Genomic DNA, 230,686 nt, shown 5'->3' on the forward strand with positions numbered 1-230,686 from the left:
GAACTTTTTCGTGACGCAACTCCTTATACACATGACATTTCGGACAAAATGGACACTTACCACCAAGCAGTCCATACTACAGAATCCAGTAAAGAACAATCTATACTCGTGGGGAAAAAATTTTCCTCCTTTTGTCATCAACCAGAAGATAAACGTCTTCAGCATATGGGCAGTGAAACCTATGAACGTTTAACTCATCGAGTCAAACACCTATTTTCGCTGAAGCAAGTCGTTGCTGTTTAGAAGAGTTTCAAAAAATTGCGAGCAAGCTTGCTTTAAACATACATGACCTCCAAGTCCATCAAAAAGATATCGACTTAGAGGTCATGTAGGGCTTTGAATAATAATGATTAAGCCTAACACAAAACAGGCTATGGTTAGCGAGCCGCAGAGATGGTTTGTTCCAAAACAGATCTTGCAGCAGGGACTCTTGGATCGACTCGATTCTCTTCAAGTGCGTGTTGCCTGCAAGCTTCCGAACAAAAACCTTGCAATTTCTCTTGACAAGAAGGACAACTCAAATGGCGTCGATGACAATCCAAATAAGCACAATTCACGTGGATGTCCCATGCTGTTCCACAATGTTCACAAGCACTGATGACGACATCCTCTTCGGTACGGTTAATAGGAACTGCCATCCGATTATCGAAAACGTAACATTTTCCATCATATAATTTCCCTTGCACTTCTTCGTCCTGTGAGTAGCGAATAATGCCGCCTTCTAATTGATAGACATCAGTAAATCCTTTGTCTATTAAATAACTCGTCAATTTTTCGCAACGAATGCCACCTGTGCAATACGTAAGAATTTTTTTTCCTTTTAACATCTCTTGATGCTCATCAATCCACAGTGGAAATTCACGAAACGTCTCCACATCCGGAGTAATTGCACCACGAAAATGCCCAATTTCTGACTCATATCGATTCCGTCCATCAATAACGATAACATCTTCGTTTAAGAGCATTTCGTAAAACTCTCTGGGAGATAAGTGTTTTCCAGTTTTCTTAAGCGGATCGACCGTATCACCGAGTCCAAGATTGACAATTTCCTGTGTTACACGAACTCGCAACTTATCAAAGACAAGTGTATCTGTTACATCCTCTTTGATATCCATATTGGCAAAGCGTACGTCTTTTTTGGTTTCGAGACAATACTGCTGGATAGCTTCCACCGCACCGCAAACGGTACCATTTAATCCTTCACGAGCAATCAGCAACCTCCCTTTCAGTCCCAGCCGCTCGCAAAGAGAACGTTGCCATTCAGCAGTCTCCCGTGGATTCTGAATCTCCACATATTGATAGAACAGCAGTACTCTATAGGATGATTGCAATGGTTTTCCCCTCACTTCAAATTAACAAATGCCTCATAGACTAGACTTAGAAATGGACAAAAGTCTTGTCTATCATCATGAATCATTATATCACGATCCTTTCGAGACGATGAACTTTTACGATTTAAACCAAGACGACAACTCTTTCTCAATACTGCTCTTTACTTCCCGCCATATATACTGAGCTTTAGCAGTTTCATGCGCAGAATCCTTTTGAACATGTAAGGCATCTGTAGCAATCCAGGAAGTCAGAGCAGCCATAGAAATAAAAAAAACAGCTTCAACCTTTCTCGGCAATCGCATCAGTTTATCCCCCAAGATAGATCAAACTCTTAGACTTCATTCTTGCCAAGCTTCCGTTCAGAAAAACAAGGAGATGTCTTCAAGCAGTGAAATCTGCTTGAGACATCTCCCAGGAAAACTTTCGTTACAATAAGATTCCTTATTTATGCAACCATGCTCCAATTGCATGATATGTTACTTGACGATTCATGGCTGCAATGGATGTGGTTAACGGTATACCCTTGGGACAAACCTGAACGCAATTCTGTGCGTTGCCGCACTCCTGAATTCCGCCCTCACCCATTAAAGCTTCCAATCGTTCTTCTCGATGCATGGCGCCAGTTGGATGCGCATTAAACAGGCGAGCTTGTGAAATGGCAAAAGGTCCAATGAACGAATTTCTGTCATTAACATTTGGACATGCCTCAACGCAAGCACCACAAGTAAAGCAACGTGAAAGTTCATAAGCCCATTGTCTATCCACTTCTGGCATACGTGGACCTGGACCCAGATCGTATGTACCATCGATTGGAATCCAAGCCTTCACTTTTTTCAACGCTTCAAACATGCGGCTGCGATCGACAACGAGATCGCGCACTACCGGAAACGTGCGGGCTGGACTAACTCGGATAGGCTGCTCCAAAGTATCTACCAGTGCGGTACATGCCTGACGAGGTTTACCATTGATAACCATCATACAAGCACCGCAAATTTCTTCCAGACAATTCATTTCCCAAGTAACCGGAGCTACACGCTTGCCGGATTTATTGACCGGATTTCTCTGAATAGCCATTAAACAAGCAATAACATTCATTCCTGGCTTGTAATCGACTACGAATTCCTCTTTATAAGGGTTTGAATTGGGTCCATCTTGGCGCTCAACAATGAGGTGCACCTTACGAGTTGCTGTAGTTGTTGCTGTACTCATTCTTTCGTAGCCTCCTTTGTAACCGCATAGTTACGCAGACGAGGTTTAATGAGCGATACGTCCACTTCCTCGTAGGTAATGACAGGTCCATCTGGAGTATATTTTGCCAAGGTGGTTTTCAAGAAATTCTCGTCATCTCGATCGGGAAACTCTGGTTTATAGTGCGCACCACGGCTCTCGTTACGCAGCAAAGCTCCATTGGTAATGGCACGCGCGGAAATTAACATGTTTTTTAAATGACGAGTAAATTGCGCCATTTGATTTTCCCAGCGCGATTTATCAACAACGCCAACTCGTTTATAGCGTTCCTGTAATTCTTGAATCTTTTCATCAGTTTCTTTTAATTTCTTGTTTTCTCTGACAACCGTAACATTGGCGTTCATCCAATCACCAAGTTCACGATGCAATTGATAAGGATTTTCATCCCCATCCATTTTGAGTATCTCTTCAAATTCATTTTCATATTTTTTGCGATACTGCTCATACAGGGTATCGGGTAAGGCATCCACCGATTTACGGACGTTTTTCGCGTATCGTACAGCGTTAGGACCAGCAATCATACCACCATAAATGCAGGAGAGCAGTGAGTTGGCTCCCAAACGATTGGCACCATGATATTGATAATCACATTCACCAGCCGCAAAAAGACCGGGAATATTCGTCATTTGGTCAATGTCCACCCAAAGTCCGCCCATTGAGTAGTGAACGGCTGGGAAAATTCTCATAGGCACTTTGCGAGGGTCATCGCCCACAAATTTCTCATAAATGTCTAGGATATTGCCAAGCTTAACGTTTAAAACGTCAGCCGGAATATGAGACAAGTCAAGATAAACCTGATTTTGTCCGTCAACTCCCAATCCCATTTCTACACAAACTTTGTGAATGGCACGCGTAGCAATATCGCGAGGAACCAAATTACCGTATTCTGGATACATTTCCTCAAGAAAATACCATGGTTTGCCGTCTTTGTAAGTCCAAATTCGGCCTCCTTCACCACGCGCTGATTCCGACATCAAACGCAACTTGTCGTCACCAGGAATTGCAGTAGGATGAACCTGAATCATCTCAGGGTTAGCGTAAAACACGCCTTGTTGATAAAGTTCAGACTGGGCTGAACCTGTATTAATCATGGAATTGGTACTCTTGCCAAAAATCAGGCCGTTTCCACCTGTGCACATCACGACTGCGTCAGCTCGGAAAGATCGGATCTCCATTGAACGCAAATCTTGCGCAATAATGCCGCGGCACTGACCTTCATCGTCAATGACAGCACCTAAGAAATCCCAACCCTCATACTTTTGAACCAAGCCTGCCACTTCAAAACGTCTCACTTGTTCATCAAGCGCATACAACAGCTGCTGTCCAGTCGAAGCACCAGCAAATGCAGTACGATGATGTTTGGTTCCGCCAAAACGGCGAAAATCCAGCAAACCTTCCGGAGTGCGGTTGAACATGACCCCCATGCGATCCATCAAATGGATAATTGCTGGAGCAGCTTCGCACATACCGAGTACTTGCCGTTGGTTGGCGAGAAAATCTCCGCCATAAACCGTATCGTCAAAATGTTCCCAAGGAGAGTCACCTTCTCCTTTGGTGTTTACAGCTCCATTGATTCCTCCCTGAGCACAAACCGAGTGGCTGCGTTTGACAGGAACCAGCGAAAACAAATCAATGGGCACGCCTGCTTCGGCGATTTTAATCGTAGTCATGAGTCCGGCGAGACCGCCGCCTACCACGATGATTCGTTGATTGCTCATGGCATGTCCCTCCTTAGGCCGGGTGTGTAAAGGCAATGAGAGCATCCACGCCAATGCCGGCTAACACGACAAAAACAACCATGCTCACCCAGGCTGTAATCCGTTGCGCGCGCTGGCCAACGGTGATGCCCCAGTGAATGCAGAATGACCATAATCCATTGGCAAAGTGGAATGTTGAAGCTACGATACCTACGATCATAAACCAGAAATATGCAGGATTTGAAACTAGCTGGTGAACCATGTTGTACGTCGGGGCATTTCCAGAAAACCTCGTGGTCGCCAAGTGATAAATGATGAAGACGAAGGTGATGATGCCCGTAATTCTTTGCAACGTAAACATGAGGTTTCGCCGCCAACTATACTGCCCCGAATTGTATCCGGAAACAAAGGCGACATAGAGGCCAAAAATAGCATGATACGTTAAAGGCAAAAAAATGAAGAAAAACTCAACAAAATGTAATAATGGAATGGATTGAATGGCTGCCACAGCCTGGTTGAAGGCTGCTGCTCCGTCTGTCGCAGTGGCGTTGGTCAGTAGGTGCTCAATCAAAAAGAGCCCAACCGGAACCACACCTGCCAAGGTATGCAGACGCCTGAGAATAAACTCCGCATGACTCTGGGCTTTTGCCACCTGTTTGCCCCCTTTCGTCGGGCTTTTGCGTACCTCTAAATGATAGATTTTAGAAAGTAGTTAGGATTGAACGTATGTGCTTTTCCCAACCAATCCGTCTATCATGGTTTGAAGCCGCAGCCCTGTGCCAAGTAAATTGTAATGATGATATGAAAGGAGATCAAGGAAACACCGGAACTGAACTTATTTCTGCAATTCGTTCGTGTTCACAGTTTGTTCATTTTCTGGCGGCTTTTGCTGTAAGTGATTTAAAATTACTCTTGCAAGATGATCTCCAATGCCTATTTCTCTAAAATCAACTAAACTTGCTTCCCGAATGGCTTTGACAGAACCAAAGTGTTTCAACAATGCTTTTTTTCGCACAGGCCCTATACCAGGAATGCTATCCAACACGGACAACAAGCCTGTTTTGCTGCGTACTTGGCGATGAAAGGAAATGGCATAGCGATGTACCTCTTCCTGAATGCGCTCAAGTAAATAGAAGGCCTGTGAATGCCGATCTAATTCAACTGGATAATCTTCATCACGAAAAAACAGCTGACTGGTTTTATGCCGATCATTTTTCGCCAGCCCACATACAGGCAATTCTAAATCGAGTTCATTCTCCAGCACATCAAGCACTGCCCGTAAATGCCCCTTGCCTCCGTCGATCACAATTAAATCAGGCAGGGGAAGCTGTTCTCGCAAAACGCGTTGATAGCGTCTGCGCACAACTTCACGCATAGATTCATAGTCATCAGGACCTTGAACCGTGCGAATTTTATATTTGCGATACTCCTGACGAACGGGTTTACCGTCGATAAAGACAACCATCGCTGCAACAGGATCTGTTCCTTGAATATTAGAATTATCAAAAGCCTCAATCCGCATTGGCGTTGGAATCGCCAATACCTCTCCCAATTCTTGTACTGCGCCCAGCGTTCTGTCCATATCACGTTCCATCAAGCGCAGCTTCTCAGTCAATGCAATTTCCGCATTTTTCCGAGCCAGATCCACAAGTTGACGTTTCAGGCCTCGTTTGGGCTGCAAACATTTAGCATGCAACCATTCAGCAAGTGTCTGATCAGGGACACCGTCCGGAAGCAAAATCTCCTGAGGTGGTTTGGCGCCATGGAAATAGAATTGTTCCACAAAAGACATGAAATCTTCTTCCGGCTGGTTATAGTGGCGTACGATAGAAACAGATCGCTCAATGAGCTTTCCTGAACGCACGTAGAAAACTTGCACACAAAGTAGTCCACGATCTGCAGCGAAAGCAAAAACATCGCGATCGACCCTATCCGTTACAGTGACTTTCTGTTCTTCCATCACTTTATCTATGCTTTGAATCAAATCACGCAATTCCCTGGCTCGTTCAAAACGAAGTTGTTCAGCAGCTTCTTCCATTTTTTTTTGCAAATCAGCTTGTACTTCTTTGTGACCACCAGATAGAAAACTAGTAATTTCCTTACCAATCGTTTGATACTGGGATGGTTCGACTGGCAATTCGCAAGGTGCTAAACATTGGCCAATATGATAGTAAAGGCAGACTTTCTTTTTTAACGTTTTGCATTTGCGCAGCGGATAGAGCCTATCGAGCAATTTTTTGGTTGTTTGCGCTGCTGTGGCGTTAGGGTATGGACCGAAATATTTTGCTTTGTCATGATGGACACGCCGTACAATCTCTAATTTCGGATGAGGTTCATTCGTCAGTTTGATATACGGATAGGTCTTGTCGTCACGAAGCATGATGTTATAAGGAGGGTTGTACTGTTTAATGAGATTACATTCCAGTACCAGAGCCTCTACAACCGTGTCTGTGACAATATATTCAAAATCGACAATGTTACTCACCAATAACTGCGTTTTTGCGTCATGAGTTCCAGTGAAATATGAACGTACGCGATTCTTCAAAACTTTTGCCTTGCCGACGTAAATCACCTGACCACGCACATCTTTCATAAGATAGACGCCGGGTTTATCTGGGAGCAACTGCAGTTTGTCCTGTATCAACTGACTCACGATTTCACCTCCAGACCACGCAGTTCAGCCACCACACAGGCTGTCTCGTGATGAATGATTTGCAACCATATTAAATCTCTGCCATGAACCTGAAACATCTCTACTTGGCCGTTGAGTGAAAAAACTGTCGGTACTTCGCCAGCCTGGACACTTTCAACTCTAGCCATTTTTACTTGCCATGTTGTATCAGCAGATTTTGACGCAGAATAGGTCCCTATCCACCATGCTTTACCAAGAGTATCTTCTGATAAATAGATTTGATGGGCTGATAACGCATCTTGTGGTGCAGAAAAAAGTATCAACTGCCCCTGGTAACTCAATTTACCCCAACTTTGTGATTTTTTTGGATGAGCTGCTTGCAAGGTTTGGTCTGTACCTGTGAAATAAATTCCATCTTCATCTATTAAAGGAGATTGTATCCAGCCAAACGATCCAGACAAGATTTTTTTCTGTGACAAAGCAGTGAGTGGATTTTCTCCTTGTAATTGATACAACTCAATCGGCAAAGATAAGGAAGCCTGCCCTGATCCTGTCACTTGCATCTCAGACTGAATGAGCAACTGATGATGTCCTACAGCAAATACGTATTGAAGAGGGTGCTGAATATCCATAGGATAAGACTTCACCAAACTTGATTGTTGGCTCTCGATATTGGCCAGATAAACCTGTGTGACTTGGGAATGCGTGATTGAATGACTCCAATTGACAATCGCCACAAGCCAGTAGCCGGTTGAAAATAGTTTCCAACTGTGAATTTTCCAATCTATACCAATTGATTTAGAAACCGTTTGCTTAGAATCTGGCGGCAAAAGATCGATATTGAACTGGCTTTGTCGATTAGAGTTGGAAAGTACCTCTCCCGTTTTAGCCAATTCATACATTGAAATATTGAGTCGAGGCCAATTGTCAACAGGTGTCTGCAAAACAGGAACCACAAACTTGTTTTGAACAACGAGCGCCTGACTTAAAACAGTTGAATTCATACCATCCGGTAACGTATACACGCCAATGGTTTCAAGTGGACTTGCTTGATAAGCAGTCCAATCCAGTGGATGATGTTCATGGGGCGTAGGAAATCCATAGTTTTTTATATTTTCTATGCTCGATCCGGACAAGCCATAGGCAAGTAAACCGCAAGAAAGCAAGATGACAGCCACGAGTGACCATAATGTCCATACTGAACCTCGCTGACGTTTTAAAGCATGTTGAGCTACTATCATGGCTCGCATTTTTTGCAAGGTCTGAGTCCAAAAAGCTTCTTCTTTACAATCCAATGAAGGTGATAGGGCAAAACCGGTTTCAACCTCTTCATTGATTGTATGATTTGGAGACAAAAACAATTGGCTAGGTATTTGTACTCCAATTCGTTTCGCAATTTGTCGGCTTAAGCGCCTGGCTGTACTCGGACGAGATAATAGAGAACTTTCAAATTCCTGGCGACTTGGCAAATGGGTCACGAGAAAACAGAAAATTTCTTGAGTACGTTCTTTCTGTTCAGTTTTGTCAGTTACCTGAGATGAAACTGATTGCACGATTACTTGAAAATAAATTTCGAGCAACTGTTCTGCTGCCCATTCTCGCCATGATATCGTCGTACGCCCTGTCAGCACCGCTCTCACCTCTGCTTTCCTACAATACAACGGACATCGCATATAAACAATAAAATCCCTGACAAGTCAGGGATTTTATCAGGATGCATAGATGATATGGTGGGTCATGAAGGACTCGAACCTTCAACCTGCCGATTAAGAGTCGGATGCTCTACCAATTGAGCTAATGACCCACATATGGTGACCCTAAGGGGATTCGAACCCCTATTACCGCCGTGAGAGGGCGGCGTCCTGAACCGTTAGACGATAGGGCCATGGCTGCCGGACTAGGACTCGAACCTAGACTAACTGATCCAGAGTCAGTCGTGCTACCATTACACCATCCGGCAATTCGCATCGACAATTGGAGATTATACAGACACCTCCTGCGCTTGTCAATGCTCATTCTAGGTTAGTCCACACGAGTCATAACCTAATTTGATTTTTCTATAAAATTCGCAGCTTCCAATAAACGGTTGTGACATTCCTTGCGCCCCAGTAAAGTCATAACATCAAATAATCCAGGCCCCACAGTAATACCTGTCAAAGCAAGGCGGGTAGGATGGATCAAATCCGCTGCTTTGCATCCAATTTGCTCGCTAGTTTGACGATAAAGCTGTTCGAGAGGCCAAGCTGCAAAAACTGGCAAGGTTGCCAGCAAGTCTGCCAATTGACGCAGACGTTGAGCTGTTTCAGGATGTTGGAAATGCTTTTTGACTCCTTTGTCATCATAAGAAACAGGCGGGCGAAAGTAACACTCCAACATATTCCACACATCTGCTTCCTGACGTGATTTTTGTTGCAAAAACTGAAGCAATGTGCGCAACCAAGCCAGTTTTTCCCGTGATTCCTCAGTTGACACCCATGCTTTTTCTAACAAACCTGGCCACATTTCATACAACAACTGATCGACTGAACGCGTTCGGAAATAATATTGATTGAGCCATTCCAGTTTTTTGACATCATAAACAGCAGCATGTTTCGCCACTCGTTCTAAACGAAAACATTCAATAGCCTCTTCACGTGAGACAATCTCCCTATTTTCTCCTGGCGAAAAACCGAGCAACAATAAATAATTGACAAGTGCTTCTGGCAAAATACCTGCTTCTCGGTACTCCTCCACACTCGTTGCACCATGTCGTTTGCTGAGCTTACTTCGATCTGGTGCAAGAATCATTGGAACATGGGCAAATACGGGAATTTCTGCATGAAAAGCCTGAAAAAGCTGAATATGGCGTGGAGTATTTGACAGATGCTCTTCCGCGCGAATAATATGCGTAATGCGCATTTCCACATCATCAACACATGAAGCAAAATGATAGGTAGGCGTGCCATCCGCTTTCCAAATGATAAAATCATCAATTTCTCCGTTCTGAAAAGTCACATCACCACGAATCAAATCGTGGACTGTAGTTTCGCCATGTACATCCGTCTTCAAGCGAAAAACAGCACGTTCTCCTGCTTCAATGCGACGTGCGGCCTCCTCGGGCGCCAGATGTCGGCAACGCCCACTGTAACGCGGTGCTCGTCCCTCCTTTTGGGCAGCCTCACGCTCTTTTTGAAGCTCTTCAGGAGTACAGAAACAAGGATACGTCAAGCCCTCTTCTTGTAATTTTCGCAAATATGCTTGATAAATTTCCGTTCTCTGCGATTGCCGATAAGGCCCGTAAGCGCCACCCACTTCAGGACTTTCGTCAAAATCCAATCCCAGCCAGGCAAAAGAATCAAGAATTTGACGATAAGACGCCTCGGTGGATCTCGAAATATCCGTATCGTCAATACGCAGTATCACTTTCCCTTGATTCTGCCGGGCAAACAACCAATTAAAGTAAGCCGTTCGAGCCCCACCTATATGCAACGTTCCCGTAGGACTGGGGGCAAACCGGACACGTATAGAAGTTTTATCGGCAGTTCTGATTTCTGTTGTCATGGTTGATTTCCTCACTTTGGTTGAAAAAATGTATGTAAGTCAGTCTCCTCGTTCAAACTATCGACAAAACAACGAGGTGAGATACGTCATGGAAAAAGAACAGCGGCCAAATAACCAACCTGTGCAAAGTAAAAATTCAGGCAGTTATCATCCGGTATCAAATCTTGAAGAGCCAGCAAGTCGGGAACTTGGGATGGTAGAACATCAACGTCTCGATCTCGCTTTAGAAGAATTTCCGGAAGGACCTTACGGAGCGACAACCAACGAGATCAAACTCGGTAAAGTGTCTGAGTGGAAGCCCGGCCAAGCATACTCGGGTCGTTTTCGAGACAGTAATCCTGTCTCTTCAGACCGAACTGTTGCCGAAACAGAACCTCCCTTCGATAGTTCAGAAGGCTCGATAGAAGGACAAAACTAATTCCCAGCTTACCCTGATTCCCCTTGCAAAGCGAGACGCAGCAGAGCTTCCACACACTGCTCGTTCTCGTTTGCAAGACCGATGGAGATGCGGATGTACTCACTGAGTCCAAAGCCAAAACGTACCAAAACACCCTCTGACATCAGCTTCTCAGCAACTTGCCGACCATTTCCCACGCGTACAAGTATAAAATTGGCGTCTGATGGAACCAATGTATAACCCGCTTGTCCGAGTCTTTCGTATTGCTGTTTTCCTTTCCGCACCAGTTGCAATGACTTTTGACGATGTTCCTCATCATAGAGCGCAGCAGCGGCAGCTCTCTGAGCTAAACGATTGACATTAAAAGGTTCACGAATGCGATGAGCGTATTGCCAAATATTTGGGCTACCCAGTGCATAACCAACTCGCAATCCAGCTAAACCATATAGTTTGGAGAACGTGTGAAGGACAATCCATCTTCCTGTCTCGAGCAAATCCTGAGACCAAACCGCTCGATGGGGTGACATGGCATATTCGTCGTAAGCAGCATCCCATATGACAATGACTTGCGGGGGCAAACGCTTGACTAACTCTTCCAGCTGATTCTTCTCAAGTACGGTTCCACTCGGATTATTTGGAGAACATACATACAGCAGTTTTGTGCGTGGATTGACTGCTTCTAAGAGACGTTCCGGGTCAAAGCGAAAACTCTCTGCCTCAAGGGGTACAGTGACCACTTTCGCCCCCATTAACAGTGCGCCTGCTCGATATTGTGAGAATGAAGGAAAAGTGACAATAATCTCATCATCGGGCGAGAGAAACGTTTCCGACAACAGGCGAATGATTTCGTCCGATCCATTTCCAACAAGCACAGCGTCCTTCTCACAGCCATGATATTGGGCAATCGCATCACGTAGATAACTGCTGCTACCGTCTGGATAATGATGCAGTTGACCCAATTCGTCAGCTATTGCTTGCAATGCTTTTGGGGATGGGCCGAGAGGATTTTCATTAGCATTCAGCTTTAAGACAGCCTTTCCACCAAAGCGCTGAACAATCTCATCATCCGTCAGTCCAGCTTGATACGGATCAATCGAGTGAAGAACAGGTCTTACTCGCTGTTTGACAAACATGACGTTTCCCCACACTTTCTCCACACAAATTCACCAGAGTCAGGTCATTATCTGCTAGAATAAACGCATTGTATCACAGCTTATTTCGAGGAGAGAATTTTTTATGGTCCATTCGTCCAAATTTCAAATACCTACCTTGGAGGATATTCGCGACGCCGCCAAGCGCATTGAAGGCATCGCTCAAGTTACCCCTCTCGATTACAGCGCTACCTTTTCAGAATTTACGCGTAACAATATCTATATTAAAATGGAGAACCTTCAAAAAACAGGTTCTTTCAAAATTCGAGGCGCATATAATCGCCTGGCTACGATGCCCATTGAACAATTGCAACGCGGTGTGATTGCTGCCTCGGCTGGCAATCACGCACAAGGTGTGGCTTTTGCAGCGTCACGTCTCCACGTTCCTTGTACAATTGTAATGCCAGAGAATGCTAGTCTTGCCAAAATTGCCGCTACTCAACGCTATGGTGCCAACGTTGTGCTGTACGGAGAATCTTATGACGACGCCTATCAACAAGCACTGGAACTTTGTCAAGAGCAAAGCCTAAGCTATATTCATGCTTTTGACGATCCGATGATTGTAGCTGGTCAAGGTACGGTAGGTCTGGAAATTCTCTCATCGCTCCCCAAAGTAGATGCGATTGTGGTTCCTATGGGTGGAGGAGGTCTGGCTACAGGAATCGCGATCGCCGTGAAAACGCTATCGCCAAATACGAAAGTTTATGGTATTCAATCAGCCAACGTCTCATCATTTCGACAATCACTGGATATTGGTGAGGTGACTACAGTTCAGGCTTCAGCAACCATCGCAGATGGCATTGCTGTAAAACGTCCGGGAAATCTGACATTCGCACTGGCTCAACAGTGGATTGACGATGTCCTGACTGTCGAGGAAGAGGAAATTTCACGAACAATGGTCATGCTGCTCGAACGTTGCAAATTGGTAACGGAAGGAGCTGCAGCCTCTGCTATGGCCGCTGCTCTATACCATAAAATACCTGAGAATCTCGGCAATGTTGTGATTGTACTTTCCGGTGGCAATGTGGATGTAACGATACTTTCTAAAATTATTGAACACGGACTCATTGAAGCTGGACGCTATGTCAGATTGTCTGTAACCGTACCCGACAAGCCCGGCTCACTACGCGATGTGCTGGACATTGTAGCGGATTTACGAGCCAATGTACTTAGCGTCCAGCATCATCGAGTGGGGAGCAAAATCCTCTTTGGCTACACTGAGATTGAAATTGACTTGGAAACGCGCGATAAGAGACATATCGAAAGACTGACAGCCGTATTGACATCACGTGGATACCAGCCAACGTTGGTGGATTAGGAAGTCGTGTCCATTTCCACTTGAGCTTGAAATTCTTCGCTTTGTGTACGCACTTTTTCGGCTCGCCGCTTTTTCTTTGGCGGCGATTCGATAGGTGCGTTTTTAGTCTCCGCTCTTCCTAATCCAGCCGAAAGAGCAAATTGCAGGGCCTGATCAACCGTAAGGGAGCAATCCTGCACCTGGTCACGTTCTACCAGAAATGTCGGCCCGGCAAACTGGAAGGCATTCGGTACATAAACAGAAAGCATTTTCCCTTCCGGATCAATCTCTATTGGCAAAGACTCGGCCGTTACAAAACCGATCACTTTCGTACCCATTTCGGGCGGCCACTCCACCAAGACCACTCGCTGAAACCCTTTTCGTTTGCCCAGTAAATTATCAACTACTTCTTTACTCATAGTATAAAGGGATTTTATAAATGGAATCCTGCTCATGAGTCTATCAATGAGCTCCAGCGCTTGTCGGGATACATAAAATCTTGCCATCGCCCCAACCAAGGTGATGCCCACAATCACGATTAAAAATCCAATTCCAGGAACATAAACTCCGTCTATCCAGTTCACAGCATTGCCAAACAAACTGTCCACTTGATTAAAAACAAACACGACCAACCAAATGACAAAAGCGATTGGCAAAACTGTCACCAGGCCGACGCCAAAATATTGAGCCAGCCGTTTCAACATACTGCGACCCCTCTCTTGCGAAACTTCACCCTGTTATACTTGGTAATCAAAACTTACACTCTATTGTACGCCGAAACCCTCAATGTAGGATATAAAAACCTATCGCCATAACAGCATAAGCCCCTACAGCCATGGCACCCTCCAACCAATTCGACTCTCCATCCACCATCAATATGGCTACAAGAAGAATGGCAGCCGTCAAACTGACCAATTCTGGTACAGAAAATTGAAAGAACATAGGATGTCCGACAATGATTGAGAAAAAATATAATACTGGTGCAACAAACATAGCCACTTGCAAGCTGCTGCCGACAGCTATTTCGAGTGACAAATCCATACGATTTTTCCAAGCCATCCAGACCGCAGAAGCATGTTCTGCGGCATTGCCAATAATAGCGACCACAATAACGCCGAGAAACATCTGGCTCCATCCAGCATGGCTTGCCAAATGCTCGACAGAATGGACAAGAAAGTCACTCTCTACACCAACCAAGACAGTGACAATCAGCAATATCAATAAAGAGACAGGAAGATTGACAAAAAGAAGGTTCGAATTCTTGATTCTTCCCGGATCTTCTATATCCTCATTTCTTTCTTCCTCCAAGTCCCCAAGCAATTGGCGATGGGTATAGAGTGAAAACACCAATCCTAAAATATAGACCAAAAACGATACTGAGCATACGGCTCCAGTCATAACGAGCAGTGAGTGATATCGACTGACACTAAAAATCACAGGCAAAAGAAACATAATCGGTATTCCGAGCATCAGCATGGCTGTCTGGCTGTGGGCTACTCGAATATTGAAACGTTGAACAGGATGTTTTAACCCCCCAACTAAAAAACTCAACCCGAGTACAAACAGCAAGTTACCTAAAATGGAACCTGTGATAGAAGCTTTCACCAATGTAGTCAATCCCTGTGACAGTGCAAAACAACCAATAATAATTTCTACTGCATTGCCAAAAGTAGCAGAAAGCAGACCACCTAGTCTAGGACCAACTTTGACTGCAATTTCTTCTGTTACCCTCCCCATCCAGCCTGCCAAAGGGATAATGGCTAAACAAGCAGCCATAAAATTTAAGCCTGCCGAAGGAACAGTCATATGACACAAAACGCTCAGCGCCACCAAAAGAAGGGTTGCAGCTAAGAGCAAGAGCGTTTTCAAAGCGTTTCACCTCGTAGATAAAGCAATATATGATACAATAGTTCTCACAGCTTGCAGGAGGCGCGTACCCAATGATTCATTTTCCTTCTGTCAAATCTCTGCGCGGAGAATTAAAACGCAGTGAAATACGCGGCAACATGAGATATCAATTGACAACCAAAGAGTTTATACAACAACGTGAATCTCATACCTACCGTATCGCACTACAAAATATCCTCGGCATGACTGAATGTGATGAGAAAGAGGCCAAAAATTTAAAGATGAGTTGGACGAATTCTTCAAAATATGGAAAACTTTATAAAATTGTAGCCAACGCTATGTTTGTGATATTGCCAAACCGTGTAGTCGAACAACGATCTGTGCAATTTTACACCTGGCTATCTCCTGCTTTTGCTGAACAAATGGAAGCTTTGCTATCCAATCCAGTCACTTAATTAAAATTTTACAGATTGAAAATTCGTTCCATATACTCATCTATGACATGAAAGCCTTCGAATATCATCGAAGGCTTAGTTTTGCAATGTAGGCGATATTTTATCGGTTTTTCTTGATATTCTGGCAGACTTACAGTAAAAATATTGATCTTTACATATTTAAAGTTCCACCCACAGTCGAATTATTGAATGGCGCAGTGAGTACATAGCGTGTTTTATCTGAAAATCCCCACACAATCCACATGATTTCATAAACAGGTGTTAAAAAGATATACATCCATACCCAGGCGCCGCTTTTATCATAGGCCTGTAACAATTTTACTTGCCAAAGAATCAGGAATACGATGTTCACTATCGGAATGAGCAGTATTAAAACCCACGCACCATTTTTTCTAATCAATAAAAGTTGTTGAACCCTATTGGCGACAGGCACCCATGCCATCCAAGCAATATCCCGCCGTCCTGCCAACTTTGCCAAGTTCATAAACGCAAGAGCATTCAAAACATAAAAAGTAATAGAAATAAACCCATAAAACAAAATAATGCCTCCCAAACCCATACCTCCCATACAATCGATTTGAAATCTAATGTTAGATATTTATATGACTTATCTGTATGTCATAAATACTGAGTTTTCATATGATTTGTATTTGCCATCACCAGATTTTTCAACCGGGGGTAGCAAAACTGTCAAAACTGAAGTGGTCTGTTTTCTACGTTTTACACTTATCGTGATCGGGAGCATCTCCTATACCGAATGTATCAAACGTGTCAGTCCACTTCAATATATGAATCCCTCCATATGGTATTCTAAAGAACGTTTGAGCCACTGCATTTCAATAAAATACCCTTAAGCGAAATACGAATCCATTGCCCATTGTATAATTTATTTTGATTATTCCTATATGCTTGCAGTGAATTAATCTCTATCCGTATAATAACCTAGAATCGTGCATTAGATTGAGAGGGGCGTACCTGCATGTCTGGCCAATTTACTGTTGATGTTTTTGTGGAAATCCCGAAAGGCAGTCAAAATAAGTACGAATTTGATGAAAAAGAAGGAGCTTTCCGCTTAGACCGTGTTCTTTACTCTCCCATGCACTATCCAGCTGAATATGGTCATATTCCTCATACGCTGGCTAAGGATGGCGATCCGCTCGATGCGCTTGTCTTAACATCTGTACCGACGTTTCCTGGATGCCTCATTGAAACCCGAGTTGTGGGTGTGCTGGTTATGTCAGATGAAAAAGGCCAAGATGAAAAGCTGATTGGTGTGGCAGAAAAAGATCCACGCTTTGCACAAATTCAGACACTAGAAGACATTCCACCGCACATTCTCAAAGAGATAGCCCATTTCTTCCAAGTATATAAAGATTTAGAAAATAAAGAAGTAAAAATTGAAGGATGGAAAGGAACTAAAGAAGCTCAAGAAATCCTTCAAGACGCTATCAATCGCGCAAAACATTAAAGTAAGAATGAAAATAATCATCAAATTTTGGGCAGAACAGTTTCTGCCCTTTTTCATATCTTTAGGTCTGATTCATTTATCCAGCTATTCAGGCAAACGTTTGTAAAGGAGAAGATTGCATGACTATACAGTTCCCAAGAATTGTATCACTTTGTCCTAGCAATACTGAGTGGATTGATGCATTGGGTCTGATAGACGCAGTGGTTGGTGTAGATGATTATTCTGATTATCCTGACCTATCAAACCATCCTGCGAAACGTCTTGGTCCTGACCTGCATATCCGAATGGAAGAAGTCATCTCACTAAATCCTGATTTGGTAGTAGCATCGCTTTCTGTACCAGGAATGGAAAAGGTGATTGAACAACTTCAAGAGACTGGATTACCCTATATCGTAATTTCTTCACATCGGTTAGAGGATATCTGGAATGATGGTCTTAAAATTGCTGACGCTCTTGATATGAAGGAAATCCGTTTGCGTGCTCATCAGTTACAAGACAATTTAAAGAGGAGAGTAGAACTCATTCGAGAGCAAGCAGAAAAGTTCACTGTAAATAAAAACAAACTGAGCGTCTATTTTGAATGGTGGCCCCATCCAATATTCTCACCTGCTAGAGATAATTGGCTTAGCGATGTATGTGAAATCATCGGTGTGAAAAATTGCTTTCAGGATATCCCTGGACAACAGATGAAAGACGAGACAGGTGAACAAGTTGTAGCAGCCGCTCCCGATGTGATGGCAGCCATTTGGACCGGTATTCCTCAACACAAGGTTCCGGCCAAAAAATTATTGTCCAGATCTTGGGTTCCAAAAATACCAGCTTTTTCATCAAGAAGAATCTATATTCTCTCAGAAGGACTATATTGTCGCCCTTCCCCCCGTTTAATGGAAGGCATTGAACAATTGTTTAGACTGCTTTACACGAGTCAAGAAAACCTGTCTTCACAGGATGCAGAACAATACGGACCTATTCGCTATCCGTTTCTAGAACTATCAGATTCAAAAGATGCTCTTGATACTCTGAATATCTAAAGTTTTTATCCAACAACTCAAATCTATCAGTAAGACTGCCAATCGTCGGAATCTGGATTTTCAGGGCGCCGTCTTTTTATCACCCAAGACTTCCCTTTTCTTATCCCTATAATCATGAGACAAATTAAAATAATTGCGTAAGAAATTTTTAAAGCATAGGGAACATGGAGGGAGGAATGCAACCAATCTGCAATTTCATAGGCTGCAATAGCAATAGCAGCAAACATCCAATTAGGAAAACCGTAATTCATCAAACCCCTCCATTTCGCTCTATTCATTATACACTATTGATAAACTCTATCGGGACAACTTTCTTGTTCCTATGACGTTTGGTCATTTTTCTTGCATTCGCTATACTACTTTAAGAAGCAACTATGCTCAAAGGAGAGAATTAAATTGGCAGGTCAAGCTCATGCAATTCACTGTCCGAAATGTGATAGCGTTCTGTTTCGAGAAGAAAAAATTGTTGAACTCGATTCTAGTGTGGTTATTCGAGAGGATTTACCTGTAAGTGCACGGGCCGTTAAAACTCAATATCGTTATGTATGCTTATCTTGTGGAAATCTTTTACATCATGAGTGGACAGGCACACACCCATCTTAATCGTCAAACTTAATGTAGAACAGAATTTTCAAAAAAGCGGCGTAATCTATACGCCGCTTTTTACAATGCTTACACTACTGTATCAATTTATTCAAATGATAAGGAACCTGATTTACTCTCTATTTTCGCATGAAATTCCTAATTGGAGGGCAAAGTAAAATCGGATGGATTGCCTATAGAGAGGATGAAAGTTTTCGATGCCGGGACGCCACGCAAGAAAGCATCGTACACCTGTTAAAAAAATTAGTTCCGTTTTTTTTCTTGCCGGAGCATTGGTCACCGGAACCTTATTGGGTTTACATAAATTCCCCAAACACACGATTCATGCAGCACATTCCCAATCGCAGACATCGCGTCTCCAGATGAACGAGCCCTATCAACTGCTGATTCTTGGCACAGATGCTCGACCAGGTGACAAAAATGGCAACAGTGACGTCCTTATGATCATGCGTGTCGATCCTGAAGCTCATCGAATTGCACTACTCTCCATTCCTCGCGATACACAAGTGGCATTCCCAGATGGCCGATTCCGAAAGATTAACGAATCCATGCAAATCGGCGGTGCCACTTTAAGTGAGAAAGTCGTAGAAAAACTAATAGGCTTACCTATAGATGGTTATGTAGTGGCTCATTTCGACAGTGTTGTTCAACTTGTTAACTTGCTGGGTGGAATCACACTGCATATTTCTAAACCCATGCACTACGATACAGGCGATAAGGTACACCATCGTATATGGCTCAATCCTGGTTTACAGCATGTAGATGGAGAAGATGCCCTAGGTTTTGTGCGCTTTCGCCACGATGAATTGGGGGATATCGGAAGAACAGAACGGCAACAAGAATTTATACAAGCCATTTATCAGCAAATTTTACAACCCAAAAACTTATTACACCTTCCTGAAATATCCAAAATTATGTGGAACTCTGTAGATACCGACCTCTCTATGTGGGATGTTATTAAAATGATTGGACACATGGAACAGTACAAAAACTATTCCATCATTCATGAAACACTTCCTGGTTCCTTTCATAATCCTAATCCACTTTATGCTGGAGATTTGAGTTATTGGGTAGTCAATCCGCAACAAGCCAAATTTGAAGCTCACAGATTTTTGCTTAACGGAATTTGCAACACGCAGACCATCCAAAATCCTTCTGAGACAAATAATTGGAAACCACCGCATCACTAAATGGATGGCTTCTTGGTCAGGCTCAACCGCGATCGCGCGTGACAATGACTCTGCGGTCAGGTTTGGGAAGAGATAACTTTTTCCCTCCCCAGGTCAAATGGCGATTTGCCTGATAACTCCATATAGTGGAGATTAATATGCCAATGGTTTGACCGACCAGCACTTGTATACCTATCATTTCCAAACCGCGCATGATCCAAGTCGTCAATGCGACACTTACAGCAGATATCGCCATAAACAGCAACATCCGAATCCAACCGGGCTTGTGTTCTTTTTGCTTAGCATCACGCCAAGTTAAAGCGTCATTCCATATGTAATTGTTCACCATAGCCATTAAAGATGCCAAAACGGAGGCCAAAACATGATTCATTCCAAGCAAATAAATAAATCCGGCCATCAGTCCTAAATTGACCCATACACCACTGAAGCCAATCATTGCGAAAAGTGGAAAACGACGATCTTCCTCACTTTGCCACATCAATTTCCAAAGATGAATCAGGTAATTCCACTGTTCACGGATACTCATCTTTGACTCTCCTGCGTCTCTAGCTTTAAATTGATAGGGTATCTCATGAACTGTACGATAGTTAGCTTTCATCAAAATTTCTATAAGTATTTTCCAGCCAAGTGGTTGTAATTTAACCCCTTGTACAACTGTACGTTTAAATCCAAAAAAACCACTCGTACAATCAGAAATAGGCCTTAAGCGCTTGAGTAATAACCGTCCAATAGAACGTGCTCCGAAAGAGATCAGCTTTCGCACTCCGACTAAACCGCCATCTGAACCGCCTTCAACAAAACGGCTAGGAATAACAATATCAATACCTGCTTTTAATCGCTCCACCATAGTGGGCAAAAGTTCAGGTGGATGCTGTAAATCAGCATCCATAACAATAATCCATTCCGATTCTGTTTGGTGAATGCCTTCGACAACAGCTGTACCAAGACCCTTTCCATTCTCACGATGGTAATAGCGAACGCGTTGGTCCAGAGCGGCCATTTTTTCCAATCTTTGTGGTGTTTCATCCGTACTATCATCAACAAAAAAAATTTCATAATCAATATTTGTATCTGCAAGTGCTTGATGAATCTGCTGCACTAAATTTTGAACGTTATCTTTTTCATTAAACGATGGTATGACCAAAGAAAGTTCCAACCGCCACCGTTCCTCTCCAATACTTCATCTTATATATCATACCATAGTCAGGATGCTGGAGAGGAGAATTTTTTTCTTACATAGGCCAATATCCGTGAAGTGTCCAATCAGAAAGAGGGGGTAAATCGCAAGGTGAATTAGAAGATAAAAAGGGCCAAGGATAATAGGGATGTAAAGCAGGATAGCTGGAAGTCATCCAATAGACAAATGTATTTGACGATCTCGATTTACTGATTTGTTGACGCAAATTCCATGGCAAAATGTAAACTTTTCCTCCTAAACAATAAGGCAGACTGACTGCAATTTCCGTTGAAAAATGCCCTTCCTTTACGGACGGATTATCATGTTCACGCATTCTTATCGTCTCCTCATAACTGTAGACGTCCTGCAACATGCCGTTTGCCATCCGTCAAAGCATGCACAATTACATTATCTTATGTTGTGCAGCAACTTACGGTCACAAGTGAGACGAAAAGAGATTAAGAAGAGATGTCTGTAGTTTGGCGAGTTTTGCGTTCAATCGGTTGCATTTCCATAAATTCTACAACTCTGCCCATCAATCGAATAAATTGTTCAGCATCTTCAGATCCTAATTCTGTAAGCAATTGTCGAGCAATATTACAGCGCTCCTGTTGCAATCCACTTAAAATTTCAAATCCTTTGTTTGTAATTTCGTGAAAGACTACCCTTCGATCTTCTTGAGAACGTTTTCGTTCAACCATTTGCATCTTAACTAATTCATCACACACTTGCGTCACTGCTCCGGGACTCAGATCAGCAACTCGGGCTAAATCAGACGCTTTTGTTTTACCTTCCTGGTATAAGTGACGTAACAAATAGGCTTGAGTGGGTGTTAACCCAAAACGCTTAATGGGTGAATGAGCCTGTAATACCCGCGACAGTTTGGTCAAAACTTCTTCAAAAGTGCGCACTTGTTCTTCTGAAATGGCGCTGTGCATCATATTTCACCTCGTGAGTCATCATTACCACCAGTTTAGTCCTCTAATGCCTGACCAGCAAGTCAAGAGTAGGTGCGCTTTTTAGTTTGCTGATGAAGCCAGTAGCCCCCGGCCCCTACAATAAGAATGGGAATGATACCCACCAAGAGATACAAATTATTCCCCATAATTCCTGCATACACTAAGGATACCCCTATATAATACGGAACAATAGAAATCGCTGCAGTCCACACATAAGTCCAAAGACTAACAGATGACATCATACCAGCGGCGTAATTTACAACAAATGCAGGAATCGGCAGTAATCTAGCAAAAAGTAAGCCTAATCCACCTTTTCGCTCGACCCATCCATTCACCTGCTGCCACTTTTCCTCCGATACAAAGCGTCGAATGACCGGCACTCCTAGCGTACGTGCCAAAATGTAAATCAAAAGAGCACTTAAAGTTGAACCCAGCCATGCATAGAAAATACCCCATCCTATACCATAAACCTTTAAATACATGACCAAAAGACCTTCTGATGGAATGGGTGTCATGCAAAAAAAGACCATCAGCAAGATAGCCGCACCAATCCCCAGCCATCCCCAGGATTTGAGTATATTGGACAGTTGATGATGACGATCAGCATACAAAGCTGCAACAAAAATAGCGACTCCAACCAAAAAAATGGCCAGACTCTTCCACGATAAAGCCTTACCTATAGTTGACATTCGGCTTCGCCGCCAATTCTTCTTTAAGTGTATATTTACACAGTATCAAACTCTGGCGGCCGAGGCAACGATACGCTCGGCCGCATGAATTTTGAAACTAATCCTCTCCTGGTTCGTCTGCTCGATGCACAAAATTCGGAATTCTTTTTTTCGATCCGTTAGGAATTTCTGCTTCTTTCTCTGCAGAAATATCAAAAAAATGTTCTTTTTCTTCATCAGTATGCCTGAGACCTTCTAAATCGACGCGGCGATAAGAATAACCTGGTACTCGATGAGAACGGATATTGGTCAAAGAATTCGCCTCCTTTGCAAACTTTATCATCTCGCGTCCTGTTTTCAGACATACGTTTTACAAGATGTTAAAATCTAGCCGACGCTCTTCTATTCATATCCTGGTTTCATTCAGGGAAAAGTAAAAAAGGAGGTGTTTGGGTTTGAATGAACAAACGATGACGGAAAAACCATTTAGTTTGATCACTCGGGAAGAATTAAAATCCATGGTAGATGCAGGTATGACTGACGCTCAAATTGCCGTTCAATATGGTGTAACCGCCAATGAAGTCAATCATAAGCGAAGACTTATGAATCTCTTGCAAGGACAATTATCTGCAGCCGAACTTGCAGAAGCTGTCCACATAGCAGAAGCCGTCAAGCACCTGCCTTGGAAAGGAATTGAAGAAGTTAAATCCGTTGTAAAAAAATATTCTTCACAGCAAAAGCCTTGGTAGTGATTCTTTTACTTATTCCGTTCTGGATGTCCATACTATTGAATTGCGGTTATCAATCGGCATGTCGACTCCATCGACATCATAAACCATTGATAAACAACCTATCATGGTGGAACCAGGAGCAAGCGAGCCAAATCCAGAATTTTCTTTCTGATGAACATTTCCCCCCATCACCACATTGCATTTTCCCATGATGAGGAAGGAACAGGAGTCGAGATGGTCAATTTTCATCATCCATGATTTTAAATTTGCAAATGCATTTTGATCCTCCAAATGTCTCACTTCCTAATTATGTATACCTTAACTACGTCAGAATATCATTCAAATTGAATCGGAACATACTCATCAAAATCATCGCCCGGTTGGGCGATTTTTTGAATACGAACCAACAATACTCCATCTTTGAAATGGGCAATAACTTTATCAGAATGAACGCGAACTGGAAATTCGATTATCCGTTCAAAAGGTCCGTGATGCCGCTCAATTTGCAGAGCGGTGTCATCTTTACCACTGAAATCGGTTGAACGACCTCGAATAATCATTTGTCTATCGCTGACTCGTATTTTAATATCATTTGCACTCGAGGCGCCGGGTACATCAAGCACAACTACCAATTCATGACCGCGATCGTACATATCCACTGGAGGATACACCTCATAGCCTCCTGAAAATGGAGAGGGATTACCCTGTTGCATTTGAGGAAATGGCATATTCTTAAAAAAATCTTCTCCCAGGAGTTTTCTCCAATCCCGTAAATCCCCCATATTTTTCAACATTTCAAAGGGATTAGAAAAATTTCCCCAACCAAAATTAGAGTCGTTCTGATTGGCCATTCATGCTCCCCCTGCCTCTACCTTTCACCATGATGATGTACGCTCGGGTTTTGCAAGGTTTTCTCAGAGTCAATATGATCTTCATCCTTTAAAAAACTTAATGTACGGTAGATTTGAGTTTGATGGCCTTGCAAACTTCCCCATCCCTCATTCTTTTTTGTATGCGAAACCATGTGCGAAATAAAATTGTCCCCATAGCTAACTAAAGAACCTTTTTTGACAGATTTGACACTCCAATCCTGTCCATAGAATTTCATTTATTCACCTACGTCCTCTTTTTGATTCGGCGCCTTTGGCAGATGCGCTTCCATGCGCTGAAGCATCTGTTGCAACCAATCTTCTGTCGGTCGTTCTACATTCCCAGGGTGATCAAGTATATCGGGATCGTGCAAGAAACTTTTCATATCTTTGAGAACTGCATGATCGCCACTTACCGAACCGAATCCTTGATTGGTTTTTTTATAACTCCGAAAATGAGATGGCCAATTATTGCCCATATTGAGACATGATGCTCCTTCTATTTGTCCAATTCGCAGTGTACCTATGGCAAATGTCGGGGAAAAAAACTCACGCATACGTTCTCTACCTTCTTTTTGACTGTGGATGAGACCCATCACTGGAGAAACGGTAACCGCTGCCAGTTGCAAATACTCTTCCTTCATAATCCTGATGCTCAGTCTTTGAATTCAGAGGCTTGGCTTCTGTCTGGTCCACCCAATGAGAAGAAGCTAAATTCTCTATGGATTTTGGAGATTGTACAACACGTGGACTAAAATTATTGCCTAAATTTAGCGATCCACTTAATTCTTGTACATCGATACTCTCTAGCTTAAAAATCAGTTCGTCAAAATTTGCTTCATTAATGTGAAGTTCTTGAATATTTACGCGAGATGATTCGCGATTCAACAAACTTTGCAAAATATTTTTCAGTTCTTCTTGCTGTTGTTTAATCTCGTCTAATTGCGCTTTGGTGCTACGCTTCTTTTTCCACAGCATAGACGTCCACCACCTTTTCGCCAATTGGCCAATGAATGGGACAAATACGCTTGCTGCGTGTCCATGCCATGATTAATCTATGCCCGCGTCCTTGAAAATAGGACAATTGAAACTTAAAGTACTGTCTTACTTCTTCCAAACAGGGCTGAATAGTTTTGAAAACTGCAGAACGCATGTGAATATAAAACGGCGCGGTTGTCATATTGACTAACCGCACCATCCAAATCATGTTTGTTCAACTCATATCCACTCAACACTTGCTAAAACCGCAAGCTTCACATTCATAACAGCCACCTGTACGAATCAGCGTATGTTGGTGACATTCGGGACACCAGTCTTTGGCAAGCGTATACGTGCGCAACTCACTCTGCACCAACGCTTCTTCTGTTACAGTAGCTTCTAAAGCATCCAGACTTGACCCTTTTAAGCGACGCAACGGAAAAGTCTCAGCGTGCTGAATCAACGACTTGGCAATAGCATCAGGTACTGAAGTGATACGATTATCTCCAAAGCCAACTGCGTTAGATCCGCCAATGCCCGAGAAGTGCTTGACCAGTTCCGCCTCCTTATTCGGATTAGCCGAATCGCGAAGATAAAGAGTAATAGCTCGACCTAAAGCCTCGTTTGCCGCATAGACGTCCGATCCAGCTTTACCAATATTGACAAACATCTCCACCGCCACATGCTCTGTCGGATCGTCATTAATTGTAATAAAAGCTTTACCAAGCGGTGTATTTTTGCGATACGTGGCTCCATATAGAACATCCGGACGCTTGCGCTTTCGGTAACCTGTAGCTGCCGCCGCTTCTACACTTGCTCCTTCTTGAGGGAAAACTTCACTTTCCATCTTTGTCTCTTCTTCTTTGAGAGACAGCACCTGTTCCGATCGCGAACCATCACGATAAATGGTAATTCCTTTACAACCAACCTCGTAAGCCAAATCGTAAAGTCGTAATGTATCCTCAATGGTATATGAATGGGGAGCATTACATGTTTTCGAAATGGAACTATCAATCCATTTTTGTAAAGCACCCTGTACGCGCACATGATCTTCCGGAGCGAGATCCATCGCGGTCACAAAATAATCCGGCAACTCTTGATTGGGATGCTTTTGATGAAACTCATTAACAATCTCAGCACTTTCCTCAAACATCCCAAGTCGAGAATTGCGGAAATAAGACCAGGCATAATACGGCTCGCAACCTGTCGAACAACCAACCATTGTACCTGTAGTTCCTGTAGGAGCAATTGTCATCGTGGTGACATTGCGAACACCAAATTGACGAATAGCCTCTACAACATGAGGTTTTTCACGCGCCATCTGTTTCATATAACCGGATGCCAGAAATTTATCTGCGTCAAATGCGGGAAACGGTCCATTTTCTTTAGCCAACTCAACAGATTCTAGGTAGCACCATTCAGCCATCAATCCCATCAAAATATCTATAAATTTGACTGAATTCTCCCCACCATAGCGATATCCACAATAGAGCAACAAATCATGCAACCCCATAATGCCAAGTCCAACACGTCGCTCCCGCAACTGATTCTGTCGATTAGCCTCAAACGGATAATAAGTTGCATCGATAACAGCATCCTGAAAACGAAGCCCAGTACGCGTTACCCATTCCAAATCTTCCCACAAAACGTGATGGAGAAGAAATTCTGCTTCCGAGTCCGAAAAGTGCTGGCGAAGCAACGATAGAATATACTGTTCTTTTTCCTTGTCAGCGAATTCATGTCGTTCGGCAGTATCGCGGAATCCGACAGCAAATTTGCTTAATACAACCGCCCCTAAATTGCAAATGCCGTTTGCAGGGAGTGGTTGTTCACCGCAAGGGTTTGTCGCTACTAAAGGATTAAAATAATATGAATTGGATAAATGATTAGCGCGCCCTAAAAAGACAACTCCCGGTTCAGCAGACTTCCAAGCTGATACACATAATTCTCGCCATAATTCCTCGGCTGGCAATTCTTCTGTAATCTGCAGAGTACCTCCATGGCCTGCCCAGGACTCGAAGTCCCCATCAAATTGCGTCATATCTGCGAGAGGTACAAAGCCAAGTGACCATTGTCCTCCTGATTTACGGGCTTCCATAAACTGTTCAGACACACCAACTGAGATATTGGCTCCCGTAATGACACCCTCTACCTGCTTGCAACGAATAAATTTTAAAATATCTGCGTGTCTGTCGTTCAATATCAACATCAGGGCTCCACGTCTAGAGCCGCCCTGCAAGGTCAACTGACACCCTACACTCATAATTTCTCCCACGCCTACCGGACCAAAGCCGTAACCAAACACCTCATTGCCCTTGTCATAGAGTAATCCCCACGAATAGGCGCCTGAAGAACGGCCATTCACACCTCGCACATAACTGTAGCGTGGCCGTAACGATGAAAGATTAATTGTCACACGCTTTCCGTCACCCATTTTTTCCCACATATCACCCAATGTAGACGCAATCGTCCCCCGCTGATCTCCAGGATAAAGGACACTTCCAACAACATCGCTAAGAATTTGTACACCGCTATACAACAATTCGTCATAGAGCTGACGAGCATTGACGGTCTCCAAGTCAATTATCGGTAAGCCAGCTGCCAACCAATCCTCAATTCGACCGTTCCACAATTCATCGTATCCTTCTACTGAAGTATCAGGAAAAACAAACGTCCAATTCGCTTCTTCTTCCACAGCCCGCAAAAATTCTTTATTCACACGTACCACTTTCGTACTGTTGGGATATTCTGTTGCCAAAAAATCTCGAATGTCTGCATGCCAAATATCCAACATTAACTGTAAATGCGTATTGCGTTTCTCATTGGAAACAGGTACTAAGGTTCCCTGAGGAGGAATACGAGAAAGATTCATTCCAACCCCGCCTGATCGGGCTTGAATTTCTAGAGTCTGTCCAAACGATTCTGCATAATCGCGCGGTGTAGGTCCCACACTGGGAATGACAAAACAGTTGTAACTGGTCGTCTTCATTCCTGTTCCCATAGAAGCATTAATGCGCCCGCCTGGAACATATCGCCAGCGACTCTGCAACTGATAGAAATCTTCCTCAAACTTACCCGGTTGCAGCGTGACGCTTGCAGCGCCGCGTGCAATTCGCCGCCACATTTGGCGCGGGGCCGTTTCAAGCAGTACATCTACCTGCTGTACAGGCAGTTCTTCCCGAACCCCATCCCGCAGTTCAACAACAACCTGGGATTGATCGGATGAAATCGAAACAATACGCGCCAACTCATGATAAGCACGTTTTTTATCCAGCACTGCTACAACTAGAGATCCTTCCGCTAAGGATTCCTTCCTGACATCCTTCATCAGGTAACGATCAGCCACAATTCGTTCACCTGTAGCATGCAGCCAATCCTCATCTGTAAACGGAAGCATACTTGTATCCTTTGTAACACTCACCCGGCATTCTCCTCTGCTCCATGCTTGTCTAAAAGTTATGTAACATTTTTCTCCATCAACGCAAGCACTTCTTTGGCAAAAGTCTCCACATCACGAAACTGGCGATATACACTGGCGAAACGGACATACGCCACTCCATCAATCGACCGCAATTCTTCCATCACTCGCTCACCAATGGCAGATGAAGGTACTTCCCGTTCGTATTCAGCCCGCAAACTCTGTTCAATGTGCGTGACAACTTCATCAAGCTTATCGGCAGAGATAGGGCGTTTCTCACAAGCACGTTGCAACCCGCGATAGAGCTTGTCCCGATCAAATTCTTCACGCATTTTATCTTTCTTGACAACCACTAGAGGCCGTAATTCCACGCGTTCCCAGGTTGTGAAACGTTTACTGCATTCCACATTGACACACTCTCGTCTTCTGCGGGTTGCTGAATCTTCTTCGCTCGATCTCGATTCGATAACACGGGAATTTTCGCTACCACAAAACGGACAGCGCACAGCTTTCCACTCCTTACATCTCAGTAAAAACCAGCGGGGAGCCACTCAAATGGACACTATATATAGTGCGATGATGGAAACACCGACGATTATAAACCCTAAATATAGCGTGCGCAAGAATTGACAAATTTCAACTTTTGAGATCCAATATTTCTGCAGAAATTTCCGCCACCGAAGAAAATGTCTGCAAATTCCCTGAAAGATGGCCATAAATCCTCTGCCAGTCCTGCATTTCTCTTGCATTTAAATGCACGCCGCTCTCTACCCAAAAAGTGCGGATGCCAGTGGTAAGACCAGCCGCAATATCTGTCCAGAGATTATCGCCAACAATCAATGTTTCTTCAAGAGAAACGGCATAGCGTTGACTTGCATAGTGAATCATATAAGCGTTTGGTTTACCCACTGTTACTGCTTCCACACCACTCGCAATAGATACAAACGCTCCAAGCGCTCCATTCCCTGGTTGAAAGCTGCCGCCTTCGAGCGGAATACGAATATCTCCATTGGTCAGCAACAAACGTCCCGTAAGCGCAGCAATACGACTCAGACGTCCCAAAGACTGATAAGTTGCGTCCATATCCAATCCAATCACAGCGGCAGTAAACGATTCCCAATGAAACTGTTCCCATTTTTCATGGCCAGCATAAAATGGGATAAATCCTGCTTCAAGAAGCGCCTGGCGCAACCCGTTTTTTCCTATATACGCCACATGGCTACCTTTCTCCAACCGCCACTCTGCACTTAAAAAAGCTGCCGCCGCTTCTGCGGCGGTGCAAACTTCATCCGAATTCGCAAAGATACCTAAAGAACGCAGGTGATTGGCAGTTTCCTCCGGAGTACGAGTGGCGTTATTCGTAAAAAACACTGGCTTTATCTTTAATTGACGCAACCGTTCTACAAACTCTGGAGCTCCAGATATGACTTGTTTTCCGCGAAAAAGGGTCCCATCAAGATCTAACAAAGCTAACGAAATTCCTAAACCAGCTTTTTTCTCTTTTTTTGGATGCATGTTTTCTCCCTCCACGCATCCATCATGGACGAGACTTCCTAGCCGCGCAAGTCACTCTTCTATCGACATCCGATTCATTCACAATTGACAACTTATCGCATAGATGCCATGTTTTTACCTTTTGCCCAGACATCCGGAGGCGTGAACTGCCGTAAGGCAACCGCCGTTTCCCTAAGCCAATGCACTCGTTGGCGTTGCCACTCCTGAAGCAATGTTTGCCATTCAGAATATTGTTTTCCTTCCGATACTTGAGGCAAAAAAGTCGATATGGCTCGATCCGCTCCACGCGCAACATAAATAGCCATCACCGTCATTTGCAGCAACAACGGTGTATAATGAACCGGATCGGTCGTAGCGTAATGCAATCGAGTCAATGAGCCAGCTGCAAGATCTCGATAGTAACTGGACGCTGCTAGTGATGTGTAAATATTGGATTGATTTGACATCTTTTCTCCAACTGGTGTTTGCAGCATCTCTTCAAAAATGGAGCAGAATACTTGATGTGCGTAAATGCTGTGTTTAATATTCTGCAGCGCTGGAGCGTAGGTGGATTCAACTGCATAATCCATGGCGCATTCCTCCAAATTTTTTCAGGCCCATGCTAGGCACAATTCATTTATATGTCACGGCTCATACACAGGTGACAGAAGGAATTGGTCAGCGTGTATGCGAAATCTAGACAGACGAGAGGCCATGATGATCAATGTAAGATTGCAAAATGCAAATGGGGTGCACGATTGCAAAATTTACTACCTTGGCAACAAATCAGCCAACATGTATGGCAAATAGACGTGCCAACAAACACATTGCCGCCTGAATCAAGCACAAATCTTTATCTCATTGCTGACGCAGGTTACGGTTTATTGGTCGATCCAGGTTCTAACCGTCCAGAAGTTGGGCAAACCATACAAGCAATCTCCGACCAATTGCGTATTGAGCTATGGATCGGAGTGATGGCGACACACTACCATCACGACCATACGGACGGACTTGGACTGTTGTCGAAAAGGTTAAATTGTCCAGCGTATCTCCACAAACTAGAAATTGACAAATATTGCGCAGAACATTCGGGGGAAATGAGACCGCTAGAACTCCCTGACAAGTTTCAATGGGCATCCATCGAAGTGAGCATTCAACATTCGCCAGGTCATACACACGGGCATGTTTATGTACAGATAAATCCAGATAACGTAATTTGCGTTGGAGATCATCTCAGTGCCACAGGCACAGTTTGGGTTGGCCCTCCCGACGGTCACATGGACGATTTTTATGAATCACTGGAATGGCTTATCCAAGCAGAAGGGAGACTGGCTCTACCAGGACATGGACACCCCATCTCCCATCCACAACTGGCTGCTCAAACAATGTTGGATCGGCGATTGCAGCGAGAACAGGACATTTTAAAACTGTTGGTGTCAGGAGAAAAAAGTTTGGACGATTTGCAAATGGCTCTCTATCCAAACTTGCCTACCGCGGCCAAAATTTTTGCCAAACGCACCCTACTCGCGCACCTTGTTCGTCTTGAATCGACAGGAGAAGTAAAGCGCTCATTTTGTCCTAAAAATAAATCCACTCTATTTTTTAGAACAGGAAACTACTAGGAGGATTTCTTGTGTCATCAGTACAGTCCATCGGATCGAACAAATGGAAAACTGTCCTAAACACCCGCCGCATAGGCTGGTTCATTTTGATTGTCGCCCTTTTATTCCGAGTTGGCAAAGCTTACGCCACAAAATCCATTCCTATCTACGGCGACATGGTTCACTACAACCATTCGGCATTATTTTTGCTGCTACACCATGTATACACCTATTGGGGGAGCGGACCTGCTGCACAAATCACCCCAGGTTATCCACTTTTTTTAGCTGCTATGTACGCTGTAGGTCGTCTCTTCAGTTCCAATGTTCATGTATGGATTCATATGGCGTTAATGGGTCAGGCTGTTTTGTCAGCCTGGAGCGTTTATTTACTATATCGACTGTCTCTCCGTTTGACTCCTGCTTGGGGAGCGGTACTCGCTGCTCTGCTTTTTCTGACTTACCCAACAGCCATATGGAGTCCGCTGACTTTACTTACTGAAACACTTTATGTTTTTACACTGTTGCTTTTTGTGACCGCCTTTTTTCGTGCACTCGAAAAACCATTACTCAGACGTTTTTTTCTTGCTGGACTCTTGCTCGGCTTATGCACCCTTGTACGACCGACTGTATTTCCACTCATCATCGCTCCAGTTTTACTGTTCTTACAATCCGCGTACAGACGGCAGATGGGTCGAAGCTTGCGCAACTGGGCTATTTATGTCATCGGATTTATCTTGTCAATGTTTCCCTGGTGGATTCGCAATGAAGTTGTCTTTCACAAACTTATTTTGACAGATGAAGATGCAGGAAATCCTCTGCTGTATGGAACCACAAGGCGCTTTTTGAACGATCCGGCGCTTGGACGCGGCCTATCGCCAAAACAACAAGAACACCTTGCTCTTGTACGTATAGGTCAACAGTTTGCTCATCATCCATGGCAATCATTACAATGGTATACGGTGGACAAACTACAACTGCTCTTTTCTACGCCATGGTACCTTGGTCAGCCATCCCATACGTTCACAGGCCACTTATTGAACTTCTGGTTACACGCTCACTTAGTTTGGGTTATTCTTGGAAGTATAGGTCTAATATTGGGATTACAAAAATTAATGGGACGTTGGCTTACAGCATTGGTTTTCTATTTTGTTCTTGTCCAACTGCCATTTATTCCAATTAATCGATATGTATATCCTGTCATGCCATTTTTCTTTATTGGCGTAGCCTATTTCTTGTACTTTGCCTATACTCGTGGTCAGAGACAACTTTTAACCAACCAACAAAATAGGAAAGACCCGCAGGATGAAGACAAAACATGGGGGCTCAATACGTAATGAAAGTAGCTGTACTTATTCCCTGCTATAATGAAGAATTGACCATCGATAAGGTCGTTCGAGATTGGCGCAAGGCGCTGCCTGAAGCAACCGTATACGTGTACGACAACAATTCCCGCGACAATACTGCGCTTATTGCTAAAAAAGCAGGAGCAATTGTACGCCGAGAGACGCGTCAAGGAAAAGGCAATGTCATTCGTTCCATGTTTCGAGATGTCGATGCTGATATTTATGTCATGATTGATGGAGATGATACCTACCCGGCCAGTGCCGCACGAACTTTGATGCAACCTATTCTGGATAATGAAGCGGATATGGTCATTGGAGATCGACTATCGAACGGATCTTACAGTGCTGAAAACAAACGCCCTTTACACGATTTTGGAAATCGTATGGTACGTTCCCTGATTAATCGTCTATTTGATTCCAATCTACGGGATATTATGACTGGGTATCGTATCTTTAACAGACGATTTGCCAAAACCATGCCCATTAAAAGTGAAGGGTTTGAAATTGAAACAGAGATGACGTTGCACGCTTTGGACAAAAATTTTCGCATTGTTGAAATTCCGATTGATTATCGTGATCGGCCAGAAGGCAGCGTTTCCAAATTGAATACATTTCGCGACGGGATACGCGTATTAAAAACAGTTTTTCGCATTTTCAAAGACTATCGACCACTTGCTTTTTTTACTGCTGTGGCCCTCATCTTCTTTGTTTTAGGTTTAATAGTGGGTATCCCAGTCATCAGCGAATTTATCAGCACACATCAAATTGCCAAAATCCCATCTGCTATTTTGGCAGTCGGTCTGATGATATTAGCAACTAATTCCTTAACTTGCGGCTTTATTCTGGATACCATAGTCAGTCAACATCGCGATGAATACGAGTTGATGCTTAACCAACACGCTTGGCAACATCCTTTATTTGAAGAGAAAGAGAGGATACATTGGTGAATTATTTATTGATTCTCTGCAATATCATCTTGCTGGTTGGAGGCCAAACGCTATGGAAAATTGGCATCGGAAAGCAACATCTTGACAGTTTAAAAGCAGTCATTTTGGTCATGTTTTCCCCTTGGGTGATTGCGGGTCTCGTCTTATATGTGATTGCTACAGTGATTTGGATTTATTTATTATCCAAAATGTCTCTCTCCCTCCTGTATCCTATGCAGAGCTTGGCATATGTAGCAGCAATTCTAGTTTCTATCTTTATTTTTAAAGAACACGTATCTGCTTGGCGTTGGGCAGGAGTAGCGGTCATTTTAGCTGGTGTGTCACTTGTTGTAAAGTAAGAGAAATCACAATCCATGATTTCTCTTACTTTACAAATCCATCTATCCAGCTTATCCAAATCAAATATGAACTTCTCCTGTGAAAACCTCTACTGCCTCTCCAGTCATCAAAACTCGTCCATTCCGAATCTCAATACGCAAATCTCCACCAAGCAAATGAACGGTAACTTGCTCAGCCAAAAGTCCTGCAGCTACTCCTGCAGCCACACTTGCACAGGCCCCAGTACCGCAAGCAAAAGTAATTCCAGAACCTCGTTCCCAAACACGAAAATCTAGTTCATACGGTGTTTTTGGCGTGACAAACTCAACATTGGTCCGATGAATAAAACTCGGATGATGTTCAATTTTTGGGCCAATCTCCTCAACAGGATACTCTTTGGCATTCTCGACAAATTGAACAAAGTGTGGGTTACCAACGGACACCAAGTACCCTGAATAAATGTCACCATTAACCTCTATACTTGCGCGTCCTGCACGATCTGCTTCACCACGAAACCCGACTGCTTCTGGACCAAATTGGACAGTCCCCATATCCACTGTTACGCTGGGAACGTAACCCTTTGCGTCCGGATATACTGTTGCGTCAACTATGCCTGCTTTGGTCTCAATCTGAAAATTCGTTTGTCCGTGCACATAACCGTGCTCATAAGCGTATTTGGCGACACAACGAAGACCATTACCACAGTTTTCTGCTTCAGAGCCATCTGCATTAAAAATGCGCATACGTATATCAGCACGCTGAGAAGGGCCAATTAAAATCATTCCATCAGAACCAATCCCTTTACGAACATCACTTAATTGAACAGCCAAATCAGAAAGTTGATAGTTGGTCAGTTTTTCCTCAAACTCAGATATATAAATGTAATTGTTGCCGAGTGCATGCATTTTAGTAACTTTCATCGATTCTCTCCCCCATGAATCATTCAGCAATACTTTACACGATATCAACCGCATCATAACCTCATTATTGACTCCAATTCAAACCGATGCAAGAGGAAATGCACTTGCATAGAACAATCGCAATGTGCTATAATTTTCACGTTGTCTTTTCGTAATTACATGCGGCCATGGCGGAATTGGCAGACGCGCTAGATTCAGGTTCTAGTGGGGGCAACCCCGTGGAGGTTCAAGTCCTCTTGGCCGCACCAATTAAACCCTAAGGCTTTTGAGATAAGTACTCAAAACCTTAGGGTTTTTAGATGTAAGAAGTTGGCTATTGGATATAAATGCAAATGAAAAATGATATGTTAACAACATGACAAATCATAAAGATTTTTTAATATTCCACTTTCGTACACTGCCTGAAGCAAAAATCCCCCCCAGTCTTCATGTTCAGTCAGCATTTCAATGGAACAGACTACAAAATCAAACTAACCGCAAACAAAATTTATGATAAAAGTTTTAGAAAACTAAAAATCGAGCAAACTGATTTCCATGACATCTCAAAAGGAGTTGAATAATCTTGACGATGAATGAAAATTCCAATGAAGAATATCGTTTTGCCAATATTCCCACAAATCTGCTTGAGAAAATTCGTCAACTTGAAACTGAACTTGCTGCTGAATTAGACGAATCGATTGTCCTTTTAGCATACGAGAAAAAACATAGAAATCGTTTGCAAGCATGATCCATTTCTCTATTCAGGTCATCACCTGAATAATGGGTTAGAAATCCAGTCGCTTGCAAACTACTACTTTTCTTTCTATGATTGAATAGATCACAGTTTGTAAGCTTGGAGTGGGTACAACATGAGAGAGTATTTATTAGAATTTTGGACGGATAGAAGGGTTATGTTTCTTTCACTTGTTTTTATCGCATCAATTATTCTCACTTTCTCCCTTCACCACTCACTGAAGCTATGGATCGCCTTCCTATCTGGTGCTGTTGCTTGGTATTTTATTGAATATATCGTACATCGTTTTATTTTACACGGTATTCTCTCTAAAATTATGCCTAGAGCCTATGAGGGGCACGTCCGGCACCATACGCATCCTGAAGAGATGAAAACTCTGCTCACCCCTAATCAATATAATATTCCAGGCTACCTAGGCATTTTTTTACTATGCATATGGATTTCGCATTCCTTAGATATCAGCTTTGCCTTTTTAATGACACTGTCTATCTGTCAACTTTATTATGAATGGTCTCACTTTGTTTCCCATCGACCCATCGTGCCACTTACACCTTGGGGAAAATGGATGAAAAAATTTCATCTTCTTCATCATTTTCAAAACGAACATTACTGGTTTGGTGTTACCAACTCTACTTTGGATGCACTGGTAGGAACCAGTCCCGATCCGAAAATAGTAGAGCGTGTTTCATCTGCAGATAAAAATCGCTATCGATATAGAGACAAGAAAAAAAACGTCCCTATTGAAAATCAAGATGGTTACACCGCCCAGTCCAGTGAAGCGCCATCCAATTTATAATGGAAATCGTCACATTAACTAGAAGGGCTACTCAGCTAGCCCCTTCTTTAGTTTAATTTCAGAAAAAATTGCTGTAGGCCTCATCAGTATGATTTCATCGAATTCGCCCCCAGCATCAATTCATGACTACGGTACTGAGCCTCATCGATAACAATGAGAATCATAAGCGATACATTCTTTCTACAGTTTCCTAATCATACGACAGCCACAAACCCCTGCCTTCAGATAGGTCAGGGGCTGTGGAATCTAGTAGCTATTTTTCTATTTCAAAATATACCTTATCTAAATGTCAATTTCCTGATCCTGAACCGTAGGTTGTAGCTGTGGTAGTTCCATCACTGTTGTGAATTTCCATTATCAACTCTTTTGTATAATGAATTTCAGATTTCTGTAAACGTAAAATAGATTCATCGAGTACAGGTAAGGCATTATGATAGGGATGTTTGGACCAGTTGTCGAGCGACTCATTTTTATTCAATTTTGCGATTTTTGCATCGATGGAAGTCAATCTTTTTTGATCTTTATCATGATCGCGAATCGCCTTGGCAAGTAGTCCTTTCTGGTGTGGATGGTGCTCATATTCTATGACTAACTTCCATGCGTCTTCATTTAATTTCAATACATTCAGACGTTTTTTTTCTAAACGTTTTAACTCTGCATTTTTCTGGGTTGTGGATAATGTCATTTTGGGAAGATTGCCTTTTTGTTGGACAAGATTTTGTTCAGACGCATAAAGTGCTGAAATTTGTGCACTGATATCTTGAATTGTAGCAAGAAGTTGCGCAGGATTTCCTGACGGGACATTCTCTGTGTTCACTTGGCTAAGTAATTGGGTTTCTATATTTTGATTTTCTTGGTATTTTTGTGCAAACGATGCATTCGATGTATCTGCAAACACCATTGAACTTGCCATTGACATGGTCACGAGTAAAGTGCCCAAACTGAGCATAAACTTAGTTCTTTTTTTCATTTTGATTCCTCCTATACAGGTGTAAGATAGAAAACATGTAAAATTCATTTCTTGTATCAAAAGATAGACAATCCATATGTCAACTGTATGTCAATCAGCTCACTCCAAAATTATTTTTCTATTACTCGCAAACATAAAGCGGAAAACGCAAAGTAAATATAGTACCAACACCAACCGTCGATTGAACCTCAATAGTTCCTTGCATTTTTTCGACTAAATATTTAACAATCGTCAAACCTAAACCAGTTCTCGCAACTGAAGAAGTTCGTGAAACAGACCCAGTAAAAAATCGCTCCCAAATGTGATCAAGCATCTCTTCAGGAATACCTTCCCCCGAATCTGAAATGCAAACTTGCAATTTTTCGTTTTCTATAGAATTGATGATTTCAATTTTGCCTTGTGAAGTGTGACGTATGGCATTATCCAATAAATTAAAGAGGATTTGTGTTAGCCGTTCAGGATCCCCCAAATTTCAATATCCTCAGGAGTTTCAACCATGCGAAACTCAAGATTTTTTTGTTCAATACGCGCACGGATTCGATGAATAACATCCTCAACAAGAGGTGTCCAGGAAACTGCATGACAATTTAAAGTTAAATGACCTGTCTCAATTGCAGACAAATCTAACATACTATTTAAAATATTATTGAGTCGATTTAATTCTTTATAAATAATTTCAAGATATTTTCTTTGATCAGTAGCTGGAATAACACCTTCTAATATGCCTTGAACAAATCCGCGAACTGAGGTTAGCGGAGTTCTAATTTCATGCGAAACATTGGCGATGAGATCTTTACGCATTTCTTCTAATTTTGATAGTTTTACTGCCATTTGATTAAAAGTTATGGCTAGCTGCCCTACTTCATCATTTCCTTGCACGGGAACTCTTTGATTAAAATTTCCCTGACCAATAAATTGAACAGCTTGTGTAATTTTCAATAGCGGATGGGAAAATTTTCTTGAAAAATAATACAGAATACCTATCGTTATTATTAAAATAGGTATAGCAATGAGAACAATAATTTGGGTCACTTGATTGGCTTGAAGACTTTGAATGGGCGTATGCAGGAATAAGGCTCCTATAATAACTCCCTGTTCTCGAATAGGCAGCCCTATGGTGAACATGGACTCTCGATTCACTTTACTAAAAGGACCTACAATCTGTATGATTTGTCCATTGACTACTTTTTTAACCGCAGATGTGTTGTAAATATCACGATTCCGAATCAGTTGGCGAGATAATTGCTGAATTTTTCTTAAATCATTGCCTTGATTCAAAAGAAGCAAATTAATGGTTACATCATCTCGTTGTTTCAATCTGGCCAATTGTTTTTTGAATCGTAAATTTGATTGTGGTATCTGATTGGCCCTTTCAATTTCAGGCAGAAGAATCTCAGCATCACGATGAAGTACAACAAAACGTTGTTCGACAAGGTAATGACGAATCTCCATATTGATAACAAAAGATAACAATGTAAAAGCAAGGAAAATAACACTCATGTATACAACAAGAATTCTACGAAACATAGAAGTCAGCATGACTTGTCCCCCACCTCAAATTTGTAACCAATACCACGTACTGTAGAAATTTGATAATGAGGATTGCTAGGAATTTTTTTGCGAAGACGTTTTACAAGTACATCAACTGCACGATCTTCACCTAAAAAATCGATACCCCAAACTAAATCGATTAATTGTTGCCTGGTTAATACTTGATTGGGATGTTGAGTCAAAATAGATATAAGTTGATACTCTCGTGGACTGAGTTCTAGTTTTTTATCTTTGATATAAACTTCATGTGCTTGGTTATCGATCTTAAAATCATGGTAACGTACTGTGCTTAACTGTATTTGCATTTGTGACAAATAAGAGCGACGAAGTAAAGAAACCACTCTAGCCGTCAGTTCATTGGGATCAAAAGGCTTAACAATATAATCATCTGCCCCCAACTTGAAACCTTCTAATTTGTCAGACATTTCCCCTCTTGCCGTGACCATTAAAACAGGGACAGGATGATTCTTCTGTATGATTTGGCATAATTCCCAACCATCCATTTCCGGCATCATCAAATCCAATACCACAATGTGGATAGTCTCTGTTTGTAATTTCGAAAGTGCTGAATTTCCATTATGAGCTGTACTGACTTGAAATCCTTGATTCTGCAAGTACATCCGGATTAGATCGATAATATTCGGATCATCATCAACAACCAATACTCTAAAATCATTTGCGCAAAAGGTTTTCATCCACATATCCCTCAATTATTGACAGCGTAAAAAATTTAATTTTTTATTCTGCATCACAGAGACTTGCTCCTCTTTTGAATTAGATATCTACTTTGATAAGCATTAGAAAGATAAACAAAAAAACGCCGCAAGTTTTCGAAGTGTCCACTTCGGCGTTGAGAAATTTTCTATAATTTATTTTAGATACGAATCTGATGTCTTCATGCTTGTTTTTGTGTTGAAACAGTAGAATTGCTCATTTGTCCAGAACGATGAGGACGTAACAGAACCAAGCCACATATAAATGCGATGGCATAGAATAAAATAAAGAATTGAAAACCTTTATCCGTTGAATTTACCAGGGCGCTTTTGATATTTGTACTTAAAACGCCTGCCGTGCCAAGAAACGCTTGCGACGCAACAGAGGGTGGCACACTGACCTCTGCAACAACTAACGCCAATGTCAGTGACAATGACATCCCAACATTTCGAAACGTATAAAACATACCTGAAGCAGCACCGGTCTGTTCCCGAGGCGCAGATGAAAGCACGGCCTTTGTAAGCGCCGGCCACCCTAGACCATTAGCAGTAGACATCAAAAGTTGTGGAAGAATGATTGCCATTACACTCAATTGCGGGCCTAGACTGCCTAGGAAATACACTCCAAGCCCCAAAAAGAACACCCCTACAAGCACCAACCGTGCCGGCCCAAAACGATCAGCCGCTGCCCCACCTAATGGTCCCATCACAAGCTGAGGTGCGGATAACGGAATCAACAACAAACCTGCTGACAAGGGACTTAAACGCAACGCACCCTGCAAATACAACGTTAACAGAAACGTTGTTGCAAAGTAACCAATCGAGTAACTGAATGTAACGCCAAGTCCTGCTGAGTAATGACGATGTTTGACTAGCGAGAGATTAAATAGAGGCGCTTTCACACGTAATTCTATCCAAACAAACGATATGAAAAGTACCAGCGTCAAAACAAATAACCCAAGAGTGCGCAGCGATAACCAACCCCAGGACTGTCCTTCGGAAAGTGACACAAGCAATCCTACAAGCCCTAGACCAAACGTGATCATACCAAGCCAATCTGATTTGACCTGTTGCTTAGGTGACACATCCGCACGAAGTACGATCATAGCGGCAATCATGCCTATGATGGCAAATGGAATGGTTACAAAAAAAATAGAGCGCCAGCCAAAAGCGTTTATCAGCGCGCCACCTGCAACAGGTCCTACGATAGAGCCTATTACCCAAGAAGTGGAATTAATCCCAACGCCTTACCAAGTTCATTAGCAGGAAACGCTTTAACAATGATGGGTGTGGCAGTGGCTAGAGCTAATGCAGCTCCTGTTCCCTGAATAAAACGATATACAATGAGTGCACTTCCAGAATTCGCAATACCACATAAAAACGTGGCCACTGTGAAAATTGCAAGACCAGCTATAAATATTTTTTTAGTACCTATGAGGTCCGACCATCTACCTGCAGGAAGAAGAAAAACCGTACTGGTGATAATGTACGACGTAATCGTCCAAAGTCCAGTTACAACTGAAATATGGAGACCAGACATAAGCCGGGGCAAACCAATAACGACAATTGTGGCATCCACATTCGTTATAAACGAAACTAAAGTAACAGCTGCAAGTATAGACCACTTCAATCTTATATCTGATTGCGCCACAAAACACCATCCTTTCAAATGGAAAGACATTTACTTATAGTAACTTGAGCGGTCTAGGTTTGACAATAGATGATTTGTACATGACTATGGCCTTGAAAATGTCATTTAAAATTCTTACATGATTGAATAAAACGCCAAAATATTTTTGATTTTCAACACAATCCAACAAACCGGAACATATGTTTGCATCCAAAGAATATTATGCTATGCTTAGGATTAGAATGTACGCATGAATGGAGTTTTGTAGCGATGGATATTAGCAAACGTCAGAAAGAAATACTTGATTTTATAGAAAAATGTATAGAAGAAAATGGATATCCGCCATCCGTTCGAGAAATCGGAGAGGCAGTAGGACTCGCTTCTAGTTCAACCGTCCACGGTCATTTAGAACGGTTAAGCCAAAAAGGATATCTACGAAGAGATCCAACTAAACCTCGTGCAATCGAATTATTAAAGAAGCATACTCAAATCGCGAAAAAAACTTCAGCAAATTGGGAATCGTCTTCTGCAATTTACTATGCTCCCATTATTGGAAAAGTAACCGCTGGTAAACCCATCACAGCTGTAGAGCATATAGAGGGTTATTTCCCTTTGCCAGATACGTATCATTCTCCTGAACAAATTTTTTTACTTAAGGTTCAAGGTGACAGCATGATTGAAGCTGGTATTATGGATGGAGACTTACTTTTTATTCGCCAACAGTCAACTGCTCAAAACGGTGATATTGTCGTAGCAATTACGGATGATGAAGAAGCAACTGTAAAAAGATTTTTTAGAGAAATGAACAGAATTCGACTTCAACCAGAAAACTCTTCGCTACAACCCCTTTATTTCAATCATGTAAATATTTTAGGAAAAGTAATTGGGTTATATCGTTCTCTTTCATGACTTTATATTTTATGAACAATAAAATATAAACTACGATTTACTTCTACATCATATAGAAAAGCCACTTATTCGATTAAAAATCAAGATAACTTTTTTGATATTCGACTGTTTGAGTTATATGATTTTTCAGAAAGAATACTGAAGCAAGTTTAGAACTTTATATAAAGTATTTTCATAACTCATAAACATGAATGAATAAAAGTCTGAAAACCGTTTAAAATCACATCATAGAATGGGCAGCAAATTTATAAAACTAGGACAGCATGCTGCCCATATCCTACATACAAAAGTTAGCCCAATAAGCCAGATGTCTGACTCAGCGCACTTCCCAGCTGATTGACTGGATTGGAGCTACTTCCTGAGGAACTTAGACTACTACTCAACTGGTTTGCTCCCTGACTTAATGCGCTTCCCAGCTGATTGACTGGATTGGAGCTACTTCCTGAGGAACTTAGACTACTACTCAACTGGTTTGCTCCCTGACTTAATGCACTTCCCAGCTGATTGACTGGATTGGAGCTACTTCCTGAGGAACTCAAACTACTCAACTGGTTTGCTCCTTGACTTAATGCACTTCCCAGCGAGTTCCCAAGTTGTTGAGACCCTTGGCCTAAAGCATTTGTCAAAGAGCTTGTTAGATTAGAAAGTGTACTTTGTACACTGGAAAGTGGATTAGCGACTCCAGGTATTGATTTCATATTCCATACTAGAACATTCCCGGTTGTATCACCATGTATCCATAAGTCCAGAAAAACCTTGTTTTATCAGGGTTTTCTGGACTTTTTATGTTCAGAGGTTTTGCTCAGTTTGGAACAAATTCGTTACTTTTTCGTTACTCATTCGTTACCGTGATCTCGTTCATACACTTCATAGTTGTGCAGCTGTTCCTTCATCTCTGTGATCCACGATGCGTCCAGCCGACTCCCTTTTCTCGACTCATCACCTAACCCAAAGTACGTCTGCACCGTCCACGGCGGCAAATAGACGTCTTCTGCATCGATACGGATATACTGATCACTTACGCTTCCATTGGATTTCGGTGAAAAATCACCACAGGTTTGCCCATACTCAGCATCCGCGCCCGTCCATTGCCGTTGTGCCTGACAAATCGTTCTTCCCTGTTCTTCCACAAGAAAACGGCACGCCCCACAATCTCCGCAAGTTCGTTTACGTATGTCAGCATTTGCTCTCAGAATATAGGCATCCTTGCGTTCCATGAGCCGCAAGGCACCGTTTTGAAGCAAAGACCGGATCAACGTGCGTTCCGTGAGAATGTTCCACTCTACAGGCGGCTCATCCGAAAACTCCATCTCTTCCCATTCTTCCTGTTCCTCTTCACTTGCCCACGGCGGGGGAACCGTATTGTCGTGAATCACCGCAGGCCCGTATAAAATCTGCGAACGCTGTCCCCACATTGTACAGTTTTGATGCAAAGGTTTCACAATATGGTAGCGAAAAAAGAATTGCGTGTCTTCTCTTTCATCTCCTGAATACACTGCGCCATACAACCAGGAAATCAGCCCTGTAATGGAATGACACTCCACAGGCGGCTCCTCGCCAAACTGGGCAATCAGTTCCCACTCCGCCAGTCTATCCTCTTCCAGCGGCCTAAAAAAATGCTTCTGCCAACGGTTGAATCTCTCTTCCACAGGTATCGTCAATCTCATCCGCCTCCGTTTCTATGCAACGAATATTACGCAATATCTGAAATATCGCGGATACGGCTTCTTCCGGTGCACTTCTCATCAACAGGTACAAGTAGTGCGGGTGTGGACGAACGTCCCAAAGATACGGTTGCACAAGTTCATACGTGAACGCCCGCACTCTTTCCCCGTCTTCCGTGACCACCTGCACAGGAATCCGTCGATAAAACCACGGCGCTCCCTCTCGGCGATCCAGACGCTTTTGCATCGCTGGCGTGACTTCCCACAGCACACCGTAGACTTCTTCCCTTGGCTTTCGTTCAATGTTGGCGATGCCGCCTTTGCGACTTGCCGAATAGCCATTGAAGCGAAGCCGATAACCGCTCAAAACTCCTAGTCCGTACCTGGAAGCGCCAGGACAGGTCCGTGCAAAATCCGTTTCATCCATGCAACTGCCATACGCAAAGTACAACATATGATCCACCTCCCATTCTCATATATTCTATTTTCTGGAATTTATGATACAGGATGTGGAAATCATTGTCAAGCCCTTCCGCGTACCCATAATTGTGTCGACAAGAGACGCAAACGATCCGAACCTAGCGTATCAAGATACTGACGAAATCTCTTTTCTCTATCCTCAGAAAGGGTGTTCATCTCCGGTCCTGTATCATGGGCAAAGAGTTTAGGCAAGCGCTCTGCACCAGGCATGTGTTTTCTCAGATAGGCCGATTGCAGAATGGTGGCGTGCGCCAATTGGATTTGACGCTGTAAAATGACGGGATCATGCGTGGAATTGGGATAGCGAAACTCTACGGTGGGCACACCGGCATGGGCTTGCTTATGCGTACTGATCATGTAATAACGATCTCCGATTCGATTTCGGTATTCGCCAATGATTTTTTTGGAGGCTTCCACAGCCGTATCGGTACGGCGCAATCTTTGCAAGTGAGGCAAGTGGAGCGGTCGAGTGTAGTTTATCCCACGATGATTGGCAGGCCTGCCTTCCGAGTGCCGCGCCGCACCCATCTGATAGTAGCAGCTTTGAAATCCTGCAACCGTTCGCGCCAAACGCTGCCAGCGATACCCGCGATCATCCAACTTGTCGTTTCCGATATGAATATGCAGACCGGTATGGTTCGTTTGTCGAAGTGCTCCAGACTCATGGAGGATTTGCATCATGGTTCCGATCTTTCTCCAGTTTTCCGGCGTATCCCGAAGTACGGGGGAAACCAGTTCCACAGCTGGTTCTTCCAAACTGCCATCTCGTGTAGGATTCCAGTAGCCCTCTGTTCCACGGCTGTGATACCCACGAAGCATCGGTACATCCGTGATCCCTTCCGCCTTCAATCGTTGTAGCGTTCGCTGAAACGCTCCTCTATCTGCGAATTCCACTTCCAATTCAAAGCCAAACGTGGTATCCGATCCATCCAGTACCTGTTCGGTTTCAAAGGAACCTGCGCCAGACATCGCTCGTGCTTTCAAGTCTTGCCATGCGGCGTCGTTCTCGCTCATCAAGATACCATCATGTTGGTGCCTTTCATGCCACTGTTGCAAGGCTGTGTCACGTTCCTGCTCTACAGCCATCTCTTCATTGACAATCCTTTGCATGAGCATTGGAGCGCCTTCCACTCGATGTCCTACCACGCTGTCTACCGAAGGCGCTGTCTCGGTTTCTGTATGACGACCCAAAACATTGTAGGCCCGCATGTGTCGACACGGCGTTCCAGCAGGTTGGTTTCGATGAAACGCATAGGCTGAACAACTGCAACTGACCGCATGTTCCCCTGTATGATCGGCTACCACGACATAATCTTCATTCGTGCCCGAATGAGCAATGAGCATGCCATCTTCAAACTGTTCAAACCAAATCTCTGTCTGTCCTGCGTTGCGCCTAGAGTTGGCGTCTTCCATGTCTACCGTACCCGTTTGAACAGGAATGATTTCTTGTCTGTGCACTCGCGCCAAAAACCGCGTCCTGGCCGCTTCCACAGCACGGTTTCGCATCCCGACTGGCTCTCCGCGCAGCCTTGCCCACGAAGTTCTTGCTCGATCTGCCATCTCGCTGGTCATAAGGACCTGTAGATAGGACCGTACATTCCGATCACAAACTGGCCCCGTTCCTCTGGAGACCGAGACCTGATTAGACAAACCCCTGTGACATACGGCACAAATCGTCATGAAAAACCCCTCCTTCCCCAGGGAAAGAGGGGGCGGCAAGTGTCTACGTTAATCAAGTGGGCGTTTTCCAGAATTTCGTGGAAATTTGAAAGTGAGAGTCTCCCTATCCCTTTTGTCATGGGTTTGGGCTAACAGAAAGGAGAATGCCTCTAGAAAGTCAAGACTACACGAGATTGAGCTGAAAGACCAGAAGCAGTTTACTTCGATACGACATAAAACCTATCTGACCAACTGGCTCTGCTGGATATGATGAAGATGACCAAGAGGGGGTTCTTGGCACTGGCGTTGCCAGTTCCGGTAAAGCACGGCTGTAGAATAGGTTCGGTCATGGTTTGATCAGCAGGGAGAACCCACTGAAAATGTTTTTGTCCCTGCATTATCATAAACGGATAGTCCACGATTTTCTAATCGTCAGTTTATGGCTGCTACGAAGAAGAAGTTGCAGTTTCTGTTGCAAATGAGGCTACGAGTCACCTATGCGATGGAATTATCGAATAAGAAAATGCGCGTGGCCAAGAGCAATACGAACGTTGGAAGAAGGGTAAATTGGTATTGAAGAAAAAAGACCGTTACGAGAATATACAAAAGAGTGGGATATAGCAGGAGCAACAGTAAATATGACTGAATATTAAAACTTTTTATTTCTATTTTCAGGGGCATCCATTATATTGACATTATATGAAGTTATCCATAAAATAGAGTAAATTTCTATATATTTTAAATATTTGGAGGTGTTGAGGTGAAAACTATTTTAAAAAAATTTGTAGGCGGAGTATTTGCTCTATCTACTATGATAGGCATTAATATTCCATCTGCATATGCTAGTACTTCACAACTTAATGCTGTTGGAAATAAACAATCATTTTCAGTCAATGGGAATGCAATATATGTTCAAAAGATGTCTAATGGAAACCCTTTTGATAACGTAGTAAGAGTAACTGTAAACGGGCAGACTACTACTGTAACATACAATAAGATTACTAAAACAATGACCGTTCTAAATTCAAATAATACACAACAAACTTTTAATTTGACAGACTTAAATTCTGGGTTAGCTACTAAAAAAAGCACTGCTATTAGTCCCAATTACATCTCTGAGCGGGTTTCAGAACAGTGGTGGGGAGATTATGCTCAAGACAGCATTTTTAGCGGTTCTACCCAGTATTGGATGGTTGCGATTAACTCTAACAATACATCTTATGCGTACTGGTCGGGAGCTGAAACCAGCAACAACTCAAGCGTTCTAAATAATTATTGGAATGCTGTTTCTGCTACAGAAAAATCAGAATATGCATTTTATGCAGCTACAGGTTTAAGTGCATCTAGTGCATTAGTTTCGGTTATTACCTCTGAAACTGGCGTAGGTGCTATCGTTGGTGTAGTCGTCGCCGCGGGATTTGCAATTGGAGCAGCATACGAAGCTGCTCAAGCGTGGACTAATCACCACACAGACGTTGTAGATTTTTATCAAATTCCTGGAGCCTAATCTATATTAGGTATTGAACAAGGTGGGGCGCATATATTTTAAAGGTGCCCCTCTTAAATTTAATGCCGGATAGGTGATTACTAGTGAGTGTAGGAATGCTCATATCGATTATTTTATGGGTTATAATTTTGCTTTTATTTATTCTCATTTTAATAAAAAGTGTCAGCCGAATTATACGTAATATATCTTTATTAGGAATATTCATATGTTTAATAATTATTTGTGAGTTTATTTACTTTAGTTTCTAATATGTAAATTTTAGGCTCTTTTCGTAAATATTGTTGCTTTCAACAAGACACTTGTTCATAGAAGGCATAGCACTGATAGAAAGGGTTATGCCTTCTGTTTTCCAAGTGAAAATCCGTCAAACAATCGCCCACCGAAAGGTTCTAACACTTTGTTCGTGAGTTGCACTATTTCATCCTTGTCTCCTGTTTGATAAAAGGTCGTAAAAGCATGAATGAACTCACTCGCAAACACTTCGTCGTATTCCTTTAATGTCCGCACAATCTATTTGGAAGCCCCGATCCACTGATGATGTGTTCTCAAAAAGAACTCTTGTATGGCTTCCGCCAATGTGTTGGCGATGAACAAATCTTCATCCGACCTGAGAGAACCAATAAAATCATCCAATGTATCGGTTAGCATATATCGCTTCATTGCAACAGTCTCCGATGACCATGGAGCGGGACCGTTTTTAAGAAGTTGTCCCGCTTCGGATTTGATTTTATCGATGATTCCTGAGTCCTTTAAGACAATTCCTTCATGTACCATTCTCGGTAGAGAAGGACGTGCTCGTTTACAATCGCTCTCAAAGAAATCCCTATAGGACTTCAGATTGTGAACAAACACTTCAATTGCCCACCCGTATTGAAATAATGATTCTCGATATGCAGAACTGATACTGTCGTCGAAAACAACAATGTCGAGGTCAGAAGTATCTGTCGCTTCGCCTCTTACAACGCTCCCAGCCAATACTGCCGCTCGGCAACTTGGGAAATGGGATTGAATAAAGTGCTTTGCAGCCTCAATTGCATCCACCTCTACTCGTTTCCTCCTAACTTAGACCGCACGCAGAAACTCAACCGTAACAGCGTTGGACCGTCTTGACATATCTCGAAGGATAGATCGCTTCGCTTCGTATGGCGACAGGTTTTTGTATCGCTCTAAGAAGCGGAACCAGAACAGGTAGTTGTCCAGATACTTGGTGGCAACCCCCTGAAACCTCTCCATCCACTTCTTTAATCGTTTGTGATATGCGTTTACGTGCTGAACGTGGTAGATTCCCTTTCGAACATACACGCCTTTACGTACATTGATTACTTCGTGATGAAGCCCCTTCATCCTTGCAAACGCCATGTAATTCTTTGCGGAGTCGGTACAAAGCAGGGAACCTGGAGCAAGGCGTGAACCCAATACAGCATCGATTTCAGTCGCCGTGATTCGACCACGACCAGCATTTTGAGCAACAACGTCGCCATCTCGATCTAAGGCGACCACAACACATACCTGTTCCTTGCTGATACCCCGTTTCTTCGCAACACCGCCACGTTTTCGTGGCTTTCGGAAGGTCACAGGCTTTCGACCCTTGTGGGATTCCAAGAAGAAGGTTTCATCCGATTCAACGATGCCATTCAGGGCATCATGACCAAGCGAGCGAAGGGCGTACAGAACCTTATGACGCCAATAGAACGCCGTCGATACGTGTATGTGGAGCACCATAGCGATTTTGGGCAACGTCAGACCTTCCAGCATGTACTCGATGAATTTTAGCCATTTATCAGGGTATCGTGTTCCTGCAATAGGACTTGCAGTTGTATCATTGAACGACTTCCCGCAGTCCTTGCACAGATACCTTTGACGACTACGGTAGGTGCCGTTGCGTTTAACCGTCTTGCTCCCACAATGAACACAAGCCAATCCCGAACTGAATCGACTGTCACGAATTTCTTCCGCAACCTTGTCCAACTTTAACCGAGGTTCAGGGAAAAGCGTGTCCTTAATGGCTTCAAACAGGGCGAGTTTTTCGCCTTGGCTCAATTCATCAAAGTCTTCGTACAGGTCCTTCCAACCCATTGAAACCGCTCCTCGGACGAGATTTGTCGAACATTATACATTATTGTCCAATGAGCAACAATCTATACGAAAAGAGCTAAATTTTATTATAAACACTAAGTGTAAGAATCAACCCGAGTACAACTCAGAGAAATGGTAACCAAGAGATAATCTTCTAAGTAATTCTTTTAAAATGGGGTATTTAGAAATACACTCATAACTGCTGATAGCTCGAATAGTCTGAATATGAAATTTATATAGAATAAGATCTAACCCAGCGAACTTTTTTCCATTAGATAAAACATAAGAAGATATGCCGTTAGTCACACCTCTTTTCTAATTCTTGGCGTTACTGGATCCTTCCAAACCCCAGCTACGCTCTCAATCCTTCTATGACTACGTTTTTCCTTCGGAGCTAAAATCCCTACGCCTTCAAACTGCAATGCAAAAATCTTCCACATTCCACCTAGTGTACGTTGGGCCTTGAGTTTCCATTCTTCACACCAGCGACGCACTTGTTGTTAACTCATCCCAAATTGAGCCACTAATTCGGCAGTCCCCAAAAAATCTTCCGATGAAGTAATGCTCTTAACATTGATTGTTATATGCTTGCCCTTTTTTTGCAACCTCAAGGTTTTCACGCATTAACTGTCTAATCGTGCTTAACATTGTCCCAACGATTTCACGAAGCAATTCTTCATCTAAAATCACTTTCTGGATTTTCACGAAGAATGCTCAACAATTTTTATGCAGTTCCAAATTCGGAAAGTCTATATCGTCCCTTCTAGCTTGAACGCCAGACATGTGTATCCCCTCCCTACAGGAATTCTACAGCCTGGATCGCTCATTGCAACATTTCGCTCATATGTCACGAAACATTCATTATTTATGAACCAAAACGCATAGTATGTATACCTATCTTAAAAAAACCTTTATGAACCCAGAAAAAATGGCCTAAACCACTCCTCTATTTGATCTCGTTACTGAAGTGAGCATTTTTGTTTTCTTCATGCGTGTTCATCACGTGACTTCAGAATCGCAAGCTGTTCTTCGTACGTTTGAGCCGGTTTTAGTTCAGTCATAACAATCCTTGCCAAACAAAATAAATCGGCTCACCCTGGTCCGCATCGTTGAGAGGCGTGGTGAGCTCTGTTCGTATCAGAATAAGACTTAGAAATTCAAAGTGCAACGAGAGCGAAGGCTTAGACTTCTTTCAACGCTTTGGCCGCCATCCGATAGATAAGAACCATACCCCCACCATCACCAGCAACAAAAGCCAAAATCCAACGCGCGTTTGAAACGTCAAAAACCGTCCCATGCGAGGATATGCCAGAAGCAACAAAGAGCCTACCAGATAGACAAAAATAGAAGCATTTCGCTTACTGACTCTCGTCCGCGCCGCGACACGGCGTTGATGATACAAAATCTGCAACATCTGCTCCCGGTATCCCAACCACATCTCGGCATAGTCCGGCTGGAAGTCTGCCGCATCGCGCGTCATCGTAGCCAGCGTTAAAAGCACCTCCACATCCCGTTCTCTGGCGGCGCGAACCAAGGCCTCAGCAGGGGTTAAACTCTTTTGCCTCCACGTCTCGGATACTTCGCCAAACAACGCCCGCACCGCTTTTCGTTTCGCCAACTTGGCGACCTCATCCACAGCCACTTCCAACCGCCCTGTCGCTTTCAAGGAGTGAACCGCAATCGGGATCGCCTCATCCAGAATCGCTGTCGTCATTTGCTGTTGGTACTTTTCATACGCCCCATGCAGGCTTTTCACACGAAACCACCAAAAGCCAACAGCGCCCCCCGCAAACGGAGCAAGCGCAGGTTGTTCCACGCCTATAGAAAGAAAAGCGGCCACCAAGATCCCCATGAAAGCAGAAACTAAAATCGCGTTTCTCACCGACACGCCTGCAATCCTGGCTTCTCGCCACCATTCTGCTGTCCAGGCTCGCCCCACATCCCGAAGCCTGACCTCACTTTGAAAGGATTGTTGCCAAATCGCCCTTTGTCTCGCTTTCGCCAAATCTTTGTCCACAAAAGCCAAGAGCGCTGAAAAAAACAGCAAAAACGCAATCCACTGCGCCATCTCGCTTGGCCTCCTTAGCCCAAATACACCTGTTCAAACTGAGGATTTTTCTGAATCGGCAAATCGGGCAACGATATCCCTTGTCGTTTGGCACGCTCCACCATGCGCGGCGTCATGCCATGAAACACGAACACATCCTTTTCACCGTTCCAGGTCGCCAAACGGACAAACGGCACCGTTTTCGTACTTGGATCGTAGGGATAGATTTCAGACACTTCCACCACCCGTTTGCCAAAGCGTGTTCGCTCACAACCAATCACCACTTGCGTCACGCTGGTGAAAATGTTCGCCACCGTCGACATCGCAGGTTTTTGCGGTGCCCCTGCCGCGAGTAAACACATACGCTGGACGATCCCCTGCGCTTGCGGAGGAGCATGCACCGTGGTGAACGTATGTCCGGTCACAGATAACCCCGCTTGCAAAAACGCATACGCCATGGCCTCCATGCGGATTTCACCCACGCCCACATGATCGAAAAACATCCGCAGCGTATCCGCGATAGAGTCTAACATGGTGATTTCGCCCTTGCCCTCTGCGTTAGCTCCCTTGTTATAGAGTCTCGCCGACCATCGGCAAAGCGGCTGAAGTTCCGGCATCTCTTCGACAATCCCAACCACTTCGTTTTCTGGGACATGACCCAGTATGGCCGCGCAAAGCGTCGACTTCGCGCTCCCCGTCCCACCGGCCACCACATAGCTATAGTGAAGCGTAGGAAACAGAGCAAAAAGTTGCACCATTTCTGGCGAAAGCATTCGCAGTTCCATCAGTTGCTCCAGGCTGAAGTTGAAAAGCGGTTTGCGAACCGTCAAAAACATGCACTCTCTGGGCAGAATGACCCCAAATTCATCCTTGACGGTCCAGGCACTGGCCCCGCCCCGAACGTGCATGCGATACCCATCGGCCAACATCGCATCGCACCGCGGATTGGCCAAATCAAATTTGTACGTCGTACCCGACAGTTTCTTGCTCACAAAATCCACAATTTCCTCGTTTTGCATCACCAGCCCCGGTACCACTTCTCGCTCTCCTCTTCGGGTCACAATGACTTGTGTGCCGCCGATGACCATGATATCCGAGATATACGGATCGTCCATCACCGCCTGAAGCTTGCCATAGCCATACATGTTGTTCAAAACTTCCTGAATCGCTTCTTCCTGATACCGCGCGGGAATGCGAATCAGCCCGGCCAGCCTTCCTAAATACGCATGGGCCTCGCGCCTGGGCGGCAGGTTGCGAAGCCATTCGTTCTCTTCGCGAACCCGCTCCATGAGGCGCCGGGTTTCTTTCTCTACCTCTTTTTGCCGCTCCAGCACGGCTTCATCTTCGGCAAAATAGGCTTCGGACTCCTGTTGCAGTTTTTCCAGTTCTTCCAGGATACCCGTCATCCCTTTTTCCCGCCTTTCGACGACTTGGCCGTGGACGAAGCCTCCGCTTCACCTGTGTTCGTGCTGCCATCCATCATCGGGACGCCACTCGTGGCCAACGTCATTTGCGCCTGCCCATTTTGCAAACTTTCTCCCACCAACTGGAATTCAGGATACGTGAGGAACAAGATGAACACTGGCGTCTTCCCCGGCACCTCGGCCAGCACCCGAATCGGTCCCACCAGAGCTTCTGTACTCTGGTTGTTCGGCTCCTGTTTCGTATAAAAGACCGCAATGTTCTGACCAGGTTCCACACTGTCCGCCAGTACCGACGAAGGCGTATAGGCCACGACTAAACCATTTTGATGTTCATGCGCCTGATAGTAGGCCAGCAGTGCAGGAATGTCGGTTTGCCCGGCCACATCCGTCGTGGAAATGGGTTGACCTTGTGTCACGCCTACCTGCAAATACCGCCCGACCAGCATCTGTTTGTCCGTCAGCCAGTGCAATTGCCGAGCCAGTGCCACAGGCACAGTCTCCGTCGAGAAATCACCTGCCGTTAAAGCGGTGTCGGGTGCCAGGTTTTGTGAAGCCGTCACCACACGCACCGATTGCACCGCCCGGTTGTACCCTACATAGGCCAATCCACCTGCCGCAAAGGCCAACCCTACACTCAGCATCAAGTACGTGTGCCTTTTGAGCGTCCGAAACGCCATGTCCGCATCCCCTCTTTTTCCGTCTCCGTCTTTTGCGCATCCTCCCGCCATAACTTGAGGCGAATCTGTTTCATTGCCGTCTCAATAGCCGGACTGCCCATCAACATTTCCCCCGCTTGCACTTCCTCAAAGAGCTTGTCGTCTTCCGGTACATAACCCAGCACCGGGTAGCCTGTTTGGCTCTCCAAAATCTGCGAAATCTCATGAAGTACACCCGGTTTTTCCCGTGTACGGCTCAACACCAGATGCACCGGTTTCTCCGTCAGACTGAAAAAATCTCGAATTTCCGCCCAGGTGCTCCGATCCGTCCCGGTCACACCAAGGACGACATCCGCTTCCCGCATGGCTTCCACCGTGCAAACCATGCGGCTAGGATGCGTATCCAAAATCACGGTGTCCGCATACCGCGAGAGCAGATACATCAGTCTTCGAGTGCCATCTGCTGAAAGTCCCATAGGCCGTTGACCTTTCGGAATGACCCAAAAACCATACCCTGTACGAATCAGATTCTGTTCCAATTCCGCATCGTTGAGCGTATTGGAGAGTACCTCAAACCGATCCGTGGAAACGATGGGATCGACACGCAGGAGTCTCGCCAGATTTCCCATATTGTCCAAATCGACCAGCACGGTCCGTTGGCCCTTCTGATGCAGGTTTCTGGCTAACAAAATGGAAAACGTGCTTTTGCCCACTCCACCCTTGACTCCGGTGATCGTGAGAATCGTCGCTCGTTTCGCTAGCGGGCGCAGAGGTTCCACAAAAGGCACAGTTTGCCCCCGCAAGGAAAACGTTTGTTTCGAAGCTTTTTGGCGGATCATCTGTTCCATGAGATCGTTGGCAGAAACACCTGCAGGGTTCAGCGCGGACGAAGGTTCTTTCGGCGCATCCAGCGCACGCTCTTCTCGCTTGGCCCACTTTTCCAGATATGCCGGATGTGGCGGATACGGCAGCATCTCTGCGCAGCCTTCCGGCGGCACGTCAGGTTTCAGTCCCGGCACGCTCAGAATCACGGGTACACCGTAAACCGAAGAAAGTTGTGCCGCCATCCCCGCGTCCTCTTTTCGCGTGAGGATGACCAGTTCTATACCGCTTTTCGGAAAGTCTTGTTCCCTGGAGAGCGTCTGCACGGGATAACCTTTTTGCCGATAGACCTGTTCCATCTTCTTCCCTCGCGCCACGTCCCGATCAAACCAAATCCACAAGTGAAAGCACCTCCAATATCGGCATCCAGTGCCGCCGAAACGATGGATCGCGCATCGTCAATGGCTTCCCCATCAAATAGGACGTCGCGTTTCGCTCATCCCAGGGAATTGTAGCCAGCGGCACCTCATGCTCCCCGAACGGCCAAGGTTTCCCCACTTCCCGTTCGTATCCGTTCATGACCCATACCGTCTTTCCTCGCGCTCTTTCCAGGCGAGAGCGTACAGAACACACAGACAAAGGGTCTGGCGCGGCAGAGAGAATCAAAACATCGGGTGCCACTTCCGGCTCTGCGTGATCTAGGAACACCACAGGCGCTTCAATGGGAATATCCAGCCACCGTTCAGCCACAGGTATCACCCGATTCCATAACCGATACGGGGCGTCCCGATCCGCGTAAATCCATGCACCGCGCACACATCCTGCCAGATTCCAGGCGAGAAAACTTTGCCCAAATCCCTCCACCGCCACCTTCATGGAATCATCACCACCGATGGCGAAAGCGGCTCAGGGCGGTGGTAAAAGTAGCCCTGCACCAATCCCACACTCTGGCGTTTAGCCCACTCGGCCTGTCGCTCTGTGGCGACACGCTCCAGGATGACGCGAGAGAGCATTTCTTTCGCAAAGGACAGGGCTGCCCGCATCGTTTCTTCGTGGCCCATCCAGTTGATTTTTAGAAAATCCGGGCGCAAGTAACTGCATCGTTCAAACTGATTGAAACCCGTTCCAAAGTCATCCAGTGCCACTTGCAATCCTTGCTCCCGATAGGGAAACAACCACCTCTCCACTTTTTCTGCATCAAAACTGCGGCTCTCCGTCAACTCCAGCACCAGATTACGCGGAGAGTCTTCCGGCCAAAAAGGCAATCGTTCCGCTGCCATCGTTTCCGCCGTGACGTTGACAAACACCAGGAGTTGCGGCGAAGACCGGGCGCGTTTCCAGGCTTCCCGCAAAATATACTGTTCCGTTTCCACCAGCGTCCCGGCACTGTGGGTAATCTCCAACACTTCTTTCGCGTGATGCAAAAGAATTTCTAGTCCTACCTGTCCACCCGTCACGGGATCGACAATTCTTTGATGCCACAAAGCCAAAACAAAGCCCCCTCTCTTTTCAGGAAAGAGAGAAGGGCTGGTCAACGCCACAGCCATATCAAGAGAGTTCCGTGGCCAAATCAAAGAGGCGAAATCCTCTTGCGTTTGCCATTTGCGCATCCGGCAGAACCTCCACACGGGCAAAGTGAGACTGAAAATAACGTGCAGCCCCTGCTCCAGCACCCCCCGCCAAAAACACCGCCTGCACTTTGCCCAGTGTTTGCGCCCCCAGTTTCGCCATGACTTCTCGCATCACAGCGGTATAGACTCTCTGGCGCACCATGTCCACCTCGTCCGTCAAGGTGTGCATCCTGCCGCCGAAAAAGACGCTGCCTGTCTCCAAGAGTTCCTGATACAACGCCCGATCCGACAAGGAGGGACTCTCCCCCGCCACACGTCCAAGTAAACGGGATAACTCCTGCATGAATGTATGCCCGCCTACATCGACCGAGCCCGACAAGCTCTCCACATACCGAAACGGTCTCGTCTCAAAGACCACAAAACCTGTGGTGCGCGTACCGATATCGACCAATAGCAGATATCCACCATGACGAAGCAACGCCTCGTCGCGAGGCTTGAGCGTTCGGGTATCCAAAAGCCCTGCCATCATCGCTCCCATTGCCTGCGGAACCACACGAACCGAGGCAGCTGAGACCTTGAGCTTGCGACCTTCCACCGTCACCGCGCCCTGCATATGAGCCAAACGTTGTTGCAGGGACTCTTTTTGCAAAGCATAGTGGGCAAGTGGCAAGCCAGTCACCACGCGAGGGGCATCTCCCTCGTCTCGCATCAAAAGCGCTAGTGTAGTGAGAACCAAAGCTTCCGTATCTTCATCCTCATGTTTTCGGCTCGACAAATTCACAATCGCATCCAGGCATTCTCGTTCGGCCAACTCGCCCAAAAAGAGATGCCGCCTCCCCTGCCCCGTTTCCAAAACCACCTCATAAGGCACAACATCCCCCAACATCGTGGTTCTCTCAAATCCGTCCCCTACGACCGCCGGAAAGAGAATGTCCTGTTCACCGTTCGTCGCTTTCACATACCCATATCCCAAATCCAGCGGAAAGAGAATGTCCTGTTCACCGTTCGTCGCTTTCACATACCCATATCCCAAATCCAGTCCCACGACCGTCATCGTTTCCATCGCCCTTTCTTCACTGACTTTTGAAAACCTAAACTGCTGTCCCACCAGTCTTTGCAAGCGAGAGAAAGTTTTTTTCCATGCAAACCGCCGAGCTTTTCTAACTTGCGATCATACGGAACCAGCACACGCGGCTGATACGGCGTCAAAAGCGGCTGAACGATTTTGAGTTCGGAGCGTTTTCTCGCCTGATTCACCACGACGGATACCTTGTCCGGTTCGACTTTCGCCATGACCAATTTTTCCGCATGTTCTTCCACTCGTCCCAAAGAATCCGGCAAGGTCCTGACGGCCATGACCACCTCACTGACCAAGGGCAACAAAAGTCGATGCAGAGGTGTCCAGCCCTGAGGCATATCCACAAAAACCAGATCCATCTCACTCATCGCCAGTTGCACCAGATACAAGGCATCATCCGGATCAAACAGGACAATATCCCGGCTCTGGGGGCTGGGGATGAGATGAACCCCTGTTTCATGGACATGACAGATCCCATCCGCAACAGCGGCAGCCATATCTCCCCGCGCCAGCCGCGTACATCCGCACTTTGCAAAAAGCCAAATTTCTCTGAAATGTCCCCGTTGACATCCAAATCCACAATGGTCACTCTTTTGCCATGCAATGCCGCATACAGCGCCATATGCGCCCCCACGGTCGAACGACCCGCACCACCTTTGGGGCCTTCTAGCATGATGAGCGGGGTGCCTCGTCGACGAAAAAACGCGGGGGCTTGGGGTGGCTCTGGCATCGCGGGCATGAGCCGATTGGAAACCAATGCTTCCTCCGTGCGGCGCAAAACTTCACGCGGTGATTCCTGTCCATTCCGCAGCGGCGTGGATGGTGCGTTGACCCAGGTATCCGAAACCGCCAATTCTCCCTCTTCTACCGCTTCTGTCCACTCGATCCATTCATTCGCATCATTCGCCGCATCGTTTTTGACCCTGGAATCCAGTTGCTCCTGTTTTGCAAGGAGCACAAACACATCCCCTGGCGGTAAAATCGACGTTACCACAACTTGTGGAAACTTCGTCTGAACGGCTTCCTGAATCCCCATACGCTCATCCACCAGAATCCATTCGAGCGTCCCTTGTTCGCGGGCACGCGTCAACTCTGACATCTTCTGTACCCGCACCACGTCCCCCAGAATCGTCAGCTCCGCCAGCGTTTCCTTGGCCTTGTCCTCTTTCACCAAGAGCGCGATCAAGATGTCACCCTCCCCTCTTCCATCTCCGGCGTAAGTTTGGCCTCTGCACTCAATCTCGGCATCTCTTTCACCCCTCCCAGTCAAACCCGTCTTTCGGCAACACAGGTTCCGCTTCGTCCCATGTGAAATCTGTTTCCTCCTGCACTTGTGTATCCTCTTCCTGGGTAGACTTCATCGCCTCGTCGACAGGTGATGAAGTCGCCTCCATTCCCCAAAAGGAAAGGAGACCGCCTGACAAAGCCTCTGCCAATTCAGAGATTCGTTCGGACACCGCTTGACCTTCGCGCATCGCGACAAAGGCTGTGTGCCCAAAGTCCGGGAACACCATCGCCGCACCGTCAGGGATCTCCTCCTCCTCAGGCCAACGATTGACCATCCAAATCACACCTTCTATGGGCGTCTGTCGCGCAGGATCCGAATCGGTCACCCAGATGACAGCATCCGTTTGCAAAAGCGCCCGCTGCGCAGCCTGCTCTATCGAGGTGCCGGAGACCCCACTTCCGTCCAACACACGCACGGCTGCCTCAGCAGGAGCACTGGTAACAATCCAGGAAGAGGATTGCCCCCAGTGATGGACAGGAGAAGCGGGGGGTGCAACCAATACCGCGTCCATCCCCTTTTGCCGCAGTGCCGCCGCCAGATTCCAGGCCACAAACGACCCACCTGCGCCAGGCTCGGATAGCACGGTCACTGTCTGTGACGTTTGCCATACAGGGGCGTCCCCAAATAGCCAGGCCAACAGCTTTACGGCATCGATGCTCTGTGCAGACCCAATCACCTGGCATCCGAGCGCTTTACCCTCACGGGCCACTATCGCATTTCTGGCCACCAAACCCACCGTTTTCCCCGCTTGGACGCCCTCTTTTGCCGTCTCTAACACCGTTGTGAGGATATGGCTAGCTTTCTCTCGCGCTTCCGTCACTCTCGTTTCTCCCAGGACATTCCTAACCCAGGTTTCCATCGTCTTGTCTGCCAGTTCCAGGTACACCTTCATCCTAGTTCACCCGCGTTTTCAGCTTTTTCGACAGTTTGAAGCGCACGCTTTGATACGCTGGGACTTCCATGAATTCCCCCGTTTTCGGGTTTCGACATAAGCGAGCCGCGCGTTCCACCGGCTCAAAAATGCCGAACGGCACCAGAGGGACTCGTTCACCTTGACTCACTGCATCACTCATGGTTTCAATGAGCGCCTGTACCACGCGATGCACGACGGCTGATTTCTCTCCACACCGAGATTCCACTTCACGAAGCAATTCTTCTTTGGTCATCAATGCTCGTCACCTTTCTGATGAAAAAATTCGCCTTCTCCCCTGGAAGGAGGCGAAGGCGAAAACGAGGTAACAAGGGGACTTTAGGGGCGGATTGTCAGGATCGAACCCTGATTTGTTAAGACAAACAGATAACCGTTGTTGTACACGGCTGAGGCGACTCCCCCTGGAATCGTTACGCCGCCGTAACTCATCGTATTGTTGGCATTCTCTACTTGAATGGTTGTACTCGTCGACTGATTGAGATTCGCATAAAAGGTAAATCCATCTCCTGCAGCCAGAATATTGTCTACGGTTGTGGATAACTGGGTGAGTTGGTTGTTGCTTGTGTTCAGAAACCAATCTCCCTGACTGCCCGTGATATAGATACCACCGTTGCCTTTGGCCATGACAGCATCCTGAGAGGGGGACTGTAAGCTCCCTGGTTCACACTTCCTATCATGCCTTTCCCTAACACCGCGCCGCCCGGACTGATTTCAGCCCAGTCCAGGTGACTGGTCTGACTGTAAGACTGAAGACTCGATTGAAACACCGTATAAAAGTTCCCATTGACAGCGGCTAATCCAAAATAAGGACCATAGGTGACGGTGGAAGCAGGCGGTGTTAAAGATACGTTTGGGTATTGATAGTTTGTCGTCTCAAGAGTCAAACCATAGTGCATGGTGACATAAGAACCATTTTCCGTCGCGTATACATTGGAATAAGCTATTTCTCCTGGCAATGCAGCAGCGTAGAGTGGCGTAAAGCTGTAGTTTTGATCCGAGCTTCCATAACCAAAACCATCGACCCCATCCGTTTGAGAATTGATCGTAGCGACTTCAAAATTGTCATCATTGTATCCACCGTAACCACTGTTTTCCATACCATATTCATAGAAAAGTCCGCCTACCTCACCCAACCATACAGGGGGATAAGGGAGACCGTTGTATGTGGTTTCTGGTGTGCCGTTGTTGGCATTATACGCAAAAATTTGATTCGTTCCCGCCGTATAGAGCGTATCTCCATTGACCAGGAGCACTGAACCTTCCACACTATAACTATCGACTACCTCTGGTGTCGTACCCACCACCGGCTCGGTGAGGCTCGCGCTGGTGGTGCCCACCGTTGCCGTGATAACGGCATTCCCTTCACTGTTGGGAGCCGTCCAGTTCGTCGTAAAATCACCGCTGCTATCTGGCTGGGTCACGCTCTCCGGAGACACGGATCCCTCGTTTGCAGCAAAGTTGACCGTCAGTGGATAACCTGAAGTTCCCAGGTTCTGTCCGTCCGCCGTGACTTGCGCCGATACTGTATAGCTACCGCCTTCTGCCGCACCCGATGATGGTGCGCTCGTCGTGAGTGTAATCTGCGGCTGATAGACGGGTTCTTGCGTGCTGTAGACACCCGTTCCTCCGGGCGTCTCTGCCGTGAGCGTCACCGTTTGTTCCGTGTTTGGCGCTGTCCACTGGATGGCATCATTGCTACCACTCGAACCTACGTTCGTCGAGGATGCCGAAAGACTCCCTGCCGAAGCCGAAACATCAACTGTAGCATTGCCGACGCTCTGTCCATCCGCCATCACGTCGATGTAGAGATCATAGGTTGCACCGGTCAAAGTGGGTTCTCCGTTGTTTTGGACCACCAGTTGAAATTGCGGCCGATAGACGGTTACAGAAACCGTATTCGTGAGTCCATCCACCGTCAGTTGCAGTTGCGCCGATACCGAGGTCTGACCTTGGGTGCTAGCTGGTGTCCAGGTGAAGGAGATATCGCCATTCGCATCTGTGGTTGCCGACGCTTCACTCAGCGTTCCCTGATCGACCGACATTTGCACCGTTTGTCCCGGTAACGGGTTCCCGCTATCATCGGTGACCTGCGCCGTCAGATCATACGTTTCACCCGAGATCATCGGTTCGCTTTCGCTTTGAGTCGTACCGTTGCTACTGGCCTGTTCATGGAGTACGGATGTGCCGTTCAAGCTGATCGCAACATTCATCTCCGGCTCTACGACAATGACCGTATCTGTTTGCGCATCGTTACCCACCGATGCCGTCAACGTCACATTTTCTGCCGTCCCTGGTGCCGTCCAGGTCGTGCTGAAATCTCCCTGACTATCCGTCGTGACACTCGTACTTCCGAGGGTTCCAGCACTGGCTGAAAGCGTCACAGTTTGATTGGTCACCGGTTGACCTCCCAGCGTGAGTTGCCCAGATACGGTGTAAGTATTGTCGCTCACCGCGCCAGAAGATGGAGCATTCGTCGTGATTGTGATTTGCGGAGCGACCACAGTGACCTCTGTCTGTGCGGTCTGTTGACCACTGGCCGCATCGATCTGCACGCTGCCAGCATCGGACGGCGCTGTCCACTCGGTGCTAAACTCTCCGTTCGCATCCGTTTGAACCGTCTGCTGCAAAAGCGTACCGCCGTTGTCGGTGCCTGTGGCCGAAAGCGTCACGATTTGATTCGACACCGGCTGGCCATTCAGCGTCAGTTGCCCGGAGACCGTGTACGTTTGACCCACTTGTGCACCGTACGACGGTGTGGCCACGGATATGGTAAGTTGAGGCGCTACGACTTGAACCGTTGCTGACTGGGAAACTCCGTCCGCACTGGCTGTCAGTGTATACGTTCCTGTCGTTGTCGCGGTATACTGCGCCACATAATTGCCGTTGCTATCTGTATACGCGCCTGTCGGATCGAGCGAACCGCCAGTCGCAGACAAATTCACCAGGGCATTCGCCAGCCCCTGACCGTTGTTCGTCACACTCCCTGTGATGTTTACAGGTTCGCCTTCCTGTACGGTTTGCGGTGCACTTAGCGTCAACGACACTGCCCCACCCGGATACGTCGTGTCATACTTGGCATCCTGACCATCCGGGTTGGTCACTTCCACCGTAATCGCATCATTCGGCTGAAAGACAAAGCTACCATTTCCATATCCTTGAAGACTACTGACGTCGATACTCGATGCCGACATCCATGTGGCATTCGGTGTCACACCGCTTTGGGCTCCTGTCTGCCAACCTGCCGTGGTATCCAAAAGCGTTACGGTGGCCCCTTCCACAAAGTTGCTGCCGCTGATCGTCAGCGAAGGGCTGGCACCGCTTGTGGTATTCCAGGATACCCCCGAAATAGAGGGTGCCGGGTTCGTTACGGTGACTCCGCCGCCTGACCCGTCAGAACCACCACCGGATGAAGAGGCGTTCTGGTACGTGCCGCCCCAAATCTTCGCCGCAAACGAACGGGCAGGCGTCAGTGCCTGGTGCCTTGTGGACAAGGCCACATACGACACGCCCCCCACCGTGGCGACAATAGGAAGTACCGTGAGCGTCATTTTCATAAGCCCCGTTATGGTACTTTTCTCGTCTTCGCCTCTTCGCAGGCGTAAAAATCGTTTCCACATTCGACAGCCCCCCTTTCTCTGCATGACTTGACATTGAGAGTGTGGAGGGCAAAGTGGTAGGAGACACTTTCATTCCTTGTTCCAATACGCTTTTTCGATTAGGCTAGGATGTAAAAAAAGATGGAGGATTTTTATGTGGAATCATTACGTGGATGTCGAAAATGAAATCAATCTCATCGTACAAAAAGAATTTTTAGAACGCGATTTTTTTCAAACATTAAAAGCTGGACAGTACACGATGAAACAACTGCGACACTTTGCCATTCAGTACTCTTATTACAGCAGACACTTCCCTCGTATACTTGGCGCAGCCATTTCTGCCATGGCTCCGATCGATTCTTGGTGGGTGCCTTTAGCAGACAATTTATGGGATGAAGCGGGTAGAGGGGCCGTGGGTCATTCACATGAACAACTGTATAAGACGTTTTTAAAAAGTGTTGATCCTAATATCCAACTAAATGACTGGGGTATGCCGCCTGAGCCCATGGGAAACGCTGTTCAGACTGCCATAGAGACCTTTCTTCAATTCTTTCATCAAGCAATGCCACTCGCTGCGATGTCCGCTGTTGGACTAGGTTCTGAAATGTTTGCGGGGAGAATTATGGGGGAAATTGCATCCGGACTTAGCCATCCAAATTATCAAAAAAAGCAATCCCTCGAACTTTTATTTTGGCATTGTCACGCAGATGAACATGAACCACGCCATTATCAATTATGCAAAAATGTATTAATTCAATATTCTAAGCCCGAAGAATTGGCTATCCAATGGGAAGCAGGAAGCTATATCGCTCGTTCAGAAGCTACCATGTATCAATCTTTACACGAGGAAATGCTTCTATTAGATGCTTAACGTGATCTCAAAATATTTTTTCATTTGTAGTAAAAAATATTCCGAAAGTCACGATTTACTTGAGTCAATTTCCTGCATTTGAAATCAAGGGTTTTGCAGAATGTAAATTGAAGCCTATCATTTTGCAAAACCCTTGGCGATGACTGACCGTACATTATCTTTACCTCTACGTATAAGAGACATTTCCTCTTTTATGTATTCTATACCTAACATGATAGATTTTACCTTATTATCGCTGTTTACTTCAACCCAATGTTCAATAATCATTCAGTGAATTACAGAAGAAATTTATAGAATCAGCCATTTCAAAAATTTCTACTTTGTCTCATTCAACTCAGCCATGAACAATCATACGGAGTAAAAAATGTACTTGTATGGGGGTGAATTCTCCCAATTTATCCTTAGGATAGTTCAACATTCAGATCAAACTGACAATCTATATTGATTCATCAACTTGTAAGCCTCCATTGCTTGTCTAAGCTTCAGCTTAACGCTACCCCGTATCAACACTAAATTTCACCGTCTACATGCATAAAAAAGCTAGCATCGAGACAAGTTAAAATATCCCTGTTTTGGAGGAGAGATTTTATGTCCAAAGTTTCTCGGCATATAACCCAAAACGCCCAATGGTTTTTAGAACGGTTAGAAGATGCCGATCTCCAAGTCGTTTATGATCATCTGTGGATGCAAAAAAAAAAATTTCTATCTTATGGATTTGGCTTGAAAGTTCAGTGAATGCTGGTGAACTTCAAAGGAGAGTCTTTGAACCCCTCACACGAGAGCCATTCATACACCAACACTCTATATGGGATGCCATTCGACAACGCTTACCTATCAAGCAGGCTCAACTCTCTTCTTCCTTAGTTGAACTCGAACATAAGCTTCTCAAAGGGCACGTTCTTCTATGTGTCGAGGGCGCTACGGACGCCTTGTCCATGCCTGTTCAAAGTATGCTACAACGTGGAATTGAGGAACCCCCCAGTGAGACGACTGTCCGCGGAGCCCATGAAGGATTTGTCGAATCTTTGGAGACCAACGCTTCTCTGTTACGAAAAAGGCTTCCCTCCCCTGATTTGTGCATGGAATCTTTCATACTGGGTTCACAGATTCCTTCCGAACTCAAAATGTTTTATCTGCGTTCTCGTGCAGAACCCTCCTTACTGGAAGAAGTTCGTTCTCGTCTTCAAAAACTTCAAACCAAGGATGTTTTATCCTCTGGTGAAGTCGAACAATGGATTGAGGATGCACCATGGTCAGTTTTTCCGACCATTGGAAATACGGAGAAGCCGGATAAAGCCGCTGCTCAAATTTTAGAAGGACGCGTGGTGCTGCTCCTTGATGGTGATCCAACCGCACTGTTTATGCCGCATTTGTTTATCGAGTCCATCGTTAACACGGAGGATTATACTTCTCGTCCCTATTATGTTTCTTTTATTCGCTTACTTCGTACGATGAGTTACTTTTTTAGCATTCTATTACCTGCCTATTACATCGCTATGTTAAATTTTCACAAAGAAATGATCCCGACCGCATTACTCCCCAAATTACAGGAATCCAGTGCAAAAGCGCCTTTTCCGATCACCCTGGAAATCCTCATTATGATACTCATGTTTGAAATTGTGCGTGAAGCCGGAATTCGTCTACCGAAATCCGTAGGTTCTGCTGTTAGCATCGTGGGAGCTCTGATTTTAGGGCAAGTTTCTGTCGATGCCGGTATCGTCAGTCCACCCACCATCATTGTCGTTGCCTTTTCAGCCATTACGGGATTTACCCTGACTCCCGTAGCCGATGTGATTGCTCTATTACGCATCGCCAATATCATCGTCGCTTCTTTTCTGGGGTTATATGGCGTCATTCTCTTTATGCTTGGCGTTCTGGTTCATGTCGTGAGTTTAACTTCTTTTCATTCGCCCTTTTTATCGCCTATCGCTCCTTTGTACCTTCAGGATTGGAAAGATGGTTTTGTGAAATTCCCCATTCGTTGGTTATCCAGAAATCCGCGTTCGTTACATGATCGCCAAAGAGTAGGTTGGAAAAAATGAATCGTCGAAAGACTAGCGTATGGATCACTTGCCTGAGCATCCTTGGGATATGTCTCGGACTCACGGGCTGCGGAGAAGGTACAGAACTCAAATATGTCTCTATGGTCTCTACGGTAGGGGCAGAACAACTCAACAATCATCAAGTGCGATTATATTTGATTCCGCTTTCTATTGAAGAAACAGAGGCACAGCAACAAGGAGGGAGCAGCCGAGAAAGTCGTCTTCACACGCTCATTGTGAGGGACGGTATGACGGCTTTTGATATTGAACGAAACATGATTCGTGAGACCAAGCATCGCCTCCTTTTTACTCATGCCAAAGCCGTTGTGATCTCACAATCTATGGCTAAGCACGATTTAGACTGGTTTTTAGATATTTGGTATCGAGATCAGCAACCCCGTTCTCGCGCTTACGTGTTTGTCACCGATGATCCTGTCAAAGATATTTTGGCCAACGCGACCTGGTTAGAACCTGAAGTATCTTTTCCGTTATCCTTTGGTATGGAAAACATTCGATTTGTATCGAATTATGCTACCGTTGATCTGATCCAATGTTTGAAAGCTCTCCATGAACCTCCATATTGTAGCCTTTTGCCTATGCTCCATTTACATGCCAAGAAAAAGCCAATGACCGTGGAATACGAAGGAACTGCACTCATCCAAAAAAATCATATGGTCGATGAACTCAATACCACGGAAACGCAAGGTCTCATATGGTTGCTCGGTCAAGAAAAAGGGGGAAGTTTAGAAATCGGAGAGTCGCATCAAAGAAGTGTCGTTGAAATCACCCGCGAAAAAGTGGAGAAACATTTTCAATTTTCTAACGGTCAGCTTCACGTAGAATATACTCTTCGATTGCGAGGAACACTGGCACAAGATGGAGAGGAAGGAGACAGTTGGAATCCCCAACATCTTCATCAGCTCGAAGAAAAAGCTAACCAAACGGTTCAACAAATTTGCCAGCAAACTCTGCAAAAATTACAACAGAAAGACCAGACTGATGCACTGGGTGTTGGGCTTATGGTCTATCGAAAACAACCTGGTGTGTGGCGTCAATACGCATCTCATTGGAACGAAGTGTTTCAAAAAGCAGATATTCATGTTCACCCCGTAGTAACCATTATGCATCCCGGGTTAATTCGTTGGCTCAAACTCCCCTATTAAATCCAGAAAGGAAGTATACCCTGTTGGCCATTCGACCGTTTGAGGCTATGTTATTATCTCTTATTACTCTTCCCGTCATGGGACATTTATTTATGGTGGCTCCCATACTCCAGGCGGCTGGCCGTGACATTTGGATCAGTATTCTTTTAGGAAGTCTTCTTTTTTTAGGTTTAGCCCGATGGAGCGTACATATCGTCGTTTTACGTCAAGGAAAATCTTTATGGGAATCTGCAAATCATTTTCCCAAACCTTTACTCACTATTTTTAAAGGTTACTTTTTACTGTATAATGTCGCACTTGCTATCCTCTCATCTGCCCTGTTTATTTCTTTTGTGAAAATTAATTTTTTACCGAATACGCCTACACTAATCTTGGTCATCTTTTTAATGTTGATCGTTGCCTATAGTTTATCGAGGGGTCAACAAGCTATCTATTGGACAGGCACATTTTTAGCAGGATTGGCCATGCTGACGGGAATGTCTGTCACTCTGATCGATCATCATTCGAAAGATTGGTTGGAGTGGCTTCCTCTTCTCGAGCACGGATGGCATCCCGTTTGGATAGGCTTAGGGGTCTCTTGTTGTATGTGGACCGAATGTCTATCACTCCTTTTTCAATTACCCTATCAACATCCTTCAGAAAAATTATTGTATCGTTGGTGGGCTATCGGTATCATCCTGAATGCCATTATGATGATTACTCCTGCTATGGGAGTTATCTCAATCTATGGTTTAGAATGGGCTCAAACTTTTTTGTTTCCGACAGAAGAAACCCTCCGATCTATGGATCTCATCCTCATTGATCGATTTGACACGTATGGACTCGGACTTGCCGCCATGGGTACATTGATGCGGATAGCCATCTCTCTGGGATTTGCGATGGAAACTTTTTGGGATTCGGAAAAGCACCAAACCTATATTCTTATCTTTTTCCTTCCTCTGCTTACGGTCACTACTTTTATTCTCAGTCGTTCTTTTACGACCATCGAAGCCTGCCTGATAGGATATATTGGTAGTTCCGTCTTTCTCGTAATTCTGGTAGCTTTCTTCCTCTGTTTTCAACGGTATTCCCCACAGAATCGGGAAAAGCACCAAAAAAGGCGATAGTTCTTCTTCCAATCAAGGGAATCCGCATTTCCCTTCAAATCTTCGCCTTTTCAAGTGCTATAGAACTTCTAGTCCCCTAAGGGCTCAGTTGTGGGAAATTTCTCCTCTTTGGCTTCATCCAACCTATGATCCCAGCAAATCCCCATGGCATAGTCTACCTGTTCAACGCGAATAAATCCGGTATGAAAAATACGTATATTTTTTTCGATTGAACAAAGATCCTGGCAGTAAATGCAGTAAAACGATTTCATCAGACACCATCCTTCAACAAGTGGATTTGATGACACGTGCTTGCAAAAACTGGCCCGGGTGATGTTGAATCATACCTTCCTCTCCGTATTTTTCTCGGATACGATATCCTCGCTCGGTAAGCTGTTGAATGAGATCTTGTTGAGCTTTCCAAGGCAAATTTCTCATGAACGGCTCAAAAAAGTTGCCAGCTTGAAACCAAAACCGAATGATTTGGTCAATCTCATAGGTCTTCCCCAGGATTTCAACAGGTTCCAAAGTGACCTCTTCGTAAGTACATTCCAATGTAGAGAGAATATTCCGAATAGTATCCTCCTTCGGCATACGATCCACTGAATCCTTCGACATTGATCGTGATTGTTGAAAGATGGGAGCTAACCACTCTTCTAAAAAGGGTTCGGTTTGTGGAAATTGGAGACCATATATGGTGGTCAACCACGCTCCTGGTTTACATACACGATGAATTTCTCGTAAAGCTTGAGGGATATCTGTAAAATGCAGAAAGAGAAAACCTACCGCTGCGTCAAAAGTATTACTTTCAAAGGGTAATTCCTCGGCTGTCGCCTGCAAGAATTTTACAGAAGCGCCCGAATAGGGCTTCTTCATCGCTCGATTCAGCATACCCAGCGAGGGGTCAATCGCCGTGATTTGCCCAAACAAACCTACTTTTTTGTAAAGTCCGGCATCCAAAGTGAGCATGCCTGTTCCACAGCCAAGCTCCAATACGTGCATATTCGGTTGCAAGCGAGCATTTTTCAAAAGTGCGGCACGTAATTCCTTCGCATTGGAAAGACGATTCATGATCTCATCATAATCTTCCATTTGACCAAAACCGGCAAACCGATTGAGTGCAGCACGCTTTTCAAGGAAACCGGTTTCCTGTAGAAAAGCTTGAAATTCCTTGAGATGGTCTTCTCCTTTTTTTGTTAAACGAATGGATAAACGATCCGATGAAGATACCCATTCTGCAACACCATAATCCAAGATGAGTTTACATTCTTCTTCCAACGGATAAGAAGCCCAGGGACGATGATATTGACCACTCACAAAATCTGTAACTAACATAGGCTGATAATATTGAATTGCCTGATAGTCATCATATGCATTGACAAGAAATGCAAGAGCAAACACCGTTTCAGGAGAATATCGCTTCATACTCGTTTCCAGTAATTTCGAAGCTACCAGTATCATGCTACCTTCGAGCCCGGACTGACCCAGACGTAAATGCGCATAAAAGGCAGCTGTGCTGGTGATCGCGTCAATCATCGCATTGGTGGCAACGACTTTCTGATAGTAGGGTTGAATGGCTGGACGGGCAAACCAGTGCTCAGGCCAATATTGTCGGACTAACCGCCGAGCCTCTTGATGAATTAACTGTTGATGATGCGAAGTTATTGTTGCAACGGAAACATGTGTGAGTGTCGGGCCGACCAAGATATGCTCCTGTAACAATTTTTTCATGATGGGAGCCAGTCTGGGCAATTCTTCAACAATTTCTGTCATACGAACCTTCCTTTTCTAGTGCGAATGCTGTCTCATTTTATCAATTTTATCATGTTCGAAAGAAAAAGGATTCCTATCCATAGAAATGCGTATGTTGGAATAAAATCAATATTCGGAGCACAGAATAAATATAGAAACACATCCTTTCGACACCGTAGGGCTCACGCTTCACCGCGCGTGGGCCACTCCCATGAGAGGGGGAACCTGTGTGCAGGAAGACATACTGGATACAGGAATGACCAAGAGAGTCGATGAATTAGGAAGAATCGTCATTCCCAAAGAGTTACGAATGAGTTTAGGCATAGAGTGCGGAGATGAACTTGAATTTTTGTTAGATGAGGAGAATTTGATTCTTCAGAAATATGTACCGGGATGTATTTTTTGTAAGAATACAGAAGATCTTCTATGGTTTCACGAGCAGCAAGTCTGTCGTCATTGTACGCAGCAATTACAGCAGTATATCAAATACTAACTTGAATGAGCCACAGTCAAGAAAGCCCAGACTGTGGCGAATGACTTGTGTAGCCTCAGGCAACAGGTACAGTCTTACAGGTCGTCACGGCTGTAGGTACCAGCAAAAAGAACAATACAAAGATAATCAAAAATACAATAGCCCAGCGTGTCAGTCCATCGAGCATTTTTCAACCCTCCTTTAGCATTAAAACATGCTAAACGAGTCTTCATGGAACCGGACAAACACACGAATTTGAAAACGAATCCATCTAATTTACCTAGATTCGGTTCAGTTGACCTGCCCTCCAATCGAATAGGAAGTATTCAGAAAGGTTGAGGGAGTCATCATCGCCCAATCTTCCACAGCCATAGGTCGTGCCCAGTAGTATCCTTGACTTAAATCGATGCCCAGTTGTTGAGTGATTTGTACCTCCTCTATCTTTTCTACGCCCTCGGCAATCACTTGTTCTCCGGAATCCATGTAACACAATAGATGAGATAGTAACCGCTGTTTTCTATCTGAAAGATGAATGTTTTGAATGAGTGAACGATCTATTTTGATGAAATCGGGTTCCAATATCACCAAGGTAGACAAATTGGCATGTCCGACCCCCATATCATCTAAAGCAATTCGAACGCCTAGAGAACGTAAGGGTCGTAACATCTCGAATAGGGTTTTCGGATCATAAGCTATGTATTCAATCATTTCAAAGATAAGTTGGCTGGGCGGGCAATGACTCTCTTGCAACAGATGTTCTAATTCCTCCAAATAGGCACGCTCCGTCAGACTATGGGGACTAACATTGACAAAAATCGGTTTAGATTGCCATTTTGCTGGCAACTCCAAACGTTTCTTCAAGCTCATTGATAAGGCTAGCCGGTCGATTTCAGTAGATAGTTGATATTCATAGGCAGCCTGAAACCATACATCCGGCGGTATCCCCTTCCCCTCGCATTGAGGGCGACTTAACGATTCATACGCAAAAAAGTGCTCTTTGCGATGATGAACGATAGGTTGAAACACCACATCTAGTTGTCCTCTTTGAATACTGGATAAGATACTTTGCAAAACGGAAGTGGGTATATTTGGTCGATTAGACAGTTTATACCCCCCCCCCCCCCCCCGAGGGATATTTTACCATTTTTGATGTGTGAATCTTGTACCATGTGTATCTTACCCACCCCTCTATCGTTTGAGGGCCACCCGTTTCCTACGGATGGCCCCCTCGTTCTTCTCGCCCTATGCGGCAACCCGGCGATCCTAGGCACATACCCTTAGACCCGTAGCTTTGCGTCCCAATGTTTCCATTGGTATGCTTTGATACGCATTTCTGAAATTTCTTCCTACCTTATCTTCCTACAAATTCCGACAATTTTCAACCTTTTGTCACAAAAGGAAGGTCATATACCTCAAATTCATTTCGAGTGCGAACGTACGATCGAGCGAGTACACAAGAACATCTTCTTACCAATCCGCTGCGCTATGTGCCATATCCGCGTCGAGTTCAAGACCAAGCCAAGAACGCAGGTATGGATTGGTGTGTTTCTGTGCTTCTGGCCACAAATGACGAGCTAAACGGTAGGAACAGATCCACGGACGATGGGTTTCCGGCAAGAAAGACCGATCAAACTTGGCATTATGGGCCACCCGTACAGCGTCCTGGATATGCGTCAGAATGGTTGGCCACACTTCTTCCCATGTGGGTTTGTCTTTGACCTGTCGATTGGTGATGTGATGCACTTCCGAAGCTTCCGGCGGTATCGTTTGTTGGGGATTGACAAGCGTCTGATAGAGTGGGCGAATGCCGTTTTTGCTCACCTCGACCAGTGAAATGTCCACAATCCGATGGATGGTTGGGTCTAGACCTGTCGTCTCTGTATCCAGCACCACAAAGCGTGTATCCTGTATACGCATGTAGGTTCTCTTCCGTTTTTGGAGATTGTAACCAAAATAGGACGTTGGAACAAGCCTGTAACCGACAGAACACGCTCTGCAGTCACGAAGATATACCGTGCGGATGGAAAATGCTCTTGTCACAAAATGTGTAGCGGGTACGTCTATACAGGTAAACAATCGAAACTAGGGGTGGTTTTTGTGCAAAAACGAATCTGGGGACTGACTGCGTCTATGCTTGCATTGACGTGTTTGACGGTGACCGGGTGTGGGACAATGTCATTGATCAATAAAAATGGAAATACACTCAACCCTACAGCATCATCTGATAGTCCCCATTCATTTAAGCCAAGTCGAACACATCGAGATGTTAATTCAGCCAAAAGCGTAGTTATATCTCCTTTAGAAAACCTAAAATCAATCTATATGGTCAATGGAACCACCGGATGGGCCAATTCTTCCCGTTCAATTTTTCGAACTACAACGTCGGGACGAAAATGGGTACGAGTTTTCAATTCCAAGCACATTTTAGCGTTGGATGCAGTTAATTCACAAAATGCTTGGGTGATCACTCAAGGCAGCGCTCGCCATGTCACTCTCAACACTACAAGCGACGGTGGCGTCCATTGGAGAATGGATCGTCTCAGTGCGCCTTGGACAATAGTAAACGCCCAATTACATGTTTCCATTAATTCTCAAGATAGTTCGTTTGGATTCGTAATGTTATCGGGACCTCTGGATTTGCAAACAGGGCCACAAGCCTTATGGAGAATACTACGAGGTCATGTTTCCTCCTCCCCGGTATATCAATCCCTCCATGGGTCCATTCAAAAGATTCAATATGCCACACCGAACGAGGCATGGGCCACAAATTATTTTCCTAATCCTAATCACAAATCTTTTTCTTCCTCCCTGATGATCTCAACGAACGGAGGTATGTCTTGGGGTCCTGTTACATTGTCTATCCCACACTCGCTTCTCATGAAAGACATGAACAATCACAAAACCAATCCAAAACTGCAAGCTTCGGTACTTGCCATATATCCTCCCACATGGGTTTCTCATATCGGCTTCCTATCTGTATCCCTAACTCTTCCATATACAACCAGAGAGAACACCGTGGACTACCAACGATACTTTGTTCTCTATCATACTGTTAATGGAGCTCAATGGAAACCTATTTGGATAAGTCCCGATTCTTCCCTCTTGACAGACTTTTTAACATCTAAAAAGGGACGGGCTATCGTCTTTCAGGGCAAACAACAGGAATTGGAGCAAACCCTAACAGGTGGTCGCACATGGGAAACGGTTGCACCCATCCCCTCAACGATCCATCCCATCTGTCTCAAGTTTTTCGGTCAAACAGGATGGATCGTCTCCCAGAGTATTCAATCAAATTCCTTGTCTTTATGGAGATCTCAGGACGGGGGAAGAATTGGAATGTTGTAGTTGAGTAGCACGATTTTATTCGATATAGAACGCTCCACTATTCATTCAACAAATCCCCGGAGATGTCGTAGGATGCCAAGTGTAATTAGAACTGCTGCTCACTCCATCTACATATGGAGTTACATCATAATCCGGGTCTTGAATATATTGCCAAATCATCGGCGCATATCCACCCACTGTTGGCATGGGGCAATATAGTTCTTCCACCGTCGTACAATCTTGTGAAGACTGTGTATCAGCAATCCACACTACAATTGGCTGTGGAGAAATCCAATTATTAGAATCTAGGAGATTTTGAAATTCTCCAATTTGACTCCCGTAGAGTCCTAGCGTAGTAGACGACGAGAATGAATTTGCCGCATTTAAATTTGCAAGTTCATTTAAAAAGCCTTCTACGACAGTTTGATTTTCATTCCAAGCCGTAGAGTCATTCGCAGTATTCCAGCCACCACTACCGAGCGACACAGCTCCAAACATTGTACCCCCAGGATATCCTCCGGGATATTGTTGGTTCCAAAACTGGTTCCAGAAAACCTGGGCCTGTTCTGCTCCCCATTCTTCATAAGTCTTCCCATAAGGTGTTTTTCCTGGACCTTCAATGTTCCAGTAAGCAAAGGCAGGAATAGAAATACCTGTGATAGCCCAATAGATACTTACAGTTGTACCATAACCCATTCGACCGAGATAAAAACTCATTCCGCAAGGATTACTGGAAGTTCCTGAATCCGAACCAAAATACCATGTCATTGAATAGCGCTCCCTTTTGATGTTAGTTCCACCCGGCCGGAGTGGTGAGGGGCTTTCATTTTGCCCCTCTACTCTTTAAAAGCACCTCTACTCCCCATTTTGAGCACGCTCTTCAAAAATTTTTTCAGAACCTCTTCCAACATTCCCGTACAAACTTGCGATTGAGCTTCCTCTCTCCACCATCTCGGCACAGATGACACTTGCTGATCGATCTCTGCTCGGAAATATCGACATAACAGAAAGACATCTACTTCCTTGTTTTGTCTGACTTGTTCCAAAAGATTGTGTACCTTCTGTGTTCTATCCCTCATTTTGTATCTGCTCCTTTAATTTCCGAATCGCTTGACGGTGTATATGGCTAATCGTTGTTTGGGCAATCCCTATTTGTCTGGATAATTCCCGTTGACTTTTTCCTTCCCAGTACAATCCATACAGAATGGTTTTTTCTCGCTCGGATAAGCCAGAAAACCATTCCATCTCACGGTTTGAATGATCAGCTAACAAATCAGGGATGGTTTGGATAAACTCTTCTCCTTCTGCATTCGCGGCATTGAGAATGAGGTCTTCTCGGCTCCATCTCTTGTATTTGTTTCGCGTATGGGCTGCCACATGCCGTATGATCTTGCGAATCCAGGCTACTTCCTGCTCAGGGGTATAGGTGGTCATGTCGGTCACGTCCTTGCATATGTCCCCGTCCACGTCCCCAGTAGAGGGCATAGCCAAGCAGTTCGTCCTGGATAACCTTAGCCTGTTCAGCCAACAACAAACTCACCTGTTCCAACCGCTTCTGGTCTTCCTCGTTCTCCAACATTTCCGCGCACCTGGTATAGGCTATCAACGCTTTGTGCGTTTGGGATGAGGTAGATGGGTACGATGGGGTAAGCACGTCCGATGATGACAGAACACGCTCTGCGGTCACGAAGATAACCCGTGTGGATGGAAAAATGCTCTTGTCACAAAATGTGTAGCGGGTACGTCTATACAGGGGAACAGTCGAAACTAGGGGTGGTTTTTGTGCAAAAACGAATCTGGGGACTGACGGCGTCTATGCTTGCATTGACGTGTTTGACGGTGACCGGGTGTGGGACTCATCCAAGCTTTAGCGATGTAAAGAGCATTGATAATTCTTTAACCAATCATCAACAAGTGAAGAATATTCATTATCCAAAATTCAAATATAAATTCTATCATAATCAGGCATATGGTTTTTCAATCGATTTCCCTGATAATAATGGCTGGAAAATTGGAGCGCAACCAACGGATAGAGATGGTTTAGAAGCTACAAAATTTATATCACAATCATTCTCTAATGATTTAGGTTGGAATAATGTATCTCACGATGCATTGATTTTAGCTGTAGGTGGTTACAATGTTGTACCCGTATCCTATCAGTCTTTAAAAGATTATGAGCCCAAAAAAAGCGAGAATGTCCTTTTATATAAACCATTCAAAACTTCCTATGGATTTACATTGCTTGAATATCAACTTGAAAAAAATAATGTTTTAGAAATTACTAAATCAGATTATGGTGAGTATACAAGAGCTGAATTATCTATTATTATTCCCAACAAACCTGATTATAAAAAATTAGCTTCATATATTTTAGATTCTTTTCAATTCACCAATCCTACCTATCTCCAATCGAAAACTAAGGAATCTCAAAAATAATAAGAGATACTATTTGGTTTCATTCAAGATTCCAAATAGTATCCCCTATTGTTATATATTTTTAGCCACTATATACGTAGTCATACTCTTGTAACCCATGTACTTGAATAAGGTAGACTAATCCACTTCCGGAAACTGTTGAAGGGTACGGGTTGCTTTCGCTTCCGAATAGATTATTTGTAGTATATTTACTCGTAGCCCAAACTGGCGTATAGTCTCCCAACTGGTATAGAGCATTGTACATTCCATTTGACAGAACGTCCTATCCATATTGAGAAGCATAATTATATAGTTCTAGTCCCCCCGGTGTCAGCGAAGCTGTAAAATACATATTAGAAACTTCACAATAAGCGGCATTGTAGATATCACCGTTCATGAGTGCACCATTTAACCCCGTATCGCTTCCAGCATAACCAGGCGCATACGAACATTCAGCCGCCGCATAGGTAGTTATACAACTTGAATTTGAAAAGTACCCTGAATTTGCATTGCCTGGATTATTGCAGTTGACGGCAATAGACTTACAATCCCAGGCTCCTTCATATATCCATTGAGCTAAAATGAGTGCAACAGGAATATATGCAAGGTTAGATTCTTGTTGTGCCCAACTAATGACCTCAGAATTATTTAAAAACCCTGATTCCGTTCCACATACTTCTTGAAAAGTTGTCATTTAAATCTCCTCCAAGTTTATGAATTCCACCCGGCCGGAGTGGTGAGGGGCTTTCGTTTTGCCCCTCTACTCTTTAAAAGCACCTCTACTCCCCATTTTGAGCATGCTCTTCAAAAATTTTTTTCAGAACCTCTTCCAACATTCCTGTACAAACTTGCGATTGAGCTTCCCCTCTCCACCATCTCGGCACAGATGACACTTGCTGATCGATCTCTGCTCGGAAATATCGACATAACAGAAAGACATCTACTTCCTTGTTTTGTCTGACTTGTTCCAAAAGATTGTGTACCTTCTGTGTTCTATCCCTCATTTTGTATCTGCTCCTTTAATTTCCGAATCGCTTGACGGTGTATATGGCTAATCGTTGTTTGGGCAATCCCTATTTGTTTGGATAATTCCCGTTGATTTTTTCCTTCCCAGTACAATCCATACAGAATGGTTTTTTCTCGCTCGGATAAGCCAGAAAACCATTCCATCTCACGGTTTGAATGATCAGCTAACAAATCAGGGATGGATTGGATAAACTCTTCTCCTTCTACATTCGCGGCATTGAGAATGAGGTCTTCTCGGCTCCATCTCTTGTATTTGTTTCGCGTATGGGCTGCCACATGCCGTATGATCTTGCGAATCCAGGCTACTTCCTGCTCAGGAGTATAGGTGGTCATGCTCGATCACGTCCTTGCACATGTCCCCGTCCACGTCCCCAGTAGAGGGCATAGCCAAGCAGTTCGTCCTGGATAACCTTGGCCTGTTCAGCCAACAACAAACTCACCTGTTCCAACCGCTTCTGGTCTTCCTCGTTCTCCAACATTTCCGCGCACCTGGTATAGGCTATCAACGCTTTGTGCGTTTGGGTCAACGCTTCAATAAGGCGTTCTTTGCATATCATGTGGTATCATCCTCTCAAGTCCATGTTTGTTTTTTCGGTCACACTTTTCGTGACCAGGTGCCACCCTCCAACGGCGGTTGCCGCTAACAACATGCCGTTGAGGATGAGCACTGTCCAACCTCCCACATGGGTAGGTAGTGGTCTTGTCGTGAAAATCACCAACATTTCTCCCACCATCACAGCCAGAAAACGCGTAGGTAAACGCTGAAATACTGGCCACGTTTTCACCATCTGTACCACCAGCATGACGGCCAAACTTCCACCATCCACGGTGTGCAGGGAAGAGATTGTAAACAACGGTTCCATTTTTTTGCACCTCCCTTGCAGTTCTAAAATCCCCCCTACTTTTAAAACCGTTTTGACTGACCATTTTGATTCACTTTTTTCAAAAAAATTTTTGCAGTTGCTGAATAGCCTTTGTTTTCAGCCGATGAACCGTACTTTGAGATAGCTTCAGTTCCTCCGCTAACTCTCGTTCCGTCTTGTCTTCCAAAACGAGACCCACCATGACTCTTTTCTGTTTTTCGGGCAACGTGTCTAGAACCAACCTCATTTCCACTTCTTGAAAATCTCTTTCCGCATCCGTGGAAGGCAAAGTCTCTATGGGTTCCTCACCTTGCTCATTCGCTTGATTTAAGGTCAATTGTTCATGATTTCGATACCGACTCTCCCTGCGCCAATAGTCCACCGACTTTGCTTTGGCCACAGCGATCACAAAACGTTTGATATCCTCTAGCGTTTCAAAGGTGTGCATACAGAGGCTTCTTTCTCTTCCATCTCTCGAAGCGCTTTCCAAACGGCCAATCGTAAACTCTGAAGACCATCTTCGTCGTGCAGTATCGGTGATGATTGCATCAGAATCTGATCCACGATGGGCCAGTACACTTGGGGATTCATCATAATGTGTCAAGGATACTCCCACTTCATAAAGTGGGGGAGGAATTACCACGAACTTTTCCTCTTTAAGCATCACTAAAACAACGATACACTAATTTTAGTGAAAGGTGGTGAGAGCGTGGAACTTGTGCTCACGGCAAAAGTGAAAATTGTACCGACTGAGGAACAACACACGATGTTACAACAAACATTACAGGCCTATCGCGAAGGTTGCAATTATTTGTCGGGTGTGATTTACACCACAAAAAATCTCATACAAGCCCGTCTACATACCACCACGTATCGCTATCTGCGAGAAACGTTCGGTTTGCGTTCGCAAATGGCCCAGTCCGTCATAAAGACCGTCATCGCCCGATACAAAAGCATGATGGAAAACGGTCACGACTGGACGAAAGTCGGATTCAAAAAGCCAGAACTGGATTTAGTCTGGAATCGTGACTATTCGCTGGGACACGGTGTGTTTTCCGTCAACACCTTAGCAGGCAGAGTCAAAGTGCCGTTTGTAACGAAAGGCATGGAACATTACTTTGATGGAACGTGGAAGTTTGGTACGGCCAAAGTGGTCTATAAACACGGGAAGTTCTTTTTGCATATCCCCATGACCAAAAGTATTGCAGAGGCAGCATGGGAACATATCAACAAGATTGTCGGCGTGGATATGGGAATGAATTTTCTCGTCACGACTTACGATTCTCATGGCAAAGTCTGGTTTGTCAAAGGTCGCCATGTGAAAGACAAGCGTGCGCACTACAAACAATTAAGAAGGCACTTGCAACAACGTCAAACAGCATCAGCCAGGCGGCGACTCAAGAAGATCGGACAACGAGAAACCCGTTGGATGACCGATGTGAATCATCAGGTCAGTAAGGCACTCGTAGAACGGTATGGAGCCAACGCCTTGTATGTTTTGGAAGACTTAACGGGCGTTCGTGGAGCGACAGAAAAAGTACGCAAACGGCATCGCTACGAATCGGTATCGTGGGCGTATGATCAGCTTCGGCAGATGATCGAATATAAAGCCATTAAATTGCAATCGAAAGTGATTGCTGTCGATCCCCGCTATACGTCCCAAACTTGCCCAAAGTGTGGGCATATCGAAAAAGCGAACCGCGATAAAAAACACCATCGTTTTACGTGTAAAAACTGCCATTATCGGTCCAATGATGATCGGATAGGTGGCATGAATCTGCACCGAAAGGGAATTGAGTACCTGGTTGCAGTGACCACATCGGCATAGCCTGTGTGGCCGGGGTGTTGTCAGCCTCCCCACGATGTATCCCCAAGTTAAAGAAGGAGACCGAGGTCGCTTGCACTTCTGGGGAGATACAAGCCCCCACCTCTTAGGTGGTGGGTAGTTGACAAGGAACCTTCTTTCTCTATCAGCAAGGCGGGTATGAAAATGACGACGAAGCACGAAGAAATGTGACAAACATAACGAACGTATGTTCGTATCTATCCTACAACATTTTCCACGTACCGTCATCCCCTCTGCCAGTATTCCAGAATATGCAAGACGGTTTGTCCAAGATGAGCACGTTTACACAATTTGCAGAAGGGAAAGGATGATGGCAGAGGTGATAGAAACACTATGCGCAAATTTCATCCGCCAAGAAGTCGGTTTGGTCTATGGTTGGAGAGAAACGGTATATCCTTGATGGAGTTGTCTAGAAAGAGTGGTATTCATCATACGACGTTGAGCAAGCTGGCAGGTCATCCTAGTCAAAGACCTTCTCGTTTAACCGAGCGGAAATTACGGCCGGTGTTAAGGGAGTACGGAGTGGACACAACAGATTTTTGGGATCTTGGCCTGTAGTGAGGAAAGAGCGTTTCTCAGACACCAATGTCGCTCATGCGAAAAACAGGTTTCCACGTAAGTCACAGGAGGCTCAAGATTCATGAAGTTGACGTGGAGGAGGAGTCCGTTCTTCGCCATAGGTGTCTGAATCACGCTCTTTTCTCATGAATATGACACTTCTGGCAAAATCAGCACGGTTTTAGCGGATGCTGGCTCGAAATCGGCAATGCAGGAAGCCACTGCAACCCCTGCTTCCTGAAAGCATCAAATTCCTTTACTGTTCATAAATGAAGCCCCATACCCCTTTCTTCACAAACACTGGAAAGGGGCTTGCTCATGTCGTCGATTCCCGTTGACATCTCCGTTCTCCTGGTACTGGGCGGTCTTGGTGTTTGGGGTGCACGTGCGGAACGATTTCGCTCCTCTGCATCGGTTGCAACAACCGATCCCGTGAAACTTATCGTCCCTCGGGAGTCCTATGTGCAGGATGCGTCGCAAATCACGAAGTGGCTTCAGGGGTTATCCATGTTTGGACGCACTTGGAACGATCAACAAGTCAAGGGAAACACCACCTTCACCTGGACGGTTTATCGCCAACAGAATGGCACCGCGTTTACCGCCCTATCCGCACCTTTGGATCGCTTGCGCGGCGTAGAAGCCACACTCCCCTCTCAACTGGAGTGGTTGGACGATGAGAAAGAATGGCTGAAAGAGTTTGAATCCCACGAAGCTCTCTCCATCACGCTGGAGTCGCCTGACTTGCCTATTTTGGACTATGCGCACATCACAGAGGACTGGATGGCGAATCTGCCCAAAGGCACAGGCATTCGTGTCCAATTTTCACCGGTCTTTGAAAAAGATGCTGAGCGCATCGCTCGAAAACACCTGGAAAAGCGAACACCTGCCTCCTCCTCACCATCACCTGTCGGTTCGTTTTGGAACGAACTCAAGGAAGAAGCGCTCTCTGACTGGCAACGATCCACAGGACGCAGTGGTCAACGCGGCGCAACCGCATCTGGGCGTCCTACCGTTCCCAAGCCTGTCCTCTTGCCTCATGAAAAAAAGGTCGTTGCTGGCTTGGAAGAACGTCTGGCCAGGTCTCGCGACTGGTTTCAGGTACGCCTGTTTTTCCTTGTGTCCGCAGCTGATAAGCCTGTCATGATCCCGACGCTTCTCGCCAAAATTCGTACGATTGCTGGCCACAACGCCTTTGTGCAAGGGAAAAAGCCGTTTTATCTCACCGCGCACGAGTTGGCTCAATTTGTTCATGTACCGCAAAGCGATCAAGTCCTCTCTATCCGTAGCGCAGCACGAACCCTGTCTCCCGACGAGTTGAACGAGGGGCTTCGCATAGGATATCTCCAGCACCCCACGCAATCGGGGCGGTTGGTGCATCTCACCTACAAGGCGCTCTCCGAACATTTTGTTCTTACAGGTGCGACAGGCAGTGGCAAATCTTCCACACTGGTCTTCATGATGCAAAGTCTGCTCGAAGACTTCGTGAACGAAAAACCCGGCGCACCCGGACTGACCTTTATCGATCCGGCGGAAGAAACGGTACTCATCCTCCTCTCGCGTCTGCAGCAACTGTTGCCGTCTGACAGCCCTCTCTGGGAAAAAGTACACTACATTAGCTTCGGCAATCAGGATGCACCCGTGCCCATGAACTTTTTACAAGTCCTCAGCACCGACGCCATGTTGGAACTCATGCAAAAACAGTATGGCGGGGGAGCCAGCCTGGATGAAATCCTCGACAAGTCCATCGCGGCTCTGCAAAGCGTACCCGAAGACCGACACGTTTTGGCCGGGATGATCCCTCTCCTCAAAAACGAGAGCTGGAGAAGACAGGTTGCCCGCAAAATCGACGATCCCATCCTGCGTCAATATTGGGAACAAACGTTCGAACAAACGGTCAAACCCGCTCACATCGCACCAGTAGAGCGACGGCTCCGACCGTTTGTTTCCGGGTATCCGGCACTCTACTTTGCTCAACCGGATTTCGCCTTACCGATACAAAAGTGGATGGACGAGGGGCACATCGTTCTCATTGACGTCAAACCCCTCGGTCACACGCTGATGGATTTAATCATGGGCACGCTCATCGAACGCTACTATCAGGTGGCGCTCCAGCGCACGCCAAACGTCTCCAGACTCCATCTGCTTGCGGTGGACGAATGCCACCGGGTCCAGGTGAGCGCTATGCGCAACATCATCCGGGAGACGCGCAAATTCGGACTGGCGTTAGGTCTCATTACTCAATCCGTCCAACAATTCTCTGGCGAACTGCTCGATGACATCATCGACAACATCGGCACGGTGCTTTCCAATCAACAGGGACCGGACGGCGCCAAAGTGGCCGCCCGTATCTCCCGCAACACGTTTTCGTCCGAGTACCTGACCCAATTGCCCAAACTTGTCACCGCCGTCTACAACCGAAGTCTGAGTCTCTCTATCGAAACAAAAGGAGATTTTCCCAGACTCTCTCGTGCTCCGTGGCCGGATACAGGTTTCATCGAGAACCCCAATTCTACGGAGCAAGAGGCCAGATTGGCCGAACTGAGGGCGTTTGGATGGCAAAAACAACGGGAACTCGCCCCTTGGTCCGTGGAAGAAGTCAAGCAACGTATGAATGCGTATCTGCGAAACGGCACATGGGATGAAAACGGGCCTTCCCTGGCTCAAACCTCCCGCCAAACATCGAGAGAACTCACCGCCGACGATTTGCTCTGACCACGCCTTAGACTCCTTCCAGATAAGAAACAAAGAAGCGAGGCGATGGAGACATGCTCAACCAGGAACAGCAACAACGCAGAGTTGCCCTGGAAAGGACGTACACAGAATTTTTTGCACCAGGCATCCAGTGGAACGTCGGTCAGGCGGTTCGCGTACCCGGCCTTGCCAGTAAGAAGCGGCCTGACGGTTATCGATACGGCACCATCGAAGCGGTATTCCCCCGCTTTGTCGTCGTGAAATTTGATGACTACAGAGAGACCTTCTCCCCCTCCGAACTCTATGTACTCACCAGCCAGACAGGACATGAAGCCGCAGGTCATTGAACCTCAACCTGCGGCCACTTCAATTCCCATTCACGTACACTGTCATCGGGAAGGAACCGAGCACATGATTCTCCGGGTTCAAAGCACTCTGAATGGTTTTCGGAATCATCGGACTCGTGTAATTCGCGGTCACCGTCACTTCGGCGATACCGCTTTGCACCTGGACATTCAGCGTGATCTGAGACAACCCCGCGCCGGAAAGATTCATGGCAGAAGTTTCTGCCTGAAACGCCGATAAAGCCTCCTCTGTTGCCGCACCTGTCTGCAAAGACCCTAAACTGTAACCTTTCATCTCGGCCACGCCTTCAGGATCGTTGCTGATGGTCTGTTGGGCACTCCAGGCCGCCGCGGCTGTCGCATGCTGTAACGCTTCATACGCCAGATTCTCCCCCTCCACAAACAACAGCAGCCACACCAGAATCCCGCCCAGCGTCACCACGATGAGACCGTAGTATACACGGCTGAACACTACCCCCCACCTCCGCCGTAATACGTTTGATTGACATACGCGGCCTGCACCGAAAGCGTCCAGGTGGCAGGCAGGGGATTCGGGTTTCCAAAGACATCCTCCAGTCTAGGAAATGGAAGAGGAAACTGATACGTCATCTCCACCCCCGCAACCGGTGCACTATTGCCTGTGGTCACGGCCACGTCGCTCAACTGAAACAGCGTTTCTCCATTCACCGTTGCAGGCAGCCCTTCCGCAATCAGCGTATCCTCCGCCGCTGCTTGCGCTTCCCCGATGTTCTGCGTTTCGGCCGCAATCTGCGCTGCGGAAAAAGCCGCATTCAAAAGTTCCTGACGAACCATGAGCGCTGCACCCACGGTCAGCATCAGTCCCAACACCACAACACCCAGGGTTGTGTTGATGAGTTCCGTATACAAGGAAGCCAGCGCGGTATAGCCAGCGCGATATCGCCAGAAACGCCTGTTTCTCATGAACATCCATCCTCTCTATCGAGGAAAGAAGGCAGGGCAAATGAAGGCTTGGCCATCACACATACCCCCTCCCTGTATATGCAGCCGTCAAACGTACGAATCGGGGGAATTTACCGGTTTAAATAGACGGAATATCGTAATTTTTTAGTTTTATAGATGGTTGATTCTTCATGTATAGGTTGTCTTCTGGTATTTGATAGACTTCATTTACTGTTTTAGTTTGACTAATGTTATCGATCATTTAACTTGAATGGATAGATATCACTAACCTTTTTCTGTTTTTTGTGGTGTTCCTAGGAATATTTTTGCACTCCGGTAATCATTAAATTCGAGTTCGGTAATCACTCAATGCGATTTTCGGTAATCACCAGCACTTTTCAAAACCCTTGATTTTTCGGCATTTTTCAAGTGCGGTAATCACTCGAAAAAGTTGGTGATTACCGTTCTCAGCCCTTGTGCCACTTGGCTTCACGGGCATTTTTTTCGCTTCGGTAATCACTCGACGATCAGGGTATGTAGATCGTCGATTCAAAAATTGATTTTTGAGATCGTTTTCGACATCTCGACTTAAATGAATTTGATTTAACTTAAATTTTGACCTTTTTTGACTTTAATTTCGATTTTTCTTTTAAAAACACCCTATGATCGTCGAGTGATTACCGCACTGCTGGAAATTAACCTCAATCCCTTGCAGGACAAGGGAAGAGAACGGTAATCACTATATATTTTTGGTGATTACTAAATATATTTAAATATATGCCGTTTTCCCTTGTGCCACTTGAGATCGAGGCGGTAATCACCCAATTTCAGCTTGTGATTACCGGTGATTACCGCACTCGAAAAAAGTCGATTTTTCTCAGACAGCACAAGGGATTTGAGGCTTTCGAGAAAATTGGAAATTGCCGAAAATACCCCCCTCAGATGCCGAATCCACTTTTGACCAACTCACAAACCTCGCAAAAAAGCAGGCTCGGCTTCCTTCACCTGCCTGCTTCATCTGCACACACCGCCAGATTCGGCTCTATTTTCGTCTCTGTCGCATTTTCGACGGCAGTCTAGTCATCATGACCGTACTCGAAAATGCGAATATCGGACAAATAGAGGCCGTAGATGCCGAGTCTACTTTGACCAACTCGCAAACCTCGCAAAAAAGCAGGCTCGGCACTCCTCACCTGCCTGCTTTTTCTGCACACACCGCCGGATTCGGCTCTATTTTCGTCTCTGTCGCATTTTCGACGGCAGTCTAGTTCCCTCATTACCTGCCCGTACTCGAAAATGTGAATATCGGGCGAATAGAGGCCGTAGATGCCGAGTCTACTTTGACCAACTCACAAACCTCGCAAAAAGCAGGCTCGGTCTCTTTCATCTGCCTGCTTCTTTTGCACACTCCGCCGGATTCGGCTCTATTTTCGTCTCTGTCGCATTTTCGAAGCTCATTTAGGCCCCTTTTTTCACCTGCCCGCACTCAAAAACGCGAATGTCGGGCGAATAGGGTGCTTGGACAAAGAGTTCCGCTTTGACTCCGCACAAGATCACACCTGCTGCAAACGTTGTTCTCTCCGATACGCCGTCCAATCTCCACCTGGCACGACCATGCCGTTACGCCCGCCGCGCAAAAACCGGCTCAACTGTTGCTCGGTCATGTAGTACACCACGCCCTCGATGTTATTCTGCACATCCCAAACATGCGCTTTGCTATAAAGCGTGGGGTACCCCTCCAGTCGATCTAGTGCCGCCATCCCCCGCGCCGTGACCCGAAGCCACTCACCTACTACGATGCCTGGCTTGTCCAGTAACACCGCCGGGTACGCTCCCAGAGATACCATCTGTCCCTGAATGCAACCTTCCCCAAGCGTGTTCAAGATATGCGGCTCCAAAACACCACGGTTGTACTCACCTTTTCGCAAACTGCCATACACAAATACCGTTGTATCCTGCATCCCAGTCTCACCTGTTTTTATTTTCTATTTTACCTAATTTTAGGAATATGTCAATAGAGTGGCCAGAGCATCAGGGTGCCCAACAGGGACACAACGGCAAAGTACACCGCCATCGGCGCTTTGTGGCGCACATCCGCTGGTGTGTATCTTGTGCAGAAGCGAGGCCAAAACTTCTCAGTTACCAACGCCAGAAAGAGTGCTAGGAGCACCAGAAGACCTCCAAACCACCCAAATCCAAGGCCAATGAGCACCACCATCTCCACGTCGCCTAAACCCGTGCCATTTTTTCGGTGGGAGCGATACCAAAGGAGGCCAAGAATCAAGGCTGTACCTGCCAGACTGGACACCGCGAGTACCTCCTCCCCACCATGAACTTGTCCCGTTCCGATTTCCAAAAAAACCATTCCGATTCCACCGAGGATGATCAGCGTCTCGGACACCTTGCGAATGGCCACATCCAGCACAGCGTTCACAACCAGTATCAGCGTCAACAAGAGATGCACAGGAACTGTACCAAACACCGAACCCGCCTCCCAAAAGAAACATCTATTTTCAAAAAATCAGCATAGAAACAGCAAAATCCGCCTTTTTGAAACCTAGATTTCGACTACTTTCTCGCTACTTTTCGACTACTTTCCTTGCAACTGTTCTGCCATCCAGAAATCCATGCCATACCCGACCGGTTTGGTGCACCACCACGTCGCCATCGGCGCACCGACGCGACCGTTTTATCACGCTTTTCCGACGTTTTTAGTTCACCATTCCGACTGTTTTGGTCGACCATTTTCGTCAAGTTGGTCGACCATCTTGACGTTTTTGGTTCACCATTTCGACCGTTTTGGTCAACCACGCTCATGTCTCATCTCTTGTATAGCAAGCATTTACAGTTTTTTGCCCGACCGTACATGCTGACATTTTAGTGTTCCGTTCATACATACCAAGACGACCGTATCTGCTGACAAAAAGGTTGACCCCATAAGACCGCACCTTCCGACGCATCCGCCGACTGTACCCACGGTCGAAAAAGGCGCATCGTTTCCGTCAATCATTCCCACCGTTCTTCCCTCGCCACAAAGAACTGCATGTCCGCCCGATCATCCTGCAACCGCCTCCAGATGTCCGCCAGTTGGTCTCGCCGTTTCTCCGTGGGTGCAATCCACATCACACGGCGAAAACTTTCATGAAGCCCCTCCACTGCAGCGGCCCAGCGCTGCAATTTGTGCAAAATCACACGAGCAGACTCGGTATCGTTGTCATACTCAATCCACCAAAAGCCTTGTTGTCCTTTGAGCGCCGCATCCGGGCGTACCACGCCTGTACGCATATCCGCATCACTCTCCCCCAACGCCACATGGCGAACGTACGCCAGTTGATCCGTGGCTTCCCGCGTGCTGTACCAATCCGCGCCGTCTCGCCCGTACCGATGGATATAGCGCATGAGAATCGCTACAAGAGCCAACGTATGACTGGTTTGGTGACTGACCGGTTGCGGGGGTTTGGGTAAATTCAAAAAGTGTTTGGCAAAGAGTGCCCCCATCTCGGTCAGGTAGACAATTTCTGCCCCGTCCCGATGAAGACGACGTTTCGCAAGCGGGTTTTCCAGATACGCTTCACGAAATTGCCGTCTGTGTCGCCAAAGTTTTGTAGGACTCCAGTCTAGTAGTTCGCACAAGTCTTCCACGCGAATCACACCGGCATCCGCTACCGCGCCAATCATTTTTTCAAAGGCTGTGTAGTCTCCGTCTTTCCAGTGCAAAAGCACCTGCCATCTCTCCTTCTGACAAAGAAAGAGTGGAAGGCTATTTTTGTGTTCCCCTCGACTTTTTTGGCTCACTTTTTCGACCGCTTTGGTTGACCCTTTTCGTCAGTTTGGTCAACCATCTCGACGTTTTTGGTTCACCATTTTGACCGTTTTGGTCGACCATGTTCTCGAATAAATCCTTGCTTAGCAAGCTATTACAGGCTTTTGTCCGACCGTACCTGCTGACATTTCGATCTTCTGTTCACGCATACCAAAATGTCCGCACCTACGGTCAAAAAAGTGTGCTATACTTTCCACCATCACCCCATCCGAGGAGACGATGGAACATGCCTAAGATGATTCGTTGGGAAACTGATCATGAAGTCATACTGGCCTACTGGGAACAATTGAAATCCCTGTCCCCTTCTGTACGCAAAGCCGTTTGGGAAGAGACAATCCTACGTGGGATTCGCGCAGAGGAAAAACTGGCCGAGCGGCGCAACAAACGAAGTCAAGCGACGGTCAAAGCGTCCACACCTGTACCCAGCCGTCCCATCTCTGTGGATGAACCCGCATCCACGCCCGTAACGCAAGAAAGCGCCAAGGAAAAAACCTTGCCGCCGGAAGATGTCATGGACTTTTTGAAAGAGTTTCGATGAGAGTTGATGGGATGAGAGTTTATCTACGATTTAGATCTCAACATTTATTTTTTCTGACACGTAGGTTTGAATACGGACGTGCTCAGACTTTTTCGCCTGATACAAGCTTGCATCTGCCAGGCGCAGTAAAGTTTCTTCTTCTATCGAGTCTTCTGGAGAAGATGCAATTCCGATAGATGCCAAAATAGAAAGCGTATGCTCTTTCCATGTTACAGGTTCTTCTAGGACTTTATACAAATCCAGCATGGTTTGGAACGCTTCTTCCTTGTGAAATCCAGGAAAAAGGCATGCAAATTCATCCCCTCCAAGCCTTGCTACTCCAAATTCCGATCCTATCTTTTTTTGTAGTCTTTGAGCCACGGTCTTCAAAACGAAGTCTCCTGCCAGATGACCATAGGTATCATTAATTTCTTTAAAATTATCTAAATCCAGAATCGCTAAGCTGAGGGGCGTATGCTCTTCCCTAGAACGTTCCATTTCCTTTGTCAGTAGTTCATGAAAAAAACGACGATTAGGGATTTCTGTAAGATAATCATAGTGAACCAAAAAATCATTTTCTCGGTCTAATTGTTCTTTTTCGATAACTAGACCTGCGATTTGAACGTAGGGCCATATGAATGGACGTTCCGCGTCTGTCAGTGTACGTGATGGATGAAAAGCCATCCCCATCCATCCCACACGATGACCTTTGGTATTTAAAATAGGAAAACCGTAGACAGAATCGATTCCTAGATCTCGACATTGTTCTTGGAAAACCATAAGCATGGGGTCTGTCGGGGAAGACAGTGACGGTTCATCTGAAAAGTGGAGTTCCCATGCAGACATGTCTATGGATAAACGATAAGTTGCGAGTAACATCAACTTTCGTTTATGTTCACGTCGTTCTTCTGCCCAAATCGCGGCCATAGATTCAGGAAATCGAATATGTAATCCCTGAAGGACTAAAGATAACACTTTTTGGGGAGATTCCCCCGTCACAATCCCTTGCATAATTTTCATTTGCAATTGGACAGCCTCTAAAGAGAGAGCATATACCGGCTCCTTCTTTCCTTCCGCCACAAAACTCACCCCACCCCGAATAAGGAATGCTCTATATCATACGCTGTCCATTATATCGAACCCAAGCCATATAGCTACCCAAGAATTTAACTAAAAACCAAAAAATTACGACCGATCTACTGATGCCATCTACAAGTTTCTCAACACAAAACACGAGGCAATAGCTATAGAAACGTCCATCCACCTTAACGTGGAGAGAATACCTACATCTGCTGTGAATCCTCTCATCGCGGTCTGCCATATGGCTTTCCTCTTCACTGTTTTCTCCACTCCCCTCGTGCAAAAACATACTCCCCTTGCCGAACGCCATACATCACACTGCGTTTCATACCGCGTTTCCCTGTGGCTTTCTGAATCGTCACACTCTGCGACTGAATCCGCACATCACTGACTTGCTCCAAATGCAAGGCCACCTCGCCTGCCTGTAACGCGTGAATCGTGGTCCCCGGTGGCAAATTTCCTTGGGTCCAGGCAATATGCGTCGATGCCCATAATCGTCTTCTTTTCCCATTCGCTTTCCTACGCGGCAGTACGCGCCCATCCACCACTCGATGGGCTCGAAAAAACCAGCGAAAAAACGACCACAGGAATTTCGGCAACGGTTTTCCCGCCGGGTCAAACTTGCGTGCGGCATAGGCGCTAACCAGGGACAATACGATGGCGGTCGCCCATTTGGGGATATGAAACACCACCGCCAGTACAATCAAAGGCCCTGTGTATACCAGAGCCGCGAAGAAAGGAAGGCTGGCGGCAAAAACCAGCACATCCTCCAGATAAATGTGCGCCATGCCCGTCGTCTGCACCCACCACTGCGGGCTTCGAAACGCGATCTTTTGATGCCAGAGCTTCTGATAACTGCGTGGCATCATCCCACCGCCTTTTGGATGAGCGTGGCAAAATAATCCACGATGGACAAGAGGACCACTGGGTCTGCCAGATAAATGAGAACAAACAGGATTCCGAACAACTCCAGAATCAGTGCGGCGCGTTTCCCGGTTGCCGTCATATGAAGTATCCTCCACCCAAAGTACCCTAAAGCTACGAGTGCAAGAATGCCGAAAAACGGTCGCATCAGGTTGAAAAGGGGGCCGCTGGCCACCGTCTGCGGGTTGAAGAGCATGATGGTTCCCTCCTTACGCTCGAATGTGAAGCCATAGCGCGATGTGCACCAAGAAAGGCCACGTCAAAATGTTGATACCGTGCCACAACAGACGGTGGAGAGGGCGGGAAAACGGCAAAGATACGATGATGTGTGCCGCAATCCAAAGAACACCCAGCGCCATCGCATAGAACAGGAGGAGTCGTTCCAGGATTTCCTCGCCAAAACTTTGTACGGGGATGGTGAGTAGCGGCACGGGATTTCGGATGAATCCATTCCAATGCAGACGTTTTTGCAGACTTGGCGTAGGCATCGGCCAAAAGAGCATGACGCCTTGGGGATTCAAAAGGTCGATGAGCGCATGACTCGTCCAACCCACCCAGATTCCACTGGCGACCCAGGGGGGCAGGTGCAAAAGTTGAAACAAGAGCACATACCCAAACAGGATCGACAAGAGGCTGTGTGTGGCAGTGCGGTGGCGAAACGTGCGGGATACCAGACGCAGAGGATCGACGTGCAAGGTGATCCAGGATTGCGGATGATCAACATCGGGTATCACCGCAACCAGAGCCGCTATGACCACCGCCGCTCCCGCCTGCCAGGAGAACGCGCCTTCTCCCACCAGCACCGATTCCATGAGAGCCGCCCCAAAGGCCGCATGAGTGCGATAGATCACAAGAAAGCCCCCTCTCCTTGATGCGGAGAGAGGGCGGGGCGGGGAGATATGAGAAAAAGTCAATCGCATTCCCAGGGGTTATAAACTTCTGCTTGACAACGCTCTAAATCGCGGACATTACGTGTGACAACGATAAGGTGATAGGTCATGGCCGTAGCTGCTATTAAGCTGTCTATTACAGGCAATCGTATCCCTTCTTTTTCTGATTCACCCTGTAACTGTCCCCAACAGAGCATGACATCTAAGTCAATGGGTAATATACGTCCCGCAAAGCGTTGAGTTAAATCGTGCTGCACCCATTCTTGCAACCTTCTTATTCGAGATGCGTCCTTTAGCTTGGCAATTCCTTTTTGCAACTCCCCCAAAGTAAGTACACTGAGAAACAAGGTCAATTCATCGCGTTCATCTATCCATTGAATAACTTTCGAATTTGGCTCCTTTTTGACTAACTCTGAAATCACATTGGTATCCAAAAGGTATTTCACAATTCCACCTCTCGTCCCCAATCTGAATTCCTTTCTATAAGAAGTTCTTCATCGTGAAGAGGCGATTCTCTAAAAAATTCTGTCAATTTGATAGGTGAATGGGTTAATCTTCGATATTCTTCGATTGATAATAGCACAGCTGTTGGCTTTCCACGAACAGTAATGATTTGTGGCCCATCACGAGAAACATCCTTGATTAATTGGCTTAGACGATTTTTTGCCTCTTGAATTTGCCACTCCGAACTCATCAAAACCTCTCCAATCATCTAGATTGTCTAGATAAATTATATCGCCTTCATCGTACTTTAGGGAGGGTAAACCGTTAGAAATGCGCCGTGATCCTATCATGGTCTTGACCACTGGCCAGACGATACGTTACATACTGATTGAGGCTTACACCTTCTTGTTTTGCCTGCTCAACTAACGTTCGGTGCAGGGATTTGGGAATTCGAACAACAAATTTCCCTGAATATTCTTCAAGCTGCACATTAGGCTCAGGAATGGTTTGCCCTTCTTCCAATGCTGTTTCAATCCAGCCTCGTTTAGCATCTTGTATCCCATGTACAACTTCCTCTACAGTCTCACCCTGAGTGATACAACCGGGCAATTCATTGATTTTGGCCACATAACCTCCCGAAATAGGGTCAGGAATGATAACGAGAGAATAGGGTAACGAAAGATAGTAATCCAAGTTTTTCTCCATCTCACAGAATTCCCTCATTTTTTAATGAGCTCATCTCATCCACCCGATCATACAGTACTACATTCAGTATCATATTATCTTCAATCACACGTCTATTTAACCTGTTTCTTTTGAAACACCACCGTTTTCGCAAAGGCTTCTGCACTCTTAAAAGCCAGCGCCCCTTTAGGCAATCCTACGGTACTGTCTTCCTGTTCCGTCTTCAGAATCAGCACGGGGCGCGGCACGACCCCGCGATACCAAGGTGCTTGCTCAAACGCTCTGGCGTTATACCAATCAAGCCGTTGATCCCACTTCTCTGTCCAGGCTTTCGTGGTGAGTGGCGTACGTTGAATTTCTACAAGATACGCCCTGCCCTGCCACTCCACATACACATCGAAGCCAGCACTGTGTTTGGGTTCGGCCAGGAATACGTGGGGCTTGCCGCCTGTGTGGAATAGAGCTTGCCACAAATCCCCCACAGAAAGCCAGTGCTCAATGCGACTGGAACAAGGACTGACCGATTTGAAATCCAAGCCCAACTCCTTTTTCGCCTTGGGAGAGAGCCGCCAGAAAAACATGCCCCCGCGCTGCGCTACGAGGATTTCGAACTGCTCTCGATAGGGTCTGAGCATGGCACTGGCACGTTTTTCAGGTTGCGTGCGCCACGCCAATAAAGGATGCTTGCAAAGTTGACGCATGGTAAAAATTCTGGCGGCAGAAGCTAAAGAAACGGCATAGTCGTAGATCGAGATCGAAGTACTAATTGGGACTCATCCACCTTTCACGAAGTCATGGAAGACGCGGGAGGACGAGGAGGGAAGCCCGACTCGAGAAGTTTCCATCTCGTCCGCCTCCGTCCCCCCTCCTTGTCTTGGCTGAACGTATCCACATTGTCCGCACACGATGTTTCCTTTTTGTCCGATCTGTTCATATCCATCCTGTCTTCCATCCAGCGCCGAAGCAAGAGTTCGGGGATCATGCCAGTCTGTACCACTTTCTCGCCATCTGGTGTTTGGTAAATCATGCGACCCTTGATATTGGGCAACCTGGCTGCCTTTTCATTTCGGAGAAGGATTCCCGAATCCAGTTCATTCTGCGTTCTAAACGCCATTGTCGCATCCATTTGTCCACGGATGCCTACAGGAAGCGTTTCGTTGGATGGGCGCTGGGTGCTGTAGACCAGGCTGATGCATGGTTCGCGGCCCACTCTGGCCAAAGTAGATAAATAGGCCAAGCACTGGCGTCGAATCTTTTCGTCCTGTTTGTCATAAGCATAAGCAGGCGAGAGTTCCCCACCCTCATCAATCACCACGAGGATGCGCGGAAACGAGGGAATCGGCAGAAATTGCTCCCTGGCTCTGCGGATCCGCTCCAGACGCTTGTTTTGTATGATTACAATGTTTTCTAACGCCTGTGCCGCGTTTTCCGCATCGGCATAGATACGCCCGGCCACATGCGGGAGACGAGCAAAATGCGCAAAAGAGGCGCCGCCTTTCATATCGATGATGTGGACTTCCAGTTGCGATGGCTCTTTTTTCATGACCAGTTGCGCCAAAAGGAGCTCCAGTCCTTTGGTCTTTCCGCTGCCGGTTGCCCCACCAGCTTTCATATGCGGGATCGCGGCGAAATCATGGTAGACCTTTTGTCCGAAGGCGGTTTGACCCAGATACACTCTCCAGCCTTGCACATCCGGCTCCGTGACCACGACACGTTTAGGAATGCGGTAACCAAAGAGTGCCGCCCCCACTGCAGCATAAGGAGATGCGCCGATGAGTGTGGTGTCTTCCAGCGACATGTCTCCCAGGGCACAGGCGGCCACGCTACCCACCGCCAACATCGTGGCGTAACTCATCAGTTCAAAGACGCCGGTTCTCCTTTCACTTCCACTGGATGCCGTCAAAAGTATGCGCCGCCTCTCGTAGATGATGAAGCACTTCCTGATCGACCGGCACATCGTTCCCCACCCAGGCACTGGCCGCCACCGCACTGAGCGCCAACGCCACAGCTGCCACTTTCCCAGCTACAACACCCGTTTTGACGACGACAATGAACGGCGCTTGCAGAGCTTTCACAGCCAAAGCTTTGCCAGTAAGTGTCACGACATGCTGGCCGTTGACCACAAGCGCTTTTTTCCCAGCCTCTGTGACCGCGACTTTCGCAACGATAGCGCCTTTCGCACTGGCTACCGCCTTCGCGCTGATGGGTTGATGACTACCGATGACCAGCGCCTTGCCTCCACCTTTCAACATCACCACGCCCGATTTACCCAGAGTTTTCCCTAACGCTTTGGCGGCAAGACTGACCCATCCCATGACTTCACCCCCTCCCCGTCTCCTTTGCTGCCGACGCCTCCAGGAGCGGACACGTCCACGGGGGAGGGCAGGTTTTTTCCACATTCGTGTCAGTGCGACGCCCGCACCCCAGATCGCTACAGGATAGGAGGCGCTGACCATCACAGCTGCCACACTGGCCGCCGCAAAACTGGTGAGAAGTCCTATCTGGCGTGGATTCAGCACCCTGTGCCACCTCCGAAAAGATGAAGCAGTGCATCCAGTAGTTCCGTGCCGTTCATCTGCGCGGAAGCATCCTGCGTCACTATGCGTTCAACCACTCGACCAAGCCATGCCCACACGTTGAAACCCCCTCCTCGTCTGTTTGTCGACGAGCCTATGCAGGCAAGGATTGTCCGTATGCCAGGACAACAAAATAACTGCCCCTCCATCATCTGCAAAGACAGAGGGACAGCCCCAAATTCAAACAAAATAATTGACAAACTTGCTAAGGAATATCGTAGTCTATTTGCAATCTCTCAAATGCGCTTCGGATGATCGACTCATTCATATACCTGGGGTTATTTTGGTGTATACACAGGATGATATCTTTCGCATGACTAGCGGGAAGTCCACCAGCTTCAACTAAATTACAAATGAGTTCAACTCCCCAGATGAGTGGTACACCTTCCCCTTCACATGCTCTTCGTAAGGGCTTATCATTTGTAACACAAGTCCAGCCGTGATCTCTTGCGAGAATTAGACATAAATAATCCTGAAACGATAATGGCCCTCTACTCTTCGTTGTAGCTAACATAACTTGAGCGAGTTCTGGTTCAACCAGGGTAATACCAAGCTCCAAACAATCGTTTTCGTTGATCTCGTTCAGTTCGCTTAAAACGGGTGTCGCTAGATGAATTGGACCGACATAAGCACAAATGAACTTGATGATGGTCTTGTCACACTTGAAGTAATCAATCAAGATGTTTGCATCCATGATAAGTAAAGGTTTCGTCTTTATCCCCATTCCGCTACTCCCAAGAAGAAACTCTTTCTCTCATGGCTTCAAGATTTAATCTCAAGATTTCGGCTCCGCGGCCGAGAGTAATCTTGTCACTTTCGATGGCAAGGCGAACTAGCCTTGATAAACGATCTTCGATGAAATCTGATGCGGATAAAGAATCTGGTTCCTGTGAACGCAGTACTTCCGACATCGATTGATGGAATGAATGGGGCGGTAGTGCTTCAGGTTCATCCATCATTTTCAAGGCTTTACCAGTTCTTGATTTATACGCAGCTTGGAATTTACCCCAAACTGAACTCCCTTCACATTCGGCCAAACGATAGAGTACCGTTTTATAACTGACTTGGAAAATCCGTTTGACTTTCAGAATCCTGTCTACAAACGCTAACCCATAAGTTTCTTCCCATTCTGATTCAAAAGCTCTTTGTGGCATGAGGAAATAAGACGCAAAGATATTCGCTTCGCTTTCTTGACTATCATCCTCTTGGCTTTCGTTTACGTTATAGGCATCTAAATGAAGCAGTAAATGGCCTAATTCGTGTGCAGCGCTAAAAATCCATCTCTCTACAGAAATTCTTTCCCATACGTTAACAGCTACTGCTGGCCCTCCATCTAGCTCGGAAACAGAGAGGCCAAAGAAACCATCGGATGCGAGACTCATGGGATAAAGTTTAATCCCACTGGATTCAAGCAAACCAGCAATATCACGAATGGGTTCCTTTTCGTGTAGGTCTAATTCCTCTCTAGCCAGTTCGGCAGCTCGTTTTGCACGTTCTACTCCAGCTTGAACCGAAGACAACCGATGGGCAAGTTCTTCAAACCGGTAGATCTCCTTGTTCTGTAACAAATTTTCAAGGTCATTGAAATCGTCCAACCACCTCGCTACTTCTCGAAGAATCTGTTCTCGACTATTCATACGTTTGAAGGCTCTAAAGCGAACTTTCTCCAGAGTACGTACAGGAGTAAGCAGGTCTTGAAGTTTCACACCCAATCCATCAGCAATACTTTGCAAAGTGGATACCTTTGGAGTAGACACGCCAGTTTCAATGTTCCGATAAGCAAGCCTGGAAATCCCACTGAGTTCAGCCACCTTCTCTTGACTCCATTCCTTGGCTTCACGAATGCGCCGAAGGTTGCTACCTATGATATTTTGTTCCATAAACACCACTCTTCTAAAAAATCATTTGCATATAATCACTATATACATAAAAACAATTTTTGTATACATGATAATTATAGTTTCCGAAAATGCTAAAAAACTGCCCCTCCATCATCTGCAATGACAGAGGGACAGCCTTGACATTACCTTCATTTAGGCGAATTCGGCATTCGGACGGTTTTGACTGCCTTTCCTGATTTCGTGACAAGCTTTGGATTCTTCGGTACACTGGCGAACGGATCAAACGGCGTAATGCGTTTGCCGTGCGCATAGCTTCCACGAATCGTCCAGGCAAAATCTCCTGCCTGCACTTGCTTCACAGGCGGCTCCGGCTCTGCCCGCTTCGCTACAGCAGGCGTCGGTGCGGGTGTATTCGGGTTCAGACGCACCGCTGTACCCTTTGCCGCTTGGCTCGATGAACCACCTGTTTTCGGCATCGTCACACGCAGTGGCCGTTGCGGGCGAATCTCGTCCTTTCGCAGTTCGACTCCTTGTGCTGTCCGCATCCAGGACGGCTCCATTTTCGCAGGCTGTAACGGCTTCATCGCCACATGAACAGCTTTCTCCCCCGCAAGGCTCGCTTGGGACTGATTGGTGTTGGCGCGGGGGTCGAAGCGACCTTCGGTGACTGGGCAGGCGATGGTTCCGGCTGATGTTTCCACTTCTCCCCGCCTCTAGACATGGTTTGCGGCCTCCACGCTGGTTCTTTGAGCGAGGCAGACGATTTCACAGATACATCCGACTTACGTCTCCATACCTCCCCGCCTCTCGACACGGTTTGCGGTCTCCACGCTGGCTCTTTGAGCGAGGCAGACGACGCTGACGCAGGCGCGGGGGATGCCTTAGTTCCCTTGGCAAACCGGGAAGAGACAGCCAGATCGCCTATCGGGTTTGACCGTTGTTCCGAAGTCTTTCCGGAAGCTGGATCCGAACGAAATCGAGCGGAGCCACGCGATGCCGCCGGACTCGATGCCTTGGATGAACCTGCGGTGGTTTGACGTTGATGCCGTTGCACCACTTGTCCGGTACGCCCTGCAACTCCCCTGGCCTTGCCGTCTGTGTCCGGTTTTGCCTCGGTGCGGTTGTCCGATGCCGATGTCTCGTTGGTCTTGCCCTCCTGGTTTCCTTTCGCGTTCGCAGTCTCTCTTGCCTCCTTATTCCTCGTTTCAATGGCCTTCTTCTCCTCCGAACGTTGACGTTGCCAGGGCAGAGCTGGTTCTGTGGCCACGAGCGCAATGACTTTCGGGCGGAAAAAGAGCGCCGCACCAAACACCACAGCGCTGACCAGCGTGTTCGCGATGAGCGTTTCCAGCCTCACGATACCGTTGCCATTCATCAAACCTAAAATCGTGGAGAGTACGACATCCACCAGTGCCACATACAGCAGATTCAACAGCCGAAGCCACAACGCGCCCAACATCTGCCTCGCCCAACGCAGTACCGCAGGCCATCCCCACTGCGGCAATGTGCCCATCGGCACCATGACCACAGCAAGCAACGCATAGAAGAGAAAAAACAGCGTCTGGTAAAACAGGTAAAACGCCATGACGAGGAAAAACGCGATGCAGGGCAAAATGCAAAGCGTCATGACAAAAATGCCACCTTGCATCGCCGCCGGATCGGCTTTTTCCAGTCGAGACACCGGAAATCCTGTAAACGGTGTACGGTGCTGTGAAAGCGGGGCATAGAGTGCCTGGATCAGGTTTTGGCGGACATCTGGCGTGGGATTTTGCAAGAAAAGCGTCACCCAGTTTTCGCCCGGTTTCACCGTGATCGCGGAAACACCGCTGCCATACGTCTTTTGCGGTGCGTAATAGGAAGACACCGTAAAATCCTGCAACGGCGCCGATGCCCCAAACTGGATGGCTTCCCAGGGATCCAACACATCGTCTTGCCAAGTCAGATCGTAGAGGCTCCCCGCGTGCGGATCGACCGCTTGAACCAAACTGGCGCTGACCGTGTTGGTGCCTTCAATCGCCAGACGATTGACTGTTTGGAGAACCGGAGAAAAGTACAGCATCAGGACCAGTGCCCCCGCTACCGAGGCCAGAAACACGGCAGGATGCCGCAAACTCTCTGACAAACGCCCGCGCACAAACGCCAGCATCATGACCACGCCGATCACGATGAGCAAAAGCGGCAACGCAGCCTGGAGAAGAGGAATGCCGCCGTGTTTGACCACCTTACCGGCCAAATGAATCATGGGTTCAATGAGCCATTCGGGTGTAGCCAGGTTGGAAATCCCCTGAATCGCCAGGTGCATCACGTTCGTGAGCATGCTGAACAAGGTGTTGGCGAGCATAAGTTCCGCGCTTTGCTCGGGTTGCCCCGTCAAATTGGATAGCCAATTCCCTGACGGCGGCAGGGTGAACACATACGCCGCAGGCGATGGATTCTGCCAGCCAAGCCAGGTAGCAGCGTGTGCGGTCAAAAAGTTATGCAACGCAGGTGTAGAGGGTGAAGCGGCTTCTGTTGCCGTGCCTGTCGAGGGTAAAAAAACCTGCACGCGAATCCCCGCCTTTCAAGAAAGACAGAGGATGTGGCGTGCAGGTGACTTTTCGCGCACGGCATCAAACGTGTAAGGTGGCCAGATACTTTCCCACGTAGCCGAAAACCGCCAGCATCAAATACAAGTACAGGGGCGTGGACACCATGAGTTGCCCGATCATCTCCATACTGGAAGACAACTTGTCCAGTGTCGCTTCCGACTGAACCGCTTTGTCCCGCAGATCTATCGAAACCATTTCCAGAAGTACATCGCCCAAGTTCGTGTCATAGAGCTGCGTTTGGCTGACAATTTGCGCCAAACGTTCGGCTTCTTTCAGTTGCATCCGCTCCGCCATCGTCAAGAGAGCCGTTGCCGCCGTATCCAGTTGGATTTGTCCGCGTTCTCCTTTTCCGATGGTCGCCACAGCGTCGATAAGATATGGGCGAAGCGGATATTCAAAGGCTTGAGCAGCTTGACGGAGCGCCACTTCCAGACTCGCCCCCGCTTTGACCAGATGCGCCAGAAACAAAAACAATCGCTGCATTTGCTGTTTCAGCGTAATCCTCGCCGTCTGGTATCGACCCCGCATCCAGAAATACGGTACGGAAAGTCCCATCAGGCTGACGGGCAGACCCAGAAAGGGTTGGCCGATGAGCACAAAGAACAACTCCACCACACCCGCACTGAAAAGCGCATAGCGTGGAAAGAGAGACGGCCAGGACGTTTCGCCAAGCGCGTCCGCATAGAATTGAACCTGCTCCAGGAACCCTTTGGGAGCGCGGCGAACCTGAACCACTTTCGGCGGATCGCGCTGAATTTGCTTCTTCCAAAAGTTGACCCGCTCTTCCCGACGAACCAGAGGACCTAACAAGGCCAGTAAAACGGCGAGAAACAGAAGCACACCGAGAATCATGGGCAATACTTGCAGAGAACCGATGGTAATCCACCACCTTTCCGTTCGCTTTGTAGAGGAAAGAAGAGGTGGCGGAGATGAAACCTGCATGTGGTGATGGGTCTGACATGTTGAGTCGATTTGCAAGACATCTACAAATAGATGTAATTCATTGCTCATCATTTAGCCCTAATTCTAATGTCAAGAGCAATTGAAAATTCGAGGGTGTAAAATATTTTATGTAAACTCACAATTTCCTAGTCATAATGAACGACACCGGCTTCGTTTCGCACATCGTGGTTTACACTGAGACTTGAGAGAACAGTGCAGAGCCACATACGAAAGGAGCCGATACTATGAAGACTATCACAAAGTTTGTAGGTTTGGATGTGTCCAAGGAAAATATTGCGGTTGCGGTAGCAGACGAGGGCCGTGGTGAACCAAGATTTATCGGAATGTTGCCACATACGGTGGAAGCTGTAAGGAGTCTAGTACATAGACTGGCTTCAGATGGTGTAGAACTGGAGTTTTGCTACGAAGCTGGTCTGACAGGTTACGGACTGTATCGACTACTTCGAGCCGCATTAACACCCGTAGATTGGACAAACGCTCCCGATATTGAGCTTTTTCGCAGTCTTTTTACAGCCTTTGCCCATCAGTCATAAGTTGCCATCGGTCGTCGGACTGTCAAGGACCGCTGTTGCTGGACCATTCGGTCCCCCTTGACCGCTCCTCCTCCCTCTGGCATGTAAGGCAATTAGGGGCAAACGCTCACGCTACGTACTGGCGTACGTCACACCCTCACGGGGCGCCTTGGCTGCAGTCCTGATTCCAGGTGGCGGCGGTGGAACTCCTCCGGCGAGAGATAGTGCAGACTGGAGTGGAGCCGACGGGTGTTATACCTGCGTACGAATTCCTCCAACGCCTTGTACGCCTCGGCGTAGCTGTCAAACTCGTACATGGACAAAGATTCGTCTTCGAGTAACCAGTGGTATGACTCGATATACGCATTCATATTGGGTGTTTTGAGCGGAATCCGCTCGTGTTCAACCTCCCAACGCTCACATTCCGATTCAAACAGATGGCTCACAAACTGCGGGCCTTTATCCGAACGGATGATGGGGAGGGACATATTTCGCTGAAGAATCTAACGTTTCCACAGCGCAGCCCGAAAAGTTTGTACAGCGTGCCTTGCTTCGCAAGTGAGCCCGATATGATATCCCACAATTTGACGATCGTACACGTCGATATAGGATAGCACGAAGAAAAATCGGTCTTCGCCTGTGATGTATCCGTACTTCACGTCGACTTCCCACAACTGGTTTGGTGCCGTGATTGTCCGGTTCTGTGCCAGTTTCCTGGGATGCTTCTGACGGATCTTCCGTTGTGGGCGTAATACACCCAGTTCCTTACACAACCAGTACACTTTCTTTTCGTTAATGACGAGTCCATAGTCCTGTCGAAGCATGTAGGTCAACTTACGGTAACCATACGCATACCCATCACCAGCGATCGATTCCATGATCCACTCCTTGATTTGTTCGTCGCTGGCTTTGCGGCCGCTCTCGGTCAATGAATATCCAGGGATAGGCCGCCCACCCGACATAGTATGGGGCTTTGGTTCGTGAGTCAATGGATAGTAATAAATGAACCGAGAGACCCCCACGATGCGCAGCACGAAGGTGACTGAATGTCCGGCTGTGATCCACTTGTACGCAATGGCTACTTTATCCGCAAACATTCCTGTAGAAGCTAAGAAATAGAGTTTGTAGAAATAATAACGCCCCGATACGATAAGTGTGTACTGGGTCGTAGCCCTCAATAACCCATCGTAGGAGGCGTTAATATGAAGTCTAGACTGGTTAAAGTGCAGAATCAACGCGTGGAACGAATTTCCACTACAACCCTTGTCATTGGTATCGACATTGCCAAGGAGAGACACGCTGCACAAGCTATTCACTTTCGAGGAATCGTCCTCAGCAACAAACCTATTATATTCTCAAATGACCGCTCCGGTTTTGAGCATCTGGAACGAACAATCCGCAAGCTACAGACAACCCATGGCATGGACGACGTCATCATAGGTATGGAGAGCACCGGACATTACTGGTTTAACCTTGCTAACTGGCTTGTTAAACAAGGTATCGACGTTGTGCTCGTGAATCCACTGACCACCAAACGAAACAAGGAAAACAGAGATAATTCGCCTTCCAAAAATGACCCCAAGGATGCACTGGTCATCAGATGCCGTCAGTCGTGGATACTACGCCTCCTTTTCCCCAAAAGACGAAGCATTCCGGCGGATCCGAGTCGTCGTCACAAACAGGGAGCACTGGGTGGTCGAACGTGGACGGATCGAAAACCGTATCCATCGTTGGCTGGATATTCGTTTCCCTGAGTATGGACAAGCATTTGAGGATATTTTCAGTGCTCGTTCCCTAGCGACATTGCGCCGGTTCTCGACGCCGTCTGACTTGCTACAGCTTACTCCAGAACGAATGATAGAAATCTGGGGAGAGTACATGTCGAGACCTGGTGGTGTGCGTGGAAAACGTAAGGCTATTGAACTTCTTGAGTTAGCCAGACACAGTGTTGGAGACACTTTCGCCCTGGAGGAAGACAATTGGGAACTCACACATTTGGTGGATGAGTACGAACGAATTCAGAGGATTGTTGAGGAAGCTGACGAGATGATGAAGAAGATGCTGCCCGAGATTCCTGGTTCAGAACTCGTTCTGTCCGTCGGGGTATCTGCTCCTGCAACGGCTGCCATTTTAGCCTTTGGCGGTGATTTAAGTAAGCTGTCTCATGGAAACCAGTTGCTGCGAAAAGCCGGTTTGAACCTCGCTGAGAAGAGTTCTGGTAAATACAAGGGGAAAATAAAGCTCACAAAGCGAGGCAATTCGCTACTACGCAAGCACCTTTACTTCACTGTGTTTCGCCTGCTGTCCCACAATTCTGCGTTTCAAGCCCTGCATACACACAACATTGAAGTGAAACGGATGACCAAGATGCAATCCATCATGAAATTAATCGGTAAACTGGCTCGAATGCTCGTCGCTATGGCCAGACAAGGGGAAGAATTCAGTTTAGATAAAGCCCAACTTACGTTAGCAGCTTAAGAAACCTGAGGGTCTCGACACGTAAATTGGCTCATTCGCAGGATTTCACAAAGAAAGCACGGAGTACCAAGAAACCCTCACTTTAGGGCAAAGCAGACCCGTTGCGCAAACGTTGATTGGACTCCACACCTTGGATAGATAGGACGAAGGAATGTAAGGGCGTAGACCCGTCGAGATTTGGGAGAGTGAATCCCAGGGACCTTGTGGAGAGAAGCGTGCAGCAAAGGACCTATATGGAAGATGCTGTTAAAACGCACTGCACCTTCTGTTCCCGCACGCGCTCGAACGGTTCTGCCTTACGAGGTATCTCCTCATTCCCACTCCATCTTATAACTAGGTTAATAAAATCCTGCGAATGAGCGAGCATTCGTGAGAAAAGGCTAATCATCTGAGGGAGTGGGGCTCTGTTTTTTTAGCAGGTCACGCAGAATATGATTCTCCAATGCATGATCGGCTAGCGCCTTCTTCAATGGCTCATTCTCTGAAATCAACTCAGATTGCTCGAAGACCACCTGCTGATAGTCGCTGGACGTTACATGTGTTGGAACACCTTTCGACTTCCCAGGCGCCACACCTGTCTTCTTAAACTCACGTACCCATTTGCCAACCATATTCACATTCAGATTATGCTTTCTAGCCACGATGGAAGGACTATTTGTTTCGATGCACTCCTGAACGATTTGTTGTTTAAACTGTGATGAATATTTCCTGCGTTCCTTGGGACAACCTCCTGATAACTCAAGTCTCCTACATTTTTGAGAGGTTGTCCAACCTGATTAGGGGGCTTATGAGGAATATGGCCAACGATTTTAGCGCAAAAGGAAGCAAGATAGAAGATTGGAGACTTCTTTTAAAAATACAACTACGACCGTCAAAACCAATCACTGAGCTATCTAACGCCGGGAGAAATGTATTTCCAGCAGAATAGCACCGCACTACATCCTCCTCCCGCTATCTGAAAAGTCAGCAATGTGTTCATAACTTAAACTAAAAATCAGTGTCTTGACAATAGGGTTCACCTTAGATGTGTCATTAGACACGCCTCCACTCGCCCAATACACTAAAAGGATTTAACAATTAAACTCTAAAGATAATATTTACTGTACGCCATTGAGTTGCACCGAAATATAAAATAAAAGCATCTATACAACCAATTCCTAAAATCATAAATAATAAATGTGGAATGCTAATGTGACCAACCCAATTAGTTGCTAAAACATTAGCAATCAAAACTGGAAACATAACTAATGTTGAGAGTTGCTGAGCAATTCTTGTTGATTTTGCTCTTGTTGATATTATTGTGCAAATCCCTACAACAAAAGTTGACAATACTAATGATAGAAGCGCTAAAACAAGCATAAATCCAATTGAATATGGTTTATATCTACTAGAAATAAAAATTATACTGGCAAAGCGAGATGACAATATCGTTACACAACACAATATTACTCCCAGAAGGACATGTGCTAACACTTTTCCCACGAATATAGCTGACTCAGAAATAGGCGCAAGAAGCAATGCCTCTAAAGTACCGTGTTCTCGTTCACCAGCAAAGGAGGATGCTGAGCTTGTAGCAGTGACCATGGTTGCTAAAATAATACTTTCCAGCAGAAATGCTATAATTAAAGGATGTAATTCTTGAACTTCTAACTGATCAATCGAATTATTCAAATGTATCTGAGATTTTAAAATTATAAATGTAACTATAGGAAATGCAATAGCTACGACAAGAGCAAATATTAAAACGGCTTTAGATCTAGTGGCTTCTTTAAATTCACGTTGAAAAATTACACTTATTCCACTCATAATTAACGCCTCCCTAGCATTTTATCTTGGTAATACTGATCAATTGATTCGATGGCTGAAACAGACTGTTGATCTACGCAAATACCTTTATTTAAAAGCACAATTTGATCACAAATTTTATGCGCCTCCTCTAGTATATGAGTAGACAACAAAACGGCTGACCCGTTTTTTGCTCGTTGTTTTAATAATTCTCGTAATGAAAAAACAATTTCTGGATCAAGATTAGAATGAGGCTCATCAAGAATAATATGTTTTGGATTGTGTAATAGTACTCTAATCAGCAAAGCTTTTTGACGATTCCCTTTAGATAATACACCAAGAACTTTATTGACCTTATAATTAAAGTTTAAACTACTACTGAGTGATTCAAGATTCAAATAAAATTGTTCTTTAGGCAAGTTATATAATTTAGCAAAAAATGAGAAATAGCTTAACGGAGTCATATTTTCATAAACTCCGTTATTGTCCGTCAACACGGCAATTTTTGATCTAACATCAGGATTATTGTATGTTAATATGTTATCAATTGTAGCAGACCCATTATCTGGCTTGATAAGACCACTTAGTAACCTAATAGTTGTAGTTTTACCAGCACCGTTTGGCCCTAACAAACCAACAATTACCCCATCTGGAACTTCAAATGAAAGATCCTTCACTCCATCACCGTTTGGATATATTTTTGTTAGGTTATTAGCAGCAAGCATAATCTGTCTCCTCAATTTTTATTTTTTAATTACAATTAGAAAAATCAAATTCAAAAATCAACATTTAAAAAAGCATAAAACATTTTTCAAATCAATTTACCCATGATTTTTGAAATAGTATATGAAAAAAATATGAAAACTATTTGAAATACATAGTGTTTAATTTTATAGTCGCAAAACACATAATGCGTAAGAATTTACTAAGATATACATAAGCACTACATAAATTATTTTTTAAGTATCTTAATTGATACCTACATTCCAAAGATTTTTTGGGTTTGTCTTTTTCTAGATTTTCCGTTGCTAAGTAAGCGGGTCTAATGTATTGAAAATACAATTCACTAAGTCAATATCATTTACACCCCTAAACATTCCTTGAATTTAAAACTATTTTTTAATTTCGTTTATTTAGTCATTTCTAATTCATAAAACATTAATTAATTTTATTTTTAATTTAAATAAAATTAATATTTTCTAAAAAAGATTAACTATCTTATATTTAATTTATTCTCGTCTTCGTACATATATGATTTTAACTACAATCGCTATAATTAATACGTTCACTAGGATCCATATTCCTGTAATAAAAATCCCCAGCAATTCATGTTGCAGATCCTTATATTCGTTAGTAACTAACATTATATAATTAAATTGCATTAGTAAAGCAATCATTACAATATACCTAGATATCCTACGTCCTTTTCTGTTATTTGTTACTTTAAATGAAATTTTCAATATATTACCTCCATCGCCTGTTTGTAAACATAATACAGTTCACTTGTATGTAGAATTGATTTACAACAAACTATTTTTCGAAAATTAATATTAACCTCTAAGAGTTGTTGTTGAGTTGTTTAACTTTTTAGAAGAATGCAAGCCTAAAATATGAATTACATATGAGAAACATGTAATAACTAATAAAAGAGTAGTGTATGCTATAGCGCTCTCCAAAATAAGTATAAATAAAGTTTGAATACTATTCAGTATTGTTACAAACGTAAAGTGTTGATAAAGCCCTTTATAAGATCTATAAGCGTTAACAACTAATGGAGGCACACTAAATACTGCGCCATCCACCACTAACCGACGAAAAGTTTGTACAAAATTTCCCCTATATGAATATGTGCTTGTAACAAAGATTAATAATAATAATCCGCAAATTCCCCAATAATATTTATGACTATCGAATTGCAAAAATGTCATAATGGCAGAGAATAAAAAAACCATTATAGTCGTCCAGTTAATAACTATTTTGGGTTTTGGTCTATAAGCCGAATGACCACATGTAGGGCATATTTTAAAACTTTCCAACTGTGCTTCATACCATGATGAGGTACCAAACTCATACGTAAAAAATTTGTTAACTAGATGATTGTCTAGGCGCCAAATAATTTTCACTGCATATAAGGCTATTTGTGAAGCAACTGCACCCACAATTGGGGATAAGCTAGTACCTAAGCCCGCCAACCGTTTTCCTTGAGGAGAACCGATACAGTCAAAACACAATGACTTATTAGGAATATAAATTGGTCCAACTATGCCCGAGGTTTCTGCGAAACCTCCAGCTATATATGGAATCCCCTGCAACACACACGCTTTATTTAGCCAAGTCATGACGGATTCTGGAGTATCAATTGCCTTGATAACTAAATCTGCTCCACTAATAAGTTCAAATACTGAAGAAAAATTCTCAATTCGAACAATTTTACTCTCAATTTGAATGTCAGGGTTTATATTACTGAGTTTATTGGCAAGTACTTTAGCTTTTGGAATTCCTAAATCATAAACATTATATAGAAGTTGACGATTAAGATTAGTAAGTTCAACTACGTCATAATCAATTAAAGTCAAATGCCCTACACCCATAGTGGTTAAATACCAAGCGACATGAGATCCTAATCCTCCGCAACCAAAAATTACTATCCGCGCCTTTTGTAATTCGTTTTGAAGATCGAATGGTTTACCCAGAAAGGATAAAAAACCCATTTGTCGAGAAAGAATATTTTGAATGTCCGAATCACTAAATTCATACGGTAATAAAATATGTTTTTCAATTAAATTACTAATTTCTGAACTTGATGCGATTTGTTTGAGTTGTTCAATATCCAAGAACTTACCTCTAGAAGATAGTAATATTTCAAGTAGTGCGAGGTTAGTTAAATTAACCGCATTTTCTTTTGAAAGATTAAACAGCACTGAACCATCTTCAATCTGAGAGATTACACAGTAAGGGTTCAGAGTGTACTTTTTTTCATTAGACATTTGTCCGTCTCCTTAAACGCACTATTTGGTAAAATATCAATGCAATCAATAGCAAAACTACTACTCCAGTAGATACTGCAGGAGAAACAAGACGAAGTCCTAATTTTCGAACCTCAAGTGCGGCTAATCCTATCAAAGAGATAATGAAAAGACGAGAACCAATAAAATAAACAACATAATCAGGACGCGAAAATAAAATACGCAAAATTCCATGTGAAATATTTTCCAAAGATGTTTTTTTATAATTCGGTTCATTAAGAATAGTAGTAAGCGCGAAGTATCCATCAAAGTCTACAAAAGGTATTAAATTTATAATTATTATTCCGATATTAAAGATCATGAGAAACAGAAATAAATAACCATGATTTAATGTGTAAACAAACCCACACAATGAAGCTATAAAACTGTTCATCAAAACCCCCGCTAATATTGCGTGCAAACGTTGGTTCCTCTGAATAAGTTGAATGCCAGTAATATCAGAATAAAAGGTAGGATGAAAATACATAAACATTATACCGATTGCTGGTACGTATACTCCATAAGCCCGTGCAACAAGCACATGTGAAAGTTCATGAAGAAAACTACTTAATAGAATCGCAACCAAATAGTAAATGATAACATAATAATTTAATTGAAAACTAAAAGCAGCATGAAGAATTCTATCATAGTTCAATAAAACTAATACGATGTTTGCAATAACACTAAACAAACCAAGACTAGTAATGGCTGTAGCCAATATTTGAGCTTGATGTGTCGATCCGACTATCTTACTCGGATTAAACAATTGTATTTTAATTTTGAACAAATCTTTTTTACGGTTTACATGATTCTCTACTAGTCCAAGTTTAATAACCAGTTCTAAAAATTTATCTCTCCATTGATCCGGTATTAACCCACTTAATTCTTCGTATGTTTTACGACCATCCAATAGATTTAGCCATGCTACCTCATTAGCTCCTATTTTAAAATGTTTTCTTGTTGTCGGATCGTAAACATGGAATATTCCATGAGAACTTTCGTGAAACTGCAAAGCATTTTTTTCTTTAACAACTTTTGACCATCCATCTATAAAATCCTCCGAGCGGCCAAGAAAATTAACTCTTGACCGCAATAAATTTTTCAACAGCCAAGTAGAGCAGCAACAGCTATCCCAATGGAAATTCCTCCAACAAACCCACTAAGCCAATCTGAGACAGGAGCATCTACAGGGCTAATTTCATGAATAATCACGAAAACCACCTCCTGTTAATTAACACAATAAAAATGCAATCCCAACACCAGCAGCAATACCCGCTACGGTACCAATGATAAAACCTAAGTTACTTGGAGTTTCTACCATATTAATCTCATTTAGTATCATACTTTCACCTCCTAATCTACCAAATTTATTATAATATAGTTTGAATATATCATTTTTGTCAATATTTTATTTTCTTCGATATATTTTTTTGGTATACGACAATTTTTTTTTTTGCAATAATCGTATTCTCAATACATATTCCTAAAATTAGTTATATGAGCGTTTTGCAGATTCATAAGCCCTTGTGGGACAAAGGATTTCAGAGCATGAAAAAGGACTTCACCCCAACTTGGAGAAGATTTCAAGTGACCAAACCCAAAATTCTCCTAGGAGGGAAGTCCACTTGTATCTTCTCCAAAAGTCCCTGTTTTCCTTTGAAGAGTGGCTAGAAATCGAACCCAGTGAACGACTTGAACTGTTCTTTTCTGCTCTGGATCTTCAGCCGTATGCCGCAAAGTTACGAAATTCATCACCCCAGGGTGCAAAGCCTATCAACCGTGAAGCGATTTTACGAGCGTTGCTCGCTGCTCCGCTTGAGGGGATTTCAACCTTTACCAAGTTGCACAAACGTTTGGTTAGCGACTTGCGGTTCCGGTACCAATGCGGGTTTCGGTTAGATGAATCCGCACCGTCAATTGCCACACTCAGTCGAGTCTTCAAGGCTGTAGTGGATAAAGATCTTGCCAAGGCACTCTTCATTGACCTGGTCAGTCAGTGCAAAGAGGCTGGAATCATCGATGGAAGTCACCTCGCCATTGACAGTACAGCGATTGGTGCCTATGAGAAGAAGCAACCGAAATCGCGTAGCCAAGAAACAGGTAATGCCAACTGGGGTGCCAAGTACGACACATTTGGCAATAAGCTCACGTGGTTCGGGTACAAAATTCATCTCGCTGTGGATACCTCCAGCGAGTTACCGGTAGCCTTAGAAGTCACACCCGCTCATATTTATGATGGTGAGATGGCGATTCCGCTCATGAAAGATGTCGTCGAAAACTACGGTTGGAAGGTCAAATACGTCATGATGGATGCCGGGTACGACCAGGTGAAAAACTACGAAGCTGCCCGTGGTTATGGTGCGCAAGCAATCATTGCACTCAATAAGCGTGGAGAAAAGGAACCACCTGCAGGCATGACATCCGATGGGACACCTCGTTGCTCCATGGGTTACGACATGGTTTATTGGGGAGCCGACGGTGACCGATTAAAGTTCCGTTGTCCACATGCAGTAGGCAAGGTTGACTGCCCGCTTGGGACTGCTGCTTGCTCGGACTCCAACTACGGAATGGTGGTCAAGAAGAGCATCACCGACGATGTAAGGCGATACGCCAATCCACACCGAAACACGCGGGGTTGGATGGAACTCTACAAGGAGCGAACGTCCGTGGAGCGATGTAATTCTCGGCTGAAAGAAAATCTTACAGCCAACGACACGCATGTCCGGGGTATTGAGAAGGTCACCACATACGTCTACCTCAATGCGATTATTCTACTTGCTTCTGCACTAGCGGTACATGCGACGGCAAGTTCACTGAAGACGGCTTAATCTTGGCACTCTGTTATTGGTAAAGGTATGTGAAAATCTAGACAACACAAACAAAAAAAGTAAATAATAGCCCTCAGACTAGTACTGTTTCTTTTTTCACTTCAAAGAGAAATGCAATTCTGCAAAACGCTCATATAAAATTAGATTAAAATATATCTCTGACATAGCGTAGAATTACTATTTTCGGAATGATCAGGAGCTATCACTTCGGAGCATTAAACAGAGACAACACTAGCTGCAAACAAACGGTAGATTTCATCCAGTTTTCAGCCTATTCTTTTCTATCAATTTCTTTGTCATCACAACAATATCGGGCCCTGAGACGCTATTATCTACACATTTGCCTGCCCTTTAAAGTTTGAGTTGGTTTGTGGTGTAACGCTTTTTGCCATCCCCGTACCACGGTCTCCACATGAACTTGCGCATGAGCCACTGCACGTTTAGTATGATAGGACTGCAGTCTGTGTACACATAGTAGTTACATGAGTAAGTATGCAATCATAACCACTTAAATCTGGTTCTCTACGGCGTTTGACACTTCTTAAAGAATAGCTCTATCAGGCAACGATGACGTACGGTACAATTCCGTCAGTTCGAGCGATTTTATAAACAAATCATTCGTGTGGATGACAATTCGTTCCCCTCTGCTTTTTTGCATCACGATTCGTCGTAACAGATTGTGTATGACCTTCGTTTGCGAACAAAGACGAACCCAAGTGTCTCGAATGATTCGTAAGTCTGTCAGGTCTCCGTACTTGTCACAAACTACTTCATACACAGTGTTCTCCTTTAGACGTGTCGCGAATCGAATGTTTCCGTCACGATATTCGTCAAACCTCTCTTAGTCCAGATAAACGCAGTTAAGGACATACAATACAATCAATCGGGTCATTCACAAACCACGGAAGTTCACAGGTGTCAGCAACCGAAAAAAGTTTTCTTCTCGTCGTGTGAGTAGTCATTGTTTGCATCTACCAGAGTAAACCGAGTGTGGATTTTCACACCAGCTATAGCTTTGCGGAAATTGTCCCAGGCTTACTTAGACATACACAGTGGAATCGTCGTGGAATCGATGATTTTAAAGAACCTAAGCAAGAAAAAACGGACGGTCCTATGGTTTTTCACCTGAACTTCGCAAACAGTCAAGAAATAACTGTCAAAGATAGATAGATAGATTCAGTCGTTCACTGGTACGCAAGAGTTGTGAGATACTGATGAAGTCCAGATCCAGTTCATTTTTCAATTTGAACTGATGAACTTGTACACATACAAGTTCATCCGAAGAAACGCCGATTAATCGAGTTTTTTGACATAGCGATTCGCTTCATACTGGATTGCGATGGCCTGTATGCGATTGCCTGTAATTGATTGATATTAAGAAACGAATACCATAAACCAAATCAAGAAGAGTATGTAGCCTTGTCCATAAGTTGGGTTCCTTTTCGTGGACTTGGACAGAAACACTATCTGTCGTCCATGATAAAGAAATTTAATTTTTAGCCGTCCACTAAAATCCAAACATTATGAACCTAGTGAAACCATGAATGCAACGCTAGTGATATCTCTAATCATATTTTTACAGCCTAGCAAGAGAAACCATATTATATTCGCTTACATATACATTTTTGTAAATAATATTCACAATTTTATTCGAAAGGTAATTGTTTATCAATATCATCATACAAACTTCTCTCCGTACTTACCCCCTCACCTCTACACTCCCAGATGCCACATTCACATACCCCACAATCTCCCCGCCTGTACATTCACGGTGTGCTCCCCCTTGGCAAACGCAAACGGCAGAAAGTCGGCATACGGCATCGTCAGACCCGTCCCATCTGGTAAGGCAAGGATGACCCGCCCTCCCTGTATCTGACGCGTCACAATGCCAGATACGGGCGCATAAAGCGGTACCGAATGCGACCACATGGCTTCTTTCGGTGTGAGCGTTCCCACCACGACCACACCGACGGATTGCGTCACCGGAAAGGAACCAAATACGTGACCTTGTGCTGGCGGGATAAAATCTTCCGTGTACGCCATCATGAGTGCCACCAAATCGGCCGCATACTGTGCATCCGCCGTCGCGTTCAGACCGTAGTAGGCTTCGCTGGCACTCTCCCAAGTGCCATGCGTCAAGTCCCGAAGATACGAAAGATACTTGGCTCCCGCCATCAGGGCATCCGCAGGGTCAAAGGGACTGGCGTAGGGCACACAATCTGCGCCGCTGGAACAGGCTTGACTGAGCGCCAACAAGGCCGAAGCGTTAAGGGCCGCCGTAGCCGGTGTTCCCATCGGGGCCATGAGACCGTCTGCATCCACGCCAAAGCCGCCATAGCGAAGAATCCTTGTCGCATCGGTATCCGGCGAGGCCACCGTTTGATCGGGATCACCGCTTCCACTCCAAGTTCCGGGTTCAAACTGCGTCAGCCCCATCGCATGACTGCCGTCGTAATCCGCATACGCCGCTGGATTCCAGCCGGATTCGTGATACGCTACGGCGGCCAGATATTGCATGGGGATACGATACGCTGCGCTCGCCCTCTCCACATCGGTGACAAACTCGGCAGGGATGCCATTTTCGATGGCGGGGGTTTGAGCCAGTTGCTGCCAGGGGACAAATGTGACTACCGAAGTGGTGGCGGAAAACAGCGCAAGCGTGATCCCCAGTCCGTAGTAGAGAAGAAAAAGAAGCGGGATAATCCACCAGGCGTTGGAGAGGAGATACGACAGGATTTTCTTTTTCAGCGCCGCTTTCAGTTCAGCAATGAGGACCTCTTTGACCGCTTCGCGAAGCGCCTTTGGGTCCACGCGCCCATCCTGTGCCGCCTGCCCTAGAATCGGCGTCAACCGCGCCATCCATCGTGTCGGATTCCCTTGCATCTTCCCCCTCCCCTCTGCGAGACGGGTATCGTTCGACGAGTGAAATGTGCTGCACATTCTCCAAATACTCCACCAGTTCGATCCCTAAAATGGCAATGGCACGTTGCCTTGCCGTGAGGTTTGAAGGCCGCAAGCCGCACTTACCGTGGCATCCATTTTCGTTCCAGGAGTCCCATCCCGACAAGCAACCACCCCACTCCCCAAATGAGCGCCAGCAACAGATACGGCCAGCCGTGAAACGTGAAAACCGGGCGTGTGCCGCTCGTCAGAAGCGTGTGCCCGTGTATCGTCTCCAGATGCGAATACGACTGCTCCTGCACACTCTGCTCCAGTCCCCGCATGCCCCAGACCAGCGTGCCCGCGACGGAGAACAGAACGCTCCCCACGGCAACGATGACAGATTGAATACGCCTTGGCATTCCCATCCCACCTTTCCATGCGATTCGACACACAGGAAAGAGTCGACGGCTGCTTTTTCCGCCCATAAGACGAGCCGCTGCCGCATACCCTAACGCATAAAAAGGGGGGACGGCGATGGCCAGACGAGTCCGACGAAAACGGAACATGAGCGGTATTTTGCTTTTTGGGCTATTCGTACTGATCTGGGGCTTGGGGGTGACGCAGGTTCATGGAAACTGGGTGTCTGTGTCCCCCAATCTCCCCGCCATCCCAGCATTCCTGCCACCGTATCTGGCCGCGCTGGTGCCGTTTGTCATTGGAACGGTTCGGGCGCGGCGATTCATCCTTCGCGAACAACAGCAAAGACGCAGCGTTTCTATGCAGACCGTAGACCGCATGGATGGCGTGGCATTTGAGCGTTTTATCGGCAGAGCGCTGGTCAATCGAGGTTGGAAAGTGGCCTACACAAAGACATCGGGAGACTTTGGGGCCGATTTGGTGGCTGAACGAGGACGGGAACGCTGGGTGTTCCAATGCAAGAGGTACACCCACGCTGTGGGAGTGGAAGCCGTGCAACAAGTGTATGCGGCCATGACCTACTATCAGGCGTCGCACGCTGTGGTGGTGACCAATCACCGTTTTACCGAGGCAGCCAAGGTACTGGCCGAATCCACTGGTGTGGAGTTGTGGGCACGTGATGTGGTGGAAACGTTTTTAACCCCACCGCCCGTGTCATCGAGGAAAACGGCATGGCAATTGTGATGACAGTGCTCATCTACACATCTAAAAAGAAACTACACAAAGTACTCAGAACAAATATCAGAATGGTGGAATATTTAGGTCGATAATTGAGAAAAATGAATTCAAGATAATAGTTAATTTTTATAGACCAAGTGAAATGGGAGAGAATCATGTATGAGACAGCACGACGACACTATTTCTTCAAAAGCAATCGAAGTCGTGCATCAAATCTCCAATCGACTTCATCCCTGCCCAGACCTTCGAATCCAATCCTTTAATATGAGTCGTTTCACTGTTTTCGTGCTTTGGTTGGACAGTCTGGTCGACAATAAACGTTTACAAGAAGCTATTTTAGTAACCAGTAGACAAATTTCCGATTTCAAAGGCAAACGAATTCATCATTCATCCATCATTCCAGGTCTTTCTACACATACTGTTAATAATGTTTCCGAGACTGTAAAAGCTTTGCTCAATGGTTGCGCAATTGTGTGTTCTGATGACATAAAGTTCGTACAAGTTTGGCATCTCACAAAACTACCGACACGTTCTGTTGAACGACCTGAAAATGAGCCTACATTGAATGGTCCGCAAGAGGCCTTTGTTGAAAATATAAACCTAAATATCTCTCTTCTACGAAAGCGCTTAAAAAGTCCTGAATTGAAAATTGAGACCTATGAACTAGGTAATGAATCTCAGACTACAATCGCCATTTTATATCACAAAACAATTGCAAAAGAATCTCTAGTAAATGAGATGCGTGACAGATTGAAAAAAATTGTAATTGACTACATTGTAGATATGAACCAAATACGCGAATTTATTTCTGATCCCTATTTTTCAATCTTTCCCACGGTTGAAGATACCGAAAGGCCAGATCGTATGATTGCAGGATTGATGGAAGGTCGTGTAGGACTGTTAGTCGACGGCTCCCCCAAAAGCATTCTTGTGCCATTAACATTTGCTATGAATCTCAGTTCTCCTGAAGATTATTACATGCATTACAGTATTGTTTTACCTCTTCGGTTGTTGCGTCACCTCATGTTCTGGGCCTCAGTATTATTACCAGCGCTCTATGTGTCCCTTTTAACTTATAATCAGGATCTTCTTCCTACTCCGCTTGTAATGAGTGTGGCTGCCCAACATGCTGGAATTCCTTTCCCAACTGTGTTTGAAGCTCTAGGCATGATGATAGCGTTTGAAGCTTTGCGTGAAGCAGGTACACGACTTCCTCGTGCAGTAGGACAATCAGTCAGTATAGTTGGCACCTTGATTATTGGAGATGCTGCAGTTCAAGCAGGGCTTGTTTCGCCTGGCATGGTTATTATTGTATCGGCAACTGGTGTAGCATCTTTTACATTGCCAGCACTCGGTCTAGTGATGTCAGCTAGATTACTCCAATTTCCATTCGTTATTGCTGCAAGCCTATTTGGATTATTTGGAGTTCTGATGTTAGGACTAGTGATAGTCGCTCGTCTAGCTTCATTGCGTTCATTTGGCGTACCGTATTTATCTCCCGTTGCACCGAACTATTTTAACGACATGAAAGACACGGTCATACGTGCTCCTTGGTGGATGATGCGAAAACGCCCCCAAGAATTCGAACCTCAAAATAGTTCTCGAATGAATGTGTCTCATTCAAAATCAAGGAGAGACCAAGGTTGAATTGGAGCATAATTAGCATTTGGAACTATAAAAGTCGTAAATATTATATAGTTGTTGTAGCGACCTTCTTAATACTTGGGACAGTTACAGCTTGCGATTACAATGATGTAGATCATCTATACATCTCAACAGGAATCGGCATAGATAAAGCTAAGAATGGTATTCGCGTTTCTGTCGATCTGATCAATCCAGAATCAGCCCTATCAGGACGAACAGAAGCAGGTGGAAACAATAAATCTGAACCAGATCGTATAGTATCAAACAATGGAACTACCATGGAATTGGCGTTTTCTGGGATTCAAAGTCAGTTATCACGTTCACTTTATTTACCCCATACTAGTATCATTTTATTTTCAAAGTCTGCAATCTCTTCTAAACTAGGTGGATTAGTAGATGCATTAGAACGAAATCGGCAATTGCGGAGAAGTCAGCTATGGGTAATTACGTCAGGTAATGCAGAAGACATCTTCAAAGATAGCAAAAAAACTAGTGTCTCTACAGCTGTACTAATTCGTGATTTAGTGGATGAAGAATCTAGACGCTATAAATGTCTAGCAAGTGATGAACTTCATATCGTAAAACATCTTCTAACTCCCTCCGCATCGTCAACAATAGCTGAAATCAAAATGAATAAAAATAAAGAACCTGTATTATCAGGATTGGACTTTATTTCAATCGAAGGTAAGCTATATAGAGTACCTTTCAGTAAAATATTGGATGTTAGTTGGTTGATGGGACGAACATTCGATGTCAGGGAACCATTAGTGGTGCGTTCTCAAGACCAACAAATCCACTCATTAATAACTATTCATTGGATTCGTACAACTACTCACTTAAAGCTGCTTAGCATTCTTCCAACTCCAATCATACAAGTTGATTGGAGAGGAACAGGCGAAGTAGAACGATGGGACTCTCCCACCACTATGAGTTCCAAAAATTTATCTCAATTAGAATGGTCAATCCAACATGACGTAGAAAACCGCCTGCGTGAGGCATGGCTAATGTCTACTAAATCAGGAATTGATGTCTACGGTATCCGAACACTCATAGAAGAACATTTACCAAAAGAAAAATATGTTAATGCAAAATATTCATATGATTGGAAACAAACAAAATTAATAATGAATATTCACTTGCAAATTTTACATGGCGAACTCGCTTCGCAGACACCATTTATCTCTAAAACAGTGAAAATAATTAAATGAAGCGAGGCAAAGCTAAGTGGAAAATGTATGGAAATTATTATGGACCATGATAAGAGAATTGATTGATTTTCAACACTGGAAACCAAATCGTATGAGCGAACGCCTTATTTGGTGTATTTTCATCGGATTTGCAACTTTATTAGCATTGGCTAATTCATTTCACTGGTTGTCGAATTTCAACCCTATTCGTGTGATTGAATGGATATTTAAAAAACCTACAGAATGGATTTACGGTGGAAACATAAGTCATGAAGGGGATTGAACATGGTTCAAATCTCGAGATATCAGGTTATTCTAATATTAATTTGGACAATATTAGGGACTGGTATTGTTACCATCCCTGGAACAATTGCACAATTTACAGTCCATGATGCATGGATTGCAGTATTTGGCTTATGTATCGGAGGATTTATATGTGCCAGTCTTGCAGCTCTTCATGTACATTTTTTTCCTGATAAGACGTTAACACAAATAGCAATGCATGCATTTGGTCCATTAGGAGGAGGAATATTTGCGGTCTGGTATATAATATTTGGTGTGGTGACATTGGCAACAATCGGGCGCGAATTAAGTACTTTTGTTGGCGTAACTGTGTTGCCAAATACACAGGAATTTATTACTAGCTTGCTTACATTTTCTGTAACCGCATATCTCACATATTTAGGAATCGAAGTTGTCGGTCGTGTCAATCAATTTATTTTTCCTCTTGCTATTATCATAGCCCCCCTTCTTTTCTTCTTAAGTTTACAAGGATTTGAATGGCAACCATTTCGCCCGATGTTAAGCTCCGGATGGATGGCCATTTGGCAAGCAAGTGTTGTACCTGCATTTGCTTATGGTTTGGAATTTTCTGTGGTTCTCCAGTGGATTCCTGCACTAAGAACACCCCGCACTCTGCCATACGATATCATCATAGCTAGTGCAATAAGTACAGTCGTATTAATTATTCTCATTACATTGACTATAGGTGTCATCGGAGAGCCTGTACGTTATTTAAGCTATCCAATTTTAGAAGTCGTTCGTTCCATTCGACAAGGAAAGTTTGTGGAACGTTTGGATACTTTATATGTCATGGGGGTTGTGAGTACACAGGTTTTGAAAATGTCTTCATTTCAATTAGCAACTTGTGAAGCGATGAAAGATATAGGCTACTCCAAAGATACAAAATGGGCGATCATTCCCTGCACAGTACTTACTTGGTCTGCTGCTAACTTCATGTTTCACAATTTATTTGATGTTACCGAATTTATCTTGCATGCTGTACCAGCTTATTTCTTGTTTTCCGTAGTCATATGCCCTGTAATTATTTACACAATAGGATGGTGGCGATATACGGATAAAACATAAAAATAATATATTCCTTCTTTACTTAAAATATTCAATTGATTAGAAAACGGAATCATACAACACATTTTGGATATTTCATAGATTGATTAGTGGGTAATTACGATACGCAAACACTTAATTTCCTACATATAAACATTTTGTCCAAAAACTGATTCTCTTCGCCATGGAGAAAAGATAGATTATTTTTTCAAAAATATTTAACAACAGTTCAACATTTAGATGAATTCACCACAGCTTGACTAACTACTGGTCGAACCATATTGTGAGATTTTTATCTCCGCCCTTCACCCCCTCCTTGCTGAAGGGAGGAATTTGCATGGACAGTTTCGCCAATTCCATCACCAGCCTCATCATCTTCAGCATTGTGGTGGCCGTCTCCACCGCCATTGGTGTCGACATGGCCTTTGCCCTCTTTGGGATGGGACAAGGGGCGTCCTCCTACATTCAGGGTCTCACTACCCCAGTCGGTTGATGGTTTGTGAAGTAGCGGAGAAAAGGGGGAAATGCAGGTGTTGTTCATGGAAAAAAAGGCATGGGTCGTGCGTGCCTTGCGTCTGCGAAACGGGGAAGATGAGAAAAGTTCCATCACGGGGATACTTCGTTGGGTCATCGGAACCGTGGCTGTCGTCGCTGTTGTCAGTGGCATGGTCTACTATTTTTATAACACTTACCACCAGTCCACCAGTACCGTGAGTAATATCAATTACGGTATCGCCAGCGCCAACTATACGATTCCTGGTGGTGGCAGTGTATCCGGAAATGGCAATATCACCTTGCCTAGCATGCCGTAAAGAAACGCCCCCTGTCAGATCAAGCTGCGGGGGCTTCGTTTCTTTCACTCAAAACTTCATTCCAGTTCTCCTCACTACAACCTTGATCGTGTTCACGGCTAAACGGTTGCCCGTCTCTACCTACCTTCACTTTGCGATTATTTCTAACAAATGCAAAAATACGTGACCATTCCTCATACTTTTAGTTATGTTAGAGTGCATGCCTGAAAACCTTGCATGTCTAAGCTCTTATTCGTTGTAAACCTTCTCACACCAAAGAGATGTATATACTCTATGAAATTTGGTAGACCGAGCCATCACTGTCTTGACCAAGATGATATATGCACTGGATTGCATGATGAAGCTATTGGCAAGTACGGAGTGTATTGCATATTCGCACCCTTATATTCAAAGGCACTCTTCCAAAGTCAAGCCTTCTTGGACAAATCACACAGACTTAACCTAGTTCCAACCTGGTGTAGATTTCCCCTTCTAAATCAACCCAGCGCCGATTTTGAAGGTCTATGATGAATTCTTCGGTGACAGAAAATTCTTTAGCGAGTTCTGCAGCTGAAACATCTGATGGCATCGTCCGTCTGTTTAGTTTTCCATATCGGAATTTATTGTACAAGGACCAGTATAAAGTAGCCAAAAGAACTACAAGGCTAAATTCAAATGTGAACATTGTGAGATCTACAGTTTGTGTAATGTAACCCGCCGAAATGATGAATCGGCGTAGATAATGAATGCCGCCCGCCCATAATAAAACGGATAAAGAAATTTGAATTAAAAACACGAAGATGTACACCCATCCAGACAGCGTAACAAAATATTCTACAACTCGTTTTCCAGGCTTTTGTTTTCCATCTATGATTAGTTGTCTTTTTTTCAGGACACAATCCCCCTATCTGGACTATCCCAAACTGCATATTTATTGCCTTTTTTGACTGCGTTCATGTGACTGATTGCTTTTGGAATGGCACGGAGGACAACCAGTGCATTGACGTACCAATATATGCTTGGGTACCAAATACTCCACATAAAGTATTTCATGAGCCCTGGTTCATATAATCGATCTAAGTACAGAGCTACAAAAGATTGAATCACAGAGACTAACGCAAGATAAGTTCCTGTCCAAAAGACAGGGACATAATAATGGTGCGATAAAACCATTTCTATAACGAGTAAGATTGTACTGATGAACCAACAAATAGACCACACAATGCTCACCAATTGCTCCAATAACACCGGTACAAATCTACGATGCCTCCAATCAAAAATGATTTTCCAGTGTCTCATTAGCACTTCAATGCCACCCTGGGCCCATCGGACACGTTGCTTCCATAACCCTGATATAGTCTCAGGTACAAACATCCAACACAGCGCTTTGGGTTCATAGCGAATATCCCAAAATCGACGCTGTAATTTCCACGTAACACCAATGTCATCCGTTATGAGATCTACATCCCATAATCCACAATCGAGTAATGCACGTTTGCGAAACGCTACAATAACTCCAGATACAGTCATCACTTTGCCGAGAACTCTCTGTGAACGTTTTATGAGTCCAATAATGCTGGAGTACTCTACAAGCTGAACTTTGGCTAATAGTGAACTTCTGTTTCGAACACGCGGGTTCCCAGTTACAGCCCCGACTCGTTCACCTCCTGAACGCACAAAATGTCCGACCAACCAATGAAGAGCATCATGTTCCAGAACAGCATCTGAGTCCAAAGTTACGATAATCTCTCCGCGGGCTGCCATAACACCAAATTTTAACGCATTTGCCTTTCCACGATTCTGTTTTAAATTAATAACGCGAACATTGTCATACATCTTGACAAGGATAGATAGCTTAAAGAGCGGTCTTTACTGCCATCATTAATTACTACAATTTTATACTTAGGATAATCAAGCGCTTGCAATTCATGAATGGTATCTACAATTGTCTGTTGTTCGTTAAAGCAGGGAATTAAAATCGTAATCAGAGGAAATTCTTTTAGGGCAGACGAAAAGGAGTTCCGTTCTCTGCGAAAGTAAAAAATAATTGCCGCGAACATCCAAACGATACTCATAATCAGAGGGTAGTAAAAAACAAAGTCAAAAAACCTCGCACTGATGACCCAATTCACGCGCATCCCCCATGTGATGGACTCAACCACCAGAAATTTGTTTTCTAGTGAAATAAATATACAACATAAATATGAGATTTCCGACACAATCCGACACTAATCAGTTGACTTTTAATACATCTGACCGTTTTCACGCCCCTAGAGAGTTCGCGACAGACCTCGTTGGACTTCAAGGTCGAGTATCATAGAGTAGCTTCCTTGGAGGCATTGAAGTAACACCCTTTAGGCATTACAATATCCCACTTACCAACAGAAAGCACGCCCCTATGCAACATCAGTCATATTAATGTTTTTTGTATGGTTTAGAACGACATTCAAATTCGGGCGTACAGACAACCCGCCAGATACAAATATTCAGCGGATTAAGCGAAGACAACTATGAGTTAGGAAATCCGGCAGCGACCATATCATCGGCTAGTTTCTGCTTAGAAAATGAATTTGTCATATAAATCCTCCGAAGTTCTTATGTCGCTATTCTGCCCGCCTACGACATAACCCGGAAAATCCCTGTTTAGATCTTTATATAAACATGAGGGAGGATCCTTCTTCGGCATCAGTCCCCGATATAGTTGAATAAAAACTAAAGGACTCATGCTTGTTTCAACGCATAAGTCCGTGTAAGTGGCAGATAAAGATCATAATGAACGATATTCGCTTAAATACATCAGACGAACAGGTTCCGTCGGACCATCAGGAAGGTTACAAATAAATTCTAAATTTTTCCACCTAGGTCATTAAAGTACACTGAAGCATTTCGGGAATGGGGTCTAGCATATGGCTTAGTAGGTGGCATTTCTCCATGCTGTGCTACTGAAATTCCTCGTTCTTTTAACTAAATTTCTATCTTTTCAATATCATCAAAATCCACTTCAAAAGCTAAATGTTTGCCAATAATTATACGGAAACGAGCAGGCGAACATCCTGAATTTTCGCACCCGTATGTGCAAGAACGGGCTCGATGTGCGAAGTAACCATTCAGATTGACTTAATCTCTCCATGTCCACTGTCCAGGTTTCCAAGTACCCCACACCCGACGATTAGAATCCCTTCCAAGTAACCCCATCTGTGAGGAGGCACAAATCGAGGCAAAGATCTAGTCCCAAGTCTGCCTCGACAAAGCACCATGAAACGACTCGATTTATGATATTCTCCGTTTGTAAACCCACATTGCGAAGACGTACGCTACCAGTGTAATGCCTACGCACCATGCGAGCGCAATCCATATGTCATTGCCCACAGGCTGCCCCGCGAGCAACGATCGAATTGCGTCAACGATTGAATTGACAGGTTGATTGTTGGCAAAAGCGCGTATGACGGAAGGCATGTTCTTGGTGGGCACAAAAGCCGAACTGATGAATGGCAGGAAGAGAATCGGGTAAGCAAAAGCGCTTGCACCGTCTACCGACTTTGCGGACAGTCCTGCAATCACCGCGAGCCACGTCATAGCGAGTGTAAACAAGACCAGTATACCAGCTACAGCAAGCCATGACAGCAGCCCTGCCGACGAACGAAAACCCATAATCAGTGCAACTAGAATAATAACGACAACCGAGACCGCGTTCGATACCAGCGAAGTCAGAACGTGCCCCCAGAGAATGGTCGAACGTGCGATTGGAAGAGAGTGGAGACGCTCGAAAATCCCGCGCTGCAAATCGATAAACAGGCGGTAAGCCGTATAGGAAATACCACTTGCAATCGCGATGAGCAGTATACCGGGCAAGAGATAATTCACATAGTTATCCGTCCCGGATTGAATGGCGCCGCCGAATACATAGACGAACAGCAGCATGAACGCAATGGGCATCATGGTGACCGTGATGATGGTGTCCATGCTACGAAATATGTGGCGCATGGAACGTCCCAACAGGGTGCTCATGTCGCTGAGGAAATACTTGTTTGCCGCTTCCAATTAGACGCCCTCCTTGTTACCCACAATTGCGAGGAATATCTCTTCTAGTGTTGGTTGTTTTTCCACATACTCCACTTTTGACGCAGGGAATCGCTTTTTTAGCTCCGAAAGCGTGCCGTTGGCAATAATCCTACCTTCATGCAGGATGGCAATGCGATCCGCCAACTGTTCCGCCTCTTCCAAATACTGCGTAGTCAGGAATACCGTCGTACCCCCATCCGCAAGTTCTTTGACAATCTTCCAAACTCCCATTCGGCCCTCTGGATCAAGCCCATTGGTGGGCTCATCGAGGAAAATGACTTGCGGCTTTCCGACAAGGCTCATGGCTAGATCGAGCCTGCGGCGCATGCCACCCGAATAAGTGGATACCCTACGGTTAGCAGCGTCGGCCAGACCGAAACGATGTAGCAAGTCGTCAGCAACCTGACGCGGATTTTTGAGGTGCCGTAGTTTGCTCATCATGATCAGGTTTTCCCGACCAGTCAACAATTCGTCTACGGCGGCAAATTGTCCGGTTAGGCTGATCGACTGCCGCACATATTCAGGCTCTAGCGCAACATCGAATCCATTTACGACTATGGTCCCACTGTCTTGCTTCAGTAACGTGGTTAAAATCTTGACAATCGTTGTCTTTCCCGCGCCATTGGAGCCGAGCAAGGCAAATATACTGCCCTGTTTCACTTTGAAATCTACACCCTTCAAGACATGAAGCTGCTTGTAGGATTTTTGTAGTCCTTTGACTTGTATTGCTACGTCTTGCATATTTTCACCTCCCTATATGACCGTGACATTTGACAAATCAACAACCCAGAGGCCTTTCAGCGCAGCATAGGTCAGCTTATCCATCGTTGCGCCGTCAAAGCAGACGGTTTTGAAGTCACGGTAAGATTTGTTTGTCACGAATAAAGGGAGACGGAATGAAACATTCTTGAGTATCGCTCCCCGAAACGAAGCGTTCTTCAGTGCTGACTTGTCAAAGTTGACACCGATGAAGGTCTGCCCATCAAAGCAAACCCCTCGCAGGTCCGAATACTCGAAATCCACACTGCTAAAGACACAATTCTCAAAGGTTACTCCTCCAAAATCAGACTTGGTCAGCTTGGCATCGGTCAGATTTACATTTTCAAACTTCGCGCCTTTCAGGGTCGAAACATTCACACTGGTGCGTACTATGACGGATTTTCGGAAGCTCGTATCCTTAAGATCAGTGGCATGAAAGGTGCAGTCTGTCAGATTTGCACCGTCAAAATTGGCGCCACGCATATCGCTTGCCATAAACGTGCTGCCGGACAGATCAGCATCACGAAAGTCGGCGTCACGCAAAGCACTTGCCTTGAATTTCCCCTTGTGTAAACGAACGCCCGCGAAGTCACTTTCCTTGAGATTGCTCGCATTGAAGTTAATCAGCACCTGGCGCTCAAGCGACCGAGAGAGATTAGCGACCTCTTGGACCGTTTGGTCAATATCACCAATACTGTCGATGGTCATGTCAAGAGCCGTTTCGTCGTCCTTGCCCTCAGCCTTGAGTTCACGGAACCTCTCCTGCAGATCAGAGAGAAGGTCGGCCTTTAGCTCGCTAACACTCTTAATCCCGTCATATGGTGCAAATACCTCGTTTAGATAGGTCGTCAATTTATCATTCATCACACCAAACCTCCCTACAATAAGGTGTCGAGTACGCGCTTTGCGAACTCCCAATTCTCTTTGTTGATCGCGTAAGTGGCCTTTCCCTTTTCGGTAATCCGAAAATACTTGCGCCGACCGCCTTGCGTCTCATCTCCCCAATACCATTCGATGTCACCGTCTGCCTCAAGCCGCCGGACACTAGAGTACATGGTGGCTTCTTTCAACTCATACTCTCCACCTGAGCGCTCAGCAATCAGCTTGACAATTTCGTAGCCATAGCGATCAGCTTCGGACAAGAGTCGCAAAATCATCGTGTCGGTATGTCCTCGCAGCAGGTCGGATGTGATCTTGGTTTGACTCATATCATCACCTCGACAGCATCATTCTACATCACATTACTATGTCAGTCAATGTAATACGAAAGTAGAAATACAGTGACTGATTAATAATTGGATTGTAGCGATTGATACATAAGGGCATTACTGTTGAAGAAATTGTGAACATTACGGGTCTTTCCAAGCAAGAGATCGAAGAACTCGTGCAGAAGCAAACCCATTAACAATTCGGCCTGTCGGACGCATTCGCGCTTCGGCAGGCCGCGTTTTCACACAGACATCCACAGCGTCTAAAGACAAGTTGAGCAACGATGGTATTATCGAGTCTTCGCCAACCTATCAAAAAAATATCCCACACCGTGAATGTTCCGTAAGCGCTAGTGAAGGATCAGGAAAAAATCTGAGCACGTTTTGTGGATGATTATAAAATTTAATGATAATTAAAACTTTATATTTAAATCTTTCGCCCGCGGCTAACGTTTTGTAGAGGAATTTCGAACGGTAATTTTCAACCATGTGGTTGATTGATTCTATGTTATCAATTATGATCAACCATGTGGTTGATTTTCTTAATGGATGGTGACGGACAGTTGGATTCTCGGAAAAAATCGAGTTTGCGTATGCGTTCGTTGATAATGGTGCAATTAGTCATTTTAGGAATTCAACTATTAGTAGGTATAATCGTGAACTTGTGGGTTGCCATTCCGAATAGTCACCCTGGTGTTCAGGCATCAAATTACTTCGTTGGTCTGTGGGAAGGTATTGGTTGGGCCACGGCACATACAACATGGTCTCTTCAACTTCACATTGTGGTGGGATTTATACTCTGGATTCTGTCGTTAGTTTTGATCATTTGGGCTATCCGACTTGGTCGGAGAAAATTTATCCTTTTAATGACTTTGTCGTGGGTAGGTATAACGGGCGCAGGATTTAATGGGGGTAGCTTTCTGAACTACGGGCACAATTTTAGTTCCTTTCTTATGACCATTGGTTTCACGCTGGCCTCAGCCAGTTATGCGATTGCGTGTATTTCCGAAAACTCTAGACAAACTAATTTGGCGGATGAGGAATAGACGAATGAACACAGTTCGCAGGTCTGAAATCATTCACGCCGCCTACGAATTGATTGTCGAACGAGGTCTTGAAGGATTTCGTGTCAGGGCTGTAGCGGATAGGGTAGGCATCAATCATGCCACCTTGTTACACTACTTTGCCTCCAAAAATGATTTGCTTGATGCGGTCATTGATCACTTACTCGATCAACTTCGAAAAGAGGGAATGAGACACGAAACCAGATCACCACTTGAAGTACTGCGCACGGAGTTTGATGACATGCGTCGTCGTATACTAGAAGATCCTGATTTCTTTGTAGTCCTTTATGAACTGCAATTGCGCGCTCGGCGAGATCCTGATATCGCTCGACGATTGGAAAGGATGCACGAAGCATGGCGGAGACATTTGGTTCGTGTAATTGAAGAGGGCCAGGAGGCAAAGCAGTTACGGGCTACTCTTCCGGTTTCAATGTTCGTAGATACATTTATGGCACAATTTCGTGGATTCAGCATGGAGGCACTGGGATGCGTGGTTCCCGAACGTTTAAATTCCATGATAGAAATAATGTGGAATATGATAAATATTTGGATTGTAGAACGCGATCTAGCTCAGGCACCTGAAGAATCGAATGGAGTAGAATAAGTATGATAAACAACGGAAGCGTTTTGTTGCTACTAACCACTTTGGTGCTGGCTTTCTATAATGTAGGAACAATCTGGGCACATGAAATTGATATCTTTAGGACGTGGAAATTACTTGATCCAAACACATTCCGCCGTGTCCAGACTATACATTGGAATAAACTCACATATTGGGTATTCATTCCTGTTGGTCTGTCTTTCCTGACTTCCATCATGCTAATCTGGTATCACCCATTGGGGACACCGTCTTGGGCTATATGGGGGAATCTAATTCTCCAATTATTATCACACGCACTAACTGCACTGATGTGGGGGCCATGGCAAGCTAAACTTAGTCGGGATGAATTGGGTCCCCGTAGTCCGTACTTGCGAAAGATATTGAAGACACACTGGATCCGAACGACTTTGATCAATACACACGCATTCGTTCTCTTCATTTGGCTTATTAAGATTATCAAATGAACTCACGAATTCAAGACATGTCTATACTACTCATAGAACAAATTTCATTTTTTCAAAAATATCCTCCTAACCAACTGGCCCGTCGGACGCATTTGCTCTTCCGCAGGTCGATTCCTTTATACTGCGAGAATCCTCGCGCATATCGCCTCATTGCACACACCCCGGCAGATACAACGTCCTTCGGATCTGCCGCAAACGTGAGTTATCATGAACGAGGCTCGGCTCCATACGCAAGGGAGTCATGCTCATTCCATCCCACCCGTATCATCCAACGATTTTGGGTGTTGCAGTTGACCATGCTTCTGACATGGCTTCGCTTTCTCTGACCGTAGCAGTTCTTTGAGGCTAGCCCCGTATCTTGGGAGGTTGGTTCCCCCTCACGGGTACATTGTTAGATGGGCTTCAAACCCTGGGTCTGCTCAGACCCAACACATGCCATCCTAGCCTTGGCGAGATGAGGTATTCGCTAACCACCAGAATTGGTGGCTTCAACACATAGTGCTCATGGCGCACTGCATATTTCATGCTTCGATAACGATGTAACCCAGATAATTCCTCGTTAAATATTTATGCACACATGGGAGCGAATCCTTCTTCGGGATCAGCCTCCTTATGTGCAACAGACTCTCTGCGTCGATAGTCAATGAAATGTGTTTACAGGAAGTATCAGATTTTCCTGTCGACCATTGTAACGGTGCTCAGATATCGCTCATTGCTACTATAGGCATCAGTGGATTACAACGCGCCTGCATATTTCGCTGAAAGAAAAGAAGGAAAAATCGGACGATAATTTAATTCCTCCCTTATACGCATTGTATCGACCACCATTTGCCACGGGTTGAATTCCTGTTGATTCGATTCTTGTGGGACTTCACTATTATGAAACTGGAATAACTCGCTCACTGAAATTGGAGCATCGTCGGCAACATTATATATTCGCCCATCAACCCCTTGTACGGTAGCAGCGAGATGCAAGGCCTGACTTACATCTGCATGGTGTACCATGTGGAAACGCTGAGCAGGATTCCAGTTCTTCATCATTGGGAGAAATTCGGTGATATGCGGGTCGCCGTCACCATATACAAACCCAAGTCTTACGATGCGCAGTCCTAACCCCTGCCCTCGATAAAGCTGTAGTAGGGCCTCTTCCGCAGCAACTTTGGTTTGAGGATATGGCATGGTCGGCCTTAATAGATCATCTTCGTGGTTAGGTCTTGAATGATTACCAGCTCCATATACCAAACTAGTGCTGGTAAAAATAAACCTTGGCACATCGGCCCTCAATGCAGCATGTGCTAACTCCATACTTGCATCGATGTTTGACCTTCTCGCGGTGTTTTCGTCAACACCGCGGAACTGCGCTGCTAGGTGTACCACGGCATCTGTGCCTTGAAGAGTGTTACCCCAGCTTCTCGTTTGCAAGAGATCGCCTTCTAACACTTCAGCCCCTAACTGCTGTAACCAATGCGCATTTGCAATATCCCGAACCAAGCACTTAACGTGATGTCCTTGCTGCAACAATCGGCGGACAAAGCGACTTCCAACTTTACCTGTAGCTCCTGTTACAAAAACGTTCATTGTTTGAATCCTCCCTAGTGGTTTCAGTACTATACACAGGAAGTATGACACGATTTGTCTCTGGTTTCCCTCCTTCGTTTGTCGTACGATTGAAAGTGTCAGGATAAGGAGGTGCATCGAAAGTGTTGTCACCCAGAATCTCGTTAGGCGAGTTTTTACGTTCACGTCGAGAACGACTCGTGCCTGAAGATGCAGGCCTACCATCCCATGGACGCCGACGGACCCCTGGACTTCGTAGAGAGGAAGTCGCTCAACTCGCAAATATTGGAACATCTTGGTACACATCTTTGGAACAGGGCAGAAGCGTGAATCCTTCAGAGGACGTTCTCAACAACATTGCAACCGCGTTGCAATTAACTGAAGATGAACGTCGCTACCTTCACCTTCTAGCACAACCAGTAGAACAGAGCAAACTTGAAACTTCCGAACTTAGTGTTGCTCTGAAACGGACCATAATCGCTCTTGACCCTAATCCCGCATTCATCATGGAGAAATGGTGGGATTTGCTGTTTTGGAACGAAGCCGCTGAACTTGTTTTTCGACTACCGTCGTTCTCGACCAATATACAACAAGGCCCCAATTGGCTGAGACGATTTTTGACGGATCCCGAACTTAAATCGAACACGAGTGACTGGGAAAATAAAGCAAAGATCATGATTGCAAACTTTCGCACAGATTACGCTTTCTACTCTAACGACGAACACTTCAAAAATCTGATTGAAGAATTTACCCAAGTCAGTGTCTTGTTTCGCGAAACATGGCCACGACATGATGTTCAAGTCGTTACCGATTGTCACAAGCAGTGGCATGACCCACGTATCGGGGAAATGGAATTCGAACATGTAGTCTTGCAACCGTCAACGGAGTTGGACGTAAAGATAATGATTTATACCGCTTCAGCAGAGACGGCTAAGCGTTTAGCAAACTTAAGGGGGAGTTCGAGTAATCTGATAAGTTTCATAGAATGAACTGTTAAAGGCATCGGTCGCTCAAATTTCTCATTTCTGTTCGGGTAGCTCTGCCCTCCTTGCGATACCCTCGCATTGAATACTCCTGCTTCTTTAGTGCCATAACAGTCGCGAACCATTATCGTATAATTATGGATCGGAGAGCCTTGGTCCACAACGACAGTTGACCGATCAGGTTCAAGAACGAGTAATAAACACGCATACAAAATGCCTAAATTGCCCAACCTCTTCCCCGCGGAGGCTGAACGTGAAAACGATAATGGCATTGTTGGAGATAGTGCTTACCCTTGGACTATCACCTGCTGTTGCTGAGGATAGAGTGATAACTGTTCAAGGGCAGACACGAGTGAAGTTTTACAGAGAGATTTTCTTATCACCATGCTTTCTCCATATATCCAAAAAGCAATAGATTAACATTATCATGGAACGTCACGCCAATATGATCTGTACCAAACGCAGATAAGAAGCATCAAGCGTCTGTGTAATAAGGGGCAGTTTGATTTTCAAACCACAGTGCAGGTTGAAACATGGACTGGGCCAAAAAATCCCCCCTTCGGATTAGAGACCATCATTTTGACTTATGAACCCATTCCAACTCACCCGTACGTTCCTGGAATATGTATTGTAGAATTCATGCACCAAAACGAGGTGGAACCAATTCTGACGAATCGTCATAACTGTCCTCCTCACCACTGAACCGTTGTCACGCTCTGTCGCTCTTCTGCTTCTCATGTGCAGCAAGACGAGGGCCCTGTCCGTTGCATGTATATGCAGGCCTGACAGCAAACCTCTGTCAGGGACTTGCCCCGTTAATTGGAGAAGGCATTTTGCTAAAAGCCCTCATGGTGTTCGGACAGTAGTGATTTAGAATGGCTCAGAGTTAAGAATGCTTGTCCTGTGACTTATTGTTGACTTAAACCTTGGTTTAAGTGGTAGACTAGTCCCTGTCTACGAGGAAACAATAAATTTGGAGGTCTCCATGTGAAGTGTTATTCAATTGGCGAAGTAGCAGCCAAGTTCAATATACCAGAATCAACGTTACGCTATTACGAGAAACAAGGCTTACTGCCACTAATCGAGCGTGATGAAGCTGGTAGGAGGTTATTTTCAGAAGATCAAGTCGCTCTACTTGCCACCGTTATTTGTTTGAAAACCACTCACATGCCCATCAGTGAAATAAAACAGTACATGGATTGGGTTGTAGAAGGAGACAGTACCATTGATTTGCGACTTGAAATGATGAGGAATCACAAGGACAAGGTATTAGATGAGATTTTTTGGATGACAGAATCCCTAAAAAGGATTGACGAAAAGATAGAGCGTTACACAAATCGTACTCAGGAAAGGAATAATGATTAACATGAAAAGAGCATTAGTAACTGGGGCAAACAAGGGAATCGGGTTTGAAATCGCTCGCAATCTAGGAAAGCGTGGCTATGACATTCTCGTCGGGGCGCGTGATAAAGCCCGTGGGCAGGCAGCAGTCGAAAAACTTGCCGCAGAAGGTATATCAGCGACGTTCATCAAGATTGATTTGAATGATCTTGATAGCTTGCACACAGCAGCTAAAACGATTGATTCGCTCGATCTATTGGTTAATAATGCTGGAATTCCTGATAGTGTCAAGCCTGGGCGCGCGGCGCTTGACCTCACAAAGCACACATTTGACTATACAACTGAGGATTTGCGTACGACGATGGAAACGAATTTTCTAGGCACACACAAACTCATAAAAAACCTGCTGTCATCTCTGACAGACAACGCGAAAATCGTCAACATTACCGTTCCGATTTCGCCTACCGACTTTTGGCACCCACTCGCTTACATCACGAGCAAAGCAGCACTCAACGTGATGACGCTGACTTACGCTTACGAGTTTGAAAAAATGGGTAGCCACCGCCAGATTTTCGGCATCATGCCTGGCGCTGTCGCGACCGACTTGAACGGCATGGAAGCTGGTGCACACGGCGGCTTCGTCAAATCTTCCGAAGCCGCTGGACAGATGAGTGCCGATATTATCCTGTCTGATAAGAATCAAAATGGCCAAATCATTCAGTACGATGGAAAGATTGTCACAGATTATGAGATTCAGCTGAGAGCCTAGAAACATCAAACTCTGTCAGTGATACGACTTCGGCTACCACCTTTAGTTACATAGCGAAAATCTCAAGGCGCGGTATGGGTATTCGGATACCATCAGGTACTTTACCTTGCTCCGGTAGAAATCCGTGCTTGCAGTCCTCGCAGATGGTCGGAATGCGGCTCTTGTTGGCCTTTCATCCCCATCCTTGTACCTTGCCACCGTGGGCCTCCCTGCAGAAACTCGCGGTGGCACTGCGAGCAGTCAAAGGGCATGAGACTGTCTGCCTTAGTCCATATGGTACTATGATGCATCAATCTCCTTTCCAGCCTCTTGTTACAGTAGACTGCGCCGTTAACGTTCTGGTAGACCTTATCCTACCCACTATCTGGATAGAATCGCTCTTGGACATTCCTCTCCTATGTTCAGCAAGGGGCGGCCGTATTCACTGTTTATTGATTCATTAAAAGGGCTTGGTACTTGCTACAGGTACTCTGTGACAGGAGCTAGCTTTGCTTCACTGCCAGAAAGAAACTGAGTTAATAATGGTGCATGCCCTTGACAATAAATGACAAGCCATCGCTCATTTTCATCCATGGTGTTATCCATGAAGTTACAGTAGATGTTTAAGTTACGCTCGTACCAACGCGAAACCTAATTCGGTTCGTATCGTCGCCAACCTGCGTCATCACCAAGTAAAGTTGATCTGCCATTCGAAGGGTGTCCGGGTCATTCAACCAACGTAGCACTTCCCGAATACCCCCTGTCTACAAACGAATTTTCATTTCACTGAAGAATTTCTGTCCTAGATTATTCAAGTCCTCATGAAGATCTGGACAACATTCTTCTGCAAACTCAAATACATGCCCGATGGTTAACTCGCTTGATTCGTTCTGATAGTCAATTGCGTAAACACGCTTGTGTCCCAAACTCTTAGCAGTTCGGAAACCCAGCTGATAAACTTCGTTATGCAGTAATGTCAAATCATTTTGTACAAAGTCTGAATACTCCTGATCGAGACCTAATTGTTCGGACTGTAGCTGCTCAACTGCAATTTTTGTAGGAGAGAAGTCAATTAAACGGCTAATCAACTCGGAGATTTCCTGCTGGCGGTTTTCTGTTGTAATATCGTCTTTGACCCTGAATTGATTGGACACATCATTGAAGTGATATACACCCAGAAACATTGCTTCCAGAGTATGAGCCTCCGCTCTATGCACTTTACCTCATTATAGGGTTGATGTTCGTATTGCAGATAATTGCCCGATAATAACATAATCCGAAAAATTCCTTGGTTTATATTTATGCACAGATGGGAGCAAATCCTTCTTGGGGATCTGGTGTTAGGCTGTAATAATAGACACAACGAAACGAATCGAGAATGTGAAAATAAATAAATTGATGCGAGGTGTCTACAGTGGCGAAGCATTACCACAACGACTTTAAGCCCAAGACTATCAAATTGGTTGTAGAGAAAAGGAAGCCCGCCTCCCCCAGGTTGCACATGACCTTGCCATCATCCCTAAGCCTCTGCAAGGTGCAAACGGATGCGAAAATACAGGATTCTTGTTCGCTTGTTGGCGTATAATTATTCGGAGATGAAGATTTGAACGTTATTCGGCTATTGGACAGATAAGTTCAATATGAATTCTCATAAATTTTACGATATTCCGGGTTGAGAATGTTTGGAAAAATCGAGCTGAGTTCGGAGGTGAAAGCCTTGGTGTTTGACTCATTATTTGAAAACGATGTTCCCTCATTCCTTCGCTAATGAGCGAAGGGAGCAAAATAATTATCTCTTCGCCAGTGGATAAATACATGTCCAAATATGACGGAGGGATCTTGATGAATTCACGCTATTTAGGCGGCTTATATATGGCGCTTGCCGCAAGTATATGGGGCGGAATGTATGTCGTAAGTAAGATTAACCTTGCAATTATGCAGCCCATGGAACTTGTCTGGCTCAGGTACGTGGTTGCCCTGATTACGCTAGGAGTTTGCATCGTACTTACGAAGCAATCTTGGAAAATTAGGTGGAGACATTTCCCGCTTATAGCTGCTGTGGGAATTGTGGGGTATGCAGTGTCCATCTGGACGCAGTTTCTTGGAACAAAACTTTCGACGGCACAGATGGGAGCCATGATTACATCGGCAACACCTGCTTTTATGGTGGTATTTGGTCTTCTACTGTTGAAGGAAAGGATCAACGTACGGAAAGCATTTTCCGTTGGACTTGCCACGATAGCTGTTCTCATGATTGTTGGTGTAGGAGGGTTAAATCATTCGTACAAACTTGGTGGCATGATTTTATTCATTGCTGCTATCACGTGGGCACTAATGTCCGTTTTGGTTAAACAGATTCCGAACCATTACTCACAATTGACGGTAACCTTTTACGCCACATTTGTAGCTACGCTGCTCATTACTCCGTTTGCCGTCGCACAGTTGGTGCATACACCAGCTAGTTCGTGGCAACAACCAAGTATATGGGGCGGGGTTCTATATTTAGGGGTTGTTTCTACAGCGGTTGCGTTTTTCTTGTGGAATAAGGGATTATAAATGGTTGATGCGTCATCTGGAGGATTGTTCTTCTTCTTTCAACCACTTGTCGGTACGTTTCTAGGTTGGTTAATTCTTGGCGAAGAAGTTGGAGTGACGTTTTGGTTAGGTGCGGCACTGATTGTCATCAGCGTTTCTCTAGTTTTACAAGATTCTTAAGAAACATCTGCAATGAGCGGCAGACAGCATCTGTCGCTCATTTTTGTACAAGGAATTGCTGGACTAAAGTGCGGATTAATAAAGCAAATCGACTCTTCATTAATAAAAGTGGTACTTTGTGCCCTGCTGAATGACGCTGTTATTTAGATTAGACAGCGTCATTCAGCAGGCCCTATTATAAACATACTGCATCGAAAATTACAAATCAAAACATAAATAAAGTTGAATGTTGTAAATGAAATTCCTACTACATAAGAGAACCCGTTTGATGCACTGGCAATGGAAGCCCTTCGAGAAGATGACGAGTGTAAAACCGTTACACTGGATGACATACTAAAGCATGAAGGACTTTCTATCGAGCACAACGCTGAAAGATAGGGATTAACCAAAAGATCAACGACATATTTGTCGATAATTTCTAAGTTTCGGACAGCGAGTGTGGTCTCGCCCAAACCGAACCGTCCGGCGCACGGTAGACGACCAAAGTTCCTAAAGTCCCGGAGTGTTTGGCTTTCCCGTGTAGCACTGATTAAGTTTCGCCGTTTTTTAGGTTCTTCCAATTCATTGTCATTTGTTACCACCGTTCTTTCAAACTTCCTCAAATCTACGCATAGGTAGGTGTGACGTTGAATTCCTGCTTCGTTGAGGCTACCTCTGTGATAGAAGGTCTTACACCCTCCCTGGACTTTTTGCGGATCCACTTGATAACCTTGTTCTGCAAGCCTTTCTCATTTCCACACGATTTTCAGCGATCTTTTGCACATACTTCTGAAAATGTTCGTTGCACACTGGTAGCCAATCGCCATCGACATATACTTTGCGGTTGTTCTCTACAGCAGCAAAGCAAAAACTGCAAAGTTGTGTGTTGTTGAACATGGCTTTCGCCACCTCCATCGCATATGATTACCTTTCCACCGGCACTTTCACCGTCTCGCCCGCCTGCAAATCCTTGTACCGCATCGTCATCCACGAAAACGCCGCCATCACATGGTTAGGATCATATCGTTCGCAAAGTCCCCACAAGGTATCTCCCGGCTCTACGGTGACAGAAACGGTTCGTGGATGCGAGGGCAATTGGCGGCTCCAAAAATTCACGATGCCAAAGGCCAACGATGTCCCTGCCAAACTGAGCATCACCCCTGCTATGGCCAGTTGCACCAACACCTTCCACCGTGAATGTGTTGACTCTGCAGAAGTTACAACAACCATCGGCTGTTCGGATCGCCAGTACCTCGTTTCCACTGCATCCCCACGTCCCACGACACCCACGCACCCTTCATAAAAAGAAATAAATATCTTTTTTAGAATTTATTTCTATCCAAGGTCGTCGAGCATTATCGCTCGACAACGATAGGGTGTCAACGGCTTTTTTGATTCAAGTGGCCCTTGTAGCAATGAAAGAGGCGAAGCTCGCGTGAGCTTCGCCATTCATCGACTTCTCAGTGTCCTTCATTTTCATCCGGAACATGGAATTTGTCAGGCAAATATATTCTGTTGTCAACATCCTCCACCTGCCTTTAGGAAGAGTATGTCAACGAACGTTCTCTTGACTTGCGGGCGTATTATAAAAAAATAAGAAACTTAGTAACTAAGAAAAAAATCTTTATTCGTTTAAGAAGGCATACAATATGAACACCCTATTGACGAAAGAGCGTCACACGGAGGGAATTTATATGGACGGAAAGTCTAAAATCATAAGCGTCTCCAAGGGTCGGCAGATCACATTGCCCATACAGTATTATCGTGAACTTGGGATTCATAACGAAGTAGAATGCTTTTTACGTGGCGATGAAATTGTCATTCGTCCCGTTCGGCGTGGGGATGACTTCTCTGAGGAAATCCTCAAAGACTTAATTCAGCAAGGTTATAGCGGAGATGAACTACTTGCAGAATTTCAACGCTTACGGTCTGGAATTCGTCCAGCTGTGAAGCGCATGCTGGATGAAGCACACCAGGTTGCACAAGAACTCTATTCCAATAGCTCTCCAGAAGAGCAGGTTGCTGATCTGTTTCGTGACGATAAGGGCAAACAGGAGGCTTGATTCCACTGTTACCGTTTAGCAGCCGTCCTCCATTCGAACGATACATAAGGCCTACCTGGACTGACCGGATATCCAACCAACAGGACAAAAATGTCCGGTATAAAACGGACATCTGTGTTCATTCGTCGTCGTAACAACCTAAACAGGCTGACGCTGACAAACCAACCTTGTTATACTGAACGTGCAGAGCGAGCGTTGGTATGCAATCCGACATTAGGGGGACCGTCCACATGCCGACATTCACCTACGGAACAACAACAATCAAATACACGATGCGTCACCAGTCGTCCAAACGTGATTGCACCATTACTGTCGACTGGAAAACAGGCGTGTCTGTAGTCGTGCCCGATGAATTCGACCAGGAACACATCGACGCAGTGTTGCGACGCAAAGCACCGTGGATACTTCGTAGACTCATTGAGTTCAGTGAAATTAAGCCGTTATCAACTCGCCATGAGTTCATCAGCGGAGAAAAGTTTCCGTACTTGGGTCGACAATATCGGTTGAAGGTTTTGGCGAGGGATGATGTTTCTGACGTGTCTCTGGCGTTCCAGAATGGTCGGTTCGTGGCAACCGTGCCGAAGTCATCTAGTCCTACCTGGCGTGGGGAACATCTTAGAAAGGCGTTCCGTGATTGGTACATCACACATGGGGCTGTAAAGGTGCAGCAACGAATAAGGCTGTTCGCCCCACGTTTGGGACTAGAACCGTCCAAGGTTGTTATCAAAGACCAACAGGCACGTTGGGGAAGTTGTACGAAGAACGGGACCATCAACGTCAACTGGCGAGTGTTGATGGCCCCGATGCGAATCGTCGATTACGTCGTGGTGCATGAGTTGGGGCACATGATTCACGCCGACCACTCAGCGGAGTTTTGGACCGTCGTGGCGTCAGTAATGCCCGATTACGACGAGAGGAAGGAATGGTTGCGAGTACACGGAGCAATGCTAGACTTATAAGCGTTATAAGAATGGACCTAGTTCAGCTTGGGCCACAGTCACCCACACCTCTTCTATCGGCACCTCCACAGTTTTACAGTAGCACGTAACGAAGTTGCACGAATCGATGCAGTTAGAGTACTCTTTATACCCTCGACCAAGCAGAAAATTCTTAATCTCAATATTAGTCCGCCCGCGTTGCATGCTATACCTCGCAATTCGGACATGCAATGCATACTCCGTTTCCTCACTTTCGGTGAGTACCGACAACTTCACTTCAAATCCTGTTAGATTGTCTTCGGAGCTTAGCTCCATTTGTCCCACAAAACTCGCCCATCCATCATGATGTTCACCCATTTAGCGTCCCCCTCTCCCATGTATTGCCTACGTAACCTTCTCTTACGCCTTGAAATGCACCTTCGCCAAGTTCATCACCTGCTGAGCTATGTACTCCAGCTTATCCGACGGGCACTTAGCTGCCCTTAACTGCCGTTTAATACGACTCCGCATTTCGCGTTGAACGTCCTCCTTGGTCGTCCAGTCACGTATATTTTTAAGTGCAGATACGTCTTCTACCACAATCTGCGTCAAGTCAGCCAACTGTTCATCATCGTGGCTGTCAGATGACAGTTCACTCCTGAGTAGATCGTAGAACGGACGTTGTTCACGGACGACGCCAGACGTTGACTGCTCTGCGTTGTACCCTTGGATGTCCTTGCGAATCAGTTCTTGTAGTTGCAAGACTAGCTGGACAGTCTCCAGACGATGTTCCTTCCACTCCGTAATCAACGATTCTAACTTCTCACGCAGCGACGTGTAATGAACGGGATTCTCGTCCATCTTAACGCGAATTTCATGTCGAATGGCGTGTTCCATCTCGGACGCCTTCGCTTCGTCCGAAGACATGCTGTCAACGTACTCACCAAATCGACTGGACAAAATGTCAATCGGGTCGTGTAGAACCTCAATGGCGTTGGCTCGGACGTGTTCCTCGATGAGCTGCTTCACCTTGGCCCCACAGTCCGAGATGTCCATTTCCTCGTCGCGGTAACGCTGCTTCGCGGCGAGTCGTACCTTCCCTAAGAACTTCAAGTCGTCCCGGTACGGATTCGCCAACGGGCTAGGCATCACCAGGTCCATACTTTCTGCAAACCGTTTGAACGCCAAGTCGAATTCAACCCTTACATCCTCTGGCTCTAACACCTTGATGCACGCTTCCAGATTCTCATGGCCGACATGGTCGAAGAAACGCATAGCCGCTCGATGACGACTTTGCAGACGTGGCAGTTCGGACTCAACAGGCATCATGACGCCACGAATATCCTTTTCGTGGAATACGTCCAACGCCTGTTTCAAGAACGCAGATACACCAAAGTAGTCCACAATCAGTCCATACGTCTTGCCGTCGTACGTGCGGTTCACGCGTGCAATCGCCTGTAGTAAATTGTGCTCACGTAAAGGCTTGTCGAGATACATGACTTGCTCGATTGGGGCGTCAAAGCCCGTCAACAGCATGTCGCAGACGATGATGAACTGCAACTTGTCATCGGGGTCTTTGAAACGCTCGATATAATTCCTCTGCTGCTGCTCCGTCAGGTGGAATTGTTTGATTTCATCCTTGTCGTTATGGCCCGTTGAGATGATAACCACGGATTCGGGAGCATTCAGCTTATCCAAGGTCTGCTTATACAGGATGGCCGTTTCCCGATTCACGGCAACGATTTGAGCCTTGAAGCCGTTTGGAGCGATGTGCTGTTCATAGTGCTCGATGATATCCATACAAATGGCTTCAATACGCCTCGGAGCGGCTGTAATAGCCTCGGCGGTAGCATACTTCTGTTTGATACGTTCTCGATCGTCCACGTCGTAATTGGCGAAGATACGGTCAAATAGGGCGTCCAGGGAACGTCCCTCAATCTGCAAGTCTGGCATACGGCTTTCGTACAGAATGGGAACTGTTGCCCCATCGTCAACTGACTGCTGGATTGTGTAGGTGTCGATGTATGTACCGAACGTCCGAGTCGTGCTTTTATCCTTCTTGTCAATCGGCGTCCCCGTGAACCCAAGGTAACAGGCGTTTGGCAACGCAGTTCTCATGTTGGTTGCAAGCCCTTTGTACTGTGTGCGGTGGCTCTCGTCCACCATCACGAAGATGTTGGCATCGGTACTTAGGACTTTATCGCCTTCTGATTCCGCTTCTTGGAACTTTTGAACCGTAGTCATTACTGTCTGGCCGTGCCCCTGACGTAGAAGACGCCGCAAGTCGGCAACCGATTCAGCACGATTAGGGTTCGGAAATCCGCAACGCCTAAACGTGGAGGCAATCTGTCTGTCCAGGTCTTTACGGTCTGTCACGACCAGAATAGTTGGATTGCCCAATTCGGATAGCCGACGTAACTTGACCGCCAGATACAGCATGGTCAGCGACTTCCCGCTACCTTGCGTGTGCCAAACGACGCCGCCACGTTCATCTAACGAGTCGGCATTTACAATACGGTCAATGGCTTTATTGACGGCACGGAACTGCTGGTAACGTGCCAACTTCTTGATGGTACGTCCTCCCTCGGGTTCGTAGACGATGAAGTTCTGAATTAAGTCCAGCAAGTTACGTTTGGTCAACATTCCGACGACCAGAACGTCCTGCGGGTTCACTTCGGTCGTCCCGATGTCTGACGCAGTGAACGGGTACGGGTCCTTCCACTCCCCATAGTGACGCAACTTCGCCCCTACGGTTCCGTATTTGGACTGCTGACCGCACGTACTGATAAGGATTTCGTTGTAGTAAAACAAACGGTCAACTTCGGACTGGTAACGCTCCAACTGCTTGACGCCCTGAGCGATTGGACTGGATATAAACGGGCTTTTACACTCGATGACGACTAGAGGCAAGCCGTTCACAAACAGCACCACGTCGGGGATGATGTTGTCCGTCAGTCCACTGACCTTGAACTGATTGACAACCAGAAACTCGTTGTTGTCGATGTTGTCAAAGTCAATCAACTTGACCGTCTGGTTCTTCTTGCCGTGCCCCAGGTCTTGTTCGACCGAGACGTAGTGAACGATGTTTTCGTGAATGGCCTCGTTGGCCTCCATGAGACTGGCCGCTTCGAGGTGGGTTACGTCACGGACGACCTTGTGCAAATTATTGTCGTCAATCCAAGGGTTGATGCGTTTGATGGCGTCACTAAGACGCTGCTCCAGAACGACGTCCCGCAATGTCTGGCGTTCACCTTCAAGGGACGAGCCGTGTATGTACGTGTAATCCAGTTTCTGCAACTGGGCGATGATACGGTTTTCAACAAGTTCCTTTTCGTTCCAATCTTGCGTGGTCGTCATACGGACACCTCGGACGGTTCATCGACGTTGACACGGACTTTGCCTGTAAGAAGAACATTCATCAGTGATACCTTAAGGCTGGAGTACGTCTGCAATGTCTTATGCTCATGCTGTAGCTTATCATCAATACTTGCCAGAATAACTGCTATTTGCCGCTGTTCCTCGATAGGCGGTATAGGAATGCTAAATCTCTTAATCAGTTGCTGGCTAATGTTAGGTTGTGCCCCTCCTGCCCCAAGATTAACAAGTTCGTCTTTGCGAAATGAGAGTATGTAGTAGAGGAACTCATGATGTACTTTCTTCTCATCGCAAAGAATTGCACAGCATGCCTGGTTCGTAGCAGCCTCAATCTTTAAGATAGAGGACTTTCCAATCGTGGCACCGTACATTGCAACAAGCACGGTATTCTGCGGTAATATCTTTGCGGAAGAATTCCTTACTGCTTCATTGGTGATTCTTTCCTCAGAGTCATAGATATATTTTATTCCAAGTTCTCCAGTCTTTATCCAAGGAATGGTTCCGTTTTCGTAATAGACCTTGACACTTCTTTTCGGAGTACCGCCGCTGGTTGTTTGACAAACCTTACCTATTTGGGCGACATCCCACTCCGTCGGAATCTCGCCAATCTCCGTCTGCTTGAACGTAGTGTGACCGATTCCCCTCGTCAACAACTGCTGCATTAAGCCACGTTTCACAACTTCGGTCTGGTCGATGATACGTTGCGTGGCGGCGATGGCATCGTCAACTGACGTTAGGATGGCGGCGATTTTACGTTGTTCGGGGAGTGGAGGCACAGTCAATGAAATACCAAAGAAATCCTCGACGCCGACGTTCAATAGCCCGTGGCTTCTTCCACCCTCTTGTGCAATTTCCCTGACTTCACTATGCCAAAGATTACTATCAAAGTAGTGTTTCAAAAAGTCACCACTTACGTCCGTCTTTGGTCGGAAGCATAGATACAAGGTTGAAACAATGCCTTGTTCGTATTTTTCAAGTCGCTTGATTGCACCGAAGGGGTATCCATCTGAATAACTTTTGTTATATGCAAAGTCACCTTTGGTCAAAAGGATATAACCGTCCAAGTTCTTACTTGCTACTGACTTGTTGAAGAACTTAGTTTGGCTTACCAATCCATGTTGACCGGAAATTGTAAGGACATTATCGGTTTTCCCTTGATTTTTCAGCCTGATTCGGTCACAAATTTCGCCCAATGTTACAGTTGACCAATTCCCTGATTGCATAACCTCACTCACCATAGCCCAACTCCTTCAGGTAGCCGTTCATCACAAGTTCCACCTGACGACGTTCTTCCTCAAGGCGTCGCAACTCGGCGATGGCATCCTCAACGTCAATCTGTTCCTCTTCGTCTGCTGAGTCAATGTATCTGGCGATGTTCAAGTTATAATCGTTTCTACGGATTTCGTCCATTTCGACAACGCGACAGTATTTATCAATGTCCTGCCACGCATCATACGCCGACACGATTTTCTGGATGTCCTCGTCACGCAAGAAGTTCTGGTTCTTTCCCTCTTGGTAGTCGTTGGCCCCGTTCAGGAAGAACACCTTACCGCGTTTGTCGGCGTCCTTGTGCCGATTGAATACCAGAATACACGCCGGAATACCTGTCCCGTAAAACAGGTTCGATGGTAAACCAACGACCGCTTCCAACAAGTCTTCCTCCAAAATACCTTGGCGTATCGTCCCTTCTGCACCCCCACGGAACAGAACGCCATGCGGCATGACGACGCCAGCTTTACCGTCATGGTTCAACGTGGCAATCATGTGCTGAACGAACGCCAAGTCGCCTTTGTCTTTTGGCGGTAGACCGAAGCGGAAACGTCCATAACCGTCCGATTCGACGTCCTCACGTCCCCATCCCTTTAGACTGAACGGCGGATTCGCAATCACACGGTCGTACAGCATCAGTTCGCCGTCTTGAACCAACTTTGGGTCACGTATGGTATCGCCCTTTTCGATGCGATGGTCACTGAGTCCGTGCAGTAACAGATTCATCTTACAGATGGCCCACGTATTCAAGTTCTTTTCCTGGCCGTGCAGCGTCAGGTTGCGTGGATTGCCTCCAGTAGCCTTGATATAATCAACGGATTGAATCAACATGCCGCCTGACCCTGCTGTCGGGTCGCATATACGCATACCTTCTTGCGGCTTAATGAGTTTGACGATGAGTTCAACGACCTTGGACGGTGTGTAGAATTCCCCGCCTTTCTTGCCAGCGTCGTCGGCAAACATCTTAATGAGGTACTCGTACGCACGGCCCAATATGTCTGGCTCTGACAAATTGGCGTTCCTAAGGTCCAACGCACTGAAATGCTGAATTAGTCTGGATACGGTCGCGTCGGGTAGACGTTCCTTGTCGTTGAAGTCGATTGACACCAAAACGCCTTGTAGCGTTGCGTTCTCTTCCTCCAACAGTTCAAAGGCGTGGTTAATGACGGCCCCGATGTCTTGCGTCACAGAACGAATGTGCGACCATCTAGCACGTTCAGGAACGAAGAATTGGTGTTCGTCATGGTCGTACCAGCCGTAATCCTCGCCTTCCTCACGTTCAATACGCTCGGCCGTTTCGACAAATACGTCATTCAGACGTTTCAGGAACAACATGCCGAATATATAGTTTTTGTAGTCGGACGAGTCGATGCTGCCACGTAGAATATTGGCCGACTCCCAAAGATGTGACTCCAATTGCTGAAGCGTTAGTTTTCCCAAAGTAGTACCTCCGATTGTCCAATAGCGGTTCACTAGTTTCCATTTTCTATTGTATAACAAAGTCGCTCACAATGGGCATTTACGCATGTTTGTCGAGTGAGGATTTCTTCAATACAGAATAGAATCTAGTTCGGGAATTGCGAAATTACAAAGTATATACAGTAATAAATAGACCCACGGTGACTTCCAGTCCATCGTTTCATTACTCCTCTTCCATTGTCTCCATCCCATATAGAAAGAAGCGAAGCCTTAGCGGCCTCGCCCTCATTTCAACCACGCTTCCAGGTTCTTCGGCACCGCCAGACCGCCGTTGGGTGTATACCCTGCACCTTTGCCTGCCGCCACCGCTTTATCATAGAGCGTGACGATCTGTTTCATCCATGCTGGCGTGAGACCCCAGCCGTTGAAAAACCACTTGGGATAGTTGTACTCCGTCATCACATCCGGGATACTGTAGGTCGCCGTGCCGTTCGGGAAGTGCAGTGTGACCACGGCGTTGATCTTCGTGTCGTCCTCCTGCACCACACTGTAATCCGGCGACAGGCTCCACCTGGACATCTCCGGCTGTCCGTTGGCGTTGATGGTATGTTTTGGCGTGATCGGCGTCAGTCCCATAAACACGTCATAGCCAGAGAGCGGCGGGTCGTTGAAACCCTGCATCTGGGTGAAACCCATCCGAAGCGACTTGCTGAAATACACGGGTTCCTGCCAGGTTCGCTTGGAACCATCCGGATTGACCATCGTAAAGGTGACGGTGGCACTGTCCGGCAACGCATCCGGACTGCCCATCCACACCACACGGAATGAGAACCCGGCTCCCGGCCTCAAAAATCCCCAAGGCCTCGGGTAATAGGGATTCATGTACCCGTGATAATCTTCCATCTGGTGCGTCTGACGGTCATAGCCTGGGATGGTGGAGGAAATCTGATTATCCTGCGGCCCGCCTTTGCCCTGCATGTTCTGCCAGCCCGGCCAGCCGTGCGCCGCATCCATTGCGTCCCATAACTTTTCCGCCGACCCCATCGCATACGAATACGGATTGACGATGGTTGGATTGTCCCACTGATTCGCCGGTATCGGCAGCCACATGTGTCCTGGATAGCCCGGATCATAGACTAGTCCGGAAATCTGGCCATCCTTGTAGATACTGGGATACATCTTCGTATACTCCCGGTACACGTTGTAGCAATACGGCACCTGATGCCGATTCTTCCCTGTGCCCACCCACTTGTAGCCTTCCGTGGGGATCACTTCTGTCCAATGAAACACCTGACTGCCCGGTGTTCCGTCGTTGGTGTAGTATTCATCGGTGTCATACGCCACACCGCAATAGGTGGACGGCGGAGGCGATGGCGGTGAAGGGTTCCCCCACGTCACCTGAACGGGTTGGGACGTGGCGATGGCTTGTCCTGTGCTGGTGGAGACGATTTCCGCCGTGAACTGGTCCGTCAGATTGCCGTAGTACGTGGCCTCTGTGGTAAACTGGGTGGCGTCCTTCGGGCTTTGCGCCTGACTGGCGCCGTTTAAGGTGTTGTCCGCACCATCATCCATGATCTCCACGGTATAGTTCCCTGGTACCTGTCCAATCACCTGTGCGGTCAGGGTACTGCTGCTGCCCGATGGCAGTTGGGTCGGTGTGGCGGAGAGCGTCACTTTCGGCACGTTGGCCCCGCCGGTCACGGTAAACGTTTGACTGACAGGCGCAGCAAACGTACCCACGTCATCCCCCGCATACAACGTCACCGTATACGTGCCGGGTGCCAGATTCTTCGTCTCGATCGGAACGCCTTTGACCAGATTGCCACCTGACACAACGTTTCCCCCGCCTCCGTTGACGGTGAAGTTTTCCGGGTTGCCGCTGCCATCTTCTCCCTGGGCATCGTGCGTACCGTTTACCAGGTCTCCATTGATGTAGGTGTTTTGCATGCCGGAGGGTACCGCCCCGCCGATGGTGACGGCGTTAAACAGCGGCGATCCGTAGTCGCTGGGTGTTCCCACGCCGCCACCAGCCACAGGGATCATGCCGCCCGTCAAGCCATTTTGCGACATGTACCACGAGTCCTGCGGCCCCCACACCGTATAGTTGACCCCCTGCGGCGTAGCGCCGATGGATTGAAATGCGGCCAATTGCCCGTCTGGAAACACCAGATTGTTGACACTTTGTCCCTGACTGTTCGTCACGTTCAGGTATTCCAGGTGAGACGTTTGATACCAACTGCCCAAAGACACCTGGTCAAACGCGAACACCACCGAACCTTGCGGCACGTCCCCCTGAATGCGGCTGCTCCCTGTGCCGCCCCACAGCGGCAAGCCGTTGTTGCTGTATCCTAGCCCCAGTTGCGCCGTGACATTGGGTTTGACCATAACAAACTGAGCGCCGTCATTCTGGTCTTTCGTGTTCTCATCCGCCGTGGGAATAAACGCATCCCCCGCCTGCTGTACCAGGTACGACAGGTTGACGAGCGTTTCGCCGGAAGTGGTGGAACCACTAAAGCCGCCATTGGTACTCGTCGTAAACCAGTCATCCCTGATTTCCGGGTAAGGGGTGCTGGTATTAGGCGTAGCATCGTGGTAGGTGATATAGTTTGGGCTTCCGTTCAGCGCCTGTATCCAGGACAGCAAATTCGTGCCGATGAGCTGATTCGGTGTGGCAGGCTTTGTGTTGTGCGGAGCAATGAAAAGATACCCGCCGCCCTGGTTCACCGGAGCGCCCGTAGCCGTCTTCGTCTCCTGAAAGTGCATGTACGGCACAGGTGCGCCGCTCCCTTGCATCGTAGCGATCTCGACACCCACGTTCGCATCACTCGGGTTGCTCGGGTCGGCAAATTCAAACGTTGCGCCGTCCGCTCCTTGTGTGGTGGGGTCAGTGTCGTTAACGGTATTGTTAATCCCGTGATTCTCTAACTTCAACTGTGTGCCCCTGGTGATGGTATACGAGGACGTGATGGTGCCGGGCGTCCCCACGACATACCCGGTGCCTGGAGCCGGGTAGGAAGCGCGGGCGTGTTCAAGCAGATAGACCGTGCCGCCCACTACAAGAAATACGCCCACACTCCCCAAAGCAATCCAGTGTGACCTGCGCCGAGGAAGAAACTGTCGAAACTGTCGTTCCATACGTAAAACACCACATCCCTTTCTCTGTTTTCTTTTCAATTTTATGGAATCTTTGCTAGAAAGTATAACATACTTTTTCTGGAATGTGTCGAGTCTCTTCGATAATAGAGAAAGGGGCGAAGAAAACGTGTTACCGTTTGGCTGGAAGACGGGTGGGGAGATTGTGAGGAATGTGAGGCGGTCAAAAATAAGCTCGGCATCTACGACCCCTATTCACCTGGCATTCGCATTTTCGAGTGCGGGGCGGTTCGTCTCTCTCTGAAAAAACGACCGCCGCGAACCTGACACGGTTTCAACGGCGGTATTATGTGCGATTAAGGATGGCGCCAAGACACCATTTCCCACTGAAATCCATCATTGTTCGGCGTTGGCGAAAGTTTCAGCACATTCGCCTTTGGAGGCGGCAGTACGGCTTCGGCTAACAACCGAATGTCGTTTTCAGTGATGACGCATTGAGTTGAAGCGACCGGTTTCAGCCAATCTTCTGGACAAGCATACAAATTTCCTTGTTCGTCGCGGAAAAACACCTTGTATCCGACATCCACGCTTTCTCCCCCCTTAGCCTTGACGGAAGCAGGGGCGCAGCAAAAAGTCTGACCTTTGAATAACACTAAAAATGTCAACCGTTCAGCACTTATTGCCACTTAACACCAAATTGACCGTTTTTAACTCCACAGATAAAGGTAGGTGCAAATCCGTTGGGTTGCCATACTTGATCGGCCTGCATGACACCACTGCTGATGCCTACTCCCCAAGATGCTACCCCTTTAAACATCAGTGTAGATGGCGTAAAACCTGTGCGGTCGTAGCTCTGCCAGTCGTTGGTGAAATAATTGTAAGACGCTGTTGTTTCATTTTGTGGTGCATATTGCCATATTTGACCGCCATTGGTACTGAACGGCGTGTCAGTTGGTTGTGTAGCACTAGTACTAGTTTGTACACTAATCCACGGCGCTCCCACCGTAAAGTCGTTCTCTATCACTCCTGGCATCGTCGCCACGATCTCGTTGCCCTCGATCTTCACCACAATCTGATTGAACCACTTCATCCCCGCAGGGGAGACGAGACCAGGATCATCTCCGAAAGGCAAAATTTTATACGTGTTGGGCGCGATTTCTTCGTATCCTTGATAATTCATTTTCAAATTTTGAAGGATTTGCTGAAGCTCGCCTACCGTCAAATCGCTATTCGGCGAAACGTTCGTCAATCCATTATCCACGTTGAAGGCCTGTTCAAACGAATTCACAGTCCAGGGTGTACCTGCAAAGTATGAAATGCCGTTATTCTCGTTTGTCGGTGTAATCCCCTGCAAGTCCGCCACGAACTCATTGGCCATCGTGAGGGTCACGGGTTGATTGGCTCCCCAGAGCGTACTGGTTTCGGGTTTGAAAAGACCGTAAGTATCCGCCCCATTCGCCCATACCTTCACCAGTGGCCAGTCACTCTGCGGCACATCGGTAAACGGATCTGTTCCTACACCGTTCGGATATATATATTGAGGCGAAAATTCGTGAACGGTTTGCCCGCCAATTGGTGCCGTCATATTCGCCGCCGCCCAGCCCCCAATCATCTCTACCATGTCCAGCTTCGTCGCTGGCGCACTGGAGCCTGTGCCGCTACTTTGCACCCCGCAGGCAGATTGAATGTGTACGCCAGATGCGTGCCGTTCCAGTCCTCTGTGACGCCCAGGCGCTTCACCACTTCGCCCAGATAGTAAATCGGCACATAGCTGGTGTAGATACCGCTCGATGGGTCTTTCGCCACAAAATACGGCGCATACGCCACCACCTGACCGTTGATCACAAACGCCATCTCGTTTTCAGCCATCGTGTTTTGCACCTTGGGCAAGTTGCTCATGTTGAGCGATACGCTCCCCGGCACACTGATGGATAACTCTCTCGTGTTCCCGTTCCAATCGGCTGACAATCCTGAAATCTCACCCAAAGCTTCATTGATATAATAGAGCGGCAGCGCTGACGTCAGACTCCCCGACCACGGATCCGTCACCACCAAATGATCGGCTGCATTCACATAGTTGTCGTTCCAGGTAATGTCCGTGTACGCGTACTGCGGATTCATCACATTCGGACTTTGTGCCGCCATCACGGTCGTCGGTGCGGTCACCATTGACGCAGATAACGCCATCACGGCCATTATCGCTTGCTTTTTCATCGTCGCATGCCTCGCTTCCATGAAATTTCGTTTTCCAGCCTATCACAAGGTTGCCTTGTATTTCCTTCCATTTGTCTGTAGTATAGAATGCTTGACCGAAAATGTCAATGGGTGGAAATCTTCATGGAACCGTGAATCGACCAAAGGAGCATCAGACTAACTAAAACAAGGAAGGTATAGGTTATTCGCGTCAACCACGGATCGATATAGAAGAGGGTGACGTGCAAGGTTCGCCACATGGATTTCCAAAGACCGAGTTCTTTCCACTGTCCACGGCATTCTTCGCGAATGCTTCCCCACACGTCCACGCCCGGCAGAAGCGGAGACACCGAACGTTCAGATAAATGATACCGGTAATAGAGTCGCTGGATTAGGATGAAAAATTTCTTCTGAAATTTCGGGCTTTCAGATAAAGCCTGGATGAACCTGCGTTCTCTGCGCGTGACGAATGGATGGTTCTCCATTTTTTTAACGAGTTGTTGATACACGGATTTGATGAGATCCGGATTCTCCGTCTTCCAGCGCATCATGCCGGGAAAGCTATAAGGCAACAAAAGTTTTTCGTAGATCGCATAGGCATCACGGTAGAAATGCTTCTTGCGTTCGGAATCCGACTGTAGCATTTTTCTTCGTAACCTCCATTCAAACAACACAAGATTGAGGAAAAACGTCAGTAAGCAGGATAATAAAATTTCAAGCATCCAATCCCTCCTTTTGGGAGGAAAAATTGGACATTTTGAGCAGAGATTCCTCTAATTATGAAGGAGAGGAAATCTGGACGGCGCAACTATTCCAGATATGAAAGAAGAAAAGTGTACGGTTATAGTAGTTTGAAAAAGTGCAAAAAATCGAAGAGGTGTGTGCGCGGTGAGAATGAGAAGAGCGTCCATTGTAGTTTTACTTTTCATTATCTTCTGGTCCCTGTTATTCGCTCAGGAACCGTGTCAACTCACGTAAAAATCTTACCGAAGAGAGATGGCTAACTCATTTAAAAATCTAACCCATTCCCGATTCCGTTGAAGTGGGAGGGGTGAATGGCCGTAGGCCAGAGGGGAGGAGCGAAGCGGCTTCCCCTTTTTTTGTGTCTGTGGAGCTTGTGGGCAACTTGAAGAGTTGTCCATCAAATCCACAGACCGAATGTTTTGGCCTCAATAGGAGTCCCGAGTGCCGTTTCGTTTGTCGTTGTCGATCCCCCTGGAAACCGGTGCGGGCAGCGGAGCAGGAGCAAGGTTCGCCCCGCCTAGTCCCTGTGCCAGCAGTGTCACCAGTTGTCGGTGTAGCTGTAGTGGATTGAGGGACTGTGCCCACTCACTCCAGTACTTTTGGCTGTTCGTTGGGATGGCACTAGCATCGAACGCCCGTTGCAAAGGAGTTTTTGCTGAGTCGTATTTCTTTTGCATGTGACTGCCGTTACGTTTTTTCTCAATGACCTTGCGCATGGGCAGACAGGCATTGGCATATACGTCAAGCCACGCATAAACCGTGTTGAGCCATTGAACATGCTCTGGAGTGTCGAAACGCTCGTAACCTACGATTTCGCGGACCAAGAATCGATTCTTTTGCTCCACGTGAGCGTTGTCGTTCTTCTTGTAAGGTCGGCTTCTGGTGAGCGACAGCCCATTCGCCTTCGTGAAACGAACCAGGTGAGCATTGATGAACTCGCTGCCGTTGTCGCTGTGGATTCCCCACACCGGATATGGCCATTCCGTTAGTATGCGTTCCAGCGCTGCCATGACACCAAGCTGGCCCCTGCCAAGTACCGCAACGCGTCTACTGTATCCCGTCACGACGTCGACGACGGAGAGGGTGTAAGCGAAGTGTCCCAAGGACGATCCGCCGTTGTGCTCGACGAGGTCGATTTCCAACGCACCAGGTCTGTCCTCGTCCCAGTCATAGCGTTCCACTGGAATTTCCGAGCGTAGATGCGCGGACGGGCGTCTGTCGGCAGGGATGTGCTTGGGACCGGGACGCTTCCATTTGGCGATACGACGGGCCAGCGTCGCACGGCTCATTTGCTGCAAGTCACGGATTGCCTCTTGAGTCAGCTTGACCTCACCGTGATTGGCTAACTGTGCGGCAGTACACATCAGCACGGGATGCAAGCGCTCTGCACAAGGATAGTCGAGTGCTTCCCAAACGATTTGAACGATGGGCATCACATCCCTATACCGAAGAGAGCGAGTACGCTTAGCGGGCGGTTTATCGTGCTCCGGTTTGGGTTTCATAGTGGCAATCGCGTACTTCCGCGCGTATCCCAGGGTCCGCTCCAACTCATCCAAAATCTGCGATTTCTCTTGCCTAGTGCGTGCCTTAAGGTAACGCACGCGCATCGTACTCAGGTACTCTTGCCGACTCTGCATGGACATCCGCACATCGATCCCTTCGGTAAGATTTCTGTTTGAGTGAGCCGATACCCTTTCGGTAAGATTTTAGCTGAGTGATCGCGGGAACTTTCTTGGGGACTTGATTTGTGGAACAATGACAACGCTGGCGGAACGCCGCCCAACGCTCCACCATCGCATGGGTTTTCTTCTTTTCATCAAGCCTATCCAACTTTTCCCAATGCTCTTGTTCCCGAAAACTTCGTGCAGGATTTTCATCTACGCCATGCTCAAGTTTTGGGGAATGACGGTCAAGGAGAAACCATAGCTTTGTTAGAATTGTCACGCGCCTTTGATGTTTCGGCCTATCAAAATTTCAATCGTCAAATGTCTACTCGCACTCTGCAATTGGAGGGCAACGATGTTGTTTTGTCAACCATTCGTCCGGTGCTGCATGTAAAGCATAATATCGGCGAAACCATGTTAGATGCAGAATGGGCGCACGTAATCGCACCGAAGGCAAGACTACTCGTTCTGCCCATTAACGAATCTCCCAAACTCTTTCGAAAACAACTCAAAGAATATCACGTTACAGTGGTTAGTGATTCTCTCGTTCCTGTTGGAAGTGGAAGAATGTTATTTGATAATCCGTTTTTGCTGGCCAACGGAAAATCCTTGTTCCCTGCCTTGATGAGCAACGAAGTTCAAAATGTGACTTATGCCGCTGCACATTATCCGTTTTTTGCTTCTTCCGGCGATGGCGGAAACAACGTAACGCCGCTCGTTCGGTTTCCTTATGCTGTAGTGGTTGGTGGGCTTCAGTGGGCAACCACCTCCAGAAATCCCTCGGATTTAACGCCGTGGATTAACGAAGGCTACGGTACGGCCGTGCTTTCGGTGAAAGCCAGTATTCTTGAACGCCAAATCTTCCACCAGGCATGGCGCACGGTCCCCACCGTGACTTGGCTGGCAGGCTATCCTGGTGTTTGGATCGATTCCCAAAACGGTTATCGCGTGGTATATGGAACCAGTTTATCTACTCCGTGTTGGGCGGCACTGTGGGCTTTGGCCGATGCGGCGCATATCCGCCAAACGCACACCCATTTGTCTTCGAATGCTTATTTGACCTTGCTTCAATTGGCACAACAACACCCTGATGCCTTTTGGCAACCCCATACACCGTATGGGCATTTTTCCGCTCTCGTCGGTTTAGGTATGCCGAATCCTAAGAACCTGGTGGAAGCTTTGGCGCATGCACCAAACAGCACCTCGACCGTTTTGGCTCAACCCTGGATCAATGTTTGGAAGCTCTTGACGCTTATGCAGTATATTGGACTGATATTGTGCAGCTGGTTTTTTTTACTGATGGTTTGTGGAGATAATTTACTACACACAGGCACATTTTTTATCAAGTCTCCTCGTTATTTTCGTGTTTTCAGCAAAAAAGTGCCGATGTTACACTCATGGATGATTCGTCACTCTGTTGTACTGGTTTCTTTTGCATCGCTCAGTTTTTGTGCCTGGCTATTTGCGAACGTTCTTCAAACTATCCCCATCGAGCCTTCCTTCGCACGGCCATTATGGGAAAACGGTAGGTGGATTGCACTTTTTGTCATCAATTCATTGATCTGTCTTTTCATAACTGTATGGCCTTGGACGAAATTTTGGTATCCAAAATTTCCAAAGCAACAAAATCAAAGCGGGAATCTGCCACACTAGGACATAGCGGACCACATCACCTGCCGCTAACGCAGTCGGGAGACGAAAAGCCTGACCGTTCGGCAGGATTTCCAAGTTCGGTATAGGTTCTTCGGTCAACTGGGGCGGCGGCGGCAGGATTTCTGTGTACGGTGTGGGAGAAGCAAAATTCTTGGCCACAGAGTAAGGAAAAATAGATGTCGCTCCTGTATAGCCATACATCCGCGAAATGCTCATGGTCATCCGATTCATCACGGTGAGCGTCGTATTGGCAAACCACGGGGAACAAGCAAACCATAGAATCCAGCATGCCATTTCGATGCCTAAAACATAAAAAATGAACTCAAACCATCGACTTTTTCTATCTATTTTGAAATGTACATTCATCCTTTTGCGCGAATGGAGTCTTTTCTTAGCTGAACAATTCATTCGCGCTCCCTCCTTCCATCACAAAATACAAGTCATATAGAAGGAGGCAAAGACTGAAACGTTATCATTTGGTATAGACCATCCGTATAACAGACAATCACGGACTTTCCCAATTTTCACGAAGGGATTCTTTGCGTGCGCATCCCAACTGCATCACTTTCCTTCGTAACCTCTAATTCTCCATGGAAGTGGTTGAAAGAAAAATAACATCTCAAGCAAAACGCTCCAGGCATTGAATGCGTCCAAGAAAGAGTTATAGAAATTATCCCTTGGGAATTTTACGCATACAGAGGTTTAGCTGAAAGACGCGGTTTAGGAATTGCCCTCCGGCGGTGTCGCCGAGTGACGCAAAATGCTGTATTTCCTTATACAGCGCGGAATTTCCGGGTACGGTGTATTGCAAAATGTCGGCGATTATCAAGCGTTTGCTAACAGTCCGTTAGCATTTTTGTTAGCAAAATGGATTCGGGAATTCAACCTAACGCCATGTTCCTACCTACACAAGTATGACTACTGCTGATTACAGCCATGATGTATGCGGAACATCCATACTTGTATTAGCTTGGATAGTGAATAGGATATTATTACCGGATTCGGACACGTTGCATGACTTCGCTACGAATGGATTTGTACAAATTGATTTCTTCTGAGTGCTCCAGTATCATTGAAACACAGTACGGTTGTCGATAAGAGTCATCACCAATCCACTTGTTCGCATTCATCACAACGAGTGTAAGTGGCGTACCAGGGAGATTCTTTGTATCTCTTATAAACTCTTTTGATCCTTTTTGATGGCACCCAGCCTTTCGTGTGTTTTTGCCAGGAGCGAGATGAATTTCCTTATCCCTCAACTCCGGTGGTATGGCTTCGTCATCACTATCTGTCAAGTCCACGGTAGCAAACTTATCAACAACCTCCCCTGGGTCAACAGTTTAAACCACCCAAAGCATTGAGTGTCTTCTCAAATTGCGTGTAGTCAACGCTTTGATTGACTTTGATCCGATAAATCAGATGCGGATTCAGTCTCCCGCTATATTTCGTCCTTAACTCATTGAACGAAAGAGCAATGTTGTCTGCTTGAGCCTTCGTCCGATCAAAATAATCAGACTTTTGTCGACCCTCGGGAACCTTGTATCCGCCACCACCCTGTCTGTTCCTTTTTGGTAAGTCTCGCTGAAATATTGGCAATGGTAAGTGGTCACGAGCCTCCATCTAAATTGCACCGCCTTATTCGTTAACCTCAGCATCCTCTCTAATCTGATACCGGTTAACAAAACGTGAATATGCAAACTCCACATCGTCCTTGGATAAAACGTCCATTCCATTTACGATCGCGTGTTTCATGGCTTCCTTACACATGCCTTTTAAATCCGATGGACTAAATTTTTCAGTTTTAGTAGCCAAACCCATGATATCGATGGATTCACTCTTTTTAATCGGACTTAAATACTGCTTTAGTAAACGGTGCCTCTCCTCAACTGTCGGCAACTTAAAATTAATCACTTCATCAAACCGCCGCCAAATAGCGGGATCCAATATATGAGGATGGTTCGTTGCCGCAATAATCAAGCTTTCACCATCGAATCCGTCAAGCATCTGCAAAAAATTATTCACAACCCGCTTGATTTCACCACTTTCGTAATGGTCATCTCGGTTCTTCCCAATGATATCGACTTCATCAAAAAGAACGATCCAAATACCATTTTTAATAAATTCGAAAACCTTCCGCAAGTTTGTTGCTGTTTCGCCCAAATACGATGAAATTATGGCGTCAAACCTCACGTATACCAATGGAATTTGTAAAACGGAACTCAAAACTTGTGCAGAGAAAGTCTTCCCCGTCCCTGGAGCACCACAAAATAAGACTTTGTTTGCAGGTCTTAAATTATATGTCGCCAATACCTCCATCGACTTGAATTCATGAATGAGTTGTTCCAAAACAAGGCGATTTTCTTCCGATAAAACAAGCTCATCCCAGGTCAGATCATGTTCCCGTATCTCCAACAACGGAAATCCATTATCATTATCTCTTGGAATTGGGAGATCAGTTCGATACCGCCTTGTTGATTGACGATTTAATGTGTTTTTACTGTACAAAGCTTCCTTTAGTTCTTTAACAACCAAGTTGTGCTTTTTTCTTTTCTCCAGATCAATGAATTCTTCTGCCAATCGATAAAATTCATCATCATCTTGTTTGGAATAGGCAATAAACAGTTTCCGAATAATGTCTGTGGATGTCACTTTACTCACCTCCAACCCTTTCTGACTTGTTCGGTTATATCCACCTTTCGAAAGCGACTTCTCACAGTAAATTCATCGGTGTTTCTGGATTCCGTTCTATATCATCTAACGTCCAATGTAAAACGTCATTAAGTCGAACCCTTCCGTTCCCTTGAGTAGATCATGGCCTAATTATGATGGCTTCAATCCCCGTTGTCGAACCCCAAAATGAACGATCAGGGGGGCAATGGGTCTCTCTCGAACGGGTTGTTCCCCTGGATCAATGAATTTCATTCTGGATTGTTCGTCAAGAGAAGCATTCGACCAGGAGAACTGCCTTTCACTTAGGTTCATAAAATCATTCAAATTGGTATTAAGTCAATATAGTGGACACTCCAGAACGGAGAAATTCCGAGTTTTCATATTCTGATATGATTCCTTTTGTCCCGCTCAGCTTGCCTTGGACCTCGATACTTGGAAATATCTTCTTTCGTATTCAACCGGCGTTAGATAGCCGATTGATGAGTGAACACGTTCACGGTTGTACCAGACCTCGATGTATTCGAAAATCCGATGAATTGCCTGTTGTCTAGTTTTGAATTTCTCCGAGGTTGTAAAATATTTTGTGTAAACTCCCAATTCCCTTACGTGATCAGCAGATTGGGAGAGCACCAAAATGACGAAGGTTTCGAAGGAATTCTTAAAGCAGTTTATCAAGGAGAATGACCTGAAATCCACGGAAGATGTACAAGCCGCACTGCGAGATATGTTCGTCAGTACCATGCAAGGAATGCTTGAAGCAGAATTGGACACGCACCCGGGTTACCATAAGCATGACAGCAAAACAAGACCACAGACAACAGTCGCAACGGACATAGCCGCAAGACCCTTACCTCCGAATACGGCAACGTAGAGATTTCAGTCCCCAGAGACCGCAAGGGCAAATTTGAGCCTGAGATCATCAAGAAGAACCAAACCAACACCGTTGGCATTGAGGAGCAGGTTATTGCCTTGTATGCACGGGGTGTCAGCACCAGAGACATTCAGGCCTATCTTCACCAATTGTACGGACTAGACGTATCGCCCACACTCATCTCCAACCTCACGGACAAACTTCTTCCGAATGAATAAAGAATGGCAAAGCCGTCCGCTGCAAACCGTGTATGCTGTGGTGTTTCTGGATGCCATTCACTACAAAGTGAAGCAGGAAAGCCAGGAGATAAACAAAGCTGCCTATATGGTTGTGGGCATTGACCTTGAAGGGCAAAAGGACGTGCTTGGCATCTGGATCGGCGAGAACGAGTCTGCGAAGTTTTGGCTGAACGTGCTTAACGAGCTGAAGATCCGAGGCGAAGATATTCTCATCACTTGCGTCGACAACCTGACTGGGTTCAGTGAAGCGATCGCAGCCTGTTATCCTAAGTCCGACATCCAGAAATGCGTGGTTCACCAAATTCGTAATTCGCTCAAGTACGTGTCGTATAAGGACTACAAGCCCGTGACAGCGGCGCTAAAGCCCATTTACAAAGCCAGCACCGAGGATGCAGCTTTAGCCGAACTGGACAAGTTCGAGGAGATTTGGGGTAGCCAATATCCCCTTCTCGTGCGTTCCTGGCGCAGCAACTGGGATGAACTCGCCACTTTCTTCCGCTATCCGCCAGAGATGCGCCGGTTGATCTATACGACTAATCTGATTGAGGGCTACCACAGGCAACTTCGTAAGGTGACCAAGGGAAAGAGCATCTTCCCGACGGATGATTCTCTCACTAAGATGCCATACCTTGCCACGATGGAGGTTACGAAGCGCTGGGCCATGCGAGTACAAAACTGGGGGCAGATTCTCAGTCAGTTCATGATAGACTTTCCTGACCGTATAGAACGCTACATTCATTGAAATCGCTCCATGAGGTTTACACAAAATTATTGACAGGCCCGTAAACTTACCATATAAATTATAAAAGAGTGTAAGTGATAGAATCTTCTATTATCGTAATTTTTAAATTCCTATTCCCTAGATACCAACTATCTGTTTCTAACATATAAAAGGTATACGAACTTATATGTGCCTGAACAGCCAAAGAACCTTTGGGCATTTCTAATGTTGCAGCTAAAGAAAACCCCGGATAAATCCCATCATCACCACCGTATCTTACATAAAATCGTATAAAATCTCCCGAAGTTAACCAATAGTTTGTTTCAAACCATTGAACCGTCTCTATTGGAATGATGAGTCTTATGATGATCCCCTTCTTTTTCTTCCATCCTATTTTTATTATTGACAATCTTTCCAACCAACTGTTCTAGTCGAGCTAATTCTTCCATAGCATCATCGAGATTTCTTTGAGTTATATTTGTCCCACCCGGGAAAAGCAGGAATCGGACGGCCGCTAATGAGGAACGAAGGTCATTTAATATTTGCCAAGAAACAATTCTTTCGTTCTTTGTGATTTGATGTGACTTTGGTTGATGGGGTTGCATATATTGACGTTTCTCTAGAGCATGGCGGTAACCAAGCCAGCAAATATTGATGGTTCCAATACCCTGTACTATGCCAAAAGCAGATAAAACATCGAAAGGATATAAAGCAGAATGTTGTTCCATCCATATTATGCATGTTATTAGTCCCAACAAAAGACCAGGAAGAAAACTTAAAAAATAAGAAAGTGCCCCAATTATAGCTAGACGCAAAGCAAACCAAGGGAAACCTGCCCATACTCCATAAATGGCAAACACAATAGCAACAAAGGCTAGAAGAAGATTCAGATAACGAGCTGCTGTATCTAATAATTGATTTTCCATTCTCTGGAAGATAAGTAACAAACGCTCGTATTTTCTCATCTTCTTCTCACCTCTGCTACTTTCTTCTTTCTCTAATTCCCATTGGATAACGACTTTTGCTTTCGATAAAACTGCCTTGCAGAAGCCCACATATTACCGGTTATCCAAATACCAAGAAATAGTATCGGTACTCCCCATACGAGTCCCAGCCAGGTTTGATGAATAATCGCCTCATACACTAGAGATGTCCCATATACGCCAGATAGCAAAGCCAATATCCATATCAGATACATTCGAATCACCGCACCCACATTGAATCCCTTCTCTCCCAAATTTTTTAACGATTTAGTGATGAATGGTTTGATCTATACCTCTACTCACTCCATACTCCTTGAAATTTGTAGAAGTTGGCTCATAACACGCTGGTTTTGATTCTCCAGGTACAAAAGCATATTTCCCTTTAAATTCTTGATGGCAGGAAGTTCTTAATGGACAAGAAGAACACGTTTTAGACTTCTCTAAACGTTTATACCAATCGCGCCAAATCCATCGATGAACTGGTATCACTCGATTTAATTGATTCAACCCTGGAATCCAAGGTAAAAAGACTAACATGAGAAATAATATAGCGATAGTATAAGCGGCCATCTCGTCACCTGAAGCAGATGTCGACCAAGGTGGAATTTGATACAAAAAAGTATAAGGTGTTAGCCACCATGGCCCCGGTACAGCTGCTTCATCGTGATTGATTCCCCATTGTTCCCCTTTCATATCCAATTTTCCAGCGATTTGATGTAAAGCATGGCCTTGTAAAAAGAGTAAATCATCCTGAATGTTGTATCGATAAATGGTGCCAGGATTACTGATTCGATCGAGTGCTCCTGAAAGCAACCCGGATTTCGCCAAAGATAACTCTGAATTCATGAGAGTCTGTACGGGGCCATAAGAACCCGGTGGTACTACCACTTGACCTTGTATAACTTTGGCATCCTGTAAAGCTTTGGCGTAATGGTTTGCCCATTGTTGCTGTTGTATATAAGGAGCTGTTTCATATTGTCTAAGTGCACGTAAGAGATTTTGGTTATCTGAAGCAGTAGCTAGCATTTTCAACGGCTGCAGTACATCATCTGTAGCAGTATTTAATGGATAAGGCGTGCCCCACCAGGTTTGAGGGGAAAATCCTCCTAAGGACTGAACACTTTGTGGTGCTTCCCCATGAAAGCCATGATTATAGGGTGGCCCATATTGAGCCATTTCTCCAGTACCATCCAGATCACCTAGAGCTGTTTTTTCTACAACAATCGGTTCCTGATTGGCAATTTGCTGATTCGTGATAGCCGGTCGATAGGGAGCACCCAAAAATACAGCTACAGCTACAATAAGGATCCCCGTGATGGCTAAACTGATGACACCTTCTTTGATCATATCGAAATCTTTTTGAGGGAATTTTAGCGTATCTCGAGTAAATTTTTTACGGAACATTCAGTTCTCCCCCTTATGTGCAGAGGAAATTTCCGTTTCAGATGATCGAACTGAGTAAGGTGGAACAACTCCTTTACTTCGTACTGCAAGCAAATGAATCCCTACGAGACCAATTAAAATCATAGGTAGAACAACAATATGCAGCCCATACACTTGGCCATTGTTTAAAATGTTTAAAAAACCATCGAGACCTGCACCGTTAAATGCATCTTTACTTTGTACCTGATTCCACTGAGCAAAGAAATCGCCTCTGCTTAAATAACCTGTAAAGGCAGTCAAAACGGATACAGCAAAAGAGAGGACCCCCAAACCCATGTCATCGCACGCCCTTCACGCCAGGAGCCCATGAAAAACTGTCCAACCAAATGCATGGTCATGAAGAAGAAAAAGGCTTGAACACTCCAAAAATGAATAGAACGCATAAAATCACCTAAAGAAGTATGCTGATACCAAAGCGGTCCTTTAGAGGCCATAATGATTCCGGAAGCAATACAAAACACTAAACTACTGAGGGTAAAAACACCAAAACTATAAACTAAAGAATTCACGTATATGGGTTGCTCTGAGGGGAGCAAATTATCCCAAGTTAACTTTTCAGAAACTCGTATGCGTATTTCCCTCGACCAGTTCATTTGCGATGATCTCCTTTATTATGGCGATGTGGATAAGGGAAAATAACAAATGCGATAAAAATTGCTAACCAAAGAAAACCAACGTAATAATTCGGCCAAGCATTTGCATAGTCTACCATTTAGCCTTCCTCCTTTTTTCATCTTTCACAACTTCATCATAGGCTGACTTTCTTTTAGGCAACAGACACATACAGACTCTTTCCTAGTACTGTTTTGAACTAAGCAAAAAGGACTATATTTGACTAAAAAAGGGCCTTCCAAAATGGTCTTTTTATAAGCAAGATGTGAACACCGTACCAAACTTCTTAGCTATAGGTGGGCTTGAGGTATTAGCTTATGGAGAGCCATCAGACTTGCACGAAAGTTAAAAAAATACAAAAAGACAAGCCTCAACGAAGCAGGAAAACTAACGTGTAAACGTTGGAATTCCACTGCTTGATTGGTGGATGGTGGTCAAGTATAGATCGCCCAAAAACATTCAGATATAATGGTGTCGCTCATGAATGGATGATTTTAAGGTGTGTGGTATCAATGATGGATGAAATATTAGAAAAATTGGAAGAAAGTGTTGCTCGTCTAAGTGAAATCAATCGCGCTATAGACGAATCCATGATTATAGCGATAACGGATGTGACAGGTAAAATTACTTTTGTCAACAAAAAATTTTGTGAGATATCGAAATATAGTGCAGAAGAATTGCTGGGACAAAACCATCGTATTATTAATTCAGGTTACCATCCCAAATCTTTTTTTCGGGAAATGTGGCGCACTATTGCTCAGGGTCATATTTGGCAAGGAGAAATTCGAAATCGTACGAAGGATGGTCAATTTTACTGGGTAGATACCACGATTGTACCATGTTTAAACGAATCCAATAAACCTTATCAATATATTTCTTTTCGCGTTGATATTTCAGAAAGAAAAAAATTCGAAGAACATATCAAAAGGATGGAACAATTAGAAATAGCTGCACAAATTTCATCCAGTTTAGCTCATGAAGTTAGGAATCCACTTGCTGCTATTCAATGGTCTCTTTTATCTCTTCCAGATATTCAACCCTCTCAGCAAATGATTCTCAAATCCGTTGAAGATGAACTTAAACGTATGGATAACATTCTAGGTGATTTTTTATCCCTATCAAAACCAAGTACGAAAGTAAAATATCCCTTATTTTTGCAAGAAATTCTTCAAAAAGCACTAGATTTACAATCGCAATTTTTACAAAAGAGAAATATACAAGTTATCCAAAAAATTGATAAGACATTGCCTCGCGTAAATAGTGAAGAAAATCAATTAAAACAAGTCATTCACAATTTATTAAAAAACGCTATAGAGGCTATGCCTGATGGCGGTAAATTAGAAATCATTGTGGATACCAAGGTATGTAAAAACGATAACTTCTTTGTTTGTTTAACAATGAAAGATACAGGAATTGGAATGAATCAAGAACAACTCACAAAAATCCGACAGCCATTTTTCACAACCAAACCTAATGGAACTGGTTTAGGACTTATGGTTTGCGAAAGAATTATTCAAGAACAAGGCGGGAATATTGAAATTAGCAGTATAGAAGGAAAGGGTACGACAGTAACTGTATGCTTACCCGCTTTGTAAACTCAACCTGGAAGTGAATTTATTCTTCCAATGTATATCCTTCACGAAGAGCATATGTTGCAGCCTGTACACGATTTTGCAAATGTAGTTTATCAAGAATATTACGGATATGATTTCGAACTGTATTTTCACTTATAAAAAGTGATTGTGCAATCTCCCGATTGGATTCACCCACACTTAAATGCTTCAATACCTCTTTTTCTCGTTCAGTTAATAATTCTGTATTGGCATTGTTTTGCTTCTTTTCCGTATAAAACTCATGAATGATACGCAAGGCTAGCGACTCTGGAATGACTGGTTCTCCTTTAGAAACTTTTTTAATACTTTCAATAACCTGAGAGGGATGAGATGTTTTTAAAATATACCCAAGTGCTCCAGCTTTTACTGCATCAAAGAGAGATTCTTCTGTATCTGATGCTGTGAGCATTAAAATGTGTATATGTGGAAACGATTTCTTAATGTTTACTGTTGCCTGTAGTCCATCACAAACAGGCATGTGAATATCCATTAAGACAACATCCGGTTGTGGAGATTCTTTACACTTTATATAGGCCTCTTCACCATTTCCTGCTTCACCAACCACTTGAATACATTCCACTCTCGAAAGAATGGACTGAACACCATTCCGAAATAGTTGATGGTCATCAACAATTAATACTTTTATTTTAGAATGGATACCCGTTGAATTTTCTTCAGAAGAAACCATAATATACACCTTCTTCTCAGAGCTTAGGTTTATAACATAATGTTTAACCGATGGGACCTCAATAGTACAAAAGAACTAATTTTCATGATTAACAGTTCAAGATAACACTAATCATTTGAGCATTTTACAGAATGGTCGTTTTGACAGACCCGAACTCGTCGAAACATCAGCCAAACAAGACTGCAAACTGTGATTGCAACAACATACACAGCCCCCCAACTGATGATAACTCCCATCCACCAAGACAACACCATAATCTTCCTATACCACTCAATTTAAAACAAAAATGGATAGTTCAGTTGAATCAGGCTGTCGAGAAAGTCTCGACAGCCTGATTCATATCCTATGAAATAGACGTTTGTAGCCATTTTTGCTGAATTTCTTCGAATACAACGGGTGGTGAGAAGAAAAAACCTTGTACCGCATGGCAACCTTCTTGTAAAAGTTTTAATGCCTGTTCTGCTGACTCTACACCCTCCGCTACCACTTCCATCCCTAAACTGTGCGCTAAATGGATAATTGCAGAAACAATAGATAACTGTCCTGGATCTTCCATCATATGAGCTACAAAGGATTGGTCGATTTTCAAGATATGTGGTTCAAATAATTTCAAATACCTTAAAGAAGAATAACCTGTTCCAAAATCATCAATTGAGATTTTAACGCCCATAGATCGTATACGACGCAATGTATTTGTAATCTCGTTAGAATTTTGCATCAAGAGACCTTCGGTAATCTCGATCTCTAACCACTCTGGGGACAAGCCCGTTTCATGAAGAACTTGACGAACAGTTTCTTCCATATCCGTTAATTGGAATTGTTTGGGGGATACATTAACTGAAACAGAAATAGGGTCATAGCCCATATCTTGCCATCGTTTATTTTGATGACAAGCTGTCAACAAAACCCATTTACCAATTGGAACGATAAGTCCACTCTCTTCAGCAATCGAAATAAATGTGTCAGGATGGATGAGTTGACCATCTGTAGTTTGCCATCGAAGTAAAGCCTCTACAGAATAAATTTTTCCCGAGGCCAAATGCACTTTGGGCTGATAATATAGTACAAACTGTCTCTTTTCTATGGCCTGTCGAATTCCATTTTCAATACGTAATCGTTCTTCAATGACATTACTTTCTTTGGGATCATAAATATGAAACCTATTTCCTCCTTTATTCTTTGCAGAATACATAGCGAGATCCGCAAATTTTACTAAATTATCCATATCGGTTGATGATTCTGGGTACAATGCGATACCGATACTGAGAGTCATAATAAACTCTCGATCGAGAATAAAAAAAGGAAGCGAAAACGCCTGCAAAACCTTTTGTGCAAAGGAAACCACTTCATGACGTGAAGAAGTATGAGAGCAAATAATTGCGAATTCATCTCCTCCAATACGCGCTAGAAATCCTTCATCGTATAACAACGATTCCAAGCGAGAACCAATTAACATAAGAATTTGATCCCCTAATTCATGCCCGTACGTATCGTTAATATTTTTAAAACCATCTAAATCACAAAAAAGAACAGCGATACTATTAACATATTTCGCAGGTTCATTTAATTTTTGTTTGAGCGTTTCTTTAAAAAATCGACGATTGGGAAGACCGGTTACCTCATCATGATACGCCATGTACTCGAGACGACTTTTCAATTCATTCTCTGCAGAGACATCTCGAGTTAAACTCATAATCATAGGGGTTTTCTCCCCTTGAATAAGAATACTTCGTATCTCTCCTGTGAACTCGGTTCCGTCATAACGAATCATAGAATATTGTGTAGTAGGAATAAAACTACCTATATCTCTGCTATCGTACAGTTGATTAAATGCACATTGTACCGATTCCACTATACTTGGATGAAAAAAAGGCCATATCTCTAAATGGATAGCACTCTTATTCTCTGGTAGCGCCATGAGTTGAACCGCAGCGCGATTGGCATACTGTATAATCCCTGCTTGATGAACGACTATAGCATCTGGAATCGAATCGAGAATATGTTGATACAACGAAAATTGATAAATCGGATGCTGCAAGATATTTTGCATATCTAATATCTGATTCACCTATATACCTCCATTCATATTCATAGATAAAGGGGATAAATTAGACGAATAGATTAAAAAAATTTATCATTTCAAACAAAATCGGAGAAGGCCCACGAACCGGATAATGTCCATATATGTATTCATCATAAATTGACAATTTATCCTTACACAATAGTCTCAAATAACTAATTCAAAGCTCTGAGTTTATTTTTGATAAAACCGTTGAAATATTTATGGTTTGCAGTACCACCCTTTTACACAGAATAAAAATTGATGATGGAAAATAATGCTCCCAACAATTTCAGAAAAAGGAGATTCGGATGAGCCACATGGCACAGAAATTCGATAAAGAATTCAAACGTCATGCAGTTCAATTAGTTTCGAAGAGTAGGAAGTCGGCGAGCCAGGTAGCTCGTGAACTTTTCATATGGCAAAAGACGTTGTATGGATTGTGTGTGACAGGATAGAAGTGCAAGGTATGGCGGCGGAGACCACAAGCCTGAGGCGAAGGCCTCGCAAGACTTAGAGCAGATCTGGGAACGCCAGCGGCCGACAGAATTCATATTGCATCATTCGGACCGTGGGAGCCCATACGCCTCTCATAACTACCAGGAAAAGCTGCAAGAGTACGAGATGGTTGATAGCATGAGCCGTAAAGCTAATTGCTTTGATCATGCGTGCATCGAGTCGTTTCATAGCATGATCAAGCGAGAACTCGTCTACCTGGAAAAGTTCAAAACCAGGGAGCAGGCAATACAGCGGATCTTCGAATACATCGAGGTTTGGTACAACCGGGAGCGGATTCACTCATCCATCGGGTTCCTGACATTGGTTGAGTACGAAAGAATATATTTCCAAATATTGAAAACCAAAGCATGCTAAGTGGGACAAAAGGAATCATGTCAGAATATGAAAACTTATAATTTCTCTATTCTGGAGTGTTCACTATATTGACTTAATACCATGTCAAGTGATATATAACCTGCCAGACAGTCATGCGCAGGCGTATTTAAACTTTCACTTCAGCCTCGCACAAAGCAGACCAGAGGTCCGTTCGGCTCCAATTAATTTGTTGGCGTCTATGCGAGACTTACTAGCAGGAGAAATCGACACGTCTCTGACGCTGTTCAACGGGTTGCAGGCGCGTTGGATGCTTTTCCTGAAGCCCCTGTCTCGTTCAGATTTTGAGCGGACGATTCAATTGCCCAATCAAGGTGACCGTAGTTTGGCGACGAACTGGGGTATATTCCCAGTACGGAAAGCATCATGTCAAGCACATCACAGCACTACGTGTTCGTATGGGGTGGTAGCTCCCAAGTCTGGTAATCAACGAATTTGTCTGAGCTGTATCGATTTTGCATCATGAGTATTCATGGTTTGCCTTACCATAGAACGCCTATCCAAGCTTCGCTTATCTCTAACGCAAAGGCAAACTAGGGTGTGGCGAACTGCACAGTGCAGAAGGGGGATTTTAGGGTAACTGGTGATCTATTTTCAGATTCGATGGAAACCGTATAAGCTGAGTGTCACCGCGTTACTAAGATGGATTCTCCACATGTGTGGAATCCACCGCCACTCCAGTCTCATGGGTAAAACGATCTCCATGTCAAGATGGAAGACTGGACAGCCTTACCTCGCTGCCGCATAGGGGGAATTCAATGGAGGTGATCCGGGCAGACAACCATCCGAGTACTTGTGAAAATAAGTTTGCACAAAATACTTGACAGACCTCAGATGTTTCATTCGGATACATAGAGTCGACCTTAGAAATTCTCCAGCGCTGTTCAACCAGTTTCGGACTTACTGAAAATTCAACGAAAAAGAAACTCTACTACGATACTAGGAGAAATGAGTATGTCGAATGAAACGAAATCTCCCATTGAACAAGCGAGTGGGGCGAGTGGGGCAATTGGAGCATTTTGGAACACATATCTTGTTCGCTATGCCGCACCGACAGTTCTAGCGTACCTTGAATTATGGTATTTACTAAATCAGAAGGGTACATGGATCCCAGATATCAAGCAATTTCAAACTTCATTGTCACTAGAACACGTGAATAATTTCCCAACCTTATTTATAGTAGCATCAGTTTCTATTTTCTATATGTATCTTGGGAGCATGCCTATATTAGTGTTACACACTTTCAGAATATATTTTTGGAAGATGCTTAAAATGCTTAAAAAAGTAGTGATTTTCATTTTCACATGCAAATGTTCTAAGCAAGATAAAGATGTGCTAAATAAAAACATCGTATCATTCTACAAAGCATTATCTTGGGCTCGTACGCGGGATAATCGCGCTCGTGGCGACTATATTAAATCATACAGAGAACTCCGTGAACATGGAAATGCTTTTTTAAATATGGCATCATCTCTAGTGCTCACGTATTTTCTTAGTGTGTTTCATAATACCTTCGTTGTTCTATTCATTTGGACTGTGATTGGGGGAGTAAGCTGGTTTTGTGCAACGGCATTGGAGATAAACATGGCCAGTGAATATTAGTACTACTGTCTGTGATATAGCTGATCTGGTACTATTATGTAGTATGTCTCGAAATATGGAAATACCATAGGAACCGCGCATGTCTCACGCTATGCCCTTCCCAATCTTATCTGCCTGCGAAACGCATGCGTTCACTGCCACACGTTGAGGGAGGAGTGGACTCCTTCATCGGCCACTTCAAACCGTACCGCTCCAACTCGTCCTCGATGTGCAGCGTCGCGGACAACAGCGTCGCAGCGTAAAGTCGACTTTTAGTTTCTACCAAGCTTTTGAAATCAAGCGATCCATTCGACCATACTCGTCCAACGTGAGTTATCATAAACGGGGCTCGGCTCCACGCCACAATTCCGTAGGTTAATTGGCAAAACTGGTATTGGTGAAGCATCCATGCCAATCAGAGCTACATTGTGATGAAGCCGATACGATGATTGACTTAATATAAAATATTTTACATCCTCTCTTACCATTCATTCATGATTCAAAATCTTACCGTCTTGTCCCATACAGGCATCTCCTTAGAATGTCGTAAACGCAATTGCTTCGACCATGCCCAAAACAAAAGAATAACCCATATTTGAGCATAGGTAAAATACATAAGAACTGCCATTATTATATTCGTAAAACTCACCAAGCCATCCATCGTCTCCGCACTAAGCAACTGTACAATATAAAACAGTATTGATTCAAACCATAGCAAAAAGAGTGGAACTGAAAATTGGGTATGAACGATTCTCAGTTCACCTAATGCAAACCAGGTATCTGATACCAACAAAAAGAATACAAATACGATATATACACTTAATTGCTGAATAGAATGTCCTAATACTCTTCCACGTCGCCAACTTTTTTCCCGAAACACCTTAGCGATTAAGTATAAATTACCTTGCATCCATCTGGTTCTCTGCCGGAACCATACAGAAATTGTCTCTGGTTCTTGTTCCCAAGTGCGGGATTCTGGAACTACAGGCAACGATCCACCGATTGCTGTTAAATTCATGGTTAAATCTGCATCTTCTGCTAAAGCGTAGACATCCCAGCCTCCAACCTGTTTCAACGCCTCTTTCGTAACTAACATATTCGTCCCAGTCAACGAACCTAATCTCATCATCGCCCATCGACCTGATTGCATTAATAATTGAAAAACTGAGAACTCAATCGCGATCATTCGAGTGAGCCAGTTCTTGCGTTCATTTATGGTTTTTACATAACCAACCGCGCCAACTGCCCCTTCTGTTCCAAAATATGCGTCAACGAGAAGACGTAGAGCATTGGGTTCTGGTTGATTATCGGCATCATATACAGCAATCAATTCTCCATTAGCCAAAGATAACCCGTAGTTTAATACCCTAGCTTTTCCTCTTGGGTATCCTTCAGGTACTCGTACATGGCGAATACGTCGATACAACCGAGCGTATTCCTGTGTAATTTCCCCGGTTGTATCAGTAGATGAATCATTCAAAACCAGAATCTCCATGTCACCTGGATAAACGAGTTTCACCATAGCCTCTAGTGTTTCCCCCAAAACTTTCTCTTCGTTATGCGCTGGGATAAGAATTGAAACAGGGGGATAGTGTTCTAGCATGGGAAACGTAATCTTTTTGGAGCGAAAATACAATCCTAATATATCTAAGGAAACATAATAGAAAAGAAGTATCCAAAACAACACAGAAATAACTAATAAGACACCTGACAAGAATTCGCTCCCCTATTCCTTCAAGTTTAAAGAAGTCAAAGTATCACCAGGATGGATGGTTTTCACGTCAATTTTCAAGATATTATTAATACTCTCGTGTAACTCGGTAAGCAATTTTTCATTCATTCTTTGAGAGACAATTTCTAGTCCTTGTTCGGTAGTGTTTTGCAGTAAAATCCATATCCTGTTTGCATCTGCTTGTCCAACTAAGTCGTATTGTCTTCGAACCGAACTCAGAACAGCTGAGGCTATAGTATGAAACAGTGCAGAAGAAATTTTTGTAGCCGTAGTCCCAATTTCGATCGATAACAAATAACCAGATTCTTGTCTACGTGACATGGATTGAAGAACCATTTCAGTTTGATATAAAAATTCGTTTTTAGTCAGAACTCCTATACCGCCAATAGTCTTCTCCAAAATCCCAATTCGTTGCTGAAGAATTTGAATACGATTTCCTAATTGTTTTACAGTGTAAAAAACTAACCATAAAAGCATAGTTAATAATGAAAAAAGTCCGTGTATCTCAATCCAATGCCACTGGTCTAGGATGCTAACATGATGAAACCAGGTGAAAAAAATGGCAAATGCCCCTAATACAAAAATTTCAATGACCATGATGAGAAATGTAATCATAGAGGAAAGAAAAATGTACATAAATCCCGATAATAAAAAAATAGATATACTTATAATAAATCCCACATTAGAAATTATTTTAAAGTATATCCAACCCACCAATAAAGATAAGAGAAAAAGAAGCAGGATTGAGACTAGTTTACGTTGATCAGACATGTATAACACCCAAATTCAGAAATTTATGTAGAGCCAGAACAGATTAAATCAGGAATCGCGGTATTCAGTCAAGGAATTTGGTTTTTTGTAGAACCTCCCATGCCATGTCGTCACCAATAACGATAGCGTCAACATCAGATGTCTTCACGTTGTCCAAGACTGCCTTCAATGCGGCGACATTGCCATGGATGTCATATAACACTTAAACTCTTTTAGCCAAAAAAATTCTCCCCCTCCCCCGATCAATCCTACACAGACAATCTATCTAAAATGTAGGAATTATGTCTGGTTAATTCACATGGTCAATTCGTTTAAATGTGAAATATTTAGCCTCACACGTAAGACAAGCATCCATTCGAACTACATCAGTGATCCACACGATGGGATTGCGTGCTTGGCCAGCACGTAAAACAAGTGTCTCGCGAGCACAAGAAACAGAGGGAAAATTGATATGTCTGTAACTGGGAAATTCCCAAACCAAGTAAGTGCTGTCCAGCCGGATACAATTTGGTCAGCGGTCAATCGTGGGATGTGATTGTCACTTCGCTCGATGTCAACGGTAACCCGAGAATAGGTGACACGATTCGGGTCTATGACTTTAACATCCACACAGGAGCAAGCACATTGCTCGGAAGCGGATCAACTGGGTACAACGGTGAGGTGAATATTGACTGTTCCCCTGTCTATAACGTCCAAGGGGAAGACTCGAGCCGACTCATTCGAATTTGGGATGACTCTGCTGGAGAATACGCTGATTACAGCATTCCGATTTGATTCCATGTGAACATGACGCTAGAGTGTGCAACAACGGGGCTTGCTTGTGGATCAGCAACCGAGTATGTTGCGTTGCCTTCAACCACTGCGACTTGTGGGCAAGGAGTATACGTCTACACGACATCGAAAGAACGACTTATTGCAACGTCAGTTCAGGATCGGGGGCCAGGTGTCACCAACGACCCGTACTGGAACGAAAATGGTCAGCCAACTTGGGTGAATCCATCAGGGTATCATGTGGGAATGGATGGATCTTCGGAGCTTTGGGCTATTCTTGGCTTTGTAAGTGGAGTTGACTAAAGTTGCTCTAGCGGGTATGGAATCACCTCTGTATATTGGAGATTCAATTAACGTGATGTATTGACCGACCTTCAGAATCGATTTGCCCAAGAAACAGAGCCGTGTAGCATAATGGCTCTGTTTCTTGGGTTTTACTTTGTAATTTTGTAAATGTTCCAAACGTACCGATGGCCGAGTTCGAATAGGTATATATTGTAGGACTTATGCACCCCGTTCCCTTCAATATCAACTGAAACTAAGGCGGTTTTAGGTACAAGAGTGATTTTCTTATTTTTCAACATGTAGACCACAGTAATTCCATTAATTTTTGCCGACAGTTGGGACTGAGATTTTTCCGTCCACGCAGCGTTTCTAAAACCGATAGGGAGCAAGTTTGTCGTATACACCTGCGCCGATTGTAGCGGGTCTGTCTTCCATGGGCTATGAATCTGTGCACTGGTAAGAGTTGCTTGGTACGGTATTGTTTCGTTTACAATTTTACCTTGTTCGTAAAATTGGATCGTCTTATCGTTCATACGAAGCTTATAATCTGCAAAGTTGTACAATGTATCTCCATTGCTCTGAGTTGCTGTTGTTACGGAATTCGGGTGTGGAACATATTGAGTATTAAATGAAGAGTGTGTTATATAACCAATACCACCTACGGCTACTGCAATTGCGGCAACGACGACTGCTACATTGGAAAACATAGTTAATTTCCTCTTTGGCTTCTTGGGTTTCGTTTCTGACATTTGTGCATCAATGCGGTTCCATATTTCCATTTTCTTTGTCGGATTCATGTTGATGTGCGATGCAGCAGAAAGTTCATCAAGGATTTTTTGATCGGAATCCATCCTTTATCTTCACCTCCTCAGAATCTGAACCTTGACATCCTCCCCATGCCTAAAGGCAGGGGATTCCAACCATCACTAGTTGGCTTTCCTGCTTCGTTGAGGCTTGCCTTCTCGTTGGCTGTTAAGCTTTCGAGCGGGTCTTATCGCCTCTCCACAGGCTAACACCGCAAGCCCTGCGGCTAAGATGTTTTGAGCGGCGTTCACATCTCTGTCGTGATGTTCCCCGCATTCTGGACATGTCCACTGTCTGACGCTGAGTGGCATCTTCGGCATGATATCGGATTGACACCCGTAAGTTGGACATAGCTCTCTTTTTCTAGCGTTTTCTTAGACTTTCACATTTTCTTTCGGTTTTAATCCGGTATTACAATGCTTTTTGTGAAACTCGACCGGCGATAAGTAGTGCAGGCTGGAATGCATCCTTCTTTCATTGTAATATTCCATGAATGAAACCACTTCCCGATATGCCTGTGTATAACTCTCAAATTCAAAGCGAGAAAAACAGTCATCTTCCAGTATCCTGTGAAAAGATTCGATATGAGCATTCATATTTGGTGTCTTTGGCGGTATCCGCTCATGCTCCAGCCCAAGTTGTTCACATGTGGATTCAAACAGGTGACTGACAAACTGTGGCCCATTGTCGGAACGAATTACAGGCAACTCGGATTTCCCGTATAATTTTCGTTTCCAGAGCGCACTTTTCAGTGTATTTGCAGCATCTGTAGCCTCGCAGCGCAACCCAATATGGTAGTCCACAATTTGTCTGTCATACACATCAATATACGACAGCACGAAGAAGAATCGATCTTCACCCGTAATATAGCCATACTTAATATCCACTTCGAACAATTGATTCGGACCCGTGATATCTCGGTTTCTAGCCAATTTCCGAGGATGCTTTTCCTTCAATTTGCGTTGTGGCTTAAGGATCTTCAATTCCTTGCAAAGCCGATATACCTTTTTCTTGTTGATAACCAACTGGTACTTTCTCTTTAATAAATAGGTTAACTTGAGATATCCATAGGCAAAACCATCTCCTTCTATTTCATTCATAATCCATTCCTTGGCCTGCTCGTCACTTACCTTGCTGCCATCTTGTGTATAGGTATATTCGGTTACAGGACGCCCTCCAGCAGTCGTTCTCGGCTGTGGTTCATGTGTCTGCTGATAGTAATAGGTGGACCTAGAAACCCCCACGATGCGCAGCACGATGGTGACTGAATACCCGGCTGTGATCCACTTGTGTGCAATAGCTATTTTATCCGCAAACATTCCTGTAGAAGCTAAGAAATAGAGTTTGTAGAAATAATAACGCCCCGATACGATAAGTGTGTACTGGGTCGTAGCCCTCAATAACCCATCGTAGGAGGCGTTAATATGAAGTCTAGACTGGTTAAAGTGCAGAATCAACGCGTGGAACGAATTTCCACTACAACCCTTGTCATTGGTATCGACATCGCCAAGGAGAGACACGCTGCACAAGCTATTAACTTTAGAGGAATCGTCCTCAGCAACAAGCCTATTATATTCTCAAATGACCGCTCCGGTTTTGAGTATCTGGAACGAACAATTCGCAAGCTACAGACAACCCATGGCATGGACGACGTCATCATAGGTATGGAGAGCACCGGACATTACTGGTTTAACCTTGCTAACTGGCTTGTTAAACAAGGTATCGACGTTGTACTCGTGAATCCACTGACCACCAAAAGAAACAAGGAAAACAGAGATAATTCGCCTTCCAAAAATGACCCCAAGGATGCACTGGTCATTGCAGATGCCGTCAGTCGTGGATACTACGCCTCCTTTTCCCCAAAAGACGAAGCATTCCGGCGGATCCGAGTCGTCGTCACAAACAGGGAGCACTGGGTGATCGAACGTGGACGGATCGAAAACCGTATCCATCGTTGGCTGGATATTCGTTTCCCTGAGTATGGACAAGCATTTGAGGATATTTTCAGTGCTCGTTCCCTAGCGACATTGCGCCGGTTCTCGACGCCGTCTGACTTGCTACAGCTTACTCCAGAACGAATGATAGAAATCTGGGGAGAGTACATGTCGAGACCTGGTGGTTTGCGTGGAAAACGTAAGGCGATTGAACTTCTTGAGTTAGCCAGACACAGTGTTGGAGACACTTTCGCCCTGGAGGAAGACAAATGGGAACTAACACATTTGGTGGATGAGTACGAACGAATTCAGAGGATTGTTGAGGAAGCTGACGAGATGATTAAGAAGATGCTGCCCGAGATTCCTGGTTCAGAACTCGTTCTGTCCGTCGGGGTATCTGCTCCTGCAACGGCTGCCATTTTAGCCTTTGGCGGTGATTTAAGTAAGCTGTCTCATGGAAACCAGTTGCTGCGAAAAGCCGGTTTGAACCTCGCTGAGAAGAGTTCTGGTAAATACAAGGGGAAAATAAAGCTCACAAAGCGAGGCAATTCGCTACTACGCAAGCACCTCTACTTCACTGTGTTTCGCCTGCTGTCCCACAATTCTGCGTTTCAAGCCCTGCATACACACAACATTGAAGTGAAACGGATGACCAAGATGCAATCCATCATGAAATTAATCGGTAAACTGGCTCGAATGCTCGTCGCTATGGCCAGACAAGGGGAAGAATTCAGTTTAGATAAAGCCCAACTTACGTTAGCAGCTTAAGAAACCTGAGGGTCTCGACACGTAGATTGGCTCATTCGCAGGATTTCACAAAGAAAGCACGGAGTACCAAGAAACCCTCACTTTAGGGCAAAGCAGACCCGTTCCGCAAACGTTGATTGGACTCCACACCTTGGATAGATAGGACGAAGGAATGTAAGGGCGTAGACCCGTCGAGATTTGGGAGAGTGAATCCCAGGGACCTTGTGGAGAGAAGCGTGCAGCAAAGGACCTATATGGAAGATGCTGTTAAAACGCACTGCACCTTCTGTTCCCGCACGCGCTCGAACGGTTCTGCCTTACGAGGTATCTCCTCATTCCCAATCCATCTTATAACTAGGTTAATGAAATCCTGCGAATGAGCGAGCATTCGTGAGAAAAGGCTAATCATCTGAGGGAGTGAGGGTTGGCTTTTTTTAACAGGTCACGCAAAATGTGATTTTCGAGTGCCTGGTCAGCTAATGCCTTTCGTAATTTATCATTCTCAGAAGCCAACTCTGAACGCTCTTCAACGACCTGTTGGTAATCATCTGAAGTGACATGTGTTGGTATACCTTTTGATTTTCCAGGCGTTATACCTGTCTTCTTAAACTCACGAGTCCATCTACCAACCATATTGGCATTTAGATCGTGCTTCCTTGCCACAATAGTAGGACTACCAGTTTCCAGACATTCCTGGACGATCTGTTGCTTGAACTGTGATGAAAATTTCCGTCGTTCCATATAGACAACCTCCTGTTGCTTCTAGTCTCCTATACTTTAGAGAGGTTGTCCAACCTGATTTCGGGGCTTAAGAGGTATATATGTCGTATCAACGCCACTGGCAGGGTCTTTTGCCACTAGCTTCGGTGCTCTTAAAAACTCGTCCTGCGTCGCGCCGATTGAAAACTGCATTTGTCCTGTTGGCGGATTCCCCACTGATGGTGCTCCGGCGACGTTCACCTTCCAACCGTTCGGCGTTGTACCGATGTCCAACGTGCTGCCATTCCATGTCGCTTGAACTCCAACGGACTTCAATGCCTTTTGCAGATAATACACGGGCACCCAACTTGTTTGCTTTCCTGACCACGGATCGTTCGCGACAACATGCTGTGGATGTTGCGCGGCCTGTCCCGTCATTGAAATTGTCGTCGGTGCATATGTGACATGCGTGGAAGCGTGCGCGACAACTGGAATTAGACCTTGTGTCGCGACCACTCCGGCAGCGATTACTCCTAATACAGCAGCTTTATTTTTCACTTCTTTTTCATCCTCTCGATTTCGGCTCTCATTGCCGTTTTCAGTCATATAGACGGAGAGCATGAGGCAGAAGTGACAGATGTAGTTATGGGAAATCACGGGATTATGACCATATCGAATGAAATAAGTACGAGTTTCGTGGACTTCCCTACACCGTTTCAACTGCAACCAGTCGTTTCACATCCACCAACTGAACGCCTTCATCCGTTGCAATCCTCAACCGCCCGTCGTAAATCGGCACACCTTCCAGCACACCTTCCAGCACACCTTCCAGCACACCTTCCAGCACACCTTCCAGCACACCTTCCAGCACACCTTCCAGCACACCTTCCAGCACAGTGTTACCATGCTCACCAAATAACGTGACACGGACTCTGGAACGGTTCTCAATCGCCTCCGACAATATGTACTGCATCTGCTCGGCTTCATCCTCTGATAACGCGGTAGGCTTCTTTGCGCTCCGCTCCCGCTGCCAACCTTGCATCACGCCTCGATGTTCCGGCAACACAAGCCGCATCGCTTCAAAAATGTTGCCCTCATTGATGTTCATGCGAAATGTCCTCCGATCTTCTCACTTCGGTCGCGAAGTTGACCTGCTTTGGTGAGGCTTACAGCCCTCATCAACGACGTTTCGCCGAATCGTTCGTGAATCCGATCTACTGCGGCGTATAGTTCTTTTCGCTGCGGCACATTGTCAAATAGCGACAATTGCATCGCTTCGCCTGAAAACTGCAACATATCCACCCCAACACAAACTGCTCTTACGCCCGTGTAACCGTCCCAGTGACGGTCTAAGAGTGACAGAAGTTCTGGGTACAATTCTTCCGGCGAATCAGTGTACCGCTCCAAGGTTCGAGCCTTCCAAAATCCCCCGGTCATCCGTTCATATGTCAATCCAAGCCCAAGACGCCTACTACTTTGGTGCGCCCGTCTCAGCCGATAGCAGACCTCATCGAGCAATTCAAGGATAACTACAGCGATTTCGGCCCGTTCGAAAAAATCCCTTGGAAGCGTTGTACGATGCGAAAATCCTTTGTGAGCCACGCTGTAGCTGTTCGGGTTTATCTCACTTATGTCCTCGCCATGCGACCATCTACTGATAACCTCGCCCCAGACACCGAATCTCGCACGTAGCTGCCCTATAGGAATCCGCGCGACATCGCCGATGGTCTGAGCCTTAAACTCATTACGAAGTGTCTCCGCCCGTTTTTTAAGCCCCCACATATCTTCAACAGGCAATGGGTGCAACGATGTGGGCACATCTTCTTCTCTCCACCACACAATGCCTGCGGGCGACTTTTTCGCTTTAGCGTTGCTCATTTTGGCTATCCACTTGTTCGGCCCCATGCCGATTCGACTGCGAATGCGGAACTGATCCCATATCTTCGCCTGCAACTTTCGGGCAGCCTCAATCGGGTCAGGGAATAAGTCGGAAGGATACGGAAATGCGAAAAAGCCTTCGTCCACGCTGAACTGCTCTTGTAGCGGGAATACCTGTCGCATGACTTCCTGAATTCGGACACTGACCTGTAAGTAAAACTCCATGTGTGGCCTGACCACGATGAGGTTTCGATTGAGTTGTAATGCCTCACCGAGTCTCATTGCGTTCGCAACACCAGACTTTTTGGCTGTCGGTTTAGCTGCCAGAATGATGCCTGAACGTCGCGCAGGGTCGCCGGAGACAACCAGCGCAGGATCGGTGCTGTCATCGAACTCCTTGCGCCGTGCGGCATATTCCTCGCGGCTTGCCACCTCGCAACTGGCATAGAACGATTGCATGTCGCAAAGGCCGTAGATGAGCTTGCTCATGGTGAGATAATCCCGGTTCTCTTGGCGCGGTTCTTTGACTCGGCATCGAGCATTTTACGCATGAAAATTGCTTCGTCGAACTCACTTCCGCTTTTGTATTGAATCCAAATGTCATGCAGATTGGTTTTACGGTCTATGATTTTCAGGTCTTTAAGCCGCATTTGCTCTCTAACGGTGATAATTTCGTGGGCTATATATTCCTGAAGTGACTCTAAAATGAGCAGGCGACGCAGTGTAGCTGTTGGTCTATCCATTGCTCAATCCCCAATAATCGAACATATGTTCCTATTCGATATTATATGCGGCTTTTAGGCAGATATACAAACGGATGTTCGCATGTAATTTATGGGCGTCAGACCACTGCACTCCACTTCAATGAAAACTATGTTCTGAACGCTGAAACGGATATGCCCTATAATCAATTTGAGGTGAATACGGTGACTTCCATGTCTATTTGGAAATTGGGCTACGTGCTTTCAAATTTAGAAATCCGCGAATCATTCGAAGTAAATTCAAATACAGTAGCACTCGTTCCATTTGATGATCCTCGACTCTTAAAAATACAAGAAGTATCGAAAGGCGCAAACAAGTTGTTAAACGGCTTCCGTGATGAATATGGTCATAGCCGCAGTCCGTCAGCCCTAATTTATCGTGATGATGCGCCTGACAAGGTAAAGTCTGTGACCGCGATGGTTGATTTCCGTAATTGCATTGCTATGGCTTGCATTCTTCCGGGATGGGGTCATATGAACTTTTCTCAGATCAGTAGTCCGTCTAATCCCTTGTGGTCAGATTTCTTTGATCTGTATCCTGTCGTTGTTGGGTCACAAGACACTCTGATAGTCATTAACGCAGCGTTAATGGTCGGCAGTTCAGAAAATGCCCCATTTGTGGGGATGCCGTCCCCGTATATTAAGCAACCATCAGATAGATTTATGGTTGATTTCAACCTACTTCAATTACTTCTTGCAAAATGGGAAGAACGGTACATCAAACCGGGGTCAGATAACTGGGATAGGCGAAAGCTGTTCCGATCATTGGAAATGGCATATCGGGCACTTACTCTACCTGTGAAAAATCAAGGTGGAATGCACGATTTTGGTTCTTCCTTGGCCCTTTGGGTCAGTGCACTAGAAATCCTCGCACATCCAAAAGACAAAGGAGTAAATAAGACTACTGTCTTCGAGTTGTTGAGTCGCGCGCAATGGAGGAACCCTCCGTTACGTCACCGACGATTTCGACTTCGAATCAGTAACAAAATCAAATCCGTGACTCTAGTTGAACGTATCTGCAATGGACTATACGATGCTAGGAACGCATTTCTACACGGTAATGCCATTTATGCTGATCATTGGCGATACAAAGGTAGAAAGGTTAAAACCGCATTGGGCAATGTTGCACCCGTGATCTATCGCACAGCTTTAATGTCCTATTTAGACTGGAGACTTCCATCTTCAACTGACATCAATGATCGAATCATTCAGATGATTTGTGACCAAGTTTACGAAGATTTTCTTTTACAATTTCTGCGTGTACAATAACCTGATCGGTGGAGTCTGGGTTCTTTAACTCCGCCGATTGTCTTATCACTCTGCGCTACGAATGTGTTCAACAAGCATGGAGAACAATTCTGCTCAATACATATTCTGTTATTGTGATTGTTCAAAATCGTATCGATAGATTCTCCAAGAACATGCCAAACTTTCCCCCACATAATCGACGCCACCTGTTCCTCGCGGTATCCCCGTCTCATCAACGGAAAGGAGCGAAATGTCAAATGTTTATCATCCGGTGCGAAAACTGCGGCGCGGAACAGCGTTGGGGCGACGGTGTGACGCTTGGTCAAGGTACGGTGATTGAGGTGGCGGACAAGGCGGTTTATTGCGAATGTGGGGCGGGTGTGGAAGAGGAAAACGGGAAACTTGTAGTGCTTCAAGCCAGCGTACAGTAGTGGCAATGGACATGGAACAGCCGCTCGGTGTACGAGCGGCTCATGTACGTTTGGGTGCAATATATGTTTATCGCTGAAAATATGTCGATTTATTTGTCATAGACCTGTATTTTTCTAATTCTTCAGGGGGTAAAACGTAGGTGACTATCAAATCATGTCCGTTGTACTTCAGACACTCGTCCCGCTGTTCATCATTATCAAACGGAAATCCTTGCGACACGGGACTGGTATCTTCCCTAACCGTGTAGAACAGGGAGAATAAGTACCTGTATAACTCAAAAGGCGTTTTATACCACTTCTTGTTCAGTTTTTGCCCTTTCAATTGGCAAATCTCTTCGGCGAAAGCCCATTGCTTTTCAGATATTGTTGGTTTTACGGAGGCTGTTCTCGTCCGAACATTTGTCACACCTATATCTAAAACATCATTGCCGTTCGGCACTAAGTCGTCAGACAGAAGAGGTGCAATCGATAGTTCACTACGGTCGTACGTTGCATATTCCACACCACTACTTCGATTGAATCGAGACGCAATAAACGTCCTCACATCATCGACAGACCTTGTAAATCTGTAACCCATCGCTTCAAAGACTCCACGCACCTCCGTACCGTATTCATCACTTGTAAAAACGCGTGAGTCCAAAATGGAAATTACCCCATAATCACTAATGTCGCGAATCAACCGTCCCACGGCTTGCTTCAGCTTAACCATCATGTGAGGGAACGTCACTTGTTGGAAACGGTTGTCTAACCCCTCACTTAATAGCTCCAAATAAGGATCATTCGGAACGGGGAACGGCAGTCTGGTCAAGATGACAGAAATAAGTGCTTGGCCGGGGACGGAGAAACCAGAAAAGAAGCTCCCTGAGCCAACTAAAACGCTTCGTTCATCTTCCTTGAACATCCGTGTTAGTTGTTCGACAGCTCCCTTCGTCTGCATTAGCAACGTAAAGTCCTTCTCCTTGGCGTAATCCATAAGCCCTTCATGTATATCATTCATGTGTACTTTGGATGTGCAAAGTATCAAGGTTCGCCCGTCAGTGATGTCGAGTAATGATTGAATGTGAGAAATTTGATTAGGTAAATAGTCTGGCCCCGTTGACTCTTGCGCCGCTACCAAGTCGTTAGGGACGTAGATCATGGCTTGCTTAGAAAAGTCGAACGGTGTGGGCAGCGTCTTACAGGACGCATCCTTCGGATTGATTCTCCACTGAGTAAGAAAATTCGTAAAGTCTCCATCTGGGGTCAGCGTCCCTGACATCACTATTACCTTGTTCCTCCGGGTTAAATGATCAAGCGTTTGGCGGAATTGTTCTGGAAAATGTGTACTCACAGCACAGAAGGCATCCTCTTCATATTCGATCCACGTTACATATTCGGCGTCCCAGATCACACGCAGGGATTCTAACATTTCTGCCAATTCATCTTGTGCGAGTAGGTTTTGATTACGCGCCACTAAAGATGTCAGAGCATCATCGATACACCTATATACTGTTGTGAGAAGCCCTGAGATTTGGTCGGAAATCGGATACCTACCTCCTGTGGTTTCTGCCTTCTCCGCGTCTGCGGTCAATCGATCCTGCAATTTTTTTAGAGAGGCAACATAGGTTTCCCGAATCCTCTTCGGTACAAATGGAATTTTCGATCTCAAATCTTCAATGGTTACTTTTGCTGTTACCTGCCCTAAGAAGTTCGTTTGAAAGTCGTGAGCTTCGTCGATAACTATGATTCCCGGATTGAGTGGAACGATGGGGCTATGAGGGATCTCGCTGGTCACGTTCAATACTGACCGAATCAATTGGTCGTGGTTCGTTATTATCAAGTCGTTCTCTGCGCTGAGGAATGACGAACGATGCTTATAAGTGGCACAATTGTACCTTAGTTCGCATCGATCACATTCACCCTTTGATCTAGTAAGAGACCAATACTTCCACGTGGCTTCATCCACTGGGCCAAATCGCGATTCAAACTCATCTCGGTGTCCAGTCTGTGATGTCGCATTGAAGAAGTCCAAACGATCCTCATACTGTTGAAATCTGTGCCTATTACGCCGAAACTCTTTCATACAGAAATAATGCGTCTTACCCTTTGCCAAAATAGGTTGGTCTACGAGTCCAAGTTTATCTAGCAAGGGTGTTTCATCTCGCATGAGTTGCCCTTGCAGATTTATGGTTGCAGTCGCGTAAAGAACCCTCTTATCTTGGAGCCGCTTTTCCAGCATTGACGGAATTAACGCTCCGAGCGATTTGCCAGTGCCGACCGGGGCTTCAATTACGAGTATTCTCTTGCCAGAGTTGTCGTTTAGAAACTCTGAAATGTCGAATGCCATTTGAACCTGTGACGTTCGAACTACCTCCGTTTGGTAGTGATCCGGTAGGCTCTTCTCAAACAAGCTTAGAAGTATGCTCTTTCGATTTGTAAGCTTTTGTCGAATTATCTCGCTCAGAAAAGGGCTGTTCTTTCGCAATCGGGCCGTCACCACTCCACATTTTGATCTCTCTTATCGCATCTAACACGCGGAATTATATATCAATTAACCTAGATGCAAACATATGTTCCTTCCAAAGTGATTATGGATGTCCTGTCTTCCTCACACGGTAGACTGTTGTTGCTCTGGACGTTGGAGAGCAGTCTCCTTGGTGTTGCGAAGTCCAATTGCACGAGCAGAGCCGTTTTCTGTCTTGCACCTTATATATTGGAACACGGTCACGCACAGATTGTGCGGCAACGAACGATACACCTGCGGTGACAACTCCCACGTTATTCGATGATGTCATAATTCTCTAGGGATGCATTGAATCCTCTTCGTTGGTAACAGATAAACGCAAAAAAGCCGCCCACTATCCGGGGCGGCTTCGGTCTTCACTCTGTACGAGACTTGTACACTTTAAGGTCATCACGACTAACATCGTCCGGTGGTACGAGTCGAAAATGACGTTCCGATGATAAAGAAACCTTGCCGTCATTCTTCTCGAATGCAAACAAAGCGATCACATCGTTTTGCATAAACTGTGCCGCTATTGGTATGCAAATCAGGTCGGGGAATTTCGTCTCGCACACCATAAAGTCCTGTTCTACTTGCGCTATTCCGAGCATATCGTTATGCCCTTTCGCCTGCACAGGGAAAACATAGTGTACACCTTTCTTGTCCACACCTACATAAATCTCATCGGTTTCAACTTGTCCCACGCCGGGAACCGTAGTTCTCAGGTGATTCTGCAACGAGAAGGCCGCCACCCCTGTAAAGATGTCGATGAGCCTGTTATACCTCAACTTCGCAAGCAGGGCTTGTTCATCTTCACCTGCATACTTCAGGACAAGTCCCGGCGTGGCCTCTGGAATTTTGGTTTCGGACATCAACTCATTCGGCAATATACGCGCCAAATTCGATGATTGCGGGACAAACTTGTACTTTCCACGGCCATCAGGGTAAATTACCCATTCCATTCCCTCTGGTGCAAGTTTGCGAATGGAATCCGGCAACGTAGTCCGGTATCGAAAGCTATACATGATGTCTCCCAGATTCTTGGGGTGTTTAACATCTAGTTCCCTTGCCACTTCCTCTAGTTCTTCTCTCATAAACGACACTTCGGTGTCACCGTCTTTATAGTGCCGAAAAAAGACAGCCTCGATCAGTTGAGAGTAACGATTGGCACGCTCCACCTTATCCCCTCCAACGTAAAACAACGACTTCTTCCCTCATCTGCTGTTTGGTTGCAGTTGCTATCCGCGTTCTGAACAGATCGATGGACTCGACTTCATAACCAAGATTTTCGGCGATGTCTGCCAATAGTTGCCCCGTTCGTATGAGGATTCGAAAATAGCTGGCCTGATCCCCAACAACATAGGCCAACCTTGCACCGGGTCTTAAAATGGTTTTCAGTTCATTCAAGTGCCTCGCCATGCCACCAAAATAGAGCCTTGTCACTTTTGCATACAGCTTTTCGAATCCAGAGGTTTTGCCTAATTCGATTCGGCGTTGTTCGATGGCATCTGCAATTCGCTGGATTTCAGGGAAACGCTCCATCCATACATCGTCAGAATCACCTTTGTACACACCACGGGTGTTCGACCGAACTAAGCCCTTTTTCAGATTTCGCAGGCTTTCTTTGTCACGAAGGAAGCCTAATATAACCGACTCCAGCCGAGTGGTTCTGGTGTAGTCCTTCTCGTTCGGATACGGCGGTGACGTGATCACCGCGTCTACGGAGTGCGGTTCGAGAACACGCGTTGCATTTCTCGCATCATCAAGGTGAACCGAACTTGGCACCATTCGGTACGCCTGTTTGTTGTTGATGTCATTGACCATCGTTTCGACGTTCCCTAACCATGAAAAAACTACACGCGCATCCTCTTTGACCTTCCCTACACCGACTTCTGGGCCGAAATGTAGGTTTCCGATTGTAGTCACCAGTGCTTTCGCAAGAGCTAATTTTTCGTATCTGACTAACCTCGGATCATCATAGCGGCGGATCACTTCAAGCAGTTTCAACGTCTTGTGCAGCGGCAGAGGACTGATGGATCGTGCTAACAGAAGTTTTTCGGCTTCTTCTGGCAGGGTTTCTAGCCGTTCGGAATCACCGTGCCACGTCATGCCAATGTCGTCTATGCCTTCCTCTCGGAGTTCATGTATGACTGTATCCGCGATGAAGCGTGCGTGATTCAAAAGTTCATCGGTGTTTACTTCCCATGACACTTTCGTTTCCGATGCAAAATGGGCAACAGGGTTCCGCTCGATACCTACGCTCGGAATGCCGTTCAACTTAGCCTCTACAAGCGTTGTGCCCGTACCACAGAACGGATCGAGTAACACCGTGTCTTGATTCAGCCCGAATCTAGTTATGTACTCGCGCACTAAATGCGGCGGGAATGACAGCACGAAACGATACCAGTCATGAATAGGCTTATCCTCTGTTGCTGTTTGATTGATCTTTGGGTTTGAGAAATCTAGCCTGTGAATTTCTGTGCTTTGAATAGCCAATTCATTGCCTCCCACTTGTTGTCTCGTGAACCACTCCACCATCGTACCTCATTACCCACTTCGACAGTATTCGCGACGACTTGGGTGAATCCTCTTTGATCCAGCGATACAGGTTGTCAGTTTTGGATCTACCCTAGAGAAAGAAAATCCGCCCACTACGCGGCGGAAGAGAGAAAAGTTTTTGGTTGTGTGCAAATCGGCTCTCTACCGCTCTGATGACGACTGCTCAAGTTTGCAAACATCCGTTCGCATTTATTCTATCGTGTCAATGAGACACAATGGATTTTGTGTTCGGTTGCTGAATCGGGCTAAAAGTGGCTTTGGACGGGAGTTTCATGGCATTTCGTGCAGTATTGGTCGCAGTTGGTCAGCAATGAACCAAACAAAATACCGTTTTGTCATACCTTATGGCTCCTTATGAGAGGAGCGATGTTGTCATGGAATTTGTCGAACCGATCCGAGATCGGAAACAACTTGAAACCATAAAAAAGTACCTGCGTGGAACCAGTCTGCGAGATCATACGTTGTTTGTTCTCGGCATCAACAGTGGTTTGAGAGTATCCGACCTGTTGAACCTGACAGTCGGTGACGTGACCGATACGAGAGGTCGCATTAGGGGGAATATGACGGTTGTAGAACAAAAGACGGGGAAACGTAAGAGTTTTGCGATCGGTGCCAGCGTGACCAAAGCAATAGCCGAGTATCTTACAACTCGACCCGGTGCATCAGGCGTTGAACCATTATTCATGAGTCGCAAGGGTGGGGCACTAAAACGCGCCTGCGAGATCTGTCAATCATTTTGTGTAAACTCCTTTGAGTGACCTTAGCGGACGTACTGTTCTATACGATCCGGAAAGTCTATCATAAACGGACTGAGAATCTAGCCCCAGTTCTGCACCAGCATGGTCCAGTGTCTCTTAACCTCCATCGTGGCCAAGTATAGCATCTTGTGAGAGAATCATCCGTCGGGAAGATGCTCTTTCCCCTGGTCACCTTACGAAGTGGCCTGTGGTAGCCCTCCATCCAATAAGTTGTATCCATGAATCGGCGCATCTCTGGCGGATAGCAAAGAAAAATTGCCATCCATTCGTTGAGTTTAAATTTCTCCCATCCCTTGTTCGCCTTGCAGAAGGTACTGCATACCGCCTTGTCAAAATTTGTCGGGACGCGAAGGAGGTGGTTCCATGAGCAGTACAGGCATTGTTCGTCAAATCGACGATCTCGGTCGCATCGTTATCCCCAAAGAAACCAGAACCTTACTCGGCATTCATAACCGGGATAGTCTCGCCATCTTTGTAGACAGCGAAAACATGGTTCTTAGCAAGTACCAACCAGGATGTGTATTTTGCCAAAGTATGGACGATGTTACCCCATATCGAGGACATCCTGTTTGTTCTGCTTGCAAGGCAGAACTGCAAACCATCTAAAGATGGTTTCGTTCTATATCCAAGCCGCCTGTTCACGCAGACGGCTCAATTTTTTAGTTCAGGATTTTCCCGTTCTCTTCCCATATTTTCCACGCTTTTGTTTTCTGCCAATTTCGTGCTTCAACCGCCTGTGCCACCCAAAAACTGCGCTCTCCGGCTTTCTGATTCCGAAAACCTCGACGATACTTCTTTCTCTGCCGCATATGCGCTTGCCGAACACCTTCCCGGTTTGTGAAACCTCGCATCTCTTGCAACCGATCTTTCTTGCAAGTCACCGTGATAATCCGCACTTCGTTTTGCTCGGCACGCATCTCTACCACCACTTCCAACTTTCCAATCCGTATCATTTCCTCGCCGCGCCCAATGAGCAGAGGCAGTGCATTCTTCACAGCTGCCTCCACGGTGGATTTCGCCACAGCCCGCTCTTTGCAACGGTCCTTCGCATGTCTTGTCCAGTAGAGTTTCATCGTTTCACCGCCTTTTTCGTTGGAGCGGTGGAGTGCGACGAAACCACGCCCGGCGCATCCAGCATCAGGACACCTTTTTTCACGATAACCGGGAAGGTTTGGGCAGAAGCCTCTCCATCTTTCAACACGAGCTTAGCCCACGGAACCGTCAACGTCTGGTTAACCTGTAACGTCTTCCCGTTCACCTCTGCCGTAACGCCCTCGGGTAGCAGTGCATCCAACGTCACCTGTACCTGACCTTTCGAAGCCACAAACGACACCCGATCCTCGGCACTGAGAAACGCGGCCAACTGATTTCCGTCAGGAGCGCCAGTAAAACTCAGCGACGGTACAAAATCCACACCGCCCGGCGTGACCAAAAGACCATTTTGCACCATCGGCGGATAGGAGATAGCCTTGCCGCCGGGTAAAATGATTTTCGGTGATGCGCCTTTCGGCAAGATAAACGTAGAAGACTTGGCGTTGGAGTGTACGGGGGCGTATTTGTGGCCAAGACACCCCCCGCCAAGCACCGCCATCCCGGCCAACAAGACGAGCGCCGCAGTTCCATACCCGACCTTTTTCCATGGAAAAAACAGCATCCTGGCTCCATCCTTTCCTTGTTTCTATGGTAGTGACTCGTCTTCGCGCAACTCTTCAAGAAATTCTCTCCATGTCTTTTTTAGGAGCTTTCCTTGACGAATGTCCTGCATTTCTCGTAAAGATTGCTTCAACGATTCGACAGGGGAGCATGGTCTCTAGAATGCCTTCATTTCTTTGCCTCCTTCACGCTTTCGGTGTTGTGGAAAACCGCTCCAGCAGTTCCTTGTCCAAGGCATCGATATGCTGGATATGCAATGCAAAACTTATCTAGGCTTCACTGTATTTTGAAGAAAACTCATTGACCTCATTGAAAATCCTAAAAAGGAATTTTTATCCGTAAACAAGAATTTAGGAACACCACAAAATTAACCATTTTTTTGAGGAGTGAATTTCATGAAGTATTTTCTACAATGGTATATTTCATTGTTAGAAGCTCCCTGGATAAGTTTAGGGAAATCCCATCAATGCAAAATTTCCAAACGAAAAAAACAGTATTTTGCTTTCATTTCGGCAACAGCAAGTTGGTTTTTTACTCAACTCCTTTACAGCCCAATTGCAATTTGGCGCATCCCCATCACTGGTGCCCTATACTTAAATGATGCTTTTATTTTGTTGGACACTGTAATCATTTGGGTATCTTTGTCCATCGTAATCGATATCTATTGCGCAATTTTTTATATCTATATCGTGAGACATCTCATTACTTATTTGGCTAACAAAATTTACACTCATCCGTTACTATATGGATGGAGTTCAGTGGGATTTTTTATATTAGAACTCTTAGTATTTTTTACAAACCAGTCAGCCGTTCTTTCCGTCCTTCCGTTCATTCGATTTTTGCCCAAGTTTCTTATCTTTTTTGCTTTGAGCCTTGTCGGAATGGTTTTGTATACTTTGGTTTCGGTGGGAGTCATGGCTTTGATCGGAGGGATCAGGCAAAAGTTTCTTTTGACGTTCGGAAAGGACAGCGAACTGCACACCGAATCCCACCGAGATTAAAATGATATAACCCAAAACATAAGTTGCCGTAACATGAATCACCGGGGGATGAAAACTTGGTGGTGACCCCACTGAATAAAGAATTCCCATCGCATAAGTTGCAGTAAAAACAAGTGTGATCATGAACCAAGGTCCAGCATTTTTTCCCTTTTCTTTGAAGAATTCCGCCCAAGAAGGAATGCAAGTGAACAACCCCAAACTATTCAAAAAAATCGAAGCCCACATTTTTTTCACCCCTGTTCTGCTCAATTTAGCCATCGTTGACTTCTATCGGCATTTCTCCACCTATCTATGAAAGAGACGAAGCTCTCGCAAACTTCGTCTCTTTTCTTTCACGCTTTCGGTGTTGTGGAAAACCGTTCCAGCAGTTCCTTGTCCAGGACATCCACCTGCACCAGTCCAATGCGTCCGTATGGATCGCGCAGATACCCCAGTCCCTTTTCAAACCGGGAAAACGCCGTGCGATACTCCCCGATATCCACATCCTCTGGTAACCCCAACAGCTTCACCGCATGGCGCACCTGAATCTCGGACTCCAGGCGTCCCACAAACATCCAGCCCAGGTTGGCCGCAATATCGTCATTGCCTTCTGCGCTGGGCAAGAGTACGTCGGGGTTTTGCAGTCCCAGAAGCAAGACCAGGTTCATGCTGCGGCTCATCAGCAGAATACTGTTCATGAGCGCCCGTCCTTCCGGGATGCTCCGTAAAATCCATGCCTCATCCACGACGAAAAACTTTTTCACATGAGAAGGTGCTGCCATCAGACGCACCATACCGAGCCTTGCAATGAGATACAAAATGGCCACGGCAAACCGTTGACCTGGACGCCAGTGGTTGGGGCTTTGCCCCGGCTCTGGAAACTCGAGCCCCATGATGGACACCACCAGTAGTTGGGCCATCTCATCCATCGTCCGCACTGCCCCATCGATGCCAAACATCGCTTGACCCTGATCGTCCTCTCCCCAACGCTCCAGCGTATCGTGGTACAGCATCGCCATTCGTCGCTCTTCTTCCGCCCGTTTCCGATCCGTCGCTACCTGACGCAACGCCTCCAGATAACGCGGCATATCCCACTGCTTGCCTTTGTACAACACATCCAGCGCATGATACATCGCGTTTTGCGCCCATTGACTGTCGCGATCCGATCCCAAGTTGAGTAGCACCGACAAAAAGCCTGCCGCAAACTGCTTGCACTCTCTTGCGTCTTTTCCAAGACGAAACGGCGTAAACTGTAACGTGCTATCCAGTCCAAACCGCCACCACACGCTTTCTTTGGGCCAAAGTTCCACTAGACATCGATACTCCATCTGTTTGGGGTCCACCACAATCCCCATTGCCCCCCAGGAGAGCATGGTATCTACCGCATACTTGATGGCGTTGGTTTTTCCGCTCCCCAACGTTCCTAAAAACGCGGCGGCTCCCGTGCGGTTTTCCTCCATCATGGCCCGAAACCAGTCCACCCACACAGGCTTCCCCGACAGCGCGTTCATGGCAAACCATTGACCCGCCGGATCGCCCACCCGCGCCGTACCGAGGACACCGGATGCCGCCAAAAACAACGGATCACAGGCATTTTGCCAACGAGACTCCAAATGAGCGGTGCCCCCAGGGAAAAACGCGTCAAACAGCGCATACGCATCCCCCGGCGGATGCACCAGACGAAGCCCCCTCGTGCTGGCCGCTTCCAAAAGAATGCGTTCCCGCCGCAACAATTCCCCTTCCTTGTCGGCTCCGAGTGCAAAAAGGGGCAAGAATTCCACAACCGGCTGGCCATCCTTGATTTTTTGTTCCAGCCCCCGTGCCGCATCGAGCGCGTCATAAATCTCATACGGCACCTCCCCCGACAGCGCATACTCCTCTCCTTGCCCCATCGTCACCTTGCGCTTTCGAATCACCAAATCCCTGGCCTCGGACGGGGAACGTACCCGAAACGAGATACACACATCGACTGGAAATTCTTGCATCTCCACCAAATCATACACCCACTCGTCGCCAAGCCGTTGGATATGCTCAGGGACCCGCGCCGCCGCCATGACGGATTGGAACGAAGTCTGGCTATCCGCATGTTCCACGCGAACGCGAAAGAGATCTTCCCTCACCACTGCATCGGCCAAATCGAGCGATAGGGGGGCGGGTTCCACCAGCACATCTCCCGATTCGACGCGAAAGTGCGCGGGGGCACCGTTCGACAGAGTGGAAGGAACGTGCAAAAGCCCTCGGTAGTAGGGAGATCGATGCAGCCATTCCACATCGGCTGGCGTGGCACGCAGAAGACCGGGGAGCGTGGCGGTCAGGCGATTGAAGAGCGTTTGTTCCGCCTGTCTCGCAGATATGAGTTCCGCAAGGCTCAAGAGGGCACGCCCTCCCTTGGGAGAGACGTTTTTGCGCCTGCGTACCATGCGTCGAAGGGCATGGCGTCCCACACCTTTGCCACGAGAGAGCATTTCATCGGGACGATTGAGCACCGCGTCCCAAGCCACCCGCCAACTGCTTTGCAGTGGCAGAACGAGAAAAACTTCGCGCTCAAACACACCCACTTTGTCCAACTGCAGTCCTACCAGTTCTTCGTGACTTTGCCAGTACGGGTGTTGGCTGAAGCGGTGCATGCGCTCCAGCACTTCTTCCTTGGATAACGGACGCGAGAGGCTGTAGAGTTGACCCTGGCCGTGATAGTTATGGAAAAAGATGTCCAGTTGCCGCACCACTTGTCCTCGCACCGTGTCGGACTGGTGTTCATACGGCAAGAGCGGCAGCTGATACACAGCATACGTTTTACCGTTTTTTTGAAAGAACCGATTGTCCTCGATATAAACCGTGTCGATGAAAAACGCCCCCTTCCCTAAAAGAAGGAGGCGAAGGGAGCTAGAGGTTCTGAGTATGTTTTTTTGCAGGTGCCAAAAGTTCCGCCCATTCCTTGGGATGCGTTTCCCGCAAACGAATCAGTCTGGAATCCGTATCAAAATCTTTCCACAACGCCGGCTGGTGCTGTAATGCTTCTCGTATCCATCGCATTGCAGCATGGTATTCCTGAACGCTTGCAAACAGTGCTGCCAGGTCTGCCATCGACTGAACATTGTCCGGGTGATAGGCCAAGTCTTTGCGAAAACATTCTTCCGCTTTCATGACATCTTTCAGTTCATACCAATAAACATAACCTAGTGCCACATAAGCGTTATATACCGTAGGGTCCTGCGCAATAGCCTTTTCTAACAAGTCGATTTTTTGATGAGCATCCTGAACGGAATAGGATGCCATCACTTTCTGCATAGCTTCCTGTTGTCGATAAAAGGTTTGTTGCAAATCTCGCCACATCTCTTCAGAAATTTTTTTCGCTGACTCCTCTATATAACGAGGAATCTCACGTGATGTATACCATCCATACAACGCAAAAGCTATCCCACCTAAAGCGCCTGTTGTCGCCAGAACCGTCAGTAGGAAATTTGGCTGTACCATTTCTTCGTGAGGAAAAAAGAGCGGTATCCAGAAACCTGCTATGGCTAGTAAAACGATAAAAATGGCCAAAAGTTTTGCCATCCAGCGCATCGGGATTCCCACCTTTTCAGATCAAATCACGCCATCGTTTCCATATTGGTTTCATCTTATCGTTTCATGAGCGAAAATAGCAACTTCGCGTTCAGCACGCTCACAACGAAGTGCGACCACGTCCACATCTCTTTCCTCTATGAACATCCTGCACGGAAAGAGGCGAACTCCTTGGCACAAGTACACATCATCAACGGCGACGCACTAGAACACTTGAAACGTATCCCCTCGGAAAGTATCGACAGCATCGTGACCGACCCGCCCTATGGGATTGGCTTCTACGGGGCCAAGTGGGACACGTTTTCTACGAACCAAGCCTACGCCAAATGGGTGGAAACCTGGGCCAGAGAAGCTCTTCGAGTCCTCAAGCCCGGCGGTTTTCTCCTCTCCTTTGCGGGCACAAAAACCTATCACGCGCTGGCCTTTGGCGTGGAGAGTGCCGGTTTGGATATCCGGGATCAATTGATCTGGCTCTACACCAGTGGTATGCCAAAAATGCCTGACATCGCCCGCGCCAGGCACATCGACCACCTGTCATCCGGTCTTGGTGCTGACCTAAAACCCGCGCACGAACCCGTTCTCGTCGCCCGAAAACCACTCATCGGTACACTGGAAGAAAACCTTCGCTGCTATGGTGTCGGTGCTTATTTCGTCGACCGTTGCCGCATTGGAGAGACGCTATCCGGATGGAAAGGCGGTCGTTCCCATTTTGGCAGTCTGGACGGCACCGCTTCCCGGACAGCCTATGAAGTGAGGGGACGTTATCCGGCCAATGTCGCCACCCTGGATACCGACCACTGGACACATCCCTACTTTGGTGTGGATCAAGTGGAGAACCTGACGCCGAAAACCCTGTCGGTCAAAATCACGTCCGATGACCGGGACAGGGACATCTTTGGGCGAACCATTCCTGTGCCTCCGAAGCTCTCTGCCAAAATGCCTACGCGCCACAAAGGTATGGAGCATACCGGAACCGGTAAAAGTCGTACGATACGAAAAACCATGGCACGAAATCCACACCCTACCAGCAAACCCACGCCTCTTTTGCGCTGGCTGATTCGCCTGGTCACGCCCGAAGCCGGTCACGTCCTGGACCCTTTTTGCGGAAGTGGCAGTACCCTCAAAGCGGCGGTACTTGAAGGATGCCAAGCGACGGGGATTGAACGTGAACCGATGTATGCCAAAATCGCCCGGTTTCGTGCCGGGTTATGGAATCTATCGGATGTAGAGAGTTTGCAGGACACCGAAGAGCCATCTGAAGCCATTCAACTCAGTCTATTCGGCTACTAAAAAAGCCTTGCTGTTAAATCGCAAGGCTTAGGAGCGAAACGGCAAAGGCATCTGCAACGACTCTGCCTCCGACAGCTTGTGCTCTGCGCGACGCAGATAATCCCTTGCACTGGCCGTCGAAACACCTAATACGCGGGCGATTTCCCGCGTAGTCATGCCTTCCTGATACGCCTCATACACCACCCGCTCATTGTAGGTCAGCCGCACTCGTACTTCATGTCTCGCCATTTCAAGTTCTACATCGCTGTACGTTGCGACGGCTGTCTCTTCCCTGCCACCAAAGAGAGCCTGATACGGCTCCGTCGACAGCGTCCCGCAGGCGCGGTTCCAAAACTCGTTGTCCACCAGCGTTTGCCCACAAGGGCGCTCCCCGCCTTTTTCCAGGTAATTCAGTTCCCACTCCAAACTACGTACCGTGCCTTTGGCAATCCGCAGTGCCCGCATATTTTCTTTCGTCTTCTCTGCTTTCAATCTCTGTTGCCAACGCCTGTGTTCCTCTCGCGCTACCGCCAGCGCTTCTCTTGTCTGTTCGATCATCTGCTTTCGAAAGCCATCCATACCCATCACCCCATCCTGGATTAACGTCGCAGTATGGGCGCTAGAACATAGGTCAACCCATCGCCTTGGATTCGTAAAATAGGCGCGTTGACCTGTCCCGCCCAACTCTCCACCCGAATCTCTCCGTTCATGTGAGAGAGGGCCATCTGAAGCCGCCTGGCATGATACGAAGCCTGCGCCAACGTCCCTTTCTCTAGTTGGATTTCTAACACTTCTTCATATTCTCCAGCATCGTCTACGCCGCTAATTCGCAACTCGTCCATCCGCGCCCCCTGCCGCCATTCCAACGTAGGGCGATGCGACGGCCCGTCCTCCAGCACCGCCAAAAGCCGCCAAGCCGCCTGTTCCAAGTGTGTAGCAAAGACACAGAACATACATTCCGCTTGAGCGTGCAAAAGCCTTTCCAACGGAAGCGACTTTCCCGCGCTATGCTCCAGCAACATCCATCGGGATTCTCCGAACACCGCCAAATGTGTCGGTAGAAACGACAGAAAAACCGTGGGTTCGGCCATATTTTTTAAGAGCGCCAATAGACTTCTCGCACCTGACGCTGTGAGATAGGCTTGTCCATCCATGCCCGCATCACTCGTCCGCACCCCACGGTAGCAAAGGCTCCCATCCCGCGTCACATTCTCAACCACCCACTGTCCCTCTCGAAGACCAAGAACAACGCCTTCTCCAGATACATATTGATCTCCATTGCCGCCTTCTTTCGGCCAGAACGCCGGTGCGCCCTGCAACAACGTTTGCAACAGGTTCCTCTCCACAGGGATGCGCTCACCTGGCGGCTCCTGCATCTCTGGATACGGCACATCGGAGAGGGCAAACTCCGCTTTGGCCGCACCGCAGCGTAAGCGAATTTTCTCGTTACTCACTTCGAGCCTGACATCATCCTCTTCCAGACGCGATAGAAGGTTGAGCCACTTCGCCAGCGCAATCACACCGCTCCAGTTCTCCTTGACATCCCATACCTCCAGTCGTTCCACGACCGTCACACCCCCGCCCATCGCCGTGAGCTTGAGCGTCCCCTGCTCTACTTTTGCTTTCGCTACCCCCGCCTGTGGCGCATGATCGAGCGTCCTTCTCCCTGCCACCTGTTGCGCTGCCTTGAGCGCCGACAAGAGCTTCAGCCGATCCACCTTCATCCTGCGAAAACCCCTTTCTCAATACCAAACACATGTTCGATTACACAATAACACAAGACGTTCAGCCTTCATTAGAATCTGGATAAGATTGGGAAACGACTTGCAATGCTTCCGAGGCACTGGTGACCACCGCTACCCTTGCGCCCGCATCCCTCCAGGCACGCTGAACATGCTGTTGAATGGATGTGGCCTTATAACCGGGGCGCTTGACTTCCAAGAAATAGACACGCCCCTTTGACACACACAAAAGATCGGGAGTCCCCGCTTCCATATACGCACTGCCGTGCAGATTGATCGCCTTGGTCTGGGGCAAGGCATTCAATGCCTTCAAAATGTTGCGTTGTATCCCGGATTCCCGCACCAGCCACCACTCCTTTCAAAACCCACGTCCGTGCAAAAATACGCCTGCCATACCGCCGAGAATCGCAGATAACGTAAGTACCAGAACTTTCAGCCAATCCGGTATACGTTTGGACTCCTCATCATCAGGTTGCCTCAACCGAATCACACCCCCCTGATAAAGAAGGAGGCGAAGGCGGAGCTTGCAGAGATACGGTGCGAGGGCTTCGTCCTGTGCCGTCCACACCGAAGTACGGAGCCAAAGATGTCCTTGCCTGCTTGAGATGCAAAGAGACCTGTTTTTGTGAGATCCCTCGTCTGACCTCGATTTCGTAAATGTTGTATCCGAGTACCCGTAGCCAGACCGTCTGCTGCACGTTTCGCGGCAACAAGCCGATAGCTTCCTGCACTTCTACCCGCGTTTCATCGATGGACATAGAAGCAAAACGAAACTCGTCCACCTCTGTGATCTCATCCAAATCCACATGTTTTCCTGTAAACATCCACATTTCTTCCGGCTGTTCTTTCAACTTTTTTCGCGCAACGTTTTTGAGTTTCGCGCCTGTGCGGGTCTCCCGCGCGAACATTCGTTCCAGGACTCCTCGAATCCAGGCGGTGGCGAACGTGGAAAACGCAACGCCTAATTCAGGCCGGTATCTTGCGGCGGCTAAACAAAGCCCCACATACGCTTCCTGGCACACATCTTCCATAGGGATACGCATCGACTGCGCCCTGCCTCTGACTCTCCAGGCCCAAAGGATCGCCAGTCTTTGATGGTGCATCGGGTTCATCGATTTCGCCCGATTTCCCGCAACCCTGCAGCGCATATGGCTATGAGGACAAAGCACGCGAGGATAAACATAAGCCATCTCTCCAATCGTCCATGATTCGCTGTTCCCTCTGAGTGATACGAGGGACAGGCAACCCGCAATCTTTCAGCCAGGCCATCAAGGCTACCCGTTCCGCCAGTCCATCTACGCCAAGTAGCTGCATCGCCAATCCCAAAGTTGGCCTTCTCCCCAAAAAGGCCAGTACGTTTTCTACCGAATCCTCCGTCTCTTGTGCCCAGTCATAGACCGCCGCCTTCACACGGGCGAACCCTGGATGTTGTTTGTCATTTACAGCGTTCAAAGATTTTGACCCCCTTCCTCTTCCTCACAAACTCCATAACCGTGGCGGCAATGCCCACCATCAGAGCCGCAACGCCCGCCACTCTGCATTCTTGCAAGGAAATGGGTATCCAAATATCCGCCCCACTGCAAAAACTGAACCACTCCGGCAACACCAACACAGCTACCGCGACACCCAACGCAACCTGGCATCCGTGTTTCACAAAACTTGCTCCATCAAACGTTGCAACGCCTGTGCGGTATCGCTCATCCCCCGCACCGCCGCCGCTAACTCTTCGCTCGTTGCCGCCTTTTCCTCGGCTTCTGCCGCCATCGCTTCCGCCATGCCTTGCAAGTCGGTGATTTCCTCTGCCATATGGCGTAAATCCTCTTCTGTTTGTCGGGACTCTTTTTTGGCGGTTTGCGCGAAATTACGCATCCGTTCTGCGATCACTCGAAACGGATTCCCTGCCGCCCCCAATCGTGCCGCTTCAATGGCACTGTTGAGTCCCAAAAGTTCCAGTTCATCGGCGGAATCTCGCAAAAAACGAATAAGGTTTGTGAGGCGGTCTTTGTGTTCGGCTAACAAGGTGACTTCCTTTGCCATTCTTTCCGCACGTTCAGCAGACGCTACGGCGTTTTGGGCGAACCCTTCCCCCGCCATTGCCATGTCAGCGAGACCGTTTTGTAGAATGGTTGAATATTGGTTTACTTCGTCCATTCGATAGGGTTGGTACAAGCCTAAGATATATTTCATCAAATCGTCTTCTTCATCGAATATAGGGATAGCCGCACCGCGATACGTCACCCCCACAACACTTTGCTCAGCGGGGTAGTACCCTGTCTGAATCGTCCAGCTTTCCAGAGCTTTCCTTGCCAAACTGCTTCCTTCGGGAAGGGGATCGCCCTCTCGAAGTTTCATGTCAAAATGGTTCTTCCAGACACGCACCACTTTTTCACTTTCCACGTCAAACAATGCGGCATAAAAAGCACTTTGCGCGCCCAAAACGGCAAAAGCCGCATCTAAAGCCACGTAGGACGGGCGCGAACCGATGTTGATTAAACCCATTTTTCTTCTCCTCCTGCCGCCCTGCTCAACCGCTCCACTGCACCAAACTCCATGAGCCAGCGGGCGTTTTCGTACAGTTCCTTCGCCGACCACGTTTTCTCCACCGCATATTCCCAGCGTCTCGTCCAGGCATCCCCTTCTGGTTGATCCAAAAAGTCGAGAATATAAAATCCTTCATACTTCAAGAGTGCGGCATCCGGTAGACGGGGATACGCCTGACAATAATCCAGCACATCGTCAAAAGCGGAAAACGTGAGCCAAATAGCGTCGGTGGCGTCGTCTTCTTCTTGGAACTCTACGGGCACTTTCGCTTCCGTCGGGACGTGATACGTTAGATGAAGCCCGCCTTCTGCGTCTGCGGCGATGTCCACAACCACACGTTCCCCGACCCTTTTCGGGAAATCTGGCCCTAAGCCGTTTTCCAAAAGAACTCGATACACCGCGTCAATTCCCGCGCTCATCCGTTGCAACTCTTCTGTACTCATCTCGGCCACAAGGCGTATTTCCGGAAACCCGTAGGCTTGGGTTTCCAAAGGATTCAAGTGCGCGGTTAAAGTGGTATCTGTGCTATTTTGTCGCTCCATCCACATACTGCTTCTCTCCTTTCATGATTCGATGGCAGTGGGAGCCGCTTCACATACAGCCTCTCGGGAATCCCGCAAGGCGTCCAGCATCGTCACCAGGATTTCCCTTTCCGCTTCCGTCATCGAAGAAAACACGCCTTCCTCTGAAACTCGTACCATTTCCATCTGAAGCGAAGCTGCTATCGCCGCTTCCAGCCTTGCGCCTCGCGAATGTTCCCACCCTGGCAACAAAGCAATCGCCTCGCATTGAAGAAGGAGTTGCAGCGCGGAGTGCATCATGGCTTCCCACGGAAGTACCGGAGCCAAACCTAACTCGGTGGGACAGGCCACCGTGATGCCGTCTTCGCGAAGCAATGACGCCACCCGCCGAAACAACGGGTAGTTGTACTCTGGATGTCCCGTCATCGGCCCGGACAAATAGACACGCATGAAACCACCGCCATCCTCTCAAAATTGATATTTTTTCTATTTATGGAACATTTGAGGATTTAATGTCGAGCATTGTTGCTCGAAAAGAAGGGGTTGTCAAGGTCGAATTTGCACATCGCTGTCCAGCCTTTCCCTATTACCTCCACGGTGTAGAGTGAGGAGACCGTCACCACAACGGGTTTATTCCAGCGTAGCGGCACGGTGAGTCCATCCACTCGCAAAGCCGCCACATTGGACGTTGGGGCCGCCCACACCTGAAATCCGCCCGGCACAGGTTTCACAGCAACCGATGCGGCCAACGTCAGGATTTCATCGAACAAGCCGTTATCATCCAGAGTCTTGTGTTCATGAGAAACTCGCGGGGGACGGGGCGCAGCAGGTGTGATGGTGACCAGAAAGCGGGATGCGAAGACATAAGGCGCTGCAGACAGGTTGCCGTTTTGCAAGGGTAGAGTATGGAGAATCGGCTGGCTCGTTGCTGGATTCGTATAGGTCAGCCAGGAACCTCCCGGATCCTCACCGTTCACCATGAGTTGCACGTCGTGCAATGTCGGCACAGGGACAACCCCCGCCTTCTTCTCCCACCAGACGCTATGCAAGAGCAGCGATCCAGTGACGAGAATGAACCCAAGGATGAATAAGTCTTTGCGGATCACATCGAAACGCCGCAATCGCACATAACCGGCCACACCATCACCCCAATAAAGAAGGGGACGGAGGTGAGAAACGCCACACATACCCCCTCCCTGTATATGCAGCCGTCAAACGTTCGAATCGGGGGAATTTACCAGTTTAAATAGACGGAATATCGTAATTTTTTAGTTTTATAGATGGTTGATTCTTCATGTATAGGTTGGATTCTGGTATTTGATAGACTTCATTTACTGTTTTAGTTTGGCTAATGTTAGCAATCATTTAACTTGAATGGATAGATATTACTAACCTTTTTCTGTTTTTTGTGGTGTTCCTAGGAATATTTTTGCGCTCCGGTAATCATTAAATTCGAGTTCGGTAATCACTCAATGCGATTTTCGGTAATCACCAGCACTTTTCAAAACCCTTGATTTTTCGGCATTTTTCAAGTGCGGTAATCACTCGAAAAAGTTGGTGATTACCGTTCTCAGCCCTTGTGCCACTTGGCTTCACGGGCATTTTTTTCGCTTCGGTAATCACTCGACGATCAGGGTATGTAGATCGTCGATTCAAAAATTGATTTTTGAGATCGTTTTCGACATCTCGACTTAAATGAATTTGATTTAACTTAAATTTTGACCTTTTTTGACTTTGATTTCGATTTTTCTTTTAAAAACACCCTATGATCGTCGAGTGATTACCGCACTGCTGGAAATTAACCTCGATCCCTTGCAGGACAAGGGAAGAGAACGGTAATCACTATATATTTTTGGTGATTACTAAATATATTTAAATATATGCCGTTTTCCCTTGTGCCACTTGAGATCGAGGCGGTAATCACCCAATTTCAGCTTGTGATTACCGGTGATTACCGCACTCGAAAAAAGTCGATTTTTCTCAGACAGCACAAGGGATTTGAGGCTTTCGAGAAAATTGGAAATTGCCGAAAATACCCCCTCAGATGCCGAGTCTACTTTGGGACGCCTCACAAACTTCGCAAAAAAGCAGGCTCGGCTTCCTTCACCTGCCTGCTTCATCTGCACACACCGCCAGATTCGGCCTTATTTTCGTCTCTGTCGCGTTTTCGAAGGCAGTCTAGTCAGCATTACCTGTCCGTACTCGAAAATGCGAATATCGGACAAATAGAGGCCGTAGATGCCGAGTCTACTTTGGGACGCCTCGCAAACCTCGCAAAAAACAGGCTCGGCTTCCTTCACCTGCCTGCTTTTTCTGCACACCCCGCCGGATTCGGCTCAATTTTCGTCTCTGTCGCATTTTCGACGGCAGTCTAGTCTCATTAAACCTGACCGTACTCGAAAATGCGAATATCGGACAAATAGAGGCCGTAGATGCCGAGTCTACTTTGGGACGCCTCGCAAACCTCGCAAAAAAGCAGGCTCGGCTTCCATCGCCTGCCTGCACTTTACATTCTACCCCGCCGGATTCGCCTCCCATTTTGCGTCTGTCACGTTTTCGACGGCAGATTTTTTCAAACATATACAAAACACGGGGTTGCCTGCGATCTTCACTTGCTTTCTTTGACGATAGATTTCTTTGCCGCCACGGCGGCTTACCTGTCCCTCCAGCCATCCACGCTCCCACCAAGCCTCTACAATTTCCTCAAACTGAAACCCGCGCTCTTCCATGAATTTTTCCAGCGCATTCGGCAAAAAAGCAATGTAATCCCAAAAATCCCCTGCTTTCCATTGGCCGAGCCATCCCCCTGTCGGTGGTTCTCCGTTCTCGCGTCCTTCCATGCGGCCATAAAACCGATGGGGATTGGACGTGGCCAATTCAAGCGCCGCTTCTAATGCGTCCACTTCCCGAATCGGGTCTTCGGCCGCCTCTGTTGCCTGTGCGAACAAGTCAAAATCCACAGGTAGCATCTCCCACGGCAAGGGGCATCCCGCCTCAACAAATGCCGCGTGCGCCACTTCTCCTGCGGTCTGAATGGCCGCTACATACTGTGCGAGACGTTTGGCAACGGGGTCTTCTACGAGAGATTCGTAGCTTGCCTGAAGCTCTCTTGCTCGCATTCTCCATGTTTCCCAATCCGACCGATGAGCGCAGATATAGCGCAAAAAAAGCGGATAGGCATGTCCGTAGTGACGTTGCAACCCCTCCTGCAACTGCTGCACCAACCGGGCTGTTCGGGGACTGGCTTCACCAAACGGCAACGAGTGCAGGTTCAACACACGGCCTCGGGTGCCGCCGTCCTTGCTGTAGGTGAGGATCGATGATTCCCCGGTAGAGAAGACGACCGTGCGCCAGTGTGCGGTTACCGCCGCTCCTCTTACTTGCCCGCGACCCTTACCCTGACCACCCGCCAGTAAATACACTAGTTTGCCTAGTGCATTTTCGTTCAGTGCATCTTTCGTATCATCCAGAAACACCGGAATGTGACAAGATGCGGTACAAAGGCGCTCCAGGCTCACCTGGGTCTGGTTCCACGTGCGAAGAAGTCCTCCGCCATCCCGCCTTGGCACCCCCGCTACACTGGCCGCAACTTTCAGCGCTGTTGTTTTTCCACGACTGGTTCGTCCACTCAGGTCAATCACAAAGTTGGGACACTCCAGAATATCCAAAAGTGGCGGCACAAACGCCGCGTCAAACAGGACGCGGATGACTGAATAGCCCATAGCGGGGGCGAGTAGCCTTTGCCACTCGCGCACATCGCCTGCAGCGGTTAACGCTTGACAAAGCTGCTCATCTCCACCGCCTTCTGGGGCAAAGGAGACTTTTCGACCAGCAGAACCTGTATCAAAAAAATTTTCCCCGAGCAAAAAACCGTCCCGAAACCACCCCATGCGCGAAGCGATGCCTTTCCGTTCCAATCGATGACGGTTCGCCCGCTCGAAATCATTCAGAAAATCAATCACTTTGGAGGCATTGGTGCTGGTGACCCCCAGGTGATAGGCACTCAGTTTCAGGATTTTTCGAGTATCGCTCAAATCTCCTCTGGGGAGAGTTAATGTGAACCACGAAAACCCGTCATAAGCGGTTAGCTCGAACGCCGCTTCCGAGGTGGACTCCATTGGCTCGAGCCGCGCGGAAACATAGATCGGCGTAGATATGATCAGTCTCTCCTCGTCCTCCGTCACCTTGTACACGCCATCACTTGAAACGATGTAACCGTCTGGACACACGAGCCATGGATCGGGCGCACCCGGGCAAAACTCCCCAACCAGATGAACGCGAGACTCACGACCTCTCCGACTCACAGTCTGCGCCGCAACCCCCGCTACCGAAATCCCCTCCCCGCCTGCCGCCAGTACCGTTGCCGCCTGCTCCATCTTGGCCCCGTAGGCTCGAACGAATCTCTGTAAATCTTTCAGGCTCAGTGTTGGGTCGGATTTTGTCAGCCGCTTCATCCAATATGCCGCTGCGATTTCACTTTTTTGCGTCAATTGCGCCAAATGCGCAATAGCCCGATCTAGTACACCCGTACCCACATGACCGCTGGACAACTGCTGTTCCACGTCCTGAAGCACACGGACAATGGTGTCTTCTTCCACGGTTTCTTCGCCCGGAGAATCTGACGACTCTTCTGCCGTCTGCTCATGTTGGGGAACGCTCTCTCCTTCTTCGTACCGTTCGATCCACTGCCCCACTTGCGCGGCCTTCTCGGTCTCTCCCGCTTCGATCCACTCGGCAAGGAGCGTGTTCAGCGCTTCCCGTTCATACTGGAGAGCGCGACGAACCACCGTTTCATCGATATTCTCGCCCTGACGAATCTGGTCAACCGCAGAAGGCGCACCGAGCAACCGACCTTGTCCCACATGACGGCGCAACAAAAAGGCAGGAGTCCGATTTTCCGCAAAAAATGGGCAAGCTCGGCATTCGGGACGGGGCGCCACCGCCTCGATGTCCTGGCAATGGACAGGAGCGCGAAAGTGTCGATCCGTGTAGTATTCCAGCGCCTTTTTCTCATCATATGTACTGCCTTCTTTTTGTCCATCTACCTGACACCAGGAGAGCCAAAGTGACGGATCGTCCGGAAACACTGCACGCAGATTCGCTGCGAGCCTTCCCCATTCCGGCTCTGTGACGCGATCCGGTTGCGATACGTCCGCCATGCGTCGAAACCGGGCGCATACTTCCGTCATACGCTCCGCTTCCTCGCGAGAAAGCGGCAACCACCCTTCCGTCGTGGTGTTCCAAGCCCGTATCGGCTCTGGCTCTGTGTCCAGCCCAAACCGTGCCTCCAGTGTCTCGATGGCTTCTATGAAATCTGCAGGATGAATGACGCAGTGACTACTTTCCACGATTTCACAGAGCACCGGATCACCTTTCGTATGCCAGGTGCCAGGAATGCGCAGCACTCTCGCTGCGTCGGTGGCTGCCGTGTCGGCGCACAAAAGTCTCGCGAGACGCCGATTGAGCGCCACCCCTTCATCTCGATCTAGCGGTTCGGGATAACGAAAATAGATGTGTTTTCCTCCACCTCCGCCGCTTTGAACGATCAGTGTCGGTGTACATCCCATCGATGTGAAAAGTTTCAGTCGCTCCAGTCCGTCAGATAACCGTTCCGGTGAACCGTGATCGTCCAAATCCAGCCAAGCGCCGGGGATATGTGTCACATCCGTCGCTGTACCGGAAGCCTTGACGCGGGGGCACACCCCCGCATACCAACCGACATGAGGATGCAAGTGGGCATGCTGGCTCAAGTGTTCGATCACGCGATCTGCCGCCGATTCAGATGCAGGCACAAAGAGTCTTGCGGCAAACGCCGCCCTCTCATAGTCTCTGTGATGGGCAATGGGTCGAATCTCCACATATCCCTCAAAGTCCACCCACCATAAGTCGGCAAAGCGTTTCAGTTCCTCTCGATCGATGGTCAACGGTCTCATGCCACGCACCCCTTGCTTTGTCTATCTTTGCTCGAGTTCACCAATGCGCCGTATGGCTGCATCAATCTGCTCTTTCGTCTGTGCCCACTGAAAGTGATTCCAAGCAACTTCCAGCGCGTGCTGTTTTTCCAGAATTTCCGCTAGATTGTGAACCGCCGCGCCAATGCCTACCGAAACTGCCTTTGCAGTGTTTGAACGATCCACGCCGCATCCTCCTGCCCTCGGGGATTGAGTTGCCAACCTTCTGAACCTTTCTCGAGTTTCACATGAGCTTGGTAGAGCTCTTCCAGTTGCCGAGTCTTTTCCGGGTCACTTTGGCATCGCGCCCGTAAAAAGCGCCAGAGTAATTCTTCCTGTTCGCTTCGCGCCGCCACATCCGTTTTGAGGACTTCTACCGCATCGGGAGACAGGATACGTAGCACCCCGTTCTCTACCCGCTCTCTCGCCCACGATCCATCGGGGAACGGGACAAAGGAGAGCATCTTTTGCCAGCGTTCCCAAAGCGGAAAGAGCCACCTCTCTACAAACGCTTTACCCTCTTCCCATGGCCGGGCCAAATGTTCTTTCCCGCTCCCTACTTCCATGCCTGTTTGTATCAAGGTGTCTTTCCACACACGAATCTCTGCGCACCGAAGCGCGTGCAGCCAGTGTTCCACGCAAACTTGCTCTGTCTGGAGCCAGGTTGAATCCGCAAAAAATTTGGGGCCAAGGCGAAAGATGACGCGCCACGGCGCGGCATCTTCGGGATGAAAAGTTTCGTAGGGGTCTGGCATCATCGCGCCGCCACCGCCTGGCTGTTTCGACGCTCCAGAATGGCTTGAGCCAAGTCACGCTTGCGGCGAAGGGATTGCATAATGTCCTCATCGACCGTGCCTGCTGCAACCAGATATTCATAGTGGCAGGCACTCGATGTTTGTCCCAGGCGATGAATCCGATCCTGACTTTGCGCATGCCGCGCTTCGCTGTAATCGAGGCTGTAATAAATCACCGTGTCGGCCCGATGCAGTGTCACGCCCTCGGCCACGGCTTGTATCTGACCGATGATGACGCGAAGGTCGGTGTCTCCCTGAAAATCCGCGACCATGCGTGTGCGATCCGAGGACGATGTGCGTCCATCAAGAACCGCAAAGGAAAATCCGAGACGATCCACGGCATCGGCAATCCCATCGATTTCATCGCGAAACCGCGCAAAAATCAACACTTTCCGCTTTGGGTCGGCGAGTAAATCAGAGAGTCGGTCGGAAAGCGACGCCAGTTTGGCATCATGCAGACGTTTTCCTTCCAAATATCCACCCGAAATCTGCGTGAGCCGAAGAAGTTGTGTCAAAACATTCGGCACTGTGATGCTCTCTCCCGTTTCCAGTTCTGCGACCATCTCCGTCTCCAACTGCTCGTAGACGCGACGTACACTTCGCGGCAACTCCACGGGGACGACCCTTGCCATCTTTTCCGGTAGACTCGGTAGTTTTCCGGCAAACTGCCATCCTGACGTGGTGCGCTCATAAACCGACCAAGTCCCATCTGGGTCCTGGCGTTTTTGCATCACGATGCTTCGGCTATGGAAACGCTCCTCGAACTCCGCCATGTTCTTGTAGCCCGTAATCTGCTGGGGTATGTAGGGATTCACCACGCAAAAACGTTCTCGAAACCGCACAATGGATTCCCCAAATACACCAGGATCGAGGAAACGGAAAAGGCCCGGCGCATCAATGGGACCGTTGGGGAGCGGCGTCCCTGATAAACCTAAACGCTTCGCGCCTATGCGTTTGGCCATCCGCGCGGCAGCTTTTCCATTCACCGTTTGCCAACCTTTCAATCGGTGGCACTCATCCGCGACGATGAGGTCGGGCCGAAAGGCGGTCAACGCCGCTTCGAGTTTCGCAATCGATTCGTAGTTCGTGACGAGCACTCCACACTGCGTATCGCGAATCAGCCTCTCCCGTTTGGCCAGGCTCCCGTCCAACACATGCACAGGGAGCGCCAAGTCCCACTGCTTTGCCCCCAGTGGCCATACACCCAGCACGCTTTTCGGTGCGAACACAACGACTCTTTGTGCGCCTTTTTCACGGAGATACGAAAGCGTCACAGCCGTTTTCCCAAGCCCCGGATCGACGGCTAAGAGAACACCTGAGCAACACGACAAACGCGTTTTGACCCCTTCTAGCAAGCGTTGTTGATGTTCCATCAACTCCATGATGTGTCCACCCCCACAGTGACAGGCTCTGCCTCCGATTGCTTGCAAAACAGACAAACGGGCGACTTAGCGGTACTGGCGATTAAACTTTCACACCGCCTACAAACCAGGACTTGATATCGATGTTTTTCGTGATCCCGCCACTGTGTGCCATCCCAAAACAGCGTGTGATGCAGGCTCACCCGCTCTCGAAGGGGGTGGTGGCAATGCGGACACACCTGTCTGGATAAGGGCAACGGGTCTTCGGAGAGTTCAAAACCGTAGTACTCCTTGCAAAAAGCGCAAGAGAAAAGGTAGAAAAACTGCCTGGAAGCAATGTGATGAAAAAATGGAATGTTGTTTTTTTCGTGGCTTTTCGTTATAGTGAGGTTTGTCAATGCCCATACACCTTTCATTCATCCCGCGCCCCCACAGCGCGGGATGAGTTTTTTGTGTTCAAAAGTAGATGTGTTCCTGTCGATAGCAGGGCTTGGGCTTCATGGATTCCCACTGGGCGCGTCGCTTCTTGGCTTCCTCGATCTCCCGGTCTTCCTGCAAGGCCAAAAGCGTTCTGAGCACCAGCATGGCCAGTTCCGGACGAGTGATGGACGTTTTCTCCCTCCGCGCCTTTTTGGCAGCACGTTCCCTTTCCCGGCGAGCCCGATCCAGTTCTTTGCAACACTCCCGACAGGTGTTGGACACCTTGCCCAGATGGAGTCGAAAGTACTTTTCTGTTGCGGGGAAGACGCCCCCGCAACGACTGCAACGTTTGTTTTCCACTCTTCATTCACCTACAGCGACCGTTTCTGGTTTTTCTTGCTGAATCATCGCGTTCAAGGTCTCGGCTATCTCTTTGCTTCGTTTCAATCCTTGGATCAAGGCGAGTCCCGTGTAAACTTCCAGAGTTTCTGGCGTTTTGAGCACACCCCAGGAGCGCGATCCTTCGGTTTTGAGTTCCAGTGTCAGGCGGATTCGACGTCCGGAAAGCGGCTGACCCTTGCCCAGCACACTCGTCGCAAAATGATCCCAAACTTTATGCGAGGTAGGCGGCAAGTAGATGAGCGTGGGCACGCTTGCGCCATCCTCCAGAAAGTACAGGCGCCTTGTTTCCTTGCAAGCACGGCGGCGTTTCCCGGACTCATCGGCCACAAACTGGTTGAAGGGGCACGTTGAGCAGATGCGTTGTTCCACGATGCCGCCCTCCTCGGAAAACACCGTGCCCTGCTTTCCGTCCAGACTGCGGCAAAGCAGTCGCGGATTTTCCTCATCTTCCCGATCAAAAAGTGCGCGATTCGTTTTCGCTTCAATGACGATCCCGGTGAGCTCTGATTTCAAGTCTCCGGCGTTGTCCTGCCAGTGTTTGCCGTTGATTTTGTAGCGCGGCAGAATCACCTTCGCGTCTTGAATTTCTTCCTTGACCGACTGACCGATACTTTCCGCATACTCTTCCAGCGTAATACCGTGTTCCAGGAGTTCCTTCGCTGCCTCTTCCGTCAATCCCAGTCGTTCCAGTACTTTCGAGTCCCAAAGTTGTACATCGTTTGCCATGATCCATCGTCTCCCTTGTCATGCGTTATGAGTTGGTTGCGTTGCTTACGTTCTATCTTGGAAAGAGTGTGTGACTAACGAGCATTTTGCAGTTCATCATGAGACGTTTCACTTCGCGTGTATAAGCTTTGCCAGTTATCTTCCTGAAAACAAGCGGCATGGAATTCACAATCCGCGCAGGCGTGATAATTTTTCCGAAGCACCCCTCGCCTGCGTTCAAATCCCATGACTTGTGTGGCATGCCACAGTTGTGCCTGAAACTCAGCCCGTTGCTCAGGTGTTGGAAAAAGGAACGTCTCCACCACTTTGTCATTTGTGGCGAGAAATTCTTCCAACAGCCGTGCCTTGTACCCCTCAAGCGTCTCTCCCTTTTGGGGCTGCTTGCGTGTCTTTCCGATATAGCGCACCGCCGCGCCCTCGACTTGCAGGGCTTCACTGTACAGTGTGATCTGACGATTGCCCCCGTACTGTTCGATGAAGTGATCGTAAGTGACACCGCTGGTCTTGTACTCCAACAGATAACGCTTCCCGTCTAAAAGGACGATACCGTCCGCTTTGCCTCCCAGAACATATGTGCGGCTTTTACTGCCGTTTTGCGGATTGACAATCGGCACCGTAAACTCCTGTTCAGCCGCCAGTAAGGGATAACGAGGAAAGATTCGCAGTGCTGCCCGCACATAAACTTCGATCCTTGCTTGCTCCAAAGCATACTTGTCGGTTTCTTCCGCAGAGAGATACGGCTCAAGGAAAGCAAAGTCGGAAAGAGCTGCGTCCACTGCTGTCTCTTCTTCCGCCCCCAGATTCGCCGCCTCCATCCCGGCATGCACGGCTCTGCCGATCACGAGTGGCCAACGAATCCCTCGTGGACGTAGACGCTGTACATAATGGAAGTTAGCTTTGGTCGGGCACGTCTCCCACATAGACAAACGGCTTTGCGTTAAGATTTCCAGCTTTCTTCACCTCACATAGAATAAATTTGAAATTATGGAATGTATTTCTTCTGGTTGTCGACGTCGACGATAACTCGACAAAAAAGAGGTGTCAATCACTTTTTTGAAAGTTTTGCAACCACTGCATCAGTGCCCCCCGTTCGACACGATAGCAACGGGTAGAAAGTTTGATCAGCGGAAAATCTTTACGGCGCATGAGGGTGTACGCCTGACTTTTGCTGATACCCAAGGTCTGAGCCACCCCCTTGCAATCCAAAAACGTTGCCGTCGAGTCGAAAGCATGCGTAGGTTCCAGACCGTTCATTCGTGATTCCCCCTTGGAAGTTTATCTCAGGTAAACGCGATTATATATCTGTAAAATAGATATATCAAGTGTTATTTTGTGATATAAAAGAAAAATTTATTTTGTTGCGTAATATATTTGTTTTGATTTAAGATAGAGAACAAGGAAGGAGGTGGACCTGTGTGGCGGGATTGGGCGAACGTTTGCGAAAAGCACGAAAAGCCAAGGGATTCAAGCAAACGGATGTTGCGGCCATTTTAGGGATGGGACAATCATCGCTTTCGGCGTATGAAAAAGAACAGCGAAATCCAGACCTGCCAACGCTCCAGAAGTTGGCAGAACTCTATGGTATCCAAGTGACGGATTTGCTGGCACCGGATCCCGTAGAACAAAAGAACCTTGGAGCGCCTTTGGAACTGGACGATGTACTGCGCGAGGAGCGCTTGATGTTCCACGGCAAACCTTTGACCGAAGTCGAAAGAGAGAGAATTCGAGGCATCTTGATCGGTCTCTACTGGGATGCCATGAAAAGGGATGGAGAAAGGGGCTAAGGGATTGAGGGTATGGGGATTGCACAGAGAATTGGCCAAGCTGTAGAAAATGTCATTCAAACCTATCAGGAAACCGAACCGAAAGCATTGACCGAAAAAATGGGCATCGTATTGAAACGCGAACCTTTGCCCGAAGGGGTTCAAGGTTTGACGGCAACGTTGTTGGGTTATCCCTACATTGTGGTTCAAGCTGCCCTTCCAAAACAGAAAGAACGGTACGTGCTGGCACATGAACTGGGACATCACGTCCTGCATCCATGCGCCAACTACTATTTTTTACGTCAAACCTATGCCTGGACCGACAAGTTGGAGTTTGAATCCGATCTCTTTGCAACGTTTCTCTTGGCGCGTCACAGCTTTGCATCCTGGACGTTTCAAAGTCTTCATCAGGAAGCTGGACTTCCAAAGTATTTGGCGCTACGGGTTTTAGAATGTCCTGAAGCCTGTACGGTCTATGAGAAACTGCGTCAGGCGGTATAAAAAAGAAAGGTGAAAACGAATGGCATTGACAGGTCGTGTGGTCAAACGAAACGAGAAATGGGCATATGTCATCAATCTTCCCCTCGATCCAAGGACGGGAAGATACCCACAAAAATGGAAGATGGGCTTCTCCACCAAAAAAGAAGCCCAGGAGGCTTTGCAAAAAGCACTTCTTGAAACCGACGAAATCGCTTTATGGACGAAAGACTTCACACTCGCAGAGTACTTGGAACATTGGCTGGAAAAGTCTGTACGATTAAAAAATCGCCCATCTACCATGGCGACGTATGAACAAAGTGTACGCATCATCTCTCAGCATTTAGGTAAAATCAAGCTTCGAAAACTCCGGCCCCATCAAATCGAGGCGCTATATGAAAGATTGACTGAAGTTTACGAACCGAGCACGCTATACAAAATTCATCGCAATTTTCGCACGGCGCTAGGAAAGGCGGTGAAATGGGGTTATTTGAAAGAAAATCCGATGACCCGCGTGGACTCTCCAGCGAATCGAAAAAAAGAAAAAGCCGTACTTACCCCCGAACAGCTTCAACAATGTTTGAACTATCTCCAAGTCCATTCACCGGTTATCTATATGGCGGTGTTTCTAGCTGCCCATACCGGAATGAGACGGGGGGAAGTTGCCGGGCTTCAGTGGCGAGATGTGGACTTGGAAAGTCAAACGATCCGAGTGGAGCGAAGCCTTTCGGAAGTCAAGGGGAAAGTTTATATCAGTGAGCCTAAAACTACCAAAAGCTTGCGAACGATTGCTGTCAGCGAACAGGTATTAGAAGCGTTGAACGCATGGAAATCTCATCTGGAAGCCCAACTCCAAAGGCCCCTTCGTGAAGAAGACTGGGTGCTGGTCACGAAAAAAGGCACCCCCATCCAACCGAAACGATTTTCTGTTGATTTTAGAAACGCCGTCAAAAAATTAGATCTGCCACCTGTAACTTTCCACGGCCTTCGTCACACCCATGCAACGCTTTTGCTGATGGAAAAAGTTCCACTGAAAATTATTTCCGAACGCCTGGGCCACGCCTCCATCACGATTACAGCAGACACATATGCCCATGTGACGGAAAACATGCAACGAGAGGCGGTGGAAGCGTTGGATCGAATCTTCTCTACCAAGTAGTCTCTTTTGATAAAGAAGAGATTCGTTACTCATTCGTTACTGAAATGGTGAAATCGACAATGAGCTAACGGCTGAAAACCTGCGCCACAAAAGGGATTTTTGGCTTAATTCGGTTTCGCGGCAATCGGTTCATACTACACCATTCCATGTACATTGAATCCCAAAACTCTCAAGAACTTTACCAACGTACCAAATTGGAACATAAGTGGTATCTTTACCGCTATATGGATCGACACTAACAATCCCTGGAGTATTTTCAACAAGTGTATCATCTACATAGACATGAACAGGCTGATTCCCTGAATTGTTTACAGAATGATTAAGCTTATAGTATTTTTGAAAACTTGTTGGCAACTCCATATTCCAGTCCGATCCATTCCATTGACTAGTTACATCCCATTTTTGAATGGCATACATAACATACCAAATTGGCATATAAGTCGTGTAGTCACCACTGTTAGGATCCTTAGCTTGAATTCCCAACGGATCGACTACATATTTCCCGTTCATTTCAATTTCCATTTTATGCAACGGATATGGAGATGCTTTTACCACCGGTATTGAGGAACCTCCCAATACCAGAGCACCTGACGTAGCTAATGTGGAAATCGCTAACCATTTTTTTCGATTTTTCCATACTTTAAACACACTTTTTCCTCCTCTCAGTCCATGGGCACTTAACGAAAGAATTCCACCAACCAGTCGGATGGCCCATCAAATAGTCTGCCGAACGGTAGGTAGATTCTTATCTCTTTAAGACGAAATTTTACGGTAATATATATGTCAGAGTCTGTCGAAAAATGAATATTCTTATTTTTCATATAAAGAGGTTTTTCATTACTTTTTTCGCATGATAAAGTATTGACTGTAATCCTCCAAATTTATTTGGTAATTTTGTATTACCATAAAATCATTTTATTTTTAGAAAACTATTTAATGATGAGGTGAGCATTTTGCGCTTATGGCACCAAACATTAATTACTCGCTTACCCCGTCAACAATTGCTGGGCCAGCATCGAGAATGCTGTGCGTTGCGTGGTAAAGGATGGATGAAACCGCATTCAACTGTTAACTATGTTTTTCAACATCCCATGGAATACTTGTTTCAGTATCATCAACTGGTTATCGAAGAGATGGAAAAAAGAGGTTACTATGTAGGACCTGAGTGGAAAAGACTACATTACCGCGGTAAACATCTTCCAGAGACAGTCGAATTAAGTTCAGAACATTTCACAACTTCCGATCCGATATATCCAGAGCATACCGATACCTATTTAAGAGAATGCCTTGACAATTTGTCGCAAAAAGGTATTTTTATAGATTTTCCAGAATCTCATCACTCTATAGACCGAGATTCATAATGAAAAATTTACAGAAAGGAACGATGGGTTATTTATCGCATCTCGTGATGCCGAATAAATTTTATTCAACATATATGATCCTATAAGATTCGTATTCACGAGCGTTGCATTAACGTGATTTGAATATTTTGATTTTTGCACTTTCCTAGACAAGTGCTGAAACAAGACAGCTCGTGGGAGATAGGTAGCATCATCCAGTTTTTGGACTATGGTTTTGCGATCCGTTTACCTCAGCGACCGTGCGACAACGACTCTTTCGCCTTACTCTTTTCGCTTTTGCCTGCCTTTTGACGTCCTCGTTGGCGGCCTGTGGATAGCGTTCGTCAACTCAGCCCAAGTTTTCCACAGCAACGTCTTTAAAAGTCTCTGGCATGTGAGTAACGTCGCTGTCGTGTTCAGACGGCGCCTGGTGAGAAACAGCAGCAGGTAAGCGATGAGCGCAATGTAAATCTGGTTCTCAACCGCCGTTTTGCTGGTGCCAAAGAGGGCTGTCGTCTTGAGATGCTGCTTCATCCACCGGAAGAAAAGCTCTATCTGCCACCGATTCCGGTACAACTCCGTCAGTTCGCTCGCTGGTGTGAATAAGTCGTTTGTCAGAATCACAATCCGGTTGTCCTTGGTATCCCGTGTTACGATTCGCCGTAGTTCATGCGCCATCTGTTTGCTGCCACTGCCCAGGCGAATCAGGTTGTCGTGGAGGATGCCTGGCTGGTCGTCGAGCTTAGACCAATTCCAGTCGAGCACCTCGTACGCGGCATTGTCTTTGAGCCTTGTGGCAAAGCGGATGTTCCGCTGACAGAAGTCATCCCACGTCTTGTAGTCGAGATATCCGCGGTCAAAGACGTACATGGCATCGGGACTGTCCACAAATGTGGAGAGTAGCTTTCCATCTGCGACCTTGGCGGATGTGATTTGCACCTTGTCTGGTGCAACATGGTTGGGGTCATGGAAGCACAACCGGGTATGTACCTTGACGCCACCTTTGGTCTTACGAAATGTCGCCCACTGGTACTTCGCCAGACAAAGTGGAATCGTCGTCGAGTCAATGACCTTGATGAGTCCAAGTAGCGGTGCGTAGGGCTTATCTGCATGAATGACCGCCATGGCTTTATCTACTAAATCAAGGAACACCCTGCGGAATACGTCTGTCGGAATCCTGGCACAAGTTCTCGAAAGCTGAGAGAGGCTGATGGACTCGATATCGAGTTCTCGCTGCAATGCACTGTCATTACGAACGGCAATTTCAAGTTCGCGAAGTCCAGAGGCGTTGACTAGTTGTGCATAGAGAAACAGGCGAAGAACAGCGGCTGTACTGAGCTTTTTCACATAGCGATCGGCACCGTGTTTCGTGATGGAAGCTTGGAGAGAATCGGGATCGACCAAAGAAAACCATTGACCAAAACAGGATTTCCAAGTAGCGTTATCCATGCGTAGAGTTCCTTCTCGTGGATTTGGACAGTGCTACCTGTCCTCCATGATAAGGGACTTTTTATTTGTCGCGGGACACAAATCACCGAACCATATGAACATTATGAAAACATTAATGCAACGCTCGTGATTCGTATTCATATGTGATTTCCCAATCTAATTATTCCTTAAAAAATAAAGAAATACGATATATACACCATATACCGCATATTTATTCGTATGAATGTGACGTCTTATCCTAGCATATTGCAACTTTTTCCAGAACACGTACAGACGGTATGTTAGTGACTAGACACTTTGCAGTAATACAATCAACGCTGGGTTGACGAAAAGCCCATTCAATCAATGCCCAAGCCATCTCTGTAGCATATCCTTGTCCTTGGTACTTGGGGATGATATCATATCCCATTTCCACATTCCCGAATTCATCTGGTGAGGATTTGAAACCCATCGTTCCAATCAAAATAGCATCCGAAACATGGACAATCATGCCACTCCATTGTCCAATACTCGGATCTCGCTCGAGTTCTTCCAATGTCATTGGCAATACGAATTTTCGAACAGAATCGCTTGGAAAATCGTGAGATACTTCAAGTCCTAGTATTTGGGACAACCTTGACTTATCTTCCATAGCTGTTAACACTAATTCTTGATTCCATGACACCATACGAAGACGTTTCGTTACTAAATTCGCCAATTATAGCTCCCCTTAACGGGGATTGAAAAACAACCAATCCCCTAGAATTTTTGATTGAGCACTGGACTTTATACAATATACATAGTCACACTCTTTTTATATAAGATAGATCGAAGTGTATTGCAATTTACAGTTATCTTTATTTAACTTTTACTTTAATTTAGAAAATTTTTCTCAAAAAAGTCGAATGTCTTTTACAAAGCTTCACCAATTGCAACTTGAAAAGACAACTACCTTATATGATATGCGAAACTAGATGTTTACGACCCAATCAAACCAACGTCCATGTCCATCTGTTAACGCAATGATTTCATTAAATTCTTCACCTTTTATATAATAGTCCAGATGTAATTTCCCTAAATCAGAAATATTGTTGTAAAGATGGAATACATCTCTCATAGCACCTATTGATTTGACATGATCTATTAATTGTGTCTTTAGTTCATTTGGCATTTGATTAGCTACGTGTGTGTGAAAAATACATACAGTTGAATCTTGAGATATTTGTTCAACAATCTTAGGTAGTAATGAAACCCCGTCTCCTTCAATCAAATTTACAGGATTTTTATTCAATAGTTGAGCTGCCTTTTCAAATAACTCCAACCGTTCTTTATGTTCTGGCCAAATCAATGATTTGAGCCATAAGTAATCATGATGATTGGATAAATCAATCACATGCAGATCGATTCCAATTTTTGTATAAACCGGAGGGCTGATTGGAGGGAATTGCGGAATATTCCCATTTCTCAATCCCGCAGTTAAGTGCACACCCGAGTTTTGTTCTCCGTACGTGTCATCAGTTCCATATGAATAGCTGTATTTGTCCCATAATAGTTGTAGTCCTGCACTTGTACCTATTTCGATAAGGGATAGGGGTTTATGCACCTTGTTATAGATGTAAGAGAAGCTTGGGTATAAATAAGTGCAGCGTCTAATTTCATTGGTTTGAACCAAACGACTCTGAAGAAGATCGATAATTTCATTTTGGTGTTGCATACAGAAATCCTTAAACGAAGGGAACACCTTCTCCACGGGAAGAGGATTCACTGTGATACTTGGATAAAACTCTTTTAATTCGTGATCAATTCCTGATAAAAGAAGATAATGGACAGAAGCCAATAACAAATTAGGAACTGGTTGCCCTTGCTTACAATGAGAACTCAATTCAAGTAATTCATTATCCTTTGAAATCTCTATAGCTAAAAATTCATACAACCTGCTGGAATCAGAACACTCCAGTTCAGCAAACCTCTTAAATCTCTCCGACAAAAGAGCAGTATCCATACAATAAACTCCTCCAATTGAAAATAGGATAGGATATGAAATGAACTGATATTGATACGAAATATCCATAATCACGAGTTATGATGTTTGATAAGGTCTGACATTTTCCCTATTTTTAATTTTAATAGAATTGAAAATTTTTCAATAAAAGAAAATTCCAGGAGGCTGGTTAAACGCACTCCTGGAAACGGACAAAATTTATTCTCTCATATCCACTCCAGACTTTACCGACTTGTCATCTCACAAACATGCGTTGGAAAAATCAGTAGCAGGAGTGGCGTGGAGCAAGTCTCTTTTTCCACGTCCAGTTTTTAATCTAGAATCTGCATTAATAGTTCAACAGATATTGTTCCCGTTCCCACTCAGTAACCTGCATACGATACATACTCCATTCAATACGCTTGGCTTCAATGAAATGATGGAAAACGTGATCGCCTAAAGCTTCTCTTAAAACAGAATCCTTGGCCAAGACTTCTATGGCTTCACCAAGCGAACCAGGTAAGCTTTGAATGCCAGCAGCGATTTTTTCTTCTTCTGTCATAATATAGATATTTCTATTGACGGGTAGAGCTAATGGCAATTTTTTCTCAATACCATCTAACCCTGAAGCTAACATAACCGCCAATGCCAAATACGGATTACAGGAAGGATCGGGACTGCGCAGTTCAATACGCGTACTAGAACCACGCGCTGCCGGAACACGAACTAAAGGAGAGCGGTTTTTGGCCGACCATGCCACGTAGCTAGGCGCTTCGTAGCCTGGCACCAGTCGCTTATAGGAATTTACCGTCGGATTACAAATTGCTGTGAACGCTTGCGCGTGTTGCATCAATCCAGCCAAATAATGTTTGGCTATTTCACTTAAGCCAAGTTCATCTGTTTCATCATAAAACGCGTTTTGCTGATTGCGAAATAACGATTGGTGACAATGCATGCCAGAACCATTGATTCCGTACACCGGCTTTGGCATGAACGTGGCATGAAGTCCGTACTGTCGAGCAATCGTCTTTACCACTAGACGAAATGTAGCAATATTATCTGCCGCTTCAAGCGCATCCGCATATTTAAAATCAATTTCATGCTGTCCAGGAGCCACTTCATGATGAGACGCTTCAATTTCAAAACCCATAGCTTCCAGTGTCAGGACAATTTCTCTACGACAGTTTTCACCCAGATCGAGCGGAGCCCAATCAAAGTATCCACCTTCGTCATTGACTTCTTGAGTTGGCCGACCTTCAGCGTCAAGCTTAAAGAGGAAAAATTCCGGTTCCGGTCCAACATTAAATGCAGAAAATCCAGCTTGATGAGCACGCTCCATCACCCGTTTAAGCACAATTCGAGGATCGCCTTCAAACGCTTGACCGCCTGGCAGATAAATATCACAAATTAAGCGCGCGACTTTTCCTTGACTGGAGTCCCAAGGAAAGACCAACCACGTGGAACGATCAGGCACTAAATACATATCTGATTCTTCAATTCGCACAAAGCCTTCAATCGATGAACCATCAAACATAATCTTATTGTCCAGCGCCTTAGCCAATTGATCGACTGGAATTTCTACGTTTTTAATAATTCCGAGCAAATCTGTAAACTGTAAGCGAACATAACGTACATTCATTTCTTCAGCTAGCGCCAAAATTTCTTCTTTTGTCCGTTCCTTGCGCAAGTCATCACACCCTTGAGTCATTTTTTCATTCTTAACGTTTCCGATAAAAACGCGATAAATCACCTAAAAAGAGTGACTGAGCACTGGCGCTGCGGCCTTCGAGCAACTCTCGCTGGATTTGCTGGTAAACTTCTTCATCCGATAAATCACGGACAGTTTTTGAAAGGACGTTTTCCTTCATCCGCTTGCGAATGGTGTGTAAACTTTCCCCATTTTCCATCCACTGTCTAATGGTCATGAGACGTTCGACATCGACAAAAGAAAATTGCCGTTGTTTTCCTTCTGACCTTTTAGGAGAGATTAGACCCTGCTCTTCATAATACCGAATCTGCCGCGCGCTCAAACCTGTCAGCTTTTGTACGGTACCAATGGAGAAGAGAGGCAAGTGCCGACGCTCTTCCAGATCCACGGTACGCCCCTCCCTCACTCTGGATTAATCTTATCTTACTCAAAGACAAGCTACAGGTAAATGAAAATGTAAAGTTTTCTGACTTCATCTACAAGATTTTTAGATCTGAGAGTGACGTAAGTGAGCAAGCACCTGCGTGAGACGTAAAACTGCCCAAAAACCTTGTTCGTAAGTCAGTCCACCTTGAAGATAGGCACGATACGGAGGACGCAAAGGAGCATCGGCAGAAAGTTCAATGGATGACCCTTGAATAAAAGTCCCGGCTGCCATCAAAACAGGCGTGTCATAACCAGCCATATCACCGAATTCTGGAACAGCAAAAGAATCTACTGGCGCGCTTGATTGGATGGCAGTCGCAAATGCCGCTACTTCTTGGCGCGAATGAAATTCAATTTCTAAGACAATATCCGCACGCGTCTCATGCGCTAAAGGAGAAACTCGATAACCAAGTTCATGCAAAGCATGACTTGCAAGTACAGATATTTTTAAAGCTTGACAGACAATATGAGGCGCAAGAAATAAACCTTGATACATAGAGCGCAAATAACCTTCTGTTGCTCCTAACTCCGCACCAATTCCGGGAGCATAGAGTGAAACCGCCGCGGCATCTACAATCGATTTCTTGCCCACAATATATCCGCCTGATGATACAAGTCCACCACCAGGATTTTTAATAAGCGATCCGGCAGCAAAATCTGCACCAACGGCTGTAACTTCCTCAACTTCAACAAATTCTCCATAACAATTATCTACACCTAACCACACGTCAGGTCGTAATGTTTTCACAAAAGAGAAAACGCCTGCGAGCTTGTCCAAAGAGAGCGCAGGCCGAGAACTGTAGCCACGGGATTTTTGAAACATGACCAGACGAGTGTTGGGTCGCAAAGCTTGAATGATTTGTTCTGTCTGCGGCATACCTGTACCATCAAGCTCGACAACACTACTCTCTATCCCCCACTCGCGCAAACTACCTGGAGATTCGCGTAAACCTACCACAGCTTGCAGGGTGTCGTAAGGCTGTCCAGTGGCAAACAAAACGTGATCGCCCGGACGACAAAGCGCAAAAAGAGAGGTAGAAAGCGCGTGCGTCCCAGAAACAAACTGTGGTCGAACCAATGCTGCCTCTGCAGCAAAGACACGCGCGAAGATACGTTCCAATTTTTCACGACCAGCATCGTCTATTCCGTATCCATTTGAACCTAACAGGTCACTTGTCGATACACGTTCTTCTGCAAAGGCGTCCATTACCCGTTTCTGTATATGAAGAGCATTTTGCTCTAGACGACGAAAAATTGGTTCTACTTCTAACTGCCTTGCTTGTAGCCATTGAAAATCGATGGAAGACATACAAATAGTTCTCCTTTATAGAAGATAACTGAGTCATCGAAAAATGAAGAATGACTGTAGTCGAGCGACCAATCAGCGGTATAGCACTGACCGACATTGTAACACAAAGCGCTTAACAGCATTTAAAAGCTGATGTGCCAATCCTCGAGACGATCTGTTGTCCACTCAGCAATAGCCGTCCAGAAAGAAAGAGCTACTAGAAAAGAAATGGTATATCGGCTTGATATCCAAAACGAAGAACCGAGTGCCAAAACACCGCCAAGCATCAGTAAGGGAATACCTAAACGGCGAGAAAGCGTGTCTTCTATGAGCCAATGGTCCTGGTGATATTGTAAAAGAGAGAGCATACACTCTAAAAATATCGCCATGACTATGCCCCAAACGGCCAACCATGTCCCAACAAATAGTAAGGAACACAACCACATAACGACGATCAAAGAAAATTTACTCAACAATTGACGCCTGGAAATCGGAAGGCTCAACGGAAAAAAACGCAATGCTGAAACTCCAAAAAACATTGCTAGCGCCACATGCGCTTGCCAAGCGCCGGCAATTAACAAACAAAGACCTGTAAATGGGAGCACATGCCGTCCGATTTTCGCGGCCAATGTACGTTCTCCACGTCCCAGCACTTGCTCGGCTTTGAATACATCATCCATCATCTGCAAACTCCAGATAACAAGCAGCAATGAAAGAGTTGGGCGCAAAAAATCAAGCCAGTCTCCAGACATGCTGTTTTACCTCATCAATCGCTTTGTCTTCTGTCCCCTGTAGAAACACTACTGGAATTTTTCCTAATGATTTACGAATATCGCGCTTCTTCCATTTAACTTTCAGTAGTTCGGTCTTCGTCATCACTATGAGATAAGCGCGTCGTGATTTTGCGTATTCATACAGTTCTAAATCGACACCTTCTAGTTGTAAATGAAGACCACTTGCTTCTTTCTCTGAATGATAGATTGACCGTTGTGGCCGCAAAGCCCTTGTTGCATCTATAACATGAATGATAATTTCAGCTTGAAGCAGCAAACGCAAAGTATGGGCCAACGACTCACGACGCACACCTTCTAGTTCCGGATCATCCACCAGTGATTGCGTATCTCGCAGAATCCAGCGTTTTTGCAGAAAGCCCTTTTTAAGCGTTAACTCCATCGGCTCCATTTGCTCAGATGCGTGTTCCTGCAACCATCTCTGCTGCTCGGAAGTTGCCCTTATTGGATATGGATGAGATACTCTACGACTCTCTGCCGTTTTAGCCAATGCCCTGCAGAGTGAAGTCTTTCCGGAACGAGCTTTTCCTACCACAACCACTTCTGAACATGGGCGATTCAAAAAACATCCTCCTCCCGGAAATCTTCGGCTCTTAAAGTCATTAATTCCTCTCTGGAAACACGAGATCGCTGAAACAATCGCGATGCCTGATGACGGATCGCTTTCTCTATCAAATTGCGCACAAAACGGGCGTTACTAAACTCTCGAGAAGCATCCAGAAGCGCTTGTTGAATTTTTCTTCGTAAAATAAATTCAGCATCCGGTGCTAGTTTGTATTGATGTTCTTGTGCTGTTTGCCTGGCAATCGCAATCAGAGAAGAGAGCGTGTAGTCCGGAAAATGCAAATGAATGGGAAAACGACTGGGTAAGCCAGGATTTGTACTCAAAAAATATTTCATCTCATTCTCATAACCAGCAATAATCGCTACAAATTGATTGCGATAATCTTCTATTCCCTTGACTAAACAATCAATCGCTTCCCGGCCAAAATCTTTGTTTCCACCACGTGCTAAAGAATACGCTTCATCAATAAAGAGCACTCCACCAAGCGCCCGCTGTATACTCTCCCTCGTTTTTTGCGCTGTGTGGCCTATATACTCGCCAACTAAATCGGCACGCTCTACCTCGACCAAATGACCCTTCTCAAGCAATCCGCAGTCTCGAAACATTTCAGCAATTAATCTTGCAACTGTGGTTTTTCCTGTCCCCGGGTTGCCTGAGAAGACCATATGCAAGACCAACGGATCGGTTTTAAGCCGAGCCAGCCGACGTTGTTCCTGAATATAAACATGGGCAAAGATTTGTCGGACCATCTCCTTAACTCCATCCAGACCAACAAGACTATCCATTCTAGAAATAATCTGCAGCAAGCGTTCCCTGGTCATATGCATAGTACTGTTTGCTTCATCAGTTCTGTATTTACCCGATAATCTAGATAGCGCTTCGCCAACTGCCATATTACTTTGTTCAAATTCATCAATGACTCTGTACTGCGTAGGGCGTACTTGATTCCATCTGTTTTTGGAGGGCACCCGTTGTCACCTCAAATCATCTTCAGCGCTGGTACTGAGGTAGCCTATGCTTCATTCGCGATTTGGGTGAATGCCTAGAAGACGAACTGAAGAAACAAAACAAAGAAAGAGGAAGGTGGATGGAGAAAGTTTTGAGACAAAATAAAACAGACTAAGTGTCAGCTCTGTCATCCTCTGGATAAGAGTTAACTCTTAGTCTGTTTGCTCGAACTCGATTCTGGCGGAGTGAGACGGATTCGAACCGTCGATACGGCTTATAACCGTATACTCGCTTAGCAGGCGAGCGCCTTCGACCTACTCGGCCATCACTCCATAAAAAACTTTGGTGGGCGTTGACGGGTTCGAACCGCCGACCCTCTGCTTGTAAGGCAGATGCTCTCCCAGCTGAGCTAAACGCCCATACATGTTTAGTTTCTGGAGCTCCCAACCAGATTCGAACTGGTGACCTCATCCTTACCATGGATGCGCTCTGCCGACTGAGCTATGGGAGCGAATGAATGGCTCCCCGAGTAGGATTCGAACCTACGACCCTCCGGTTAACAGCCGGATGCTCTACCGCTGAGCTATCGAGGAAAATGTGGTGGAGGTAGACGGATTCGAACCGACGACCCCCTGCTTGCAAGGCAGGTGCTCTCCCAGCTGAGCTATACCCCATGAATCACCATTCTACCACAAGGCAATTTTGATGTCAACCTGAGAATCAGGTGGTCGGAGCAGCGGGATTCGAACCCACGACCTCCTGCTCCCAAGGCAGGCGCGCTACCAAGCTGCGCTATGCTCCGATGGCGTGCCCGGAGAGATTCGAACTCCCGACCTCTTGATTCGTAGTCAAGCACTCTATCCAGCTGAGCTACGGGCACAACATCCTGGCTGGGGGAGAAGGGATCGAACCTTCGCATGACGGAGTCAAAGTCCGTTGCCTTACCGCTTGGCTATCCCCCATTATTTGGGGTGAGCGATGGGAATCGAACCCACGAATGCCGGAACCACAATCCGGTGCGTTAACCACTTCGCCACGCTCACCACTTTGGCAGGGGCGGCAGGATTCGAACCCACGACATGCGGTTTTGGAGACCGCCGTTCTACCAGCTGAACTACGCCCCTATTGACCGAGGTTTCGAGAGTTCGCCTCCTGCTTACTCGTCCATCCTCTGCCTGCTGATTGCCTTGCCTGGTGGAGGGGGAAGGATTCGAACCTTCGAAGCTTCCGCAACGGATTTACAGTCCGCCCCATTTGGCCACTTTGGTACCCCTCCGCTACTGGAGCCAGCGACAGGAATCGAACCTGCGACCTACTGATTACAAGTCAGTTGCTCTACCTACTGAGCTACGCTGGCGCCTCATCAGCGACAAGTCATAACTTATCACAGTTCCCAACCCTGTGTCAACTACATTTTCATGTTTTTTTGCATTCAATTGCGCATGAAAAATGTTCAAAAAATTGCTTATTATTTGACACAGGGTTGCCTACTCTAACGCGTTAATTTTCGTCGCTTGCAGAACTCTCTTCCGCGTTCATCAGATTCACGGCACGAAGCGGAATAAACGTGGAGACAGCATGTTTGTATATCATTTGCTGTTTCCCGTCAGCTTCCACAACAATGGTAAAATTATCGAACGCCTTAACATTTCCACGAATTTGAAACCCATTGACCAAATATACGATGACTGGTATTTTCTCTTTTCTAACTTGATTCAAAAAAGTATCCTGAATATTTACCGGCTGTTTGCTCACGCCGTTCACTCCCTGTTCATTTCGTTCAGGTGTAGCGGCGTCGCTTGACTGTATCCGACTACACGCATGCAAAAGTTTACTCGTCAGCATATTCTCTCTGAGGGAGAGTAATTCCTGCTAAAAACTGCTCAATCTTCTTCCGCGCTTGTACTACAACTTTATCTTGCGCATAATCATCCATTTCTATCCATATCGCTCGCGGATCTTGACGCAAAAAACTGATCTGCCTTTTTGCCAAACGACGGGTGTTTCGCTTAATGAGTACAACAGCTTCTTCTAAAGAAATTTCAGCACGCAGTGTACGTACCAATTCTCGATAGCCAATCGCTTGCATTGACTGTGCGTCTTCCGACACACCTGCCGCCAGCAAACGCCTCACTTCATCGAGCCAGCCACTCGCCATCATCTCGTCCACACGCTTATCAATTCGAGCGTACAGCCAATCACGCGCGCCATTAAGTACGAGCAGCAATACATCTGATCGATCACGATGCGGCTGCCATTGATAAGACTGAGACATGGGCCGTCCTGTCAATTGATAGACCTCCAACGCACGCACAACTCTCCGCACATCATTGATATGCAGACGAGCTGCTGTGAGCGGATCGACCTTATACAATTCCTGATAAAGAGCCTCACGGCCATGATTGGCAGCGTAATCTTCCCAATTCTGACGCAAGGAAGGACTGGATGGCACGGTCTGAAAAGAGAGTCCATCCAGCAATCCTCGCAAATAGAGGGTTGTTCCCCAACAACAAGTGGTAAATGTCTACGCTGCGCAATGTTGGCTATCGTTTTTTTTGCGTAGTTTACAAAATCTGCCACGCTAAACGATTCGTCCGGATCAACCAAGTCGATGCCGTAATGAACGACTCCCTGCATTTCTTCAGGAGTAACTTTACCCGTACCAATATCCATTTGTCGATAAATTTGCATCGAATCGGCTGACAAAATCTCCGCTTCCAACTGCTTGGCAAGTTCAATTGCCACAGAACTCTTTCCAACTGCTGTAGGACCTGCTAGACAGACAAAGGCCAATTTACGTCCCCTCTCTCTCCCAGATGCCGTAACGTACACGTCCACTTAACTTATCCGGTTGAATGGGCAATCGCCTCCAAATGGAATCATGAGCACGTGCCTTGATCACCACACGCTGCCTGGTCACCCGGCAAGCTTCAGCAAAGAGTATCTCGTCAAGTGGCTCCTTATACGCAAATGGGCGCAATGCAGCGATGCCAGGAGAGTTCATGATGGGTTCCTGGAACATAGGATCGATATAAATTACATCATATTGCTGATGACTACTCTGGCGCAAAAATTGCAGTGCGTCTTGATGCAGTAAATCAATCCTCGAAAGCCAAGTTGAAATTTGTTGCGGCAAATGCTCTAGACCCTCTGTCTGTGCGTGCTGAAGCATTCGATAAATGACAGGACTTTTCTCAAGAGCTGTGACTTTTCCCTGACGACCAACTGCATAGGATAAAACGACAGCATCGGATGCTAAGCCACAAGTTGCATCTAAAACCCAATCTGACGGGCGAATTTGTGCAGCCTGCAAAAGCCTGTCGGTACCTCCTTGAAGAAGTGTTTGCAATCTAAGGGTCGACATTCCGGGGTGATATTGCAGGCCATTTTCAGTTTGATCACGATGATAAAAAACGGGCCAATCCGCGGCTACAACAATCACTTCTGCCCCAGTATCCGAAAAGATTTTGGCTATGCTTCGTGAATCACGCGTTACCCATTTTGCGTCAAAAAACTTAGCCAATCGCTGCGCGTACTGAATAGCATGGCAGTTTTCCTCCTGCCGGACGGGTGTGACACACACCCATTTTTTATAACCATCAATCTCCAACTCAGACAATGCGGCGAAATCCTTTCTCCAAATCGTAACTATTTAACTCTAATAAAACAGGTCTGCCATGCGGACAATGAAAAGGATCGTCCAATTCTACCAATTCCTCACATAAAGCCAATATCTCTTCGTCAGATAACCGATGGTTGGCTTTAATCGCGGCTTTGCAAGCTTTTTGAACGATTTTCAGACGCAACTCTTCAACAAAGGCGCCTGACGGAGCCTGTTTGGCTATCTCTACCAAATCATCAAAAATCCGTTGCGTTAGCTGCAGAACATCAAGCCCCTCCCAGACGAGCGGTACCCCTCGAACACATACATCCAAACCACCAAATGGTTCGATATCGAGACCGAGTAAGGCGAACACTTCTTGATGCTGCATCCAAATACCGTGAGCCGAAGCTGACAGTGTAAAAGTAAGAGGAGTCAGCAAGGGCATTGTGTCTGCAGACAATTGCATTTGTTTCAAAAATTTTTCGTAAAGTATGCGTTCGTGAGCCGCATGCTGATCGATGATGTACAAACTTTCTCCATCTTCGGCAATTACATACATCCCTAAAGCTTGACCAATAGGACGCAATTGCCAATTTTTAACTCTCTCTCGCAAAGAAGAATCCTGTACTTCTTCGTCTTTGACTTCACTTGGCAACACAGATTCTGATGCCAGTACTGCTTCTGGTTGGACTGAAAATTCGTACGCTTGCGAAAGCGGATGAGAGAGTGTATTTTTTTTAGAGTTTGTCGACATGTCCATAGATTCTGCACGGAGACCCACAGACTGCTCACTGACCGATAATTTGGCTTCAGAGAACGTGGTTTGGTTTTTTTCGTTCTGCTCAAAAAAGGGTACCTGATAGGATGAAATTTTTTCTTGAACACAACTAGTTACAGGCCACTTGGGTACCAAATGCTTGTCCGAAAGCGCGTTCTCCACCATACGTGTAATCAGTTGACTGACGTCTCGTTCTTCGCTTAAGCGCACTTCACTTTTGTGGGGATGGATATTCACATCAGCCAAGATAGGATCCATGTCGACAAAAAGAGCGTAAATAGGATGTTTTCCCACCATCAAACGTGTTCCGTAGCCTGCTGCGACAGCTTGATGTAAAGACAAATTACGGATTGGGCGATGATTAAGAAAAAGATACGCGTGATTGCGATTACTTCTTGCTTGCTGAGGCAAACCGAGCCAGGCGGTAACTTGACAAGTAACTGAACTTTGACTGGCTTCTAACAATTGTGTAGCTTCCACAGGCCCTAAAAGTGCAGCGAGTACCGACCGTTGACCACCGCGACCGCTACTTTGAAAGACAACTCGTCCCTCGTGACTTAACAAAAAGGCAACATCTGGTCGAGAAAGTGCCGCTCTTTGCACAACATCAACAATGCGTGAAAATTCAGTTTGAACACTGCGCAGATATTTGAGTCGGACAGGCGTGTTGTAAAACAAATCTTCCACGACAATACGAGTGCCTGGCGGCGCTCCTACTGGTTTGGGTCCATCGGTAATGGAAGTCCCTTCAATGCGCAGAAAAATGCCATGTGTTTGATCGGATTGACGCGTCGTCAAACTGACTTTAGACACTGCAGCAATAGCAGCTAACGCTTCCCCACGAAATCCGAGCGTTTGAATACGCGTCAAATCCCGAGCATGAATAATTTTACTGGTAGCATGTCGCGAAAACGCCAGCACTGCATCCTGTTCGTCCATGCCCACGCCATCGTCTTCGACGCTCAAGCGTCGTATACCGCCTTCTTCGACCTCTATTTTGATACGCTTAGCTTTGGCATCAAGGGAGTTCTCAATTAATTCTTTTACACAAGAAGCTGGCCGTTCTACCACCTCTCCCGCAGCAATTTGATTGGCCAGAGCGTCGCTCATGACTTGGATGACACCCATGACATCACCTCCTTTGCACGAGCAGACCACTCTTCCAATTTCTGCAATGCCTGCAACGGCGTAATCTGCAAAACATCCAATTCAGCCAAAGCACGCAAAATTTCAGCAGCATAGTACGAATTTTGCGGCTCACTATGCATTTCAGCTTTAGTTTTCACACCGAAAGGAACATTTTCTTCAGAAGCTGCCAAGTGAAGTGTCGCCTCGCTAGCAAAACTAGAGAGATAAGACTGCGCTTTGGAGAGCACCCAATCTGGTATACCCGCTAATCGAGCCACGTGGATGCCATAACTGCGATCGGCAGCAGTCATAACCAATGTGTGCAAAAACTCGATATGATGCCCCGATTCCGCTACCGCCACAGAAGCATTCTGCACGCCAGGCAGTTGATGTGCATGTTGCGTCAACTCATGATAATGCGTTGCAAACAAAGTTAGCGGTTTATTCGTTGCCTGCAGAAAATCCATAACAGAAGCCGCCAAAGCCAAGCCATCCTGGGTCGATGTACCTCGTCCGATCTCGTCTAAAATAACCAGACTGCGCCCTGTGGCATGACGAAGAATATGTGCCAACTCCATCATTTCAACCATGAAAGTGCTCTGTCCGCTGTGGATATCATCAGCAGCACCAATTCGTGTGAAAATTTCGTCAAACTGACTGAGTCGCATCGATTGCGCTGGAACATACGAGCCCATATGAGCAAGCAATACCAGTAAAGCCACCTGACGCATATACGTACTTTTACCGCCCATATTTGGACCTGTAATTAGCATAAAATTATGATCTGAACTTAATCTTGTATCATTGGGTATAAAGCGTAAATCCGGAATCGCTTCAATGACTGGATGCCTGCCAGCGACGATTTCTAAACAGGCTTCCTGTGTCCATTCTGGGCACGTATAGCCGTATAAAGCTGCAACTTCAGCCAAAGATGCATAGACGTCAAGTTCAGCCAACACTTCAGAAACCAATTGTAACTCGTGTCTCTTTTCAACCAATTGCCTACAAAGATCGGCAAACAACTCCGCTTCTCGATGAGCAGCCTCCTCAGCCGCTTGAAGGATGGCACTTTCGCGTTCTTTAAGTTCTGCCACTGTGTATCGCTCGGCAGCGGCAAGTGTTTGCCGACGTTCATATTCTGGAGGTATTTGATTCACCTGTGTCTTCGAAACCTCGATAAAATATCCAAATACTCGATTATAGCCTACCTTCAACGTCCGAATACCTGTTCTTTCCCGCTCTCTCTGCTCAAATTGAGCCAACCATTGCTTGCCGTTACGTGATAGATCGCGATACTCGTCCAGCTTGGCATCTACTCCTTCACGAAAAATTGGACCAGCATCCAATTGAACGGGAGGAGTTTCAACCATTTGATGAACAATCAACGAAGAGAGATGAGTCACATCAGGTAACTGATGGAGCAGTTGTTGTAATCTCTGCACGGGAAGATTGGCAATTTCTCGTATAGCAGGAACCTTCTGCAAAGCTAGGCCAAGCTTAAGCACATCGCGCGGAGTCGCTTTTTGAAACATAATCCTGCCAAGCAATCGCTCCATATCAGAGACATTTGACAAAGTTTGCTGCAGGGCACTGCGAGCAATCACATCTGACAAGAAGATAGAAATCGCTTCCTGACGTTCTAGGATCGGTTCACGTCTGGCCAGCGGACGTTCCATCCAGCGACGCAAAAGACGCGCACCCATCGCTGTTTGCGTACGGTTCAAATGATGATAGAGCGAACCTTTCTTTTCTTTCGTGCGTTCTGTCTGAAACAACTCCAAATGTGTGACAGCTGCAGGATTCATTTTTAAAATTTCTTCCTGTCCAAGCAGAATAGGTTGCTTTATATGCAAGGTAGTTTGCCGCTGAGTTTCTTGTACGTATTGCAGCAAAAGCGAGAGTGCTGCCCATCCAACCGTCAGAGACTCAAGTTGAGCAGGAAACGTTTCAAAAGCAGACATCTGACTCAGTGAATGACGCCAATCTTGAACCGATTGTTTGCGAAGAGAAAGAAACGTCACTGGCAGGGGGCCAAGTTTTTCTAATTTCTCTTCCCAAAAAGGAGAACTTGTGGAGGATTCAGCCAATAAAAGTTCGACAGGCCGGTGCAAACTCAGCCAGTTGAACACCTCATCCTCGTCACCCGTCTCTCCCATCCATAAATCGCCGGCAAGCATGTCCATCAACGCAACCGCATAGAGAGATGCTTCTTGTTCTATCGCGTCAGTGGCATGGATACAAACGGCAAGCAAGCGCTGTTCGCCATCATCATCTAGTATGGCAGTGCCTGGTGTAATCACGCGCACAATTTCACGTTTGACAATACCCTTTACAGATTTAGGATCTTCCATTTGCTCGCAAATGGCTACTTTATACCCTTCCTGTACCAATTTGGCTAAATACTGATCGACCGCATGATAGGGAACACCACACATCGGGATACGTTCTTGCTCTCCGCCATCTCTCCCAGTTAAAGTAATATCTAAAACTCGACTGGCTGTCTTGGCATCTTCAAAAAACAATTCATAAAAATCGCCTAAGCGAA

General features: G+C 46.1%; 237 protein-coding genes, 15 tRNA genes, 9 pseudogenes and 1 riboswitch (2 of these 262 running past the window's edge). Of the genes and pseudogenes, 68 read left to right on the forward strand and 193 right to left on the reverse strand.

Annotated elements, in window-relative coordinates; all coding sequences use genetic code 11:
* A protein-coding gene (locus tag FY534_RS07015) for a hypothetical protein (RefSeq protein ID WP_072873139.1) crosses the window boundary here: on the forward strand, nucleotides 1-243 show its final stretch. It extends 414 nt beyond the left edge of the window; 243 of the gene's 657 nt are visible here — the last part of the coding sequence; its start codon lies off the left edge, out of view; the stop codon is at nucleotides 241-243.
* A gap of 134 nt (nucleotides 244-377) precedes the next feature.
* Here the strand turns inward: FY534_RS07015 and FY534_RS07020 are convergent, their stop codons facing one another.
* The 11 genes from FY534_RS07020 to gltX form a co-directional block, all read right to left on the reverse strand.
* Nucleotides 378-1,331 (reverse strand): oxygen-dependent tRNA uridine(34) hydroxylase TrhO, encoded by a 954-nt coding sequence (locus tag FY534_RS07020; RefSeq protein ID WP_203114113.1) that lies wholly within the window; start codon nucleotides 1,329-1,331, stop codon nucleotides 378-380.
* A 117-nt stretch (nucleotides 1,332-1,448) separates the two neighbouring features.
* A complete protein-coding gene (locus FY534_RS07025; RefSeq protein ID WP_203114114.1) occupies nucleotides 1,449-1,634 on the reverse strand; it encodes a hypothetical protein in 186 nt (61 codons plus the stop codon).
* Nucleotides 1,635-1,773: 139 nt separating this feature from the next.
* Entirely contained in the window at nucleotides 1,774-2,541 is a 768-nt protein-coding gene (sdhB, locus tag FY534_RS07030; RefSeq protein ID WP_203114115.1) for a succinate dehydrogenase iron-sulfur subunit, read from the reverse strand.
* Nucleotides 2,538-4,298 carry a succinate dehydrogenase flavoprotein subunit gene (sdhA, locus tag FY534_RS07035; RefSeq protein ID WP_072873135.1) on the reverse strand — a complete coding sequence of 587 codons (1,761 nt, stop codon included), beginning with the start codon at nucleotides 4,296-4,298 and terminating at the stop codon, nucleotides 2,538-2,540. The genes sdhB and sdhA overlap by 4 nt, the downstream gene beginning before the upstream one ends.
* A 13-nt stretch (nucleotides 4,299-4,311) precedes the next feature.
* Nucleotides 4,312-4,929, reverse strand: a complete 618-nt coding sequence (locus tag FY534_RS07040) for a succinate dehydrogenase/fumarate reductase transmembrane subunit (RefSeq protein ID WP_072873134.1) — start codon at nucleotides 4,927-4,929, stop codon at nucleotides 4,312-4,314.
* A 183-nt stretch (nucleotides 4,930-5,112) separates the two neighbouring features.
* On the reverse strand, nucleotides 5,113-6,930 hold the full coding sequence (gene uvrC / locus FY534_RS07045; protein ID WP_072873133.1) for an excinuclease ABC subunit UvrC: 1,818 nt from the start codon (nucleotides 6,928-6,930) through the stop codon (nucleotides 5,113-5,115).
* Nucleotides 6,927-8,540: a hypothetical protein gene (locus FY534_RS07050; RefSeq protein WP_203114116.1), complete on the reverse strand. Its 1,614-nt coding sequence runs from the start codon at nucleotides 8,538-8,540 to the stop codon at nucleotides 6,927-6,929. Before FY534_RS07050 ends, uvrC begins: the two co-directional genes overlap by 4 nt.
* A 97-nt stretch (nucleotides 8,541-8,637) precedes the next feature.
* A tRNA-Lys gene (locus tag FY534_RS07055) sits at nucleotides 8,638-8,713 on the reverse strand.
* A gap of 5 nt (nucleotides 8,714-8,718) precedes the next feature.
* Nucleotides 8,719-8,794, reverse strand: a tRNA-Glu gene (locus FY534_RS07060).
* A gap of 1 nt (nucleotide 8,795) precedes the next feature.
* A tRNA-Gln gene (locus FY534_RS07065) sits at nucleotides 8,796-8,869 on the reverse strand.
* 83 nt (nucleotides 8,870-8,952) lie between these two features.
* Nucleotides 8,953-10,449: a glutamate--tRNA ligase gene (gene gltX / locus FY534_RS07070; RefSeq protein ID WP_203114117.1), complete on the reverse strand. Its 1,497-nt coding sequence runs from the start codon at nucleotides 10,447-10,449 to the stop codon at nucleotides 8,953-8,955.
* A gap of 88 nt (nucleotides 10,450-10,537) precedes the next feature.
* On the opposite strand from gltX, the gene FY534_RS07075 reads away from it, so the two are divergent.
* Complete coding sequence (locus tag FY534_RS07075) at nucleotides 10,538-10,867, forward strand: hypothetical protein (protein WP_072873130.1); 330 nt, start codon at nucleotides 10,538-10,540, stop codon at nucleotides 10,865-10,867.
* 8 nt (nucleotides 10,868-10,875) lie between these two features.
* Here FY534_RS07075 and hisC read toward each other — a convergent pair whose 3' ends face one another.
* A complete protein-coding gene (hisC, locus tag FY534_RS07080; protein ID WP_203115560.1) occupies nucleotides 10,876-11,979 on the reverse strand; it encodes a histidinol-phosphate transaminase in 1,104 nt (367 codons plus the stop codon).
* A gap of 103 nt (nucleotides 11,980-12,082) precedes the next feature.
* On the opposite strand from hisC, the gene ilvA reads away from it, so the two are divergent.
* Nucleotides 12,083-13,315, forward strand: coding sequence for a threonine ammonia-lyase (ilvA, locus tag FY534_RS07085; protein ID WP_370541519.1), 1,233 nt, complete (start codon nucleotides 12,083-12,085; stop codon nucleotides 13,313-13,315).
* On the opposite strand, the gene FY534_RS07090 is transcribed toward ilvA, so the two are convergent.
* Both FY534_RS07090 and cax read right to left on the reverse strand, forming a co-directional pair.
* On the reverse strand, nucleotides 13,312-13,998 hold the full coding sequence (locus tag FY534_RS07090; RefSeq protein ID WP_203114118.1) for a DUF502 domain-containing protein: 687 nt from the start codon (nucleotides 13,996-13,998) through the stop codon (nucleotides 13,312-13,314). The genes ilvA and FY534_RS07090 overlap by 4 nt on opposite strands.
* Nucleotides 13,999-14,077: 79 nt before the next feature.
* Entirely contained in the window at nucleotides 14,078-15,163 is a 1,086-nt protein-coding gene (cax, locus tag FY534_RS07095; RefSeq protein WP_238413435.1) for a calcium/proton exchanger, read from the reverse strand.
* 71 nt (nucleotides 15,164-15,234) lie between these two features.
* Between cax and FY534_RS07100 the strand changes: the two genes are divergently transcribed.
* The gene (locus FY534_RS07100; RefSeq protein WP_203114119.1) at nucleotides 15,235-15,597 is read left to right on the forward strand and encodes a hypothetical protein; all 363 of its coding nucleotides are present in this window, start codon (nucleotides 15,235-15,237) and stop codon (nucleotides 15,595-15,597) included.
* A gap of 151 nt (nucleotides 15,598-15,748) precedes the next feature.
* On the opposite strand, the gene FY534_RS07105 is transcribed toward FY534_RS07100, so the two are convergent.
* Nucleotides 15,749-16,150 (reverse strand): DUF5684 domain-containing protein, encoded by a 402-nt coding sequence (locus tag FY534_RS07105; protein WP_238413436.1) that lies wholly within the window; start codon nucleotides 16,148-16,150, stop codon nucleotides 15,749-15,751.
* Between the two features lie 426 nt (nucleotides 16,151-16,576).
* Between FY534_RS07105 and FY534_RS07110 the strand changes: the two genes are divergently transcribed.
* Nucleotides 16,577-17,065 (forward strand): inorganic diphosphatase, encoded by a 489-nt coding sequence (locus tag FY534_RS07110; RefSeq protein WP_072873123.1) that lies wholly within the window; start codon nucleotides 16,577-16,579, stop codon nucleotides 17,063-17,065.
* 119 nt (nucleotides 17,066-17,184) lie between these two features.
* On the forward strand, nucleotides 17,185-18,096 hold the full coding sequence (locus tag FY534_RS07115; protein ID WP_203114120.1) for an ABC transporter substrate-binding protein: 912 nt from the start codon (nucleotides 17,185-17,187) through the stop codon (nucleotides 18,094-18,096).
* Nucleotides 18,097-18,122: 26 nt separating this feature from the next.
* Here FY534_RS07115 and FY534_RS07120 read toward each other — a convergent pair whose 3' ends face one another.
* Nucleotides 18,123-18,347, reverse strand: a complete 225-nt coding sequence (locus FY534_RS07120; protein WP_072873121.1) for a hypothetical protein — start codon at nucleotides 18,345-18,347, stop codon at nucleotides 18,123-18,125.
* A 145-nt stretch (nucleotides 18,348-18,492) separates the two neighbouring features.
* Between FY534_RS07120 and FY534_RS07125 the strand changes: the two genes are divergently transcribed.
* Both FY534_RS07125 and FY534_RS07130 read left to right on the forward strand, forming a co-directional pair.
* Nucleotides 18,493-18,699 (forward strand): hypothetical protein, encoded by a 207-nt coding sequence (locus FY534_RS07125; RefSeq protein WP_072873120.1) that lies wholly within the window; start codon nucleotides 18,493-18,495, stop codon nucleotides 18,697-18,699.
* 197 nt (nucleotides 18,700-18,896) lie between these two features.
* A complete protein-coding gene (locus tag FY534_RS07130; protein ID WP_203114121.1) occupies nucleotides 18,897-19,889 on the forward strand; it encodes an LCP family protein in 993 nt (330 codons plus the stop codon).
* Nucleotides 19,890-19,911: 22 nt separating this feature from the next.
* Here FY534_RS07130 and FY534_RS07135 read toward each other — a convergent pair whose 3' ends face one another.
* From FY534_RS07135 to FY534_RS07155, 5 genes are all read right to left on the reverse strand, one after another.
* Nucleotides 19,912-21,045 carry a glycosyltransferase gene (locus tag FY534_RS07135; protein ID WP_072873118.1) on the reverse strand — a complete coding sequence of 378 codons (1,134 nt, stop codon included), beginning with the start codon at nucleotides 21,043-21,045 and terminating at the stop codon, nucleotides 19,912-19,914.
* A 76-nt stretch (nucleotides 21,046-21,121) separates the two neighbouring features.
* Nucleotides 21,122-21,400 (reverse strand): hypothetical protein, encoded by a 279-nt coding sequence (locus tag FY534_RS07140; protein ID WP_072873117.1) that lies wholly within the window; start codon nucleotides 21,398-21,400, stop codon nucleotides 21,122-21,124.
* Nucleotides 21,401-21,524: 124 nt separating this feature from the next.
* On the reverse strand, nucleotides 21,525-22,004 hold the full coding sequence (locus FY534_RS07145) for a MarR family winged helix-turn-helix transcriptional regulator (RefSeq protein ID WP_165611931.1): 480 nt from the start codon (nucleotides 22,002-22,004) through the stop codon (nucleotides 21,525-21,527).
* Between the two features lie 62 nt (nucleotides 22,005-22,066).
* Nucleotides 22,067-22,714 (reverse strand): TVP38/TMEM64 family protein, encoded by a 648-nt coding sequence (locus FY534_RS07150; protein ID WP_072873115.1) that lies wholly within the window; start codon nucleotides 22,712-22,714, stop codon nucleotides 22,067-22,069.
* 97 nt (nucleotides 22,715-22,811) lie between these two features.
* Nucleotides 22,812-23,006, reverse strand: coding sequence for a hypothetical protein (locus FY534_RS07155; RefSeq protein WP_072873114.1), 195 nt, complete (start codon nucleotides 23,004-23,006; stop codon nucleotides 22,812-22,814).
* 142 nt (nucleotides 23,007-23,148) lie between these two features.
* Between FY534_RS07155 and FY534_RS07160 the strand changes: the two genes are divergently transcribed.
* On the forward strand, nucleotides 23,149-23,442 hold the full coding sequence (locus FY534_RS07160) for a helix-turn-helix domain-containing protein (protein WP_072873113.1): 294 nt from the start codon (nucleotides 23,149-23,151) through the stop codon (nucleotides 23,440-23,442).
* A gap of 12 nt (nucleotides 23,443-23,454) precedes the next feature.
* Here the strand turns inward: FY534_RS07160 and FY534_RS07165 are convergent, their stop codons facing one another.
* The 9 genes from FY534_RS07165 to FY534_RS07205 all read right to left on the reverse strand — a co-directional run bounded on the left by FY534_RS07165 (nucleotide 23,455) and on the right by FY534_RS07205 (nucleotide 30,773).
* Entirely contained in the window at nucleotides 23,455-23,715 is a 261-nt protein-coding gene (locus FY534_RS07165) for a hypothetical protein (RefSeq protein ID WP_072873112.1), read from the reverse strand.
* A gap of 44 nt (nucleotides 23,716-23,759) precedes the next feature.
* Nucleotides 23,760-24,275: an Hsp20/alpha crystallin family protein gene (locus FY534_RS07170; RefSeq protein ID WP_203114122.1), complete on the reverse strand. Its 516-nt coding sequence runs from the start codon at nucleotides 24,273-24,275 to the stop codon at nucleotides 23,760-23,762.
* Nucleotides 24,276-24,532: 257 nt separating this feature from the next.
* Nucleotides 24,533-24,922 (reverse strand): hypothetical protein, encoded by a 390-nt coding sequence (locus tag FY534_RS07175; RefSeq protein WP_238413437.1) that lies wholly within the window; start codon nucleotides 24,920-24,922, stop codon nucleotides 24,533-24,535.
* Nucleotides 24,858-25,271 carry a hypothetical protein gene (locus FY534_RS07180; RefSeq protein WP_203114124.1) on the reverse strand — a complete coding sequence of 138 codons (414 nt, stop codon included), beginning with the start codon at nucleotides 25,269-25,271 and terminating at the stop codon, nucleotides 24,858-24,860. Before FY534_RS07180 ends, FY534_RS07175 begins: the two co-directional genes overlap by 65 nt.
* Complete coding sequence (locus FY534_RS07185) at nucleotides 25,249-25,500, reverse strand: hypothetical protein (protein ID WP_072873107.1); 252 nt, start codon at nucleotides 25,498-25,500, stop codon at nucleotides 25,249-25,251. Before FY534_RS07185 ends, FY534_RS07180 begins: the two co-directional genes overlap by 23 nt.
* A gap of 21 nt (nucleotides 25,501-25,521) precedes the next feature.
* Nucleotides 25,522-28,668 (reverse strand): adenosylcobalamin-dependent ribonucleoside-diphosphate reductase, encoded by a 3,147-nt coding sequence (locus FY534_RS07190; RefSeq protein WP_203115563.1) that lies wholly within the window; start codon nucleotides 28,666-28,668, stop codon nucleotides 25,522-25,524.
* 59 nt (nucleotides 28,669-28,727) lie between these two features.
* Nucleotides 28,728-29,195: a transcriptional regulator NrdR gene (nrdR, locus tag FY534_RS07195; RefSeq protein ID WP_072873106.1), complete on the reverse strand. Its 468-nt coding sequence runs from the start codon at nucleotides 29,193-29,195 to the stop codon at nucleotides 28,728-28,730.
* A gap of 130 nt (nucleotides 29,196-29,325) precedes the next feature.
* Complete coding sequence (locus FY534_RS07200; RefSeq protein WP_072873105.1) at nucleotides 29,326-30,204, reverse strand: HAD-IIA family hydrolase; 879 nt, start codon at nucleotides 30,202-30,204, stop codon at nucleotides 29,326-29,328.
* A gap of 92 nt (nucleotides 30,205-30,296) precedes the next feature.
* Complete coding sequence (locus FY534_RS07205) at nucleotides 30,297-30,773, reverse strand: hypothetical protein (protein ID WP_072873104.1); 477 nt, start codon at nucleotides 30,771-30,773, stop codon at nucleotides 30,297-30,299.
* A gap of 168 nt (nucleotides 30,774-30,941) precedes the next feature.
* Between FY534_RS07205 and FY534_RS07210 the strand changes: the two genes are divergently transcribed.
* Genes FY534_RS07210 through FY534_RS07225 form a run of 4 tightly spaced genes read left to right on the forward strand, consistent with a single transcriptional unit; the run spans nucleotide 30,942 to nucleotide 34,412 of the window.
* Nucleotides 30,942-31,805, forward strand: coding sequence for an MBL fold metallo-hydrolase (locus FY534_RS07210; RefSeq protein ID WP_203114125.1), 864 nt, complete (start codon nucleotides 30,942-30,944; stop codon nucleotides 31,803-31,805).
* An 11-nt stretch (nucleotides 31,806-31,816) separates the two neighbouring features.
* A complete protein-coding gene (locus FY534_RS07215) occupies nucleotides 31,817-33,118 on the forward strand; it encodes a glycosyltransferase family 39 protein (protein WP_203114126.1) in 1,302 nt (433 codons plus the stop codon).
* Nucleotides 33,118-34,074: a glycosyltransferase family 2 protein gene (locus tag FY534_RS07220; protein WP_203115564.1), complete on the forward strand. Its 957-nt coding sequence runs from the start codon at nucleotides 33,118-33,120 to the stop codon at nucleotides 34,072-34,074. The genes FY534_RS07215 and FY534_RS07220 overlap by 1 nt, the downstream gene beginning before the upstream one ends.
* Nucleotides 34,071-34,412: an EamA family transporter gene (locus FY534_RS07225; RefSeq protein ID WP_072873100.1), complete on the forward strand. Its 342-nt coding sequence runs from the start codon at nucleotides 34,071-34,073 to the stop codon at nucleotides 34,410-34,412. Before FY534_RS07220 ends, FY534_RS07225 begins: the two co-directional genes overlap by 4 nt.
* A gap of 60 nt (nucleotides 34,413-34,472) precedes the next feature.
* On the opposite strand, the gene dapF is transcribed toward FY534_RS07225, so the two are convergent.
* A complete protein-coding gene (gene dapF, locus FY534_RS07230) occupies nucleotides 34,473-35,312 on the reverse strand; it encodes a diaminopimelate epimerase (protein WP_072873099.1) in 840 nt (279 codons plus the stop codon).
* A gap of 161 nt (nucleotides 35,313-35,473) precedes the next feature.
* Here dapF and FY534_RS07235 point away from each other — a divergent pair.
* From FY534_RS07235 to FY534_RS07245, 3 genes are all read left to right on the forward strand, one after another.
* Nucleotides 35,474-35,560, forward strand: a tRNA-Leu gene (locus FY534_RS07235).
* A gap of 314 nt (nucleotides 35,561-35,874) precedes the next feature.
* A complete protein-coding gene (locus FY534_RS07240; protein WP_203114128.1) occupies nucleotides 35,875-36,039 on the forward strand; it encodes a hypothetical protein in 165 nt (54 codons plus the stop codon).
* Between the two features lie 121 nt (nucleotides 36,040-36,160).
* On the forward strand, nucleotides 36,161-36,841 hold the full coding sequence (locus tag FY534_RS07245; RefSeq protein ID WP_203114129.1) for a sterol desaturase family protein: 681 nt from the start codon (nucleotides 36,161-36,163) through the stop codon (nucleotides 36,839-36,841).
* 289 nt (nucleotides 36,842-37,130) lie between these two features.
* Here the strand turns inward: FY534_RS07245 and FY534_RS07250 are convergent, their stop codons facing one another.
* The 5 genes and pseudogenes from FY534_RS07250 to FY534_RS07270 form a co-directional block, all read right to left on the reverse strand.
* Nucleotides 37,131-37,811, reverse strand: coding sequence for a hypothetical protein (locus tag FY534_RS07250; protein WP_072873097.1), 681 nt, complete (start codon nucleotides 37,809-37,811; stop codon nucleotides 37,131-37,133).
* Nucleotides 37,812-37,932: 121 nt separating this feature from the next.
* Complete coding sequence (locus tag FY534_RS07255; RefSeq protein WP_203114130.1) at nucleotides 37,933-38,280, reverse strand: sensor histidine kinase; 348 nt, start codon at nucleotides 38,278-38,280, stop codon at nucleotides 37,933-37,935.
* A complete protein-coding gene (locus FY534_RS07260) occupies nucleotides 38,259-39,350 on the reverse strand; it encodes a sensor histidine kinase (RefSeq protein WP_203114131.1) in 1,092 nt (363 codons plus the stop codon). The genes FY534_RS07255 and FY534_RS07260 overlap by 22 nt, the downstream gene beginning before the upstream one ends.
* The gene (locus tag FY534_RS07265; RefSeq protein WP_203114132.1) at nucleotides 39,344-40,057 is read right to left on the reverse strand and encodes a response regulator transcription factor; all 714 of its coding nucleotides are present in this window, start codon (nucleotides 40,055-40,057) and stop codon (nucleotides 39,344-39,346) included. Before FY534_RS07265 ends, FY534_RS07260 begins: the two co-directional genes overlap by 7 nt.
* Before the next feature lie 200 nt (nucleotides 40,058-40,257).
* A pseudogene (locus tag FY534_RS07270) lies at nucleotides 40,258-41,756 on the reverse strand (DHA2 family efflux MFS transporter permease subunit).
* A 219-nt stretch (nucleotides 41,757-41,975) separates the two neighbouring features.
* Between FY534_RS07270 and lexA the strand changes: the two are divergent.
* Nucleotides 41,976-42,614 carry a transcriptional repressor LexA gene (lexA, locus tag FY534_RS07275; protein ID WP_072873093.1) on the forward strand — a complete coding sequence of 213 codons (639 nt, stop codon included), beginning with the start codon at nucleotides 41,976-41,978 and terminating at the stop codon, nucleotides 42,612-42,614.
* 836 nt (nucleotides 42,615-43,450) lie between these two features.
* Here the strand turns inward: lexA and FY534_RS07280 are convergent.
* The 3 genes from FY534_RS07280 to FY534_RS07290 all read right to left on the reverse strand — a co-directional run bounded on the left by FY534_RS07280 (nucleotide 43,451) and on the right by FY534_RS07290 (nucleotide 46,438).
* Nucleotides 43,451-44,275: a hypothetical protein gene (locus FY534_RS07280; protein ID WP_203114133.1), complete on the reverse strand. Its 825-nt coding sequence runs from the start codon at nucleotides 44,273-44,275 to the stop codon at nucleotides 43,451-43,453.
* Complete coding sequence (locus FY534_RS07285) at nucleotides 44,223-44,732, reverse strand: gamma-glutamylcyclotransferase family protein (RefSeq protein WP_203114134.1); 510 nt, start codon at nucleotides 44,730-44,732, stop codon at nucleotides 44,223-44,225. Before FY534_RS07285 ends, FY534_RS07280 begins: the two co-directional genes overlap by 53 nt.
* A 68-nt stretch (nucleotides 44,733-44,800) precedes the next feature.
* Entirely contained in the window at nucleotides 44,801-46,438 is a 1,638-nt protein-coding gene (locus FY534_RS07290; RefSeq protein ID WP_203114135.1) for an amidoligase family protein, read from the reverse strand.
* A 739-nt stretch (nucleotides 46,439-47,177) separates the two neighbouring features.
* Here FY534_RS07290 and FY534_RS07295 point away from each other — a divergent pair.
* Nucleotides 47,178-47,924 carry a geobacillin-26 family protein gene (locus tag FY534_RS07295; RefSeq protein WP_072875116.1) on the forward strand — a complete coding sequence of 249 codons (747 nt, stop codon included), beginning with the start codon at nucleotides 47,178-47,180 and terminating at the stop codon, nucleotides 47,922-47,924.
* A 333-nt stretch (nucleotides 47,925-48,257) separates the two neighbouring features.
* Here FY534_RS07295 and FY534_RS07300 read toward each other — a convergent pair.
* The 16 genes and pseudogenes from FY534_RS07300 to FY534_RS07375 form a co-directional block, all read right to left on the reverse strand.
* Nucleotides 48,258-48,965, reverse strand: a pseudogene (locus tag FY534_RS07300) (nucleotidyltransferase domain-containing protein).
* A 21-nt stretch (nucleotides 48,966-48,986) separates the two neighbouring features.
* Nucleotides 48,987-50,000, reverse strand: a complete 1,014-nt coding sequence (locus FY534_RS07305) for an IS1595-like element ISAlis1 family transposase (protein ID WP_072875115.1) — start codon at nucleotides 49,998-50,000, stop codon at nucleotides 48,987-48,989.
* 567 nt (nucleotides 50,001-50,567) lie between these two features.
* Nucleotides 50,568-50,705, reverse strand: a complete 138-nt coding sequence (locus FY534_RS07310) for a hypothetical protein (protein ID WP_165612025.1) — start codon at nucleotides 50,703-50,705, stop codon at nucleotides 50,568-50,570.
* A 487-nt stretch (nucleotides 50,706-51,192) separates the two neighbouring features.
* On the reverse strand, nucleotides 51,193-52,068 hold the full coding sequence (locus tag FY534_RS07315) for a hypothetical protein (protein ID WP_203114136.1): 876 nt from the start codon (nucleotides 52,066-52,068) through the stop codon (nucleotides 51,193-51,195).
* 14 nt (nucleotides 52,069-52,082) lie between these two features.
* Entirely contained in the window at nucleotides 52,083-53,453 is a 1,371-nt protein-coding gene (locus FY534_RS07320; protein ID WP_203114137.1) for an ATPase, T2SS/T4P/T4SS family, read from the reverse strand.
* The gene (locus tag FY534_RS07325; protein ID WP_072875111.1) at nucleotides 53,450-54,148 is read right to left on the reverse strand and encodes a flagella basal body P-ring formation protein FlgA; all 699 of its coding nucleotides are present in this window, start codon (nucleotides 54,146-54,148) and stop codon (nucleotides 53,450-53,452) included. Before FY534_RS07325 ends, FY534_RS07320 begins: the two co-directional genes overlap by 4 nt.
* The gene (locus tag FY534_RS07330) at nucleotides 54,112-55,350 is read right to left on the reverse strand and encodes a ParA family protein (protein WP_072875110.1); all 1,239 of its coding nucleotides are present in this window, start codon (nucleotides 55,348-55,350) and stop codon (nucleotides 54,112-54,114) included. The genes FY534_RS07325 and FY534_RS07330 overlap by 37 nt, the downstream gene beginning before the upstream one ends.
* The gene (locus tag FY534_RS07335; RefSeq protein WP_072875109.1) at nucleotides 55,334-55,825 is read right to left on the reverse strand and encodes a hypothetical protein; all 492 of its coding nucleotides are present in this window, start codon (nucleotides 55,823-55,825) and stop codon (nucleotides 55,334-55,336) included. Before FY534_RS07335 ends, FY534_RS07330 begins: the two co-directional genes overlap by 17 nt.
* A complete protein-coding gene (locus FY534_RS07340) occupies nucleotides 55,822-56,439 on the reverse strand; it encodes an EAL domain-containing protein (RefSeq protein ID WP_072875117.1) in 618 nt (205 codons plus the stop codon). The genes FY534_RS07335 and FY534_RS07340 overlap by 4 nt, the downstream gene beginning before the upstream one ends.
* Before the next feature lie 58 nt (nucleotides 56,440-56,497).
* Nucleotides 56,498-57,583, reverse strand: coding sequence for a ParM/StbA family protein (locus tag FY534_RS07345; protein ID WP_238413440.1), 1,086 nt, complete (start codon nucleotides 57,581-57,583; stop codon nucleotides 56,498-56,500).
* Entirely contained in the window at nucleotides 57,571-57,966 is a 396-nt protein-coding gene (locus FY534_RS07350; RefSeq protein ID WP_203114138.1) for a CpaE/TadZ family protein, read from the reverse strand. Before FY534_RS07350 ends, FY534_RS07345 begins: the two co-directional genes overlap by 13 nt.
* The gene (locus tag FY534_RS07355; RefSeq protein WP_203114139.1) at nucleotides 57,963-58,784 is read right to left on the reverse strand and encodes a nucleotide-binding protein; all 822 of its coding nucleotides are present in this window, start codon (nucleotides 58,782-58,784) and stop codon (nucleotides 57,963-57,965) included. Before FY534_RS07355 ends, FY534_RS07350 begins: the two co-directional genes overlap by 4 nt.
* A 67-nt stretch (nucleotides 58,785-58,851) precedes the next feature.
* Nucleotides 58,852-59,706, reverse strand: coding sequence for a hypothetical protein (locus FY534_RS07360; protein ID WP_129583653.1), 855 nt, complete (start codon nucleotides 59,704-59,706; stop codon nucleotides 58,852-58,854).
* 73 nt (nucleotides 59,707-59,779) lie between these two features.
* Nucleotides 59,780-60,052 (reverse strand): HU family DNA-binding protein, encoded by a 273-nt coding sequence (locus FY534_RS07365; protein ID WP_072875105.1) that lies wholly within the window; start codon nucleotides 60,050-60,052, stop codon nucleotides 59,780-59,782.
* Nucleotides 60,053-60,135: 83 nt separating this feature from the next.
* Nucleotides 60,136-60,441, reverse strand: a complete 306-nt coding sequence (locus FY534_RS07370; RefSeq protein WP_203114140.1) for a hypothetical protein — start codon at nucleotides 60,439-60,441, stop codon at nucleotides 60,136-60,138.
* Nucleotides 60,384-63,365, reverse strand: a complete 2,982-nt coding sequence (locus FY534_RS07375; RefSeq protein WP_238413441.1) for a beta strand repeat-containing protein — start codon at nucleotides 63,363-63,365, stop codon at nucleotides 60,384-60,386. Before FY534_RS07375 ends, FY534_RS07370 begins: the two co-directional genes overlap by 58 nt.
* Before the next feature lie 202 nt (nucleotides 63,366-63,567).
* Between FY534_RS07375 and FY534_RS07380 the strand changes: the two genes are divergently transcribed.
* From FY534_RS07380 to FY534_RS07400, 5 genes are all read left to right on the forward strand, one after another.
* On the forward strand, nucleotides 63,568-64,284 hold the full coding sequence (locus FY534_RS07380; protein ID WP_072875103.1) for an iron-containing redox enzyme family protein: 717 nt from the start codon (nucleotides 63,568-63,570) through the stop codon (nucleotides 64,282-64,284).
* Between the two features lie 588 nt (nucleotides 64,285-64,872).
* Nucleotides 64,873-65,019 carry a hypothetical protein gene (locus tag FY534_RS07385; RefSeq protein ID WP_203114142.1) on the forward strand — a complete coding sequence of 49 codons (147 nt, stop codon included), beginning with the start codon at nucleotides 64,873-64,875 and terminating at the stop codon, nucleotides 65,017-65,019.
* The gene (locus FY534_RS07390; RefSeq protein WP_203114143.1) at nucleotides 65,016-66,326 is read left to right on the forward strand and encodes a spore germination protein; all 1,311 of its coding nucleotides are present in this window, start codon (nucleotides 65,016-65,018) and stop codon (nucleotides 66,324-66,326) included. Before FY534_RS07385 ends, FY534_RS07390 begins: the two co-directional genes overlap by 4 nt.
* Complete coding sequence (locus FY534_RS07395; RefSeq protein WP_072875101.1) at nucleotides 66,323-67,489, forward strand: Ger(x)C family spore germination protein; 1,167 nt, start codon at nucleotides 66,323-66,325, stop codon at nucleotides 67,487-67,489. Before FY534_RS07390 ends, FY534_RS07395 begins: the two co-directional genes overlap by 4 nt.
* A 23-nt stretch (nucleotides 67,490-67,512) precedes the next feature.
* Entirely contained in the window at nucleotides 67,513-68,595 is a 1,083-nt protein-coding gene (locus FY534_RS07400) for a GerAB/ArcD/ProY family transporter (RefSeq protein WP_072875100.1), read from the forward strand.
* 264 nt (nucleotides 68,596-68,859) lie between these two features.
* Here FY534_RS07400 and FY534_RS07405 read toward each other — a convergent pair whose 3' ends face one another.
* Complete coding sequence (locus FY534_RS07405; protein ID WP_072875098.1) at nucleotides 68,860-70,347, reverse strand: class I SAM-dependent methyltransferase; 1,488 nt, start codon at nucleotides 70,345-70,347, stop codon at nucleotides 68,860-68,862.
* 208 nt (nucleotides 70,348-70,555) lie between these two features.
* On the opposite strand from FY534_RS07405, the gene FY534_RS07410 reads away from it, so the two are divergent.
* Nucleotides 70,556-70,819, forward strand: a complete 264-nt coding sequence (locus tag FY534_RS07410; RefSeq protein ID WP_238413442.1) for an AbrB/MazE/SpoVT family DNA-binding domain-containing protein — start codon at nucleotides 70,556-70,558, stop codon at nucleotides 70,817-70,819.
* Nucleotides 70,820-71,089: 270 nt separating this feature from the next.
* On the opposite strand, the gene FY534_RS07415 is transcribed toward FY534_RS07410, so the two are convergent.
* Both FY534_RS07415 and FY534_RS07420 read right to left on the reverse strand, forming a co-directional pair.
* On the reverse strand, nucleotides 71,090-71,869 hold the full coding sequence (locus tag FY534_RS07415; RefSeq protein WP_255567356.1) for an EAL domain-containing protein: 780 nt from the start codon (nucleotides 71,867-71,869) through the stop codon (nucleotides 71,090-71,092).
* 174 nt (nucleotides 71,870-72,043) lie between these two features.
* Nucleotides 72,044-72,128, reverse strand: a riboswitch (cyclic di-GMP riboswitch).
* A 137-nt stretch (nucleotides 72,129-72,265) separates the two neighbouring features.
* Nucleotides 72,266-72,715 (reverse strand): 3'-5' exonuclease, encoded by a 450-nt coding sequence (locus tag FY534_RS07420; RefSeq protein WP_072875095.1) that lies wholly within the window; start codon nucleotides 72,713-72,715, stop codon nucleotides 72,266-72,268.
* Nucleotides 72,716-72,895: 180 nt separating this feature from the next.
* Here FY534_RS07420 and FY534_RS07425 point away from each other — a divergent pair, with 180 nt between their 5' ends.
* A complete protein-coding gene (locus tag FY534_RS07425; RefSeq protein WP_203114145.1) occupies nucleotides 72,896-74,143 on the forward strand; it encodes a beta propeller repeat protein in 1,248 nt (415 codons plus the stop codon).
* 45 nt (nucleotides 74,144-74,188) lie between these two features.
* On the opposite strand, the gene FY534_RS07430 is transcribed toward FY534_RS07425, so the two are convergent.
* From FY534_RS07430 to FY534_RS07445, 4 genes are all read right to left on the reverse strand, one after another.
* Entirely contained in the window at nucleotides 74,189-74,890 is a 702-nt protein-coding gene (locus tag FY534_RS07430) for a hypothetical protein (protein ID WP_072875093.1), read from the reverse strand.
* 68 nt (nucleotides 74,891-74,958) lie between these two features.
* Nucleotides 74,959-75,201 carry a hypothetical protein gene (locus FY534_RS07435; protein WP_072875092.1) on the reverse strand — a complete coding sequence of 81 codons (243 nt, stop codon included), beginning with the start codon at nucleotides 75,199-75,201 and terminating at the stop codon, nucleotides 74,959-74,961.
* Nucleotides 75,191-75,556, reverse strand: a complete 366-nt coding sequence (locus tag FY534_RS07440) for an RNA polymerase sigma factor (protein ID WP_203114146.1) — start codon at nucleotides 75,554-75,556, stop codon at nucleotides 75,191-75,193. Before FY534_RS07440 ends, FY534_RS07435 begins: the two co-directional genes overlap by 11 nt.
* A complete protein-coding gene (locus tag FY534_RS07445) occupies nucleotides 75,537-75,809 on the reverse strand; it encodes a hypothetical protein (protein WP_129583651.1) in 273 nt (90 codons plus the stop codon). The genes FY534_RS07440 and FY534_RS07445 overlap by 20 nt, the downstream gene beginning before the upstream one ends.
* 95 nt (nucleotides 75,810-75,904) lie before the next feature.
* Here FY534_RS07445 and FY534_RS07450 point away from each other — a divergent pair, with 95 nt between their 5' ends.
* A complete protein-coding gene (locus FY534_RS07450) occupies nucleotides 75,905-76,558 on the forward strand; it encodes a hypothetical protein (protein WP_203114147.1) in 654 nt (217 codons plus the stop codon).
* A gap of 262 nt (nucleotides 76,559-76,820) precedes the next feature.
* Here the strand turns inward: FY534_RS07450 and FY534_RS07455 are convergent, their stop codons facing one another.
* The 6 genes from FY534_RS07455 to FY534_RS07480 all read right to left on the reverse strand — a co-directional run bounded on the left by FY534_RS07455 (nucleotide 76,821) and on the right by FY534_RS07480 (nucleotide 79,069).
* Nucleotides 76,821-77,231: a glucosaminidase domain-containing protein gene (locus tag FY534_RS07455; protein ID WP_203114148.1), complete on the reverse strand. Its 411-nt coding sequence runs from the start codon at nucleotides 77,229-77,231 to the stop codon at nucleotides 76,821-76,823.
* Nucleotides 77,232-77,316: 85 nt separating this feature from the next.
* Nucleotides 77,317-77,541: a hypothetical protein gene (locus FY534_RS07460; protein ID WP_203114149.1), complete on the reverse strand. Its 225-nt coding sequence runs from the start codon at nucleotides 77,539-77,541 to the stop codon at nucleotides 77,317-77,319.
* Nucleotides 77,531-77,896, reverse strand: a complete 366-nt coding sequence (locus FY534_RS07465; protein WP_203114150.1) for a sigma-70 family RNA polymerase sigma factor — start codon at nucleotides 77,894-77,896, stop codon at nucleotides 77,531-77,533. Before FY534_RS07465 ends, FY534_RS07460 begins: the two co-directional genes overlap by 11 nt.
* Complete coding sequence (locus tag FY534_RS07470; protein WP_203114151.1) at nucleotides 77,893-78,120, reverse strand: hypothetical protein; 228 nt, start codon at nucleotides 78,118-78,120, stop codon at nucleotides 77,893-77,895. Before FY534_RS07470 ends, FY534_RS07465 begins: the two co-directional genes overlap by 4 nt.
* Before the next feature lie 6 nt (nucleotides 78,121-78,126).
* Complete coding sequence (locus FY534_RS07475) at nucleotides 78,127-78,426, reverse strand: hypothetical protein (protein WP_203114152.1); 300 nt, start codon at nucleotides 78,424-78,426, stop codon at nucleotides 78,127-78,129.
* A 79-nt stretch (nucleotides 78,427-78,505) separates the two neighbouring features.
* Nucleotides 78,506-79,069, reverse strand: coding sequence for an RNA polymerase sigma factor (locus FY534_RS07480; RefSeq protein ID WP_203114153.1), 564 nt, complete (start codon nucleotides 79,067-79,069; stop codon nucleotides 78,506-78,508).
* Nucleotides 79,070-79,135: 66 nt separating this feature from the next.
* Between FY534_RS07480 and FY534_RS07485 the strand changes: the two genes are divergently transcribed.
* The 4 genes from FY534_RS07485 to FY534_RS07500 all read left to right on the forward strand — a co-directional run bounded on the left by FY534_RS07485 (nucleotide 79,136) and on the right by FY534_RS07500 (nucleotide 83,868).
* Nucleotides 79,136-80,254 carry an RNA-guided endonuclease InsQ/TnpB family protein gene (locus FY534_RS07485; RefSeq protein WP_203114154.1) on the forward strand — a complete coding sequence of 373 codons (1,119 nt, stop codon included), beginning with the start codon at nucleotides 79,136-79,138 and terminating at the stop codon, nucleotides 80,252-80,254.
* A 351-nt stretch (nucleotides 80,255-80,605) separates the two neighbouring features.
* Nucleotides 80,606-80,830 (forward strand): helix-turn-helix domain-containing protein, encoded by a 225-nt coding sequence (locus FY534_RS07490; protein ID WP_072875409.1) that lies wholly within the window; start codon nucleotides 80,606-80,608, stop codon nucleotides 80,828-80,830.
* 318 nt (nucleotides 80,831-81,148) lie between these two features.
* Nucleotides 81,149-83,542, forward strand: a complete 2,394-nt coding sequence (locus FY534_RS07495) for an ATP-binding protein (protein WP_203114155.1) — start codon at nucleotides 81,149-81,151, stop codon at nucleotides 83,540-83,542.
* 53 nt (nucleotides 83,543-83,595) lie between these two features.
* Nucleotides 83,596-83,868 carry a hypothetical protein gene (locus tag FY534_RS07500; protein ID WP_203114156.1) on the forward strand — a complete coding sequence of 91 codons (273 nt, stop codon included), beginning with the start codon at nucleotides 83,596-83,598 and terminating at the stop codon, nucleotides 83,866-83,868.
* A gap of 19 nt (nucleotides 83,869-83,887) precedes the next feature.
* Here the strand turns inward: FY534_RS07500 and FY534_RS07505 are convergent, their stop codons facing one another.
* The 5 genes from FY534_RS07505 to FY534_RS07525 form a co-directional block, all read right to left on the reverse strand.
* Nucleotides 83,888-84,337 carry a hypothetical protein gene (locus tag FY534_RS07505; protein ID WP_203114157.1) on the reverse strand — a complete coding sequence of 150 codons (450 nt, stop codon included), beginning with the start codon at nucleotides 84,335-84,337 and terminating at the stop codon, nucleotides 83,888-83,890.
* Nucleotides 84,337-84,807, reverse strand: a complete 471-nt coding sequence (locus FY534_RS07510) for a hypothetical protein (RefSeq protein ID WP_203114158.1) — start codon at nucleotides 84,805-84,807, stop codon at nucleotides 84,337-84,339. Before FY534_RS07510 ends, FY534_RS07505 begins: the two co-directional genes overlap by 1 nt.
* A gap of 1,532 nt (nucleotides 84,808-86,339) precedes the next feature.
* Nucleotides 86,340-86,747: a gamma-glutamylcyclotransferase family protein gene (locus tag FY534_RS07515; RefSeq protein ID WP_203114159.1), complete on the reverse strand. Its 408-nt coding sequence runs from the start codon at nucleotides 86,745-86,747 to the stop codon at nucleotides 86,340-86,342.
* 50 nt (nucleotides 86,748-86,797) lie between these two features.
* The gene (locus FY534_RS07520) at nucleotides 86,798-87,268 is read right to left on the reverse strand and encodes a prepilin peptidase (protein ID WP_203114160.1); all 471 of its coding nucleotides are present in this window, start codon (nucleotides 87,266-87,268) and stop codon (nucleotides 86,798-86,800) included.
* Between the two features lie 524 nt (nucleotides 87,269-87,792).
* On the reverse strand, nucleotides 87,793-88,509 hold the full coding sequence (locus FY534_RS07525) for a replication-relaxation family protein (protein WP_203114161.1): 717 nt from the start codon (nucleotides 88,507-88,509) through the stop codon (nucleotides 87,793-87,795).
* Between the two features lie 326 nt (nucleotides 88,510-88,835).
* Here FY534_RS07525 and FY534_RS07530 point away from each other — a divergent pair, with 326 nt between their 5' ends.
* The gene (locus FY534_RS07530; RefSeq protein WP_203114162.1) at nucleotides 88,836-89,147 is read left to right on the forward strand and encodes a hypothetical protein; all 312 of its coding nucleotides are present in this window, start codon (nucleotides 88,836-88,838) and stop codon (nucleotides 89,145-89,147) included.
* Nucleotides 89,148-89,177: 30 nt separating this feature from the next.
* On the opposite strand, the gene FY534_RS07535 is transcribed toward FY534_RS07530, so the two are convergent.
* The 16 genes from FY534_RS07535 to FY534_RS07605 all read right to left on the reverse strand — a co-directional run bounded on the left by FY534_RS07535 (nucleotide 89,178) and on the right by FY534_RS07605 (nucleotide 101,167).
* Nucleotides 89,178-90,206 (reverse strand): GGDEF domain-containing protein, encoded by a 1,029-nt coding sequence (locus FY534_RS07535; protein ID WP_203114163.1) that lies wholly within the window; start codon nucleotides 90,204-90,206, stop codon nucleotides 89,178-89,180.
* Nucleotides 90,207-90,460: 254 nt separating this feature from the next.
* Complete coding sequence (locus FY534_RS07540; protein WP_238413443.1) at nucleotides 90,461-91,075, reverse strand: conjugal transfer protein; 615 nt, start codon at nucleotides 91,073-91,075, stop codon at nucleotides 90,461-90,463.
* Nucleotides 91,072-91,326, reverse strand: a complete 255-nt coding sequence (locus FY534_RS07545; protein ID WP_203114165.1) for a hypothetical protein — start codon at nucleotides 91,324-91,326, stop codon at nucleotides 91,072-91,074. The genes FY534_RS07540 and FY534_RS07545 overlap by 4 nt, the downstream gene beginning before the upstream one ends.
* 13 nt (nucleotides 91,327-91,339) lie before the next feature.
* Nucleotides 91,340-91,981 (reverse strand): metal-dependent hydrolase, encoded by a 642-nt coding sequence (locus FY534_RS07550; protein ID WP_203114166.1) that lies wholly within the window; start codon nucleotides 91,979-91,981, stop codon nucleotides 91,340-91,342.
* Nucleotides 91,982-92,040: 59 nt separating this feature from the next.
* A complete protein-coding gene (locus tag FY534_RS07555) occupies nucleotides 92,041-92,466 on the reverse strand; it encodes a type II toxin-antitoxin system VapC family toxin (RefSeq protein ID WP_203114167.1) in 426 nt (141 codons plus the stop codon).
* Nucleotides 92,463-92,714 (reverse strand): type II toxin-antitoxin system Phd/YefM family antitoxin, encoded by a 252-nt coding sequence (locus tag FY534_RS07560; protein WP_203114168.1) that lies wholly within the window; start codon nucleotides 92,712-92,714, stop codon nucleotides 92,463-92,465. The genes FY534_RS07555 and FY534_RS07560 overlap by 4 nt, the downstream gene beginning before the upstream one ends.
* A gap of 74 nt (nucleotides 92,715-92,788) precedes the next feature.
* Complete coding sequence (locus FY534_RS07565; RefSeq protein ID WP_203114169.1) at nucleotides 92,789-93,169, reverse strand: type II toxin-antitoxin system HicB family antitoxin; 381 nt, start codon at nucleotides 93,167-93,169, stop codon at nucleotides 92,789-92,791.
* Between the two features lie 92 nt (nucleotides 93,170-93,261).
* Nucleotides 93,262-93,684, reverse strand: coding sequence for a hypothetical protein (locus tag FY534_RS07570; protein WP_203114170.1), 423 nt, complete (start codon nucleotides 93,682-93,684; stop codon nucleotides 93,262-93,264).
* Nucleotides 93,685-93,932: 248 nt separating this feature from the next.
* Nucleotides 93,933-95,051 carry an FtsK/SpoIIIE domain-containing protein gene (locus tag FY534_RS07575; protein WP_203114171.1) on the reverse strand — a complete coding sequence of 373 codons (1,119 nt, stop codon included), beginning with the start codon at nucleotides 95,049-95,051 and terminating at the stop codon, nucleotides 93,933-93,935.
* On the reverse strand, nucleotides 95,029-95,667 hold the full coding sequence (locus FY534_RS07580) for a hypothetical protein (protein WP_203114172.1): 639 nt from the start codon (nucleotides 95,665-95,667) through the stop codon (nucleotides 95,029-95,031). Before FY534_RS07580 ends, FY534_RS07575 begins: the two co-directional genes overlap by 23 nt.
* On the reverse strand, nucleotides 95,661-95,783 hold the full coding sequence (locus FY534_RS14825; RefSeq protein ID WP_255567357.1) for a hypothetical protein: 123 nt from the start codon (nucleotides 95,781-95,783) through the stop codon (nucleotides 95,661-95,663). Before FY534_RS14825 ends, FY534_RS07580 begins: the two co-directional genes overlap by 7 nt.
* Before the next feature lie 146 nt (nucleotides 95,784-95,929).
* Complete coding sequence (locus FY534_RS07585; RefSeq protein ID WP_203114173.1) at nucleotides 95,930-96,448, reverse strand: PIN domain-containing protein; 519 nt, start codon at nucleotides 96,446-96,448, stop codon at nucleotides 95,930-95,932.
* A 4-nt stretch (nucleotides 96,449-96,452) separates the two neighbouring features.
* Nucleotides 96,453-97,604, reverse strand: coding sequence for a helix-turn-helix domain-containing protein (locus FY534_RS07590; protein WP_203114174.1), 1,152 nt, complete (start codon nucleotides 97,602-97,604; stop codon nucleotides 96,453-96,455).
* Nucleotides 97,605-97,753: 149 nt separating this feature from the next.
* Nucleotides 97,754-98,155 carry a hypothetical protein gene (locus tag FY534_RS07595; protein WP_203114175.1) on the reverse strand — a complete coding sequence of 134 codons (402 nt, stop codon included), beginning with the start codon at nucleotides 98,153-98,155 and terminating at the stop codon, nucleotides 97,754-97,756.
* A complete protein-coding gene (locus FY534_RS07600; protein WP_203114176.1) occupies nucleotides 98,146-100,110 on the reverse strand; it encodes a hypothetical protein in 1,965 nt (654 codons plus the stop codon). The genes FY534_RS07595 and FY534_RS07600 overlap by 10 nt, the downstream gene beginning before the upstream one ends.
* A 64-nt stretch (nucleotides 100,111-100,174) precedes the next feature.
* The gene (locus tag FY534_RS07605; protein ID WP_203114177.1) at nucleotides 100,175-101,167 is read right to left on the reverse strand and encodes a type II secretion system F family protein; all 993 of its coding nucleotides are present in this window, start codon (nucleotides 101,165-101,167) and stop codon (nucleotides 100,175-100,177) included.
* Between the two features lie 173 nt (nucleotides 101,168-101,340).
* On the opposite strand from FY534_RS07605, the gene FY534_RS07610 reads away from it, so the two are divergent.
* Nucleotides 101,341-101,649, forward strand: coding sequence for a hypothetical protein (locus FY534_RS07610; protein WP_203114178.1), 309 nt, complete (start codon nucleotides 101,341-101,343; stop codon nucleotides 101,647-101,649).
* 128 nt (nucleotides 101,650-101,777) lie between these two features.
* Here FY534_RS07610 and FY534_RS15005 read toward each other — a convergent pair whose 3' ends face one another.
* Both FY534_RS15005 and FY534_RS07620 read right to left on the reverse strand, forming a co-directional pair.
* The gene (locus FY534_RS15005) at nucleotides 101,778-102,116 is read right to left on the reverse strand and encodes an integrase core domain-containing protein (RefSeq protein WP_370541520.1); all 339 of its coding nucleotides are present in this window, start codon (nucleotides 102,114-102,116) and stop codon (nucleotides 101,778-101,780) included.
* Nucleotides 102,117-102,131: 15 nt separating this feature from the next.
* Nucleotides 102,132-102,725, reverse strand: a complete 594-nt coding sequence (locus tag FY534_RS07620; protein WP_370541566.1) for an IS3 family transposase — start codon at nucleotides 102,723-102,725, stop codon at nucleotides 102,132-102,134.
* A 105-nt stretch (nucleotides 102,726-102,830) separates the two neighbouring features.
* Between FY534_RS07620 and FY534_RS14640 the strand changes: the two genes are divergently transcribed.
* The gene (locus FY534_RS14640) at nucleotides 102,831-103,382 is read left to right on the forward strand and encodes an IS110 family transposase (protein WP_238413444.1); all 552 of its coding nucleotides are present in this window, start codon (nucleotides 102,831-102,833) and stop codon (nucleotides 103,380-103,382) included.
* Nucleotides 103,321-104,106, forward strand: coding sequence for a transposase (locus FY534_RS14645; RefSeq protein WP_238413445.1), 786 nt, complete (start codon nucleotides 103,321-103,323; stop codon nucleotides 104,104-104,106). The genes FY534_RS14640 and FY534_RS14645 overlap by 62 nt, the downstream gene beginning before the upstream one ends.
* Before the next feature lie 380 nt (nucleotides 104,107-104,486).
* On the opposite strand, the pseudogene FY534_RS14830 reads toward FY534_RS14645, so the two are convergent.
* The 5 genes and pseudogenes from FY534_RS14830 to FY534_RS07650 all read right to left on the reverse strand — a co-directional run.
* Nucleotides 104,487-104,810: pseudogene (locus FY534_RS14830) on the reverse strand (transposase); the annotation flags it as partial.
* Between the two features lie 373 nt (nucleotides 104,811-105,183).
* Entirely contained in the window at nucleotides 105,184-105,912 is a 729-nt protein-coding gene (locus FY534_RS07635) for an ABC transporter permease (RefSeq protein WP_203114181.1), read from the reverse strand.
* A gap of 2 nt (nucleotides 105,913-105,914) precedes the next feature.
* Nucleotides 105,915-106,616 carry an ABC transporter ATP-binding protein gene (locus tag FY534_RS07640; RefSeq protein WP_203114182.1) on the reverse strand — a complete coding sequence of 234 codons (702 nt, stop codon included), beginning with the start codon at nucleotides 106,614-106,616 and terminating at the stop codon, nucleotides 105,915-105,917.
* Between the two features lie 825 nt (nucleotides 106,617-107,441).
* Complete coding sequence (locus FY534_RS07645; protein ID WP_203114183.1) at nucleotides 107,442-108,878, reverse strand: HesA/MoeB/ThiF family protein; 1,437 nt, start codon at nucleotides 108,876-108,878, stop codon at nucleotides 107,442-107,444.
* The gene (locus FY534_RS07650) at nucleotides 108,871-110,001 is read right to left on the reverse strand and encodes a M50 family metallopeptidase (RefSeq protein ID WP_203114184.1); all 1,131 of its coding nucleotides are present in this window, start codon (nucleotides 109,999-110,001) and stop codon (nucleotides 108,871-108,873) included. The genes FY534_RS07645 and FY534_RS07650 overlap by 8 nt, the downstream gene beginning before the upstream one ends.
* 520 nt (nucleotides 110,002-110,521) lie before the next feature.
* Between FY534_RS07650 and FY534_RS07655 the strand changes: the two genes are divergently transcribed.
* Nucleotides 110,522-111,724: a transposase gene (locus FY534_RS07655; protein ID WP_203114185.1), complete on the forward strand. Its 1,203-nt coding sequence runs from the start codon at nucleotides 110,522-110,524 to the stop codon at nucleotides 111,722-111,724.
* Nucleotides 111,725-112,265: 541 nt separating this feature from the next.
* Here the strand turns inward: FY534_RS07655 and FY534_RS07660 are convergent.
* The 3 genes from FY534_RS07660 to FY534_RS07670 form a co-directional block, all read right to left on the reverse strand.
* A complete protein-coding gene (locus tag FY534_RS07660; protein WP_203114186.1) occupies nucleotides 112,266-112,502 on the reverse strand; it encodes a hypothetical protein in 237 nt (78 codons plus the stop codon).
* 956 nt (nucleotides 112,503-113,458) lie between these two features.
* Nucleotides 113,459-114,607: a transglycosylase SLT domain-containing protein gene (locus FY534_RS07665; protein WP_238413446.1), complete on the reverse strand. Its 1,149-nt coding sequence runs from the start codon at nucleotides 114,605-114,607 to the stop codon at nucleotides 113,459-113,461.
* Between the two features lie 84 nt (nucleotides 114,608-114,691).
* Nucleotides 114,692-115,045 carry a hypothetical protein gene (locus FY534_RS07670; protein WP_203114188.1) on the reverse strand — a complete coding sequence of 118 codons (354 nt, stop codon included), beginning with the start codon at nucleotides 115,043-115,045 and terminating at the stop codon, nucleotides 114,692-114,694.
* Between the two features lie 264 nt (nucleotides 115,046-115,309).
* Here FY534_RS07670 and FY534_RS07675 point away from each other — a divergent pair, with 264 nt between their 5' ends.
* The 7 genes from FY534_RS07675 (at nucleotide 115,310) to FY534_RS07705 (ending at nucleotide 120,752) form a co-directional block, all read left to right on the forward strand.
* Nucleotides 115,310-115,768 carry a restriction endonuclease gene (locus FY534_RS07675; RefSeq protein WP_203114189.1) on the forward strand — a complete coding sequence of 153 codons (459 nt, stop codon included), beginning with the start codon at nucleotides 115,310-115,312 and terminating at the stop codon, nucleotides 115,766-115,768.
* A gap of 153 nt (nucleotides 115,769-115,921) precedes the next feature.
* Entirely contained in the window at nucleotides 115,922-117,409 is a 1,488-nt protein-coding gene (locus tag FY534_RS07680; protein WP_203114190.1) for a spore germination protein, read from the forward strand.
* On the forward strand, nucleotides 117,406-118,614 hold the full coding sequence (locus tag FY534_RS07685; RefSeq protein WP_238413447.1) for a Ger(x)C family spore germination protein: 1,209 nt from the start codon (nucleotides 117,406-117,408) through the stop codon (nucleotides 118,612-118,614). The genes FY534_RS07680 and FY534_RS07685 overlap by 4 nt, the downstream gene beginning before the upstream one ends.
* Nucleotides 118,615-118,630: 16 nt before the next feature.
* Nucleotides 118,631-118,876: a hypothetical protein gene (locus FY534_RS07690; RefSeq protein ID WP_203114191.1), complete on the forward strand. Its 246-nt coding sequence runs from the start codon at nucleotides 118,631-118,633 to the stop codon at nucleotides 118,874-118,876.
* 2 nt (nucleotides 118,877-118,878) lie between these two features.
* A complete protein-coding gene (locus tag FY534_RS07695; RefSeq protein ID WP_203114192.1) occupies nucleotides 118,879-119,961 on the forward strand; it encodes a GerAB/ArcD/ProY family transporter in 1,083 nt (360 codons plus the stop codon).
* Between the two features lie 316 nt (nucleotides 119,962-120,277).
* The gene (locus tag FY534_RS07700; RefSeq protein WP_203114193.1) at nucleotides 120,278-120,433 is read left to right on the forward strand and encodes a hypothetical protein; all 156 of its coding nucleotides are present in this window, start codon (nucleotides 120,278-120,280) and stop codon (nucleotides 120,431-120,433) included.
* Between the two features lie 37 nt (nucleotides 120,434-120,470).
* On the forward strand, nucleotides 120,471-120,752 hold the full coding sequence (locus FY534_RS07705) for a hypothetical protein (RefSeq protein ID WP_203114194.1): 282 nt from the start codon (nucleotides 120,471-120,473) through the stop codon (nucleotides 120,750-120,752).
* Nucleotides 120,753-121,188: 436 nt separating this feature from the next.
* Here the strand turns inward: FY534_RS07705 and pgaD are convergent, their stop codons facing one another.
* From pgaD to FY534_RS07735, 7 genes are all read right to left on the reverse strand, one after another.
* The gene (pgaD, locus tag FY534_RS07710; RefSeq protein WP_203115568.1) at nucleotides 121,189-121,623 is read right to left on the reverse strand and encodes a poly-beta-1,6-N-acetyl-D-glucosamine biosynthesis protein PgaD; all 435 of its coding nucleotides are present in this window, start codon (nucleotides 121,621-121,623) and stop codon (nucleotides 121,189-121,191) included.
* A complete protein-coding gene (locus tag FY534_RS07715; RefSeq protein ID WP_255567358.1) occupies nucleotides 121,620-122,567 on the reverse strand; it encodes a glycosyltransferase in 948 nt (315 codons plus the stop codon). The genes pgaD and FY534_RS07715 overlap by 4 nt, the downstream gene beginning before the upstream one ends.
* Nucleotides 122,537-122,869 (reverse strand): glycosyltransferase, encoded by a 333-nt coding sequence (locus tag FY534_RS14835; protein ID WP_255567359.1) that lies wholly within the window; start codon nucleotides 122,867-122,869, stop codon nucleotides 122,537-122,539. The genes FY534_RS07715 and FY534_RS14835 overlap by 31 nt, the downstream gene beginning before the upstream one ends.
* A gap of 1,132 nt (nucleotides 122,870-124,001) precedes the next feature.
* Nucleotides 124,002-124,739: an ABC transporter permease gene (locus FY534_RS07720; RefSeq protein WP_203114195.1), complete on the reverse strand. Its 738-nt coding sequence runs from the start codon at nucleotides 124,737-124,739 to the stop codon at nucleotides 124,002-124,004.
* A 33-nt stretch (nucleotides 124,740-124,772) separates the two neighbouring features.
* Nucleotides 124,773-125,534: an ABC transporter ATP-binding protein gene (locus tag FY534_RS07725; RefSeq protein ID WP_203114196.1), complete on the reverse strand. Its 762-nt coding sequence runs from the start codon at nucleotides 125,532-125,534 to the stop codon at nucleotides 124,773-124,775.
* 12 nt (nucleotides 125,535-125,546) lie between these two features.
* Nucleotides 125,547-126,416, reverse strand: coding sequence for a pentapeptide repeat-containing protein (locus tag FY534_RS07730; protein ID WP_203114197.1), 870 nt, complete (start codon nucleotides 126,414-126,416; stop codon nucleotides 125,547-125,549).
* A 14-nt stretch (nucleotides 126,417-126,430) separates the two neighbouring features.
* Nucleotides 126,431-126,760 carry a PadR family transcriptional regulator gene (locus tag FY534_RS07735; protein WP_203114198.1) on the reverse strand — a complete coding sequence of 110 codons (330 nt, stop codon included), beginning with the start codon at nucleotides 126,758-126,760 and terminating at the stop codon, nucleotides 126,431-126,433.
* Nucleotides 126,761-127,323: 563 nt separating this feature from the next.
* On the opposite strand from FY534_RS07735, the gene FY534_RS07740 reads away from it, so the two are divergent.
* The gene (locus FY534_RS07740) at nucleotides 127,324-127,806 is read left to right on the forward strand and encodes a hypothetical protein (protein WP_238413448.1); all 483 of its coding nucleotides are present in this window, start codon (nucleotides 127,324-127,326) and stop codon (nucleotides 127,804-127,806) included.
* A gap of 4 nt (nucleotides 127,807-127,810) precedes the next feature.
* The gene (locus FY534_RS07745; RefSeq protein WP_203114200.1) at nucleotides 127,811-128,428 is read left to right on the forward strand and encodes a TetR/AcrR family transcriptional regulator; all 618 of its coding nucleotides are present in this window, start codon (nucleotides 127,811-127,813) and stop codon (nucleotides 128,426-128,428) included.
* 1,196 nt (nucleotides 128,429-129,624) lie between these two features.
* Here FY534_RS07745 and FY534_RS07750 read toward each other — a convergent pair.
* Complete coding sequence (locus FY534_RS07750; RefSeq protein WP_203114201.1) at nucleotides 129,625-130,467, reverse strand: NAD-dependent epimerase/dehydratase family protein; 843 nt, start codon at nucleotides 130,465-130,467, stop codon at nucleotides 129,625-129,627.
* Nucleotides 130,468-130,589: 122 nt separating this feature from the next.
* Here FY534_RS07750 and FY534_RS07755 point away from each other — a divergent pair, with 122 nt between their 5' ends.
* From FY534_RS07755 to FY534_RS07770, 4 genes and pseudogenes are all read left to right on the forward strand, one after another.
* The gene (locus tag FY534_RS07755; protein ID WP_203114202.1) at nucleotides 130,590-131,435 is read left to right on the forward strand and encodes a helix-turn-helix transcriptional regulator; all 846 of its coding nucleotides are present in this window, start codon (nucleotides 130,590-130,592) and stop codon (nucleotides 131,433-131,435) included.
* A 429-nt stretch (nucleotides 131,436-131,864) separates the two neighbouring features.
* A pseudogene (locus FY534_RS15010) lies at nucleotides 131,865-132,131 on the forward strand (DUF3888 domain-containing protein); the annotation flags it as partial.
* Nucleotides 132,132-132,416: 285 nt separating this feature from the next.
* Complete coding sequence (locus FY534_RS07765; RefSeq protein ID WP_203114203.1) at nucleotides 132,417-132,794, forward strand: MerR family transcriptional regulator; 378 nt, start codon at nucleotides 132,417-132,419, stop codon at nucleotides 132,792-132,794.
* A 1-nt stretch (nucleotide 132,795) separates the two neighbouring features.
* On the forward strand, nucleotides 132,796-133,539 hold the full coding sequence (locus FY534_RS07770) for an SDR family NAD(P)-dependent oxidoreductase (protein ID WP_203114204.1): 744 nt from the start codon (nucleotides 132,796-132,798) through the stop codon (nucleotides 133,537-133,539).
* Nucleotides 133,540-133,998: 459 nt separating this feature from the next.
* Here the strand turns inward: FY534_RS07770 and FY534_RS15015 are convergent.
* Nucleotides 133,999-134,157: pseudogene (locus FY534_RS15015) on the reverse strand (DUF5694 domain-containing protein); the annotation flags it as partial.
* Nucleotides 134,158-134,282: 125 nt separating this feature from the next.
* Nucleotides 134,283-134,735, reverse strand: a complete 453-nt coding sequence (locus FY534_RS07775; RefSeq protein ID WP_203114205.1) for a DUF5694 domain-containing protein — start codon at nucleotides 134,733-134,735, stop codon at nucleotides 134,283-134,285.
* A gap of 625 nt (nucleotides 134,736-135,360) precedes the next feature.
* On the opposite strand from FY534_RS07775, the pseudogene FY534_RS07780 reads away from it, so the two are divergent.
* Nucleotides 135,361-136,233: pseudogene (locus FY534_RS07780) on the forward strand (DMT family transporter).
* Between the two features lie 418 nt (nucleotides 136,234-136,651).
* Here the strand turns inward: FY534_RS07780 and FY534_RS15020 are convergent.
* Nucleotides 136,652-136,759: a DUF1653 domain-containing protein gene (locus FY534_RS15020; RefSeq protein ID WP_370541521.1), complete on the reverse strand. Its 108-nt coding sequence runs from the start codon at nucleotides 136,757-136,759 to the stop codon at nucleotides 136,652-136,654.
* Between the two features lie 377 nt (nucleotides 136,760-137,136).
* Entirely contained in the window at nucleotides 137,137-137,493 is a 357-nt protein-coding gene (locus FY534_RS07785; protein WP_203114206.1) for a hypothetical protein, read from the reverse strand.
* A gap of 368 nt (nucleotides 137,494-137,861) precedes the next feature.
* Here FY534_RS07785 and FY534_RS07790 point away from each other — a divergent pair, with 368 nt between their 5' ends.
* Both FY534_RS07790 and FY534_RS07795 read left to right on the forward strand, forming a co-directional pair.
* Nucleotides 137,862-138,275 (forward strand): AbrB/MazE/SpoVT family DNA-binding domain-containing protein, encoded by a 414-nt coding sequence (locus FY534_RS07790; RefSeq protein ID WP_203114207.1) that lies wholly within the window; start codon nucleotides 137,862-137,864, stop codon nucleotides 138,273-138,275.
* A gap of 230 nt (nucleotides 138,276-138,505) precedes the next feature.
* Nucleotides 138,506-139,234, forward strand: coding sequence for a M48 family metallopeptidase (locus FY534_RS07795; protein WP_203114208.1), 729 nt, complete (start codon nucleotides 138,506-138,508; stop codon nucleotides 139,232-139,234).
* Nucleotides 139,235-139,237: 3 nt separating this feature from the next.
* Here FY534_RS07795 and FY534_RS07800 read toward each other — a convergent pair whose 3' ends face one another.
* The 10 genes from FY534_RS07800 to FY534_RS07845 all read right to left on the reverse strand — a co-directional run bounded on the left by FY534_RS07800 (nucleotide 139,238) and on the right by FY534_RS07845 (nucleotide 152,718).
* The gene (locus tag FY534_RS07800) at nucleotides 139,238-139,570 is read right to left on the reverse strand and encodes a hypothetical protein (protein WP_203114209.1); all 333 of its coding nucleotides are present in this window, start codon (nucleotides 139,568-139,570) and stop codon (nucleotides 139,238-139,240) included.
* A 42-nt stretch (nucleotides 139,571-139,612) separates the two neighbouring features.
* Nucleotides 139,613-142,549, reverse strand: a complete 2,937-nt coding sequence (locus FY534_RS07805) for a type I restriction endonuclease subunit R (protein ID WP_203114210.1) — start codon at nucleotides 142,547-142,549, stop codon at nucleotides 139,613-139,615.
* Complete coding sequence (locus FY534_RS07810) at nucleotides 142,546-143,805, reverse strand: restriction endonuclease subunit S (RefSeq protein ID WP_203114211.1); 1,260 nt, start codon at nucleotides 143,803-143,805, stop codon at nucleotides 142,546-142,548. The genes FY534_RS07805 and FY534_RS07810 overlap by 4 nt, the downstream gene beginning before the upstream one ends.
* Nucleotides 143,795-145,276 carry a type I restriction-modification system subunit M gene (locus tag FY534_RS07815; protein ID WP_203114212.1) on the reverse strand — a complete coding sequence of 494 codons (1,482 nt, stop codon included), beginning with the start codon at nucleotides 145,274-145,276 and terminating at the stop codon, nucleotides 143,795-143,797. Before FY534_RS07815 ends, FY534_RS07810 begins: the two co-directional genes overlap by 11 nt.
* A 264-nt stretch (nucleotides 145,277-145,540) precedes the next feature.
* Nucleotides 145,541-148,186: a hypothetical protein gene (locus tag FY534_RS07820; protein WP_238413449.1), complete on the reverse strand. Its 2,646-nt coding sequence runs from the start codon at nucleotides 148,184-148,186 to the stop codon at nucleotides 145,541-145,543.
* A gap of 518 nt (nucleotides 148,187-148,704) precedes the next feature.
* On the reverse strand, nucleotides 148,705-148,935 hold the full coding sequence (locus tag FY534_RS07825; RefSeq protein ID WP_203114214.1) for a hypothetical protein: 231 nt from the start codon (nucleotides 148,933-148,935) through the stop codon (nucleotides 148,705-148,707).
* 89 nt (nucleotides 148,936-149,024) lie between these two features.
* Nucleotides 149,025-149,933: a hypothetical protein gene (locus tag FY534_RS07830; RefSeq protein ID WP_203114215.1), complete on the reverse strand. Its 909-nt coding sequence runs from the start codon at nucleotides 149,931-149,933 to the stop codon at nucleotides 149,025-149,027.
* 29 nt (nucleotides 149,934-149,962) lie between these two features.
* Nucleotides 149,963-150,562, reverse strand: coding sequence for a hypothetical protein (locus tag FY534_RS07835; protein ID WP_203114216.1), 600 nt, complete (start codon nucleotides 150,560-150,562; stop codon nucleotides 149,963-149,965).
* A gap of 104 nt (nucleotides 150,563-150,666) precedes the next feature.
* Complete coding sequence (locus tag FY534_RS07840; RefSeq protein ID WP_203114217.1) at nucleotides 150,667-151,263, reverse strand: hypothetical protein; 597 nt, start codon at nucleotides 151,261-151,263, stop codon at nucleotides 150,667-150,669.
* 447 nt (nucleotides 151,264-151,710) lie between these two features.
* Entirely contained in the window at nucleotides 151,711-152,718 is a 1,008-nt protein-coding gene (locus FY534_RS07845) for a transposase (protein ID WP_238413450.1), read from the reverse strand.
* Between the two features lie 312 nt (nucleotides 152,719-153,030).
* Between FY534_RS07845 and FY534_RS07850 the strand changes: the two genes are divergently transcribed.
* Nucleotides 153,031-154,602, forward strand: coding sequence for a S8/S53 family peptidase (locus FY534_RS07850; protein WP_203114219.1), 1,572 nt, complete (start codon nucleotides 153,031-153,033; stop codon nucleotides 154,600-154,602).
* A 1,635-nt stretch (nucleotides 154,603-156,237) separates the two neighbouring features.
* Here the strand turns inward: FY534_RS07850 and FY534_RS07860 are convergent.
* Both FY534_RS07860 and FY534_RS14840 read right to left on the reverse strand, forming a co-directional pair.
* Nucleotides 156,238-157,251, reverse strand: a complete 1,014-nt coding sequence (locus FY534_RS07860; RefSeq protein WP_238413451.1) for an AAA family ATPase — start codon at nucleotides 157,249-157,251, stop codon at nucleotides 156,238-156,240.
* A gap of 429 nt (nucleotides 157,252-157,680) precedes the next feature.
* Nucleotides 157,681-158,013, reverse strand: a complete 333-nt coding sequence (locus FY534_RS14840) for an IS3 family transposase (protein ID WP_255567360.1) — start codon at nucleotides 158,011-158,013, stop codon at nucleotides 157,681-157,683.
* Here FY534_RS14840 and FY534_RS07870 point away from each other — a divergent pair.
* Nucleotides 157,907-159,124 (forward strand): annotated as a pseudogene (locus FY534_RS07870) (IS256 family transposase). The gene FY534_RS14840 and the pseudogene FY534_RS07870 sit on opposite strands and share 107 nt — an antisense overlap.
* 302 nt (nucleotides 159,125-159,426) lie before the next feature.
* Here the strand turns inward: FY534_RS07870 and FY534_RS07875 are convergent.
* The 5 genes from FY534_RS07875 to FY534_RS14845 form a co-directional block, all read right to left on the reverse strand.
* A complete protein-coding gene (locus FY534_RS07875; protein WP_238413452.1) occupies nucleotides 159,427-160,068 on the reverse strand; it encodes a hypothetical protein in 642 nt (213 codons plus the stop codon).
* A 32-nt stretch (nucleotides 160,069-160,100) separates the two neighbouring features.
* Nucleotides 160,101-160,319, reverse strand: a complete 219-nt coding sequence (locus FY534_RS07880; RefSeq protein WP_238413453.1) for a DUF4407 domain-containing protein — start codon at nucleotides 160,317-160,319, stop codon at nucleotides 160,101-160,103.
* 34 nt (nucleotides 160,320-160,353) lie between these two features.
* Nucleotides 160,354-161,490 (reverse strand): hypothetical protein, encoded by a 1,137-nt coding sequence (locus FY534_RS07885; protein ID WP_203114225.1) that lies wholly within the window; start codon nucleotides 161,488-161,490, stop codon nucleotides 160,354-160,356.
* The gene (locus tag FY534_RS07890) at nucleotides 161,491-161,805 is read right to left on the reverse strand and encodes a cytochrome b family protein (RefSeq protein WP_203114226.1); all 315 of its coding nucleotides are present in this window, start codon (nucleotides 161,803-161,805) and stop codon (nucleotides 161,491-161,493) included.
* Nucleotides 161,806-162,118: 313 nt separating this feature from the next.
* Nucleotides 162,119-162,241, reverse strand: a complete 123-nt coding sequence (locus FY534_RS14845; RefSeq protein WP_255567361.1) for a hypothetical protein — start codon at nucleotides 162,239-162,241, stop codon at nucleotides 162,119-162,121.
* A 316-nt stretch (nucleotides 162,242-162,557) separates the two neighbouring features.
* On the opposite strand from FY534_RS14845, the gene FY534_RS07895 reads away from it, so the two are divergent.
* Complete coding sequence (locus tag FY534_RS07895) at nucleotides 162,558-163,736, forward strand: two-component system sensor histidine kinase NtrB (protein WP_203114227.1); 1,179 nt, start codon at nucleotides 162,558-162,560, stop codon at nucleotides 163,734-163,736.
* Between the two features lie 19 nt (nucleotides 163,737-163,755).
* Here FY534_RS07895 and FY534_RS07900 read toward each other — a convergent pair whose 3' ends face one another.
* On the reverse strand, nucleotides 163,756-164,442 hold the full coding sequence (locus tag FY534_RS07900) for a response regulator (RefSeq protein ID WP_072875359.1): 687 nt from the start codon (nucleotides 164,440-164,442) through the stop codon (nucleotides 163,756-163,758).
* Between the two features lie 343 nt (nucleotides 164,443-164,785).
* The gene (locus FY534_RS07905) at nucleotides 164,786-166,510 is read right to left on the reverse strand and encodes a putative bifunctional diguanylate cyclase/phosphodiesterase (protein WP_203114228.1); all 1,725 of its coding nucleotides are present in this window, start codon (nucleotides 166,508-166,510) and stop codon (nucleotides 164,786-164,788) included.
* Between the two features lie 627 nt (nucleotides 166,511-167,137).
* On the opposite strand from FY534_RS07905, the gene FY534_RS15025 reads away from it, so the two are divergent.
* Together FY534_RS15025 and FY534_RS07915 are read left to right on the forward strand one after the other, a co-directional pair.
* The gene (locus FY534_RS15025; protein ID WP_203114229.1) at nucleotides 167,138-167,374 is read left to right on the forward strand and encodes an IS3 family transposase; all 237 of its coding nucleotides are present in this window, start codon (nucleotides 167,138-167,140) and stop codon (nucleotides 167,372-167,374) included.
* A 972-nt stretch (nucleotides 167,375-168,346) separates the two neighbouring features.
* Nucleotides 168,347-168,994 (forward strand): hypothetical protein, encoded by a 648-nt coding sequence (locus FY534_RS07915; RefSeq protein WP_203114230.1) that lies wholly within the window; start codon nucleotides 168,347-168,349, stop codon nucleotides 168,992-168,994.
* 478 nt (nucleotides 168,995-169,472) lie between these two features.
* Here FY534_RS07915 and FY534_RS07920 read toward each other — a convergent pair whose 3' ends face one another.
* Both FY534_RS07920 and FY534_RS14655 read right to left on the reverse strand, forming a co-directional pair.
* Complete coding sequence (locus tag FY534_RS07920) at nucleotides 169,473-170,687, reverse strand: glycosyltransferase family 2 protein (protein ID WP_203114231.1); 1,215 nt, start codon at nucleotides 170,685-170,687, stop codon at nucleotides 169,473-169,475.
* Between the two features lie 12 nt (nucleotides 170,688-170,699).
* Entirely contained in the window at nucleotides 170,700-171,476 is a 777-nt protein-coding gene (locus FY534_RS14655) for a hypothetical protein (protein WP_238413454.1), read from the reverse strand.
* Nucleotides 171,477-171,983: 507 nt separating this feature from the next.
* Between FY534_RS14655 and FY534_RS07935 the strand changes: the two genes are divergently transcribed.
* Nucleotides 171,984-172,250 carry a hypothetical protein gene (locus FY534_RS07935; protein ID WP_203114234.1) on the forward strand — a complete coding sequence of 89 codons (267 nt, stop codon included), beginning with the start codon at nucleotides 171,984-171,986 and terminating at the stop codon, nucleotides 172,248-172,250.
* A 72-nt stretch (nucleotides 172,251-172,322) separates the two neighbouring features.
* Nucleotides 172,323-172,550: a hypothetical protein gene (locus FY534_RS07940; protein ID WP_238413455.1), complete on the forward strand. Its 228-nt coding sequence runs from the start codon at nucleotides 172,323-172,325 to the stop codon at nucleotides 172,548-172,550.
* A gap of 131 nt (nucleotides 172,551-172,681) precedes the next feature.
* On the opposite strand, the gene FY534_RS07945 is transcribed toward FY534_RS07940, so the two are convergent.
* From FY534_RS07945 to FY534_RS07955, 3 genes and pseudogenes are all read right to left on the reverse strand, one after another.
* Nucleotides 172,682-173,383: a hypothetical protein gene (locus tag FY534_RS07945; protein ID WP_203114236.1), complete on the reverse strand. Its 702-nt coding sequence runs from the start codon at nucleotides 173,381-173,383 to the stop codon at nucleotides 172,682-172,684.
* A gap of 75 nt (nucleotides 173,384-173,458) precedes the next feature.
* Nucleotides 173,459-173,674, reverse strand: a pseudogene (locus FY534_RS14660) (zinc ribbon domain-containing protein); the annotation flags it as partial.
* A gap of 36 nt (nucleotides 173,675-173,710) precedes the next feature.
* Nucleotides 173,711-174,736 carry an IS3 family transposase gene (locus FY534_RS07955; protein WP_238413456.1) on the reverse strand — a complete coding sequence of 342 codons (1,026 nt, stop codon included), beginning with the start codon at nucleotides 174,734-174,736 and terminating at the stop codon, nucleotides 173,711-173,713.
* A gap of 24 nt (nucleotides 174,737-174,760) precedes the next feature.
* On the opposite strand from FY534_RS07955, the gene FY534_RS07960 reads away from it, so the two are divergent.
* Entirely contained in the window at nucleotides 174,761-176,038 is a 1,278-nt protein-coding gene (locus tag FY534_RS07960; RefSeq protein ID WP_203114238.1) for an IS110 family RNA-guided transposase, read from the forward strand.
* A 384-nt stretch (nucleotides 176,039-176,422) separates the two neighbouring features.
* Here FY534_RS07960 and FY534_RS07965 read toward each other — a convergent pair whose 3' ends face one another.
* From FY534_RS07965 to FY534_RS07985, 5 genes are read right to left on the reverse strand one after another with little or no spacing between them, the layout of a single operon-like run.
* Complete coding sequence (locus FY534_RS07965) at nucleotides 176,423-176,758, reverse strand: transposase (RefSeq protein WP_072874689.1); 336 nt, start codon at nucleotides 176,756-176,758, stop codon at nucleotides 176,423-176,425.
* A gap of 36 nt (nucleotides 176,759-176,794) precedes the next feature.
* The gene (locus FY534_RS07970) at nucleotides 176,795-177,442 is read right to left on the reverse strand and encodes a hypothetical protein (protein ID WP_238413457.1); all 648 of its coding nucleotides are present in this window, start codon (nucleotides 177,440-177,442) and stop codon (nucleotides 176,795-176,797) included.
* A complete protein-coding gene (locus FY534_RS07975) occupies nucleotides 177,423-177,824 on the reverse strand; it encodes a YolD-like family protein (RefSeq protein ID WP_203114240.1) in 402 nt (133 codons plus the stop codon). Before FY534_RS07975 ends, FY534_RS07970 begins: the two co-directional genes overlap by 20 nt.
* Nucleotides 177,821-179,083 carry a Y-family DNA polymerase gene (locus FY534_RS07980; protein ID WP_203114241.1) on the reverse strand — a complete coding sequence of 421 codons (1,263 nt, stop codon included), beginning with the start codon at nucleotides 179,081-179,083 and terminating at the stop codon, nucleotides 177,821-177,823. The genes FY534_RS07975 and FY534_RS07980 overlap by 4 nt, the downstream gene beginning before the upstream one ends.
* On the reverse strand, nucleotides 179,080-179,337 hold the full coding sequence (locus FY534_RS07985) for a hypothetical protein (RefSeq protein ID WP_203114242.1): 258 nt from the start codon (nucleotides 179,335-179,337) through the stop codon (nucleotides 179,080-179,082). Before FY534_RS07985 ends, FY534_RS07980 begins: the two co-directional genes overlap by 4 nt.
* 192 nt (nucleotides 179,338-179,529) lie before the next feature.
* Between FY534_RS07985 and FY534_RS07990 the strand changes: the two genes are divergently transcribed.
* Both FY534_RS07990 and FY534_RS07995 read left to right on the forward strand, forming a co-directional pair.
* The gene (locus FY534_RS07990) at nucleotides 179,530-180,624 is read left to right on the forward strand and encodes a hypothetical protein (protein ID WP_238413458.1); all 1,095 of its coding nucleotides are present in this window, start codon (nucleotides 179,530-179,532) and stop codon (nucleotides 180,622-180,624) included.
* 236 nt (nucleotides 180,625-180,860) lie between these two features.
* Entirely contained in the window at nucleotides 180,861-181,034 is a 174-nt protein-coding gene (locus tag FY534_RS07995; protein ID WP_203114244.1) for a hypothetical protein, read from the forward strand.
* Between the two features lie 67 nt (nucleotides 181,035-181,101).
* Here the strand turns inward: FY534_RS07995 and FY534_RS08000 are convergent, their stop codons facing one another.
* The 3 genes from FY534_RS08000 to FY534_RS08010 all read right to left on the reverse strand — a co-directional run bounded on the left by FY534_RS08000 (nucleotide 181,102) and on the right by FY534_RS08010 (nucleotide 186,012).
* On the reverse strand, nucleotides 181,102-182,808 hold the full coding sequence (locus tag FY534_RS08000) for an ATP-dependent DNA helicase (RefSeq protein WP_203114245.1): 1,707 nt from the start codon (nucleotides 182,806-182,808) through the stop codon (nucleotides 181,102-181,104).
* Nucleotides 182,809-183,893: 1,085 nt separating this feature from the next.
* Complete coding sequence (locus FY534_RS08005) at nucleotides 183,894-184,694, reverse strand: hypothetical protein (protein WP_203114246.1); 801 nt, start codon at nucleotides 184,692-184,694, stop codon at nucleotides 183,894-183,896.
* A gap of 1 nt (nucleotide 184,695) precedes the next feature.
* Nucleotides 184,696-186,012: a DNA methyltransferase gene (locus FY534_RS08010; protein WP_203114247.1), complete on the reverse strand. Its 1,317-nt coding sequence runs from the start codon at nucleotides 186,010-186,012 to the stop codon at nucleotides 184,696-184,698.
* 437 nt (nucleotides 186,013-186,449) lie between these two features.
* Between FY534_RS08010 and FY534_RS08015 the strand changes: the two genes are divergently transcribed.
* Both FY534_RS08015 and FY534_RS08020 read left to right on the forward strand, forming a co-directional pair.
* Complete coding sequence (locus FY534_RS08015; RefSeq protein WP_203114248.1) at nucleotides 186,450-186,833, forward strand: tyrosine-type recombinase/integrase; 384 nt, start codon at nucleotides 186,450-186,452, stop codon at nucleotides 186,831-186,833.
* A gap of 363 nt (nucleotides 186,834-187,196) precedes the next feature.
* A complete protein-coding gene (locus tag FY534_RS08020; protein ID WP_203114249.1) occupies nucleotides 187,197-187,439 on the forward strand; it encodes an AbrB/MazE/SpoVT family DNA-binding domain-containing protein in 243 nt (80 codons plus the stop codon).
* Nucleotides 187,440-187,492: 53 nt separating this feature from the next.
* On the opposite strand, the gene FY534_RS08025 is transcribed toward FY534_RS08020, so the two are convergent.
* From FY534_RS08025 to FY534_RS08045, 5 genes are all read right to left on the reverse strand, one after another.
* Nucleotides 187,493-187,906, reverse strand: a complete 414-nt coding sequence (locus FY534_RS08025) for a hypothetical protein (protein ID WP_238413459.1) — start codon at nucleotides 187,904-187,906, stop codon at nucleotides 187,493-187,495.
* Complete coding sequence (locus tag FY534_RS08030; RefSeq protein ID WP_203114251.1) at nucleotides 187,903-188,487, reverse strand: hypothetical protein; 585 nt, start codon at nucleotides 188,485-188,487, stop codon at nucleotides 187,903-187,905. Before FY534_RS08030 ends, FY534_RS08025 begins: the two co-directional genes overlap by 4 nt.
* An 802-nt stretch (nucleotides 188,488-189,289) precedes the next feature.
* Entirely contained in the window at nucleotides 189,290-189,712 is a 423-nt protein-coding gene (locus tag FY534_RS08035) for a hypothetical protein (RefSeq protein ID WP_203114252.1), read from the reverse strand.
* Nucleotides 189,713-189,819: 107 nt separating this feature from the next.
* Nucleotides 189,820-192,189 carry an ATP-binding protein gene (locus FY534_RS08040; RefSeq protein ID WP_238413460.1) on the reverse strand — a complete coding sequence of 790 codons (2,370 nt, stop codon included), beginning with the start codon at nucleotides 192,187-192,189 and terminating at the stop codon, nucleotides 189,820-189,822.
* Nucleotides 192,190-192,349: 160 nt separating this feature from the next.
* Complete coding sequence (locus tag FY534_RS08045) at nucleotides 192,350-193,030, reverse strand: tetratricopeptide repeat protein (RefSeq protein WP_203114253.1); 681 nt, start codon at nucleotides 193,028-193,030, stop codon at nucleotides 192,350-192,352.
* Between the two features lie 171 nt (nucleotides 193,031-193,201).
* Here FY534_RS08045 and FY534_RS08050 point away from each other — a divergent pair, with 171 nt between their 5' ends.
* The gene (locus FY534_RS08050; protein WP_203114254.1) at nucleotides 193,202-194,320 is read left to right on the forward strand and encodes a DNA-methyltransferase; all 1,119 of its coding nucleotides are present in this window, start codon (nucleotides 193,202-193,204) and stop codon (nucleotides 194,318-194,320) included.
* Nucleotides 194,321-194,347: 27 nt separating this feature from the next.
* Here FY534_RS08050 and FY534_RS08055 read toward each other — a convergent pair whose 3' ends face one another.
* The 19 genes from FY534_RS08055 to FY534_RS08140 form a co-directional block, all read right to left on the reverse strand.
* Nucleotides 194,348-194,878 (reverse strand): helix-turn-helix transcriptional regulator, encoded by a 531-nt coding sequence (locus tag FY534_RS08055; protein WP_203114255.1) that lies wholly within the window; start codon nucleotides 194,876-194,878, stop codon nucleotides 194,348-194,350.
* 20 nt (nucleotides 194,879-194,898) lie between these two features.
* The gene (locus FY534_RS08060; RefSeq protein ID WP_203114256.1) at nucleotides 194,899-196,023 is read right to left on the reverse strand and encodes a hypothetical protein; all 1,125 of its coding nucleotides are present in this window, start codon (nucleotides 196,021-196,023) and stop codon (nucleotides 194,899-194,901) included.
* A gap of 61 nt (nucleotides 196,024-196,084) precedes the next feature.
* A complete protein-coding gene (locus tag FY534_RS08065) occupies nucleotides 196,085-196,384 on the reverse strand; it encodes a VRR-NUC domain-containing protein (protein WP_203114257.1) in 300 nt (99 codons plus the stop codon).
* 15 nt (nucleotides 196,385-196,399) lie between these two features.
* Entirely contained in the window at nucleotides 196,400-196,522 is a 123-nt protein-coding gene (locus FY534_RS14850) for a hypothetical protein (protein ID WP_255567362.1), read from the reverse strand.
* Nucleotides 196,509-197,231, reverse strand: a complete 723-nt coding sequence (locus tag FY534_RS08070; protein ID WP_370541522.1) for a sigma-70 family RNA polymerase sigma factor — start codon at nucleotides 197,229-197,231, stop codon at nucleotides 196,509-196,511. Before FY534_RS08070 ends, FY534_RS14850 begins: the two co-directional genes overlap by 14 nt.
* Nucleotides 197,194-197,493 (reverse strand): hypothetical protein, encoded by a 300-nt coding sequence (locus FY534_RS08075; RefSeq protein WP_203114259.1) that lies wholly within the window; start codon nucleotides 197,491-197,493, stop codon nucleotides 197,194-197,196. Before FY534_RS08075 ends, FY534_RS08070 begins: the two co-directional genes overlap by 38 nt.
* Nucleotides 197,477-197,695 (reverse strand): hypothetical protein, encoded by a 219-nt coding sequence (locus FY534_RS08080; RefSeq protein WP_203114260.1) that lies wholly within the window; start codon nucleotides 197,693-197,695, stop codon nucleotides 197,477-197,479. The genes FY534_RS08075 and FY534_RS08080 overlap by 17 nt, the downstream gene beginning before the upstream one ends.
* Nucleotides 197,692-198,540, reverse strand: coding sequence for a methyl-accepting chemotaxis protein (locus tag FY534_RS08085; protein WP_203114261.1), 849 nt, complete (start codon nucleotides 198,538-198,540; stop codon nucleotides 197,692-197,694). Before FY534_RS08085 ends, FY534_RS08080 begins: the two co-directional genes overlap by 4 nt.
* On the reverse strand, nucleotides 198,531-199,130 hold the full coding sequence (locus tag FY534_RS08090) for a hypothetical protein (protein ID WP_203114262.1): 600 nt from the start codon (nucleotides 199,128-199,130) through the stop codon (nucleotides 198,531-198,533). The genes FY534_RS08085 and FY534_RS08090 overlap by 10 nt, the downstream gene beginning before the upstream one ends.
* A 15-nt stretch (nucleotides 199,131-199,145) precedes the next feature.
* Entirely contained in the window at nucleotides 199,146-199,553 is a 408-nt protein-coding gene (locus tag FY534_RS08095) for a DUF4406 domain-containing protein (RefSeq protein WP_203114263.1), read from the reverse strand.
* A 59-nt stretch (nucleotides 199,554-199,612) separates the two neighbouring features.
* Nucleotides 199,613-200,242, reverse strand: a complete 630-nt coding sequence (locus tag FY534_RS08100; protein WP_203114264.1) for a hypothetical protein — start codon at nucleotides 200,240-200,242, stop codon at nucleotides 199,613-199,615.
* A gap of 1,374 nt (nucleotides 200,243-201,616) precedes the next feature.
* Nucleotides 201,617-205,036, reverse strand: a complete 3,420-nt coding sequence (locus FY534_RS08105; protein ID WP_203114265.1) for a DUF927 domain-containing protein — start codon at nucleotides 205,034-205,036, stop codon at nucleotides 201,617-201,619.
* A gap of 21 nt (nucleotides 205,037-205,057) precedes the next feature.
* Complete coding sequence (locus FY534_RS08110) at nucleotides 205,058-205,240, reverse strand: hypothetical protein (protein WP_203114266.1); 183 nt, start codon at nucleotides 205,238-205,240, stop codon at nucleotides 205,058-205,060.
* Entirely contained in the window at nucleotides 205,204-205,812 is a 609-nt protein-coding gene (locus FY534_RS08115) for a hypothetical protein (RefSeq protein ID WP_203114267.1), read from the reverse strand. The genes FY534_RS08110 and FY534_RS08115 overlap by 37 nt, the downstream gene beginning before the upstream one ends.
* Nucleotides 205,809-207,230: a DEAD/DEAH box helicase gene (locus FY534_RS08120; protein ID WP_203114268.1), complete on the reverse strand. Its 1,422-nt coding sequence runs from the start codon at nucleotides 207,228-207,230 to the stop codon at nucleotides 205,809-205,811. The genes FY534_RS08115 and FY534_RS08120 overlap by 4 nt, the downstream gene beginning before the upstream one ends.
* A gap of 435 nt (nucleotides 207,231-207,665) precedes the next feature.
* Nucleotides 207,666-207,989, reverse strand: a complete 324-nt coding sequence (locus FY534_RS08125) for a hypothetical protein (RefSeq protein ID WP_203114269.1) — start codon at nucleotides 207,987-207,989, stop codon at nucleotides 207,666-207,668.
* A 3-nt stretch (nucleotides 207,990-207,992) separates the two neighbouring features.
* Complete coding sequence (locus FY534_RS08130) at nucleotides 207,993-208,757, reverse strand: hypothetical protein (protein ID WP_203114270.1); 765 nt, start codon at nucleotides 208,755-208,757, stop codon at nucleotides 207,993-207,995.
* A gap of 74 nt (nucleotides 208,758-208,831) precedes the next feature.
* Nucleotides 208,832-209,707 carry a PD-(D/E)XK nuclease family protein gene (locus tag FY534_RS08135; protein ID WP_370541567.1) on the reverse strand — a complete coding sequence of 292 codons (876 nt, stop codon included), beginning with the start codon at nucleotides 209,705-209,707 and terminating at the stop codon, nucleotides 208,832-208,834.
* 91 nt (nucleotides 209,708-209,798) lie between these two features.
* Entirely contained in the window at nucleotides 209,799-210,011 is a 213-nt protein-coding gene (locus tag FY534_RS08140; RefSeq protein WP_072875195.1) for a helix-turn-helix transcriptional regulator, read from the reverse strand.
* A gap of 161 nt (nucleotides 210,012-210,172) precedes the next feature.
* Here FY534_RS08140 and FY534_RS08145 point away from each other — a divergent pair, with 161 nt between their 5' ends.
* The 3 genes from FY534_RS08145 to FY534_RS08155 are packed head-to-tail and all read left to right on the forward strand — an operon-like array spanning nucleotide 210,173 to nucleotide 212,156.
* Nucleotides 210,173-210,541, forward strand: coding sequence for a helix-turn-helix domain-containing protein (locus FY534_RS08145; RefSeq protein WP_203114272.1), 369 nt, complete (start codon nucleotides 210,173-210,175; stop codon nucleotides 210,539-210,541).
* A gap of 12 nt (nucleotides 210,542-210,553) precedes the next feature.
* A complete protein-coding gene (locus tag FY534_RS08150; protein WP_072875193.1) occupies nucleotides 210,554-211,021 on the forward strand; it encodes an ImmA/IrrE family metallo-endopeptidase in 468 nt (155 codons plus the stop codon).
* Nucleotides 211,022-211,040: 19 nt separating this feature from the next.
* Nucleotides 211,041-212,156, forward strand: a complete 1,116-nt coding sequence (locus FY534_RS08155; protein ID WP_203114273.1) for a site-specific integrase — start codon at nucleotides 211,041-211,043, stop codon at nucleotides 212,154-212,156.
* A 129-nt stretch (nucleotides 212,157-212,285) separates the two neighbouring features.
* Here the strand turns inward: FY534_RS08155 and FY534_RS08160 are convergent, their stop codons facing one another.
* The gene (locus tag FY534_RS08160) at nucleotides 212,286-212,804 is read right to left on the reverse strand and encodes a hypothetical protein (protein ID WP_203114274.1); all 519 of its coding nucleotides are present in this window, start codon (nucleotides 212,802-212,804) and stop codon (nucleotides 212,286-212,288) included.
* Nucleotides 212,805-213,109: 305 nt separating this feature from the next.
* Here FY534_RS08160 and FY534_RS08165 point away from each other — a divergent pair, with 305 nt between their 5' ends.
* Nucleotides 213,110-213,517, forward strand: a complete 408-nt coding sequence (locus tag FY534_RS08165; RefSeq protein ID WP_203114275.1) for a TIGR02328 family protein — start codon at nucleotides 213,110-213,112, stop codon at nucleotides 213,515-213,517.
* 261 nt (nucleotides 213,518-213,778) lie between these two features.
* On the opposite strand, the gene FY534_RS08170 is transcribed toward FY534_RS08165, so the two are convergent.
* The 25 genes and pseudogenes from FY534_RS08170 to mutS all read right to left on the reverse strand — a co-directional run.
* Nucleotides 213,779-214,945 (reverse strand): IS4 family transposase, encoded by a 1,167-nt coding sequence (locus FY534_RS08170; protein WP_203114276.1) that lies wholly within the window; start codon nucleotides 214,943-214,945, stop codon nucleotides 213,779-213,781.
* 238 nt (nucleotides 214,946-215,183) lie between these two features.
* Nucleotides 215,184-215,642, reverse strand: coding sequence for a GNAT family N-acetyltransferase (locus tag FY534_RS08175; RefSeq protein WP_203114277.1), 459 nt, complete (start codon nucleotides 215,640-215,642; stop codon nucleotides 215,184-215,186).
* Between the two features lie 252 nt (nucleotides 215,643-215,894).
* Complete coding sequence (locus FY534_RS08180) at nucleotides 215,895-216,926, reverse strand: DUF2332 domain-containing protein (RefSeq protein WP_203114278.1); 1,032 nt, start codon at nucleotides 216,924-216,926, stop codon at nucleotides 215,895-215,897.
* Between the two features lie 328 nt (nucleotides 216,927-217,254).
* A complete protein-coding gene (glnA, locus tag FY534_RS08185; RefSeq protein WP_072875221.1) occupies nucleotides 217,255-218,592 on the reverse strand; it encodes a type I glutamate--ammonia ligase in 1,338 nt (445 codons plus the stop codon).
* A 31-nt stretch (nucleotides 218,593-218,623) separates the two neighbouring features.
* On the reverse strand, nucleotides 218,624-219,001 hold the full coding sequence (locus tag FY534_RS08190) for a MerR family transcriptional regulator (RefSeq protein WP_072875220.1): 378 nt from the start codon (nucleotides 218,999-219,001) through the stop codon (nucleotides 218,624-218,626).
* Nucleotides 219,002-219,100: 99 nt separating this feature from the next.
* Complete coding sequence (locus FY534_RS08195) at nucleotides 219,101-220,348, reverse strand: methionine gamma-lyase family protein (RefSeq protein ID WP_072875219.1); 1,248 nt, start codon at nucleotides 220,346-220,348, stop codon at nucleotides 219,101-219,103.
* 122 nt (nucleotides 220,349-220,470) lie between these two features.
* Entirely contained in the window at nucleotides 220,471-221,079 is a 609-nt protein-coding gene (locus tag FY534_RS08200) for a hypothetical protein (RefSeq protein WP_072875218.1), read from the reverse strand.
* Nucleotides 221,060-221,680, reverse strand: a complete 621-nt coding sequence (locus FY534_RS08205) for a GTPase domain-containing protein (protein ID WP_072875217.1) — start codon at nucleotides 221,678-221,680, stop codon at nucleotides 221,060-221,062. The genes FY534_RS08200 and FY534_RS08205 overlap by 20 nt, the downstream gene beginning before the upstream one ends.
* Nucleotides 221,677-222,651, reverse strand: coding sequence for an AAA family ATPase (locus FY534_RS08210; protein WP_072875216.1), 975 nt, complete (start codon nucleotides 222,649-222,651; stop codon nucleotides 221,677-221,679). Before FY534_RS08210 ends, FY534_RS08205 begins: the two co-directional genes overlap by 4 nt.
* A 218-nt stretch (nucleotides 222,652-222,869) precedes the next feature.
* Nucleotides 222,870-222,963, reverse strand: a tRNA-Ser gene (locus tag FY534_RS08215).
* 11 nt (nucleotides 222,964-222,974) lie between these two features.
* Nucleotides 222,975-223,050, reverse strand: a tRNA-Val gene (locus FY534_RS08220).
* Between the two features lie 16 nt (nucleotides 223,051-223,066).
* Nucleotides 223,067-223,142: transfer RNA gene (locus tag FY534_RS08225), tRNA-Thr, on the reverse strand.
* Nucleotides 223,143-223,149: 7 nt separating this feature from the next.
* A tRNA-Asn gene (locus tag FY534_RS08230) sits at nucleotides 223,150-223,224 on the reverse strand.
* A 132-nt stretch (nucleotides 223,225-223,356) separates the two neighbouring features.
* Nucleotides 223,357-223,433: transfer RNA gene (locus FY534_RS08235), tRNA-Pro, on the reverse strand.
* A 1-nt stretch (nucleotide 223,434) separates the two neighbouring features.
* Nucleotides 223,435-223,511 (reverse strand) — tRNA-Arg (locus FY534_RS08240).
* 7 nt (nucleotides 223,512-223,518) lie between these two features.
* Nucleotides 223,519-223,593: transfer RNA gene (locus tag FY534_RS08245), tRNA-Gln, on the reverse strand.
* Nucleotides 223,594-223,598: 5 nt separating this feature from the next.
* Nucleotides 223,599-223,674: transfer RNA gene (locus FY534_RS08250), tRNA-His, on the reverse strand.
* Nucleotides 223,675-223,679: 5 nt separating this feature from the next.
* Nucleotides 223,680-223,755: transfer RNA gene (locus tag FY534_RS08255), tRNA-Trp, on the reverse strand.
* 68 nt (nucleotides 223,756-223,823) lie between these two features.
* Nucleotides 223,824-223,907 (reverse strand) — tRNA-Tyr (locus FY534_RS08260).
* Between the two features lie 5 nt (nucleotides 223,908-223,912).
* Nucleotides 223,913-223,988: transfer RNA gene (locus FY534_RS08265), tRNA-Thr, on the reverse strand.
* A 143-nt stretch (nucleotides 223,989-224,131) separates the two neighbouring features.
* Entirely contained in the window at nucleotides 224,132-224,386 is a 255-nt protein-coding gene (hfq, locus tag FY534_RS08270) for an RNA chaperone Hfq (protein WP_238413462.1), read from the reverse strand.
* Nucleotides 224,387-224,462: 76 nt separating this feature from the next.
* A pseudogene (gene miaA / locus FY534_RS08275) lies at nucleotides 224,463-225,469 on the reverse strand (tRNA (adenosine(37)-N6)-dimethylallyltransferase MiaA).
* Entirely contained in the window at nucleotides 225,426-226,250 is an 825-nt protein-coding gene (locus FY534_RS08280; protein WP_203114281.1) for a class I SAM-dependent methyltransferase, read from the reverse strand. Before FY534_RS08280 ends, miaA begins: the two are co-directional and overlap by 44 nt.
* Nucleotides 226,243-228,141, reverse strand: coding sequence for a DNA mismatch repair endonuclease MutL (gene mutL / locus FY534_RS08285; protein WP_203114282.1), 1,899 nt, complete (start codon nucleotides 228,139-228,141; stop codon nucleotides 226,243-226,245). The genes FY534_RS08280 and mutL overlap by 8 nt, the downstream gene beginning before the upstream one ends.
* Nucleotides 228,120-230,686 carry the 3' portion of a DNA mismatch repair protein MutS gene (gene mutS, locus FY534_RS08290; protein WP_072875226.1) on the reverse strand. Its footprint extends 55 nt past the window's final position, so 2,567 of the gene's 2,622 nt are visible here — the last part of the coding sequence; its start codon lies beyond the right edge, outside the window; the stop codon is at nucleotides 228,120-228,122. Before mutS ends, mutL begins: the two co-directional genes overlap by 22 nt.

Origin of the sequence: Alicyclobacillus sp. TC, assembly GCF_016804365.1 — a bacterium.
Taxonomy (GTDB): domain Bacteria; phylum Bacillota; class Bacilli; order Alicyclobacillales; family Alicyclobacillaceae; genus Alicyclobacillus_I; species Alicyclobacillus_I tolerans.

Coding starts and splice junctions, on each gene's coding strand:
- FY534_RS07315 (WP_203114136.1), bottom strand. CDS start 52,068: ATGGCGCAGTGGATTGCGTTTTTGCTGTTTTTTTCAGCGCTCTTGGCT.
- FY534_RS07610 (WP_203114178.1), top strand. CDS start 101,341: ATGAAGACTATCACAAAGTTTGTAGGTTTGGATGTGTCCAAGGAAAAT.
- FY534_RS08140 (WP_072875195.1), bottom strand. CDS start 210,011: ATGAACGGTCTGGAACCTACGCATGCTTTCGACTCGACGGCAACGTTT.
- FY534_RS07900 (WP_072875359.1), bottom strand. CDS start 164,442: ATGGTTTCTTCTGAAGAAAATTCAACGGGTATCCATTCTAAAATAAAA.
- FY534_RS07200 (WP_072873105.1), bottom strand. CDS start 30,204: ATGCATCCAAAAAAAGAGAAAAAAGCTGGTTTAGGAATTTCGTTAGCT.
- FY534_RS07140 (WP_072873117.1), bottom strand. CDS start 21,400: ATGCGTGAACATGATAATCCGTCCGTAAAGGAAGGGCATTTTTCAACG.
- FY534_RS07695 (WP_203114192.1), top strand. CDS start 118,879: ATGGTTCAAATCTCGAGATATCAGGTTATTCTAATATTAATTTGGACA.
- FY534_RS07460 (WP_203114149.1), bottom strand. CDS start 77,541: ATGAGGGATAGAACACAGAAGGTACACAATCTTTTGGAACAAGTCAGA.
- FY534_RS07885 (WP_203114225.1), bottom strand. CDS start 161,490: ATGTTCCGTAAAAAATTTACTCGAGATACGCTAAAATTCCCTCAAAAA.
- FY534_RS07025 (WP_203114114.1), bottom strand. CDS start 1,634: ATGCGATTGCCGAGAAAGGTTGAAGCTGTTTTTTTTATTTCTATGGCT.
- FY534_RS08195 (WP_072875219.1), bottom strand. CDS start 220,348: ATGTCTTCCATCGATTTTCAATGGCTACAAGCAAGGCAGTTAGAAGTA.
- FY534_RS07965 (WP_072874689.1), bottom strand. CDS start 176,758: ATGGAACGACGGAAATTTTCATCACAGTTCAAGCAACAGATCGTCCAG.
- FY534_RS07470 (WP_203114151.1), bottom strand. CDS start 78,120: ATGATATGCAAAGAACGCCTTATTGAAGCGTTGACCCAAACGCACAAA.
- FY534_RS07180 (WP_203114124.1), bottom strand. CDS start 25,271: ATGCTGTGGAAAAAGAAGCGTAGCACCAAAGCGCAATTAGACGAGATT.
- FY534_RS07830 (WP_203114215.1), bottom strand. CDS start 149,933: ATGACGGCACCAATTGGCGGGCAAACCGTTCACGAATTTTCGCCTCAA.
- FY534_RS07285 (WP_203114134.1), bottom strand. CDS start 44,732: ATGTTGTACTTTGCGTATGGCAGTTGCATGGATGAAACGGATTTTGCA.
- FY534_RS07475 (WP_203114152.1), bottom strand. CDS start 78,426: ATGGAACCGTTGTTTACAATCTCTTCCCTGCACACCGTGGATGGTGGA.
- FY534_RS07430 (WP_072875093.1), bottom strand. CDS start 74,890: ATGACATGGTATTTTGGTTCGGATTCAGGAACTTCCAGTAATCCTTGC.
- FY534_RS07635 (WP_203114181.1), bottom strand. CDS start 105,912: ATGAGTGGAATAAGTGTAATTTTTCAACGTGAATTTAAAGAAGCCACT.
- FY534_RS08130 (WP_203114270.1), bottom strand. CDS start 208,757: ATGGCAAACGATGTACAACTTTGGGACTCGAAAGTACTGGAACGACTG.
- FY534_RS07995 (WP_203114244.1), top strand. CDS start 180,861: ATGTTTATCATCCGGTGCGAAAACTGCGGCGCGGAACAGCGTTGGGGC.
- FY534_RS07640 (WP_203114182.1), bottom strand. CDS start 106,616: ATGCTTGCTGCTAATAACCTAACAAAAATATATCCAAACGGTGATGGA.
- FY534_RS07790 (WP_203114207.1), top strand. CDS start 137,862: ATGAACACCCTATTGACGAAAGAGCGTCACACGGAGGGAATTTATATG.
- hisC (WP_203115560.1), bottom strand. CDS start 11,979: ATGTTTGTCAAACAGCGAGTAAGACCTGTTCTTCACTCGATTGATCCG.
- FY534_RS07385 (WP_203114142.1), top strand. CDS start 64,873: ATGTCCAAAGTTTCTCGGCATATAACCCAAAACGCCCAATGGTTTTTA.
- FY534_RS07770 (WP_203114204.1), top strand. CDS start 132,796: ATGAAAAGAGCATTAGTAACTGGGGCAAACAAGGGAATCGGGTTTGAA.
- FY534_RS07170 (WP_203114122.1), bottom strand. CDS start 24,275: ATGGCCAATCAGAACGACTCTAATTTTGGTTGGGGAAATTTTTCTAAT.
- FY534_RS07190 (WP_203115563.1), bottom strand. CDS start 28,668: ATGCTTCCGTTTACAGATGAGGATTGGCTGCATGCTACAGGTGAACGA.
- FY534_RS07565 (WP_203114169.1), bottom strand. CDS start 93,169: ATGGAGAAAAACTTGGATTACTATCTTTCGTTACCCTATTCTCTCGTT.
- FY534_RS14845 (WP_255567361.1), bottom strand. CDS start 162,241: ATGGTAGACTATGCAAATGCTTGGCCGAATTATTACGTTGGTTTTCTT.
- FY534_RS07980 (WP_203114241.1), bottom strand. CDS start 179,083: ATGAGCAAGCTCATCTACGGCCTTTGCGACATGCAATCGTTCTATGCC.
- FY534_RS07110 (WP_072873123.1), top strand. CDS start 16,577: ATGTCTGGCCAATTTACTGTTGATGTTTTTGTGGAAATCCCGAAAGGC.
- FY534_RS07700 (WP_203114193.1), top strand. CDS start 120,278: ATGGACAGTTTCGCCAATTCCATCACCAGCCTCATCATCTTCAGCATT.
- FY534_RS08120 (WP_203114268.1), bottom strand. CDS start 207,230: ATGGAGTTGATGGAACATCAACAACGCTTGCTAGAAGGGGTCAAAACG.
- FY534_RS08055 (WP_203114255.1), bottom strand. CDS start 194,878: ATGGATGGCTTTCGAAAGCAGATGATCGAACAGACAAGAGAAGCGCTG.
- FY534_RS08015 (WP_203114248.1), top strand. CDS start 186,450: ATGGAATTTGTCGAACCGATCCGAGATCGGAAACAACTTGAAACCATA.
- FY534_RS07220 (WP_203115564.1), top strand. CDS start 33,118: ATGAAAGTAGCTGTACTTATTCCCTGCTATAATGAAGAATTGACCATC.
- FY534_RS07720 (WP_203114195.1), bottom strand. CDS start 124,739: ATGAGCACCCTGTTGGGACGTTCCATGCGCCACATATTTCGTAGCATG.
- FY534_RS07290 (WP_203114135.1), bottom strand. CDS start 46,438: ATGACGATTTGTGCCGTATGTCACAGGGGTTTGTCTAATCAGGTCTCG.
- FY534_RS08035 (WP_203114252.1), bottom strand. CDS start 189,712: ATGTGGGCTTCGATTTTTTTGAATAGTTTGGGGTTGTTCACTTGCATT.
- FY534_RS08170 (WP_203114276.1), bottom strand. CDS start 214,945: ATGGATAACGCTACTTGGAAATCCTGTTTTGGTCAATGGTTTTCTTTG.
- FY534_RS07345 (WP_238413440.1), bottom strand. CDS start 57,583: ATGGAAACGATGACGGTCGTGGGACTGGATTTGGGATATGGGTATGTG.
- FY534_RS07645 (WP_203114183.1), bottom strand. CDS start 108,878: ATGTCTAATGAAAAAAAGTACACTCTGAACCCTTACTGTGTAATCTCT.
- FY534_RS07890 (WP_203114226.1), bottom strand. CDS start 161,805: ATGGGTTTGGGGGTCCTCTCTTTTGCTGTATCCGTTTTGACTGCCTTT.
- FY534_RS07540 (WP_238413443.1), bottom strand. CDS start 91,075: ATGATGCCACGCAGTTATCAGAAGCTCTGGCATCAAAAGATCGCGTTT.
- FY534_RS07730 (WP_203114197.1), bottom strand. CDS start 126,416: ATGAATGATAAATTGACGACCTATCTAAACGAGGTATTTGCACCATAT.
- FY534_RS07735 (WP_203114198.1), bottom strand. CDS start 126,760: ATGAGTCAAACCAAGATCACATCCGACCTGCTGCGAGGACATACCGAC.
- FY534_RS07420 (WP_072875095.1), bottom strand. CDS start 72,715: ATGCGTATACAGGATACACGCTTTGTGGTGCTGGATACAGAGACGACA.
- FY534_RS07260 (WP_203114131.1), bottom strand. CDS start 39,350: ATGCTGACTTCTATGTTTCGTAGAATTCTTGTTGTATACATGAGTGTT.
- FY534_RS08020 (WP_203114249.1), top strand. CDS start 187,197: ATGAGCAGTACAGGCATTGTTCGTCAAATCGACGATCTCGGTCGCATC.
- FY534_RS07795 (WP_203114208.1), top strand. CDS start 138,506: ATGCCGACATTCACCTACGGAACAACAACAATCAAATACACGATGCGT.
- FY534_RS07145 (WP_165611931.1), bottom strand. CDS start 22,004: ATGCACAGCGCCATTTCAGAAGAACAAGTGCGCACTTTTGAAGAAGTT.
- FY534_RS08180 (WP_203114278.1), bottom strand. CDS start 216,926: ATGGATACTGCTCTTTTGTCGGAGAGATTTAAGAGGTTTGCTGAACTG.
- FY534_RS07670 (WP_203114188.1), bottom strand. CDS start 115,045: ATGGAAAGGTGGGATGGGAATGCCAAGGCGTATTCAATCTGTCATCGT.
- FY534_RS07265 (WP_203114132.1), bottom strand. CDS start 40,057: ATGAAAACCTTTTGCGCAAATGATTTTAGAGTATTGGTTGTTGATGAT.
- FY534_RS07585 (WP_203114173.1), bottom strand. CDS start 96,448: ATGGGGATAAAGACGAAACCTTTACTTATCATGGATGCAAACATCTTG.
- FY534_RS08070 (WP_370541522.1), bottom strand. CDS start 197,231: ATGGCTTATGTTTATCCTCGCGTGCTTTGTCCTCATAGCCATATGCGC.
- FY534_RS07620 (WP_370541566.1), bottom strand. CDS start 102,725: ATGTTTGCGGATAAAGTAGCCATTGCGTACAAGTGGATCACAGCCGGA.
- FY534_RS07455 (WP_203114148.1), bottom strand. CDS start 77,231: ATGACAACTTTTCAAGAAGTATGTGGAACGGAATCAGGGTTTTTAAAT.
- FY534_RS07395 (WP_072875101.1), top strand. CDS start 66,323: ATGAATCGTCGAAAGACTAGCGTATGGATCACTTGCCTGAGCATCCTT.
- FY534_RS07120 (WP_072873121.1), bottom strand. CDS start 18,347: ATGAATTACGGTTTTCCTAATTGGATGTTTGCTGCTATTGCTATTGCA.
- FY534_RS14655 (WP_238413454.1), bottom strand. CDS start 171,476: ATGTCTGATCAACGTAAACTAGTCTCAATCCTGCTTCTTTTTCTCTTA.
- FY534_RS07375 (WP_238413441.1), bottom strand. CDS start 63,365: ATGACGCTCACGGTACTTCCTATTGTCGCCACGGTGGGGGGCGTGTCG.
- FY534_RS08030 (WP_203114251.1), bottom strand. CDS start 188,487: ATGCTGTTTTTTCCATGGAAAAAGGTCGGGTATGGAACTGCGGCGCTC.
- FY534_RS07320 (WP_203114137.1), bottom strand. CDS start 53,453: ATGACGGGTATCCTGGAAGAACTGGAAAAACTGCAACAGGAGTCCGAA.
- FY534_RS07975 (WP_203114240.1), bottom strand. CDS start 177,824: ATGAACATCAATGAGGGCAACATTTTTGAAGCGATGCGGCTTGTGTTG.
- FY534_RS07515 (WP_203114159.1), bottom strand. CDS start 86,747: ATGCAGGATACAACGGTATTTGTGTATGGCAGTTTGCGAAAAGGTGAG.
- FY534_RS08155 (WP_203114273.1), top strand. CDS start 211,041: ATGGCATTGACAGGTCGTGTGGTCAAACGAAACGAGAAATGGGCATAT.
- FY534_RS07945 (WP_203114236.1), bottom strand. CDS start 173,383: ATGGATTCCGATCAAAAAATCCTTGATGAACTTTCTGCTGCATCGCAC.
- FY534_RS08150 (WP_072875193.1), top strand. CDS start 210,554: ATGGGGATTGCACAGAGAATTGGCCAAGCTGTAGAAAATGTCATTCAA.
- FY534_RS07680 (WP_203114190.1), top strand. CDS start 115,922: ATGAGACAGCACGACGACACTATTTCTTCAAAAGCAATCGAAGTCGTG.
- lexA (WP_072873093.1), top strand. CDS start 41,976: ATGGATATTAGCAAACGTCAGAAAGAAATACTTGATTTTATAGAAAAA.
- mutL (WP_203114282.1), bottom strand. CDS start 228,141: ATGGGTGTCATCCAAGTCATGAGCGACGCTCTGGCCAATCAAATTGCT.
- FY534_RS07335 (WP_072875109.1), bottom strand. CDS start 55,825: ATGAAGGTGGCGGTGGAGGGATTTGGGCAAAGTTTTCTCGCCTGGAAT.
- FY534_RS07960 (WP_203114238.1), top strand. CDS start 174,761: ATGAAGTCTAGACTGGTTAAAGTGCAGAATCAACGCGTGGAACGAATT.
- FY534_RS07810 (WP_203114211.1), bottom strand. CDS start 143,805: ATGGTGAGTGAGGTTATGCAATCAGGGAATTGGTCAACTGTAACATTG.
- FY534_RS08085 (WP_203114261.1), bottom strand. CDS start 198,540: ATGGGTTTAATCAACATCGGTTCGCGCCCGTCCTACGTGGCTTTAGAT.
- FY534_RS07490 (WP_072875409.1), top strand. CDS start 80,606: ATGCGCAAATTTCATCCGCCAAGAAGTCGGTTTGGTCTATGGTTGGAG.
- FY534_RS07365 (WP_072875105.1), bottom strand. CDS start 60,052: ATGACCAAAGAAGAATTGCTTCGTGAAGTGGAATCTCGGTGTGGAGAG.
- FY534_RS07545 (WP_203114165.1), bottom strand. CDS start 91,326: ATGCTCTTCAACCCGCAGACGGTGGCCAGCGGCCCCCTTTTCAACCTG.
- FY534_RS07130 (WP_203114121.1), top strand. CDS start 18,897: ATGCCGGGACGCCACGCAAGAAAGCATCGTACACCTGTTAAAAAAATT.
- FY534_RS07665 (WP_238413446.1), bottom strand. CDS start 114,607: ATGCAAGGGAATCCGACACGATGGATGGCGCGGTTGACGCCGATTCTA.
- FY534_RS07370 (WP_203114140.1), bottom strand. CDS start 60,441: ATGGCCAAAGGCAACGGTGGTATCTATATCACGGGCAGTCAGGGAGAT.
- FY534_RS08025 (WP_238413459.1), bottom strand. CDS start 187,906: ATGAAACTCTACTGGACAAGACATGCGAAGGACCGTTGCAAAGAGCGG.
- FY534_RS07840 (WP_203114217.1), bottom strand. CDS start 151,263: ATGCTTGAAATTTTATTATCCTGCTTACTGACGTTTTTCCTCAATCTT.
- sdhA (WP_072873135.1), bottom strand. CDS start 4,298: ATGAGCAATCAACGAATCATCGTGGTAGGCGGCGGTCTCGCCGGACTC.
- FY534_RS07185 (WP_072873107.1), bottom strand. CDS start 25,500: ATGATTTGGATGGTGCGGTTAGTCAATATGACAACCGCGCCGTTTTAT.
- FY534_RS08115 (WP_203114267.1), bottom strand. CDS start 205,812: ATGATGCCAGACCCCTACGAAACTTTTCATCCCGAAGATGCCGCGCCG.
- FY534_RS07075 (WP_072873130.1), top strand. CDS start 10,538: ATGGAAAAAGAACAGCGGCCAAATAACCAACCTGTGCAAAGTAAAAAT.
- FY534_RS07875 (WP_238413452.1), bottom strand. CDS start 160,068: ATGAGAAAATACGAGCGTTTGTTACTTATCTTCCAGAGAATGGAAAAT.
- FY534_RS07440 (WP_203114146.1), bottom strand. CDS start 75,556: ATGACCACCTATACCCCTGAGCAGGAAGTAGCCTGGATTCGCAAGATC.
- FY534_RS07590 (WP_203114174.1), bottom strand. CDS start 97,604: ATGGAACAAAATATCATAGGTAGCAACCTTCGGCGCATTCGTGAAGCC.
- FY534_RS07745 (WP_203114200.1), top strand. CDS start 127,811: ATGAACACAGTTCGCAGGTCTGAAATCATTCACGCCGCCTACGAATTG.
- FY534_RS07985 (WP_203114242.1), bottom strand. CDS start 179,337: ATGGATAGACCAACAGCTACACTGCGTCGCCTGCTCATTTTAGAGTCA.
- FY534_RS07245 (WP_203114129.1), top strand. CDS start 36,161: ATGAGAGAGTATTTATTAGAATTTTGGACGGATAGAAGGGTTATGTTT.
- FY534_RS07150 (WP_072873115.1), bottom strand. CDS start 22,714: ATGTCAACTATAGGTAAGGCTTTATCGTGGAAGAGTCTGGCCATTTTT.
- FY534_RS07750 (WP_203114201.1), bottom strand. CDS start 130,467: ATGAACGTTTTTGTAACAGGAGCTACAGGTAAAGTTGGAAGTCGCTTT.
- sdhB (WP_203114115.1), bottom strand. CDS start 2,541: ATGAGTACAGCAACAACTACAGCAACTCGTAAGGTGCACCTCATTGTT.
- FY534_RS07465 (WP_203114150.1), bottom strand. CDS start 77,896: ATGACCACCTATACTCCTGAGCAGGAAGTAGCCTGGATTCGCAAGATC.
- FY534_RS07990 (WP_238413458.1), top strand. CDS start 179,530: ATGTCTATTTGGAAATTGGGCTACGTGCTTTCAAATTTAGAAATCCGC.
- FY534_RS08105 (WP_203114265.1), bottom strand. CDS start 205,036: ATGAGACCGTTGACCATCGATCGAGAGGAACTGAAACGCTTTGCCGAC.
- FY534_RS14840 (WP_255567360.1), bottom strand. CDS start 158,013: ATGGTACTGACGAACATATCTCGCAGTGCGGCTTGTACATCTTCCGTG.
- FY534_RS07250 (WP_072873097.1), bottom strand. CDS start 37,811: ATGAAAAAAAGAACTAAGTTTATGCTCAGTTTGGGCACTTTACTCGTG.
- FY534_RS07205 (WP_072873104.1), bottom strand. CDS start 30,773: ATGGATTATGCAGTTGAATCCACCTACGCTCCAGCGCTGCAGAATATT.
- FY534_RS07805 (WP_203114210.1), bottom strand. CDS start 142,549: ATGACGACCACGCAAGATTGGAACGAAAAGGAACTTGTTGAAAACCGT.
- FY534_RS07725 (WP_203114196.1), bottom strand. CDS start 125,534: ATGCAAGACGTAGCAATACAAGTCAAAGGACTACAAAAATCCTACAAG.
- FY534_RS07495 (WP_203114155.1), top strand. CDS start 81,149: ATGTCGTCGATTCCCGTTGACATCTCCGTTCTCCTGGTACTGGGCGGT.
- FY534_RS15005 (WP_370541520.1), bottom strand. CDS start 102,116: ATGTCCCTCCCCATCATCCGTTCGGATAAAGGCCCGCAGTTTGTGAGC.
- FY534_RS15025 (WP_203114229.1), top strand. CDS start 167,138: ATGAGCCGTAAAGCTAATTGCTTTGATCATGCGTGCATCGAGTCGTTT.
- FY534_RS07500 (WP_203114156.1), top strand. CDS start 83,596: ATGCTCAACCAGGAACAGCAACAACGCAGAGTTGCCCTGGAAAGGACG.
- FY534_RS07435 (WP_072875092.1), bottom strand. CDS start 75,201: ATGAGGGATAGAACACAGAAGGTACACAATCTTTTGGAACAAGTCAGA.
- FY534_RS07380 (WP_072875103.1), top strand. CDS start 63,568: ATGTGGAATCATTACGTGGATGTCGAAAATGAAATCAATCTCATCGTA.
- FY534_RS07325 (WP_072875111.1), bottom strand. CDS start 54,148: ATGGCGTTTCGGACGCTCAAAAGGCACACGTACTTGATGCTGAGTGTA.
- FY534_RS08095 (WP_203114263.1), bottom strand. CDS start 199,553: ATGCGTGTCTATTTGTCCGGGCCGATGACGGGACATCCAGAGTACAAC.
- FY534_RS07530 (WP_203114162.1), top strand. CDS start 88,836: ATGCCTAAGATGATTCGTTGGGAAACTGATCATGAAGTCATACTGGCC.
- FY534_RS07405 (WP_072875098.1), bottom strand. CDS start 70,347: ATGACAGAAATTGTTGAAGAATTGCCCAGACTGGCTCCCATCATGAAA.
- gltX (WP_203114117.1), bottom strand. CDS start 10,449: ATGACAACAGAAATCAGAACTGCCGATAAAACTTCTATACGTGTCCGG.
- FY534_RS14835 (WP_255567359.1), bottom strand. CDS start 122,869: ATGCGCGTGAATTGGGTCATCAGTGCGAGGTTTTTTGACTTTGTTTTT.
- FY534_RS07090 (WP_203114118.1), bottom strand. CDS start 13,998: ATGTTGAAACGGCTGGCTCAATATTTTGGCGTCGGCCTGGTGACAGTT.
- FY534_RS07845 (WP_238413450.1), bottom strand. CDS start 152,718: ATGCCCATCGTTCAAATCGTTTGGGAAGCACTCGACTATCCTTGTGCA.
- FY534_RS07115 (WP_203114120.1), top strand. CDS start 17,185: ATGACTATACAGTTCCCAAGAATTGTATCACTTTGTCCTAGCAATACT.
- FY534_RS07715 (WP_255567358.1), bottom strand. CDS start 122,567: ATGTATGACAATGTTCGCGTTATTAATTTAAAACAGAATCGTGGAAAG.
- FY534_RS07560 (WP_203114168.1), bottom strand. CDS start 92,714: ATGAGTTCGGAGTGGCAAATTCAAGAGGCAAAAAATCGTCTAAGCCAA.
- FY534_RS07800 (WP_203114209.1), bottom strand. CDS start 139,570: ATGGGTGAACATCATGATGGATGGGCGAGTTTTGTGGGACAAATGGAG.
- FY534_RS08090 (WP_203114262.1), bottom strand. CDS start 199,130: ATGTGGATGGAGCGACAAAATAGCACAGATACCACTTTAACCGCGCAC.
- ilvA (WP_370541519.1), top strand. CDS start 12,083: ATGGTCCATTCGTCCAAATTTCAAATACCTACCTTGGAGGATATTCGC.
- FY534_RS07305 (WP_072875115.1), bottom strand. CDS start 50,000: ATGGGTTGGAAGGACCTGTACGAAGACTTTGATGAATTGAGCCAAGGC.
- FY534_RS07510 (WP_203114158.1), bottom strand. CDS start 84,807: ATGAGAAACAGGCGTTTCTGGCGATATCGCGCTGGCTATACCGCGCTG.
- FY534_RS08060 (WP_203114256.1), bottom strand. CDS start 196,023: ATGAAGGTGGATCGGCTGAAGCTCTTGTCGGCGCTCAAGGCAGCGCAA.
- FY534_RS07605 (WP_203114177.1), bottom strand. CDS start 101,167: ATGATGAGCAATGAATTACATCTATTTGTAGATGTCTTGCAAATCGAC.
- dapF (WP_072873099.1), bottom strand. CDS start 35,312: ATGAAAGTTACTAAAATGCATGCACTCGGCAACAATTACATTTATATA.
- FY534_RS08045 (WP_203114253.1), bottom strand. CDS start 193,030: ATGCGCTGGATGGCAAAACTTTTGGCCATTTTTATCGTTTTACTAGCC.
- FY534_RS07915 (WP_203114230.1), top strand. CDS start 168,347: ATGTCGAATGAAACGAAATCTCCCATTGAACAAGCGAGTGGGGCGAGT.
- FY534_RS07350 (WP_203114138.1), bottom strand. CDS start 57,966: ATGAGTGAGATGGATCTGGTTTTTGTGGATATGCCTCAGGGCTGGACA.
- FY534_RS08200 (WP_072875218.1), bottom strand. CDS start 221,079: ATGTCTGGAGACTGGCTTGATTTTTTGCGCCCAACTCTTTCATTGCTG.
- FY534_RS07100 (WP_203114119.1), top strand. CDS start 15,235: ATGATTCATTTTCCTTCTGTCAAATCTCTGCGCGGAGAATTAAAACGC.
- FY534_RS07835 (WP_203114216.1), bottom strand. CDS start 150,562: ATGAAAAAGCAAGCGATAATGGCCGTGATGGCGTTATCTGCGTCAATG.
- FY534_RS14640 (WP_238413444.1), top strand. CDS start 102,831: ATGAAGTCTAGACTGGTTAAAGTGCAGAATCAACGCGTGGAACGAATT.